Source organism: Pedobacter endophyticus, from assembly GCF_015679185.1.
Lineage (GTDB): Bacteria > Bacteroidota > Bacteroidia > Sphingobacteriales > Sphingobacteriaceae > Pedobacter > Pedobacter endophyticus.
Genome location: NZ_CP064939.1, coordinates 3460291 through 3690976, shown reverse-complemented (window position 1 = coordinate 3690976; position 230686 = coordinate 3460291). Strand labels below are relative to the sequence as shown.

Below are 230686 nucleotides of genomic sequence, written 5' to 3'. Positions count from 1 at the left end.
TTTTTATTTAAACTTTTTCTTTATCAGTTATAATTTTTTCTTCTGCGGATGTGCTGTTAACTAAGGGATCGGTATTTACTTTTTCGTCAATCGGTGCCTCATCAGCTGGATGATGACGCTCATTATTATTGTTCGAAACGGTTTGTTCCGCCTCGTCCTTATCTAAATCCATTGCGTTAATATTTCGGTGGATTTCACGTTTAACGCCGTCGGATGCATCCTTAAACTCCCTAATTCCCTTTCCTAATCCCCGGGCAAGTTCTGGCAATTTTTTACCTCCAAATAACAATAGAACCACCACTAAAATGAGTACGATCTCCGATCCACCCATATTTAAAAACTCTAATAACGTGCCTTGATACATCACTAATCTATTTTATACAAATATACAATTTAAAACTATGTTTTTTTCCCATTGGCTTATTGTCCTTCGACTCCGCTCAGGATGACAGCTGCTCATTGGTTCACTGCTCATTGTCCTTCGACACCGCTCAGGATGACAGTTGGTTATTGGTTAACTGGTTCATTGTCCTTTGACTCCGCTCAGGATGACAGCCGGTTATTGGTTCACTGGTCATTGTCCTTCGCCACCGCTCAGGATGACAGCTGGTTATTGGTTCACTGCTTATTGTCCTTCGACTCCGCTCAGGATGACAGCTGGTTATTGGTTTACTGGTCATTGTCCTTCGACTCCGCTCAGGATGACAGCTGGTCATTGGTAACTGCCCATTCACTATTTACTGATCCATCCTTCCGGATTTAAAGGCGACTGTCCTCGTCTAATCTGGAATTTCAATATCGCATCATCTCCGGTATTGGCCACAACCCCAATGGTTTGTTTTGTTTCAACATTGCTGCCCGTACTTACCGAAACGTTTCTTAGATTCTGGTAAACGGTAATGTACTCACCGTGGATAATAATTACTACCCCGCGGCCTTGTATATATTGAACGGTTAACACCTTGCCCGAAAATACAGCCCTAACCGCAGCGCCATCGCTTGTTGTAATATCAACGCCATCGTTGGTATACGGAGCCTGATCGACCATGTGGCGACCAAATGTTTCGGTTATGGTTCCATTTGCAACTGGCCAGGGCAACCTGCCCCTGTTATTTTCGAACCCGGCCGATAAACGGGCGGTTTCGGGCGTTGCCGTTAATGCCTCACTTGTGGTTTTGGCTTTTGCTGCCGCAGGTGCTGCCGGCGCTGGTCGGTTTTCGGCCTTGGCTTTTGCTGCTTCTGCCGCTGCTTTAGCTGCTGCAATACGGGCGGCTTCGGCTGCTTTACGCTTGGCTTCTTCAATGGCCCGTCTGATGGCGGCGCTAATGGCGGCATCAATTTGTTTCTGCTGCTTTCTGCGCTGCGCAATATCGCGTTTAAACTGGCGCTCTTGCTTGCTCAACTTACCCAGAGTAACCGATTGCCGGTTTTTATCCTTGCCCAATTTTTCCTGCTCACGCTCCTGTTCCTTCAAAAGATTACTTTTTTCTCTTAAAGTCTTATCCAAAACTTTGATCTTTCCATTCAGGTTTTGCTGTGTAGTTTCAATATATCCGGCTTGCTTTTTACGGTACTGGCTAAATTGTTGTAAATATTTTATTCTCTTATAAGCCTGATTAAAATCTTTCGAGGCAAAGATGAACATCATTTTATCGTATGCGTTCCTGTTTCGCTGTGCAAAGCGGATCATTGCAGCGTACTCCTTTTTTAAATCGCCTAACTGATCTTGTAAGTTATGTACGGTATTTGTGTTCTGTGAGATTTGATTATCGATGTTTTTTATTTCGGAGTTAATTGTTCCGATTTTTTGCTGGCGCAACCGAATCTGGGCATTTATGCCATTAATTTGCTGAAGTGTTAGTTTTTTGCCGCTTGCGGTTTTACTCAAATTCTTTTGGAGCTGTTCAATCTCACGCTGTATTGCCTCTTTTTTTCTCCTGAGTTGACTCTCCGTTTGCGCAGTAGCTGAAATTGCAAATGCGCTTAAAAACAGTATAAATAGGAATTTGTGTAGCTTCATTAAGCCAAAAGTATAAAAATTTTACAGTAAAAAATATTTAAAATGAGATACTAAGGCCATAAAGGTGCATCGTAAATATAACCGTCATATCGAATGCCGATTTTTATCGGGAGAGATATCCCTCCGCCACTGGTGCCAACTCAAAGCAAGCAGTTCTTAGCTTACAGATTTCTCCTGAAGCGGTGCCCAAAGGCATCTCTGGGGGGAAAAAGCTTCAGTTCGATGACGAAAACACGTAAAATCGGCCTAATTAACTAAAGTATAACTCTTTGGAACTTTAAACGGAAAATCGACCGGAACATTGCCATCGATTTTAACAAATTGCAAATCGATATTTATTTTCTTATTGCCGGATAGGGTGTTGATTTGCAAGGCGGTTGGAAAAAGATATTCGTTTAATTTTTGATAGTCGGTGTAAGTAACCTTTAACGCCTGCCCGTTTTTGGCATCGTTCAAATTGGTTTCGGCAACCTTAAAGAGTGTGTTGAAAAGCAAACGGTAATCCAGATCCTGCTTTCTTCCTGAAACCACCCAAACGCCATTCTCCTGCTTTACTGTAGATTCGGAAGTTAAAAACTCGCCCATTGCATTTCCTGTTAAAATGGATTGAAGCGTATTAAAGTTTACCTGCCTATTGGTAAAATTGTATATGTAGCTAAAGGGCTTTGCAATGAGCTGGCTTTTTTGCCTATTCATAATCTTGATGCTGTCTGGCGTAATCAAAGCCCGTGCAGGTTCAAAAGCACCACCTAACGCCGTAATGCTTACCCAAATTACTTCCTTGTCTTTCATGCGGAAGTTCATGGTTACATCGTTGGTATTGCCGGCAATATCTAATGTTGCCTTTGCCTTTAGCGAAAGTGTATTAATTTTTAACTGCTTGTTGTTTAATAAGGTTAGTGCTTCGGCTTTAGAATTATCTACCGCTGTTTCGGTTGTTGCAACCGGAGGAGCCACAACGATTTGCTTTTTCGGCGTGCACGATGATACAAAAACGATTGCCGCTAGTAATGCTGCGCTATTTAAAATATTTCTTCTCATTAATTTTCTTATTTAAAACTTCCGATTCATTGCCGGCAACCTTTGCCTTTTTCCATTGTTCAACTGCTGCCTCTTTTTCTCCTTTCATAAAGAGGATATCGCCGTAATGCTCCAAGTAAACACCGTTCTTTAGGCTATTGTTTTGAAGCGCTTTTTCTACCCAAGTTTTAGCCAAATCGTACTTTTGCTGCTTAAAAAGGATAAAAGCGTAGGTATCTGTAACTGATGGATTATTCGGCATTGCGCTTGCTGCAGCTTCAGCATATTTTGCTGCCTTGCTCAAATCATCATTCCTCAGGGCCAGATAATACGCGTAATTATTCATGATCAGATAATTATCGGGCTCAAGTTCTATGGCCTTTTCAAACGCAGTTTTAGCTTGTGTAAAATTGCCTTGATTTATAAAAATATCGCCTTGCAGCGCAAACACTTGTGCTTGCAGGCTCTTGTTATCAACATCGAGCTGCAAGGCCGATTTCAGGTTTGACAATGCAGGTTCTAGCTTTGCGGTTTTATAAAGTGCATAGCCCAAATGATAATACAAGCTCGCCTGGTTTGGGTAAATTGTTAGCGCCTCATCGGCAACTTTAATCGCTTCTTCATAATGGCCAATCAAGGTTTGAATATTAATAACCTGCTCCCAAACTACAAAAACCTGTTCATTCAGCTTTAGCGCCGCCTGGTATTGGGCCAATGCTTCTTTTAATTTGTTCTGTTGATAAAGTACGTCGCCGTAAAGTGCAAGAATTTTAGCGTCAGACGGATTTTTTTCGGCCATTGAACCCGCCATTTCGGTAACATGTTTAGCTACCAAAGCCTGATCTAACTTTGGAAATAGGCCTGCTATGATTTTAACCTTCTCGGAAACAGGCATTTCAGGACTTTCGATGGCACGCTTTAAAGCAGCAAATGCGGCCTCGTCGTTTTTTTGTTTGCGGTAAACATCGGCTAGCGAAAGATTGACCTCAAAATCTGCTGGTTCAAGCATTTGGGCTTTTAAAAGCACTTTCAATGCTTCCTGATCGTTGCCTTTTTGCATCAACAAACCCGCAGCGTATAAATAATTTTTAACGTCGGCCTGACTGCCTTCCAACAACTTAATAATATCACTTTCGGTGGCAGTGCCATCTGATTGCAGTCTGCGTAAAGCCGTTTGCAGTTCTTTCGATGGCCCGAACCTGGCTTCTATTTCGCCGTACACTTTCTTTGCCTCGTCGATTTTATTGGATAGAAAAAAGGCATTGGCCTTATCGAAATAATAGGCATCGTTTTCGGGATCGATTCTAATCAGCTGATCGAATGCAGAAACCAAAGCCTCCATGTTGTTATTTCGTTTGTAAACCTCTATCAGCAAGCGGTAATACCATTGATTGTTGCCATTCAGCGCAATTGCTTTTTTAATATTCTGTTCGGCAGCACTGAGCTTTTCCATCCGAAGATTGGCGTTTGCCAGTTCGAAATAGGCCGCGTGGTTACTCGGATCAATACTCACAATCTTATCGAAACTGGTTGATGCCTGATTGTAATTCTCCGACATTTTCTCTCGAAGGCCCGCAAAAAACAATTGCTTAACCATATTGCTGTCTCTGCTGCTGGCCGAAATCGCAGGCACTTGCGCAAACACCCCTCCGCCAAAAGCAAGCAATGCGAGAAAAATATAGTTTTTCATTGTTTTATTTTTGAATTTTGAATGAGTGAATGTTTAAACAGTATGGCTATCATCATTCTATCACTCGATCAATCAATTAATTCTTCATTCCATCATGCTATCATTCAGTCCTTTCCGATTCTATGATTCAATCACCGTTATTTCCCAGTGTGTCCATATCCGCCTTCTCCCCTGGCCGTTTCGCCAAGTTCTTCAACCGCTTGCCATTGCACTGTTTCGTGTCTGGCCACTACCATTTGGGCTATTCTATCGCCATTAACGATTGTAAAATCCTCCTGGGATAAATTTACCAATAAAACTTTTATTTCGCCACGATAATCTGCGTCGATTGTTCCCGGCGAATTTACAATACCAATTCCGTGCTTGTAAGCCAAACCACTTCGCGGTCTGATCTGCGCTTCGTAACCAACGGGTAGCTCAATAAACAAACCCGTTGCAATAAGTAAGCGTTGCAAAGGCTTTAGCGTAATGTTTTCTGTAATCGATGCCCGCAAATCCATACCAGCAGCGTGAGCGGTTTCGTACTGTGGTAAAGGGTGTTCGGATTTGTTGATGATTTTTATTTGCATGGCTTTTTAGATATGAGATTGGAGATATGTGACATGAGAGAATGAGGGAATCTGTTCCTATTTCTTTAATAATTTCAATAAGTTGTTCTTCTCAAAATAGGCAATACCTGCAACAAATGCAATCAGCATCAAATTGCCTACATAAATGTTCCTGTTGAAAACGAAAAACGACGAAAATACCAATATAATCGATATAGTTAAATAGGCCACAATTTTTTTAAGATTATATGGTATCGGGTAATACTTTTGGCCCAAAATGTACGATATAATCATCATGGTTGCGTAAGTAGCCATCGAAACCCACGCCGAGCCCATGTAACTAAACTTCGGAATCAGAATCATGTTAAAAACAATGGTTATAAAAGCGCCGACAAGTGAAATGTACAGGCCAAACCGAGTTTGATCAGACAGCCTATACCAAATGGAAAGGTTCATGTAAATGCCCAAACAAACATAGCCGACCAGCAAATACGGAACCGCGGGCAAACCGACCCAGTATTCGGCAAGATGTTTTGCATCGCGGCTAATAAAATATTTAAGTATTTCGATGTTGGCGGTTAGTGCGACAAAAAGTATGGAGAGTGCAATTACAAAGTACTCGAGAATTTTGGCATAGGTTACCTTTGCATTTTCATTTTTAGCGTAGCTGAAAAAGAAAGGCTCGGCACCCAACCTAAACGCCATATTGAAAATACTTAAAAATATGGCCAGCTTGCAAACTGCACCGTAAATACCTACCTGTGCCTCAGTTGTATAACGATCTAAAAGAATTTTATCAAGATTCTCGTTAATGATAAACGACAGGTTTGCAACCAACACGGGCCAGCTGTAAGAGAGCATCTTTTTGAACAGCACGCTATCGAATTTAAACTGCACTTTTAAAAATTCTGGCACAAGCAGAAGGAACGTCAACCCGCTAGCGAGCAGATTTGCGATAAAGACATAGCCCACCCATTTATCTCTAAACCAACTCTGAAAAAAAGTAGCGCCAGGTAAACTATGCTTTATAATTATCGGAATTCCGTAAATAAAGAATAAGCTTAAAAGTACATAGCTTAAAATGTTAACGAACTTGATAATGCTGTACCGAAAAGGTTTGCCATCGGCTCGTATCCGTGCAAAAGGAATTACGCAAATTGCATCTGAAAATAGTAGCCAAAGGAAATACTGCACATATCGTTTCTGATCTTGATAGTGCGACATATCGTTATTTAACAGCCATTTGGTGATGCTTTCTGTAAAAACGAGTCCGGTAATTAAGAAAAGTGTAGAAATAAAGGCAACAATTAAAAATGAGTTGTTGTAAACCTGCTGTTTTTTATCTTCGTACTTATTGAGATACCTGAAGAATGTGGTTTCCATACCAAAGGCCAAAATCGCATTAATCATCGATGCGTAAGCATACATTTTAGTGAAAACACCCAATGCGCTTGCACCATAACTTCGGGTGAAGATTGGCGTTAATATGAAGTTGAGTAATCTTGATGCAATGGTACTAATACCATAAACCATCGTTTGCCCAAGAAACTTTTTATAAACTGACAATTGATTTTAGATTTTTAGATTTCAGATTTTAGATTGGGCTAGTAAATTACCTTTCTAAAGTCGAAATCGATTTAATTTATGATTAAGATTTAACACCGTAATTTGTAGCTCAAAAACTGTAAATTCCATTACCAAAGCAGATTTTTCTTTATCACCTCAAAATTGCGATAATTTTTTAGTTCCCCATCGCTTACCTTAACATTTTCTACCACTGCTTTATCGGGGCCTTCTTTACACCAATCGATAAAGGCATCCAAAATTACAGGTTGTGCCTCTGCTTCGATATAAACTGAACCATCTTTTTCGTTTCTTACAAAGCCTTTGATGCCCATTTGGTCGGCTACGGCTTTCGTACTTGCTCTAAAGAATACGCCCTGTACTTTTCCAGTTACTTTTATGTTGAGGTGTTTCATGTAAATGAATAACTAATTAACGCGGTAAAGTTAAGGGTAATAATTTAATTGAAATCCAATTTCGAAAGTCGATTTTTCTCGTCGGTAAATTCCGTCCAAATCTCCTCAAAAATCTGTTTTGCGGGTTTTATTGCTTTCAGCATTGCAGCTACCTGGCCAATTTCGAGCTCTCCGTTTTCTATATCGCCTTCAAACATGCCGAGCTTTGCCCTTGCCCTGCCCAACAGCTCCGCCAACCGGGCCCTGTCTGCACCTTCGGCTTCTGCTTGCATAATGCTATCGGCAAATTCGTTTTTTAAGAGCCTTACCGGAACAAGCTTTTTCATGGCCAGTTTGGTATCGCCTTCTGCCGATGAAACAATTTTGTTTTTAAATGCAGGATGGGCCGAAGATTCTTCGGCAACTGCAAAAGCAGAACCGATTTGCACTGCATCGGCACCTAAGGCAAAGGCGGCCAACATGGATTTTCCGCTGGCTATTCCACCTGCAGCGATTACGGGAATGTTTACGCTCTGCTTAATCATTGGAATTAAGCACATTGTAGTGGTTTCCTCGCGACCGTTGTGGCCGCCGGCTTCAAAACCTTCGGCCACAATGGCGTCAACGCCAGCTTCCTGGGCTTTACGGGCAAATTTTGTGTTCGCTATTACATGAACAACGGTAATACCCCGATCTTTTAAAAACGGTGTCCACGTTGCAGGATTTCCGGCAGAGGAAAACACAATGCTTACGCCTTCTTCAACTACAACGTTTATAATTTCCTGAATATTTGGATATAAAAGGGGAATATTGACACCGAAAGGCCGATTGGTTGCAAGCTTGCATTTTTGGATGTGTTCTCTCAATACTTCGGGATACATGGAGCCTGCCCCGATGATGCCCAGGCCGCCGGCGTTTGAAACCGCCGAAGCGAGTTTCCAACCGCTACACCAAACCATCCCGGCCTGAATAATGGGGTATTTAATGTTGAAAAGTTTGCAAACGTTTTTCTTTATTTCCATAACGGTTCTTCTACCCAAGCAGGTTTTAAGCCTAACGCGTTTGGATCAACACTCGGGTATTTTTCCAGTAAGCTAACAAGTTGCTGCCTAAGATTATTTTCAGGCTGAATGATATTTAGCAAATATTTAATGCAACATAAGTGGATATAGAGCAGATGCATTTCTTTCTCCTGTGGCACTTCTCTAATCCAATTGAAAGGCGGGTTGGGTAGAAGTTTGGGTCTACCAGGAAGATTTTTATTCCAAAGCCTGCTATGATGAGCGCAATAATTCCTAATTTGAGCTAAAGATTGCAACCAACTAGGCAAAAATGTGTGATTAACCAACCCAAGCTCCTTAGCAATAATATCTTTAGAAGTGACATCATTCTTTAGATTCCCATAAATTTTAGAGAGTGCTCCAAAACTTGTTAATTCCAGTGTTTTCCAGGATGGCGGAAATCGCAAATCATCTTTATGTTTTGCTTTATGAGACTTAATGAAAATATCTTTTGAGCGAACTAATTCCTCTTCTAAAACTGCCAGCGTTTTTACTGCCTCCGGTACGTTTTGAAATATCTCTAGTTTTTGAAACCACCAAGGACCAAATTCATGAGATAGGTGATAAATTAGCTTTGTTCGTAAACTAATTTCTATCTTTTCAATAGCATCAAAAATAATGACACGAAGCACTCTATCGAAATTATATAATGATATTACATCTTCAAAGTTACTTTTAGGCTTAAAAATGTGGTCTTCTTTGGGCTCAGCTTGCATTGGCCACCAATAACCTGCCAAACGATAATAGCTAATATGAGACAAAAAGTGATGAGCTAAATCAATATCCAAAATTGATAAACCTCTGTTTATCAGCTGATCTATTTGTTGATTTATCCTAAGCGGCTGTTTACTGTACATAACAAACAAAAAGCCTATAAAGCAAAAGACACGCCCTGGGACGCTGTTCTTAAGGGTAGCGTGGCGTGTACTGTTAATGCAAATATAAATAAATTCATTTATAAATCTACATTTTTATTTTCAATATCAAAACCAATTCTCAGCTAAGCCTTTCCACCTTATCGCTTTCAATTGTAAAATCATCTGATAATTGAATCAAATTTAAACCGGGGCTTTTGCCGACTTCGATTGTTCCCAGCTGTTGATCCAAACCTAAAAACTGAGCGCCATTAATTGTAGCCCATTGCAGCAGATGTTCGAAGTTTACCTTTTTACGTTCTTGTAAAACTTTCATCTCTGATAAAATATTCAACTGATGATTGCTCGCCAAACTATCGGTACCCAAAGTAATTTTTAGGTTTTCATCAATGAGTAAATCCACGTCGGGCAAGGCATCCTCAATATAAAGATTGGCTTGTGGACAAAGACACCAATATAAATCGGGGTGGTTTTGCCGGGCAAATGCTACATCGTCTTTACTGGTAACGGTGTTATGCACTAAAAGCGTTTTCTGTTTTTTAACGTAAGGTAGCCAGCTTTGCAGCGAAGTTTTTGCCGTCGGCTGAAAAAATTCTATATCGAGGCCGAGAAATTTATATAGGTTTAAAAAGCCTCCGGTTTTAGTTAAAAAAAAATTGTTTTCGTCGGTCGTTTCCTGATTGTGAATGCTAATAAAATCGTTGCCTGTTTCTGCCCTTTCATTAATCAGCTGAAAGAGTTTTTCAGAAACGGAATAGGGCGCATGCGGAACGATGGAAGCGGGCAAGGGCAAAAAGTCATTTTTCAGCGCTATTGCATTATTCATGACCGCATCGGCCCGCTCCGGATTAAAACTCATGGCTTCAACAAAAGTGTGGTAATGTATCTCACTCTGCAGTTTTACTTCCTTCGAAATGCTTTGGTTCGAAATATCGCCTACGGCTACAATCCCATTGTTCAGCATTTGCTGATCGGCCATTTTCATTGCCTCAATCACCATGTCATTATCCGATTGCCTGCTTTTGATAACGCTTTGAACAAAATCGACCAAACCGGTTTTTTCGGGAATCTGCCCATGCATGTGCGATAATTCGAGATGGCAATGTGTATTAATAAAACCGGGAACAATTGCACCTTTGTGCTTTTCTATGTCAACAGTAAGCTTGCTGGCGGCATCGTAGCTAAACACAGCTTCAATTTCGCCGCTTTCACTTATCGAAATTACTCCATCTTTTATCGGCGGCGTGTTCACCGGGAAAATCCAGTCGGCTGAAAAGTATTTTGACATGTTGCAAATTAAGGGGATTATCGGGATGCAAAGAAATAAAATTAATCCTATCGTCGACATTTTTTACGCTGCGTTCAACGCACTGTCACATTGTCTCGCTTTGGAGTTCCGATTATCTTCGGAAGGGATGAAGCAACGGAAAAAAGTACTGCAATTGACAGGAAAGGACTTTGTTTAAATCATCTCCTTTAAAGGCTATGGCGTGGACACGTTCCCTTGAGTCGTCATTTCCGCGCAGGCGGAAATCCTAAAGCGAAGGCAGAAACACACGCCGTCCTTTTTTAGGCAGTGCGTTATCGGTGTTTTGTTGTTTCATCGCTTGCGGATCCTTCGTTGCACTCAGCATGACAGTGTAAACGTTAAAATTACCTGCTGCTTTTGCTTTCCGAATCAAAAAATCGATTTACAAGCTCAGTTAAACACTTTTAGCCGATCAAATTTGTAGCTATTGCCCCCAAATTGTGGAGAAATTCCACAGTTTGGCATTATTGGCACAACCTTAAACAACTGAAAAAGAGAAAATTACGGACTTACAGTAGCTTTGGCACCATTATGAAACATTAGCAAGTATTGTTACACAAATTAATTTTTAAAAATCATACTATGAAAAAGTTCATTTTATCAGCTACATTTTTAGCTTTCGCAGGATTCTCAGCAGTACAAGCAAGTGAAGTAAAAGAATTAAAAAACACTGCAATTATTGCAGTTCAAGATAGCGCAGTAAAAACTCCGGTTAAATTAGAAGAACTTCCTGAGCCAGTAACTACAGCACTAAAATCTGACGCCTATAAAGGTTGGACAGCAACCGAGGCATGGTCAGTTAAAGAAGGTACCAAAGAATATTACTTAATCAATGTTAAAAAAGAAGCGGAAACAGGTTCCGTGAAAATTGACAAAGACGGTAAACCGGTACAATAATTTGCCTTTCAGGCATAATCAACCCTAAGTGCAGTCTGCGGGAGGCTGCACTTCTTTAAAACAGAACCACGAAACTATTTCTTAGTTTCAACACATTTAAATTAGAAAACATGAAAAAGTTAATTTTATCAGCAGCATTCTTAGCATTTGCGGGATTCTCTGCAGTACAAGCGAGTGAAGTAAATACAATTAAAAATGCTGCAATTGTTGCAGTTCAAGATAGTGCAGTAAAAACTCCGGTTAAATTGGAAGAATTACCTGAGCCAGTTACAACGGCACTAAAATCTGATGCTTACAAAGGCTGGACGGCAACAGAAGCCTGGTCGGTTAAAGAAGGCACAAAAGAATATTACCTGATCAATGTTAAAAAGGAAGCAGAAACAGGTTCTGTGAAAATTGACAAAGACGGTAAACCGGTACAATAACCCCAAATATTACATCTACCTAGTATTAGATTAGCCAGTTTTTAGCTGGCTTTTCTTATTTTTGTTGTATGGCGAAAATCCTGATTTTAGATGACGATACAACATTTGCTCAATTACTTGAAGGCTTTTTGCAAAAGAACGGCCATGAGGTTACGCTCATAACTCACATCAAGCCTGCATTAAAATTGATCGAAAGTCAGGAGTTCGATCTATTTATTATCGATTATCGCTTGCCAGATGGAATTGGCTTCGAAGTGATTACACATTCCAGAAATTTAGGGCTTTCGGTTCCTATTATCATAATGACGAGTTTTAATGATGTTCGCACGGCTGTAAAATCGATGCAAATGGGTGCTTTCGATTACATTACGAAACCCGTTAATCCGGATGAATTGTTAATGGTGATCAAAAATTCGTTGGCGAAAAAGGACTCGAAAGCGGCGAAGATAGAGGCTACCGATCTGGATTTTATTAAGGGAAAAAGTGCAATTGCCGATAAGCTGTATGAGCACATTGCGTTGGTTGCGCCCACCGATATGTCGGTTATTATTCAGGGCGAAAGCGGAACGGGTAAAGAGTTTGCGGCGAGAACGCTTCATCAGCAAAGCAAGCGCTCCAATAAGCCTTTTATTGCGATCGATTGCGGAGCGCTCTCTAAAGATTTGGCGGCGAGCGAGCTGTTTGGCCATGTAAAAGGCGCCTTTACAGGTGCGCTAACGGACAAAAAAGGACAGTTTGAAGCTGCCAATGGTGGCACGCTCTTTTTGGATGAAGTTGGAAACTTAAGTTACGAAGTGCAAATTAAATTGCTTCGGGCGTTGCAAGAAAGGGTAATACAACCGCTGGGAAGCACGAAACAAATTGCTGTCGATGTTCGCATAATTGCGGCCACCAACGATGATTTGATTAACAGCATTTCTGGCGGTGAGTTTAGAGAAGATCTGTATCACCGACTCAACGAATTTAAGATTCAGTTGCCGGCTTTGAGAGATCGGGGCGGCGATTTGGAATTGTTCATCAACCATTTTATCGGCCTATCAAATCGCAACTTAAAACGCAATGTAAAGAGCATTTCTGCAGAAGCGAAATCATTACTGCTGAGTTATGACTGGCCCGGAAATTTACGCGAATTGAGCAACGTAATTAAACGGATGGTGCTGTTGACTCCGGGCGAAATTGCGCAAGTAGATGCCTTACCGGATGAAATGATGATTGCCGTTAATCAGCAAACATTGCCGGGAAGTTCGTTCGATTTAAAGGCGGTAAATGAGCAAAACGAGAAAGCGTTGATTTCTGAAACGCTGCTTAAAGCAAAGCACAATAAATCTAAAGCGGCTAAAATGCTAAATATCGACCGCAAAACGCTTTATGCGAAAATGGAACGGTATGGAATCGACTAAATAGAAGGTATCTATACCGCCAATGGCGACTCAATAGCCGCTACCAATGCCTTTAACTTTTTCAGTTGGTTTGCAGTTTCCGTTTTCACAGCGCTGTTCAAACCTTTTTCGGCAATTTCAGTTTCAAGGAGTCTGAAAGCCTGAGCCAGTGTTTTCGCCCCCATTTGTGCTGTTCGGCCTGCTAGCCGATGAACAATGAGTCGGCATTTATCGTAATTATTTTCGAGCATATACGTTTTCAAATCGGCCGCATCGCTAATGCAATCTTCTTTAAACCGATTCAGGATTTTGTTTAACATCTGCTGATCGCCGAAGGTCATCTTCTCGAGCGATGAAAGATCAAATTCTGTAGGTTCTTCTAAAAGCTGCACCTTATCGAAAATGGAAAGCAGGTCGGCTTCCCTAAATGGCTTCATAATCAAACCGTCGAAACCCTCGCTCAATACCATTTCTCTTTCTTCGGGCAACACCTGGGCAGTAATGGCGTAAAACTTCACATCGGCTGCAAGCTTTTTCTTCAGCAAATGGCAAAGTTCAAGCCCGGTCATTTCGGGTAAGCGCATATCCACCAACACATATTTTAAGTCTGCATCAGGCTCTTGTTTCAATATATCGGCAACGTTGCCAAAGCACTTAAACCGTATGTTGTTTTTTGCGAAAATGAGTCCGCAAAGATCGACGATCAACTTGTCATCATCAATAACCCAAACTGTTCCCGAATTTACAATGGCGTAATGTTCCGAGCTAAAAGTATCGGTTACAGGTTCGGTTGTTTGCTGAAAAGTTAAATAAATATTGAAAGTTGTGCCTTTGCCCAATTTGCTTTTCACGTGGATTCGTCCGCCCTGAGCTTCAATTAGCGACTTCACGATCGGGAGGCCCAACCCTGTTCCTGTTTGGTTCAACACGTATTTTTCCGGCGATTCGATTTGTTCAAATTCGTTGAAGATCCGCGAAATGTCGCTTTCATCGAAACCAATGCCGGTATCGGTTATGGTAAATTGAAAATGGAGATTATCGAGCTGCTTTTTGCACGAAATGCGCAGATTGATTTCTCCCTTTAAGGTAAATTTAACGGCATTGCCCAACAAGTTGAAAAGAATTTGCTTCAACCGGAAAGCATCGCCTTTAACAAATTCAACGTCGCCCAAATCCAAGCTTGTAATCAACGTTAACGATTTTTGCTCTGCCAACGGACGAACAACAGCGGTAACCTCGGCGATAATTTTCTTGATATCGAAAACCTGATTGTTGAAGGTAAATTCGCCCGAAATGATCCGGTTATAATCGAGCACCTCGTTTACAATCTGCAACAGATGGATTGATGATTGATAGATTGCGTCGATATCTTTCTTTTTCGGCTGATCTTGTTGGCTAATCAATTCGGCATACCCCAAAATAGATTGCAGCGGCGTTCTTATTTCGTGGCTCATGTTCGATAAAAAGCGCTGTTTCGCCTTGCCATGATATTCAGCCTCATCTTTTGCCAGCTCCAGTTGCTTACGGTACCTGTTGCTTCTGGTTATATCAGTTAAAATAAGATAAAGCAAGATTACGGTGAGGAAAAAAAATGCAATGATAATTGCCGTAATTTGCGTAATACCGTCATTTACCACTTCTTTCGCCTCTATTCCATTTAAATCAACCTGCGCTACAGCTTCGCCCTCAACCTCACGCAAAATTTGCAACATTTTGCTCGTTAATGCATTGCTGGCGGTTGATAGTTCGGCCTCTCGTTTTAAAAATTTCTTGCTTTTTTGTTGTTGTTCCAACTCAATGGAACGCAAAGAGCCCGTCATACTTTTTACAATGCTATCTTCGGCCTCGGCGTTTAAGGTATCGCGTTTTACTTTAAATTCTTCGTTAATGATTTTATAAACATCCGCCTTCTTTTTACCGAACAACTTACTTAAAAAACCTCTCGATTTTTCTTGTTCCTCAGGAGCGACGGTAGTGGTTGATGTTGTTGTTTCGGTGGTTAAAACGGCGCTGTCGGCTTGCCGCGTCCGAACAGCAATCAGATCGTTCAGCTTTTGCACCTCATCAGAAAACGACTTGGTATTTACGAGTGTTTCACGGACTTTTAAATAAGAAACAAACTGTTTATCGCGTTCGGCAAGTAAATTTTTGATCGATTTAATCCTCGCCAACTGAGCAGAATCGCCGGTATACAAATTACGTAGCGTATCTAACGTAGCCCTTAACTTTCGAGATTCTTTTAAGAAATTGGAGTTGCCCTGCTTATTAAATGCCTCATCCCTTTGAAGCTGATCGAGGCGGGCGATTTTGTGCGAAAGATCGTTTACAAGCCGCAAACGATCATTCGGGGCCGAGATTTCCTCAACCGTATTCAGCATCCGTGTAAAAGCAAATTTGCTGATTCCCCATGCCGAAAGCAGCGCAAAGCAGGCGAATAAGAAACCGATAATTACCTTTCCTTTTATTGCCCTGAAAAAACGTTTCTGAATTACGGCTGCCATTAATTTAATGTTGTGTCTGAATACTAAACGAATTTTTTCGCTTGATAGACATAATGAGGCGAACTAGTAACAAATAACATACCAACGCTGATGAATAACGAATATTGAGAAATGACCGGGCAATAATAAATATCCGGGGAAATCGCCTTTAAAAAAGTCAGGCTATGTAACAATAAATTAGCCACGAAAACCCGAAGGCATGCCCGCCCATATTATTTGGTTCTTAGTCGAAGGGCGATGTTTATAGATTTATCCTAAAAAAAAGTCTTCGACTCCGCTCAGACTCACACCTTTCATACTTAACTACACAACATTGCACGCCCGCCTGACCGAACGGGCAGTGATAAAAATTAAAGTTATTCCGTATTTTCCGTGCTTCCATGGCAACATAACGCTTATGTTTTCGCCGTTAGGGTATGCAGAAAACAGAAAGGCAAGCAAGGAAAAGTTAAAAGCGATTGCTCTTGATTAATATCCAATTAGTCCTTCAAAATTGCCATAAATTACCTAATTTTAACCAAAGCAATCCTTATGAACCGCATCGACCGCCTTTTTGGGATCTTAACTATTCTGCAATCCAAAAAATACAATTCTGCTGATAAAATTTCCGAACGGTTTAACATTAGTATCCGCACCGTTTACCGCGATATTAAGGCCTTGCAGGAACAGGGCATTCCTGTTGCCTTTGAACAGCACAAGGGTTATTTTCTGGTTCAAGGTTATTTTTTACCGCCCGTTTCCTTTAATTCTGACGAAGCAAATGCCTTGCTGCTGGTAGAAAGCCTGGTGAACGGCTTTGCCGATCACTCGATCCGATCGCATTATTCTACCGCACTTACCAAAGTTAAAGCCGTGTTAAAAACCAGCCAAAGGGAAAAGCTGGAACTGATGAACCAGCACATCAAGCTGCAGATTCCGGAGCGCATGACATTTAACTACGAATATCTTTCGCTTATTCAAAGTGCGATAGCTGAGAAAAACATGATTGCGCTCGAATACAAAAACGCCAAAGATGAAGTGAGCAAGCGTGAGGTGGAGCCAATCGGTTTAATTTTTTATGCCTTTAGCTGGCATTTGATTGCCTGGTGCCATATCAGGAATCAATACCGCGACTTTAATCTGACCAGAATTATTTGCCTGAAAAATACCGGGCGTTCTTTCGAAAAAAGCAATCACATGCAGTTAAGCGATTACATGAGCCTGTTGCCAGTAAATTTTTGATTGCCCGAAGTGAATATATGTTTGCATTAGGTGACAGATTGCTGAACAACACTTTTTCTGCTGAACGCTACCAAACACAAAAAATCAGAGGCTTTATTGGCCTGTAAAAAAATAAAAAATATTTTTTTTACACTGCCATAGGGTTGTCACTGTGGGGCTTTTTCTTTGTGGAAACAAAACCAAAAAATCATGAGCATGGCTGATTTATTACTGATGGAATTGAACACAATCGAAAAAACAAAACAGAAAAACATGGATATTATTAAAGCATTACTAAAAGAATTCGAGTCGGAATTTGAAACTACAAAAAAGTTCCTGGCTCTTGTGCCGGTTGATAAATTTGATTGGGCACCGCACGAGAAAAGCATGAAAATGAAATCGCTGGCAAGCCATATTGCCGACCTGCCAAGCTGGGTGAGCCTGGGCCTAAATACCGACGGACTGGACTTTGCCACCGCACCCTACGAGGAGAAAAAAGTGGAAAATAACGACGACCTCATTAAGCTTCTGACCGAAAATTACGAAAGCGGAAAGGCAGACCTCGAAAAAGCGGATGAAGCAAAATTTGACGATCAGTGGATATTGCGCAACGGTGATCAGATTTTAGGCGACATGACTAAATATGAAATCATTCGCATCGCTTTTAGCCAAACTACGCACCACAGGGCACAATTGGGCGTTTATTTGAGGCTGCTCAACATTCCGATTCCGGGAAGTTATGGTCCAAGTGCCGACGATCAGAATTTTTAAAGGCCTCAGCCTGTGAAAGCTGCAAATAGAGAAAGGGCTTGTTGCAGGGCTGGCTTATAAAGCCGAGTTTTCCTGAAAGGGATGCCTTGGGCATAGGTTTCCCTCGCAAATTGAATTCGACAGCTATCGGATTCGCATTGCTTATCATAACCTCTCCCTATCAACGTTTGGGTTAAAGTAATGCCTTTACTTTCCCTTCCGACTTCTTCGGAAGGGATGTACAGACACAACAAAACCCACCGCCATTAAAAGGGAGAGTTTTAAGGCGCCAAATGAAATCTGCTCAGGCTAAATTCGATCAATCTTAGTCTCTTTCTGGCTTATAAGCTGATTTATTTACGTAAAATTGCAATATGAATCAGCACGCTGCAACACGTTTGAATAAATTTATAAGCGAAAGTGGACTGTGTTCTCGTCGTGAGGCAGACCGGTATATTGAAAAAGGAAATGTTTTCATCAATGGCAAACGGGCCAAAATCGGCGATCAGGTTTTTCCCGGCGACCGGGTAATGGTAAACGGGCATAACATTGAGCCTAAAGAGGAATCGAATTTTGTGCTGCTTGCTTTTAACAAACCCGTTGGCATTACAAGTACCACCGAATCGAGCGTGCGAGACAACATTGTTGATTATGTAAACTACAGCGAACGCATTTTCCCGATCGGCAGGCTAGATAAAGATTCGTCGGGCCTGATCTTTCTGACCAATAACGGCGATATTGTTAACAAGATCCTCAGGGCCGGAAACAAGCACGAAAAAGAATATGTAGTTACAGTAAATAAACCCATTACCGAAGATTTTATTTTCGGAATGAGTAATGGCGTACCAATTCTGGGTGTCAATACCAAAAAGTGTAAGGTTCGTCAAATCAGCACATTTGTATTCAACATCATTTTAATTCAAGGCTTAAACAGGCAAATACGCCGGATGTGCGAGCATTTCGGTTACGAGGTTACCAAGTTAGAGCGTACCCGGATTATGAATATCAATTTGAAAGGCATTGCAACCGGCGAGTTCAGGGAGTTAACAGAGAATGAGATGGAAGTGGTGATGAAGAGCGTTGAAAAATCTTCATCTGATGTGGCCCAGAAACCTAAAAACACCAAAAAGAAAACAACATCGTGGGATGAAAGCTCAGAACTGCAGTCAGCACCCGCTAAAAAACCTGTAAAAAGCTTCAAGCCGGCTCAGAAATCGGGAGGAAAAAAACAATCCGCATCGGCAGCGGGGAAGGCTAATCATAAAGGCAATTCAACAAGTAGAAACGCACGACCGGCAAAAGGTAAACCGGCCGGCAAGGCAAATACCAGGCAAAGGGGAAGATAGCATGATACACAATCTGCTTTCTGTAAGCTCTTAAGCTTAGTTGGATTAAAATTGCTAAACTACCTTAAGGGTGATGGTTTAATTGAAACGCCAAATGAAGTTATCGATCCGAACCGACCAACCGTATAGTTAAAAACATAAAAAGAAGTTCGGTACATTAACGTGCTGAACTTTTTTGTTATGTAGCTTTTTGTAAAATTCGCTATCGGGAAGCTGGCTTTCAGTATAAATCTTTCAGCTTAGGCAGTTTTTAAGTAACTTTGCATTAATCAGTTGGCAAAAGAGAAATAGACTTATGGAAACGTTAATCATGCATCCCAAAACCAAAGAACAACTTGCTGCTTTAAAAGCAGTAGCAAAGGCTTTGAAAGTTCCTTTCAAAAAAGAAGGTAGTTCTGCGCTAACTGAACGTGAAAAAACCATCGATCATTACGGAATCGAGATGGTAGAAGCAATTGAAAAAGCTGAAGAATCAATAAAGAAAGGCAACGTTAAAACATTAGACCCCACTAAATCTTTATGGGAAAATATTCAATCGTTTTAGAAAAAGTTGCAGAGAAACAGATTAAGCTTCATTTTAAGTCAGGCAACAAAACTTCAATAAAAAGAATAGATCAAATAGTTGAAGAGCTTAAATCTACCCCTACTCTGGTATCGGAAACCCTGAGCCCTGGAAATATGGTTTAGCAAGCTATTGGGCAAGAAGAATAAATCAAAAAGACAGAATGATCTATAGAGTAGATGAAAACATTTAGGGTTTTTATCATTTCTGCTTTAGGTCATTACGGCGATAAATAACATGTTAGAAAAAACAGCAAAAAAAATTGATATCCGCTCGTTGGATTTGCCACAGTTGCAACAGCATTTAACCGCTATGCAACAGCCTGCCTTTAGAGCAAAGCAAATTTATCAGTGGTTGTGGGAGAAATCGTCGACGAGCTTCGACGATATGAGCAATCTGTCTAAAGATCTTCGTAAAGCACTGGATGAAAATTTCTCCATTAACGCTGTTCAGGTAAACAATTCGCAGTTCAGTAACGATCATACCATTAAAAACACATTTCGCTTAGCAGACGGAAATATAGTTGAAGGCGTACTCATTCCGTTAGAAGATAGGATGACGGCCTGTGTGAGCTCGCAGGTGGGTTGCAGTTTAACCTGCAAGTTTTGCGCTACCGGTTACATGGATCGCAAACGCAACCTAAATGCCGACGAAATTTACGACCAGGTTGTTTTGATTGATAAGCAAGCGAAACAAAATTATGATAACCCATTAACCAACATTGTTTACATGGGCATGGGCGAACCACTTTTAAATTATGCCAACGTGCTTAAATCGATCGAGCGGATTACAGCCCCCGATGGTTTAAATATGAGCTATAAGCGCATTACTGTGTCAACAGCCGGAATTGCAAAAATGATCAAAAAGCTTGGCGATGATGGCGCAAAATTTAATCTTGCACTCTCACTTCACGCAGCCGATGATAAGAAGCGAAACGAGATTATGCCCATTAATGAGGCCAACTCTTTGAAGGCATTAGCCGAGGCTTTGAAATATTATTTTGCCAAAACTAAGAATCCGGTAACCTATGAATACATCGTTTTCAATCATTTTAACGATGAAATATCCGATGCAATGGATCTGGCCAAATTCTGCAAGCATATTCCATGTAAAGTAAACCTGATTGAATACAACCCGATCTCATTTGCCGATTTCACAAATGCCGAGGGCGATAAGATTGATGCCTTTTCCAACTACCTAAAAAGTCAGGGTATAAACACCAATATCAGACGGAGCAGAGGTAAGGATATTGACGCGGCCTGCGGACAACTTGCTGTTAAAGAAGAAGCTAAAAACTAGTCGATTTAAGCGACTGTAGCCTTGCTGTAATCTCTTTAAAGCTGGGGCGAAGGTTAATCTCCTGAGACAGGCAACTGTCTCTTAAATTCTTCATTTCCTGCATTGAGTTGTGCCCGCAACGCAAAAGCAAATCATCAATAAGGTAACCGAAGGCTCTCACCTCAATCCGTTGCAGGTAGAAAGCCTGCTCAATATTTTTTGTATCATAAAATGATGCGGCACCGAAATCGCCGAACAGAACGTTTGCGTCTGCATCCATCAAGATATTATGGGCATACAGATCGCCGTGGATGATTCCCCTTTCATGCAAATGTTCGCATAACGAGGCAATTGTTGAAGCAACCTTTAAAACTTGCACGTCGCTCAACTCCAGCTCAGCAGCGAAAACGTCTCGGGTACAACTTTCGAAACTTGGAGGGTCACCTAAATTGTGAAAAGAAGATTGAATCAATTCCATTACCAGGCCCTTAACATTCTCCACACGAGCATCCACTTTGCCCAGAAGCCTTACTAAACCCGGATGACTACCCGCTTCTATGTAAGCGTTCATCTCATCCTCTGGAAAACCGTCGCTGGTAACTGTACCTTTAAAAATCTTAACAGCAACATCCGTATTGGTAACCTTATTGAATGCTTTGTAAATAGTACCTGATGCGCCCGCCCCTAGTTGGTCTTTAAATTCGAGCTCCTCTAAATCAATTTGAGGCACAAGCAGTCCAACACCACCCTTGCTAATTTTATTGCCCGAAAATGCGATCCAAGCCAGGCTCGGCATCGAGTAAAGCCATTTTGGTAGAAAAGGTAGTTCATTAGCTGCCACCCGGATTAAAGCGAGGTTTCTGCACAACTGAAGTTCCTGTGGGAGATAAATAATATTGTTTCCAGCAAGCATCAGCTTTTGTAATCTCAAACAGTTGCCAATCGCCGGAGGCAGCATTTGCAACTTGTTATTCGTAAGTATAAGCCATCTAATATGCGGGTTGAGTGCCTTTGGAGGAACAAACTCTATGCGATTGGATTTAAAACCGACGATATCCAGTCCGGCAATATCGGCCAAAACCTCGGGCAGCACAGTAAACAAATTATCAGAACAGAAAAGAATTTTCAGCTTCGTTAATCGACCGAAATCGTGCGGCAAGGCACTGAGTTGATTTCCTGAAAGATCAAGGCACTCAAGCGTGTCGGCCAATTCAAAAATTTCACGGGGGAAATCCTTTAAACCTTCAGAGATCCTCAAAGAAACTATGCCCTTGAGCTCGCCGTTATGCAGTTGTTCTAAAGTTTGCAATGCTGAACTAATTTACCGCGAAGTTATGTTTATTGCCTTGCTTTTTTATCAACATGCAGAAATAAATCTTTGAGTTTAAAATATTGTCAAATTGAAACGTATTATAACACAGTTGCCCACCAAAATACATGCCTGAGTTAACGTTTCCTGATTTTCTGATGGTTTCAGGGCACTACGGTGCTCAAATGCTCCCGAAGTGAGCTACCTTATTGCTTTAAAGTATTGGGAAAACAGCGTCACCAGTGCTGGCCGATTTTAGTCCCGCTGTCCGCTTTAATCTTTTCTGGATACGCCGATGAAATAAGAATAGCAAGCGCTACCGAAAAGGATATCCGCTCGCATCGGGTTTCTAAAAGACGGCTGCCATTCATAGCTGTCATCCTGAGCGCAGCGCCTGTCCCGATACCTCAGATAGTATGGACACATTTCCTTTCAACTCATCGTCATTCCCGCGCAGGCGGGAATCTTAATGCAAGGTACCCAATTATTGCGCATTAAGATCCCCAGTCAAGCTGAGTATGACGGCCTCGATTGCGATGAAAGCGTTCATAGTTTGGCCCGTGGGAAGGCCAACCAATAGGCAAATAGCGGTGGGAATGATAATGGCATTATTACGCTGCGCCCGCCTGGTACCGTAAACGGCAAAGATCTCCCGGTTGCATTCGAGATGACGGCCTTCATTGCGATGACAGCGTTTACATTTGGTCGGTAGGGACACCAACCAATAAGCAAATAGCGGCGGGAATGAAAATGGCATTATTACGCTGCGCCCGCCTGGTACCGTAAACGACAAAGATCTCTCGGTTGCATTCGAGATGACGGCCTCCATTGCAATGACAGCGTTTGTATTTGGTTGGTGGGGACACCAACCAGTACGGAAAAAAAAGCTTATAAACAAGAAAACCCTCCAGAATAAACTGAAGGGTTTTGCAATTGCCCCTTTGGGGCTTTAAGATTTGGCACCGACCTACTCTCCCACGTGTTACCGCAGTACCATCGGCTCTGGTGGGCTTAACTTCTCTGTTCGGAATGGGAAGAGGTGGACACCACCGATATAGGCACCTAAATATTTTTAAATAAGGTTGAGGGTTGAAAGGTGTAGGGTATAAGGTATTAACCTTACGCCTTAAGCCTTTTGCCTTAAGCCTTAAATGACATATTATTGAAAGAAGTTAAGTTTCGAAGAGCAAACAACGATGTTGTTGCTTTGAAAGCTTCGGGTGATTAGTACTACTCGACTGTGGTGTCGCCACCTTTACATCTGTAGCCTATCAACGTAGTAGTCTGCTACGGCCCTATATGGAATTCTCATCTCGTGGCTAGTTTCGCACTTAGATGCTTTCAGCGCTTATCTATTCCCAGCGTAGCTACTCTGCAATGCCCCTGGCGGAACAACAGATTCACTAGAGGCTGGTCCAACCCGGTCCTCTCGTACTAAGGTCAGCCCCACTCAAAATTCCTACGCCCACAACAGATAGGGACCGAACTGTCTCGCGACGTTCTGAACCCAGCTCGCGTGCCACTTTAATCGGCGAACAGCCGAACCCTTGGGACCTTCTCCAGCCCCAGGATGTGACGAGCCGACATCGAGGTGCCAAACCTCCCCGTCGATATGAGCTCTTGGGGGAGATCAGCCTGTTATCCCCAGCGTACCTTTTATCCTTTGAGCGATGGCCCTTCCATGCAGAACCACCGGATCACTATATCCGTCTTTCGACCCTGATCGACCTGTATGTCTCACAGTCAAGCAAGCTTATGCTATTGCACTCCACGTACGGTTACCAAGCGTACTGAGCTTACCTTTGAAAGCCTCCGTTACCTTTTTGGAGGCGACCACCCCAGTCAAACTACCCATCAAACAATGTCCTCCACTTTGTGGAGTTAGACACCGAATACAGAAAGGGTGGTATTTCAACGTTGGCTCCACGATGCCTGGCGACACCGCTTCATAGCCTCCCACCTATCCTACACATCCTGTACCCAATGTCAATGTTAAATTGTAGTGAAGGTGCATGGGGTCTTTCCGTCCCGTTGCGGGTACCCGGCGTCTTCACCGGGACCACAATTTCACCGAGCTCATGGCTGAGACAGCGCCCAGATCGTTACACCATTCGTGCAGGTCGGAACTTACCCGACAAGGAATTTCGCTACCTTAGGACCGTTATAGTTACGGCCGCCGTTTACTGGGGCTTCGATTCAATGCTTCTCCTTGCGGATGACATCCCCTCTTAACCTTCCAGCACCGGGCAGGTGTCAGGCCTTATACCTCATCTTTCGATTTTGCAAAGCCATGTGTTTTTGTTAAACAGTCGCCTGGGCCTTTTCACTGCGGCTGACATTGCTGCCAGCGCCCCTTCTCCCGAAGTTACAGGGCCATTTTGCCGAGTTCCTTAGCCATGATTCACTCGAGCACCTTAGAATCCTCTTCCCGGATACCTGTGTCGGTTTGCGGTACGGGTTTTTATAACCTGAAGCTTAGCGGTTTTTCTTGGAAGTCTGATTACCTGCACTATCCACTCACCCGAGGGCTCGCGGTACTATCGACTTTCAGCTAGATCGGCGGATTTGCCTACCGTTCTAATACCTACTGTCTTTAACGATCTATTCCGTCAGATCGCGGCAGTGTCACTACTCCGTCCCCACATCGCAGTTATAAAAAGTACTGGAATATTAACCAGTTGTCCATCGAATTTCCCCTTCGGGTTCTCCTTAGGTCCCGACTGACCCTGATCCGATTAGCGTTGATCAGGAAACCTTATCCTTTCGGTGGGCGGGTTTCTCGCCCGCCTTATCGTTACTTATGCCTACATTTGCTTTTCCATAAACTCCAGCACCCATTACCAGGTACCTTCGCTGTCGATGGAATGCTCCCCTACCGATATATTTCAATCCCATAGCTTCGGTGTACAATTTAATGCCCGTTTATTATCCATGCCCGATCGCTCGACTAGTGAGCTGTTACGCACTCTTTAAATGAATGGCTGCTTCCAAGCCAACATCCTAGCTGTCTGTGCAATCGGACCTCGTTAGTTCAACTTAACTGTAACTTGGGGACCTTAGCTGATGGTCTGGGTTCTTTCCCTCTCGGCGCGTGACCTTAGCACCCCGCGCCTCACTGCAGATCATATTTAATAGCATTCGGAGTTTGTCTGGATTTGGTAGGATTTGACTCCCCCGCACCCAATCAGTAGCTCTACCTCTATTAAACTAAATATCCACGCTGTTCCTAAAAACATTTCGGGGAGTACGAGCTATTTCCCAGTTTGATTAGCCTTTCACCCCTACCCACAGATCATCCGGAAACTTTTCAACGTTTATCGGTTCGGTCCTCCAGTACGTGTTACCGCACCTTCAACCTGTCCATGGGTAGATCACAAGGTTTCGCGTCTACCCCCACTGACTATGCGCCCTATTCAGACTCGCTTTCGCTTCGGATCCGTGGCTTAACCACTTAACCTTGCCAGTGAGGAGTAACTCGTAGGCTCATTATGCAAAAGGCACGCCGTCACGCAACTTGTACGCTCCGACCGCTTGTAAGTACACGGTTTCAGGTTCTATTTCACTCCCCTGTTCGGGGTTCTTTTCACCTTTCCCTCACGGTACTGGTTCACTATCGGTCTCTCAGGAGTATTTAGCCTTACCGGATGGTGCCGGCAGATTCCCACAAGGCGTCTCCGACCTCGCGGTACTCAGGATACTGCTAGACTGGTGTTCTATACGTGTACAGGGCTATCACCTTGTATCGCCGGGCTTCCCATCCCGTTCCACTTCTGTTCACCAATGCCACGTTGCAGTCCTACAACCCCCACTTTGCCGTAACAAAATAGGTTTGGGCTCTTTCCCTTTCGCTCGCCACTACTCAGGAAATCATTGTTATTTTCTCTTCCTCTGCTTACTTAGATGTTTCAGTTCGGCAGGTTTGCTCATTATATGTGACTGGTCTTCAACCAGCCGGGTTGCCCCATTCGGAAATCTTCGGATCTATTCCTATTTGCAAATACCCGAAGCTTATCGCAGCTTATCACGTCCTTCATCGCCTCTGAGAGCCAAGGCATCCCCCGTGTACTCTTTCTTACTTTCTTCTACTCATATGCCTTTTGCGCCATATGGTATGCTTTTTTTGCTCTTGTTATGATGTCTCATACTTAGCGGTTTCTTGCGATCCCTCTAAGTGAGCACAAACACAACAGTCGCCTATTGTTGTTTGCTCTTCTTTTTTAACTTCTTCCAATATGTCAAAGAACTTTACTAAGGTGTAAGGTTTAGGGTATAAGGGTGGAGGGTTTCATTGTCCTCTGCCCAAGCCTAAGCTTAACCTTATTAGTAAAAACTGCGGTCTCGAACCGTTTCATGTGCCCCTGTGGCGTTTTTCTTTTTCTTTCAATCTGTCAATGATGATCACCGATCCGGGTGATGTGTGTTTTTATGGTGTGGTGTGTTTAAGCAATAGGTATTACCCTAAACCTTCAACCTTTTAACCCTCAACCTTAATGGTGGAGAATAACGGAGTCGAACCGTTGACCTCCTGCGTGCAAGGCAGGCGCTCTAGCCAGCTGAGCTAATCCCCCAGAGTCCAGTCCTTAAGTCCCTAGTCAACAGTCCGTAGTCTTAACGACTCATGACTTAAGACTTATCGACTTATGACTTTCAGTGGTGTAGTCCCGTCCAGATTTGAACTGGAGACCCCTACATTATCAGTGTAGTGCTCTAACCAGGCTGAGCTACGGGACTTCTTGATCTTAGATTGTTGATTTTAGACTTACGATGTTCTTCCGTTGCCGCTTCAATCGTAATTCGTCAATCTTAAATCGTAATTCAATTTCAATCTCGTCTCTCCTTAGTTTTTTTTAATATTAAGATATAGTATGTATATGGAGTATGAAGACCTTAAGCCTTATACCTTATTACCCTAAACCTTAATGTAGAAATATCATGTTGCGCAGTGAGTAGTCAACTCTACTCCAGAAAGGAGGTATTCCAGCCGCACCTTCCGGTACGGCTACCTTGTTACGACTTAGCCCCAGTTATCGGTTTTACCCTAGGACGCTCCTTGCGGTTACATACTTTAGGTACCCCCAACTTCCATGGCTTGACGGGCGGTGTGTACAAGGCCCGGGAACGTATTCACCGCGTCATTGCTGATACGCGATTACTAGCGAATCCAACTTCATGGGGTCGAGTTGCAGACCCCAATCCGAACTGTGAACGGCTTTGTGAGATTCGCATACCATTGCTGGCTAGCTGCCCTCTGTACCGTCCATTGTAGCACGTGTGTAGCCCCGGACGTAAGGGCCATGATGACTTGACGTCGTCCCCTCCTTCCTCTCTGTTTGCACAGGCAGTCTGTTTAGAGTCCCCACCTTAACGTGCTGGCAACTAAACATAGGGGTTGCGCTCGTTGCGGGACTTAACCCAACACCTCACGGCACGAGCTGACGACAGCCATGCAGCACCTAGTTTCGTGTGATTGCTCACTGATCTATCTCTAGATCATTCACTAACTTTCAAGCCCGGGTAAGGTTCCTCGCGTATCATCGAATTAAACCACATGCTCCTCCGCTTGTGCGGGCCCCCGTCAATTCCTTTGAGTTTCACCCTTGCGGGCGTACTCCCCAGGTGGAACACTTAACGCTTTCGCTTAGCCGCTGACTGTGTATCGCCAACAGCGAGTGTTCATCGTTTAGGGCGTGGACTACCAGGGTATCTAATCCTGTTTGATCCCCACGCTTTCGTGCCTCAGCGTCAATATGACCATAGTAAGCTGCCTTCGCAATCGGTGTTCTGAGACATATCTATGCATTTCACCGCTACTTGTCTCATTCCGCCTACCTCTAGTCCATTCAAGCCCATCAGTATCAAGGGCACTGCGATAGTTGAGCTACCGTCTTTCACCCCTGACTTAACAGGCCGCCTACGCACCCTTTAAACCCAATAAATCCGGATAACGCTTGGATCCTCCGTATTACCGCGGCTGCTGGCACGGAGTTAGCCGATCCTTATTCCCTCGGTACATTCAGCTAAATACACGTATCTAGGTTTATTCCCGAGTAAAAGCAGTTTACAACCCATAGGGCAGTCTTCCTGCACGCGGCATGGCTGGTTCAGAGTTGCCTCCATTGACCAATATTCCTTACTGCTGCCTCCCGTAGGAGTCTGGTCCGTGTCTCAGTACCAGTGTGGGGGGCCATCCTCTCAGATCCCCTAGTCATCGTCGCCTTGGTGGGCCGTTACCCCGCCAACTAGCTAATGACACGCATGCCCATCTTCATCCCATAAATGTTTGATCATTGTACTATGCAGTACTGTGATTTTATGCGGTATTAATCCGGATTTCTCCGGGCTATCCCCCAGATAAAGGTAGGTTGCATACGCGTTACGCACCCGTGCGCCGGTCTCTAGCAGTGCAAGCACCGCTATACCCCTCGACTTGCATGTATTAGGCCTGCCGCTAGCGTTCATCCTGAGCCAGGATCAAACTCTCCATTGTAAAATGTTATTTGATTCTGACCAGTTTTAACTATTGTTAAAAATAGTCTTCTTTTGTTTTGTCTGTTAGACATTGACTTTAAAATGTAATAAGGAACTCTGTACTTGAATTCGTACTTCATTACCCCACTACGCATCATTGACATCTCTTTTAAGAACTTATCGGCATTGAAACCTCACGGTATGCCTTTTATATATCTTCCAGCTTCAGTTGGGCATAAGTCTTAATGGTCTTTTCCCTGTTTCGGCCAGTTTCAATCTTTTCATTTTTAGTCACTCGCGACATCCGCCGCTGGACTTTTTTTTCCTTTCCTTTCGGTTGGGAGTGCAAAGGTAGAAAACTTTTTCTGAACTGCAAATAAATTATTTTATTTTTTTCGTTCTCCTTTTTCCTTCTCTTCGCTTTTCAATCTGCCTGTCTTTTAACGGGCGTCCCTTTCTTCTGATCGGGGCTGCAAAGGTAGTGATCTTTTTGTTTTCGCCAAATTTATTTTGAAATAAATTCTGCGCCTTTTCCCTCTCTACTGTCCCTGATCCACCTTTTCAATACAACCGTTTCCTCCGAAGCGGGATGCAAAGGTAGCAAAAGTTGGGCTTACTCCAAATGGATATGGGGGTATTTTTTGGAGGTTTTGATAATGAACTGAAAATCAATGAAAAAAAATTGAAGGGCGGGGCAAACATTTCAGGGATTGGGGTGTTGGGGGGGGGGTTCAGTTGGGAGTTCTCAGTTTGCAATTGCGAGGAGTAAATGAACCAGTGAGCTAATGATACTAATCAACCCATTATCAATTCACAAAACACACCAATTAATGAACTTTCTATTAATTAAAATGATAAATTAGGGTTATGTTAATCATACAACGTTGGGCATCGGACTTGATTGGGCTTCTTTTTCCGGAGTTGTGCAATGCTTGCGGGGCCGAGCTGTTGTTAAATGAGGCAATCATTTGCACGAAATGTTTGTACGATTTGCCCTTTACCGATTATCATTTGCATGCTGAAAACAGGGTGGCCAAGCAGCTTTGGGGAAGGGTTGACATTAATGCGGCGATGGCAATGCTGTATTTTAGAAAGGGAACTAAGGTGCAGAACCTGATTCATAGCTTAAAATACAAGGGCAAAACGGAAGTTGGCCTGATGCTGGGCAAAATGCTGGGTGAAAGATTACAAGGATCGCAACTCTATGCTGAAATGGATGCAATTATTCCGGTGCCGCTTCACCCAAGTAAATTGAGATTGAGAGGCTTTAATCAAAGTGCTTTTATCGCCGAAGGTATTTCGCTAATAACTGGCATTGGCGTTAATGAAAAATTACTGAGGCGATTGGTGGGTACGGAAAGCCAGACCAAAAAAAACAGGTACAGTCGTTATGAAAATATGCAGCATGTTTTTGAGGTCGACAACTCGGCACTTATTAAAGGGCGCCATGTTTTGTTAGTGGATGATGTGGTTACCACTGGGGCAACCCTCGAAGCGTGCGCCAATGCGCTTTTGTTATGTGGCGCAAATAAGGTAAGTATTGCGGCGCTGGCCTTTGCCGAATAAATTTCTTTTTTTGCAAGAAACCGAACATTTCTATATGTTTGATAAGATGCGTTTAAATAATGGCTTGTTTTTATTGTTGTTGATACTTGTGGCTGCTTGCCGTAAAGATGAGCGCATTACGAGCGATCCGGAGGCGAAGCTAACTTTGGCCACAAACAGCGTTCTGTTCGACACGATATTTTCATCTACTGGTTCGGTTACGAAACGGATCAGGCTCAGCAATGAAAACCCGAACGCGTTATATATTAACGAAATTGTGCTATCTGGAGGTACGCCATCGTCATTTAGCCTTAATATCAACGGCGAATCAACGTCGAGCAGCACAAACCTGTTACTTAACGGTAAGGACTCGCTGAATATTTTTGTTAAGGTTAAAATAGATCCCACGGCTAGCAACCTGCCTTTTTTAGTGCAAGATTCTATAATTATCAATTGTAATGGCCATAGGCAGGTTATTAAACTTGTGGCTTTTGGGCAAAATGCGATTTTTATAAATGAGAAATCAATCACAGGCGATACATATTGGTCTAATAGGCTTCCTTATGTAATTACTGGCGGCGTTACCGTGCAGAGCGGATCAAGATTGAATGTTGCACCTGGAACGAAGATCTATTTTCACAAAGATGCCAGCTTAAACGTTGAGGGCATGCTAAATGTCGAAGGCTCGGCAAACGATCCTGTGGTGTTTTGCAGCGACAGGCTCGAAAGCATTTACGCGAGTGAACCGGGCCAGTGGAAGGGGATTTTTTTAAAGCGGTTGGGAAATGCGGTAATTAAATACGCGGTCATCAAGAACGCATCTGTAGGTATTACTTCCGATTCGTTATCTCACAATGGAAACAGCAAACTGATTTTAAGCAACAGTATTATAAAGAACATGCAGGTTGCCGCTTACATTGGCTACCATTCGGAAATGCTGGCCTTTAACAATTTAATGTACAATTGCGGCAACTACCTGGTTTATGCTACAGGCGGAGGCCGTTATATGCTGAAACAAAATACCTTTGCGGGATATAACTTCGACTTTCCGCGGAAGACTGCAGCATTGACTTTTTCTGACTATATATCGAGCAGTGCTTACAATCATCTTAACATAGAACTGACCAACAATATTATCTGCGGCTCTTTGATTAACGAGCTCGACATTCAACGCAAAAGCTCGGCAAAGGTTGAGTATAAGCTGCTGAATAACCTGATTAAGACAACAAAGACTGATTTGGGCAGCAGCAATCTGATTAATGTTGAGCCGGGTTTTATCGCAGTTGATTCGGAGAATTTTCAGTTGCAGGATAACAGCATTGTTATTGGAAAAGGTTCGAGCCTAACCAACGATCCTTATTACAATAGCTATTTGAATAAAGACTTACGCGGCATAAACAGAATAAACCCTTCGACATTAGGCTGTTATGAGAAAAATTAATTTTTTTTATTAAGTTAAAACAATTCGTATTTCGCTGCGTTATATATTTGAGAGCGTTAATTTAGATGGTAAGGGTCGATATTTCTTCTAAGAATATCGGCCCTTTACTTTTTGGGATCAGAATTTATAGAATTGAGGGATTTCAAGATCACGGCTAGTCCTTATACCGTTGACTGAAGTTAACGGCAATAGACCCACTGAAGTTAACGGCAATATAATTTTAACCAATAAAAAAGCAGTTACAAATTAATGCAACTGCTCTCAAAATATTTAATTAATCTTATTTGTAAAGCGGAAAGGCGCTAACCAGTTTAATTACCTCGGCCTTTACGCTATTGATGTTTGCTTCATCATCTGGATTGGTAAGCACCTGATCAATCAGATCAACAATTTTACCCATTTCAGTTTCTTTTAAACCGCGGGTGGTAATTGCTGCTGTACCCACGCGGATGCCAGAGGTTACAAACGGCGATTTATCATCAAAAGGAACCATATTTTTATTTACGGTAATTTCTGCTCTTTCTAAGGCGTTTTCGGCCACTTTACCAGTAATGTTCTTATTTCTAAGGTCAATTAACATTAAGTGGTTATCGGTACCGCCCGAAATAATTCCGTAACCTTTAGCTACAAACGCCTTGGCCATTGCTTGTGCATTTGCGGCAACTTGTTTAATATAAGCACCGTATTCGTCGGTTAAAGCTTCGCCAAAGGCAATTGCCTTAGCTGCAATAATATGCTCTAAAGGGCCACCTTGTGTACCTGGAAAAACTGCCATGTCTAACAAATTGCTCATCATGCGCACTTCGCCCTTTGGCGTTTTTAATCCCCAGGGGTTTTCAAAATCTTTACCCATCATAATCATACCACCACGAGGGCCGCGTAAGGTTTTGTGTGTAGTAGTGGTTACAATGTGGCAGTGCGGAAGCGGGTTAGTTAACAATCCTTTTGCTATCAGCCCTGCCGGGTGAGAAATATCAGCCAACACCAATGCACCAATTTTATCTGCTACCGAGCGGATAAAAGCATAATCCCACTCGCGAGAGTAGGCTGAGGCACCACAAATAATCAACTTTGGCTTTTCAGCAAGCGCAACCTCTTCCAGTTTTTTATAATCGATAAGGCCGGTTTCTTTTTCTACACCATAAAATAGCGGCTCATATAGTTTGCCCGAAAAATTTACCGGAGAACCGTGTGTTAAGTGCCCACCGTGCGAAAGGTCGAAACCCAAAATCTTATCACCAGGTTGCAAAACTGCCAACATTACTGCCGCGTTAGCTTGCGCACCCGAGTGAGGCTGAACGTTAACCCAGGCAGCGCTGAACAATTGCTTAGCTCTGTCGATGGCAATTTGCTCCACCACATCTACAACTTGGCAGCCGCCATAATAGCGTTTTCCTGGCAGGCCTTCGGCATATTTGTTGGTTAATACCGAACCAGCAGCTTCCATTACCTGCTTGCTCACAAAGTTTTCTGATGCAATAAGTTCCAAACCGTGCTCCTGGCGGTTTAGTTCCTGATCAATAAGTTCAAAGATTTGGGTGTCGCGTGTCATCCTTATATTAGGTTTGTATTTTTCTGCAAAAGTAAGAAATTAATCGTTAAGGCAGAGATGGATTTCAGCGAAATCGCTTTTACATAAAGAGATGCGTTTATTGAAAGCGATTACTGTTTCGAATTGTAGCTGCCTTTCGAGTACCTGTCCCGGTTTTTCGGAAAGCTCAGGGTAAATGTGTCTAATTTTAATGTTCTATGAGCACATTTACTTTAATCGGTCGTCCTTCCCGCGCAGGCGGGAATCGTAATGCTAGTGATACTTCTTTTTTGAATTCAGATCCCCCAAATTTTGGAAAGGATGACGCATCAATCAAAGTTCAGTAGGAGACAAACGTGACATCCTTTAAAAAGTGTACTTTTTTAAACAGGCACTTGAAGATCTCATCTAGGAAAAAGATTTCACCTTAAAATTATTGAATCCACTGCCAATAGTAATTTCTACAATTTGTTGTTGCAGCATTTCCAGTATCGCCAGGAAATTATACACGAAATGTACTTTGTTCTCCGAATTTTTTAGCACAAGCGCAAAGTCGATTTGTTGATTAATATCGAGCAAATTTGCAATAAAATGCTTTTGTTGTTCAATGGTGTAAGGGTACTGCACCACGGTGTGTTTTACTTCCTCGCTCCTCAACTCGTACTTTTGCATGGTTCGATGATAAACCGTAAGCAGTTTATACAGATCGAGCGATAAAAGTTCATCCTGGTGCGACGACGATTCGGCAACAAGCGTTAAATCATGCTCAATGTTTCCCCTTCGCTCCTGTTGCATCCGGCTTTCTTCAAAAACCCGCATTTCCTCCGCCGCCGACTTAAACTGCTTGTAGGCAATTAACCTGGCAATCAGGTCTTGCTCGGGGTTAACCTCGTTACCCGCCTCATCTATTTCAATGCGGGGCAAAAGCATTTTAGATTTAATGCGCATTAAGGTAGCGGCCACCAGTATAAACTCGCTTGCCACCTCAACATTAACTGCTAAAAGCTGATGGATATAATCTAAAAAGTCGTTGGTAATCTTTGCAATCTCAACATCCTGAATGTTCAATTCATCACGCTCGATAAAGAATAATAATAAATCGAACGGGCCTTCAAATACCGGAAGTTTGATTTCGAAATTCTCTGCTTGCATTTAATGCAAACATAAAGAAAATGATCTAATTCCCTCAGCAAGAAAAGACTTGATGCATGAAGATCTGGCAATAGCGCTTTTTACCGAAATGATCTATTATTATAGGTAACGATCTATGGCTACATCGCTTTGCTTAAAATATAAATAATCTGCCTCGAATCCAAATGAAACATATACTCTCTCAGGTCGTTAATAATATTTTTGTTTATTTTAACAACCTTTCCCTGCGATTGGTATTCGTCAGTAATTTCGTCGCCAACTTTTACTTTGTTTAGTTTATGGGCTGAAGTGTCGTGAGTTAAGCTAATCATACAAGTATTTATTTAGCGATAAAAATACGACTATACAGAGCTGTGTAAAACGTAGTCGATATGGTTACGGAACAAGTAGAAGTAAGTGCTCATTTAGCAGATTAGCACTATAGGGTTTAGCTAATATATGTGTATTACAAATAAGACTAAATACAGCTCGATTTGTTGTAATCAAATAATTTTTAATGGATAAAAATTTGGTGGGGCAGTTTCATTTCTTTGCCTATTTTTGGTTGTAAAGACCGCCTCAAATTTCCTTTCGCTTTTATAACAAAAATGCGTTCCTTTGTAACTTGTCCTTTACCACAATAATGAATGCAAGTTAAAGCTGGCCCACTATTATCAAAAATCAATTACCCTGCTGATTTGAAGCAGTTTAGCGAAGCCGATCTGGAGCAGATATGCCAAGAATTACGTCAATATATTATTGATATTGTAAGTGTTAATGGCGGTCACTTTGGTGCCAGCTTGGGTGTTGTTGAGCTTACCGTTGCCTTACATTATGCGCTGAACACGCCTTACGATAAGTTAGTTTGGGATGTTGGACACCAGGCGTATGGCCACAAGATTTTGACTGGCCGCAGAGATTTGTTCCACACAAATCGGGTTTACAAGGGCATTAGTGGTTTTCCGAAAATTTCAGAGAGCCAATACGATACCTTTGGCGTTGGGCATTCATCTACATCAATTTCTGCGGCACTCGGTATGGCCGTAGCAGCCCAGTTGAAGGGCGAACCTGACCGGCAGCATGTTGCCATTATAGGCGATGGTGCCATGACAGCGGGACTGGCATTTGAGGGTTTAAACCATGCCGGCATCGAAAACAGCAATGTACTGGTGATCTTAAACGATAACTGCATGTCTATCGATCCGAATGTTGGTGCGCTAAAAGAATATTTAACGAGCATTACCATTTCGAAATCGTACAATAGGTTTAGAGACGATATTTCTACGGTGCTTGCAGGACTATCTAAGTTAGGACCGAATGCGCACAAATACGTTAAGAAAATAGAAAAAAGCATTAAGGGAACTCTTTTAAAGCAGAGTAATTTATTTGAAGCATTAAATTTCAGGTATTTCGGGCCGGTTGATGGTCACGATGTGAAACGACTGGCGCAAACCATCAAAGATTTAGCTGCAATTCCGGGACCAAAACTCTTGCATTGTGTTACCGTTAAAGGCAAAGGTTTCGCCCTGGCCGAAAAAGACCAAACCAAATGGCATGCACCGGGTCTTTTTGATAAGATTACCGGCGAAATTAAAAAAAGTATTACTGATAAGCCTCAACCGCCAAAATATCAGGATGTTTTCGGACATACCATGGTAGAACTGGCCGAGGCAAACGATAAAATTGTAGGCATAACACCAGCAATGCCTTCGGGCTCTTCGTTAAATATTATGATGAAGGCCATGCCAAAACGAGCTTTCGATGTAGGCATTGCCGAACAACATGCCGTTACTTTTTCTGCAGGTCTTGCTACCCAGGGAATGGTTCCTTTTTGCAATATCTATTCGAGCTTTATGCAAAGGGCGTACGATCAGGTAATTCATGATGTGGCTATTCAAAAACTCAATGTGGTTTTATGTTTAGATAGAGCCGGTTTGGCCGGAGCCGATGGCGCAACACATCATGGTGCTTATGACATTTCGTATATGCGCTGCATTCCGAACCTTACCATTTCATCGCCAATGAACGAGGAAGAGTTACGAAACCTCATGTACACCGCTCAGCTGGAAAATGCTGGTCCTTTTGTGATTCGGTATCCTCGCGGAAATGGCGTAATGGCCGATTGGAAAAGACCGTTTAAAGCGTTGGAGATTGGCAAGGGAAGAAAAATCTGCGATGGCGAGGAAGTGGCACTGTTAACCCTCGGCCATGTAGGCAATTTTGCCGTTGAGGCCCGATCTGAACTTAACAGCGAGGGAATTTATCCGGCACATTACGATTTGCGCTTTGTTAAACCGCTCGATGAAGAAATGCTTCATGAGGTATTTTCTAAATATAAACACATTATCACCGTAGAAGATGGTGCCATTCAGGGCGGAGTTGGCTCGGCGGTGTTGGAGTTCATGGCAGATCATAAATACCAGGCAAATGTGATTCGCTTAGGCATCCCCGATCAGTTTATTGAGCACGGAGAGCAGCCAGAACTGTGGGCTGAATGCGGTTACGATAAATTTTCGATCATAAATACCGTTAAAAAATTCGCCGTTAAACGCACAACGAATAGTTTAGCTGGGTAGGAAGCCTCACCCTGTTAATGTTGGTAGTATTTGTTCTGAAATGCAAGTCCCTCTCCGGGAGAGAGGGAAACAAAGTATCTGCTTTAACCCAAACGTTCATAGGGAGAAGACAGATCCCAAATCATTAAAGTTGAGTATTTGTTTAGAGATGCAAACCCTTTCCGGGAAAGCGGGAAACAAAGTAACTTCGGTTCGATTATTATCTCAGCAAAACCTCGTCATTTTAGCCACATTGCCCAGCCGCTTCGTCATGCTGAACTTGATTTATAAGGTGTCTTAGTGTTTTTAAATGTCTTGTAGCTACTTCGTGGTCAGCATCTTTCCAGCTTAGTGTTCATGCTAAATAGATCCTGAAATAAACGGCGTTGCCCTCTTAAATGCCATTAAAAACTAAACTTGTTATGAAAAATTCAGGATGACGATCGTTCATTCGTTCTTTTTACTTCTTAATCTTCGGACTTTCGGACTCTCTATATCCAACCTTAGAAAGCTTCTGTCGTACTGAGCGAAGTCGAAGTGCTTAAACATATAACCAAGCCTTCGGACTCCGGACTTCCCAACTTTCGGACTCTCTATATCCAAGCTTAGAAAGCTTCTGTCACACTGAGCGAAGTCGAAGTGCTTAAACATCTAACCAAGCCTTCGGACTCCGGACTTCCCAACTTTCGGACTCTAGCATTAAAAAGCGTTCTCTTCGCCTTTTACTGCATTCGCAACTGTTTTATAGATAATTTTAATATCCTGCAAAAGCGACCAATTCTCCATATACCAAATGTCGTGCTTAACCCTGGCCAGCATCTGTCCCGGCTCTTTCGTTTCGCCTCTAAAACCATTCACCTGTGCCCAACCGGTTATTCCCGGTTTAATAAACTGGCGAATCATGTATTGATCGATCAATTTGCTATACTCTTCCGTGTGCTTTAGCATGTGCGGGCGAGGGCCAACAATACTCATGTCGCCAAAAAGAACATTAAAAAACTGAGGAAGTTCGTCAATACTGGTTTTGCGCATAAACGCCCCAAGTCGGGTAATCCTCGGATCATTTCTTTCGGCCTGCTTGGTATTGCTCAAGGTGTTCATCCTCATACTGCGAAACTTATAGCAAAAGAAAGCACGGTTATCACGGCCCGAACGAAGCTGCGCAAATATGGCATTTCCCTTCGATTCGAGCATAATCAAAACCATCATCAGCGGCAAAAACCACGATAGGATAAAGATGATTACCGCCAGGCTGAACAAAATATCGAAAGTACGCTTGATAATCCTGTTTCGTAATGCCGTTAGTGGTTCTTTCCGGGTTACTAAAATAGGAATACCATCATAATAACTACTCAAACGGTAATTTGCGCTTTTGAAATTTTCTTCTTCACGCTTATATTTGATAAAGGAAGTGACAAATTTAACCCGAACGCAATTTTGTTCAGCTAAGGAAATCACTTCATTTAGTTCGGCACACTGATCTGGAAATTGAGTGGTATAAACTTCATCAAGATCATTCTCAATAGCATAGCGAATGGTTTTTTTAAGTTGAGATAGTGGCTGCTCAGCCAACGCTGTATCTTCGGCCAGCTCGCCATAATATCCTGTAAAGTTTACAGATAAGCGATTGCTACGGAAATATTTCTCGAGTTTTGATCCCAGATCCTGATTGCCTATTATCGCGATGTTCTTTTTGTAAAGATCCATTTTTAAATAATAGCGCTCAAAAATATAGGTAACGAATCTAATTAAGGTAATGGCCGAAAAGCTAAGCAGAAGGGTGTAAAGTATCGATTGCGGAATAACGATAATATTTAGCGTAAAATACCCGATGCCGAACATTAAAACCACTTGCAATATAAAGGTAAAAGCACTTTTCTTAAATAAGAGCTCGGTGGTTTGTACGTTTTTGAAAGAATAGGTGGTGTTGATTATGGCTGATAGCATCCAGGTGATATTCAACAACATTAAGCAGTTGGCCATGCCACCGAAATCGCGGGATTTTATCACACCTGAAAAGAAAAGAATGCCGAATGCGGAGTTGATCGCAATAGCATCACAAACAATTAAGATACTTATAAGAATAAATACATGTCTACTTTTCATAACTAATAATTTATTTGAGCATTAAGTTAGATCAACATTCACCAGTAAAACCTGGGCGTAAAATTGGCGAATTGTTTGGCTATAAAGCAATAGCCCGAAATGGCTAAAGCTTTAAAACCTGTGTTTTGTTAGGCAATAAAATGGTGAGATTTCATGCTATAAGTATTGAATTTATTTAGGGCTTCAATCTTATTTTGTACATGTAAACGTTTGTATATATTTTTACAATGGTTTTTTACCGTGTTCGGGCTGATAGATAAACGGTCGGAAATTTCTTTATATAACAAACCTTTACTAAGCAGCGAGAGTACTTCGAGCTCGCGTTCGCTTAAGCCAAAGCTGTTTACGTTTCTTGGTTGCCCATGCAACAGGCTAATTACTTTCCGGGCAATATAAGGACTCATTGGGGCGCCGCCGTTGTACAGATCAAGAATAGCATCCTGAATTTCGGTTGCAGTTGAGCCTTTAAGGATGTAGCCAGAAGCACCGGCCTTTAATGCATTGAATACGTTATCGTCATTTTGATAACTGGTGCACATTAAAAACTGTGTAAAGGCCAATTGTGGCTTAACTTGTTTAATAAGTTCGATGCCGGATTGAGTTTTTAACTTGATATCAACGAGTGCAATATCTGGAGCATTATAATATAAGCGATCCAAAGCTTCCTCTGCAGATGAGTAAACTTCTTTAATTTTAAAGAGCTTATTCATTTCTATTGCCTTAACTAGCAGGTTGCGGTATTGATCGTGATCTTCTACAATCGAGATGGAAATCATAAAACAGGAATTAGGGATGTTAATTTAACTGTAATCGTTTATTCGTTAAGATTAAATCAAACCTATATTAAAAGCAGAAAAAGCTTTTAATTTTCTTGTTTTCACACTATTATTGTGAGCCAATAACACCGTGATTTCAATAAGTAGGGGGACGACATTCTTTGCACTTTTTTGTGCCTAAGAACTTTTGCTAAGGTATAATGATTTTATTGTTAATTAAAATTTAAATATGTCCTTTTAAATCATTTAATTAGTATATTAAATACTTCGACTAGTACTATTAAAAATACTACAAATAAAAACCACAAAAAGTTAATTAAATGTAGCTTTAATTATACATTATTTCAAGTTTTAGCGGTTATTCCTAATATAAACAGTACATTTACAAATGCCAAAAAATTTTTCTTTTTCGCTAGTTTTTACAAATTACTGGTTCTATTGTTCTGTAATACTTGTGCTTCTGTGCGTTATCCTATATATCTTATTAAAGAATAGGGCGTACAGAAACCAGTTCGACAGCAAATTTTCTGCTCAAAATGAATTTATCAAATTAGAGCGGCAAAGGATTAGCGGCGAAATACATGATGAGGTAGGTTCGGGACTTTCGGCCATTAAGTTGTATGCAGAATTATCTGCGAAAAATAAGCCGGACATTGAAGAAGTACGACAGCTAAGCGACATGATTAACGACATATCGGAGAAAATAAATGAGGTAATTTGGAGCACGAATTCAGACAATGATAGTTTGATCAACATCATTTATTATATAGAAGAACAAATTCGCAAGTTTTTTGAGCACTCGGGAATTAGATTTGAGGGAAGCCTGCCGAACGAAATTCCTGAAATCACAATAAAAAGTCAAAGCCGACGGGAGTTATATTTGCTGGCGAAAGAAATTGCACACAATGCGATAAAGCACTCTCAAGCTAGCGAGGTAAAGCTGAACATCGCCATTTCGAACGGAATTATTTTGCTCAACATTAAAGATAACGGGGTTGGGTTTGATCCTAGTGCGAAAAAAGTAAAGGGTATGGGCCTTGCAAACATTAAGCTTAGAACGCAGAAGTTAAAAGGAACGTTAAAAATCGAGAACTATAAAGGAACATCCATCCTTGTACGAATCCCAATCGACCGTAACGTATCGTAAGAGAGTGGCACAGTAGTATAACATTTAAATTGTTTTTATCTAAAAATAAATCGTAACATGAAAGTTACCGATTAAAAAACAAACTTTACTCCCTTTTTAATGTTTAATGGTATAATGTTTGCACCAAGGTGGTGCACCCTAATAAAAACATATGAAAACGTTAAAAAAATCTCTCTTTTATACCAAAGTCTTTTTAAATTTTATTGTTTTTACGTTTAACCAATCATTAAATAGTGATAAACTAGAGAAAAAATCGGGCTAGTGCCCCTTTTTTAATCGATTTGCAGTCGGTTAAAAATCGTGGTAAATGTTTCTAAATGAGCTCCTTATTCCTACTGTCAACAATCCTGTCTTGTTTATTCCGACCTGATTGCGCTCATCTCTATAGGTAGCAGCCACTTCCAATCTGAAATTGTACTTGGGGTTTAACAAATAACTTACCTGGCCTTTTAAATAATATAAGTCTGTACCTATGCCTTGTCCTATGTGACTACCATACTGTACAGATCGGGTATTGTAGCTTTTAAAAATGTCCCCGCCATAGTTCATTCCATCCGCATCGAGACCATATCGTGCATATAATGCTTCACCCTGGAGATCAAATCGTTTATAACTGTAGTTTAATATACCCAAAAATTCTCTGAAGTTTGCGCCAAGCGGATGGGCCAAAGATTGATTATAGTTTGCATAATTCGAAATCCGATCAAAATGGGCGTAAGTATAAGGTCGGGCAGTGTTAAACTCAGCCAAATAATTCAGCCCCTTGGCTTTAAAGAGGTCTGAACCTTTTACACCGAACTGAATGGCAAATTTGTTTGCCCAATAACCATTGCCGGCAAAAAATTCTTTAGCTGTAAATTCGTCAAACATAAATTGACCATACAACGTCGTTTTCTTCAATAGTTCATATTTTAGGTTGAAGCCGAGGCGCATTTTATCGGGTGAAGTTGTATTGGTGTTCTCAACTGGTCTAAGAAAGATAAAAGGATGCACATAGTTAAAATCGAATCCCCTTTTACCTTCTTGCTCGGCATCGGCCCAGGTTACAGCCTGAAAAAAGCCAACTGAAAAGCGGTTCGTCGCATTCCAATCTACATAATGGGCTGCCATCCACTTGCCCCTATCGCCCAATCTTCTTTCAGAAGCCAATTTAGGCGATCCCGGATCGAGCATGTAAGCAAAAATAGTTTGGTATTGTACACTCCCCAACGTGGCTCGAACTCTAAAGAATGAGTAATTAGACGATACATCAGAAAGCAGCATCGACCGGTAACCGTCGCCAATGAAATTTTTGTCGTAACCTAGGCCAAAGTTTAAATGCTTATTTGGAGAATACGATAATAAGGCGGTTACATAAGACCAGTCTTGCTGATCGGTTGCCAACTTACCATATCCCTGACCTGGAACGACCTGGTTTTTAACGATGTAATTGTTTACATAGTTGACAAATTTCCCCTGATTTTCGAAACCGTTTAAATAAAAAGAGAACTTCTCGCCAACGTTACCGCCCACCTGAAAGCCACGGGTGTTCATCCATGTTGTTCTGCCTTCGCCTGCAAAATCTCTTCCGACCTGCAGATCAGGAAGAAAATCGGCATATATGCGATAATCATCGTCGTTAAATTCGAGCAAGTGTTCTTGAAAAAGCTTGCGGTGTGCCCAACTTCTTGTGTTAAGGCTATCGGTTCCTGCCTTCATCAACGAATCGTAATGCATCTGCAATGCTCTATCATCGGCAAAAAAGCCTTTAATTGATGAATGGAATTTAGATTGCTGATCGTACACAGCTGGGTTCAGTTTCTGGTAAAATTGGTAATCGTAAGGAATATTAACGTTTGGCGTAGTAGTTTGCGCATTTACCTTAGAAACAAAAAAGGCCATTACGGCCATAAAAATGTATTTTCTCATATTAACTTGATCGTTGAAATTTGATCGCTATAGAATTTGATCCAATTCTTCAAACACCGAATTCTTACTTTTGAACTCGGGAACCAATTTTTTCATATTTATTACAACTTGCCTATCGTTGTTTAATTTTGCAGAATTAATAAGCGCATACAATTGCTGTTCAACATCGGCAAATACGTACTCCCTCACTTTCCCGATCATAATTTTTTCATGATGGGTTGGCATGGTGTTTTCGTTATCGTTTAGCAACTCCTCGTACAGCTTTTCACCAGGGCGCAATCCTGAATATTCTATCTTGACATCAACATTGGGCTCTAATCCTGCAAGTCTGATCATTTTTTTTGCCAGCTCCACAATTTTAACCGATTTGCCCATGTCGAATATAAAAATCTCTCCGCCCTTCCCCATACAACCGGCCTCTAAAACTAGCCTGCATGCTTCGGGGATGGTCATAAAGTAGCGTGTAATCTCTGGATGCGTAACGGTTACCGGCCCACCTTTTTCAATTTGTTGTGTAAAACGTGGGATCACAGATCCGTTTGATCCTAGAACGTTCCCAAATCGTGTGGTAATAAATTTTGTAATTGGCTTCACATTGAGCTCGTTGATGTATTGCAATCCGTTGCTGAAAATAAAACCGTCGGTACTTAATGAATTATTTAAAGATTGCACATAAATCTCTGCTATTCTTTTGGAAGCGCCCATCACATTGGTCGGGTTCACCGCTTTATCGGTTGAGATCATTACAAATTTTTGGACCCCATATTTAACAGACTTATCGGCTATGGTTTTTGTGCCCAAAACATTGGCTTTGATTGCCTCAGCAGGATTGTCTTCCATTAAAGGAACATGTTTATAGGCCGCAGCGTGGTACACATAATGTGGCTTATAAGTCTCGAAAAGTTTTTCCATGCGTTGCTCATCGCGAACATCGCCGATAAAAGCATGGAAATTTTTTGTTTTGTTGGTCTCCTCAAGTTCGAGGTAAAGCTCATGTAACGCAGTTTCAGATTGATCGCACAGGATGATCAACCCAACATCGAACTTAGAAAGCTGCCTAACAATTTCACTACCGATGGATCCTGCTGCACCGGTTATCAAAATTCGTTTCTTATTGAGCATTTGTCCGATGCCTTCTATGTCGATCTTGATGGGCTTTCTATTCAGAAGGTCTTCGATATTTAGCTTCTGAATTTGTGCTGACTGTAACTTGCCATTCGTCCACACATCTGCAGGCGGGATATTTAACACTTTGACGTCATTCTCGAGGCAAAGATCAACTACCTGGTCTTTTACATCGTCGGGAATGGTGTAAGATGCAAAAATGATTTCATCCAACTCGTGTTCACTAATGAGATAGGTTAACTGTTTGGCGTCGAGAATTTTAATCCCATCAATCGTCTTACCAATTTTTCTAGAATCGTCGTCTACAAAGGCAACAATACTTTTGTTGACGCTTCCATCATGATCAAAAGTTCTTTTTGTGGCTAAGCCTGCTTCGCCAGCACCGTAAATAATTACTTTCTTTTTATCGAGGCTGAGGTTTTTAACATATAAGAAAAAATACTTGATTAATACCCGATAGGTCATTAAGAGCAAAAAGCTGGTTAAACCATTGGTAATTAATATTGTAATAGAGATAAGTGGCGTATTGAAAAAGGTGAGCGAGATTAAATTTAAGATAAAGAAAGTTCCATTACCAATAATCACGGCTATCAATATCCTAAAGGAATCTTGCGCACTGGTATATCGAATAATACCGGTATAGGTTCTGATATGAAAAAAGACCGCAATATTTATTGCGCCAATTACAAGAAGGTTTCTGGCTAGTTCGGGAAGGTCGAAAGCATCTATATCTAAATTGTACTTAAGTAAATAAGCAAAAATGAGGGAACAAGTGCATATTGTCAAATCCAATATGAAAATGACCCAGCGTGGGACTATATTAATTTGAGTAAACAAAATGTAATAGGTAAGTTTTAGTAAAGGTACATATTAAAACAAGTTTAATACAAATCTAATTCCATAACAGCATCGTTTTCAAATACGGCTGGAATTTCGATCAGTCTTGCTACCGCAGAGCAGGCAGCGATGGTTGCGCCCATGCCAACCTTGGCTCCTCCACCGATATAAGCGTTCGGGTAAATGCTGGTAAAATCGTCGAGTACCACATCGTGATCGACCGTTACATTGGCGTTAACCACCGCATGTTTACCAATTATTGCTCCTGATTGAATTACTGAACCAGCTAAAACGACGCTTCCTTCGCCAATGACAACATCATCGGCAACTGTAGCCTTTGGATGGATAACGGTACCGAATTGATGTGCAATGTTCCTGGCAACATCCTTCCTTAATAGATTGTTCCCGATAGCAACAATCAATTTTGCGTGCGGAGCAATATTTTCACTGTAAGAAAAAACGGGAACATCGTTAATGGACGACAAAGACGTGTTATCGTCGAAATAAGCAATCACGTTGCCTCCAGTTAATTTAATTGCATCGGCAATTACTCTGGCGTGACCCCCACCTCCGTAAATTATCCAATCAGTCAATACTTTTATATTTAAGTAAGCGCTCTTTCCCCTCCATTTTAAAACGGACGATCAGAAATAGCATTGCTGAAGCGATAATCAAAAACAATGCCGATAGCAGATCAGTTCCTATAAAATAAATAATTGTGAGATTAATGATGAACTGTACACCAATATAAATCGCCACAACGAGTAGGTGGGGTAACTTTTTTTCGTTTGAAAGAAACTGATAAAAGTGACTTCTGTGTGCCTCAAAAATATTTTCTTTCCGAATGGCTCGAAAAGCAATTGTTGTTACAGTGTCTAACCCATAAAACAATAATAACAAAACGTAGCTAAAATTTTGAGTCTGTATGATCAGTTGGCCAAGGAGAAAAACAATAATAAATGCTATACTCACGCTACCAACGTCGCCAGCAAAACATTTTGCCTTTTTTCTGAAATTGAAAAAATTGAATACAAGTAACGAAAGGCCAACTACTATTAACAGCTCGGCTGAGGTAAAGGATACGATGTACTCGTTGATGTAATATAATGTAGCGATTGCTAATAAACTGTATCCTCCTGTAATACCATTTATACCATCCATGAAGTTATAGGCATTGATGGTTCCGATTACAAAAATCAAAGCAATGGGCAGCCAAAACCACGGAAGGCTAAAAAGTTCCCATTGATAAAACATGAGCAGCACGGAAAACAAATGGACAGCCAACCTTATTTTGTTATTTAATGTCAATATATCATCCAAAAAACTGATTAGACTGATTGCAAATAAGCCTAAAATAAAATAAGGATATTGAAAGCTAAAAGTGCAGAAGAATATTAATGCAGCCAACGTAAAAATAATTCCTCCACCACGAATGGTTACCGCAGTATGTGAGCTACGGTGATTGGGCTTATCTATGATGTTGAAGTGATCGGCTAGCTTGAAGTAGAGGATTTCGAGGGCGAAAAGCGAGACAAATACGATAATTATAAAAAGGATAGACATCTTGCTAAGTTAAATTGGGTTATGAGTTTTGTACGTCATTGCGAACGAAGTAAATGGCGCTTGTGGTGGCGTGAAGCAATCTGCATGATTTATTAATATAGATTTCTTCGGCTCGCTTAGTATCCAGCCTCGCTACAAGGTAGCCCCTTTGGGGCAATGACGATTTAGAATAATGTTAATATATGTTTATTCAAGACTTAAAACTCATAATTAATGTTGGCTATTGAATTCTGCTATGAGGATCTTGACAAATCTACTAATCAATTGCTATCTAAAAGAGTTAGCGGTAATTTTTAAGCCTTCCTTTGCTGATATTGGCAGATCGCTATTGATGGCCTTTTTAATTTTCGAGTTATCTACTATATAGTTCTCAGTAAGCTTATTTAGGCGTTCCGTATTCAACGGAAGCTTAATAGCATCTCCAAGTTTCGCAACAAAACGAATGAAATTCGCAGGCACCTTCCATATTTTCGCTTTTTTGCCTTCGGACTCTGAAAGAATTCTGACAACTTCATTTGTTGATAATGAATCGTCATCGGCTACGTTATAAACTCCCGATGGAACATCCTTTTCAAGTAATTCTTTAATCACATAGCACAGGTTCTCTACACTCAGAAACGACCGTTTATTTTCAAAGGCAGCTAGTGGATAAGGTATTCCTTTTTGAACGAATTTATATAGCAAGTTTAGGTTCCCTTTGTTGCCCGGTCCGTGAATCATGCACGGCCTTAAGATATAATACGACTTCCCTTCAGGTAAAGGTTGCGACTGTATATATTGTTCAGCCATTAACTTAGACTTACCATAATGTGTTTGTGGATTTGGAACGGTCTCTTCTGTTAATATCCCTTCGACGACATCAGCAGCTGCTTTTACAGAGCTGACAAAAATGAACTTCTTAGCATCTGATCGCAGAAAAGCATCATACAGTTTTTTCGTTAATTCGAAATTGACCTCGTAATACTCATCAGGGTTGGATGCTTTTTTGAGGTCGTGGGCTTTACCAGCGAGGTGGATCATGGCATCAGAATGATCAAAGTCAATGTTCTTAAATAAATCGATACGGCTTAAGGGCTTCGTATTTTCATCATACCGAGGTAGATAGGTCAGTAGGTTTTTACCCACAAAACCAGAGGCGCCTGTTACAAAAATCATATGTAGAATGAGATAGAAATATTTAATACATTTAAATGAGATAGCCAAATTTTTGTCAGCTACACCAACGTGAGAAATTACGAAAATTAGCAGCTTTAACGTTAATCATACATTCATACTTTATTATAACAAATACTGGCGCATAAATATCATTTTATTAAAGGGCTGCTCAAATCAGCGGCTTATTATCGATGTTAGTCCATACAATGATTGCATTCTCATTAATTTTAATTTTAGCCTAGAAGATGTTTTAGATATTAATCCTCTACCGTATCCTTCACAATCCATTGGATTAATTTTCCACTCCCCCAACATATTTTGCCTATTTTCGAATAAAAGCTATTGTTATTTTACACTTTCACTTGAATACAATTTTAAATAATTCTCAGCCAATTTACTTCTTGAAAACATTTCGACTCTGCGAACGGCATTTGCAGAATATTTTTCAAATAATTGAGGTTGACTAATTAGATTTTCGATTGCTAACCTAAGTTCATTTGAATCGGCTGGGTTTACCGTTTCACCTGTAATGCCAGCCAACGACACATACGGTACGCCCGATTTTAGATTTGTATTAATCACTGGTAGGGCGTTTGCCATTGCCTCTAGTTGTACAACCCCAAAAGCTTCGGCCTCGTTTATCGATGGCAAAACGAAGATATCCGAATCTAAATAACACTTACCTAAATCTTCGTTAGACAAATTACTTTTAAATTCCACTTTGCTTTCAATATTTAGTATTTCGACCTGTTTTGCTAAACTAGTCGCGTTTTCACCATCGCCAACTATTGTTAGATTAACATTGAGTTCTTTAACCGCATCTATTAAATACTTGATCCCCTTATATTCTCTTAACTTACCTACAAAAAGCAATTTTATATTCCTATTGAAAGGATACTTTTTAGGTAGTACATTCAAGCTTAGTGCTGGATCGAAGCTCAGTGGAATTACCGTTACTTTGTCTTTATACTGTAGGAGCAAGTCGGAGTTTTCCAATAATTGCGGAGAGGTAACAACTATGTGCTGTGCTATATCTAATAATCGTTTAATTATTGGGTCATAAAATTTTCCGATCCAGCTCCATCTCGATGATTTAATGTTAGCATGCCATGTAATAATCAACTTCCGCTGCCTAAGCAGCTCTATATTTCTGATCAATGCCAATTCCATATTTGGAAAAGGATAGTGATGGTGAATAATCTCATTGTCAGCGATTAGCTTTGTCAAGCTTCGGTATTTAATATTGAGTGGTTGGCTCTTAAAAATAAAAGGTGTACGTTCCTTTATCAACGTAATATTGTTGACGCTATCAATATTCCTGTTGAGTAGCCGAGTATGATTATTCGAATATACAGTAAATTTTACGTCCTTATGCTTGGTCGAGATCGAACTTACAATGTCCTTTACCACGGATTCCATTCCACCTTTTGATGGCTCATAGTATTTTACTGTTTGAAGAATCTTCATTAAATTGTCTCAAGAATTTTAATATGTGAATTAATCGCCTTCTGCCAGCTGAAATTCTTTAAATGCATGGGATAGCCACCGGTAAGATCTTTTAGTTGGCCATCAAAAAACAGCCTCAACTTTCTCAGCAGATCGTTAACATCAGTTGGATCGAAATAATGAACCAATTCTCCCCCTACTTCCGGTATTGATGCAGCATTGGACGCTATGATAGGTATATTTGCCTCCATAGCTTCTAAAATTGGTAGCCCAAAACCTTCATATAATGAAGGAAATAAAAAGAGGGTTGCATTTTTATAGTATTCCGCCAGTCGATCATCGTCGACAATACCAGTAAATTTAATTTTCGCTCCCAATTCTTTAATGAGATCACCGAATGAAGTATCATTCGTTATGAATCCATCTCTTTTGCCTACAATTACGAAAGATAGTTCCTCCTGGCTCAATCTTTGAAAAGCCTCTAATGCGAGCCTCAAATTCTTGTGAGGTTTTACATTTCCTACATAAAGAATATAGTTTGTAGCTAACCCAGATCTCACCGTTGATATCTGTACTTCTTTTGGTGCAAGTGGTATAACCTCGATTTTAGCAGTCGGCACATTTGTGAGTCTACAGATTTCCCTTTTTGAAAATTCAGACACAGTTACAAGTTTAGGATAGATTGCCAGTCTTTTCATAAATATTTTTACCATCATAATCAGTACAGGTGAAAATTTCTCTGCATTCGCTAAGTGGTAAACATCATGAATAGTTGCGAGTCTGGACACGGCTTTTATAGGCAACAAAGGAACATTCCAATTAGGAGACCAAAATATGTCGCATTTTGGAATGGCAAAAGGCAACTCTAACTGTTCCGCAATTGACAAGATTTTTGCCTTCATTAGTTTAACAGTTACTTTATCAGCCCATTCGTAATTAGCCAACTCTGAATATCCTAAACAATGAACGGTGAATTTTTTAGACTTAATAATGCCGGGAATGATATGTTGTAAATAAGTGCCGATACCAGACATAGAAATCATTCTACAATCGATAACAATTATCTTCTGCTGCTGCTTCAACTGATTATTTTAATTTGAAGTTTTCGACATCATTAATCCATGCATCTAGCGTATCTAGCTCACGCTGTTCTACAATACCATTGTTCAGTAAACTCTGGTAGGCTAACCTCAAATTTTCATTTATTGATCTATCAGATGATATCGCACTTTTGACCAATTCAATCACCGTTTCCGTATATTCGAACATCGGCACCTCCGACATAAAATCCTTAAGATAGTCATGGGGATTTCGCTTTTGTATTACTGTAGCCTCAGTAAAGCCTAAATGATATCCATATAACCACATAATTGGTTGTGCCACTAACCCACGCAATATATCTGTAAACCTAAAAGTTACATATGTAGGTAGGTAAAGTAAAGAAAACAATTCTTGTCTATACATTGTGTTTTGCGAGTTGTAGGGGCAAAGGGTTCCCTTTGACAAAACAACAGGTTTTCGCTTGTTAAAATAGCAGGGCTCATCACTTGTAAGACGATAGATTGCATCTACATCTGGATCCTCATCTGCCAACCCTTGCCACACACCAACATTACTCTTTTTTTCATTAACAGCTTCTTCAAGTGAGTATTTTGTGGTAATAAGTTTCAAAGGAAGCCCACGAGGCCAAATCTTTTGTTCTGTGAAAAGTTGATATATATTGATGAAGCCCAGATTTTCGTTTAAGTGATCTTGCGACGCCTCTAGGTCTGGAAAATGCCAGCTATCGTAGGGGATGTTGTCGTCATCAGTATCGATAATACGATTTGCTTTGTTCTTAATGGCATGTAAATAACCAATCATCTTTCTACAATAGTGATTATAAGGCAGTATCTTAGCAAGTGAGAATCCGGAGTTCTCTTGATCTGCGATTGATAGATAATTTACATTAGGATAGTTCCAGCCCTCAGGTGTTTTTTTGTCTCCAACTACTGTAAGCTGGAAATCCTCTAGCGCTGAAAATTTTTCGATTGCCTCAGTTGGAGGAAATATACTAGTTATTACGATGTGTGTTTTCATTTTCTATTATGATTTTTTGTAGTTGGCAAACTCGTTCCGACGTATAGTGCTTTGACAGATATGTTTCATACTTATGTTTGGGAAATTCCAGCTCATTCAGATATACGTCCATGGTCTCTGAAAATACTTCATAGGTTAGTGCATTAACTGTCATATTTTCTAATTCATAAAATTCCGTATCATCATTTTTCTGATAACGAGAAACGACTCTACATCCTGCGCTTAGCAACTCAAGAAACCTAGGTGTTACCGGATTAGCACCCCCTGTTCTGACTTCTCCTCCATCGATGCCAGGTGTAGAATAAAATCCAATTTTACATTGGGTTAGCAGTTTGAAATAATCACTACGACTATTAAAATTCCCTAAAAATCCGTCCTTAGTCGAGTAGAAATTTATTTTACCATCTTCTATTTGTCTATACACAATATTCAATTCAGGATGTTGTTCTTTATATATATCTAAAAAAGATTGCAAAACTAAATTTTCTCTTCCAGCTAATATTAAATCGAAACGCTTATTCGACATAAAATTATCACTGTTATTGTAACGATCTGATATACTCAAAGGGAGGTGATAGATTTCTAGAGGACATTTCTTCTTTTTTAAATAATTATATGCTTCCAAGCTGGAAATACATACAAATTTGCAATTTTGATAATTTTCATAAAAAGCATCCAGATCCTCCGTAAGCCAGAAATCAATAATTATTGGTATAACATTGCAGGATGTAATATAAGAGAAAGTTGGTCTTGGAAATAAGTCGAAGGCTATCGCCTTTGTTTCTCTTTGCGTGATCAAATCTACGTTTCGAATTAAACGGTTAACATATTTCTTTTTTATGAAATATCTAGACAATTTGTTATCAAAAAATATCTTCTTAAAGGCATTAACCATTTTAAGATTCATAGCCTCTATAAAATCGTCTTCCCACTCATAAACTATTTGCCAACTCGGCATTTTCATAAATTTACGATTCGATAGTATTCGCTGTATGACCATTTATTTTCTTTTCATGATGAACAATGTTTAACATTAATGCAATATTTACCCAGATAAATAAATTATATTCGGGTGCAATCGATAATAGCATTCCCAGTGTAGCGAGCGTTCCTATGAAGCCGACCTTATAGGTACCCACAAAATACTTGTCTTTAAATCCCCGGCACTTAGTTGTGATTTTTTGGTAGAACTTAAATATTGCAAACAAAAAAAAGGTTAAAAAAGGGATATATCCAAAAAGGCCAAGTTCCGCCAGGATTTTACCATGAGCACTTTGAGGAAGCATGTCGTAAGTTATTACCCCCGTTTCATTTCCATTTTCAAACGCCCACATGTAAAAGTAAGAATTACCTCCTCCGACACCAAATATTGGATTAGCTTTAAAGACTTTTAATCCGATATAATTCGTATAGCTTCTTATAGCTCCAGAGTCATTAAAAGTTACATAATCTCTTTTTGAAAAAAAATTTTCTACTTTTTGTATAAAAATGTACTCTACTAAGTCCCCAATCTCGAAATAGGCTACTACTGATCCAAATGCAAAGGCCGCTAGTAAGATGAGTAAGGCAATGTTAAACCTACTCTTCCATCCGTTTAAGAAAAAGTAAAACACAAACATTGCAAGAGCGATCGCAATAAGCGACGTCGATTGTGTTAAAATAAGCAAAATCAACGTGCAAAAGAGCAAAATGTTCTGTAAATATTTAGTTTTAAACAGATCCGGTATGAAAATTAAATATAATAGTAGCCACATTACCATTAAGACATAGCTGCCGGGCTCAGCAGAAAATCCCGCAGGTCGGTGTACACTCAAGGGCGTGGAGTTCCTATAATCTAAAAATCCTGGCACAAGATCTGGCAAACCTTTTGGAACCAAAAAATATCCATAAAATGAATATGCAGAAATTAATGACCCAGATATAACGAAGTATTTCACAAGCTTTTTATGCTTTTGAAAAACTATTTTTGACCCAATTATGTAATTGATAACTATCCAATTCAATAAATAGTATAAATAAATTAGAACTGGCGCAATCCAAATGTTAAATCTAAACTTGGACGCTGCCTCTGGAAAATGGTTGCTGTAATTCAATTTAATGGGATTAAAAAAATTGAGCAGGTTTCCAGGTATGGGAGCTATTACAAAACATATAAACAGCAACAAAGAATACTTACTATAGATAGTTTTTGTATCTGTAAGCATAAATATACCCAATAAAATCAATCCTAAAAACTCATAAATTTTAAAGCTTCCTCCAATATTAATAACAAGAACCTGTTGATAGAATATAAATATAAATATTAATGCAATTACCTTGTAAATAATATCCGTAGTGTTAATTGAATCTAATCGGCCTATCATAACAACGGATTATTTAATACTAATGCTCTAACAATCGGCAGTATATGACTGAATTGGCCACGCAATATCCTATTTACCAACACAAGCAATATTGATGCATATACACTCAATAGATAGTTGGGCGCATATTTTTTTGTTATTTTAAGCCTATTGACCACAAAACACTTATCTGCTAGAAGAGAAATATTATTTGCTGTCTTAGAGATACTAGCTCCTTCTTTATGATAAATATATGCACTTGGAATCAAATCTATTTGCCACCCCTTATTTTTGCCTCTAAATGCCCAGTCTATTTCTTCGTAATAAAGAAAATATTCCTCATTCATAAAACCGACATCATTCACAAATGCCTTGCTAACTATCATAGATGCTCCGATTATATAATCAGCCTCCCGGATGAACTTCTCATAGCTATAGTTATAGTCTGCCTGCCTACCGCCAAGGTGCTTCGATGTTGCTGTCCAGAAATTGTACTGGCCCGCCACCCCTTGTAACATTCCCTTTTCATGCGCATAATAAAGTTTCGTACCATATATGCCAGTGTTAGCTCTTGATTGCGCGATACCTTCCTTTATAGTTCGTATAGTTGAAGGGGGTACCAATGTGTCATTATTTAACAACCAGATCCATTTAACTGACTGAACTCTAGATAGATATTTTATGCAAATATTATTAGCAGCAGCAAAGCCATGGTTTTTAACATCTTTTACAATTACAATGCGAGTTTCAATTTCATCATTAATTAATTCAAAGTCATATTTCGAGAATATTTTGTAAAGTGTTTCTCCAAAAACTGAGTTGTGATAGTTCGTCTTTCTGCTGTTTACCTCTTGTAACCAATGAACTATTCGATCAATAGATTCTCCTGATGGAGAATTATCAACAATAAAAATTTGATATAATTTATCTGTCGATTCCAGAATTGAATCGATACAAGCTATTGTATCATTATCTCCGTTGAAATTGACTATTACAATACGCAATATCAGCTTATCATCCACTCCAGTCTCTCCTATATTATTAACTTGTGTAGCTTGAATGTCTGGTTAACTTCAATAATAGAGTTTGCAATTTGCATATTATTGATGCTTTTTATTTTTCTGATACTTCCATCTAGTTCGTTAATTTTTAGATAGTCATAGCCCAAAGCGTTATAATCTCCAATCTCAGGGGAAATAACAATCGGAACCAGTCCAAACGTTAAATATTCAAGCATTTTAGTTGGATTGGCTACCCTGTTTACAATGATATCGTCTCTTAAAATAAATCCGTAATGGCTGATTGCATAGTAATCACTAAGTTCACTGGGTGATACAGATGCTAAGCATATGGATTCGGAAAGATTGTATTTGGCTATTAGGGACTGAAATTTTTCCATTTCCCCTGTCAGCACTATTATCTTTATTGATGAATTTATAATTTTAGAGAGTTTGGCGAGCATCATGTCTATGTTCTGCCACTTTTGTAGATTTCCGCTATAAATTAACACACACGATCTCTCATCTATTCCATATTTAGCTCTTAATTTATCACAAACCTCTGCATTAGTTTCTTTCAGGTTGGAGTTATGTATATAAAATATGTGATCATGCCAATCAATATCTCCTTTTTTGTATTTATTTGCAAAATGGGCAGCCATCTTATTTGAAACACTTATGCAGTGATTAACCCTTTTAAATATTTGTGCTTCTAAAAAGCTGAGATAGCTTCCCATAAGCTTCTTATTTTCGAAGTAGAATTCTTCTGGAACAACTCCATGCGCATCCAAAATTAAATTTTTGTTCGTCTTCGATATTAATAAAAGTGCATATGGTATCAATTTAAATGCATATAAGGAATGGGCGTAAATATTTTCTGCTCCTTTTATCAATCTCAAAATATCAAAGAAATGCAAAATTGGATTCAGATGTATTTCCGTAACCAGATCGCTATGTCGCGATTTAATTCGATGTTTATGTCTAATAGATATGTTAACGTATTTTCTGGGAAAACTCGCCAACAACTTATCAATAGCACTTACTCGTATTTGCATCCCATCTTTAATATTATTCTCTCTGGGGTAAGGCGCAATTATGATAAGTTTTTCAGCCATAGTTCTTTATTGCTTTTAGAATTTGGTTAGCAGCTGTACCATCTCCATAAGGGTTATTAGCTTCGCTCATTGCCTTAAAAATAGCAGAATCATCTAACAACAAAGTCACTTCTTTTACAATTTTCTCTTTGCTAGTGCCAACTAATTTTGCGGTGCCCGCCTCCACAGCTTCAGGACGCTCTGTATTTTCTCTCATCACCAGTACCGGTTTGCCAAGACTCGGTGCCTCCTCCTGAATACCACCGCTGTCCGTAAGTATTATATGACTTTTAGACATTAACCATACGAAGCTGGGATAACTTAAAGGCTCAATTAAATTAACATTATCACAGCCACTCAAGATATTATAAACTGGAGTTTGCACATTGGGATTTAAGTGCACAGGGTATATTAGCTGTACATCATCCCTCTTGGAAATTTCCTTGATTGCATTACATATTTCAATAAACCCTTGTCCGAAATTTTCTCTTCTATGACCGGTTACTAAAATAATTTTCTTATCACCCACAATATCTTTGAGCTCTCGAATTTGGCGGTTTTCATAGCTTTTAAGTTTTTCTACAGCCCAATTTAGACCATCAATAACGGTATTTCCAACAACGATGATCTTAGCTTCGGAAACCCCCTCTCGCATTAGATTTTGTTTTGATTTCAATGTTGGGGCAAAGTGTAAATCTGCCAGTCTACCTGTGATCTGCCTATTCATTTCTTCCGGAAAAGGGGACCATTTATCGAAAGTTCTTAAACCAGCTTCTACATGACATACACGTGATTGATTATAGAATGCACCCATCGCTGCGGCAGTTGACGTCGTAGTATCCCCATGCACAAAAACGTAGTCAGGTTGAAAATCCTCAAACACAGTCTTTAATCCTGTCAATACGTCTGCAGTAAGTTGATAAAGATTCTGAGAAGGCTTCATTAAATTCAAATCGTAATCAGGTATTATTTCGAAAAAATCAATAACCTGATCAAGCATCTCTCTATGCTGGGCGGTTACGCACACTTTGGTCACGAAATTATCGGCAGACTGCAAAAAAGCCTTTACCAAAGGTGCCATCTTTATGGCCTCAGGCCTAGTTCCGAATACGATTAAAATTTTTTGCATAGAAATATTATATATGATTTAACGACCGAAAGCAAATTTAACTTTCCGAACTGAGAAAAACTGGATTTTTTTAACCTGCTAATTGTCAAATCCGTTTTCTCTAAGGCATCCATTAAACTTGAGCCAACAGCGTCCATACTGTGATAAGTGGAAACATATGTATGACATCTCGTAGCGTGAATATCATGTCTTAAACTAACCTCATTCATCAATTGATCAAACAAATGCCGATCTGATTGTTCAGGGGTATATTCATCTGCCAATGAGAAATCAATAGTTTCATAGAGCCATCTAAATCGGTTTGAGTCTGGAATTTCAGAATACGACATATCAACCAGAACTGTTGGAATTGCGAGTGCTCCGCCTTCAAGCGCTGAAGTCCCCATAGCAAAAAGCACGTCTGTGTCGTTTGTTAGCACCTCATAAAGTTCTGTTGAAATCAAGCTACCATGTCTGACAATATTTAAGTTAGGATAGCTTTCCATCAACAGAAGATTTGCGGCTTCACCTTCTCCAATAATGTTTACATAAACACTTCTTGAGGACGTAGATGCGAAAGTATTTGCGTGGTTCAATACATTTAATAATGCGAAAATCTTATCCTCTGATAATCGCCCAAGCCAAGTTATCCTAATGTTTGCACTGGTTCTGTAAGCATTACTCTTCTCAGCAATACGAACTGGAATAGGCAAATAGCTCGGTTCGCCGGAAAATTGGAAGATGTTTCGCTGAATCGAATAGTTTGGCCCATCCATAAACTTAATTCCCCCCAAAGCAATGAACTCATTTAAATCCTCCGTAAAAATAATTTTATTTAGTTTACCATTTAGATAATGTTTCATTACATTGTTCAAAGCAAACGGATGGATAGACCAAAATAGGACCTTGAAATCACCTTCGCATTTATCGAACTTTAATAAATCAATTATTGAGGACAGCGGAGTTACAACTAGCGTATTTGCCGGAATATAATGCCTTTTAAATCTAAAAAAATCGATGAAAGAAATTTTATGATTGTTTCTCAGAGTTTTCCTTGCGAAACCGTCTTCAAAATCCACATAATAGATCCTTACATTAAACCTTTGGCAAATGTTTTCAGCCAATCTTATAAATAAAAATTCTGCTCCGCCAACAATTGTACTTGGATAGAAGAATGTAATTGACTCTATTTTACCCATTCTTCAAGAATAACAATTTTCTGAAAATAATTATCATCACCATTAAGTATACAGCATAGTTCGCAGCAAATGCATAAGTAACACCAATCAATCCATATCGACTGATAAAGATATAACTCAGAATTAAATATAGAGCACTGAAAATAACTTCTGAAATTACATAAGCCTTTGTCATGGCTTTTGCGAGCATTACGTAAGCTAAAAGCCAAGCTGTAATTTTCAAGAAATCGCCAACTAACTGCCAAAGAAATAAGACTTCCATTTGCATAAATTCCTTTGTGTATAACAATTCTATAATGAAAAATCGCAATATGTATACTGTAATACATCCAATAGCAACGACTGGCAAAATCATTTTAAATCCATTTAAAATTTCAGCATGTATATCTCGTTCTTTCTTTAAAGAAGATAATTTTGGAAGGTAGTAAGTTGCCAACGAGGTCGTAATTATCATTAAATACGCATCCGAAATCCTAACCACACTCTGCCAATAGCCAGCCTGATCTATATCAAACTTATTTATGAGCATATTCCGTAAGATGATTTGAGATGTGGGCACAGTAACTGCAGTCACAAATGCCATTAAGCTAAAATGGCTTAATTTAAGTGCAGCAATTCTGTTAAACTTGGCTCGAAATATAGCCCAACTGAACCACTCATTCCTTGAAACCAGAAGCAAAGTGATAAAAAACACCAGGGTCTGGGCCAAAACAAGAGAGTATAAGGCACCAACTATCTTGTATTTATGCACTAAAACGACTGTAAATACTAGCCCTATTACACTTCCTACCGCATTTACAATTGTAAAGTCTTTAATATGCCCCTTGCCATTTAGAATGGAAATTAATAGTGAGTTAAGTGAGTAAAAAATAATTGTAACTCCAAGTACGCGCACGACATTTACGAACATTGTGTTTGTGAAAATTAACTTGGATATGAGAGGTGCGCTAACGATCAGAAAAAAACCAACAAGTATCGAACATCCCATGGATATCTTGAGAGCAGTGCTTAATAGCGTTCTTAGTTTTCGATCGTTTTGGTCATACTCAGCGGTATATTTTACCACACCATTATTTATTGCTCCATTAGCAAAAGTTAGTACTACACTCAAAAAATTACTGAAAGCGCCAATTAAAGCAACGCCAGCCGGGCCAGTAATAACTGCAACAACCTTGACCGAAACGAAACCTGCAGCCAGCCTTAAAAATGTTATAATTGCAGATAAAAAAGACGTCTTTAGTAATTTCAAAACTTAGCTAGTTGTAGGAGTTAACAGCCTGAATAACGGAGCTTACCTCATCTAGCGTCATTACTTCAGAAATAGGTAAACTAAGCACTTCCGCGTGTATTTTCTCGGAAATTGGAAATGATAGCCCGCTCAATTCTACGTATGCATCTTGCCTGTGAGGAGGAATCGGATAATGAATTAAAGTTTGAACACCGCAATCAGCTAAATGTTTTTGCAATTTCTCCCTTTCATCTGTTCTGATAACAAAAAGGTGCCAGACATGTGCTTCGGTATTTTGAACATGGGGAAGTGCAATTTTTTGATTCCTTATTTCGTGCAAATATCTTTGAGCTATTATACGTCTTTTCTGGATTATTACATCTAAATGTTGCAATTTGACAGATAAGAAAGCTGCGTTCATTTCATCTAGCCGACTATTCATCCCTTTATAAATATTCTGATACTTTATATGGGAACCATAATTTCTAAGTGCAATTAGCGTTTTGTATAACTCTTCATTACTTGTCGTGATGGCTCCACCGTCGGCTAGCGCACCTAGGTTCTTTCCAGGATAAAAACTATGCCCTCCAGCATCTGCAAGATTACCAGCTTTTAAACCATTTTTGTAGATCCCACCGTGAGCCTGTGCGCAATCTTCAATGACTTTTAGACTATACTTGCTTGCGATTGAATTAATACGCTCCATATCACATAGCTGTCCATATAGATGCACCGGAAGTATAGCCACAGTTCTTTCGTTGACGTGCGCCTCTATTAGGTCTGGATCGATGTTATATGATTCTAGCTCTGGCTCGACTAAAATCGGTACTAAACCATTAGCTGATATGGCTAAAATGCTGGCTATATAGGTGTTAGAAGGAACAAGAATTTCATCCCCCTCTTTAAATACACCTAATTCCTTGTAGCCGCGAATAATTAAAATCAGCGCATCTAACCCATTGGCCACGCCAATAGTGTATTTAGAACCAACATATTGAGAATATTGTTTTTCAAATCGCTGTAGCTGTTCTCCCAGTAAGTACCATCCACTATCAATAACTTTTGACGCTACTTGCTTGAGTTCCTGAGTGTATTGAGCGTTGACCTTCTGTAAATCTAAAAATTTAATCATTTTTTCACTGGTTTAAATCCTTCTAAACAATATTCCTCACCTGTTTTTCTATCAATTAAATCTAAACTTAACAAACATGAGTCTTCAGTAATATAACCTTGATGTAATGCTGGATTACCATACCAAACGGTGTATGGCAATGTATTCTTTGTAAGAACACTACCGGCCCCAATTAATGTTTTAGTACCTATTTCAATACCACACAAAATTGTAGAATTTGCGCCTATTGAAACAGATTCATTAATTACAGTTTTTTCATTTTTGTACTCCTTATTTTTTGAAATAGGTATTCTGTCATTCGTGAAGGTAACGTTTGGACCAATCATTACCTTATTACCAATAGTAACACCATCCCAGACCTGAACTCCTGGTTTTATTGTAACATCATCCCCAATTAAAACATCATTTTCAATAAATACATTACAATTGATATTGCAATTATTCCCAATTTTTGCTCCTTTTAGTATGACGCAGTATTGCCATATAGATGTACCATTGCCGATTGTTTCAGATTGTACGTCTGCTAGAATATGTATTTTAGCTTTCATTCTTATAATCAATAAATTTCTGATAATCTCGAATATAGTCTGTTTCATCATATGGTAAAGATGCCAGCACAAGCAGAACGGCCCCTGATGAAAAATTCAACAAATCTCTCCATATGCCAGGAGTTACTAGCAAACCAAAATTCGGTCTATTCAACGTCATAATTTTTTTGTTTTTACCATCATCTAATAATACATCAAAACTTCCACTTGCAGCTACGATAAGTTGTTGCAGTTCATAATGCGCATGTCCTCCGCGAACCTCACCTCCAGGCACATCGTATAAATAATAAACTCGTTTAATTGCGAAAGGTATATCGGAAAGGCCGGAAACAGGAGTGATATTACCCGCTCTATTATGAATCTTTTTCAATTCGATAACATTACAATTATATATACTTACCATTATTTTTGAATTTATCTAAATCTCGCTCGTAATCAGCTTCATCAAATTCTGTCGAGGCAGCAATAAATGCTAAAGAATTGGTGGAGAAATTCTCCATGTGTCGCCATATGCCGTTAGGCACATATAAGCCAAAATATGATCGATTTAAGGAAACCCTTTTCACTTCGTAACCATCAGTGAGAATGACATCAAAACTTCCAGACAACGCAATAATTAATTCCTCGTTAATTCTGTAGCTATGCCCCCCACGCGATTCCCCTCCGGGAACATCATAAATCCAATAAGTTCGTTTAATCTCGAAAGGGACATGTTTGTATTCCTCAAGAAAAGACAGATTTCCTCTGTCATCCAAAATCTTGGGCAATTTTACTATCTTTATTTCGTCAATTTTTTTTATCATCACCCTAAGTTTATTAAAGCCTTCCTAATTGCTAAAATTAAGATGCACACAAATCCAAATAAAACGCAGCCGATAACTGCCCCCTTACTTTTTCCAAAAATTTCTTTTTTGACTGGATAAATTGGTTGGTCAATTACTTGAATAAGTGGCGTTTCTTTCAACAAACTCATCTTAGTCACTTCTAAATTCTGGATCAAAGAACTGAGAATAGATTTATTTGTTTCCGCAGAAAACTGTGCTCGCTGTGCAGGAACCACTCTCTGAGTTTGTCTGGTAGGGTTGAGGTTGGGAGTAGCATCTCCAATTGCTGCTACGTCGTAAATTGCACCGTTCATTACCTTTCTAACAGAGTCAGCCTTCGCCTCAAGAATTTCAATATTATCCAATGACTTTTTGATTTTCGTCTGTAAATAAAAGTCATTGACATTTTTTACTAACTCGTCATTAAAAACTTTGGCAAAGACTTCGTCCTTAGCTTTAACATCCACCTTGATGATGCTAAGCTTTTTGTCAGGTTTGGTCACTGTCAAATAATTCGCTATGATGTCTTCTACCGCCTTACCCAATATGCTGTCACGCAACCTTGATTTCGAGATAAATAATGAATCTTCAGCCTCAAACTTTAAATTCATTAACTCCGGTTGTTTTGACCAACCCTCTTTTAACTTGTTGACTTGAATATATCGGTTGAACAGTAACTCGTTGGAATTACTTTTTATTGGAGTCAATAATGTCTTTTGGATCATTTTACGTGATTTGTACAACTCCAGTATATTGTCTCCTTGAAAAATACCGCCGCTTCCTCCATTTAAATCTATTCCCACCATCGAGGCTAATCCAGCATATTGACCGAGCCCTCCCCCTGAACCCTCATTACTCTCCAATACAAAAGTCGTAGTGGCGATAAAAACTGGTTTTTGAAAATAAGCATACACGAATCCTAAAATACCTCCTATCAGTCCAAAGGTAAAAATCAATAGCCAGCGAGATAGCAAATACCGCCACCATTCTTGAATTTTAAGAAGGAGTTCCTTCAATGTAATTTCATCTTTTTGATTATATTGTTGACTTTCTGTTGTCATTTTTACTAGTATCGAGTATTTAGTATCTCCCAACGGGATGCCTTTGGCAAAGTATCGAGACACTTAACTTTAATTATTTTATTAGTCCTTCGACTACGCTCAGGATGACATTTTATAACCACCCTCCCAAAGGGATGCCTTTGGCACAACTCCTCCTTGTAAATAATGAGAGGAGTTGATTTATCTTAGTAAACTTACAATTATTGCACCTAATGAAGCAACTGCTGTTCCAATTCCTATCCAGCTTTGAGCGGTCATCCGCTCTCTTTCTGCCCGCTTAGGCACTAAAATTTCTGCGCCGGGTTTTACCACCGGGTAATTGTTAAAAAATAAAAATTTACTTACCGCTGCAGCCGATCCGTTTGCATACTTAATATAGGTTCCGTTTTTACGAGCATTGTCTGTATAACCTCCAGCACCACTAATATACTGCTTCAAGCTTTTTCCCGGAAGGTAAACGATACTGTTCGGATTTAACACTTCTCCAGTAACTTTCACCGTTTGTAAAGTTCTCGGAATACGGATTACATCACCATCTTCTACAATCAAATCAAATTTAGAGAGCGTATCCTTTAATATCGCCACTAGGTTTATACCCACGAGATCACTTTCAATCAGCTTTTGTTCTACCTCTGCCTTAACAGTGTCTTTTACGCCTACTTCCTGAGCTCGTTTTAAGTTTAAGTATTTCTTATCTTCCTCTTCTTTATTGTTGATGGCATTTTTGTCTTCAGGATTTACCTTCTCTGCCCCAGCCCTTTTTAAAGATGCTCCATCTGGATATGCCGAAGGGGTAAGTCCCCCCGCTCTTTTAATCAACTGAGAAATTCTTTCGTCTTTTTGGCTGATGGTATAGGTACCCGGATACAATACTTCTCCCTCTAGCTTAACCTGCTTCTGAACGGTATAACCCTCAGCATTTCGAACAGCCACGATATCGAAAGGCTGTAGAATGAAGGCATTATCACTTAAATTTAAATTGCGATCTACATTCACGACAAACACTTCGGCCGTGCGAGCAGATGCAGACCTTGCATCACTGTTTTTTACCCTGCGTGAAATTTCGATTCGGTTAGGTGTTGCACCTTCTTTGAAGCCTCCCGCCAATTGAATCATTGACTCTAAGGTCATATTATCGGCATAATCAAAGGTGCCTGGCGCTCTCACTTCTCCCTGAATAGTCACTTTATATTCATCTCTCAAATCGAATAAAGACGAAATGGTCACCTTATCTTCGCGTTGTAAAGGGATATCTGCTTGTGTGCCGGCAATTACCTTTGCCACATCAAATGAAATTAAAGACTGGGTGTTATCTGGATTTAACCTGTTGATATAACCACGGTTCAAAAATGCGTCTTCAGTTAAACCATCAGATTTATTAATCAAACCTCTAAGTGTTAAGCCTTTGTCTAGTTCATAAACACCTGGTCTAAACACCGCCCCAATAATTTCAACACGATTTGCAAAACGATCTAATATTGCTTCAACCACATATTTGTCGCCGTTTTTTGGAGAGTAGGTGGTAAATTCCGATGAAGATATATCGGCAATCTTACGGTCGATAGCGGTATTTTGAAAAGCCTTAATTTTTGCGGTATAAGCTTGCGTGGTAAACCCACCTGCAAAATTAATCACATCTTGTAAGCTTTCGTTCTTCGCTACCTCAAATAAGGCAGAACGCTTTACCTCGCCAGTAATCTCTACCCGCTTTTCATAAACAGGCACGTTGATTACATCCTGATCTTGTAGGCGAATATTACCCTGCTGAATCCCTTTTAATAAAAAGTCGTAAACGTCGATGTTTGCTACAACCTTATTGTTCCTGATTAATTGAATATTTCGGAAAGACCCATTTTGGGCGGGGCCTCCTGAGGCATATAACGCATTGTAAACTGTAGATAAAGATGATAAAGTATAGGTTCCGGGTTTAACAACCTGCCCGGTCATGATGATTTTTATACTCCTGATATTCCCTAAATTCACGGCAACAGTGGTTCGGCCCGATCTCAAAGAAGGATAAGTTGAAGACAAAGCCGACCTGATTTTTGAAGTGGCTTGCTCGATTGTTAAACCGGCTACAGAAATTCGACCGACATATTGAAGTAAAATAACGCCATCAGGGCTAACTTGCAAGTTATAACTGGCTTCGTTGTCACCGTTTAAATCAATTAGCAAACGATCGTCTGGACCGATTACATAACCTTTTGGTGTAGCTATTCGAAGGTTTGGCTCAAAGGTAATGCTGCCATTCCGAAAAAGTTCAGCACCAAAAATCTTTGGCCCTATTTCTTCATCTGCTTCTTTTTTCTCGTTGTCAATTTCACCCCCATCTGTACTTTCACTTATTTCTCTTCCCGTAGAAACCGGCTTCGAGTCGCTCTGAACCGCCGAAGTTGTTCCTTGCTTCCTTACCTTTTCAACCCTTAATTTCAATTTTTGAATTTCATCGGCTTTCATCCCTTGAGCAGCTGCCATTTGCTCCATTTGCGCTTCAGAATAGCCGATAGATTCGGCCTTTTTAATCATCTGCAAGATTTGTGCATCCGAAAGCTCATCTACCTTAACATTGGCATAGTTCTGGGCTTTCGCCGCAGTAATTGTAAAAAATACAAAAAATATAAGGGAGACTAATAGTTTAAATGTTTGCTTCATAAGATGCTCACTGCTCAGTTTATTCGAAATAGTTTAATGTTTTAAATCCACCTAATTTTAAATGCTCGTCTTTTTTCATTAACTGCAGATCAGAAAAAACCATATCCTTAACCAATGCAGGAAGATCATATTTTGGAGTCCAGCCAAGTTGTGTTTTTGATTTGGTCGGATCGCCTAATAGAAGATCAACCTCAGTAGGCCTGAAATATTTTGCATCAACCTTCACAACTGTTTGTCCGAGTTTTAAGGCAGTGGTTTTTATGCCCAAACTGTCAGCAATCTGTTCATCTACATTAATGATCACGCCTTTCTCGTGTTCGTCTTTGCCGCTAAACTCAATTTCTATGCCAAGTTCTGCAAAACTCATCCGCACAAAATCTCTAACGGTGGTTGTAATTCCTGTAGCAATAACGAAATCTTCAGGCTTTTCTTGTTGAAGAATCAACCACATCGCCTCAATATAATCTTTTGCATGCCCCCAATCGCGTTGAGCTGATAGATTGCCTAGGTAAAGGCAGTTTTGCAAACCTAAAGCAATTTTGGCGGTTGCCCTTGTAATTTTACGGGTTACGAATGTTTCACCTCTCAACGGACTTTCGTGATTGAAAAGTATACCGTTGCATGCAAACATATTGTAAGCTTCGCGATAGTTCACTGTAATCCAGTACGCATACATTTTAGCCACAGCATAAGGCGAACGCGGATAAAACGGGGTGGTTTCGCTTTGCGGAACGGCTTGTACTAAACCGTATAACTCGGATGTAGAGGCTTGATAAATTTTCGTTTTTTTCTCGAGACCCAAGATTCTCACCGCCTCTAAAAGCCTCAACGTTCCGATGCCATCTGCGTTAGCGGTATACTCGGGCATTTCGAAACTCACCTGAACGTGACTCATTGCAGCCAGATTGTAAATTTCATCGGGCTGGGTTTCTTGTATAATGCGAATTAAGTTGGTTGAGTCTGTAAGATCGCCATAATGAAGTTTGAAATTAACATCGCTTTCATGCTGATCTTGATATAAATGATCGATACGATCGGTGTTAAACAAAGATGAACGACGTTTAAGCCCGTGAACAAAGTATCCTTTTTTAAGTAAAAACTCTGCTAAATAGGCTCCATCCTGTCCTGTTATACCCGTTATTAAGGCAATCTTCATATTTATAAGTTCATAGATTTTGAGCATGCAAACATACATAATTATTCGATTGCAAAGAAAAAATTGTCTGAGTGGGTCTAGTAGATTACTTCATAATGTGCAAAATCTCGATGAACTGTCTGCATCCCGCGGTTACAACGTACAAACCTCAATTTACACTTATACTTAAAAGCTAACGCGATTGCACGATTTTCCGGATTAATTGAATTTATTTTCTACTTTTATCGCAATTTTATCCTTAGCATAACTTTATGAACAAGTTTTTTATTGGCATTTCCTTAATTTTATGTACAATTATTGCAAGAGCCCAAACCTCTGGTGATTATAACTATTCTATCGGCGTAAGGGCGTACACCCTCGTAGAATTGCCGAAAATTCTGAATCAAACAAGTAATCAAACCTATACAAGCACTTACGGCAACGGCATCCTATTTAAGTTTAACGACAACCAGATTAGCTATAGAATAGGTGGAAACTATTATAGAAATGATGTAAGCTTTGATAATACCTGTGCTAACTGCGAAATCGCTAATGGCAAGGTTACGGATTACAGTTTTAAAATTGGGTTCGAAAAAAACTTCAACTATTCAAAAATTCAACCTTATTTCGCTTTTGACTTAGGTTTCCGGTCTAATCGCTTTTCGGGAACACTGTCGCCGAAAGGAACAGGATTTAGCAGTAAAACGGCCGAAGCTACCAAAAACGGCCTTGTTCTTGCCCCGGTAATTGGCGTAAAAGTAAATATTTTACCCCAACTCCTTTTATTTGCCGAAAGTAACCTCGACTTTTACTTCTCATACGAAAGGCAAGACATTACTGAGCCGAGCGGTTCGGGAAGGACAGTAAACACCTACCGAAAACTGGAAACATTGCTTAATCCGGTTTCTGCAGGCTTACAGTTTAACCTTAACCGGAGAAATTAGGTTGTTGCGTTTAATTTTCTTGTCTTAGCCAGACAGGCTTTCCACTTTTTTTGATGAAAAGTAGTCTTGTAACCCAGCTACAAGGACTTCATCACATGCTTACCCGACGGGCCTTTAAAGGCTTCGACTACGCCACCATTCACGTTATTTGGTAATATATTGGATTGCAGCTACCAAGTATAATTTAGCCAAATGGATGAAACGCCAACTACGAACGATCGTCATTCCCAATTTAATTGGGAATCCTAAAGCGAAAGAAAGGCTTAGCCTGGCATTAATCCCGTACGTACGGGACCGCCTGCGCGGGAATGACGGACAGAATAAAACGTCATCCATATAGATTTTTCTTCCAAAACCTGCCCGTCCGGTTAGGCGGGAATTACAACTCAGCCTGACACTTGCCATTACACACTCTGGTTAAAAGTTACAACCTTGCATCCACCAACTCTCGATTGATAAACGACTTGGTATCGAAGATAACGGCTCCCGTTGATTTAAACTTTGCGAAATCTAAAGAGAGAAATTGATGGTGCGCAACGGCGAGGATAACCGCGTCATAGATACCGAACTCATTTTCGTGAACTAACCTGAAGCCGTGATCGTTCATTACTTCATTTGCATTTGCCCACGGGTCGTGTACATCTACATTTAAGCTAAAAGATTTTAACTCTTTGTAAATATCAATTACCCGGGTATTTCTGATGTCGGGACAATTCTCTTTAAAGGCGAAGCCTAAAATCAATACTCGTGCGCCGCTGATCACCTTGCCCTTTGCCAGCATCATCTTAATGACCTTATTGGCCACAAACATGCCCATGTTGTCATTTACCCTGCGCCCGGATAGAATAACTTCGGGCTTATAACCCAACGATTCTGACTTATGAGCCAAATAATAAGGGTCTACACCAATACAATGCCCGCCAACTAAGCCGGGTTTGTAGTTTAAAAAATTCCATTTGGTTGCCGCAGCAGCAAGCACGTCGCTGGTGTCGATTTCCATCCGATCGAAAATGAGGGCGAGTTCATTTACGAACGAAATGTTTACGTCGCGTTGGGCATTTTCGATTGCCTTTGAAGCTTCGGCCACTTTTATGCTGGGCGCAAGGTGGGTACCTGCAGTAATAATAGAGGCATATAGTCGATCGACCTCCAATGCAGTTTCAGCGGTTGAGCCAGACGTGACTTTTTTGATCTTGGTGAGGGTATTTACCTTGTCACCGGGATTAATCCGCTCGGGCGAATAACCACAAAAGAAATCTATATTATATTTAAGTCCCGAAATTTTCTCTAAAACCGGCACACAATCTTCTTCGGTACAGCCCGGGTAAACTGTAGATTCATAAATCACGATATCGCCCTTTTTTAAAACAATGCCCAGCATTTTACTAGCCTCTAAAAGTGGTTTTAAATCGGGAGTTTTTTGTTGATCTATTGGAGTTGGAACGGTGACGATATAGATAGAACAAGCAGCAATATCGGGCAGGTTGGCACTGAGCATTAAGCCTGATGATGTTGACTGGTTTTGGGTTACAAAGGCCAATTCATCGATATTCGCCTCTTGAGTATTGTCATGCAAAGCCTTTAATTCACCCACCCTGCTTTCATTTTTATCGAAGCCGACCACACGGTATTTTTTCGCAAATGCTATGGCAAGTGGTAAACCAACGTAACCCAATCCAATTACCGCAATTTGCTTTTCTTGATCCATTTTTTCGATTATTCCGCAAATATATAAAATTGATCAAGAGGAAATGCCGTAATAAAGCGCATGCCATGTAGCCGTGTTTTTGACCGCCACGCAGATACGTTGTTTTTAAACCCGATATGAGCCAATAGCCCACAGAGAGCGAGCGCCATAGCGCCCTTGGAGAAGCGAGGACTATGGTGGTTAGCGGGGCTGCCTGCCGCCATTGATGCGGAACCATTCATTTCCAAAAACTATTTAAACACAAGGGAAATAAGAATCTAAAGTTGGACTTAGCTATATGTCCATTGGACTATGCTCTTTGCCAATTGCCCATTCCTACTCCTCACACTCATCTTTCCTCCTCGTATCAATTAAGTAAACAATTCGCCAGCCTTTTGCTCCTTTTACCAATTGAAACGAGTTTACACCGCAATGGCTAAATGTATTGTTCAGGTAGAACTTATAATCTGTCCATACAACGGCAAGCGGGCCATCAATTAAAATTTTGGTGAACACGATGCGCTCATCCAGTTTATCTTTAGCAACCGAGCCTATAAATTTGATGAATTGGTTTAAATTCTCGGTACGAGCTGATGCTGTTCCGTTCTTGCTTACAATGGTTTGCATAATGCAATCGTTGGCAAAGGCCGATCTGGCAATGGTGCTATCTCCAGATTTCATCCCGATAAACAAGTTATTTACCGTCTGCTTAATGGCTGCTTCCTCATTTTGAGCAAACAAACCGGTGTTTAGGCAGGTTAAGAGAATGGCTAAAACGGTGTATTTTTTCATGACTTCTTCATTACGTTAGGCAAATAAAATTATGCTATTTTTGTGAAAGAAGAGGAAAGGAACCGCGATGTTGAAAAAACGATTGATTATCTACACATTTTAATCGCACTCAATTGGCTTTATTTTCAGTCGTTTACGATTTTTTTAACAATCGATGTTAATAATTATTTATAAAACGATTAATTAAAATCGTTAAAATTATAATGTATTTTCTGCCTAGGTAGCGGTTCTTTAATAGTAATAGATATGGAAGAAGAATTCTTTTTTGAATCCAACGAAGATGCACACCGCTCGGTTGAGCGATACGAAGAAATGCTGCGCAATCAAGACCAGTATTTTTTCGACGCTGGTGCCTTCGAATATATAGTCGATTTTTATATAGAGAAAAATGATCCGGTAAAGGCCCTGCAAGTAATCGATTTTGCAATCAGTCAACATCCCTATGCCACGGTTTTCTTAATTAAACAGGCGCATCTTTATATTTTAACCAACAACAACGAACAAGCATTTATTGCGCTGCAAAAAGCCGAATTGCTTGAACCATCGGAGCCAGATATTTATTTGCTTCGTGGAAACATTTTTCAAAACACCGAACGTTTTGCTGAGGCGCTTGAGAATTACGAAAAAGCACTCGGTTTGGCCGAAAATACCGATGAAATTTTGTTGCAAATGGCTTATGTGCACCAAAGCATGGGCGATTATGAAAGTGCAATTACCTATATTAAGCTTAGTTTGGAGCAGAACATGGAAAATCAGGACGGTTTGTACGAACTGGCCTTTTGTTACGATGTGCTCGACAAGCAGGAGGAAAGCATCAAGTTTTATCAGCAATACATCGATACGGATCCGTACTCGTATGCGGCCTGGTATAACCTGGGCAATAGTTTTCATAAACTCAATCTTTTCGAAAAAGCAATTGATGCCTACGATTACGCTATTTTAATTAAGGAAGATTTTAGTTCGGCATACTTTAATAAAGGAAACGCCCTGGTTCAGCTTGATAAATATGATGAGGCCATCGATGTGTATAAACAGACTTTCGAGTATGAACCGCCCAATGCGGACACGTATTGCGCCATTGGCGAATGCTACGAGAAGCTCGAAAAAATGGATGATGCCCGTTCTTATTACAAGAAATCGGTCAAAATGGATCCAAAAATGGCAGATGCATGGTTTGGCATCGGTGTAACCCTTAACCATGAGGAACGCTATTTCGAATCGCTGCATTTTTATAAAAAAGCAATCGACCTGGAGGCTGAAAACGCCGACTTTTGGTTCGCGATGGCGGATGCCTATTATAAGCTGGGTCAAATTGAGGAATCGATCACGGCTTATGAAAAGGTTATAGAATACAATCCGCTTGATATTGAGGCCTGGCTCGACTTTAGTACGGTGCTTTATGAGCAGGGAAAATTGCTGGAGGCGTCGGAAACAATGGCGCAGGCAATTAAAAATAATCCGGAGGCGGCCGAGCTTTATTACCGCATGGTGGCCTATTTATTTGCACTTGGCAATTATGCAGATGCGCTGGGTTACCTCGAAACTGCGTTGACAACCGATCCTGATAAGCATTACATTTTATTCGAGTATTTACCCCAATTGCAAGATAACAGCGCCATTATTAACGTTATAAACCGATTTATCAGGTAACAGCCTTGTGAAAAAAATTTAACTAATAAATCTCAAAATTTTTTTCACTTTTGTACGCATATGAATTACCCATTAAAAAACGTTCCTGAACGTCCATCTAAACCACGCCAAAACGGCTTAACAATGGTTATGGACAAGGGATTAAGCCTACGCCAAGTGGAAGATTTTATAGAAGTAGCTGGCGTACATACAGATATCGTAAAATTAGGTTGGGCAACATCGCATGTTACTCCAAACCTCAAAGAAAAATTAGCTTTATATAAAAGTGCAGGCATCCCCACCTATTTCGGGGGAACATTATTTGAGGCTTTTATCATCCGTGATCAATTTACAGATTATCAACGTGTTTTAGACCAGTATGGAATGGAATACGCGGAGGTTTCTGACGGCTCTATAGAGATTGAACACGATATTAAATGCCGTTATATTAGCGAACTGGCCCAACAGGTTACCGTAATTTCGGAAGTTGGAAGTAAGGACGCCGCGAAGATATTTGCACCTTACAAATGGATTAAACTAATGCAATCGGAAATTCAGGCTGGCTCATGGAAAGTTATTGCGGAAGCTCGCGAGGGCGGTAATGTTGGCATTTACCGCGGCAGTGGCGAAGTGAGGGAAGGCCTGGTAGACGAAATATTAACTCAGATTCCTAATGAAACAATTATTTGGGAAGCACCACAAAAAGAGCAGCAGGTTTGGTTTATTAAATTAATTGGAACGAACGTAAACCTGGGCAACATTGCACCGGCGGAGGTTATTCCGTTAGAAACAATCCGTTTAGGCTTAAGGGGCGATACTTTTGATTATTTCTTAAATGAGCTGAAATAAAAATTCGTCATTGCGAGGTACGAAGCAATCTACATTTATTTATCGCATTAAGATTGCTTCGTACCTCGCAATGACGTAAATATCACTTATGAAAACGTACGGTTTAATCGGCTATCCTTTATCGCACTCCTTCTCAAAAAAATATTTTACCGAAAAGTTTCTGAAAGAAGGGATTACAGATCATCAATATGAGCTTTTCCCGATTGAGGACATTACAGCACTGCCGGACCTGCTTGCCAACAATCCGTCGCTTTGCGGCCTAAACGTTACCATACCGCATAAAGTAAATGTGCTTTGTTACTTAAACGAAGTGGACGAGGCTGCAGATAAAATTGGTGCTGTGAACTGCATTTCGATAAAATCGTTCGACGGCGAAAACTATCTGAAGGGATACAATACAGACGCTTACGGTTTCGAGGCTTCTTTAAAGCCCTTACTATCGCCACAACATCAAAAAGCACTGATTTTTGGCGATGGCGGCGCAGCAAAAGCGGTAAAATATGTGCTCGATAAACTGGGCATTCCATATCAGATTGTGGTTCGCAAAGCGATGCCAAATACAATTTTGTACTCGGAAGTAACACCGCAAATTTTGGCCACCCATCAACTGCTGATCAATACGACCCCCTTGGGAATGTCGCCAAATATCAATACATTTCCCGAAATAGATTACGAGCAGATTACGCCTGAACACTTAGCTTACGATTTAGTATATAATCCTTTAGATACGGAGTTTTTAATAAAGGCTGCAGAACGCGGTGCAAGCACTAAAAACGGGTTAGAAATGCTACACAAACAGGCAGAGCAGGCCTGGGCGATATGGAATAAGTAGTTTGAATGACTGGTGTCAGTCTGAGCCGAGTCGAAGACTTTTTTAGGAGAAAAACAAAATCAGCTGTCCCTCGACTAAGCCTGTATTGAGCGTAATCGAAATGTTTAGGATGACAATGTTTCTTGTTTTTCCTTAACTAACTGACATTAGCAGGAGCCTGGGCGGACAAAAGCGTAAATGTTTCAAGCAACGACCACATCAATAAACAGTGTATAAAAGCTTTATGAAAATATTAAAGATAATTCTTCTTCCTTTTGCTCTGCTTCTATTTGCTACGGCTTGTAAAAACAATAATTACACCCCGAAGCCAAAGGCCTATTACAGAATCGAATTTCCGAAAAAATCTTATACACAGTTCTATGGGCCGGCCCCATTTAGCTTTGGGTTTCCTAGGTATGCATCAATGGAGCAAGACAAACGATCTGACGCGAAACAGGATTGGTATAACTTGCATTTTAAGCAATTTAACGGTTATTTACACTTGACTTATTACGATGTTTCGAGCCGGAGTGAATACAACGAAATGGTTGAAGATGCACGAAAATTGGCCTTTAAACATACGATTAAGGCAAGTGCCATCGATCAACGGCTGATTAACTATCCTGAAAAAAGAGTTTATGGCATTTATTATGCCATTGAGGGGAATACAGCTTCGTCGGTTCAGTTCTTTTTAACAGATAGCGTGAAGCACTATTTCAGGGGGGCACTTTATTTTAACGAAAGACCTCAGTACGATTCAATTGCTCCGGTAATTAAATTTATTAAAACCGACATAGACACGTTGATATCTACATTTAAGTGGCGCGATTAAGCAGGATTACGAGATGGTGTGATTTCAGGATTTAAGCTGCTAATCCTCGTTTTACGTCATCGCTTGGTTGCCATTAATTATCGCTCGCCAATAACCATTAGCAATTCAACGGCATTACATTTGAACTAATTATGATCACAGTAAAAACATTTACTTTTAACGCCTACAGTGAAAACACTTATCTGCTTTTTGACGAAACAAAATCGTGTATCATCGTCGATCCAGGCATGTACGATGCGGCTGAGCAGAATGAGCTGACTTTATTTATCAAATCAAATGATTTAAAACCAGTTTTATTGTTAAATACGCATTGTCACCTTGATCATGTATTTGGCAATAAGTTCATTTTCGACACTTACGGACTAAAAGCTCAATTTCATGAGGGTGAGTTACCTATCTTAACTGCTGTACCGGGTTATGCTCCATCAATGGGCTTTACGCGGTATGAAGTTTCGCCGTTGCCGGAGGTATTCTTACCCGAAAGTGGAACAGTTAGATTTGGCAATAGTAGCCTCGAATTAATCTTTTCTCCGGGGCATTCTCCTGCGCATTTGTGCTTTTATAGCAAGGCCGACGGCTTTTTAATAGGCGGCGACGTACTTTTCTATGGAAGCATAGGCCGCACTGACCTGCCCGGAGGCAATCACCAGCAACTTATCCAAAACATTTCGACTAAACTATTTGTATTACCAGATGAAACGAAGGTTTATCCGGGGCATGGGCCAGCAACAACTATAGGTTTCGAGAAACAACATAATCCTTTTTTTTAATATAAGGGCAAACCGCGTGGGCAAAATAGCTGTGCAAGGGTATACAACCTTTCGCCTTACCACTAAACCCTAAACCTTTTAATTATATTTACCAGCGTGAATACGTCGTTCTATATTGCCAAACGGTACTTGTTTGCAAAAAAATCAACAAATGCCATCAACCTGATATCTGGCATATCAATGGTTGGTGTTATGGTTGGCAGTGCTGCTTTAATCATCATCCTATCGGTGTTTAACGGCTTGGAAACCGTGGTATTGGGCATGTTTGATACAATTACGCCCCAAATTCAGATTACGCCGGCAAAGGGCAAAACTTTCGACCCAACTACGCCATTTTTTAACGGGTTAAGAAAAAACAAAGATGTGTATGCCTTTTCTGAGGTGCTGCAAGAAAATGCCCTGCTTAAGTATAACGATAAACAGGCAGTTGGAATGGTTAAGGGTGTAAGCGATGACTATTTAAAGAACCAAAAGCTCGACAGCACCATTAAGGAGGGCCGTTTTGTTTTGCACAATAAAAGTGGTGATAATGCTGTTATCGGATCTGGCTTACAAACATACCTGGCAGTAAATACGCTCGATCCTTTTACTGAACTGGAGCTGTATTCGCCCAAGAAAAGCATTTCGGTAAATTCCATAAATCCGGCAAACGATTTTAACACAAAAAGTATTCGCGTGAGCGGCGTTTTTGAGGTTCAGCAGGAGTTTGACAGTGGAATTATCGTACCGCTGGAGTTTGCAAGGCAATTACTTGATGAACCCAGAAATGTTTCATCGTTGGAAATAGATCTCAATCCGGGTGTTGATATCGATAAATTTAAGGCTCAACTAATTGAACACCTTGGCAACGGCTTTTCGGTGAAGAACCGGGCAGAGCAAAATAGCTCGTTGCACCATATTTTTAATTCAGAAAAAAGTATGGTTTACATCATTCTCACGTTTATATTAATTATAGCCATATTCAATGTTGTAGGCTCGTTAACGATGCTGGTGATCGACAAGGTTAAAGATATTGCGATTTTAAGCAGCCTTGGCGCTGGCAAGAAATTAATTAAGCAGATCTTTTTGCTCGAAGGCATGATGATTACCATGTCGGGGTGCGTGTTGGGATTGGTAATCGGGTTGGTGTTTTATTACTTGCAGCACAACTTCGGGTTGATCAAAATGGGCGAGGGAACTTTACTGAATTCTTACCCGATTGGGCTAAAATGGAAAGATTTCATTTTAGTTTTTATAACAGTGGGCATTTTCTCATTTTTGGCATCTGCTTTGTCAGCCAACTTGAGTGTAAAAAAAATAAATCAAATAAATCAAACCTTATAGAATGAAGTTTTTTAAGCAAGCGATCGTATTGGTTGTGCTCCTTGGCGCAACGGTAACGGCTTGTAATAGCGATAAGAAAGCCGAGGGAGAGAAAAGCAATCTGAAAACAGTTAAGGGCCTGTATACTTTTGGGCCGGAGATGAAATCTTTTACCTTGTGTGAAGATGGGCGTGAGTATTGGGTTAGGGATAGCGTTAAAAACCTCGAACTGCAATATAGCAAGTTAGGCTTCGAAAAGCCATATCAACCGGTTTACGTAGAACTGGAAGGTTATTTTGCAAAATCTGATACGGCAATGGTTGCTCAGGACTTCGATTCTACACTGGTTGTAACGCGAGTTATTCAGATTAGCAGGGAGATTCCTGATGGGCCTTGTGCGCAGTAGTCATAGGTGTGAAGCTAAAAGACGAAAGCTGAAAGATTAAAGCTGAAAGCTAAAAGACCAAAGCTGAAAGCTAAAAGACCAAAGCTCAAAGACTAAAGCTGAAAGCTCAAAGACTAAAGCTGAAAGCTAAAAGACTAAAGCTAAAAGATTAAAGGTGAAAGACCAAAGGCGACACTCTAAAAACAAAAGGGGAAAACTACAGCCTAAAAACCTCAATTCGATTAATATTCTCTTTAAAAAGGATTAAATAATCCCAAACAAGCCCACGCTGACCGAACGGGCGGCCACGTAGCAACTCATTTTTTATAAAGCTTTACAGGAACGGGGCGTCATCCTCAGAGATTAGTTTTAGAAAAACAAAGAAGTTAGGATGAAAGGTTTTTTCGGCGAATCGTCATTGCCCCAAAGGGGCTACTTTGTAGCGAGGCCGGGTTCGTGCGAGCCGAAGCAATCTGATTTACGAAATGAGATTGCTTCGTGCCTCGCAATGACGATCTTTTCTATTTCTGTCATTGGTAGCTTGACTGGGGATCTTAATGCTACCGACTTAATCCCGAAGCTTCGGGACCGCCTGCACGGGATCCGATAGCTATCGGATTTGACCGAAGTGCTCCATAGGAGCTCCATTGGAGGAGAAATCTTTGAACTTTGCATGAAAGATTTCTCGGCTACGCTCGAAAAGACGACTTCTCTTATCCATATTCTGAACATTTATTCTAAAAAATTTATTTGACAGCATTCCTCCGATGATGGAATGCTGCCTGAACTAAAAAAAAAAGCTTTCTGGTCTTTAACCAGAAAGCTTTTTAAGTTTAATTGAGTATTATCACTTACCAATAAACGCTGTATAGCGCCACTAATAAACCAACAACTATTAAAGCACCAACGGCAAAACCTGTTGTGGTTTTAAACATCTTGGCATCGATTTCAAGTCCTTTCGGATTAACGCCATTTTTGTTTTCGAACAGGCTAATGATCACCATACCCAAAATACAGAATATAAATACGAAGCCCATCCTGTCTAAGAAGGGGATCTCGTAGATACCTGCGGCATTTTTAACGGAGAAGCCCATTGGGGATAACCATGACAGATCTGTATAGTTGGGAAGTACTTTTAATAAGATCGACATTCCGAAACCACCAATGGTTGCAAACAGTGCAGCATTGGATGTGGCTCTTTTCCAGAAAAAACCTAGTATAAACATTGCAAAAATACCTGGAGATACAAAGCCTGTATATTCTTGAATGTATTGGAAACCGCCTTTTTTATCGATACCTAAATGTGGTGCAATTAAAACACCCAAAACCATGGCAACAATAATGGATAGTTTTCCAGTAAATACAAGGTTCTTTTCGGTTGCATCAATCTTTAATACCTTTTTATAAATATCAAGGGTAAAAATCGTAGCAATACTGTTTGCTTTTCCGGCGAGCGAAGCAACCACCGCAGCGGTTAACGCCGCAAACGAAAGTCCTTTTAAACCAGCAGGTAACAGGTTTAAGAGTACAGGGTAGGCACGATCGGGATTTACTGATCCATCCTGAAGCATTTCGGTTTGAAAAGCACCGTCTTTATATAAAACGTAGGCTGCAATACCTGGCAACACCACTATAATTGGCATCAACAACTTTAAAAACGCAGCGAAGAGAATACCACCACGGGCGGTCTTTAAATCGGCGCCCAGGGCCCTTTGAGTAATGTACTGGTTACAGCCCCAGTAGTTTAAATTCACGATCCACATACCACCAATTAGTACACTTAGCCCCGGTAAGTCGATGTAATTCTCATTATCGGGTTTTAATATCATGTGGAAATGTTCGGATGCTTTGTTGGTCATTAAGCTGTAGCCTTCAAAAATACCGCTGGTGCCGTAATGTGTAGATACGAGGTTTAGCGCTAAATAAGTGGTAGCTAAACCGCCGAGTATTAAAAAGAATACCTGAATCACATCGGTATAACCAATTACCTTCATACCACCGAGAGTAATCAAAATGGCAAAACCTGCAATGGCATACATACATAAATCGAGGCTGAAGCCGGAAATACTGCTTACGGCCAATGCGCCGAGATACAATATTGATGTTAGGTTTACAACAACGTACAAAAGCAACCAAAATACGGCCATAATCATGGCAACGGTACCATTGTATCGCTGGTGAAGGAACTGCGGCATGGTTGCAATTTTGTTCTTCAGATACACTGGAATGAAGAAAATGGCAACAATAACCAGGGTAAGTCCACCCATCCATTCGTAGGTTGCAATGGCGAGCCCCATTTTAAAGCCCGAACCACTCATGCCGATAAACTGCTCGGCAGAAATGTTGGAAGCGATTAGCGAAGCGCCAATTGCCCACCAGGTTAGTGAACCTTCTGCCAGGAAATAGTCTTTGGAGCCTGTGGATGCAGATTTCTTTTTGTTGTAGATGTACAATCCGTAAGCAGCTACAATAACGAAATAGATCGCAAATACAATGTAATCTTTCGTATCCAGTAAGTTTTGTTTCATTAATGATGAATGATAATTTGGTTTAGAAATCTAAATGTAATCAAATCATGAATTATTTCTGCATTTTTTTTGATTAAAAAATGTTAATCTGACGTTTATTACGACTTTATCAAATGATTTCGAATTGACAATTCGCCAGTTTCAAGATCATCCTTTTATGCAACTCTACGATTTAATTTTATGGCTTGATAGAAAAGAAGATAAATTTTTTAGTGGGAAAACCGTTTTATTTATAGTTTTGCTCGCAAAAAACGATCGATGGAAGAAATAAACTGGAGCGACTTTGAAAAGGTTGAGCTAAGGGTTGGAACAATTATAGCGGCTTTCGAGTTTCCGGAAGCGCGACGACCAGCCTATAAATTAAGGGTAGATTTTGGCGAGTTCGGCATTAAAATGAGCAGCGCCCAAATTACCAGGCATTACAAGCTGGATGAATTGGTTGGAAGGCAGATTGTCGGCGTAATCAATTTCCCAAAAAAGCAGATTGGCAAGTTTATGTCTGAATTTTTAGTTACGGGCTTTGCAGACGAAAACGGCGATATTGTATTAACGGCCGTTGAGCAGAAGGTGCCTAACGGAAGCAAATTAATTTAGTTGAAATTAATTAGGGTTGTTGATTAGACATAGAGAATAATCTCCTATAACACTTTAAGTGATCCGGTGAATACTGTACCACTCGCCGATATTCATCGGATGACTGGTTGCACAAAATAACCAGCAGGTGTAAAAATCCTAAATGCGGAAGCGATAATTCTAAATGCCAAAGCAATAATCCTAAATGCGGAAGCAATAATCCTGAATGCGGAGGCGATAATCCTAAGTGCGGAAGCGATAATTCTAAATGCCAAAGCAATAATCTTAAATGCGGAAGCAATAATTCTAAATGCGGAAGCAATAATCCTGAATGCGGAAGCGATAATCCTAAATGCGGAGGGGATAATTCTAAGTGCGGAAGCAATAATCCTAAATGCCAAAGCAATAATCCTAAATGCCAAAGCAATATTGCTGCTGCGAAACGCCAACAACCCACCGGCCCTCGTTTTTAAACCTGATTGGACGGAAATACTTTTTGTAGCAGTGGCGCTGAATAAAACATAAAAAGGCCGCAAAAAAATTGGAGGGAAAGCAGGACTAAGGCCGCCAAAGGCTCCAGCGTTAATTTTCAAATGGAAATGGTTATTAAACTTTTATTTCTCAGCCAGATTTAGCCGCCAATTCAATGGCTTCGATTTTACTGTATCTTTGCGCTATGAGTTTTTATAATTTTGAGAACAACAATCGGGAGGAAGAAGACATCCATTATATGAAACTGGCTTTAGAGGAGGCCAAAAAAGCTTTAAATGAGGATGAAATTCCGATCGGCGCCATAGTGGTGTGTAAAAATAGAATAATTGGAAGGGGCTATAACTTAACGGAGAAGTTTAACGATGTTACGGCACATGCGGAAATGCAGGCTTTTACATCGGCTGCGCAAACAATTGGCGGTAAGTACTTAAGAGATTGCACGTTGTACGTAACTATTGAACCTTGCGTAATGTGTGCGGGGGCCAGTTACTGGACTCAAATTAGCAGAATTGTGTATGGCGCAAGAGAGGAAAAGCGGGGCTTCATTTCTAAGGGGGCGAACCTGTTGCACCCTAAAACGATTTTAAAGGGTGGCGTTATGGCCCATGAATGCGCAGAACTAATGAAAAGCTTTTTCGCAAAAAAAAGGTAACTTGGCAAGGAAGGTAGCTGATTGTTGTTTACAACTTTGCTGAAAACGGATTTGATGATAATAACATGAACAAATCTTAACCTAGTAATGTTATATTTGCTACAGAAACATTTTTTTAAATTTTAAAAACATAAACTATGGCTTTTGAATTACCTGCGTTACATTACGCAACCGATGCACTAGAACCGCATATTGATAAAACTACCATGGAAATCCACCATGATAAACACCACCAAGCTTACGTTACCAACTTGAATAAAGCTGTTGAAGGTAAGCCTGAGGCTAGTTTAAGCATTGAGGAAATTGTAAAAAACATTTCAAAATATCCTGCTGCAGTACGAAACAATGGCGGAGGTCACTATAACCACTCATTATTTTGGAACGTTTTAGGTCCAAATAAAGGTGGCGAGCCAACTGGCGATTTAGCTCAGGCTATTAATGAAACTTTCGGTTCGTTTGCTGATTTAAAGACTAAAATGCAGGAAGCTGGTGCTACGCGTTTTGGTTCGGGTTGGGCCTGGCTGTCAGTTAGCGCTGATAAAAAGCTTCAGGTGTCATCAACTCCTAACCAGGATAACCCTTTAATGGATGTTGCTGAAGTAAAAGGTACGCCAATTTTAGGAATTGATGTTTGGGAGCATGCTTATTACTTAAAATACCAAAATAAACGCCCTGATTATTTAGCGGCAGTTTGGAATGTAGTGAATTGGGATGCAGTTGCAGAACTTTATAAAAAGGCATTGTAAACGGCAACCTCTATACTAAGAAGAAAGTCTCGATCTATAAATCGAGACTTTTTTTGTTTTGGGAGAAATAGTTACCTTTGAATATTTAAGACATTTAAAAATGAAGAGGATTATATTTTTATTAGTGGTATTGTTTGGTATTAATGGCGTAACAAAGGCGCAGCAAAACAAAATGCCAACGCCGGATGAGATTGCCAAAAAAAATGTGGAGGATCTGGACAAGAAATTAAAGCTTAACGACACTCAAAAAAGTGTAATTTATCGTTTCACATTTAACCAGGCAAGGGAGCAAGCAGAGCTAATTAAAAGGCAGCAAGCGGGTACTTCTCGCGAGGATGATATTGACAAGTTTTATAAACTGCAAAACGAAACGTCTCAAAACATCCGTAACGTTTTGAAAGATGATCAACAAACGAAATATGATCGGATTATCGAAGATCGTTTGAGCGGTAAATCGGCCAAAAAGAAGAAAAAGAAGGGCGAAGAGGAGGAAGTAGAAAGTGATATCAGAGGTTTGCTATCTGCGCCGCCAATGGAGCAACAAAAGCAATAAGGCAACCGTTTTAAAATATTGAAGCCCGACCTATGTATCACAGGCTTCAAACTCATTATTTCTTTGCTGTGTACAGATAAGTTACAGTATGAGTGGTTCCGTTCTGTTCAAAAACATACTTTTGAGTAATGCTGTTTCCACTCAAGGTTACTTTTGTATCGTGGCCAAGCCCGTCGCTAAGGGTAATTTCGTTACCCGATTTGGTCCATGTCGAATTCTGGTAGGAGATCATATCGCAAAGCGGTCCGTTTGATGTAAAAGCATAAGAGCCGTCTTTGGAAAAGGAAAGTGTATAATTGTTATTCAAACAACCAGAGGGACCAGCCATCGTTTTAAAGTTGGTTTCTGCTTTTCCATTTATCACCATTGCAGGGCTAACAGTTGCCGAAACGAGCGGCCAGCTATAACGGGTAATATCGCTGCCATCAACTTCGCTTTTTTTACATGCAAAAGCGGTACAAATCAATAAAATCAAAAATATTTTCTTCATCGCGTTTAAGTTTATTGCCTAAACGGCAACGGCAGTGTTAACGCTACAGTTTTAAAAATTTTGAGAAGCGAAGTTGTCATACATTTTAATTTTATAACCTGAGCTCGATTAATAAACCTCCTCTTTTTTGGTTGCACTTGCAATTTAGCACAATCGGTCGTCATCCTCAGAGTCTAGTTTTGATAAAAACAAAGGAGTTGGGACAGGTTTTGACATAATCAAAGCTAGCCATTTGGTCATTGCCCCAAAGGGGCTACTTTGTAGCGAAGCTGGGCTTGAGCGAGCTGAAGCAATCTTAAAACGGCCGCCACAGGGAGATTGCTTCGTACCTCGCAATGGCGACCGTTCATAGAAGCTGTCATTGGTAGCCTGACTGGGGGATCCTAATGCACAAAAACGGATCAATTGCATTAGGATTCCGCCTGCGCGGGAATGACGTGATGGCTTTGTTCGGGATTAATTAACCTTTTTACTAAAATCTAATCGAACTAATGTTATAAGGTGTTACGCGTAAATATCATTCAGCATTTTTGCCAACCTTACACCTCCCTTTAACAATTGCTGATTAAGGGTATCAACCCAATCGAAATTGTAGCGATAACTTAGTTTTGAATCGGGCTTAGTCTGGTCGTAAATTTTAGCACAAACGGTGTACGATTCATACACGCAATCTTTAAGGCTGGTGTTTTTCCAGTTGTACAGTTCTACAGCTGATGGATGATTGATCGCCCGCGCAAATTCGGTGTAGCTTAACTGTTGATATTCAATCAATTGCTCATCCCAAACACGGTGCAGGTTCGATCGCTCATTAAACCATGAAACCGAAACCCGGTTACCGCCCAAGTCCTCTTTGTGTGCCACATGCATAGGTTGGGATAAATCGCCTGCCATGTGAACGAGCATCCGCAGCGCTAGTTTCTTCTCGGCCATGGTGCTGCTTGTTTTCTTCAAAACAGCCGTTAAATCGATAATCTTATTGTAAAGGTTTGGCGCCTTTTCGGTTTCTAAAATATTGTAAACACCTTGCTTATCTAATCCGCCGGGTAAATTAACAAAGTGCCAGTTGTACATGTAATTGTAGGTTGAATCGGATTTGATAAAATCGCCCCAGTTTGCGGACATGGCGAGGCTCTCTGAACCTAAAATAGCCTGAATGGCCTTGCGGGCCTTAGCAGTTAAATAACTATCGGCAACTTCGCCAACAACGCGGTGGCCAATCATTCCCCAGGCATTGGCCTGCACGGGTACATAGGCCAGCAAACCTATGATCAAAGCAATATGGAGTCTTTTTTGTATCAATTTAAGTGTCATTTTATAGTGGTTTTTGTACACAGGTAATTTTTTCTTTAAGCGAAAGGGTCATTTGTCGCTGATCGCTCAAGCTTTCTAAAAGTAAAGTATCAGCTGATTTTTTCTTGATCAGGAAACTCTTTTCGTACCTGCCAATGCGGTAACAGCCAGATATTTTTTGTTTGTAGTTGGCCCAGGTAAAGGTTGCGCCAATAGAAAGGGTATCGCCACGCACGGCATATACACCTTTGGCATATTCTTTCCAAATTCCGTTATTGTAGCAAGAGTCTTCGTAAAGGTTCAGCTTGCTATGGGTTACGAAATCAATGTAGATGGAATCGCATGTAATTCTGAAATGGTGCTGAGTGTAATTACTCAATTTATTGCTAAAGGCTACAGCATCTTCGTTCCAAACGCCTTGCATAAACACTTCGCCCTTGCCCTGGATGTTGGGGCGTGGCGAACAAGAATTTAACAGTAATATAAAGCCAAAAATCGATAAAATATACAGATACCTTAATCTGGCGAGTAGACCGAGTTTCTTCAAATCACTAAATGTTTTGTCTGATATTGGCATTTTTTTTCGCTGTGCGATTAAATTTAAATTCTTTAAAGCCTACAAACCTGAGTTGGATAATTATTCAGTAAAAAAGTCTTTTAACCACATACCCTAGCCATTTCGTCATGCTGAATTTATTTCAGCATCCTTCATGCTTCGCATTGATGCGACAAAGATCCTGATCCCGAAGCTTCGGGACAGGATGACGACCGGTCATAGTAAATACCCAAAACAAACCAAAAAGGGTGCGCTTTTTAAGCGAACTCAAGGTTACAAAGTCTAATTGCGGCTTTCAGATTAGACTTTGTATGGCTAGCCCTGTTTTGTGTTAATTAAACCCACCCAGCAGATTGAAGCGGAAAGTTTACGTGCTTGCAGCCTTTTTAATACTTTCTGCGATGCTGAGGTACTGCTTGTTTCGCCTTCTCAGGAAAGCATCTGGACAGATGAAACACCTGTTTGCAGCAGACCGGGATTCTCAGTACCTATCATCGACGTTTTCCGAAAACGCTGTGAAAATCGTCATTTCGACCGATTGTTCCAGAGAAGTGCCTACGGAGGAGAAATCTTTGAACTTTGCATAGAGATTTCTCGGTTACGCTCGAAAAGACGACGCCTCTCAGGATGACAGTGGGGAAACCAAACTTTATAGGGCCTTCAAAATCCGACGCATGATGTGGACTGTGGAAAGAAGTTCCTCCCCTTTTGGGGAGGCTAGGTGGGCTTATTTTAAACTGCCTACCATATCTTCGGGGCGAACCCATTCGTCAAACTGCTCGCTGGTTAGCAAACCAAGTTCTACAGCAGCGGCTTTTAACGTTTTGTTTTCCTTATGCGCTTTTTTGGCAATTTTCGCGGCGTTCTCGTACCCAACATGAGGGTTTAAGGCCGTAACCAACATCAATGAGTTTTGCAAATGCTTCTCAATCTCTGGCAGGTTGGCGGTAATGCCCTCAGCACACTTATCGGTAAAGGACACGCATGCATCGCCGATTAAACGAGCCGATTGCAGTACATTGGCAGCAATTAACGGCTTAAAAACGTTTAATTCGAAGTGGCCCGACATTCCGCCAACTGAAACGGCAACATCGTTACCGATAACCTGGGCACAAACCATTGTTAAGGCTTCTGGCTGTGTCGGGTTAACTTTTCCCGGCATAATTGATGAGCCTGGCTCATTGTCGGGAATTACAATTTCGCCGATACCACAACGCGGGCCTGAGCTAAGCATGCGTACATCGTTGGCTACTTTCATTAAGGCCACAGCTGTACGCTTTAAAGCGCCAGAAAGCTCGACCATTGCATCGTGAGCTGCCAAAGCCTCAAATTTATTCGGTGCGGTAACGAATGGTAGACCGGTTAATTCGGCAATCTTTTTTGCTACCAAAACATCATAACCTTTTGGTGTGTTAAGGCCGGTGCCAACTGCAGTACCGCCCAAGGCCAATTCGGCCACCATTACCAAGGCATTTTTTATCGCCCTGATACTGTTGTCGATCTGCTGAACGTAGCCCGAAAATTCCTGTCCTAAGGTTAAAGGCGTAGCATCCATAAAATGGGTACGCCCCGTTTTGGTGATTCCAGAAAATTCTTCAACCTTTTTGGCTAATGCATTGCGCAGTTTCTCTAAACCAGGAATGGTGTTTTCTACGGTTAATTTATAGGCCGCAATATGCATTGCAGTTGGATAGGTATCGTTTGATGACTGCGATTTGTTTACGTCGTCGTTCGGGTGAAGCACTTTTTTATCGTCGGCCAAAGCGCCACCATTCATTACGTGGGCACGATTGGCAATTACTTCGTTTCCATTCATATTACTTTGCGTACCAGAACCAGTTTGCCATATTACCAACGGAAATTGATCATCTAAATCGCCGGCAATAATTTCGTCGCACGCTTTGGCAATTAAATCGGCTTTTTCTGCAGAGAGTACGCCCAGTTCGGTATTAGCCAAGGCAGCCGCTTTTTTAAGGTAGCCAAAAGCATGAATAATTTCTTTTGGCATTGAGCCCTCTGGGCCGATTTTGAAGTTATTGCGTGAGCGTTCGGTTTGTGCACCCCAGTACTTGTCGGCAGGCACCTGCACCTCGCCCATGGTATCGTGTTCTATTCTGAAACTCATTATATTTTAATTTTGTTGTGGCAAATTTAAGTTTTTCCCTATAAAGCAAGGTATTATCTTCAATATTTTCAAAATCAATGTCATGCTGACGAAGGAAGCATTCAGGGTCGAGAAAAGTTTTGGCTAAAGCCTTGGGGACTTATTTTTAATCCGTCGGTTGAAACCGACGGCAAGAGGCAAGCAAATAGCATAGTACTTGTCATTCTGAGCGCACCGAAGAATCTGTTTCTTATCATGGTGCTCATTTGCATCTTAACACACAGCATTTCAGGGCTGCGGCAGGTTCGGGGTTTTGGCTAAAGCCTTCGGGGCTTATTTTTTATCCGTCGGTTGAAACCGACGGCAAAGAGGCAAGCAAATAGCATAACACTTGTCATTCTGAGCGCAGCAAAGAATCTGTTTCTTATCATGGTGCTCATTTGCATCTTAACACACAGTATTTTCATGGTTGTGGCAAAGTCCAGAAGGTTTTGGCTAAAGCTTTGGGGCTTATTTTTTATCCGTCGGTTGAAACCGACGGCAAAGAGGCGAGCAAATAGCATAACACTTGTCATTCTGAGCGCACCGAAGAATCTGTTTCTTATCATGGTGCTCATTTGCATCTTAACACACAGCATTTCAGGGCTGCGGCAGGTTCAAAGGTTTTGGCTAAAGGCTGATGTGCCTGTCTTTTACCCGTTGGTTGAAACCAACGGTAACTAAATGATCTCGCACTCATGCACACGAACATCAGCTTCAGTCCTTCAGCTTTTACATTTCAGCTCATAAACCCTCTGCCTTTTTTTGTACTTTTGCGCCTATGTCAGTTATCAAACCCTCGTTAGCAAAAGGTACACGCGATTTTTCGCCTGTTGAAATGGTAAAGCGCAACTTTATTTACGATACCATTAAATCGGTTTTCAGAAAGTATGGTTACGCAGAAATTCAGACCCCAAGCTTCGAAAACCTTTCTACCTTAACGGGAAAATATGGTGACGAGGGCGATAAATTGATTTTTAAAATACTGAATAGTGGCGAATACCTAAAAGATGCCAAAAAAAAGTCTTTCGACTTCGCTCAGGACGACAATAGCAATAAACTTATTCCATTAATCTCCGAAAAAGCCCTGCGTTACGATTTAACAGTACCTTTTGCCCGTTATGTAGTCATGCATCAGCACGAAATTACCTTACCTTTCAAGCGCTTTCAGGTTCAACCGGTTTGGCGGGCCGATAGGCCGCAAAAGGGACGATACCGTGAATTTTATCAATGCGATGTCGACGTAGTCGGATCAGAAAGCCTCCTAAACGAAGCAGAGTTTATCTTAATTTACAATGAGGCACTGGCCAAACTGGGACTAAAAGATTTCAGCATAAAAATCAATAATAGAAAAATTCTATCAGGCATCGCCGAAATTATAGGTAAACCTGATTTGATTATCGATATGACGGTAGCCATTGATAAGCTCGATAAAATTGGTCTCGATGGGGTAAGCAAAGAACTGTTAGAACGTGGCTTTACAGATGCCGACCTTGAAAAGCTCCGCCCGGTTATTTTATTAGAGGGAACGAACGAAGAAAAGCTGGCAAGCTTAAAAAACGTTCTGGCCGCTTCAGAAATTGGATTAAAAGGTGTAGCCGAAATTGAACAGGTTTTCGATTATGTTGAAAGCCTGATTGCCTACAGCTTACCATTAACCGCAAAATTAGAGCTCGATATTACCCTTGCCCGAGGTTTAAACTATTATACAGGTTGTATTTTCGAGGTTAAAACCAACGAAGTGGCCATGGGCAGTATCGGTGGTGGCGGTCGTTACGATGACTTAACAGGCATGTTTGGCTTAAAGGACTTAACCGGAGTGGGTGTGTCTTTTGGTGCAGATCGCATTTACGATGTGCTCGAAGAACTCAACCTTTTTCCGGCAGCAGCAGAAATAGGAACAAAGGTGTTAATCAGCAATTTTGATTCGGAAGCAGAAAAATATGCCTTGCCAATCCTGCAGCAACTCCGCAATGCCGGCATTTCAGCAGAGCTCTACCCATCGTCGGCCAAGCTCAAAAAGCAAATGGCGTATGCCGATGCCAAAAATATTCCTTTTGTAATTTTAATCGGTGGCGACGAAATAGCAAGCGGCGAATTAACCCTAAAAAATATGCAGAGTGGCGAACAACAAAAGCTCACCGTTTTGGGCATTTTGGATTTGTTGAAGTAAACGTTCTTAAAAACGATCAAAAGTCATCCGATGAATATAAGCAATTGTCGTCATTTCGACCGTAGTGCTCCGTACGAGCTCCTTTGGAGGAGAAATCTGCATAACCAGTCCAAATATTTCTCCATTTTCGCTGCGCTTCAGTCGAAAAGACGATTTTCTAAATCACCTCCCAACCCGCAGCAATATCGGGAAACGAACATCTTTTTCGGCATCATCGCCCCAAGCCTCTTTCAGCTCCGTTAACATGTATTCCAACGGATTCCGCTCGTTGGCCTTTTTATAATGCTGCAACGCCGACCAGGTGTTTAAATAGCCGATAAGCTGATTAAAGTTCCAACTGGTTTTAATGGCGAAATGAGGCGCAACAATTTCATCAAAAGGAAATGGAATCGTTTTATAGCCCTCTTCAATGTACCGACGCTCGCTATCCCAATATTTCCCTAAAATATCTTCATACAATTTATGAATCGCCCGATCTACTTTCTTATCGATATGCATCAACCCATAACCAATTACGGCCAAAAGCCCATTTGGCTTAAGCGTCCTTTTAACTTCATTATAAAATCCATCGAAATTAAACCAATGGATTGCTTGCGCCACAGTAACCAGGTCGAAGCAGTTGTCGGCAACGCTTACCTTTTCCGCAGGCTCAACATTGTACACAATATTGGGCAGCTTTAAAGCCTGACTGATCTGCTTTTCGCTTATATCAGTGGCATAAACATTTTCAAAATGCTGCGCTAAAACCCTCGCTACTTGTCCATTTCCTGTAGCGCAATCCCATGCGGCGGTTCGGCCGTCTGTTAAACTCAAAAGATAGTCGAACATTTCCTGCGGATAGGTGGGGCGGTAAATGGCATATTCTGCCGCCTGTGTAGAAAAGTTATCTTTCATATTCCAATAATTGAGTTTTAAATAAGCGCCGCCAAATCCAGGTTCAACCATTTAGTTACGCTTTGCCGGTACAGCTACTAAAAGTAAACAAAACTTAGCGCTTACTGTTTAAATCTTACCTATACATGCAAAACTTGGGCTACAAAAGGCACTCAAAATCTATTAGGCTTTTCTTTGAAAGAAAACTCAAAATAACTGGCCTTGGCAGAAATAACGCTGGGGTTGTGTTTAGATCAAATAAACCAATGTAACCACAGCGCTAAAATTTGTAGCAAAATGCGCCCGACAAATCTCATTTTTACTATATTTACCATATGCAAAGCCAAGCCCCTTTAGCCGAAAGAATGCGCCCTCAAAACCTCGATGAATACGTAGGGCAAAAGCATTTGGTTGGTGCTGGTGCAGTTTTGCGTAAGGCCATTGAAAGCAGCCAGTTGCCATCGATGATTTTTTGGGGGCCGCCCGGCGTTGGTAAAACAACTTTAGCCTACATTATTTCGCAAGCATTAGACAGACCTTTCTTTAATCTCAGCGCCATCAACAGTGGCGTTAAAGATATTCGTGAGGTAATTGATAAAGCCGCACAGTTAAAAGATAGCTTTTTGGGTCTGCCGATTTTGTTTATTGATGAAATTCACCGTTTTAGCAAATCGCAGCAAGATAGTTTGCTCGGCGCCGTTGAGCGTGGTCTGGTTACATTAATTGGTGCAACAACAGAAAACCCTTCTTTTGAGGTTATTTCCGCTTTGCTTTCCCGCTGCCAGGTGTATATTCTTAAATCGCTAACCGAAGAAGAATTGGCCGGGTTGCTGCAAACAGCGATAAAGAAAGACGCCCTGCTGGCCCAAAAGAAGATTACCATTAAAGAGCATGAAGCCCTGATTCGTTTAAGCGGTGGCGACGCCCGTAAGCTTTTAAATGTTTTGGAAATTGCCATTAATGGCATCGGTGGAGACAAAATTACACTAACCAACGAAAATGTACTTGCACATGCCCAGCAGAACCTGGCTTTGTACGACAAGGCAGGAGAGCAACATTACGATATCATTTCTGCCTTTATCAAATCCATCCGTGGAAGCGATCCGAATGCTGCCGTTTATTGGCTCGCCAGAATGATTGAGGGCGGCGAAGATCCATTATTTATTGCCCGCCGATTGCTGATTCTATCCTCAGAAGATATTGGGAATGCAAACCCCAACGCCTTGCTGTTGGCAAACAATTGCTTCACCGCAGTTAATGTAATCGGCTATCCGGAGGCAAGGATCATTTTATCGCAATGCGTTACCTATTTGGCCAGTTCGCCGAAAAGCAATGCCGCTTACGAGGCCATTAACAAGGCACAGGCCCTGGTTAAGCAAACCGGAAACCTGCCCGTTCCATTACACATCCGAAACGCACCGACCAAGCTGATGAAAAATATTGGCTATGGAAAAGATTACAAATATTCGCACGGATACGAGGGTAATTTCGAGGCGCAAGAATACTTTCCGGAAGAATTGAGCGGAACCAAACTGTACGATCCGGGCAAAAACCCAGCAGAAGAAAAACTGCGTGAAAAACTGAAACAAAACTGGAAAAATAAATACAATTATTAGTGTTATTTTAATCGTAAAATGCCGTAATAAATGTCGCCCTGAGCATTTCGACTGGAGTTCAGCTTGAGCGTAGCCGAAAGGCTCAATACAGGCTGAGTTGAAGGGCAAATACACTAGGCTTCGACTAGGTTTATCTTGAGTGAAGCCGAAAGGCTCAGCCTGAAAAAGCACCTTTAACATAACACTAGCTGTAACAATTACTTAAAAATAGCTACTAATAAACAAACTAATACCTAAACTATTTATGCTGAGCACTTTTTTAAGCCATCAAAGGAAATCCTTTTGGCGTTCGCGGAACCGGGGCGGCAGTATTGCTGCACAAGTGGTTCTCGGCTTTTTTATGCTGTACTTTCTCACGGTTGCAGTAGGAATCGGCTTTACAATGGCCATGTTTTTGCCAGAGGTTTTTAAGGGACAGGATATTTTTAAAAGTTTTAACGGAATTATTCTTTACTATTTTGCCATCGACTTTTTAATGCGCCTGCAATTGCAAGAGCTGCCTACCTTAAGTATAATCCCTTATTTGCACTTAAAAATAAAGAAAACTAAAATCATCAGTTTCTTAAATGTTAAGGCCCTTTTTTCTGCATTTAATCTTTGGCCTCTTTTTCTTTTCTTCCCTTTTATTTTTACCGAAATAAGAGTTGAATATGGCGCCTTTGCAACTGTAATGTACGTTATTTCGGTAATTTCAATTACTATTTTTAATAACTATTTGATTTTATACCTGAAAAGAAAATCTATTACAAACGTAGTTTATACCTTATGTGGTTTAGTCATTATTGCAGCGTTTGCTGCGTTAGAATACTTTAAGGTTATTTCATTAATGGCAGCTTCCGATTATGTTTTCAGGGCGGTTGCACAGCACCCTTATCTGGGCTTCGGGTTTACCATTGCGGCATTTGCTATCTTTAAGATAAATTCTAATTTCCTCGCCAGCAACCTTTATGTAGAAGAGCTGGGCAGTAAACAAGAGAAAAAGGTAAGTACCGATTATGCTTTTCTAAATCGTTTTGGCAAGGTAGGCGTTTTGGCAGCATTAGAGCTGAAACTAATTTTGCGGCATAAGCGCCCGCGTTCATCAGTGCTTATGGCTTTCTTTTTTCTGTTTTACGGATTCATTTTCTACAAGCAGCCACTGATTGATTCAGATTCGTTTGGCAAAATGATTTTTGCAGCTATTTTTATGACGGGTATCTCGATTATTACCTACGGACAGTTTATGTTCGGCTGGCAAAGCGCCCATTTCGATGGTTTGTTGAGCAACAAAATCGACCTTAAAGATTACATCAAGGCTAAGTTTTTACTTTTCACCATCGCCTCTACCATAATAACCCTGCTGGCCAGTTTCTACGGTTTTTTAAGCCCTAAGCTGCTTTTGCTGCATCTGGCAGCCTATTTATGCAACATCGGCTTTGGTACAGTAATGATTTTGTATTTCGCCACAATGAACTATAAGCGACTTGATATTACCAAAAGTGCGAGTTTTAACTGGCAGGGTGTTGGCGCAACGCAATGGATACTGGGTTTCCCTTTTATTCTGGTCCCTATGCTAATCTACATGCCGTTTGGACTATTGGATATGCCATATTGGGGATTATTTGCCGTGTCGTTAGTAGGTATTATCATGCTTTTGATGCGGGGCTTTTGGGTAAATTTCATCGTAAAAAGATTAGAACAACAACGTTATAAAATAGCCGAGGGCTTTAGAGAATAATTATGATTTTAGAAGTAAAAAATTTGAAAAAGGTTTACGGCGATAAAACCGTTGTAAATATCGACCATTTGCAAATCGAACAGGGCGAAACCATCGGCCTGGTAGGGAACAATGGTGCAGGAAAAACCACCTTCTTCCGTATGTTGTTAGATTTGATCCGCCCGAGCGAAGGAGAAGTTTTATCAAAAGGCGAAAGCGTGATGCAAAGCGGTAACTGGAAAAATTACACAGCCTCTTTTTTGGATGAAGGCTTCCTTATTGACTATTTGACGCCGGAAGAATATTTTACATTTATTGGAAGTTTAAATAACCTGAGCGTTGCTGACGTGGCCGCCTATTTGACTCAGTACAACGAATTTTTTAATGGCGAAATATTAAATAGCGGGAAATACATCCGCGATTTTAGCAAGGGGAACCAAAACAAAGTGGGCATTGCTGCCGCCTTAATGCAAAAGCCCGAGCTACTCATTCTTGATGAACCTTTCGCCAACCTCGATCCAACTACGCAAATCAGGTTGAAAAAACTGCTAAAAGAGTATCCCGGAAATATGACCACCTTCATCTCTAGTCACGACCTAAATCATGTAACTGATGTGTGTAAACGCATCATACTTGTAGAAAAAGGCCAGGTGATTAAGGATTTTAGAACAGATGAAAATACCTTGAAAGAGCTGGAAAGCTATTTCTCTGCCTAGCTTTTGTACTAAGAATAATACATGTTAAGCGCCTCAGCAAACTGAGGCGCTTTTTATTTGCACTAAAAACGATGTTTTTTGGGTTAATTTTTAGTAAAATGAAATTATTTGAGTCTTAATTTTTTTTGGCATCGTGTTTGAATAGGCTGAGTAGAATTATAAATCGACATTATTATGAGCATTTCAAAAGTAAAAATAGCAACATTAAGTATAGGGTTAGCAGTAGGTTCAATGGCACTTCAAAGTTGTGATAGTTTAACTAAAACACAAAAAGGCGCTGGTATTGGTGCCGCTGCAGGTGGTGTGGTAGGTGCACTAATCGGAAAGAAAGCAGGTAACACTGCTGTGGGTGCATTAATTGGTGGTGCAATTGGTGGTACTGCTGGTGCGTTTATCGGTCGTAGGATGGACAGACAGGCAGCTGAAATCCAAAAAGCAATTCCTAATGCGGAAGTGATCCGTGAGGGTGAAGGTATTATTGTAAAATTTGATAGCGGTATTTTGTTCGATTTCGACAAAACAGCTTTAAAAGATGCTGCAAAAAGTAACGTACAAAGCTTAGCTGCATCGTTAAATCAATATCCAGATACAGATATTAAAATTATCGGTCACACAGATAGTAAAGGAACCGAAACTTATAACCAGGGCCTATCAGAAAGACGAGCAGCAGCCGTTAAAGCCTATGCCGTTTCTCAAGGTGTGCCTTCATCAAGATTGGTAACCATTGGTAAAGGTTTCTCTGAGCCAATTGCTGATAATGAAACTGAAGCAGGACGTGCAGCTAACCGTCGTGTAGAGATTGTAATTGTTGCGAGTGATGAATTAAAATCTTCAGCACAAAAACAAGGATAAACAATCAATTCCCTCTACCTATGAGGTCATTATATATCCCACCCCAATGCAAAAGCGTTGGGGTTTTTTGTTGGTTAAATTTTAGATCTGAGCGCAAACTCATCAATTGTGCCGCCATCAGGAATAAATATCTTCAAAATAGCGTACCACCAGCGATTTCATCAACATTTCCTGCTCCAGCATGGTGTACGGCGGAATAGCTTTAACAAGTTTCCAATGCGGCCAGCCATCCTGATCTACACCTTCCAGTTCGTAAAAGTCCATCTCGCTCAACAGCCTGCAGGTGGCAATATGCATCAGCTCTTCCTTTTGCCGCTTGCTGTATTTTTTTGGTCCTTTGCCCAGCTCCTGAACACCGATTAAAAAAAGCATTACCTTTAAATCGGGTAGGTCCGAATCAAATTCCGTTGCAATTCGCTGTTGCAGGGCTTTCCACCTAGTATTTATCTCCGAGGGTTTCATTTTGCAAAGATAACGTTAAAAAAGGCCACCCCGTAGTTCGTTTAACAAAAGCTTAACCCGTGTAAAGTAAAATTTAAATCTTTTAAGTTTTTAGCCATCAACCAAAAAATATTTTTGGCTACATTTATAACCTATGAATACAAACCCTAACAAGATATTTAAAGCTGGCCTGCTCGCATTCGGTATGTCGGGAAAGGTTTTTCATGCACCTTTTTTAAATGCGCACCCAGGCTTTAGCTTGAAAGCAGTGGTAGAGCGAAACGAAAAAAAGGCAGCGGCCGATTATCCGGATTTGATCAGTTACAACAGTATTGAGGAGCTACTAAACGATAACGAGATTGAATTGGTTGTGGTTAACACGCCAAATAATCTCCATTTTGAGCATGCCAAAGCGGCTTTAAATGCGGGTAAACATATTCTGGTTGAGAAGCCCTTTACAGCAACATCTGCACAGGCTAAACAGCTTTTCGAGCTTGCCGATGAGGTGGGCAAGCAAATTTTCTTTTATCAAAACCGTCGTTGGGACAGTGATTTCGCTTCGGTAAAAAAGGTACTGGCCAGTGGCAAGCTGGGCAAGCTAAATGAAATGCACCTGCGTTACGATCGATACCGGAATGTAATCGGTCCGAAGTTATTTAAAGAGAAAGCGATTGAGGCCAGTGGCTTGCTTTACGATTTAGGACCGCACCTGTTAGATCAGGTAATCAGTTTGTTCGGAAAACCGCTGAGTTTTCATAAAATTTTAGGAAAAAACAGAAAGGATACGCTTGTTGACGACTATTTTTCTATCCAGCTCAGTTACCCAGATAGCGTAAATGTTTTCGTAACCTCGAGCATGTTGGTTGTAAATCCGCAGGCTGCGTTTGTTTTACATGGCGTTACCGGAAGTTTCATTAAACAGCGTACCGATTCGCAGGAAGAGCAATTACTGGCAGGCAAAAAATTAACCGACGTCGGTTTCGGTATTGAGCCAGAAGGTTCGGAAGGTTTGCTGACTACAATAGATGCAGACGGGAATAAGACGGATGAGCTGATTCCATCGGAGGTGGGCAGTTACCTGCCTTTGTTTGATGCAGTTTACCAATCGTTGTTAACCAACGCCGCCTATCCGGTAACACGAGAAGATGTTCTTCATCAGTTGGAAATTTTGGAAAGCTAACAGGCTCATTATGCTAAACGGGTCGCATCGTTATCGGCGGTATAAACCTGAGGCGATATACAGCAAACAAAAACTAATCACAATTAACGACTATACGAATGAACTCGCTACCGTTTGGCTACCTTATTCCAATTTTCATCATCCTGTTATACTTTATTCTGCGGAAGAAAAAGCCGGCCATCGAACCGCTTACCGAAACCGACCTGCAGATACTAAACGACTATGTGGGTTTTTATCATCACCTTGATTCGACCGACAAGTTGCGCTTTGAAAAAAAAGTGGCTGCATTTTTCAGCACGGTAAAAATAGAGGCGGTTGGATTGGAAATGACCACATTAGATGAATTGCTGATCGCCTCGAGCGCCGTCATCCCAATCTTTGGGTTTCCGGATTGGCAGTACAGAAACCTAACCAGTGTATTGCTTTATCCGGATACGTTTAATCACGATTTTCAGTTTGACGGAGCCGAACGAAATATAACGGGCATGGTTGGCGGTGGTTACATGAACGGCCAAATGATCCTCTCGCGATCTGCATTAAGGCATGGCTTCTCTAAAAACGCCGGCAAGGAAAACACTGCGATACATGAGTTTGTGCACCTGCTCGATAAATCTGATGGCGCAACCGACGGCATTCCCGAAAATTTACTTGGCCACGAATACACAAGGCCGTGGATTAAAATGATGCACAAAGAGATGCAAAAGATCGAGGATAACAAGTCAGACATCAATCCTTATGCGATTACCAACGAAGCTGAGTTTTTTGCTGTAGTTTCAGAATACTTTTTTGAAAAACCGGAGATGCTTAAAAATAAACATCCGGATCTGTATCACCAATTGAGCCGCATCTTTGCGCAACAGCCTGCAAATTAAAAACTAATTATACTCCTAAATTAAACCGCTACAAACTGTATGAAAAAAGTATTCATCGTCAATCTTTCTATCCTATTCTTATCGTTCAGCGCCCTTGCGCAAAAAACGTACACCTTGAAACAAAATTTCCCGATAGGGAAAAAGTACGACTTTTCGGTGGTCTCCGATCAAATTATAAACCAGGAAGTGGCAGGTCAAAAAATCAACCTCAACCAGAATATTGGCACCGATTATACTTTTGCGATCCGTAATGGCGACAACATGGAGAAAAATATCGAGGTGGTGTACAACCGGATCTATATGAAATCGTCGGCCATGGGAAATGTAATGGCAATGGATTCCGACGATCAGGACAGCACTAAACCAAACCCTTTCAGGGGATTAAAGGGCGCCTCGTTTAATATGACCATTGCTGCTGATGGTTCAATAAAATCGATAACCGGGGTGGATAAGATGCTGAACGATATGGCCTCAAAAATGGGAACAGATTCGGCAATGACGCAAAGCATAAAAGCGGCACTAAGTAAGCAGTTCAACAGCGAGGGCATGAAACAAACCATGGAATCGACGTTGAGGGTTTACCCCGGAAAGCTAGTCAAAATTGGCGAAAGTTGGACGGTTGATACCAAAATGCAGATGACCATGCCGATAGAAACCATCACCAAATACACCCTTAAAGATGTGAAAGATGGCATTGCCTATCTGGACATTAGTGGAACATTAATTTCGAAAGGCAGCTTTGAAACCATGGGCAACAAATTGGAAACTGATTTAACGGGTACCAATGCAGGTGATGCGCAACTCGACATTAAAACCGGGCTGATTTTAAACAGTCATACAAGAATCGGGCTGATGGGCACCATGCAATCGATGGGGAACACCATAAAATTCGATTTGCAGGGAATTAACAAGGTAACGGCCAAAGAGATCAATTGATTGTGCAGCGCTATAGTTATTTCAGTTCGTGATGATGTTTAAAAAAAATAAAATCACTTGCCACCATTAAAGGGTAAATTCGTGATCTAAAAAATCGAAAATTGGCAAAATCAAAAACTGCATATTTCTGTCAGAGTTGCGGCTACGAATCGGCAAAATGGTTGGGTAAATGTCCTTCGTGCGGACAATGGAATACATTTGTAGAAGAAATAGTTGAAAAAGCGCCTGCATCAGTTCCGACCTGGAAAACCGATATAAGTACCAGAAAACTAAATAAACCGAGCAAGGTAGACGAGATTCAATCGTCAGTTGAAAGAAGAATATTAACCGGCGATAAGGAGCTTGACCGGGTTTTGGGCGGCGGCTTGGTGGAGGGCTCTCTCGTGCTGATTGGCGGCGAGCCGGGGATTGGAAAATCGACCCTGATGCTTCAATTGGCGTTGAACCTGCAAGGTAAAAAACTGCTTTATGTTTCGGGCGAAGAAAGCGAGCAGCAAATTAAAATGCGAGCGGAAAGAATCAAGGAAAGCGGCGTGTCTGACTGTTATATCTTAACCGAAACATCTACTCAGAACATTTTCAAGCAAATAGAAATTTTGGCGCCCGAGGTTGTGGTTGTCGACTCAATCCAAACCCTCCATTCGTCTCATATCGACTCTACACCGGGAAGCGTTTCACAGGTAAGGGAATGTACCGCCGAGCTGCTCAGGTTTGCAAAAGAAACGGGTGTGCCGGTTTTCCTTATTGGCCACATCACGAAAGACGGCGCTATTGCAGGGCCAAAAATATTGGAACACATGGTCGATACCGTTTTACAGTTTGAAGGTGATCGGCATCATGTTTACCGAATTTTGCGCTCCATTAAAAATCGTTTTGGCGCCGCAGCCGAACTTGGGATCTACGAAATGCAGGGAAGCGGCTTACGAGAAGTTTCCAATCCGTCTGAAATCTTACTTTCGCAACGCGATGAAGAACTGAGTGGCATTGCAATTTCGGCCATGCTGGAGGGTGCCAGGCCAATGTTGATTGAAACACAGGCACTGGTAAGCTCGGCAGCGTACGGCACTCCGCAAAGATCGGCCACAGGCTTTGATACCAAACGCATGAATATGCTTTTGGCCGTGCTCGAAAAGCGCTGCGGCTTTAGGCTGAGCACGCAAGATGTGTTCTTAAACATTGCCGGAGGGATCAGGGTTGAAGACCCGGCGATCGATTTGGCGGTGTTAATTGCGATCATTTCCTCACAGCAGGATATTCCGATTTCGTCTAAAAACTGTTTTGCTGCCGAGGTAGGGCTGTCGGGAGAGATTAGGGCCGTAAACAGAATTGAGCAACGCATAGCAGAGGCCGATAAACTCGGCTTTGAAACCATTTATATTTCGAAATACAATTTAAAAGGAGTCGACAGCTCCAAATACCAATTGGAGATTAAGGCCGTTGGTAAAATTGAAGAAGTATTTGAAATGATTTTTGGCTAAGTCTCCATCATAACTGGGGAATTATCTCAACGTTATTTTAAATATCGCTGATTAAATTCCCCAGTTCTACAGCTAAATTATTTTTGGCACGAATGTTAAAAACATTACAACACCCTGTTAATAAGCGAAATACGACCTATTTTTATCACTATCACATTTTTGGATTAACATTTGCCTAATGTAGTATGTTGTACATCATGGGATGTGATCTATAACAATAGGGATGATTTTCCTCGTTAGCGATAGTTAACGAGGATTTTTTTTGCAATAGGGTTTTGAAACTTCAGTTAGCCGTTATTTTCAGCGAGACCAATTTGGTTTACTTAACCAGGATTCAGCCGGTCGTAGGTAACTACAACCAAACTTGAAATGCTCAGGGTGATATTTATTAAGCCATCTTATGATTAACATACAATACCAACTTCAACCTTCCTTGCACTTTCTGCTCAATAATATAAAATATCGCTTACGGTATCTCCAATGGCGATGGCGACAAGAGCAAGGCGGTGCTAGACCAGCGACAAGCACATAGCACAATTTGGGGAAGCTAAGGAAGAAATTCCCCGTGTTGAGGATTATTTTCCCCGCTTTTTGTTGTTGAATTATTTTGGCATCAGCGCAGACAAAAAATAAACTACTGTTTTACAGCATGTTGCAGCATTAAACAAAGGAGTACCAAGTTTGGCGTAGGGTTTGCCTAGTATATAGTGTTGTACATCATGGGATGTGATCTATAACAATAGGGATGATTTTCCTCGTTAGCGATAGTTAACGAGGATTTTTTTTGCCTTATCATATCAAGCATCAGTATCACCAATGCTTTGGAGGTGAAATCTTTAAACTCGGCTTAAAATGATGCTTAAAAGATTTCTCTCCCGAAATTTCGGGACTACGCTACAGTCGAAAAGACGACCAAATTTTAGAATCTGTCATTGGTAGAGATTAGGTTTTGGAAAAGCAAAGAAATAGTTACAGGTTAAAGTGAAGTGTTTTCGTGATTGCGATGGACAACCTGTCCCGATTTCTCCTATAGTGTGGAGACATTTTTTTTGCGCCGTCATTCCCGCGCAGGCGGGAATCTTAATGCTCGGCGCCCAATTTATTGCGCATTAGGATCTCTCCCGAAGTTATCCGATGACAAGTAATCACAAGGGAATACCCAGCAAAACAGGAAGATCTTATAAAGGAATAATAGTGATTAAACCCCAAATCAAATTGGGGCGTGTAAGGAAAATTTTACCCACATTGGGGATGATTTTCCTCGGTTATGATTTGAGCACAATTTGGCATAGAACAAATGAAGAACATAACAAATTGATTATTAGCTAATTCTGAACCACGATCCCATTTAAGAAAGTTTGGCGTAGGGTTTGCCTAGTATATAGTGTTGTACATCATGGGATGTGATCTATAACAATAGGGATGATTTTCCTCGTTAGCGATAGTTAACGAGGATTTTTTTTGCACTTACTATTCAGACAAATTTTAAATATCTTTGATTGAGATAAATAACTGTAACACTAATAGTAAAAACACCATGAGAAAAATCATCTTAAGCTTTTCCTTTTGCTTATTCGCAACTATTGGATTTGCCCAAACTGCCTACACCGGACAGAAGTTTGGCGAGGAAGTTAAGCCGGGCAACGTAAAGCCAGCATCAAAAATGGAGGCGGCCATGGGCGATTCGCAAACTGTGGATATGAAAATTGAGGGCAAGGTGGTAGATGTTTGCAAGAAAAAAGGTTGCTGGATGACCCTGGCGATGCCAAATGGCGACCCAATGCGGGTTACATTTAAAGATTATGCCTTTTTTATGCCTAAAGACATTGTTGGCAAAACAGTGGTGCTGGATGGTATTGCTAAAAAGCAGACGATTTCTGTAGAAACCTTGCGCCATTATGCTGAAGATGCAAAGCGATCTCCCGAAGAAGTTGCAAAAATTACTGATCCCAAAAGGGAGCTGGCATTTGAGGCTAAAGGTGTAGTGATTTTAGAGAAATAAGCTGAAAGACCAAAGCTCAAAGCTGAAAGACCAAAGCGCAGAGAGTAAAGTTCAAAGACCAAAGCGTAAAGATTAAAGCATAAGAGGCTTTTAGCACAACGATTAGCCCGTCTTGGTGTTAATAATTGACATTAACGATTAGAAACAAAAACGCCCCGTGACAAAATGTAACGGGGCGTTTATATTTTAAGGTTTTTTAAGGACTTATAAAATCCAATTCCAGCCAAATTCATCAGCGGTTAAGCCATATCTGATGTCATTTAGCTTTTTAGCTATTCCGTTTGAAATGTTACGCGTAGATGGATCTGTTAACTGATAGGTTTCGCCCTCGTAACCAATTTCGCCAACATGGGTAACGGTTGCCGCTGTTCCGGCTGCAAAGGCCTCGGTTAAACTTCCGTTTTGTATTCCTTCGATTACTTCTTTGACGGAAACTCTGCGTTCTTCTACCTCGATTCCGTCTTCTTTAGCAAGTTTAATGATGGTATCACGCGTTACGCCATCTAGCACTGTGCTGCGTACCGAAGGCGTTACCAGCTTGCCATTAATTACGAAAATTAAGTTGGCCGTTCCTGCTTCTTCAATATATTCATGGCTGGCAGAATCAGTCCAGATTAATTGATCAAAGCCTTCTTTTTTAGCCTGCTCAAAAGGGTATAACGACCGGGCATAGTTACCTGCAGTTTTAGCAAAACCTACGCCGCCATCATCGGCACGGGTAAACTCGGTTTCAATTTTAACTTTTAATGCCGAGCTGTAATACGGGCCCGTTGGTGTTGTCAATAAAGCAAACTTGTAAGTATCTGATGCTTTTACGCCTAAATACGGGTCGGTTGCAAACATCACCGGACGGATATATAATGCATAATCCTCTTGATTAGGCACCCATTTCTCATCGGCCTTAATCAATGCCGCTAAACCTTGCATAAATAATTCTTCAGGGATAGTTGGCATAGACATCCTTGCTGCAGATTTGTTAAAACGCTCGAAGTTTTTATCAGCTCTAAACACACTGATTTTACCATCAGGTTGGCGATAAGCTTTCAACCCTTCAAAAATAGCCTGGCCATAATGAAGCGCCGAAATAGCCGGACTCATCGGAATGGGACCATAAGGAAGAATTTGCAGGTTTTTCCATTCGCCATCTTCGAAGTCGGCCGTAAACATGTGGTCGGTAAAAACTTTACCGAAAGGTAATTGAGAGAAATCTGTAACCGTCAAACGTGTTTGAGCAGCTTTGGTAATTTTTATATCTAATGTGTCAGTCATACTTTTATATTTTTGAAGCGAGAATTTGAATGAATGACTGATTTGCATCGTCTAGATTCAACCATTTTATCATTCTTTAATTCAATCATTGGTTATTTCGGACAAAGTTAACGAAAATGCGCACTTATTTAACAGGCTTTTGTTATATTATTCTTTGTTTTTGAGTGTTTTAAGCACACTAAGCACCCAACTTTTTCCCCATTCGTCAATTTGGTCATCTGTCCATAAGAAAGGGTAAAAAATTCTTTTTTGAAAACGCGGAGGCAGGTACTTTTGCCAGTTGGTGCCGCCTGTTGCGGCCACGTCGACGGGGTCTTTTTCTAAGTAACGAACGGCCGATTTGTAGTGCGAAAGCGGCCATTCTACATTGACGTACAAATCGAGCTTACGCAATTCTTCGGCAAGCGCAGAAACATCGGCTCCGTTGGCCGCCAGTTGATGATAAAGTGCAGCAAAATTGGTCGAGATATTATCTTTTGCCAACTGCAAAAATTGCGCTGCGTATTTTTTGATAAACTGCTTCAGAGTTAACGTTTGCTTACCCGATGCCAGTTCTGTAGCGCCAAATTTCCAGTAAATGTGCTCAAACTGTTCCTCTATGGTTGCGGTGCTTAAAGCGGTCCGCTTACTTTTATCAACAAGGCGAATAAAATCTGTGGCATAAATCTCAATCATCCGGTATTGCCCCGATTGAAACCCACTTGCTGGCAAAAGAGACATCCGAAACTTTAGAAACTGCTCTTTTTCCATGCCATCAACCATTACCTCGAATGAGGTTGTTAAGGCATTAAAATAAGCATTGATTCTTTTTACTCGAGCCGTAAAAAATGCCACGGTTAAGTTTTCATGGGCTGAAATTTGCTGGCACTCGTGTAAGGCAAGTTTGAAGTATAGCTCAGTAATTTGATGATACATAATAAAAATCTGCTCATCGGGGAATGGCGTTTTGGGGCTTTGCAAGCTGAGCAAAGTGTCTAAATGGATATAATCCCAATACGTCAAAAAATCGGCATAAAGCAGGCCGTCGAGATAGGAGGACATGTCTTGCCCCATAGCCGTATACTTCTCTTGCAGTTGATTCAGTTTGTCCTTTATTTCTGGTGTGAAGTCCATTAGTTTGATTTATTATTACAAAGGTGATAAAGATTTTGGTAGGAATGCCTAAAATCTATATTTTTGGAACAATGGCGATGGGGTACCGCCAAAACCGCCCAAACAGGCTGATGACTCCTACGATTTTTATTTAAAATTGAATTCAATGCCTGTTAAAAATTTAACAGAAGGATTTCTTCTGTCTATCAATCGCTTCATTAAGCAAGATTTCGGATTAGTGTTTTTAAATGCTGCAAAATGGCTCATTTTTTCGGCCCTGGTTGGTGTAACTGTTGGCTCGGCTTCAGCCCTGTTTTTAGTGATGCTAAATTGGGCAACCGATTACCGCGAAAGCCATCTTTGGATCATCTCACTTTTGCCATTGGCTGGATTAATTATCGGCCTTTCTTTTCATTACTGGGGCAAGGAAGTGGTAAAGGGAAATAATCTTTTGATTGAAGAATTACACACACCAAAAAAGATTATTCCGTTGATTATGGCGCCGCTGATTTTTGCCGGAACCATTATTACCCATTTATTTGGGGGCTCGGCGGGAAGAGAGGGTACAGCGGTACAAATCGGAGGTGCCTTTGCCGATCAATTTACAAAAATTTTCAAGTTAAGGCCGAGAGATCGAAAAGTAATCTTGATTTGTGGCATCAGCGCTGGCTTTGCCTCCGTATTTGGAACGCCGCTGGCCGGGGCCGTTTTCGGGCTTGAGGTTTTTGTGGTGGGTACATTGATGTACAGCTCCATTTTGCCGTCGTTCATTTCAGCGGTCATTGCCGATTATGCTTGTAAAGCCTGGGGCGTTGGTCATACGCATTACGTTATTGCCGAAGTGCCGGATCTCAATACCTTAAACCTGTTGTTAGCGCTCGCTTCGGGCATCGCGTTCGGCTTGGCGGCCAGAAGTTTCTCTGCATTGACCCATTTTTTAACCACGCTGTTCGGCAAGATAAAATACCCACCTTTACGGCCGGTTTTAGGAGGGCTTATCCTCATTGTGATTATTTATTTATTGGGTAACACCCGATTTATCGGCTTGGGAATTCCCGTTATTTCAGAATCATTTTCGCAGCAAGAGCCTTATTATACTTTTTTGGTGAAGTTGTTTTTAACCGCTTTAACTTTGGGTGCCGGCTTTAAAGGCGGCGAAGTAACGCCGCTATTTTTTATCGGCGCCACGTTAGGCAGTTTTTTAAGTATTTTTATGCCATTGCCAGTTGGCCTGCTCGCGGGAATGGGCTTTGTCGCCGTTTTCTCGGGGGCCGCAAACACGCCGCTGGCCTGTGTGTTTATGGGTATAGAGCTGTTTGGCGATACATCTGGCGTTTACATTGCACTCGCCTGTGTTACTGCATATCTATTTTCTGGTCATACCGGGATCTATCGCTCGCAAAAAATTGGAAGTCCTAAGCACTTGCTGTTAAAGCGACATCAGTTTTTGAAGTGAGTGGTTTTGCGCCGGCGAATCAAGGCCGCTAAGAATTCATCATATAGGTACATCATTCATGCCGAAAACCATTGAAGCCGTCCTTTCGACCGAAGTGCTCCACAGGAGCTCCTTTGGAGGAAAATCTTTGAATTTTAGTAGAGATTTCTCGGCTGCGCTCGAAATGACGACCTTTCTTAGGAGTCCGCTTCTAAAACGAACATCATTTTAGATTCATCTGAAAATATTTAAACTCAAAATGACAGCGCCGCGTTTTAGTACAGCACCCTAAATTTGATGGTATGCTCAATCTTTTTTAACGATTTGAACAGCTGTTTGTCGTATTCTGCATTGATGTCTGTAATTGCATAACCAATGTGTGCGTTCGTCATTAAAAACTGACCTACAATGTTGATGTTATGCTGTGCGAATACCGTATTTATTTGCGCCATTATGCCAGGAACGTTTCTGTGAATATGGATCAAACGGTGCGACTTTGTAATTTTTGGCAGTTGCAGATTCGGAAAGTTGCTACTCAAATAGGTGGCTCCGGTGTTCATAAAATCCGTTACTCGCCTTGGAATAAAGTCGATGTTGCGGGGATTATTTTTAGGATCATCGAAAACCACGATTCCCTGCTTAGTGCAAAGCTCAAGATCGATCTTATTTTTTGCATTGCCCAAATAGCCGATTGTCTTCAACTTGGCCGCGTTCTTTAACTTTTCCTTATCCAATTTTTCACCATCAGCAAAAAGGATTACTCCAACGTCCTTCACGTATTTCTCCTCGAACGTTGCTTTATGCCTGATAGATAGGCCGTCAGATTTGAGTACGGCAATGCTCATCGGATCTACGTCGCCAATAACAAGGCATAAGATTCTGTTTTTTGGATAAGAAATTGCACGCGGAAGATCGTTCACATACAAAAACTCATCAAAACTTGGGGTAACATGATCGGCTTTGGCAACAATGCTCTCGCGGGCGATATTCTCCGTAAAAGCAAAAAACTTGTTGATCAAACCACTTTCCCGCAGCTGGAAATCCGAATAGCCATCACCAATGCCAAACAATTCGCCCTCCAACTTTAAATGCTGCAGCAACTTTACCTTTCCACCCTCTTCGCTTAGTGGGTTGGCATGGTCGTAATCAATAATATTTCCATCGCCGGTAGTTACAAAGGTATTGGCGTAAATATTTTCTTTTTTTATATGGTATTGGCTTACAACAGGCGTAATAAACTCTTTAAATCCTCCAGAAACGATCAAAACATCGTCAGCATGCTTCTTAAAAAACTCAGCATTTCGAGAAAAGGAAGTAGAAACCTTTTTCTTTAAATGTTTTATCAGCTGCTTCAAATGGTCTTCGTTGGCTTGCAATAGCTTTACCCGCTGAGCCAGGCTTTCTGAAAAAGAAAGCTTTCCTTCCATTGCGAAATTGGTATAATCTTCAATTTTTTGAAAAATCGCTTCCTTTTCGGGATGATTTTTTAGTGATATCCTGGCAAGTTCATCAAGTGCCTCCACCTGGGTAAATGTGCTATCAAAATCGATAATGTAGTAAGCTTTCTGTTTCGGCATTATTTTAAAAATTGGGTAATTTCTTTTATACTTTGAGCAAGGGGCTTAAAGCTAATTCCAGTTTGCTCGATTACTTTATTGTTATTGTAATAACTTAATGTTACACTGCTCTTTGCGGTATCTTTTGTTATCGCCGGCTCTTTACCTGTAAAAACGGATGCGAGTTTTAAGGCACGCCAAGCTATGCCAAGCATCCACGGTTTAGCCTCTTTTTTAGGTGGCTCGGCATCAAATCCAACCGCTATCTCTTTAAATAAATCCTTATAATGAATGTTTTCGGAAGAAATAATATAGCGCTCGCCCGCTATTTCCGCGTCCATCAATAAAATCATTGCCCTGGCCACATCTTCAACAGCTACAAAGCCCGATGCACCATCAGTATAGTAAGCGAATCCGTCTTTTATCAATTTAAAAATGGCCCCACTACCTTCAAAACCTGCATTTTTACCAATAATGACCGATGGATTTACGATAACAGCGTTCAATCCCTCGTTTATTCCCCGCCAAACCTCCATTTCGCCTTCATATTTCGAAAGCCCATAGGCATGCGCTTTGGCGTCGTATTCCCAAAAATCCCTTTCCGTAATTTGATTGCCTTTTTTAGCGTTACCGAGGGCGGCAACCGAACTTACATGTAACAGCCTGCAATTATTTTCGATACAAAGATTGATGATGTTCGAAGTGCCATCGATGTTAACGTGAAAAAGCCTCTTTTTATCTTTTGAACTTAACGATACGAAGGCAGCACAATGGAACACCTTTGTAACTCCTTCAAAAGCATCTTCCAGGTCAGACGGCTCGTTTATATCGGCCACGAACCACTCAACTAAGTTGTTATTGGCAATCAGAGCCGGAATTTTGGATTGTTCACGTTTTAGCGCCCGCACAGCTAAGCCCTTATCGGTCAACTGTTTTATTAATTCAGACCCTAAAAATCCCGTTCCTCCGGTTACCAGTATCATTTTATTTTTTTGTAGCTATATGTGGAAATACGCATTCAAAAATAGATATTTGAGGCGAGAGTTTTAAATATATGTCGTTAACGGATTTCTTTTCGCCACTAAACCCCGATAGCTTTACCCCGAAGCAAGGATTTTTTACAAGTCAGCTTGGCCTAAAAGCAACTATCTACACCGAATCATTTCCCGATTTTGAGGAAAACACTTATGATCTGGCGATCATCGGCGTACTCGATGGACGGGGGGCGGTTAATAATGAGGGTTGTGCACTTGCGCCAGATTATTTTAGAGAGAAATTGTATAAGTTGAACGAAGGCGCCTTCGCCAGCCGAATTGTTGATTTGGGCAACATTAAACATGGCGCAACCATTGCCGATACTTACATTGCACTTAAAATGGTTGTTTCGGAACTTATTAAAAAAGATATCGTTCCGATTATTATCGGCGGAGGACAGGATTTAACTTATGGGCAATATTTGGGCTACGAGGATCTGGAACAGAAAGTTGATCTTGTAGTAATCGATAACCAGTTTGACATTGGCGATGACGAAAGCGAGGGAATTCAAACCCGATCAGACTGTTATTTAAATAAGATTTTTTTGCACCAACCCAATTATCTGTTCAACTATAGCAATATTGGTTATCAAACTTATTTTGTAAATCAGGAGAGTTTGAGTATGATGGATAAGCTTTATTTTGATGTTCATCGTTTGGGCGAATTTGCCCAGGATATTACCTTGACGGAGCCAATTATAAGAAACGCAAACATGATTAGCTTTGATTTGGGCGCTATCCGTTCGGCCGATGCGGCGGCAAATGCCAACACTACGCCCAATGGTTTCGATGGTGAAGAAGCTTGCAGAATTGCCCGTTATGCCGGAATGAATGATAAGCTCACTTCTATTGGCTTTTACGAGTTTAATCCGGCTTATGATAACAATGGCCAAACTGCTTTTTTATTGGCGCAAATGGTTTGGTACTTTATTGATGGTTATTATGCCCGCAAGAAAGACTTTCCGCTTACACCGAAATCGCAATTTATGATCTATCGAACGAGTTTGAAAGATGGCTCGGGCGAAATGATGTTTGTAAAAAGCAAAAAATCAGATCGTTGGTGGATGCAGGTTCCCTATCCATCGGGCCAGTCGAAAAACGAACGCTATCACCTGGTGCCGTGCCGGTATGATGATTACCAAACCGCAGTAAATGGCGAAATGCCTGATTTGTGGTGGCGAACCTATCAAAAACTGAGTTAAAAATAGCTCCAAAATTTCCGTACAATTTCAAAGTTGAGGCTGTACAATTTCAAAGTTAAGGCCGTACAATTTCAAAGTTAGCGCTGTAAACTACGTCGATAATTTTATACAAACAACTGCCTGTAAGAACAATTAACATAATTTAACTTCAATTAATTACGTTTAAAAAAAGATATTTCCTATCTTGGAAATTATTACTACTAACTCATCTCATGAAGAAAATATTATTATCTGCAATGGCACTTTTGCCATTGACAGCACTAGCGCAAAAACCGTTTACCTTAAACGGTGACATAAAAGGCTTAAAAACTGGCGACAAAGTTTATCTGATTTATCAAGGCGACGATAAAAATGTAACCGATTCTACAACAGTAGCCAACGGTACTTTTACTTTTAAAGGAAGCTTAAACGCTCCAACACAAGGCAGTTTATACTTGAACAAAAATCCTTTTGTTAATCGCCCGGCCCAGGGTGAAAAATTAGATGGGTTATCGTTTTATGTGGAACCAGGAAACATTAAGTTAACTGCCCCCGATTCTTTAAAAAATGCAACAATTACAGGCTCAACAGTTAATGATGATGCGAAAAAATTAAAGGCATTGACAAAATCGGTTAACGATCAGTTAATGGCGATAAATACCGAATATGCTGGCTACACAACGGAGCAAAAGCAGAACAAGGAAACCATGGATGCTTTGAGGGCTCGCTACGAGAAAGCCTCGGAGGGAATGCCTGCACTGTTATTGCAATTTGCAAACGCAAATCCTAAATCATACATCAGTTTAAGCGCCATTGGGCAGTTGGCCGGCGATCCGGATCAGGCTGTTGGTGCAGAAAAAGCTTTTGCTGCACTATCTCCTGAGCTTAAAACAACGCCCATTGGTAAAAGAATTGCCCAGGTGTTCGACGCAAGCAAAAAGACTGCGGTTGGCGTAATGGCCATGGATTTTACACAAGTTGATACGGCAGGAAAGCCTGTAAAACTCTCAGATTTTAAAGGCAAATATGTGCTTGTAGATTTTTGGGCATCGTGGTGTGGCCCGTGCCGTCAAGAGAATCCAAATGTTGTAGCTGCGTATAACAAATTTAAAGATAAAGGCTTTACCGTTTTAGGCGTTTCGTTAGATGGAGGTACCACCAAAACAACGAAAGCGGCCTGGCAAAAGGCCATTGCAGCAGATAGCTTAACCTGGACACATGTTTCTGATTTAAAGGGATGGAGCAATGAGGTTGCCAAAATGTATGGCATACAATCTATTCCAGCCAACTTTTTAATTGATCCGACCGGAAAAATTATTGCAAAAGGTTTGAGAGAACAAGCGTTACAAGATAAGCTTCAGGAGCTGTTGGGAAACAAATCGAAGTAAAATTATTGAAGAATTACTTAGTCATCCGATAAATAATTACGCAATCTGCAACTATTCACCGGATGACTTTCTGTAAAATTTAATGCATAAAAAAAGAAGTCAAGTTTTTTTGAAACTTGACTTCTTTAGTTTAAAGGCTTTTATTCGATGCTAAGCTAACTTACACCAAATCGAAGCCGATATCTTCTCTAAAATATTTACCGTCAAAGTAAATGCGTCCGGCATCGGCAGTGGCGGATTGCAAAGCTGTAAACAGATCGCTCTGCAAGCTTGTTATGGCGATTACCCTACCGCCATTTGTTTTAACCACATCGTTTTCTAATAATGTTCCGGCATGGAAAGCATTTGAATGACGCAGGTTTTCGATTCCTGTAATGGCTTTTCCTTTTAAATACTCGCCGGGATAACCGCCTGCAACAATCATTACGGTTGCGGCTGTTTGCTCAGAGATTACCAAATCAACCTGACTTAATTGCTTGTTGGCCGCAGCCATAAACAACTCCACTAAATCGTTCTCAATTCGTGGAATAACGCTTTCCGTTTCGGGGTCGCCCATACGAGCATTGTATTCGATTACGTAAGGATCGTCGCCTACTTTAATCAATCCGAAGAAAATAAAGCCTGTGTAATCAATGTTATCTTTCTTTAAGCCTTCAACAGTTGGCTTGATAATTCTTTCTTCAACTTTTTGTAAAAACTCTGGCGTTGCAAATGGAACAGGGGAAACAGAGCCCATGCCGCCGGTATTTAAACCCGTGTCGCCCTGGCCGATCTTTTTGTAATCTTTTGCCGATGGAAGTGTAACATAGTTTTCTCCATCGGTTAAAATGAAAACGGAAAGTTCAATGCCACTTAAAAACTCTTCGATAACAACAGTTGCACCTGCTGCGCCAAATTTACCGCCAAGCATGAGTTTTAACTCTTCTTGCGCCTCGATAGTTTCTGTACAAATTAAAACGCCTTTGCCTGCTGCCAAACCATCGGCTTTTAATACCACTGGTAAAGCATGGTTTTCTAAATAGGCCAAACCATCGGCCAAAGTTTCGGGTGTAAAAGATTTTGAAGCGGCCGTTGGAATGCCATGACGCTCCATAAACTGTTTAGAAAAATCTTTGCTTCCCTCTAAAATTGCGCCTTCTTTTTTCGGGCCAATAACAGGAATATGCGAAATGGCCCTGTCAGCCAGAAAAAAATCATGAATACCGTTAACCAAGGGCTCTTCGGGGCCAACAACTACCAATTCAATATTTTCGGTAAGTACTACTTTTTTAATCGAATCGAAGTCGTTTACGTTGATATTGATGTTGGTGCCATATGCTCCTGTACCACCGTTTCCGGGGGCAATAATTAGTTTATCGCAGTGCGAAGACTGGCTTATTTTCCAAGCGAATGCGCTTTCTCTACCGCCTGAACCTAAAAGTAAGATATTCATATCGGCAAAGATAATATTTTACCTTTGGTTTGATTACACGGATCGAATGAAATCGCAGAATGGATTAATTGGTTAACTGTTGAATTGCTATATTGTTGAATTGCTGGAAATAAATCACTAACTTGATTGGCATTTTCTTCGGACTTCGGACTTTCCCAAAGGGATGCCCTTGGCACGGACTCAAAACTCAAAACTCAAAACTCAAAACCTAACTCCCCTTTGCGCTACGCGTCATTTGCTCAAGCATGTCCCACATTTCACTCGGTATGGCTTCTAATCCGTTCATCTGTCCGGCGCCCTGTAGCCATTCGCCACCGTCGATGGTAATTACTTCTCCGTTAATGTAACCGGAAAAATCGCTTACCAAAAATGCGGCAAGGTTTGCGAGTTCCTGGTGTTCGCCAACTCTTTTGAGTGGTACCCGGTTTTTAAAATCGAATTTCTTGGCTAAATCTCCGGGCAATAATCTTTCCCAGGCACCTTTTGTTGGAAACGGTCCGGGTGCAATTGCGTTGGTTCGGATGTTGTATTTCCCCCATTCTACGGCCAGCGATCGTGTTAAGGCCAACACGCCGCCTTTTGCACAAGCTGATGGCACTACATAGGCCGAACCTGTAAAGGCATAGGTGGTTACAATATTTAATACGGTTGCTGCTTGCTTTTCTTTAATCCAATGCTTGCCGAATGCCAATGTGCAATTTACGGTACCTTTTAAAACGATATCGATAATAGAGGAAAAGGCATTTGCAGACAGACGCTCGGTGGGTGAAATAAAGTTGCCCGCAGCGTTATTTAATAAAACATCTACTGATCCAAATTTCTCGAGCGTTTTGGTCAATACATTTTCAACCTGATCGGCTTCGCGAACATCGCAAGCCACTGCCAAAACCTTTCCACCCGTCTTTTCCTCCATCTCACCGGCGGTTTTTTGCAATACGTCTAATTTACGACTTGTAATAACCAGGTTTGCACCCAACTTTAGAAAATAAACGCCCATTGCTTTCCCCAAGCCCGTTCCACCTCCTGTTATAACAATGGTTTTGCCTTTTAAGGCATCTTCTCTCAGCATCGGCGAATTATAATTGAACATACAGTATTGTTAAATTGTTGATATTGTTAAATTGTTCGTTTTGCAAGCTGAAAACTGCGAACTGTATGCTGAATTACTTCCGCTGCAAACTAGCCAAAATGGTTTTTAAAATGTGGCGAGTAGTTGGTGCCCACCATTGTGCTAACACTTTTTCGAGTGTCGCCGATTGGTCGGTCGTCATCGAAGCAATGAGCTCCTCGCGAATATTAAGTTTACTTTGCGACCATGTGTTGCTTTCGAGTTCCATAAACTTCTTTATCTTTCTCTCGGCCGCGGTAAGCAAGCTTTCTCCTTTTACCAGTTCATCTATTAAGCCTACTTTCAATGCCTCTTCGGGGTTGTAAAGCTTGCCGGTAAGTAAACTTCGTGAAGCCTCCGCCTTGCCTATCCAAAATGAATAAAGTTGAAAAATGCTATTAGGTACAATAATCCCGACCGGAACCTCGTTCAGCCCGATAATATATTGCCCTTCGGCCATTACGCGGGCATCGCAGGCCAATGCAATTACACAGCCACCAGCAGGACTGTGTCCGCTTATGGCCGCAACCATCGGTTTCTTGAAAGAAACAATGTTTGCCGTAAAATTAAAAAACAGCTCGAAGAAAGATTTCGCTTCCTCTTCGTTATAGTTATAAAGCGCTACCAAGTCTAGCCCGGCAGAGAAAAAAGGAGCCGTTCCGGTTAAAATTACGCCACCTATATTGTCGTCGGCAGCAATATTTTTAAGCATATCATCCAGTTCGGTAATCAACTCGCGGTCTAAAGCGTTTGACTTTCCTTTATCGAATGTGATCGTTGCCAACCTATCTTTTACGCTTACTTTTATTGTATTCATTTTTAAAATTGTATCAAGAACCTCTCCCCCCGCCCTCTCCTTGAAGAGAGGGAGCTAGGAACTGCTCATTTTGTTGTTGTGATTATAAACTTGGTAATCGCTAAAGTGTTTTGTGCTTTAGTTATTTTAATTAACCACATAAGGACTTTTATTTCTTTTAAGCAACCCTTTGAAACTTTCAACTTAACGCCCACCCAACCTACCCAGAGGGGAGGAGTTAGCGATGAGTTAACCTAACATTCGCACGAAGTATGCGCTTTGGTCTTTCAGCTTTAGGCTTTCACCTTTACACCCTCCACCTTTTTAAGCCCCACCCAACCTCCCCAGAGGGGAGGAGTTAGCGATGAGTTAACCTAACATTCGCACAAAGTATGCGCTTTGGTCTTTCAGCTTTAGGCTTTCACCTTACTTCACTTCGTAAGTGTAAACTTTTCTGGCCAAATGTCCAAAGGCATCAATTCCTTCAATAACCACCCGGTAAGTTCCTGGTTCATCGGCATTATAAAACTCAAACTTCGCCTTACCATCGTTGTTGGCTACCACCTGTGGGTTCCAATAAATTGTGGTTCGCAAATCGGCCCTGCTACTGGTACTGGCGGCATCATACTTGGGTGAATAAAATTCTCGACCTACAGAGAAGCCCCGAGGGTTAAAGGTAACGATTCCGGGCGCATAACGGTCGTAGCTACTGGTACCGCCACCACGCTTGGTGGTAATAATGATTACCCCGCCACTACCTTGCGAGCCATAAATGGCAGTATTACCAATATTTTTTAACAATTCAATCGATTCAACATCAGTGGGTACGATATTATCTAAGAAGTCGGCCTCCACAGGCATGCCATCTAAGATAATCTGAATTGGCGTATTCTGACTGCGCATTAAATAGGGAATATTGCCGCGAAAAATTACGCCGGGCAATCGGCCTTGCAAACATTGCGATAGCGTAACACAAGTGGATAAATCAGCAGCTGTCATTATAAAATCTGCTCTTCCGGCACCGTTGAGGTTCGATGAGTTTTTTGCCGGATTTTTCTTTTCCGTAATCGTCACTTCATCTAGCTTAATCGTTCGTTCCATAAGCCCAAGCCTTGTCATTTCATTAAAATAGTTATCGCTTTCTTTAATGTACTTCATTAAGGTATTGTTTACATTAACGTCTATATCGGCACTATTCTTATTTTTGGTAACAATTTGCCCCGGCACTACATCGAGGTTGATTTCTACAAATTTTCGGTCGGTTTTTGTTCTGGCCTGTACCACAAACTTGGTACTGTCGGTAAAGCTCAAATTATCGAAAACGAATTTTCCTTCGGCGTTTGTAACCGTATCTAAGATATAAAGCGTGCCTTTAGTGGCCATAAGCATTACTTTGCCATTAGGAACTGGCTTATTGCCCTTGGTTACTGTACCACTGATGGTAATCGACTCCTCGGGCTTGTAGGTGATGTTCGGGCCAACGTTATTGATAATATTTTTCCAGATGAATCTTCTCCAGCCTTGTGTAAGCATTAAATTATCAAGTTCTTTTCGTGTCTTCAGATCATCATCTAAGAAATAGTGATTTGGTTTTTCAACGTAGCCAGCCAAATCCGACGTGAGCAAGAGCGAAGTAAGGATGTTGGTTTCATTATCCTCATCAGGAGCCACCTTATTGGCATTGGTAACCGAAACAGAGAAGCTACCTAAAACGGGCTTCGACTGGTTTGTGGCATCAAATGTAAAAGCTGCTTTACCTTTCCTTTGGGCAGATACGCCGGAGGTACCAAGTGATACATTAATCAATTCTGATTGATGCTTGTTAAAGATTAAACGCTCGGCAACTGGCTGGTTATCGTTGCTAAATAAGGTAAACTGAACTATGCCTGAAGGCAGCTTCGATTTTGGTATTACAGCCTGCAAAACCTGTTTATCCATTTTCGCTTTGGATGCGTAATAGACATTGCCCCCGCTTTGCGCTATAATTTTAAGTTCATTATTGTTGATCAGGTCGGCGCTTGCCATAATTCGAAGTACAACGTTGCTGGTATCGGTAGTGTTAAGTGAAATGGCATAGCCACTTTTGGCGGCAAGGGGCAGCTTAAACGTTTTTTCTGACCCATCTTTAAACTTCACCTTTGCCGAATACGACTTGCCGGCCTGTGCATTGAAAACCACATTCCCCATGCCCAGGTAGGTTGTAGAAAAAGTGGTTATTGCAGTGCCATTTTCATCTACAATTGTTCCTTCTATATTTTCGCCATGGCCGTTTGATGCGGTAGCCTTAATGCCAATTCTTTGCGGAAGCAATTCTACTAAAGTGCCGCCCTCGGGGAAAAACTGAACGTCGACATCGTTAGAGGTTGAGGTTATCGGAATAGACTTGGTTACTTTCTCCTTGTTAGGCAGGGTAAGGGTTGCTATAATTTTGCCCGATTTGTTTTGAAACGACTGGTTGTTGGTAAAGTTAATGGCTGCGTTGCCTTGCAAATCGGTTTTTACTTTTCCCTTTGCTATCGAACGGTAATCTAACTGCACATCGTAGCTAACCTCGTTTTCGCTATAGGCGATACCATTTTTATCTTCGAAATGAATGGTTGCGGCTACTTTATCGGTAGCATTATCCTTGCTAAAATTGTAAGTGGTTTTGGTAAAAACCTTATTGGCCCAACTGTTGCCAATTTTTATCGTTTTATCGAAGAAAAATTCGGTTCCGAAATTGCGCATGTAATTGGTGTAAGCACGGATTCGATAATTGCCTTCGCTTAACGAATCTGTCAATTTGAAATCGCCCCAACTAATTCCCGCCATCAACGGGAGCTTAAGCAGCTTCTTTAACGAGTCTTTTTCGTTAATTAATTCGACATATAAAATTTTGCTGATGGTTGATGGGGCGGCGGTTTTGGTGTTTAGCACATAAGCCTTAAACCAAATGTCGTCCCCAATGGCATAATAAGGTTTATCTAAATGTAAATGGACTTTTTCTTGCGGGTATTTTACCGTGTATTCTTCAAATTTTTTCAGGAGTTCGGCAAATGGATCATCATCTATCGTAAATGCGGTAAAACCGACTAATCCCAAAAGAAAACAAAGGGCGAGAGTAATTTTAAGTTTCATGTGTTGAGGCTAAGTAATTCTGCGTCAAGGTACAAAAGATGGGCGATATTTCTATGTAAAATAGTGGTGAACTTAGAACTTAGTTATGCTTTCTATCAATGGTGTCTTGCAAATCATAAAATACTGTTATGAATGTGTGTTATTAATCTCCTCCGCAACCACCACAACTACTACTACAACTACTGCCGCATGAACTGGAGTAGTCACTTTTTTTTTTGATTTCAGATTTCATCAATTCAGTGAGTGAACTTGTTAAAACAGCCGAGCCTAACAAAAAGTAGCTCCATTGCCAATTGCCTTCTATTTGCTTGGTTGGTAAAATTTTTTTCTCATAAAGCTCTGGCAGCGCATAGGTGGAAATTTGTTTCGTTAAAGATTGTAAGTATTGGATCGTAAATATCGAAACAGCAAATGTTGCCAGTAAAATTATGGCAACTGGCTTATCTCGTAAGATGCCTGTTGCAATTCTCGTCGACCCCAACAATAGTAAAATCATTAAAACATAAAAGTTTTTGCGGTATAACGAATCGAATTTTTTTGACTTGTTAAAGTATTTTCTAAATGCTTCTAAACAATTGGCTGTATTGCTAAAAACTGGCTTCGCAATTAATATACTTAATAGGTAAAAATAAGATATTTCGCCTGTTTCATTTAACACGGAAACGATTTGCGACTGCTCCTTGCTCAACGTTACCTTACTTTCTACAAGTTCAATATTTTTATCTGCATTTATTTGAATGACTCCGCTCTCTATAAGTTCGTTTACAGCCCCTTGCAATACCTCCGATAATTTTTGCGTTTTTGCATAAACAAGCTCGAAAGGCTTCAACTTAAATATAAATGAAGATTTATCGAACTGTGAAACTATGTTATCAAAACATGTTTGGCTATAAACAGCCAATGCTAAAAGGGTGATGATTGTTAGTATGATATAGCCAACTATAAAATGGAGATTATCGATGTCTAAATAAATCGGCTTTAATAAAAAGTAGATTGGAACGGATAAACCAATAAATACCAATATACCACTAATTATAAAACTTGTAATTTTGGTGTCTGCCTTTTCGAGGTTTAGGCTTTCGAAGATGTTGTTATAGCCCCAAATATTTTTTGGCTGGGCACCAAAATCTGTTTCGTAAAGCGTTGAAGTTCTCTCTTTTGCCTGTTTAAATTTCTCAAAATCCTCTTTGTTATGGGTTGACGGAATGTGGTGAATTTTCTTTCCGATCGTATTGCAGAAATCTTGGTAAGACTGGGTGAAAACCAAATGCTGGTGCCAAACAATATCAACACTTTCAGACGGAGAAACCATAAGATTTGAGGTAGCCGCCAGATACATAAATTTTTTGTACTCTAAAATTGCTTGTTCAGTAAAGGCCTTAGTCCAAAAGTTTTCTTTGGCAAGTCTTGTAGAAAATCCATAATCCTCTGTTGGATTCTCAAACTCGAAAGCGAGTATGTTACGCCAAAGTTCTTGATTCATTTTGTTGGTATCGATGTAATTTAGATGATAGGCTATCTCTATCCTTCGACGCTTCACTTGAGAGCATTGATCGAAGATTGCCAAATACTAATATACAAAAAATGGGTGAATATCTGTAAGATCTCATGCAATAGCCGGATTTTCGCGAAAGCATCGCTAAACTACTTCTTACCGTACTCGCCGTCCGCTCTTCAGCAGTGGATTATTGACGTTCTGTGCTCCATCGCTTCGGGATTCTTCGTTGCATCAACTAGCTGTAAAATAAACCTTTACACGAACGGTCGTGGTGCTGTACCGAAGCCTCGGGATCAGCATCTTTCATGCTACAAAGGCCCTGATCCCGTACGTACGGGACAGGGTGACGAGGTGGTTAACCATAATGCTTAACATTCTTTCAACTCTCAACGTCACTCATATTGATTTAATGCGATAAATTTAAGCTCAGGATGCCAGCTATGAGTGGCGATTTGCTGAAAAAATTGATCTATGAAGATGATACAAGAGACTTTGAAAGCGCCCGAGAATGATTGAAATACCGATAACCATCAGTCGGCCGCTGGTCAGAATCTGAGTGATGTTTAAAAACCGTCAAGCTAGATATTATACCCACCTATTACTTTACATTATATCGATAGGTTGTTCTACCCAATAGGCCCTGCCCATTTATCCCTTCTACAACGACCAGATAACTTCCGGTTTGGTCGGAATTGAAGAAACTGATCTCTGCCTTTCCCTCTCTACCGGTAATAACCGACGGATTCCAATAAACAGTACTTCGCTGATCGGGAACGTTCGAAGGATTTTGTACGTTATACTTCGGGCTGTAAAATTCCTTCGCATTGTCGTATCCCTTGGGGAAGTAGGTAATTACCGATGGGTCGTATCCCCTGCGGAAATTGCCCGTGCGTGTAAAAACTGCCATCACCGGCCCAAAAGTTCCCGTACCTGTAAGCTTTGCACTAACGCCCTTACTTTCGTGCGAAAAGTAAACTTTATCAATGTCTGCAGGGTGATCTCCGGTAAAAAATGTTTGATAATCGCATGGCGCTATCGTCATCCCATCAATGATCACGGTGTATTGCTCCCGTTGAAACATCGGAATGTATAGCGGGCCGCAATCATCGTATTTATCAGTTCCTTGCTTATAAACAAAGTTTACGCGGCTTCCGTCCATTCGCATTAAACAATCCATTAGGGTTTTGCATGGCCTTCGGCTATCGGGGCGGTAAATTTCATCTGCCTGACTTTCTTTAATGGTGTTTCCATAGGCCATTTTACTTTTTGCCCGTATGCTTACCTCGCGAAGCTGCTGAACCCTGCTCAACATACCGTGTTTTTCCAGTTCTTCATCAAGCGCCCTGCTGGTTTCTAAAGATGTTTTAACCAACGATAAGATGTCGGGATTTAAGTCGCCAACGTTGGGGTTGGGGGTTACAGGTTGGCTTCCGGCCTTATCTACTAAAACCTCCACTAACTTTCCACCCTTCGGATTTCGGCCCCGCAAAGTAAATTCAGTTCCATCTAAAATGATGAGGTTATCGAAGCTGAACTTTCCCTGCTGATTGGAAACGGTATCCCGAAGAATGCCATATTTGTTGTTTAAAAGCGTCACCGTACCGTTTGCAAGCGGCTTATTGCTTAGCGTTTTAAGTTGCCCGGTAACAGCGTTGACAATCTTTTCGGCCTTGTAACCTGCATCGGGTGCTTTTCCGGCCAATACATCTTTCCACACGAATCGGCGATAACCTTGGGTAAGCATTAACAAATCGAGATTTTCTCTGGTTTTTTCGTTTGCATTGTAAAAGTAATAGTTCGGCTGTTCAACGTAGCCCTTAATATCGGCTTTGAGCAAAAGCTGCGAGTAAATGGTATTTACCTTTGTTTCATCAAATGGCACCGCATCTTCGCTAATTACTGCAACCGATAGATTCCCGCTGATGGGTTGGCCCGCCGGGTTTGTAGATGCGATTGCCAGCGATACCTGATCTCTTTTTTTGTATTCTCTTTTATTGGTTTCGACAACCTTTAATTGCATGTTATCGTCTTTCTGAACAAAAAATACACGTTCGTTTATTGGGGTTCCGGTTGGCGAAAAAAGTGTAAACTGCAATATTCCCGATGGAACCTGTTTAATTGGCATATAAAGCGAAGTGGTTGTTTTGGATACGTTTATTGGCAACGCCGCGTAAACCGTTCCGCCCGATTGTGCAATTAAACTGAGTTGCTGCGCACCTTTAGCTAATGTTTCTGCATTGGTGTTTATCCTCAGCAAAACGGTATCGGCCTGTGCGCCCTGGCCGTTTTCTCTTCCATAAACGGCCAGCGTGTAGCCATCTGTTTTGGTTTCGGGCAGTTGTACAGCTGTTTGAAAACCGTTCTCCATCTTAATTTTTGCTGTATAGCTTTTTCCCTTTTCGGGCATCAGATTAAAAAAGCCCATTCCCAAGTGCTGGGTTTCGAAAGTTGTTATTTCCTTTTGTTCGTTATCAACAATGCTTCCGCTAACTTTTGCGCCCAACCCGTCGGTGCCCGTTGCCTTAAACGCCACCCGGTTCCAGGTATCGGCAAGCAGGCAGCCACTTTCGGGAAAAAACTGAACATCGGGTTGAAGCTGACTGGTTTTTAATGGAAACGTTTTCGATACTTTAGTTGCCTCATCTAAGGTAAAGTGGGTAACGAGGTAAGTGGTATTTTGTGATGGATTTTTGGAAGCGGGCAATTCTACGCTTATTTCTCCGGCGGCATTTGTTGTGCCACGGCCCGATGAAAGGCTTTTATACCCCTCCTTAATACTATAGCTTACACCATGTTCGCCAAAAGGCTTCCCTTTTGCATCGGTATATTTTAAAACGGCCTTAACTTTTGGCTTATTTCTATCTTGCTCGAAAATATAATCGATTTTCCCGAAAACCTCATTGGCAACCGAATTGCCCACGCTAAAAGTTCGGTCGTAAAAAAAATCGGGGCCTGCATTTCGCATCCATTCGGTGTAGGCCCTAATGCGATAATTGCCATCGCGGGTGGTGCTGTCGTTCAAAACGAAATCGCCTTTGGCCAGGCCACCCATTACAGGTAACTTTATGGTTTTAGCTATAGAATCGCCCTCACTTAATAAATCGATATAAATGGCTCCGCTTATGGTCGATGGAACGTGGTCGCTACCCATTGTAACGTAAGCTTTGAGCCAAATGGTATCGCCAACTAAATAATAGGGCTTATCGGTGTGGAGGTAAATTTTTTCTTGTTGGTTTTGTCCTGCCCACTTCTCTAACGCACTTACCAATGGCGCATGCGCAGCGGATTCGGTTTGTGCAAAAGCATAGGTACAAAACATGAGCGTGGCGAGGGTTAGCCACAAGCGTTTAATTTTCATAGTAATTTGGTTAGGGTGATTTGCCGGTTTTTAATAAAACCGCTAAAATTTGTTCTTCCACATCATACTTTCTACAGGTCTGGTTGTTTTATTGTTATATTTTGCATTTCCTTTGGTGTTGTACATCGTTGCGATGTTGCCTTCTACCACGAAGTAAATTAGCTGCCCGATGGGCATACCGGCATAAACTTTTACAGGCTGTGCTACCGATATTTCGAGCGTCCAGGTGTTGCAAAAACCTACGTCGCCTTTGCCGGCTGTGGCATGAATGTCAATACCCAAACGGCCAGTACTGCTCTTGCCTTCCAAGAATGGTACGTGTGCGTGTGTTTCAGTATATTCTAAAGTTACCCCCAAATACAAAGTGCCCGGATGCAATACATACCCGTTTTTAGGAATCTCGAAATGCTCAATCTCGTTGTGTGCCTTTGCATCAAGAACACGGTTGGTGTAAGTAGCCAAATATTTCCCCAAATGAACATCGTAAGAGTTTGTTCCCAAACACTCGCGTTTAAACGGTTCAATTATAATCGTTCCTTTCTCAATTTCCTCTAATATCCTGCTATCAGATAATATCATTTTTATGCGTATTTTTGGCCTAAATTATCATTTATTTAAGATAATTTTGCATGTAACTTCCAATTTAATAAATGGCGATCGTTTACAACCAAAATATTGATGGGCATTCAGTTTTAGCAATTTGGAAAATTGAAGAAACGGAAGAAGAACTGTTGGCCGGGCTACAGCTTAAGCAGCACGAGCTGGATATTATTTCGTCGTTAAATAACGGAAAACGCTTGTTGCATTGGCTAAGTACAAGGCTTTTGCTGCGAACGATGCTTAACACTTCTGAATATATCGATTGCCAGTTTGATGCAGATGGCAAGCCCTATCTTGTTAATTCCGATTACCACATTTCGTTAAGCCACTCTTATGATTACGCCGCAGTAATGATTAGTAAGGAATATGCTGTTGGTGTAGATATCGAACTCATTAAGCATAAAGTTAAAACGATTAAGCATAAGTTTCTAAGTGATATTGAACTTGCCCAAAAGCAGCTTGGCGATAACATCGATGGTTTATATGTTGCCTGGTGTGCAAAAGAGGCTATTTATAAATGGCACGGAAAAAAGGGACTTGAGTTTAAACAACACATTCACATTAAGCCCTTTAAACTAAAAAAGAAAGGCAGCTTAAATGCAATTGTGGAGTTGCCAAACGGAACGAGAGAGTTGAGCATCAATTATTTTAAAACCAACGACGGATACATGCTGGGTTATGTGGCCAGTCCATCGTAAATACAGAGCTGATGAACGAAGCAGAGAAAAATGAGACTGGTTTGGTGTTAACGCAGTTTGTAGATTGGGGTTTAACCGATTACCAACAGGCTTGGGACAGACAGGAGGAACTACTAAATAAAACGGTTGCCATAAAATCCGAAAACCGCACGAACAATACAACAACGCCGACTCCGAACTACTTAATTTTTTGTGAGCACCCGCATGTGTACACACTCGGAAAAAGCGGGCACCCCGAAAATTTGTTGTTGGATGAAGAGGGGCTGAAAGAAAAGAATGCAACTTATTACAAAATTAACCGCGGTGGCGATATAACCTATCACGGCCCGGGACAAATTGTTGGTTACCCGATTTTAGATCTGGATAATTTTTTTACTGATATTCACCTCTATTTGCGTACGCTGGAAGAGGCGGTAATTTTAACTTTAAAAGATTATGGAATCGATGCGGGACGATACCCGGGTTATACAGGTGTTTGGCTAGACGCGGATAACGACAAGGCCCGCAAGATTTGTGCAATGGGCGTTCGGTGCAGCCGATGGGTTACCATGCACGGCTTCGCCTTTAATGTAAATGTTGATCTCGATTACTTTAAAAATATTGTGCCTTGTGGTATCGACGATAAGGCGGTAACTTCTTTAGCAGCCGAGCTTGGCCGTAAACTGGATATGGAAGAGGTTAAGGGCAGATTGAAAAATCACATTGCCGACCTTTTTAAAATGGAGTTGGTGTAGTTTGCCTATGTTCCGTCAGTTGAAACTGACGGCAATGAAATGACGGCAATGAATCGACTAGCGGTAATGCTATTTATTGCCGTTGACTTCAGTCAACGGAGCATGGCAAAGATTGAAACCTGAAATGGCAGGATATAGCAATCGTTTAAAATCTATCGCTCGATGTTCTTCGTAAATTAATTCATGAAACTATTCGTCTGCATTTTACTTTCTTTGCTATCTTCGGGATGTACGAAAACCAGCGAAAATCCGAGCATGCCAAAAACCGATCTGCCCACAAACAACTTTAATGCAAATGCCAGGTTTACCTATCTGGCATTGGGTGATTCTTATACCATTGGCGAATCGGTGCAGCAGGTAGAATCGTTTCCCTATCAGCTTCAAAATGCTTTAAAACAAAAGGGATTTGATGTTGGTGCACCTAAAATAATTGCCAAAACGGGTTGGACAACGGACGAGCTTGAAAGCGCAATTAAAAGCGAAAATCTGACGCAAACCTTCAGTTATGTCACGTTATTAGTTGGTGTAAACAATCAGTATCGTGGATACCCGTTGTCGACATACAAGAAAGAGTTTGCTGAGTTATTGCAAAAAGCAATTGCGTTTGCCAATGGCGATAAAGCTAAAGTTTTTGTAGTTTCGATACCCGATTGGGGTGCTACGCCATTTAGCAAAAACTCGGGCAAAAACCCGGAAACAATCGCCGCCGAAATTGATGCATTCAATGCCGCAAATAAAGAGATTACTATTGCAGCGGGCGTAAGTTATACTGATATAACCCCTGCCTCGAGAAATGCAAAAACCGATGCATCGCTAATTGCCGCCGATGGATTACACCCAAGCGCAAAAATGTACAATGAATGGGCCTCGGCCTTATTGCCGAAGATTTCGGCTGTTCTTCTGTAACCACAGTTATTGCTTCTTTTTAACCGCTCTGCGTTGCTCGGTTACATTCCACTTCCTGATTATCAAATTAAATAAATGGCAGATGTGTTTTCTTTTTAGAAGAAAAATTTTACATTAGTCTAACTATTTAAATCAACCCTTTAACAATTTAATCTATGGAAGATCCAACATCCCAATCAAATGCTCCATTTGGACAAACTCCTTTTGGCAATTCTCCAGGCATTCCACCCAAAAACTGGTTGGTAGAATCTATTCTGGTAACTTTATTTTGCTGCCTCCCATTCGGCATCGTTGGGATTATTAATGCAGCAAGCGTGAACAGCAAATATGCCATGGGCGATTATGCAGGCGCACAAGCAGCATCCGCAACCGCCGGAAAGTGGACCAAAATCGGCTTTTTCGTTGGAATCAGCGTTTATGTGTTGTACATCCTCTTTTTTGTGGTTTTGGGCATGGGTGGCGCAATGATGAGCAACTATAGATAATGAAACTTAAGTACATCTTAGGGATTATAATCCTGATAGCATTGGCAATAACATACTACAGCTATAACCCTGAGATGTACACTTTTTTCCCTGAGTGCCCTTTTCACAAATACCTGCATCTCGATTGTCCCGGGTGTGGCTCGCAACGAGCTGTACACGCACTGTTGCATGGAAATGTTGGGCAGGCTTTAGACTTCAACGTTTTAATGGTAGTGAGTTTGCCATTTTTATTTCTTCACTTTATTTTAAAAATCACTTCCTACGTTACCAACAAGAATTACGATTTAAAAATCTGGCAAAAGCCACTGGTGCCAAAGCTGATATTTATTCTGGTTCTTGCTTTTTGGATCGCCAGAAACATTCCGGCCAAGCCGTTTACTTATTTAGCCGCATAGCTTAAATCGCCACCGAGGTTAGCGCCTTATAATCTTTCAACACCGTTTCTAAAAACTGTAGTTCGTTCATATCAGCAGGTACGTTAACCGCAATATGTGCTGTTGTTTTGGCAGTCATGGTATAAATCAGCTCCGCATTGCCGGTTTGGTAATAGCCCATTAACACTTCATGAATTAATTCAACGTCGCGGTCGTTCAAATGCAATACTTCCTTAAACCTGGGCACGTAATCTTCGGGCAGGCTAAAGCTGAAGGCCACATTTTCTAACTGGGTTCGGGGAACAGTTTTTATAACAGTGGTTTTAGCCAGCATATCGCCTAAACGCTGGTGGTTCTTGCTTACTGCAACAGCAATAAGTGCTACAGTGCCCCAACCGAACGGGATGCCAAAATCGATTATCCGAAATAGCCACCTCAATAAATATTGGCTAAATGTGGGCTGGGTTCCATCAAGGCTAATCACCTTAATTTTAAGCACCCTTTTACCGATGCTTTGACCATTCATCATCATTTCGCAAACCAGATCGTAGAAAGCGAAAATTGCAAAGAAGATAATCGCGATGACGATAGCAGCCGTTCCCGACATGTTCATACTCGCAACCGTCATCAATATCATAAATATTATTCCTCCGACAACAAAAATGGCCAGATCGATGCATCTGGCTGCCATCCTTTCGCCGAGACCCGAAACTTCGTAATCAATATCGATATTTTGAGTAGTGCTAATTTTGATGCTATCCATGTTTCAAACATAATTTTTTTTAAGGATAATCAACGTATTCAAATGCTGATTTTTATAAAACAAGGTTTAAGCCATTCCGAAACTCACATCAGGCACCTCATCCACCAATGATAACACCTTACCATGAGATTGCTTCAATCGATTTCGCTACGAAGTAGCCCCTTTGGGGCAAAGACGGCGCATAAAAACAGGGTGAGCGAGGTAAATTCGCTTCGACCACATAGGCACATAGAAAACATAGATTTTATAGGGCGAAGTAACTTATCCATATATCCCGAGCCGGTCTCAGTGTATTAAGTTGAGGATAAAACAGAAAATAATGTCATCCTGAGAAGGATTTTTCAGCAAAAAATCAATACGAATGACGTTTGAAATTTACTCGTTCGCTATCTGCGCCCTGCGTCCCCCTTCGAAGGGGGCAGTGCCAAAGGCATCCCTTTGGGAGGGGATGATTTGGAAAAATCCTCTCCCTTTGTGTGGATTCCGGTATGTTTCGTTTGTGAAACCCTCTCCAAAGAGGGACTATGAGACTATGCGTTAAACCCAAAGTAATAAAACGGCGCAGCCTTTCATTTTATTCAGCTCCACATATTTTATATCCTTAAAAATTTAACTATTTTAACCGAAGATTTGGTAACGCCTTACATGAGAGAAGCACTATTTGTAAAACAAAATTCGGACAAGTGGAAACAATACGAGCATTCGCTTCAAGCCAATCCCGATGAAATTGCAAATCAGTTTATAGAAATTACCAACGATTTAGCTTACGCCCGCACGTTTTATCCAAATTCAAAAACTGCTGCATATCTTAATGGGTTAGCTTCCAAGCTCCACCAATCTGTTTATAAAAACAAAAAAGAAAGCACCAACCGATTTACCCACTTCTGGAAAACCGAGCTGCCGCTGTTGTTTTTTACCTATAAAAAACAAATTCATTACGCATTTATCTTCTTCATCATTTCATGTTTAATTGGCCTATTATCGGCCAAGTACGATGACACCTTTGTTCGGTTAATTATGGGCGATGCGTATGTAAACATGACGAATGAAAATATTGCAAAAGGCGATCCTTTTGGTGTTTACAAAAGCGAAAACCAGTTTCTAATGTTCCTTAAAATCGGATCGAACAATATCTATGTTGCGCTGTACACCTTCGTATTGGGCATTTTATTCTCGTTCGGTTCCATTATCTCGCTATTTAGAAACGGGATTATGCTCGGCTCATTTCAATATTTTTTCTTTAGTAAAGGGCTGGGCGTAAAATCTGTATTGGTGATATGGATTCACGGAACGCTCGAGATTTCGGCGATCGTGCTGGCGGGAGCCGCCGGGCTGGTGCTAGGTAACAGCTTCCTCTTTCCTAAAACCTACACCCGCAAAGTTTCCGTTTTGAGAGGCGCAAAAGATGGATTAAAAATCGTTGTCGGCTTAGTCCCAATTTTTATCGTCGCCGCATTTTTCGAGAGCTTTGTTACCCGTTATACCGAAATGCCACTCGTAATCAGCCTGCTCATTTTACTATCTTCCGCAGCTTTTATTATCTGGTACGTCATTATCTATCCAATACAATTATCAAAAAAAGTAATAAATTAACATGCTATCACCATTCGAATTTAAAAAGCGCCGCGATTTTGGCCAGATCATAAACGACACTTTCGCATTTATTCGGCAAAACTTCAAGCCCTTAATTACCACTTACGCAATTTTTTGTGGGCTCTTTGTATTGGCGAGCATGGCCGCCATGCTGTTGCAGCAATACAAAATGGTGAACGTTCTCAACGACATTAAGATTTCCCAGGGCTCAAACAGAAATCCGTTCGGGTCGACATTTGGTATAGAATATTTTCTATCGTTGTTATTCAGTCTCTTCTCGTATGCAAGTATGAGCGTGGCCATTCATTCCTATATCGCAATTTATATCCAGAAAGGCAACCAAACACCAACTATTGATGAGGTTTGGGGCTATTTTAAGCACTATTTTTTCAGGGTATTCGGCAGTTCCATAGCGCTATTGCTGTTACTTTGTATTGCATTCATATTCTGTATCGTACCATTTTTCTGGCTGTTTCCCTTTGTATCGATGATTTACCCCATTATGATTATTGAAAACGGATCGTTGGCTTTTTCATTTAACCGAAGCTTTCAGTTGATAAAAGATAACTTCTGGGTCACTTTTGGTACACTTATCATTGTTTGGATTATTATTTATGCGTGTATGACGATGGTGGTGCTGCCAACAACCCTGTTGAATATGGTCGGCTTGCTTTCCCATAAAAGCCCTCAAATGTCGCTAACCTTAACTATGATTACTACCGTTCTGCAATCGCTTTGCCAGGTCTTCTTTATCATACCCATTATAACCGTTACGCTCGTTTACTTTAGCCTGGTAGAGCAGAAAGAAAACTTAGGTTTAATGGAGCGCATAACACAATTTGGAGATACTGAAAAACCAACAGACACCAGACCTGAGGAATATTAATATGCTGCGATTTCTTGTTGGTTGCTTCCTTGCATCGTTGCTTTATGTTTGCCCCGTAAATGTGGTTGCGCAAGCAAAGAAGACTGCGTTGCCCATTGTTTTGCAAACGGATAGCAGTAAAATTACGCCGGCGAAATTTGATAAGGAAGCAATAAGTGATTATAAAGATCAGAAAGCGTTTCAATACGACCAGCAAGAGCGCAGACAGCTATCGCTTTGGGATCGGTTTTGGATGTGGTTTTGGTCGGCCATTAACGAGCTTTTTGTTGGTGCCGCATCGAACGCTGTCTCCCGATACTTCTTTATTGGGCTTGGCATTGCGTTGGTTATCTTCATCATTACGAAAATTATCGGCGCCGAGAATATCTTTAGCAAGAAACCGAAGGAAACCATTCTTCCCTACGATGTAATTACCGAAAATATTCATGAAATAGATTACGAGCAAGAGCTGCAACGTTTAATAGGCGAAGGCAAATATCGCCTTGCGGTACGCTTGCTATACCTGCAGGCGTTAAAAAAACTTAGCGATGCCGAGATTATACAATGGCAACCCGAAAAAACCAACTATAACTATTTAATGGAAATTAGCAAGCCCGAGCTCAAGGCAGACTTTAGCAAGCTAACCCTCCAGTTCGACTACATTTGGTATGGCGATTTCCCTATAGATAAAGGCAGGTTTGAACCGATTAACCAATCATTTAACCAGTTTAAAACACAAATTAAATGAAAGGATATAAAATCTACTTCGGCATTGGCCTCGTTCTCATCGTTGTTTACCTCGTGGCGCAGTACAACAAGCCTACGCCGACCAATTGGGCGCCAACTTATATTTCTACCGATAAAATTCCATACGGAACGTACATTTTACACCATAGGATAAAGGACATTTTGCCGGGTGCCAAAATTGAGCAATCGCGGCTGGCAATATATAATACGCTCAAAAACAAGCGTAGTAACGGCTCTGCTTATCTAATTGTTGCGCAAACGGCCAACATTAGTAAGGTAGATTTTGAGCAAATGAAAAAATTTATGCGGGCAGGAAATTCGATTTTCATTGCCAGCTACGATTTCGGAAAAATGGCAGAGGAGTTGAAGCTTAGAACAGCCCAAACAATGTCGATGGAGCGGCCGTCGCTTAATTTTACCAACGAAGCTTTAAAAACCGAGGCCAATTATGGTTTCGAACGTGGCATAGGCGGACAGTACTTTAGCCAAATCGATTCGACCCGGGCGATAGTATTGGGCGTAAACCAACAACAGAAGGCAAACTTTGTAAAATACCCCTTCGGCAAAGGCGCACTTTACCTTATTGCCGAGCCTGGCTTTTACACCAATTTCACCCTGCTGAATAAATATGGCGCCGAATATGCGGCCAAAACTCTAAGCTATATTCAAAAAAGCAACGAACTGATCTTAGATCAATATTTCGCCACAAAAAAGAACGAAACGACCGATATTTTAAGGGTGTTTTTTAAACATCCCGAACTCAGATGGGCCTATTACCTGAGTATTTTTGGCCTGATCATTTTTGTACTTTATGATATTAAGCGCAAGCAAAGAATTATCCCCGTGGCCGATCCGCTTAAAAACTCGTCGGTCGATTTTGTAAACGTGGTAGGTAGCGTTTATTACCACGAGCGCAACAACCTCGATATTGCACTTAAAAAGATCAATTATTTTCTGGCTTTTTTACGTGGCCGATATTATATCAAAACGAACGATATCGATGCGAGTTTTGCTCAATTATTGATCGAAAAAACAGGCATAAATGAACCATCTGCCAAAACATTAACCAATTATTTTATGCAAATTCCGCAGATGAGCGATTTAAGCGATCATCAACTTATTGGTTTAAACGAAAGCATAGAACAATTTTATAAAAATACACAACGCCATGGAGCAGGAACAATTTAACCAACGTACCGATTTAACGGCTTTAAACGAAGCGGTTGAGCAGATTAGAAACGTACTTGGCCAAATCATTATCGGACAAAAGCAGGTTATCGACTTTTTAATAGTCGGCTTACTTGCCGATGGCCACATTTTAATTGAGGGTGTACCCGGCGTAGCGAAAACATTAAGTGCAAAACTCCTCGCAAAATCAATCGATGCGCAGTTTTCGAGGGTACAGTTTACGCCGGATTTAATGCCCTCGGATGTGTTGGGAACACCGATATTTAACACCAAATCCGGAGACTTCGAATTTCGAAAAGGGCCGATTTTTGGCAACATCATTTTAGTTGATGAAATTAACCGCGCTCCCGCTAAAACCCAATCGGCGCTGTTTGAGGTAATGGAAGAACGTCAGGTAACTATCGATGGGCATACCTATATTATGGATGAGCCCTTTATGGTTTTGGCCACTCAGAACCCCATTGAGCAAGAAGGAACCTACCGCCTGCCCGAAGCACAGCTTGATCGGTTTCTCTTCAAAATAGAAGTAAAATATCCGTCGTTTGAAGAAGAAACCGCCATTTTAATGTCGCAACATAACCTTGTAAATAAAACACTGGCCAGCGATGTAAAGGCAGTTTTGTCTGTTCAGCAAATTCAATCGGCACGAAGCGTGATTCGCAGTTTGTTTGTTGAACCGAAGCTGCTCGAATTTATCGCGAAGATCGTGAGCGAGACCCGCAACAATCCGTCGCTTTATTTGGGTGCTTCGCCGAGAGCTTCTTTGGCTATTGTGCACAGCGCAAAAGCCCTGGCAGCCATTCAAGGACGCGATTTTGTAACGCCAGACGATATTATCATGGTGGCCATTCCGGTTTTGGCACACCGAATTTTACTATCGCCCGAAAAGGAAATGGAAGGCTTAACAACAAGCGATATTGTTCATCAGATTATAAAAAGAATTGAAGTGCCGAGGTAAGTGAGCCTGCTCAGAAGGTTTTGTCATTCTGAGCGCAGCGAAGAATCTGCAGGTTTCTAACCGCAAACAGAACATGACTTGCCAGACTCAGGTTCGGAGTTTAATCGGTTAGAGATCCTTCGTACCTCAGGATGACAGCAAAGGTTTTGTCATTCTGAGCATCGCGAAGAATCTGTAGGTTTTTAACCACATACGGAACATACCTTACCAGACTCAGGTTCGGAGTTTAATCGGTTAGAGATCCTTCGTACCTCAGGATGACAGCAAAACGAGAATTTTAAACAAACTAAAAAACTAACCCTTGAAAAAATTCTTTCAGCAATATTATACCAACCTGTTCCTCAACGATCGCTTATTTGCGGCCCTGGGCGTTTGCGTCGTGCTTTTTTTGCTGAAGTTTTTCTTCGCGTGGCTTGGCGAAGTTCCGGTGATTGCAACGGGTGTATTGCTCGCCTTTTTTTTAATTGATTTGTTCATTTTGTACCGAATAAGACAAGGTGTGAATGCTCGAAGGTTTACACCAAAAAGATTAAGCAATGGCGATGAAAACCCCATTCAAATCGAGATTAAAAATAGCTATGGATTTGGCGTAAATGCCCGTGTAATTGATGAAGTACCCTTTCAGTTTCAAATTCGTGATAAGGATTTCCGGTTTGCGCTGAAACCCGCCGAAATTAAGTCTATCCATTACAACTTACGCCCAACAAAACGCGGCGAATACAATTTTGGCTTAATCAGGGCCTACATTAGTTCGCCCATTGGCCTCATTAGCCGCCGGTATAACCTGGCTACAGCCAACACGTTGCCCGTTTATCCATCTTTCATCAACCTTGGTCAATACGAATTGATGGCCATTTCTCATCAGCTCACTGAGCTTGGAATTAAAAAAATCAGAAAGATTGGACAAAGTACCGAGTTCGATCAAATTAAAAACTATGTTGGCGGCGACGACATCCGGACGATAAACTGGAAAGCCACAGCCAGAAAAGGCGGCCTCATGGTTAATACGTATACTGACGAGCGTTCGCAGAATATTTATTGCATTATCGATAAATCGCGGGTAATGCGCATGCCGTTCGAGGGGTTAAGCCTGCTCGATTATGCCATTAACGCCAGTGTTGCACTCGCAAAGGTGGCCATGCTAAAAGAGGACAAAGCTGGCCTGATTACGGTTTCAGAAACGATTGGCTCGGTTGTGCCTGCCGATAGAAAGGCTGCGCAACTTGGAAACATCATGAATGTGCTGTACAAGGAAAAAACCAGGTATTTAGAAAGCAATTTAGAGGCCCTGTATTCTACTGTTCGAAGCGTGGTGAAACAGCGGGGCTTGCTCATCTTCTTCACTAATTTCGAAAGTATGTCGGCCTTGCAAAGGCAACTGCCTTATTTACGGCGACTTGCAAAGTATCACTTGTTATTGGTGGTATTTTTCGAAAACACAGAGCTCAGCGCATTGAGTATGGAGCCAGCTAAAGATATTGAAGGTATTTATCATAAAACCATCGCAGAGAAATTCGTTTATGAAAAGCGATTGATGGTTAAGGAATTAAACAAAAATGGCATCTTATCTATCTTAACCCCGCCACAAAAGCTAACTGTAAACGTGGTGAATCAGTATCTGGCACTGAAAGCGCAGCAGCGGATTTAGTTCTCAGTTTTCAGTTCTCAGTTTTCAGTTGGAAGTCCGCAGTCATCCGATGAATACCAGCTAATTGTAAATATGTGGCTTCAAAGATCTCTCCTCCAAAGGAGCTCCTTTGAAGCGCTGCGGTCGAGATGACGATTTAATCTTTAGTCATCCGATGAATACCAGTAGTTGTAAATATGGGGCTTTAAAGATCTCTCCGCTACGGTCGAGATGACGAGTTGATGTTTAGTGATCCGATGAATACCAGCTAGTTGTAAATAGGTGGCTTTAAAGATCTCTCCGCTACGGTCGAGATGACGATTTAATGTTTAGTCATCAGTCGAAGGGCAAATGCACCAATACTCAAAACTTCCAACTCAATACTCCCCACTCAATACTCCAAACTTACTCCTCTTCTCTAAAATAAACTTTGTAAAAGTTCATCGATTTTCCCTCATCGTAGCCCTTTTCTATCATGTCTTTATTGCCGTGAATATAAATATGAAAGTTCTTATCCAACTTTAAAACGCTTTTATAGGCCCTGGCCTGCTTTTTTACGGCCGATTCGGCTATCTCAAAATTATCGGCAATGGGGCTTTCGTATTCCTCTTCGTAATTTTTCTTATAGTTTTTAAACGATTCGATTCCCTCTGCATTTCCAATTACTTCATTCCCGAACTCCTCCATATCAAAGGTTTCTTTCTCCTTAAAATACTTCATCGAACGGTTTAGCAAATCGATCTTATCCGCCTTACTGATTTCGTAATCATCATCGAGCTTTTGCGTTACAAAGTTTTTATAAACGCCCAAAACGTTATTGGTTTGATTGTAGCTGTCGTTTCTGATCTTCAACTTCAAAAACTCATCTTTCCAGTACACGGCCGATTCGTTATTACTTTTTGCCTGATCTAACACTACAACTTTATAACCCTCTTGCTTATCAACATTGAAAATCAAACAGCCCTTATCCAGCTTATTAATGCTAATTGCCTCTTGCTCATAGCTCATGTTAAAACCATCTTGCTCGGGGTACACCTTTAAATACGTGTCTTTAGTTTCCGATTTGAAAATGCCTACTACATCAAGCTGCTCGCCCTCAATTTGAACTTTCTCGAAATAGGCCACATACAATTCGCCCGATTTTATTTTCGGATGATTGGCCACATCGTACAGGTGCTTGGCCAATTGTTGCGAATCTTCGTGAAACAGCTGATTATTTTCGAAAATTTCATGTACGAAATGATACACCTCATTTAAGTTCAGGTTATCATTTGGATGGTAAAAACGATAAACTTCGTTCACTTTTTCAAAGGGTTTCAAAAAATACTGCATCAACAAATTACCCAAAACCTCATCGTCGATTTTTAACGGGGCATCAGATAGTTTGTAGTATTCCTCAACCAATTTGTTGCCGGTATGATGGATAGAAAGTTGCTTTAGCGAAGCTTCGAAAAATGAGACCATGGCGGCAAAAGTAAGCAAAGCGATGAAATAATATTAGCCTTATCGAACAAAAAGCACGACCTTTTATTGCTGCTTGTATCTAAAACTCATTAAGAAACTTAACCGATATTAGAATTTAACGGCCTACAACTAGTTAATTTGTGGGTTAGCCAAATGAATGAAAATCCCACATACCGTTTTTTGCGCCGTCATTCCTGCGCAGGCGGTCCCGTACGTACGGGATTAATGCTCCGCACCGAATTTATTGCGCATTAGGATCCCCAGTCGAGCTACCAATGACAGATTTAAAATTTGCTCGTCTTTTCGACTGTAGCGCACTTGTACCGATTTTTCATCGGTAGCGGAACGGAGAAATCTTTGAAGCCTTTTTTCGATGCGGAGTTCAAAGATTTCTCTGCTTCGGTCGAAATGACGATTCGGTGAAAACCTGTCATCCCAACTCTCTTTTTTTCAAAAAACTGACTTCTTAGGATGACGATCGTTCATAGAAAACACCCTAAAATATGTTGTCATTTCGATGATTTCAGCTCGCAAAACGATGTTCAAAGATGTGTCCACACGATAGAAGAAATCGGGACAGGCTGCCTTAGCATGACACCCCCTCAACCCTCATTAAAGCCGTTAAGATATGGCTGTAACACTTTCTTTAAACACGAGCATATTTCTTTACCATGTCATCAATAATTTTTGCCGTCTCGTCAGGAAAATCGAATTGATGCTTTTGCGGGTTCTGCACCCACGATTTTATGATTGGGAGCCAATTTTTTGTACTGCCCCAAATTACGGGTAGGCCGAATTGCTTTAAGGCGTAGGCATTGCATTGCTGCTCAAACTGGAAACGCATCGGCGCAACCAACAGCTTCTTTTTTAAATACAAGGCTTCTGCGGGGCCTTCAAAACCACCGCCGGTAAACAACCCCTCGCAAGTGGCCAAGCTTTTATTAAAGGCTTCGTTGTTAACAGGCGCTACAGATACATTATCGGCTTGATAGCTTACTTTGCTGTGTTTCGAAAAAACCTGCCACTTTACATTCGGAACCTGGCCAAGCAATTTCACCAGGCGCTTGTCGTCAATAGCGGGGAGGTAAACCGTATAATGGCCGAGGTTTTTGGGCTCCAGCGCCCGTATTTCTGATCGGATTACCGGGGTGTGGATAAATGTATCGTACCTATCAAAATGGAAACCAATATGGTGCTTTGTTGGGGCATACCGACTTAAAATGAGCTTGCCCCAATCGAGGGTACGCGGCCGGGGAACCTTTTTGGATTTAAAGGCAGCCTGATGACTTAGCGAAACGCATTCGATGCCTTGCAACCTACAAGCCCAGGCACTAACAGGTTCAAAATCGTTTACGATGAGGTTATAATCTTTAAGTGGCAATTGCTTCATATCTTTTCTAAACCGAAAAAGATTCATGTTGAGCCAGGTTTTAAAATGATCTACACCACCTTTTTTTCCGAAAATGAAGCTGAAGCCGTGAAGCTGATATTTAACCGGCTGACTCAGTTTTACGTCGGCCTGTGTGCCGCTGACCAAGATATCGAGTTCGCCGTATTGCTGCAGTAATGGAATAATTTCCCGGGCACGGCTGATGTGTCCGTTTCCGGTTCCTTGTATTGCGTAAAGTATTTTCATTTATTGCCCCGAATATCTTAAATTATTGGGCAATTTCATATTTAATACTCTGCAAAAGAATATTAATGTCGAGTTTGCTTTTCAAATCATCAGCGTCTGAGAGGATTCCGTCTTCAATTTCATCCTTCACAAAATCCTGATGATCGTACTTAAAAACCGTCCATTGCTTATCATGGTATTCGAGGGCCGTTAAACTTTCTACCCAGTCGCCGCTGTTTAAATAGGTAACGGAACCGCCATCAGTGATAATTTCTCTTTTTTCTGCCTGATGAATGTGTCCACAAACTACATAATCGTAGCCTTTCTCTATCGCTAATTCTGCCGCCGTTTGCTCAAAGCTGTTAATAAACTTTACGGCATCTTTAAATTTACCCTTAATCCTTTTCGAAAAGCTCATTTTCTCGTGGCCAAGGGTGGTAAGCATCCAATTTACGCAGCTGTTAATGAGGATGAGGGTATCGTAACCAACGGCGCCCAGTTTCGCAAGCCACTTAGAATGCTGCATGGTTACATCGAACACATCGCCATGAAAAAACCATCCTTTTTTACCATCAAGATCGAGAATTAATTTATTTTGAAGCTGAAAAGTGCCCATCTCCATCCCATCAAACTTGCGAAGCATTTCATCGTGATTGCCGGTTAAATAATGAACCTGCACGCCCTCGGATACAAACTTCATGAGCTTACGAATTACTTTCATGTGCGATTCTGGCCAATAGCGCTTGCTAAACTGCCAGATATCGATAATATCGCCATTAAGGATTATTCGCTTTGGCTTAATGCTCTTCAAGTATTTCAGCAGTTCTTTGGCGTGACAACCATAAGTGCCCAAATGCACATCGGAAATTACGACTACATCAACATTTCTTTTACTCATATCGGGAGATTTTTAGGGGCAAAGAATTTGATACCGCTCGAAACAAGCAGTTTTAAAAGGCAGGAAGCGGTTTTACCACTCTTCTTCCTCATCGAGTTTTACCTCAAAAGGACTGAAAAAGTAGAGTACAACAATCAATAAACAAACAGCGAAAAAGGATTCCAGCATAACGTCTGATTTTACAATACAAAAGTAAGACGTTGGGTATCAAACAAATGTTACGGAATTGTTAAATTTAATCGTTTGATTAAAAAACATATTCAAATGACCAAACCACTTACGCGATACTTAGGATAATCGTTGCTTTAGGTTCAAACAATAACGACCACCCTACCGTCATTGCCCCAAAGGGGCTACTTTGTAGCGAGTACAGCCTGTCCCGACTTCTCCTGTCGTGTGGACATATCTCGAACATGTTGCTGTATGGCAGGGGAATAATCGAAAATGGCAGCCAAACTTGTATGGCGTCATCTAAGAACGGTCGTCATTCCCAATTTTAATTGGGAATCCTAAAGCGAAGGGAAAGGCCTTTGCTCGGCATTAATATTCCCGCCTGCGCGGGAAAGACGGCAAGAATATAAACGTCACTCATATTGATTTTTCTGTCTTGGCCAGACAGGCTTTTTCTTTTTTCTTGATAAAAAAATTCTTTTGTTCAGCGGTTTTTAAAGTATGTGCAAACGGTTTAAACATTTTTTCCTAAAATCATCTCCTAGGTCGGATGCGTTCTTTGGAAAAGTTCCAGGGGAATTGCAGGTTTGCTCCTCATAAGCGCATAAGAATAAATATTGATTACTAATAACTTAAAAGAACATCGTTATAAGAAACAGCATTTCTCTCCTATCGGATGGCCCCGACCTAGAACATTGGTTGGCTGCTGAGTAACATTTAACAAAAAGCCCGCAAGAAGCTAATCTTGCGGGCTTTGGTAAAGTCGTTTTCTTAAACAGTTAAACTTTAGCAGTCTGTTTTTTCTTTTTGTTTTCTGAATAAATGCCAAATGCTAATCCGGCAAGCAATAAAAGTGAACCTGCGAGCGAAATTTTTTCACCTGCGTAATAGGATGTCGGGTGGAATATAAATTCAAGTTTATGGTTACCACCTTCAAGCTGTGCGGCACGCAGAACATAATCGGCTCTGAAATAAGGCTTTTCAACACCGTCGATGTACATTTTCCATCCTTTGTTGTAATAAATTTCGGAGAAGACTGCAACTACATCTTTGGCCGACGAATATTCGTAAGTTAGATGATCAGGATTGTAACTGGTTAATTTAATAAAACCTTCGGTTCCTGTTCCTAAACGCTTATCATCGATCATGTTTTTATAGCTTTTATCAACAATAGCCTCTTTCTTTGCATCGAAACTGCTAATGGCCTTCATTTCTTCATCAGAGTTGGCCACATATTGCACGCTTTGTACAAACCACGCATTTCCGCAGGCGGTTGCGTTACGCTGCATTTTAAACGAGCCATTTTGAGGGTCTTGAGTAATGATGTACTTCGTATTTAACATATCCAAAACATCCTGATTGATGCTTTTAGAGAATTGATGCTGAATCAGTTCATCAAAACGTTTCAGTTTTGCCGCATGATAGCCACCAACGGTTTTATGAAACGCCGAGGTGCTTGCATCGTTAAAGGTGTTTATGGAAGCATCGAAAACCCTGAAATTTGGATCTTTATCAGCAGAAATAAAATTATCTACGTCTCTAGGCTGAAAATAATTGTCGACTGATGCCTTGGCCTCAAAGTTTTTGTTATTTAAATAACGGCGATCTACCTGCCACATATCGATTAATACTGCAAAAACAAGGAGCCCGAAAGCCAACTGGGTGTTCAGTTTTTTCTTTATAAAGGCCCAAATGATTGCGAAGCCAATGAGTATGAAAAAGAACGACCGGAAAGCATCGGCACGACCTATCGCAATACGATCTTCAACTAACCCGTTTGCTATTTTCTGTGCAATGCCGGCATTATTTTGCAACGTTTGCGTTAACGCCTGTACAATTTGTTGGTGATTTGATGCCTTAAAGCTAAAAAACAGCGTTGGCGCAATGGCTACAAGCAAGGCAAAACCCCCGGTAATACCGGCAGACCACGTTAGTTTTTTAATTAATACTTTTTGATCGGTGTTTCCCTCTTGCACCTCTTTTACCGCCAACAGCGCCAGTATTGGCACCATTAAGCCGACAACGGCCAAAATAGACTCAACCGCCCTAAACTTGTTGTAAAGCGGGAAATAATCGAAAAATAAATTGCTCACAAAAGGGAAATGGCGACCGAACGACAGAAGGATAAATAAGATTGTGGTTGCCAAAATCCACCATTTTAATGGATTGCGAACGATGAATAAGCCGAATACAAACAAGAAGCAGATGATTGCCCCGAAGTAGTAACCGCCCTGGGTAAAAGGTTTCTCGCCCCAATATTGTTGCATGTTTAACTGCTGCCCAAGTTGTTGTATAGCTTGAGTAGTTGCAGCCTGATCGCCACCAGTTATATCGGCAACGGCCTTAAACATGTTGCTTTCTGGTTTTACCAATTCCTCCACACTCGAAGCGCCTCCATACAAATCGGGAATTAGGAATGTGAAGCTTTCGCCCACACCCTGGCTCCATTGGTAAGCATATTCTTTAGACATGCCTGCATCTTTTTCGGTAGTGGCTACGGTTAAATTTGACTTGCCACGATTGGTTTCTTTTGCATATTCTGCGGTAGACCACAATAGGCTGGCGTTAATCATAACAGCGAGCAAAACCGACAGGGCAAGAAAGCCGAATGCCTTGGTAAGATGGGGAACGGTTTTATTTTTAACGGCTTGAGAAACTTCGACGATAACGAAAATGAGTATGGCCAACATTAAGTAATACGTCATTTGAACGTGGTTCGTTCTAATCTCTAAGGCTAAGAACAAGGCCGTTAAGCTGGCGCCGTACCAGTACTTGCCCCTCAGCGTAAGCAATATACCCGCTATAATTGGCGCAAAAAATCCAATCGCCAATGCCTTACTGCTGTGTCCACTGGCGATTAACACAAAATTGTAAGTCGTAAAGGTAAATGCAATGGCTCCTGCCGCCGCAAGCCAGGGATTAACTTTTAGTACAATAAATAAGAAATAGCCACCAAAAAGCAATAGCAGAACGGTTCCTGTCGGGTTTGGCAAGGCTTTAGTAATCAACGCAATGCCATAGGTGGCGCCGCTGTACGCATAAGGTACCCAAATTTGATAGGCTGGCATTCCGCCGAACATCTGGTTGGTCCAAAGTGGGGCCTTACCTGTGGCCTCCTTTACATCCATAATTTCCTTTTGCATGGCCTGCGCCTGAACAACATCGCTCTGTGCGGGGGCCTTACCCTGCAAAACAGGACTGAAATAGGCAAAAGTAATGATTACGAAAAATGCTATGATGGCGAGGTGTATGCCATTTCTGTTGAACCAGTTATTCATCAAGGTTTGTTTAAGTTTAAACGAATGTCAAAAATAAAAAATTGGGCGGTATAAAAAAGGAATAAATTAAATGTGAGCAGAATAAAATCTAAATTTGTGTATACCAAATTAAAATGAACCGCTTAACGATGAGAAAGTTCCTGGCCATGTGCCTCTGTGCGATGCTTAGCAATGTGGCACTATGCCAAATTGTGAGCCTAAATGCCACTGAAATCAAAACGCTAAAACTACAGCTCAAAACGGAAACCAGCTATAAAGAGATTTACAATGAGTTTGAGAGAACAACTGCCAGCTACCTAAACGATGTTCCAAATCCTATAGATACCATCCTCTCTGAAGGCTTGTTACAGGGCCATCCCAAAAAGGTGAAAACAATCCGTGCCCTTAAAGATATGGATAAAATGTTTTCGCTCGCCCTGCAATACCGATTATCGGGCGAAAAGCGCTACTTAAACAAATCGTTGGAATTTTTGCTTGCCTGGGCCAATAAAAATCGCGGAAACGGCAATCCGATTAACGATACCAAAATTGACAAAGCGGTTGAGGCTTACGATTTAATTAAAAAGGACATTCCTACCGAAAGCAAAAAATCGATAGAGAATTGGCTAAGTGAGACGGCCTGGGCGGAGATAAATAGTAAAAGAATGAACTCTGGCCGCGGAAGCGCTATAAACAACTGGAACGCCCACCGGTTAAAGGTGGTTGGCGAAATAGGCTATGCCCTGGGCAACCAAAAGCTGATTGATTGGACGATAGCGCATTTAAAAACACACATTGCGATTAACTTAAACGCTGATGGAACAAGCTTGGACTTTAAGCAAAGGGATGCGATGCATTACCACATTTACGATTTGGAGCCTATGTTGAAACTGGCAATTATGATTGATAGGGCAAAGGGGCCTGATTTTTACAGCTATGAATCGCCCAAGGGTGCATCGATAAAAAAATCTGTTGAGTGGTTATTGCCGTACATTAAAGGAGAAAAGCAACACGAGGAATACGTGCATACCACCGTAGCATTTGACAGAGCAAGGGCTAAAAACAACGAGGCAGGTTTTGCCCCGGGCACAATGTTTAAGCCCATGCTTGCGCTGCCGGTTCTGCAGTTGTCGGTTTATTTCGATCAATCGCAAAAAGATTTACTAGCTGGTTTACAGCAATACGAAAATGTAGAGCGCATCATCAACCGAATTAAAGCCAAGCAGGAGTAATTTTCAAAATAAATAAACTTTCAATAATTTTTGAAAGTTTAAAAATATAATTACATTTGTTTTATGGAATTAGCAGCGGCAAAACTCAAATTTATAGAGGCCTGGGGCAAATTAGGCTCCGAATGGGGCATTAACCGTACAATGGCGCAGGTTCATGCACTGTTGCTCATTTCGCCCGAAGCGCTTACAACCGAAGAAATTATGGAAAGCCTGAGTATTTCGAGAGGAAATGCGAACATGACGTTACGGGATTTAATTGGCTGGGGCCTGATTGAAAAGCAGCATAAGGCCGGTGAAAGAAAAGAATATTTTTTTGCGGATAAAGACGTTTGGAACATCGCCCGTCAGGTGGCTAAAGAAAGGAAAAAACGGGAGCTAGAGCCTGTCTTGAAGGTGCTCAACGAATTATCGAGTGTACAGGGCGATGAAAAGGATCTTGAATTTAAAACGTTCAAAAAATCGATTACAGACATCAACAAATTGGCAGTAAATGTAGATAAAACGCTTGAAACCATGCTTAAGGCAGAGGAGAACTGGTTTTGGGGTTCTATTTTAAAGGTGTTTAAGTAAAATTTGAAACTATTAACAAGCACCCATTGAATTGTCACCCTGAGCGGAGCCGAAGGGCAAGTATAACGGGCTTCGACTCCGCTCAGCCTGACATAGTTGAGAAAAATCCTTAACTACAGCCATAACTGGCTTTATTTTTTAATCTAAACTTTCAATTTTTACTGAAAGTTCTAAAATCTAAAATGAAATGAAAACGCTGAACAACCATGTTATCCTCTTCGATGATGAATGCCCGATGTGTTATGTTTACACCAAAGCATTTGTAAAAGCGGGCCTACTGGCCAATAACGGACGAGAATCTTACCAAAATATGCCCAAAAATATCTGTCCTTTAATTGATAAACAAAAAGCCGTAAACGAAATTGCTTTGGTAAATACCGAAACTGGCGAGGTAACCTATGGCATAAAAAGCCTCTTCAAAATTATTGGTAATTCGATGCCCATATTTGTTCCGTTATTTAATTTTAAGCCGTTTGCTTTAAGTATGTCTAAGCTTTATGCCTTTATCTCTTACAATCGCAAAGTAATTATTCCTGCCGAAACAAAAGCACATCAGCTTCAACCCAGTTTCAAACTGCACTATCGAGTCGCTTTTCTCTTATTTACGTGGCTGGTAACGGCGTACATCTTAACTGCCTATGCGCATTTGTTAACCGACTTTGTTCCATTAGGAGGAAAATACAGGGAATACCTGATCTGCGGTTGTCAAATGTTATTTCAGGGACTTATCATTGGCCTTTATCAAAAACAAAAACTTTGGGCCTACCTGGGCAATATGATGACCATTTCATTTGCCGGATCGATACTTTTATTACCCGGTTTGGCGATGGCCAGGTATTTCGATGTAAATCCATTCTTCTTTCTGCTTTACTTTTTGTTGGTTGCTGGCCTGATGTTCCTTGAGCATATTCGCAGATGTAAGCTTTTGGAACTGGGCTGGCTAATGAGCAGCACATGGGCCACTTACCGTTTAATTGTTTTAGGGTTGATCCTTTTATTATAAAGATTATGATTTACAGAAAAATTATCCTCGCGGGAGGAAACGGCTATCTGGGCGGGCTATTGGCTCAACACTTTAGTGCGCTGGCAGAAGAAGTAATTATTTTATCAAGAAGTTTGCAAGCGGCAAAAGGAAATATCAAGACTGTTTTATGGAATGGAAAAACGGAAGGAAAATGGTGCAAGCAACTTGAAAATGCAGATTTGCTGGTTAATCTTTGTGGCAAGAACGTTAATTGCCGATATACTCCGAAAAATCAGGAAAAGATCATAAACTCGAGAGTGATACCTACTCGTTTGCTCGGAAAAACGATTATTGGCCTCACCAATCCGCCGAAGTTATGGATTAATATCACATCAGCTACGATTTACCGTCATGCAGAAGATCGACCTCAGGATGAATATACAGGCGAAATTGGCGACGGTTTTTCTGTTGATGTATGTAAAGCATGGGAAAGCAGTTTCTTTGAAAGTGAAACGCCTCAAACCAGAAAAATTGCGCTACGCATGGGAATTGTGCTGGGCAGAACAGATAGTGCATTTCCGCGATTGTTAAATTTGGTAAGGTTTGGCCTTGGCGGTAAACAAGGTAATGGCAGGCAATACGTAAATTGGGTACATGAACAAGACGCGGTTAGAACAATTGAATGGTTATTAAATAACGACAGCATTAGCGGGGTCGTAAACTGCACTTCTCCGCACGCGGTGACAAACAAAGCTTTAATGCAAGCGATTAGGAAAGCTTATGGTTTTGGTTTCGGATTGCCTGCCCCGGAATGGCTTTTGGCTATTGGCGCCAGAATTATCGGCACAGAAACGGAGCTGATCTTAAAAAGCAGGTGGGTTGAGCCAGCGGTTTTATTAGCTAATGGCTTCGAATTTAAACATGCAACTATCGATGAAGCCGTTCATGATATTTTGGGTTAGACCGAAAGTGAGAAGTCCGAGGTCCGGAGATAAAGCGGAAAACTGCGTATATGAGCTGAGCTGTCGGCACCGCTCGCACTACATTTTGTTTAATGCGTCATCCTCGGAGTTCAGTTTTTGAAAAAAGAAGTTGGGATACAAGTTTTTGACACTGTTATCCTGAGTTTCATTTTATTGTATAAAAATCAATATGGCATGACGTAAACACTGAGTGACTAAATTTTCGTGTCATTCTGAACGCAGTGAAGAATCCGCAAGCGATGGAATGCAAAACGCCAACAAACCACTGGCCAAAAAGGGAAGTGAGTTAATTAAGGCCAATGCGGAGTCGGTAAGGGATGCTTCGTACCTCAGCATGACAAAACACTGAATGAGAAGATCTTGCATAAAAACGTCAATAATAGTTTAAAGAAAGATCTCCCAAGCGATGAAACGCAGGACCCCAAAACCTGCTGCCGAAAAAAGGGATGGTTACTGGGCGAAGATGGTAAGATTTACGTTACGATGTTCTGGCTCTATCATTGACGTTTTATTCCGCCTTTGCGAAATCGATTTTTCATCAATCGAAGCGATCTCATTCGAGATATTATTGAATCAAACAGATGGCTTTTCTGAAAAATCGGGACAGGCTGTGTCTCACAATGACGATCGCATTAAAAACTTCATACCATATTGATTCTTTTCGCTAAAAATTGCCCCCCTGCATGACAGCATATTTAGGAAAAACCCCAACAAAAAAGCCCATCTCAATTAAGAAATGGGCTATATGCTTGTAAAGTCCTCCCCTCGGGGGAGGATTTAGGTGGGGACTTAAGCAAACTGTTTTCCTTTAACCTTACGTTCTTGCTCGGTTAAGAAAATCTTACGTAAACGCATGCTTGCCGGTGTAACCTCAATATATTCGTCAGCCTGGATATACTCCATTGCTTCCTCTAACGAGAATTTAATAGCTGGCGCAATACGCGTGTTATCATCAGTACCCGATGCACGCATGTTGGTTAATGCTTTTCCTTTAACAACGTTTACAACCAGGTCATTATCGCGGATGTGCTCACCCATAATCTGTCCTTCGTAAACATCAACTCCCGGATCGATAAAGAAACGACCTCTATCTTGTAACTTATCGATTGAATAAGCAGTAGTCTGGCCTTTTTCCATCGAAATTAATACACCATTTAAACGACCTGGGATTGTACCTTTCCAAGGCTCGTAAGCCTTAAAGCGGTGTGCCATAATTGCCTCCCCAGCAGTAGCAGTTAATACGTTGTTACGCAAACCGATAATACCACGCGAAGGAATTTCGAATTCTAAGTGCTGTAAATCGCCTTTCGGCTCCATAATCAACAACTCACCTTTGCGCTGAGTTACCAATTCGATCACCTTACCCGATACCTCTGCAGGTACATCAACAATTAAAGTTTCAATCGGCTCGTGTTTCTTACCGTCTATTTCTTTAACAATTACCTGTGGCTGACCTACTTGCAATTCGTAACCTTCGCGACGCATGGTTTCGATCAATACCGATAAATGGAGAATACCACGACCATAAACCAACCAGCTATCAGGCGATGCCGTTTCAACAACCTTTAATGCAAGGTTTTTCTCCATCTCTTTAATCAAACGATCTTTGATACGTTGAGAGGTCACCAATTTACCTTCTTTACCAAAAAACGGAGAGTTGTTAATGGTGAACAACATGTTCATTGTTGGCTCGTCGATGCTGATTACCGGCAATTGTTCTGGTGCATCAAAATCGGCAATGGTATCGCCAATATCGAAACCATCGATACCAACAACAGCACAGATATCGCCAGAGCTCACTTCGGTAGCTTTAACTTTACCTAAACCTTCGAAAGTATACAATTCTTTTACTCTCGATTTTACCATTTTGCCGTCGCGTTTAATTAAAGTAACGGGTTGGTTTTCTTTAATTGTACCACGGTGAACACGGCCAATAGCAATACGACCTACGAAAGATGAATAATCTAAAGAGGTAATTTGCATTTGTAAAGTACCCTCGTTTATCGGTGCAGGTGGAATATTTGCCACAACAGCATCTAATAAAGGGAAAATATCGGTAGTTGGAACTTTCCAATCGGTAGTCATCCATCCTTGTTTAGATGAACCGTAAATTACCGGGAAATCCAACTGCTCTTCTGTGGCCTCAAGATTAAAGAACAATTCGAAAATTTGCTCGTAAACCTCTTCCGGGCGACAGTTTTCTTTATCAACTTTGTTTACAACAACAATTGGCTTTAAGCCTAAAGCCAAAGCTTTTTGTGTTACGAAACGGGTTTGAGGCATGGCACCTTCAAAAGCATCGCAAAGTAAAAGTACACCGTCGGCCATTTTCAGCACACGCTCAACTTCGCCGCCGAAATCCGCGTGACCAGGTGTATCGATAATATTGATTTTTACATCTTTATATCTTACAGAAACGTTTTTAGATACGATGGTAATACCACGTTCACGCTCTAAATCGTTATTATCCAATATCAACTCTCCTGTTTGTTCGTTGTCACGAAAAATAGAACAAGAGTGTAAAATCTTATCAACCAACGTAGTTTTGCCGTGGTCAACGTGTGCTATAATAGCTATATTTCTAATCTTTTGCATAAAATGCGCCTCAAATTTGGCGCAAAGATAGTGTTTTCGAATTGATTTTTCACTATCAAGCGCACTTATTTAACGCAATGGTAATTTTGTAATGATCTCATTTTTAATTAGAAAGTAACGTGCGGTTGCCAGCCAGCCGAAATTGAAGTTTGATGTTAATTTTCTTAATTGTTGAAGCGCAACGCCTGCGCATACAAGTCAGTTTGTTCCCGTGTTACGCTTTTACGCTTCGCATTGTGATTCCTCCGAGCTGCAGGGTAACCACTCCATCTGGGGCTAGGCGGCTAAACACCGTTATGCCAATCTATGAGTTGACTAATAAATGAGCACCAACTATGAACGATCGTCATCCTCAGAGATCAGTTTTTTGAAAAACAAAGGAGTTGGGATGATAGGTTTTTCACCGAGTCGTAATTGCGAGGCCGGGCCTGTTCGAGCCGAAGCAATCTGATTTATGGAATGAGATTGCTTCGTGCCTCGCAATGACGATTTTTCATATGTCTGTGATTGGTAGCTTGTACCGATAGCTATCGGTAGGGGATGTTAATGCTAAAGCTTTAATCCCGAAGCTTCGGGACCGCCTGCCTGCCCATCCGTTCAGGCGGGCGCTGGAATGACGATGGTCTCAAAACAATTAACATTTGATTTTCTTTGCTGAAAAATTATAACTCAGCATCACACCGCTGTATAAGTTTCAATTATCCAGTGCATACTGTACATCGGCTATATTCATCGGATGACTAACTTTTGTTTGAAAACAGAAAACAAACATTTACCTTCATGTTATGGAAACCGATTTAATTCTTTCTGCCATCAACGAGATACACAAAAAAGCAAACCGCGATTTAGAGAACCGCGATGCAATCGCCTATGTTACCATTTTTGACGACGCATTACGATATACCAAAGCCGATGGAAAAACACTAAATAAAAGAGACTTTATCTACGATTTGGAGAAGGCACTAAAATCGGCGAAGAGTATCGAAACGAGTCATTACCGCATCAAGTCATCAGTAGAAAATGATGTTTTTACAGAGAAAATCGCCCGTAAATCCGTTATTATTAAACCTAACTTATTGATTTTTTCGAAAAAACAGACGATTCAAACCGAAGAAGTTTACCATTGGCAAAATATCAATGGCGAGTGGAAAGTGATTTCGGTTGAGGTGGTTTTGGAAGAAAAGTATTGAATTGAACTATGCTGAATGCAAAAAAACATCAGCGGGGATATTAAAATAATTCTTGAGCTTTTGGGCCATTTTCAAAGTGATATCTCTTTTGCCAGATAATACAGCCGAAACATGTCCTTTGCTACCAATTATCGGCTCTAAGTCCTTGGCTTTCATACCTGCTTCTTCCATCTTATATTTAATAACCTCTAAAACATTTAACTCTGGCAACTGATAGTTTTTATCGTCATAATCCTTTACCAATACTATTAATAAGTCCAATTCATCAGCTTCCTCGCTATTTGGTTCTGCATGGAAAATTTCCATTAATCGAATGCAAGCTTTTGCATAATCTGATTCTGTTTTTAAAACTTTCCAATTCATTTTTGCCTCCAATTGTTCGTTAAAATCTTCGTATCGAAAGTAATTGTTTCAACGTTTATCTTGTCATATTCTTCATGGGTACCAAACCAAATTACATAGCATGTTTTTTGTATAAAATTAAGGGAAACAACTAATCGAAAGTCATTTCCTTTGATGTTAAAAACTACTCTTGAATTTTTAACCACGCTCGCATTTCGGTAAACCTCCTTTAATTCGTTGAAATTATTAAAGTCCTCTTTAGAAAACTCATCAAACCATATTGATAATGCGATAGCCGAAGCCTTATACATATTTGCATAAAACATTATGGTTTTTTTGACCAAGATTTTCATTGTTAAAGATAATGAAAAGTTTGCAAAAAGCAAACTTTATGGTGAATTTTCCCATCCAACCAAAAACCATTCTTGATAGCGTCAACTTTAAAACAAAATCGGTATTTTTGCCGCTAAATTTAGATTACAATATATGTTAAGAACAGTAACTTGCGGTGCACTAACCCTTAATAACTTGGGCGAAAGTGTAACCTTGTGTGGTTGGGTACAAAAATCGAGAGATTTGGGCGGCATGACTTTTATCGACATACGCGACCGTTATGGTATTACACAACTGGTTTTTAACATGGATGATAACCGTGAGCTTTGCGAAGCAGCACGTTTGTTAGGTCGCGAGTTTGTGATCAAAGCCACTGGTACGGTAGTAGAACGCAGCAATAAAAACCCTAAAATGCCAACAGGCGATGTAGAGATTAAAGTTTCTGCACTTGAGGTTTTAAATGCGGCGAAGCTGCCTCCCTTTATGATTGATGACGAAACTGACGGCGGAGACGAGCTGCGCATGAAATACCGTTACCTCGATTTACGTCGCAATCCGGTTCGTAACAACCTGGTTTTACGCCATAAAATGGCGCAATCCGTTCGCCGCTACTTAGATGCCTTAGATTTTATCGAGGTAGAAACTCCGGTGTTAATCAAATCTACACCCGAAGGCGCCCGAGATTTCGTTGTGCCTAGCCGCATGAACGAGGGTGAGTTTTACGCCTTACCGCAGTCGCCACAAACTTTTAAGCAATTGCTTATGGTTTCGGGTTTTGATCGGTATTTTCAAATTGTAAAATGCTTTAGGGATGAGGATTTAAGAGCCGATCGCCAGCCGGAGTTTACCCAAATCGATTGCGAAATGTCGTTTATCGAACAAGAAGACATTTTAAACACCTTTGAAGGCTTAATCCGCACACTTTTTAAAGAGGTTCGCAATTACGATTTGCCAGAAGTTCCGCGGATGCAGTACGCCGATGCAATGCGGTTATATGGTTCCGATAAGCCCGACACGCGTTTTGCCATGCAGTTTGTAGAGGCGAACGATTTGGTAAAGGGCAAAGGCTTCCCTGTGTTCGATAACGCCGAGTTGGTTGTTGGTATTAATGCAAAAGGTGCAGCCAGTTATACGCGGAAACAGTTAGATGAACTGACCGACTTTATTAAGCGCCCGCAAATTGGTGCTACAGGCTTAATCTATGCCCGACATAATGATGATGACACGATAAAATCGTCGGTTGATAAATTCTTTAACGAAGCAGATTTGAAGCAATGGAGCGAAGCTTTTGCAACTGAAAAAGGCGATTTGCTTTTAATTTTAGCTGGATCGACTGATAAAGTTCGTAAACAATTGAACGAGTTGCGTCTTGAAATGGGTAACCGTTTGGGCTTACGCGATAAAAATACTTTCTCAGCACTTTGGGTATTGGATTTTCCGCTTTTAGAATGGGATGAAGAAACCGAGCGTTACCATGCCATGCACCACCCCTTTACCTCGCCCAAGCCAGAAGATATCGCCCTGCTAGATACGGACCCGAAAAATGTTCGTGCGAATGCTTATGACATGGTGATTAATGGAACTGAAATTGGCGGAGGTTCAATTCGTATTCACGATCGGGAACTGCAAGCATTAATGTTTAAGCATTTAGGTTTTAGCGCTGAAGAAGCTCAGAAACAATTTGGTTTCTTAATGGATGCATTTGAGTTTGGCGCACCTCCACACGGTGGAATTGCCTTCGGATTTGACCGCTTAACTTCAATTTTTGCAGGCTTAGATTCGATTCGCGATGTAATTGCTTTCCCTAAAAATAATTCGGGAAGAGATGTTATGATCGATAGTCCGAGCACAATCGACGATAAACAATTGAAGGAACTGAAGATTAAAACGGATCTTTAAAAAATAACAATTTGTTCATTGGTCATTAGTTCATCAGAGCAAGCGAATAAAAAAAGGCCACTTAACGCAAAACGCTAAGTGGCCTTTTTAATTAATAGCCAATGTGCTTGGCATATATTCAATGACTATTGAGGTGAGCCAATAAGTATTCACCAAGTACTAATTTTGTTAATGATGCTTTGTCAGGCTGAGCGAAGTCGAAGCCTAGTACACTTGCCCTTCGATTAAGCCTGTATTGAGCCTTTCGTCTACGCTCAAGATAAACTCCAGTCGAAATGCTCAGGGTGATATTTATTACAGCATTTATGTTAACATAAACTAATAAGTTTCACTATCTGGCGGAATACCATAATCGACAAATTTCTTCGCCTTTTTTTCTTTATTCTTACTGAACCATCCCTTAACTGAGTTAAAGATGCCCGAAAGATGCTCAGCATCCAGCGATTTCCCAACTTTACCCGATACCAGTCCAACGGCTGCCTTAGTTAAAAACCCAGCTCCTTTAAATATGGTTTTGTTCATAAACATCGGCAACAGCACAGACATCGCTGTACCGCTGATGTTAAGTTTATCATCAACCTTAAAGAAATTATTTGGGGTAACATATTTTTTAAACAATGCTGCAGGTGTAAACTGGTGCAAATAGGTTTTGCCATCAGCAACAAGTAAGGTTTGCTTTAGTTTATACTCTACTTTCAGCTCCAGTTTTTTAGCTTGCAAGTCTTGTAGGGTCCTGATGTTTTTATAGTTTCTCATCTTCTTCCTCCTCATCTGCAAGTTTATCAAAATACTTTCTAATGGCGCCATTAATGATGGCCTTTTCGATGTATTTGTCTTTAGTAAAATAAACAATAACGGCTAACGCAATATATATCAGTGAAACGCAACCAAAACCCGCAGTGTAACCGCCAAGCACGTCGGATAGAAAGAGAGCGAGCGTAACCGATCCGAATAAGAATGCCAAAATAAAACAGACAATTACGACAGTATTGGTAACTAAATCTGCAAAAAGTTTAGCTGCTTTTTCTACCAAATATAATCTGGTATATTCTATCCTGGCTTCCAAAAAGCCCTTTGCATCGTCTACAATGTCTTCAATGCTTTTTTCTTTATTTTCCTGCATAGTTTAGATGAGTAATTTAACCGGCCGAAGCCGGTTAAGATATTTATTTAATTTATGCGTGCTCTACGTCGTCGCTATATTCTTCCTCAACGCTTCTCAGCTTGGTTTTAATAGAGCTTACAACTTTTTCTTTTAAGCCTGCCAAATTGTTGATTTCGTCGGCAGCTTTGTCTTTAATAGAATCTCCCAAGTCTTTTAACGATTGACTAAGCTTGTCGCGTGTTTCCTCGCCTTTATCTGGTGCAAATAAAATACCTAGGGCCGCACCCGCAGCTAATCCTGCTAAAAGCGCTACCACAACTTTCGAATTATCATTCATAATTTATGTATTAAATGGTTTAACAATCAAGTAAAATAGAAAAAAAATACCATATTATTTACTCTTGAGGGATATACATTATAACTCTCCAAGTTCGTTATTTGTTTTAATTCTTTCCAATCTTTCTGAAGCGAGCGTACTCGTTTCGTAAATTTTAACTAGCAATATAAAATAAGAAAGCAGAAGCGGGCCAAAAACAAGCCCTAATATTCCGAATAAAGGAATACCAATAATTACGCCAATTACTGTAATAATGGGATGTATGTTACCAACTTTTTTTGCAATAATGAATCTGAGCACATTATCAATATTGATAATGACCACAAAGCCAAATATTAACATGGCCCAGCCTGCAAAGTTATTACCGTTGGCAATTTGCAGTATTGCCGCCGGCACAAAAACGACCGGGGGGCCTAAAATCGGAACAAAGGATATAAACGTGGTGATAACGCCCCAAAATACAGGGTCTTTATAGCCGAGCACGTAAAATGATAGGCTTACAAGTGAGCCCTGCACCAAACAAATTAAGCCCTGGCCAAGTACATTTGCGTAGGTCGTGTTTCGCATTTCATCGCCAAAGCGCAAAGCGTTCTGTTCTCTTAATGGTGCATACTTGATTAATGAATACTCAAACTTTTTACGTTCAATGAGCATAAAGTATAATAAAAAATACATCACTAGCAAACTAAGTATAATATTTACTGCGCTTGAGATCAGCGAAGGAAAAAGCTGGGTAGCCCAGTTGCCCAAGCGGTTCATTCCCTCCTGAATGAGCTCCTGATTGATCTTGACCGGGCTTAAATGCTGAAGCTTAACCAACAGATTTTTAAAAAAGATTTCATTGTTTCTAAGTTCCGAAATCTTACTCAACACCATACTGCTCAATGCATAAAACGGCAATACGATGATTAAAACGCTAAAGGCGATCAGCGAGATGGCAACCAAACGTTTGTTCCAACCTTTAATTTCGGCGAGGTGAATGTATGCCGGACGCATAATGGTGTAAAGCACCAACGTACTTAAAATTGCGCTAAATATTCCTTGTAGTGAGTAGGCGATTAACAAGCCGAGCGCTATAATGATAACGAGATTGATATTGTTGCGCTGTTTGTAAGAAAATACTGACATAGAGATGTGATGGTATTCCTTTAAATACTAAAAGCGCTCGTTTTGTTTTACAAAACATGATATTATTGCTCGTCTAAAAACTTAATGGCCTTTATTTTATTATACAGTGTCTTCCTATCGATATTTAAGATTTTGGCGGCCTTGGTCTTGTTAAAATTTACGTCCTTTAAAACGCTCAAAACGGCGTTGTACTCGGCCTCGTGGGCTGCATCTTTAAGGTCTTTTCGTTTAGCCTGCTTGGGTTTAACTTTCTCCGAAATATGCTCCTTATCAAAATCTCTGATATGGTTTGCCAGTTCGAGGGGCAATACACCCACTTGTATTTCGTTTCCTTCGGTTAGGAGTGATACCCGCCTGATTACGTTTTTCAATTCGCGTACATTTCCGGGCCAGCTATAGCTTAAGAAACAGTTTTTAACCCCTTCTGAAAATCCCTTGATATTTTTCCCGAGCTCGCGGTTGGCGTCGGCTAAAAAACGTTCGGCAAAAACCATAATATCGTTCCCCCGTTTCTTCAGCGAAGGAATGTGGATTGAAAATTCGTTAAAACGATGAAATAAATCTTCCCTGAATGTTCCTTTGTTTATATTCTCCACCAAATTTTCGTTGGTGGCCACAATAATCCGTACATCGAGGTCAATTTCTTTGGTACTTCCAATGCGCTTCACTTTTCTTTCCTGAACTGTTCTGAGCAGCGTTGCCTGAATTTCGTAAGATAAGTTGCCGATTTCGTCTAAAAATAACGTCCCCCCATTGGCTTGTTCAAAGTGGCCAATTTTTTTATATAAGGCACCGGTAAAGGCTCCCTTCTCGTGGCCGAAAAACTCACTTGCGGCTAATTCTTTGGTTAGCGAGCCACAATCCATCGCTATAAAGGGCTTATCTTTCCTTAAACTGTTGAGGTGAATGGTTTTGGCAACATATTCTTTTCCGGTACCGCTTTTTCCGGTAAGGATAACGCTATAAGAAGTTGGCGCAATTAATTGAATCTGCTTTAACAAGCCGATTGATACCTCGCTCTTGCCATCAATATATTGTGTTTGGCTGTTGTATTCCGGCTCAGTTACGTTGCTGATAGCCTCACCCGGAGCCATTGAACGCTCGTTCAACGCCCTTTGTGTTTCAAGTGCCTTATTTATGGTGTTTAATATTTCATCAGGATACAAAGGCTTTGTAATATAATCGTATGCGCCAAGCTTAATCAGCTCAACGGCACGTTTGATGTCTGTGTAGCCGGTAATGATAATTACCCCGGTGGTGGGGTAGTTTTCTTTGATTTTTATTAAAATTTCGCGACCATCGGTATCGTCCAGGCCATAATCGCAAAGCACAAGATCGAAGACTTCATTTGATAAAGTTTCAAAAGCCGAATTTCCGGTTATCGCAGTGGCCACTTCAAAGCCGTTCCTTGTTAGAAACCGCGAAAGCAATAAGCCAATATTGACCTCGTCGTCAATTATAAGTATCTTCTTTTTCATCAGTAAATAGTTTTCAACTCAACGTTAACCCGGAACATGCAGTTGACATGGGATTACAGTTTGATTTTGGTTTCGGTATAATTTACGAAAATAAAATCGGTTTGGGAAATATTTTCCCCAATTTTCCCTATTGCATATGAAAATTACGCCAACAAATTGCCTATTTGCCGAGAAATACACTTGGTCTTTTATTTACGAATGCTGCAACGCCCTCTTTAAAATCCTCAGTCTCGAAACACTCCCCAAACAAGGTTGTTTCTACCTGATAGCCTTCATTATTTAATGAAGCAACTACGGCTTTTAATGCTGCGCTAACGGCAAGCGGGGCTCGTTTTTTTACGAAGTTTAAAATCTCTGTTGCCTTAGCTATAACATCACTTTGTGGTACTACGTAGTTAACCAGGCCAATTTTTTCTGCCTCGTGTGCAGTTATCGGGTTAGCGGTGATAATCATCTCAATGGCTTTTCCCTTGCCAACCAATTGCGTTAACCGTTGTGTGCCGCCGTAACCCGGAATTAAGCCGAGCGAAACTTCGGGGAGCCCTAGTTTTGCGCTTTCGGCAGCCACACGGATATGACAGGCCATGGCCAACTCGAGCCCGCCGCCCAATGCGAAACCATTAATGGCGGCAATAAATGGCTTTTTAGCGTTTTCAATGGCGTTAAACACCAGTTCGTGCCCTTTTCGGGCAAGTTCTTCGCCCTGCGCTCCCGTATAATCTGAAAATTCTTTAATGTCGGCACCCGCAACAAAAGCCTTCTCGCCGCTGCCCGTAATAATTACGCCCCTCACCTCATCTGTGGTATTGGCAAACGTTATGGCCTCTGCCAACTCGGCCAATGTAGCCTTATTTAACGCGTTCAATGCTTTTTCGCGATTAATGGTGATGTAAAGAATGTTTTCTCTTACCGCTGTTATTAAATTTTGATCCGTCATCGCTTTAAAAATTTCTATTTTCTGTAACCCAATGTTTAATATAATCAACTATGCTCGCCATGGTTGTTCCAGGGGGAAATAATTCCCCAACGCCCAACTCAGCAAGTTTTGTGCGGTCGCCTTCGGGGATAATCCCACCGCCGGTAAGCAGCACATCATCGAGCTGTTTTTCTTTCATCAAATGAATAATTTTTGGAAACACCGTCATGTGTGCGCCCGAAAGGATAGAAATGCCGATGGCGTCAACATCTTCCTGCAGAGCGGTATTTACTACCATTTCTGGTGTTTGCCGAAGCCCGGTATAAATTACCTCCATGCCTGCATCTCGCAAAGATGTAGCGATTACCTTAGCGCCCCTGTCGTGACCATCGAGCCCCACCTTGGCCACTAAAACACGGATCGGCCGATTTAATATTTTGCCCATATCGAATATTAAGTTGATGTAAATGTATCGATTTTTAAGCATTAGGAAAATTGGTTTAATGCTTTTGGCAGGCATTTGGTTTTTAGCCCCGGGGCGAAGCGGCATCCCAATGTCATTTAGTTACGCACGAAGGGTGCTGTCAGTCTGAGCTTGTCGAAGCCCTTTCTAGCAGCCCTTCGACAGGCTTAGGGTGACAATGTTTTCAATAATACCCCTAACTAAATGACATTGCACGCCCGCCTGACAGAACGGGCAGCAATGCTATTAAATTAAGCTTTTTGGCTGTCATTATAAGAAAGAATTTAGGCATAGAATCAAGTATGATTTGATAGCTATCGGATGATCTTTATTTTTGCCGTCTTTCTCGCGCAGGAGGGAATCCTAATGCAGATGTATGAGCCTTTGCATTAAAATCCCCAGCCAAGCTGAGGATGACGACCGTTCATAGTTGGCGCTTAGGATGACCATATTATTATTCCTTAACTTAATAGCATTGGAACGGGCAGGGTGACAATGTTAATTTGACCACTGCTTTTGCGCTTCAAAAAAGAAGGCACTAAACATTTTATATAAAGCAAAGCCTGTACGTATCGGTTACCAAAGCCCTTCTTTCCGCTTAATCTATTTTGAGCAGGTTTGTACCCTGGTTAGCATTAAAGCATCAAAATAGGATATCGCCGCAATAAGGTTTATTTTAGGTGCTTGGTGCGCCCACGGTAAAGGCTCCAGGATAGCAAACCAAAATAACATACTGACAATCAATCGGTAAAACGAAAAAATGTAATAAGGTTATAAAGCTGTCGGCGTTGATAAATCCGCTCATTTTCCTTACCTTTGCATTCCTAATTTACAGCTTTTTATGAGTGAAGAGAAGTCATTGAACTTTATTGAAGAAATTGTTGAGAACGACTTAAATAGTGGCAAGTACGATACTTTGGTTACGCGTTTTCCGCCCGAACCGAATGGTTATTTACACATTGGCCACGCCAAAGCGATATGCCTAAATTTCGGACTGACACAAAAATACGGCGGCTATACGAACTTGCGTTTCGACGATACGAATCCGGTAACCGAAAAAACGGAGTACGTAAACAGCCAGCAGGAGGATATAAAATGGTTAGGCTTTAACTGGAAGAATGAGCTGTATGCATCTGATTATTTTGATGAGTTGTACGCTTTTGCGGTTAAATTGATAGAAAAAGGCCTGGCTTATGTTGATGAAAGCTCGGCTGATGAGATTGCGGCCTTAAAGGGAACGCCAACGGAGCCGGGACAGGATAGTCCGTTCAGAAACCGTAGCGTGGAAGAAAATCTGGATCTTTTTACCCGCATGAAAAATGGTGAGTTTGCTGATGGCGCTTATATTTTAAGGGCCAAAATTGACATGGCAAGCCCCAATATGCTGATGCGTGACCCGATTATTTATCGCATTAAACATGCTGAACATCACCGTACAGGCAACAAATGGTGTATTTACCCAATGTACGATTTTGCCCACGGTCAGAGCGATAGCATTGAGCACATTACGCACTCGATTTGTACGCTTGAATATGTTTCACACCGTGAACTGTATGATTGGTTTATCGAAAAACTGGAGATCTTTCCGTCGAAACAATATGAGTTTGCCCGTTTAAATTTAACGAGCACGGTAATGAGCAAGCGAAAATTGCTTCAACTGGTAAACGAGAATCTGGTAAGCGGTTGGGACGACCCACGGATGCCAACAATTTCGGGTTTACGCAGAAGAGGATTTACGCCGAAAAGCGTTCGCGAGTTTTGTGAACGTATCGGTATTGCTAAACGCGAAAACCTGATTGAGCTGAGTTTATTGGAGTTTTGTATTCGTGAGGATTTAAACAAGACAGCGAACCGTGTAATGGCGGTTTTAGATCCGATTAAATTGGTTATTACGAATTATGATAAGGGAACGGAAGAACTGATTGGCGAAAACAATCCGGAAGCCGAAGATGGGGGCGGCACGCGTGTGATTCCTTTTAGCAATGAGCTTTGGATTGAGCGGGAAGATTTTATGGAAGTGCCCGCAAAGAAATGGTTCCGTTTGGCCCCAGGTGCAATGGTTCGTTTGAAATTCGCTTACATTGTTAAATGTGAAGATTTCGTAAAGGACGAAAACGGAAACGTAACCGAAATACATTGTACTTATATACCTGAGTCGAAAAGCGGAAGTGATACGAGCGGCATAAACGTAAAAGGTACCATCCATTGGGTGAGTGCACAACATGCAAAAACCGCTGAAATACGGTTGTACGATCGTTTGTTTACCTCTGAAACGCCAGATGCGGAGGAAGGTGATTTTAAGGAATACTTAAATCCTGAAAGCTTAAAGGTTTTATCGAATGCTTACATTGAGCCGGCATTGGCAGAAGCTGATTTGGATGGACGCTACCAGTTTATTCGCAAAGGCTATTTCTGCCTGGATAAAGATTCGACGTCTGACAAATTGGTTTTCAACCGGACGGTAACGTTAAAGGATACTTTTAAGAAACCTAATTAACCCATAAAAAAAGCGACAAAATGGTCGCTTTTTTTATGGGTTTTAGACGCTAAGCGTGTAGTCTGTTTTTGTTCTATTATAGTAACATAGTTATACGTGTGATGTATGACTTAAATACGGGGTGGTTAGGAAAACCCACATTCGAAATTTACCTTTAACGGGTACTAATTCTGATTACTTTTTATGAGGTCTATTTTTTTCTTTAAAGTTTTTTCCATTGGTTTCGCTTGCTTTGGTCAAACACACCTACAGGGGAAAGTAGTGAATAGCGAAACCACGTTGGGCGTTCCATTTGCTACGGTAACGTATAAAAACGTGACTGGGCAGCGGCGAGTAATTTACACTGATAGCGTAGGTAAATTCAGCATAAAAACTGCATTATCGGACCTTATAATCAGCTGTGTTGGCTACGAAACGATAAATTACGATATTGAGCAGGGCAACGACGATGTTACGATTCAGTCATCACCGGTAAGCGTTCAATTTCAGTCCGTTAATGTTAGTGCTAAACCTAAAAAAAGAATACGATTAGGGTACTTTAAAGATCAGGAGTTAACGGGTCCTGTAGGTTTTGGAAACTACGTTGGGCCCAGTGGCGAACGGGCTAATTATGTAGCGCAGTTTGTTCCAAACAAAACCCGCGACTCAACATTGTTAATTACGAAATTGTTGTATAACCTAGTGAACGATGTTAGAGTTGTAAACCGCTCCAAATTGACGCTGGCAACCAATTGTACAACGAATCGCCTGCGTCCATTTATTTAGGCGTGATAAAAGAAAGGGATGCCCAGATGCTGAACTCCTCACTCGAAATATCGTTTTTAAGAACGACTGTAGCATCAACAATTTGATTATCGATATCAGCGATGGAAACATCTATTTGCCAAAGGACGGTGTTTTTGTCGGCCTCGAATATGTAGATGATCTGAAACTTCGAACAGGTCGTTTCCTTATTATATTGTATTCAATTCGCCGAATAACAGGTGTTATTTCAGCTACCACCAGCAAAACTGGGGGCAATACCAGCACTCATATAAACAGAAAATAGGCGCCCGGTTTGGGATAAAGGTGATTAGGTAGCGTGGTAATGACCGAATTATAGTAGATTCAGTACCCTAGCAATGATGACTAAGCATTAATCAATTCTGAGATATCAAGCCCTAAGATATTAACAAGCAGTAAAACCCTATAGAAAGGAACATTTTTAATATTTCTTTCATTTTGCGAATAAACATTTTGAGATATGCTCAATTGGTAAGCCATGTATTCTTGGCTGTAACCCATCTCAATTCTTTTTAATCTAATTTTCGTGCAAATTAATTTTATTTTTTCCTCATCCATAGCGTTAAGTTTAGCTTCCTAGGGATGATAGGAAAGAGTTAGACATGCAAGTGTAGATATTTAGATTGAACAATCAAAATATTATAGCCAAAAGCAAATAATAAATTATACATCTGGTGTATAATTTTAAACATACTCCGTTTAGGAATATTATAAATCATACTATAGCTTTAGTTAATCTTATAATATTCAGATTATGTCCATATTTCTAGATTTAAAGAAAAACGAAACAACGTCTTTTGTTTTTAAGAGAGCCCAATCGCAATCAGAATATTTAGCTATTTATAATTCAAGGTTGAACATATGTCAAAAAGACTTTCCATATATTCTTGATTTAACCAAAGAGTTTCCTGCTAAGGATAAATTCGATGATTATTCTATACTATTTTATGTTACAGTTGATAATCGAGTTGTAGCAAGTTGCAGAATTACGCCATATCATGATGAGGCATGGGAAATCTCATCGAATCTGCCAGACGATATTAACTTAAGTCTTGACAAAGATAAGGCCGTGCAACTTAATAGAGTTTATATTGAAGATCGATATAGGAATCAAAATCTTCATGCTTTTATGTTCTATCATTTTTCAGATTGGGTTCTTCAGAACACTCCTTATACAGTCTATTTCGCCGTCTGTAAGTTAGGCTTAGTAAGGCTCTATAAGAATATAGGTGCAAGTTCAGTGATAGATGAGGGCTTTTTATTGAAGGGTAGAGCAGATCATAAATATTATTTGGTTACCGGTGAGATATCAAGCTTTAATAAATTAATAAAAAAGAAAGTATTAAAAACAAGTACTTTAAAATAAATAAATTATGGAAAAATCATTAACAGAATTAAGGTCGAAAGAATTTACTGCTTTGTCTGAACTGCGGGATAGAGAATGGAATAAAATTATCAAGAACTCTAAGTGGTGTAATTTTATTCTGAATGGAGAATATGATCGGCGATTTTATGCTATATACTTAATTGAAACATATCATTATGTTCAGCATAATCCAAAGCATCAAGCATTGGTAGCTACAAGATTCGAATCAATGCCCTCCAATTATATGAAATTTTGCTATGAGCACGCAGAAGAGGAAGCAGGTCATGAAATGATGGCGTTCCATGACCTTTCAAACCTAGGTGTAACCCAAGATCAAGATGAAACAAATATGCCACTTCCACTATCCTCTACAGAAACATTCATTGGTTATTTATATAGAATCTCCAAAGTTGGAAACCCCCTTAGAAGATTGGGATATAGCTTTTGGGCAGAAGACTCCTATCAATATATTCAAACATTGATGCAATCTGTTATTGAAAAGCTGGAACTAAATAATAAGCACACGACCTTTCTGGTATCTCATGCTGCAATTGATGAAGATCATGCGGCAGAGATTGAAAATATGATTCAGAAGTATTGCAAAACTGAAGATGATTGGTCATCAGTACAGGACGTATTGATAACCAGTTTGAAACTTCAATCTGAGATGCTGGATGACATTGTGGAAGAATATTTAAAACTTCAGTCTGACAGTTCAACAAGATATAGTCACTTAATCAACCAATAGCCATTTATGTCTCCAAAGTACTTTAAGAACTTAAACTACAGTTTGGGTGACGAAGATTCTAGAGTTGAATATAATATACTAGAGGAAGACGTAAACCATGTTATGGGTATAGCAGGCAGCGGAGGAAGAATGCTTCCTCTACTTGCACGCAGCCCCAAAAAATTAACTTGTGTAGATATTCTTGACGAACAATTGTTTCTGACAGAACTTCGGTATGAGGCGATAAAATATTTGGACTTTGAGCAGTATCTAGCCTTTTTGGGATACCCACCTGTATTTCTGCTTCCAGACGAACGACGGAAAATCTTTGATCAGCTTCCCCTTTCTGAGCCGGCCCGGATTTATCTTGAAAAGGTGTTTGTAAATGCTAAATGGTCAGAGATTATTTACACGGGTCAGTTTGAACAGACTCTGATTAAATTATCTAAGGTGAATCGTTTGATTACGGGTAGAAAGGGGCAAATGCTGTTTGAAACTAATAGCCTACCAGAACAGATAGCGTATTTAACTGATCGATTTCCAAGGCATAGATGGGATTTGGTTTTGCGCTTACTTGGAAATACTTCTGTATTAAATAGCCTGCTTTATAAAGGGGATTTTCCAAAGAAAAATATCCCGGGATCTCACTTTAAAAATTTTAAAAGAATTTTTCAATCAGATATTCCACCAGATGGATGTAAATAAAAGCTTTTTTGCACAACTTTGTTTCTTTGGAAAATTAATCAATACCCGTGCAAATCCGATTGAAGCAGATGCAGAAGTGTTCAATAAGGTTAAAATAGGGTTGGAGAACTGTGAGATCAAATATATTAAGGGTGATATATTAAAAGTAATCCAGGAAACAGCGCCGAAGAGTATAGATTTTATTTCTCTCTCCGATGTCCCATCTTTTATGGGCGGTAAATTAGAGACAAGCTATCTGCAATTATTGAAACCGTACTTGACCAACGCAGGCAAAGTTGTTGTCAGAGGTAATCTTAGAATAACGCGGCCACAAATTGATGGCTTTGAAGAAATTGGCAATTTATATCGGCCTCTGTTTTTACAAGAGTCTACTCAGTTATGGAACATTGACATCTATAAACTAAAATAAGCACGATGATAAATCATACATTTTATGGTCATTAATTTGTGCTCTTCTGTAACTGAATATGAATCATTATCCCATGTTTATCGTTCAGAAGATGGGCCTGATGGCTATTTAATAAATCTGCTTGAAAAAGGGCCTCAATATTATATTGATGGATTTAATTCTGAATTCAAGTTGTTAGTAGTCAATGATAAAATTATTCCAATCGTTATAAACCAGGGAAAGGATAAATCCTCTTATTTATCAGCTCTGAGTGTTCATTATATTAAACATGGGATAGATTCTGTTAAGGAAAAGGTTAAAAGCCGTTTGCTATATGGCTCTTTACAATGTCTGGGGATAATACTGAATGCGCTGCTTAATCTGGTAAGGATAAATAAAGCAGTATATGTTAACTGCTGGATAATACCTACCGGGGCATCCGTTTATCTGAACAATGAAGAGTTATTGAATATCCGCGAATTCTTTCAAGGTGCCTATAAATCATATGCGATAATTTTCAAAGGGGTAAACAATTATCTTCATTTTGAGGGCATGTCTTTGCCTAATTCGAATTGCTTAACGAACCGTATAGTGTATGCTGTAGATATGGATGAAGAATTTTTAAAAAAGTCCGATATTAAAAAAGCTATTAAGGCTAATGCAAAGACTACTTATCTGCTAACACAGGGAGATCAATTAAAAAGTATTGATATGGTTACCATAAGGCATTTATATAATCAACTTTATTTCGGCAAACACTCTAAATATAGCTTGCCTTATAATCAACAGTGGTTTGAAATGATTAGAGCACTACCGTTTTTTAAGTTACAGGCATTTAAAAATTCAGATCAGGAAGTTGTGGCCTTCACTGTAACATTTTTAGATAATGGGAGCATCATCAGTTCGCTGGGAGCGTGCAAACAGAATACTGCTGATTACTTTCATTTGTATACCTTAAATTTTGCCATCAGGGTTCTTGATGCAAAGACACAACATAAAAATTTAAACTATAGCTCTGGAGGTGATGAGTTTAAAAAAAATAGAGGAGGCATTGCAAGAGCAGAATATGACTTGATCTATTTTGATCATCTCAGCCTCATTAAAAAATCAATTTGGAGATTTTTTATTTCCATCTGTAATAAAACGATAATGTATTTGAATAAATAGGTAAGCATCAATTAATAACGGCCTACCAACATCAAGTAAAATATGAGAGACCCTATTATATCAAAGCTAAATTTCATCAAAGTTTTTTTGTTGGGCACAATCTCAAGTAGCTTGACTTTGGGCTTTATCAGTTTGGTTAACCTGTTGATCAACAAACAAGTTAATGATAAAGCTTTAGTCTTTGAATTAAAGTACTGTCTTTTTTTGATTGTACTTATCGGTTTATATGCCCTAACGCGAATCTATTTCTCATTTTCAACCATTAAGCTTTCACAACATTTGTTTTGGAAGCTTAGAGTAGAGGTCGTTAGAATAATGTCTGATGCCAACTTCAACGACTTTAAAAGGCATTCCCATAAAATTACAGCATGCTTAATTAGTGACGTTTCGATTTTGACACAATCTGCCGAACATTGCATCTATTTTCTTACTTCCCTTTTGACCATGATTCTTTGCATGGCCTATCTTGCCTACCTCAGTATATTGTTGTTCATTCTTACCTTAATAGTCATCGTATCAGGAGCTTTTATTTATCGTATTTCATTCAAGAGAAATCAGTTTTTTCTAAAAGCCGCAAGAAATGAAGAAGAGCAGTTTGTAAGTCTATTGGATTCATTAATAAATGGGTTCAAGGAAATATCTTTGGATCGGCATAAAAAGACTATCCTGGGGCAAGTTAAATTAGAACAAATTGCGGAAAGGTCTATTGGCTTGAACATTAAAGCTTTTACCGGAATTTCTCTTAATCAGCTGACGGGACAGATTCTTTTCTTTACGCTCATACTATCAGTTTTGATGTTTTTCAATAATAGGTTCGGTCTGCCAATGGCCACATCAATTAATTTTGTTTTTATACTCCTGTTTCTGCGTAGTGCAATTGAAACGACTATGGCACTCTTACCAGGGCTATACCAGGCAAATATTGCATACAAGCGTGTTGTAGATTTACGCGATACATTTAGCACCATATTCAATGATCATCCAATTACCAAAAAGGAGGTTTTTGATAATTTTTCCAGGATCAAAGTTCAGGATCTAAAGTACACTTATCCAACCAGCGTTTGCCAGGAAAATGGTTTTGGCATTGGACCGATTGACCTTGAGATCGGGCGGGGGAATGTGTATTTTATTTATGGAGGCAATGGAAGCGGAAAAACCACTTTTATGTTGCTTTTATTAGGCCTACTGAAGCCAGGTACTGGTCAGGTATATGTCGATGATGTGTTGATTGGATTCGATAATATTGGGGTTTTTAAAATGTTGTTCGGAGCCGTTTTTAGTGATTATTATCTCTTTGATCAAGTATTTAATCCTGAGGTTGACCCAATCCAGGTACAGGAGTATCTGACTATCTTTGAATTAAATGATAAGGTGGGATGGCAAGATAATGTATTTACCACCAGAGGTTTATCAATGGGACAAAGGAAACGGTTAGCTTTAGTTTGTGTGTTATTAGAGAATAAACCTATTGTAGTTTTGGATGAATGGGCAGCCGATCAGGACCCTTATTTCAGGAAAAAATTTTATGAAGAGATCATTCCTTTGCTTAAACGAAAAGGGTTCACCATAATCGCAATCACCCACGATGATAAATATTATTACTTTACTGACTACATATATAAAATGCAGGAAGGAAAGCTAATACGTGTTACTCATGAAAATCCCAATTTTATAGCTTTATGACAGAGTTGAATATTGTGAATAACAGCTTGTCTGCTTTTTGTGCGGATAAGCCTAAGACAGAGAGTTGGAATCTCCATGTGGCAACGAATAATTTTACATTAACACTCGACTATCTTCACTTGTATAATAAGCAGGATATTAATACATTTTTCTATACTGGATCTGTAAAAGGGGAGATTATCTTTATTTGTTTAATATCAATTTTGAAGATCAGAATTGCCGGGTTTCCAATCGCCATAGCTATGTTTGGAGCTCCTAAAACAAATGGAAAAGCGTTCTGGCACAGTGAAAATCATATTTCTTATAGCACCTTTGTAAAGCAAATTCTGCAGACCTTGAAGAAGCAGTATAAATTTTACGTAGTTATTTTACGTGAATTTTATGGTACAGCAGATCAACCATTGATGGCCAAAAACCAAGACATGGGGTTTTTAAATCATCATGCATTAGTGAAGAGCTATCTGAATATAGCTTCTTTTGCCTCATTTGAAGATTATTTCAATGCATTACCCTCAAAAAAACGTAATTATTTTAGAAGTGTAATGAAATGTAAGCAAGATTCTGCGGTGAGTGTTGGGCTCTATGAACTAACTCCAGAATTAGTCGATCTGATTTATCCTCTATATCAGAAAACTAATGCGAAAGCTAAAGAAAACAGAACAGCAGCGGTTAACCGATCTGTATTTTCTGCACTGTGTGACAGTAAAATCAAAACTAAGGTTATTACTTATAACCTACAAAATAAGATTGCTGCATTCGGTCTGATGTTCTTCAATAGTCGGGAAGTGAAATGTTTGTTCACAGGATTCGATTACAGGTTTACTAAAACGCACAATCTTTGGTATCAGATTATGCTTGAATCGATTCGTTTTGCCATTGACCAAAGATGTCTCCATATTGATATGGGATCTTCCTCTGCATCGATGAAGGATAAGTTTCAGGCCGGGCATGAAGATGTATATATATCAGTGCTTCTTAAAAATCCAGTACTAACCGCAATCTTTAAAAAGCCTGTTGCACATCTTTTAAATAAGTTTCTTAGACCCACAAAATAAATACAATGCAAACGCTTTAATTTTAGTTTTATGTTGCTCCCAATTCTATCAAAACCTTTTCTGATCATTTCATTTATCCTACTTTGCTGGTTTGGCAATATACGGGGTCAATATAGCATAACTGGTGAAGTGTTGGATAATAAAAATCTGCCGGTAGCCTATACAAAAATCTCCGTTGTCAGGCTCTCAGATTCCTCCACAGTCGCCTCTTCAATGACTACGCTGGATGGTAAATATAAATTACAGGTTAATAATATGGGGGAGTATTTTGTTTCTTTAATTTCATGGTCTTACAAGAATAGCAGGGTTCCTGTTTCAATTAGAGAATTAAACACAATCATTCCAGCTATTCACCTGGAACCTAGTGAAGTCAACTTGAAAGAGGTAAGTATAAAAGCAAACAGGCCGCTTTATGAACGACAAATTGATCGCGTAGCCGTCAATATTGGTAATCAAAATACATTAGTTTCCGGAAGTGTCCTTGAGGTTTTAGAAAAGCTACCTGGGGTAAAGGTTGATCGTCAAACTTCTTCCCTTTCGTTGAATGGAAAAGAAGAGGTTGGAATTATGCTGGAAGGAAAAATTGTCAATATCCCTTTAAGCTCACTGATACAGATGCTGAATACAATGGAGGCTGGAAACATTAAGCAGATTGAGTTGATTACCAATCCACCTGCAAAATATGAAGCTGGAAATGCAGGTGGGCTGATCAATATTCTGCTGAACAAAAGGACTACCGATGGTACTAATGGTGCATATACTACGGCATTAGGCTTTGGTGATTTTGACAAGCAGCGGTTGGCAGTAAACTGGAATACAAGAAAAAAAGCACTCAATTTTTTTGGCGACTTATCTTATAATCGGGACCGTTCCTATAGGCGTTTTGAGAATTATAAAACAATCACCACGAATGCAAGTAATTATTCAAGCGCAATCGTTTCAAGCAGATTTCCTACAAGTGCTAACTATTCTGGAAGACTTGGTCTGGATTTCAGTTTAAATGATAAAACAACTTTAGGAAGTAGCATTTATGGGCTTCTGAATACATGGGATCAGCATGTAAAGAGTAGAGGGAATATCTATTATCGACCTGATTCCATCGTGAATTTAGGCATTTTTAATTCAGAAAACAGCAAGAAAACTTTGTTTACTGGTAATGTAAATTTAGCGTATAAAATCGATAAAAAATCAAATCTGGATGTCGATCTGGACTATTTGTATTTTTATAATAAAAACCCCAATTTCTATGAGAACACCTATGCTGATGCTGCAAATAAGGAGATTCTAAAGGACGTTTTTACTTCTGAGAAGAGAACGCCTGTAAATATTTGGGCAGCAAGGACCGACTATGGTGTTCAGGTCAATAAAAATATGAAACTGGAAGCGGGATATAAAGTTACCCTTACCTCATTGGATAATCTCGTTAGTGTGGCACGATTACTCGGTCAGGAATACGTGCCTGACCCAGCGATGAGTGGACGCTCTCATTTGAATGAAATTATTCATGCCTTTTATGGTTCAGCGAAATGGAATATTAATAAAAACACAACTATGAACGTTGGATTGCGTTATGAAAATTCGGATACTCATTTAACTATTATTGAACAAAAACAAGTTGTGAACCGAAATTTGGGAAGGGTATTTCCGACCTTGTTTTTGTCAAGGACATTGAATGCTAACAGCACTTTGTTGTTATCGTATGGCAAAAGAATCAGCAGGCCGACTTATAACGATCTTGCTCCGTTCATTTTGTTTTTAGATCCTACAACCCTTTATAATGGAAATATATCCCTGAAGCCTTCATTAAGTGATGTATATACGTTGACGTACAATTTTAAAAGATACTCGATCACTACTGAATTCATAAATACAATTGATCCGATATTTAGATTTCAACCTGTTCTCTCTGAGGATAACAGGCAGGTTTTTATGCCAATCAACCTTAAAAATAATAAAATATATTCAGCATTGTTGTATATACCTGTGAGGCTGTCTGATTGGTGGCAGATCGATAATTCCTTACAGGGTGTATTACAATCTACTCAGCTTTTAAGCAGAGGACGCTTATCAGATTCATACTATAGAATTAAAAGCACTCAGAATTTCATGCTGTCAAAACAATACTATATTCAGGTATTTGGTTCCTACCAGTCTGCCAGACTCACAGGTGCTTCAAGGACAAGTCCTTCCAATAAAATTGATGTGTCAATTGATAAAAAATGGTTGGCTTCAAATGATCGTTTGCAACTTAGTATCAGCAATATTCTTTCAGACCGTTATCATGTAACATCAATAAATGAAGGGAATCCGAATTTTTCTGCTTTAACCGATTATAGGTATGAGTCAAGAATAGTCAGGCTAACTTACACCCATACTTTCGGAAATATCAAACTGGAAGTGCAACGAAAAATTAACAAGGCTATTGACGAGATAGAAGAACGTGTAATTAAATAACATGAAAAGCAGATTAACCGAAGCCATAACCGCAACAATAGATCTGGCCGAGAATAATGCTGATATAAAGGCAATTGTATCTTTTGGATCGACTAATAGAAAAAAAGTTGATGAGAACTCCGATTTGGATATTTTCATTTTCACTACTGATAGAGCTCGTTATCTTGATAAAAACCAAAACCAATGGCTTTTAGAAAGTTTCGGAAATATACTTTCCAGGGTAATTGTGGAAGAGCTGATGGATCAAATTCTGTTTAACAGAATTGTACTCGAAAATGAGTTTAGTCTAGATATTATCACGGTAGATATTAGTGAATTTCGGACGGCAAAGTATTTCTTATGGCTGAAGAAAGTCGGTTTATCAACTGTTATTCCAAAAAAGTTATTGGAAAGCGTGGATAAAAAACTATATACTTTCCATTATTATCTAAAAAGAGGATATCAAATACTCTACGATCAAGTGAATATCAAAAGTCTAATTGAAAGAATTTTTGATGCATATAAACATGAGCTTTATCAAGAACGCAATAATCTGATTAATGAAAATACTTTTGAGCGGAATTATAACCAGTTCTGGCAATCCTGTTGCAAGATGAATCTTGAGTTAGAAAGAGGACACTATTTTCAGGCATTAAATGTCCATGATCATGAAATCAAAAAATCGCTGATTCAAATGGTATACTGGCATACATTGCTGGATCCAAATAATAAAGATCTGGACGTGTTTTATAAAGGAGCGAAGATATATGATTGGTGTGATGAATCGATTATTCAACAGTTATATAGTATATTTCCTCATCAGGATTTCCCCCGTATGACTAATGCTATTGATCAGTCAATTTTGGTTTACCAACAATTATCCCATCCAATCGCTTTGTCGAAAGGCTTTAAAATCAATAGTGATTTGGAAACCCTGATAAGTAAAAGTATTAAAAAACCGCAATGTTCTGAATGTAAAATCAATTGCTCTAAACAGCATAACTTACCTGCTCTGCTCAATGCTAACTTAGAATTTTATAAAAGTGAAGCGTATAATGACATGTTCTATAACAACTATAATCAGTTTTGGCAGTACTGTTATAAAATGATGGTAAAATTGATTAGAAATGACTTTTATTATGCCATTTTTATATTGGATAACAATATCAAAAAAAGGCTAAGCGAAATGATCGATTGGCTAAATGACCTCAAGACTTATGCTGGCGAACCAATTACAAGTCAAATTGATATCGCCGCGATGATTGCAAGTGGTATTTATCCGCACAGCAGCATTAATGAAATGAAAGCCTCAATTCAGAAAACGATTTGGGCTTATAAAAGAATTTCTCACCAAGTAGCATTGAAGGCCGGTTTATCTGTCAATCCAAATTTTGAACAAGTAGTTGAGGCATTTATAAATGATAATTTAATTATACAAACATAGCATATAACTTATTATTATGAATTTAAGATTAAATAAAACTTTTTCGGTCGAGATGCTCACTCGCGTTTACAATGGTATTAAGAACATTGAAAGTGCTCCAGCGGGATATCCAGGCGAGGGAAATTTTAATTGGAATACGATTCCAATATACTCATTAGGTAATGAAGAACGTGAAAGCTTACCCCAAACGGATGAGTTATTGGACGAATTAAAAGCAATGAAGCTCAGGCTAAGACTTGTTCGTTTTATGATGCTTGAACCAGATGGTATCATCAAAGAACATAGCGATTCGTTTCTATCAGACCGGATAGTTCGGTTGCATATTCCGGTTTTTACTAACCAGAATGTTGAGTTTTTTCTTGATGATTTACGTTGTAACTGGCAACCTGGTGAATTATGGTTTGGTGATTTTTCTAAACCTCATCATGGTGTAAACAAGAGCCAGCAAACCAGGGTGCATCTGGTGATTGATGTTACAGTAACCAAGGATCTACTGAAATTGTTTCCTCTAGATTCTATTCCTTTGGCGCTGATTGCCGCTGCTAAATTAGATGACCATGTGGAAATAGATACAAAGACACTATCTCGTTTCAACTGTAATTTTTTGCTTCCCAAAGGCTTTTCTTTACCAGGGATGGGCTTTTTGGACTTGAACGAAAGTTTAAAGGGAAGTGTCAGGTTAATAGATGCAGAATTATGTGTGCTGGTGAATGACCAGCCTTTATTAAAAGCACTGGCGCTTACTGAAGACAAGATTTCACTGGTAGGGCTCCCTATGGAAGCGTATGTAGATTACGTTTTTTCTCGTGAAAATACTGTTAAATCTTTGGCGCTAAATATTGCTGGTACTTGTATTGATGTTGAACTTATCTAAATTATTAAACTAATGTATACCTCTAAATTAAACCAGGTATCCGATAAAGAGGAACTCGTATCTTTTATGAAAAGATTTAGTTTTGCTACAATTGTTTCAACGATTGATCAGATTCCACAGGCTACACATTTGCCATTTACAATTACTTACGAAAATGAGGTCGTTACATTGCATGCACATTTTGCAAAGGCTAATCAACAAGCGAAAAATATTGAGGGACAAACTGTACTAGTTATTTTCAGTGAGCCACATGCTTATATTTCCCCGAAACATTATGATAAGACGGAAAGTGTTCCGACATGGAATTACTATGCTGTGCATGCTTATGGAAACTGTATTGTGGTGCAAGATCATTCGGATGCAATTCGGTCGCTGGAAGACATGATTTTAACTTACGAGCCCGGTTATAGACCGCAATGGGATTCGTTATCTGATAGCTTTAAAGACAAGATGTTAAATGGGATTGTACCGTTTACTATAACGGTAACAGAGCTGCAGGCCAGTCAAAAAATGAGTCAGAACAAGACGATTGATGAACAGAAACGGATCATCAACACGCTGAGCAAAAGTGAAAACAGTCAGGATAGAATCACTGCGGAATACATGACTTCAAATTTGAAGAAGAAAAGTTAGTTCCTTAAGTACATCTGTAAATTTAAATAATTATGAAACCAGAAAACTCTTATAAAATTATCCCAGCAAACCTGATGCAATTAGCTACTAAAAGAAATGCAAAAGCCAATTTAGACCCGTTGCTATATGGATATCAAATATTGCTGGAGAAGTTTAATATTTCCAGATCTGGGGTTATACATTTGGGAGGACATATAGGAGAGGAATTACCGATGTACGCTGCTCTTGGATTTCGGAACGTAGTTATGGTTGAACCCTTGCCGGAAGAATTCAAAATAATGCAAACGAGAATTGACGATTACAATAGTACTTTTATTAGTTTATCGAGCTTTCTTGGAGAAGAAATTCGAATGAAAGCCCATGGAGTAAATTGCGCCATCTCTGATGAATCGGGCTTAGCCAAAATATACCGTACCGAAATAAGTTCACTTTCTTCTCTGACAAAACCAGTTAAAGGTCAATTTTCTGACATTTTGGATTCTTTAGCTTATGGCGAGCTGTCTGTACCCTGTAAAACTTTGGATCAACTTATTGACGAGTTACCTAATAGCTGGACGAATAAAGATTTTAGCTACCTGAGAATGAATATTCAAGGATCAGAATTAAAGGCTCTAAAAGGCGGAGAGAGGTTTCTAAAGTCAATTTTACTAATTGATCTTGAAGCAAATACGGAAATGCGATATGAGGATATTCCAACAAGATATGATTTTGACAGCTATCTCAACGAACATGGTTTCACCCCAATCCTTAGCTATTCGGCCGGGCCAGCGATAGCAAATGTTCTTTATTTAAAATCAAAGTTGATTCCTGAACATATTTTGTCGGAAACTAATGATTAAAGATATTTGCGTTCTTTAAAGAATAGTTGCCTACCAACTAGACCTTAAGCTGTCTAACGAATAAAAGTACACAAAAGGGATGGTTGCTTTAAACTAAAATAAAGAGTCTAAAGAAAATTACTCTACATGCACTTGGAAAGCAAATAGGTTTTTAGAAAGAAATTGAAACAGTCAGCCTTTAGCTAAGCAAGTTTAAAGTCAAAGCAAAAAGGTGCGTTAATGCTCTTTCAATTTTGCTTTTTGCAAATTGGCTTAAAACTGATTTGAGGCATGCTTAACCAATATTTCAATAAAGTTAGTTCATCACATTCACAATATGCCCAATTTTGTAAAAATTGCTCTAAGTTGATTAAACAGAGTTACTTTTAAACTCTCAGGTTTTTGTCATTGAATGAATATATTGCTGCAATGGAAAGGAATATAGAGCTTAATTTTTCAAGCACTTTAAAACCTTAAAAATGATATGGCTAATATAGGTGGTGCCCCGTAAAATTTAAACCGCAAAAAAGAGGATAGCCTCTATACTATCGAGAATGGAAAAATTCAACCTGATGGAAAGCCCTCAGAACTTACGGAAAGTGATATTTTTTTTGTCAATTAGTCGCTGATGCCATGTTTACTAACTCTCATTTTCTAGTATTCTTAACCGTACCAATTCCTGATACGAACAAAACGGACCTTAAGCATCAAGGAATATAAATTTATTTAAACATACAAGATGAAACTATCCTTTTATAAAATCATAGGAATACTTTGCCTCCTGTGTTACCTGGGAACAAAAGCAATGTCAATGACGGGAGCCTGTTATAATTATTTATTAGCGGTTGCCATGACATCAATTTTTCTCGATGCAGTAAAAGGCAAGTCAAGAGAACAACCAAAGTTTTGATTATTCACTAACTCTCATCTTTCGTGTTTTTAACCAGGCCTATGCCCGACACAAAGAATATCAATCCGATTATTCCATATACCAACAGGCCTCTTGTATTTTGGGCGTGGTTCACAAATCCGTAGCCAGCGTAAATTAATCCGATTACACCTAATATGGTTAAAATAGTTCCAAAGATTCGTTTTACATTCATGATCTAATTTTTAGTATCATATAGACAAAAGAAAAGTTTTTTTGTTTTGCGAATGACATTTTTTAGCTTCAGCTTTTGCATTAATTTTTTCATAACTTCATCGAAAAAACAATTATGCAAATCACTCTCTACATCCTCGCTTTTTTCGGACTCGTTATCCTTTTAAGTTCTTTTGTTACCGTAAAACAAGGAACAATAGCCGTAGTAACCGTTTTTGGTAAGTATCAACGCTTACTACGCCCGGGCTTAAGTTTAAAAATACCTTTAATTGAGCAAATCTATTCTCGAATTTCCATTCAGAACCGCTCGGTAGAATTATCGTTTCAGGCGGTAACCCAAGATCAGGCGAACGTCTATTTTAAGGCGATGTTGCTTTATTCGGTTATCAATCAGGATGAGGAAACCATTAAGAACGTTGCTTTTAAATTTGTTGATTCAACCAATTTGATGCAGGCTTTAATCAGAACCATCGAGGGTTCTATTCGTGCGTACGTGGCTACACAAAAGCAAGCCAACGTTTTGGCACAGCGCAAGGAAATCGTGCTTCATGTTAAGGAACAAATCGATCAGGTTCTGGATGGATGGGGTTATCACTTGCAAGATCTTCAACTCAACGACATTACTTTCGATGAAGAGATTATGCGCTCAATGAGTCGCGTGGTGGCTTCGAACAACTTAAAGGCGGCAGCTGAAAATGAGGGGCAAGCGCTATTGATTACGAAAACAAAAGGTGCCGAGGCTGACGGCAATGCAATTAAAATTGCAGCAACGGCCGAACGTGAGGCAGCACAGTTGCGTGGACAGGGAATTGCGCTTTTCAGGGAAGAAGTGGCAAAAGGGATGACGAATGCCGCACACGAAATGCAACAGGCCAACCTGGATACGTCGGTAATTCTTTTCACGATGTGGACCGAAGCGATTAAACAGTTCGCAGAATACAGCGAGGGCAATGTAATCTTTTTGGATGGCAGCACCGAAGGCATGAACAAAACCATGAAGGAAATGATGGCCATGCAATTGAGTCAGAAGAATGCTGCAAAAGCTTAGGAAGAATTCCGTCGGAGACGTTTTTGCAGGTAAATCGATTAACATCTGCCCTTCGACTGAGCCTGTATTGAGCGTAGTCGAAATGCTCAGGGTGACAATGTTTTTTAGTTTTATCCTTAACTAAATGACATTGCCACGGAGGCGGGGAAGCCACGGAACAGGAACATAAAATGATTTTCCTGCCCATCCGACAGGCGGGCGTGTATTGCTGTGTTTCCGTGGCTGATCCTTTTAAATACGCCCCCAGCACCGTGCTAAACAATTGCCACGGAAGATGGGAAGCCACGGAACATAAAATAATTCCGTGTATTTCTGTGTTTCCGTGGCCAATCCTTTTCAATACGCCCCAGCATCGTGCTAACAATTGCCACGGAGGCTGGAAAGCCACGGGACAGAAAATAAATTGATTTCTGTGTTTCCTAAAATGATTTCCGTGTATTTCCGTGTTTCCGCGGGTATTTCTTAAACTAGATTAAGTTTTTTGAAGGCTCTGTTGCCGACCTTTACATCGTAATCAAAAAACAAAAAAATGGAAAGCAGAATTAACATCCAGAAAGCAGAACCAGCGGCGTATCAAGCCATGTACGGTTTAGAAAAATATTTGTCAACCAGTAAAGTTGATGCAATCCTTTTAGAGCTGATTAAAATGCGGGCGTCGCAAATTAACGGTTGCGCCTTTTGCCTAAACATGCATGCTACCGATGCCCTTAAGATGGGCGAAACGGAGCAACGTTTATACCTGTTAAATGCTTGGCGAGAAACGACCTTGTTCACGGAAAAAGAAAAAGCAATTTTGGCCTTAACCGAAGAGGTAACCTTAATTTCGAATCATGTAGCCGACGCCACTTACAATCAAGCTGCAAGCTTTTTTAACGAGCAAGAACTATCGCAAATTATTATGGCAATTGTAACTATTAATGCTTGGAACCGACTTGCAATTACAGCAAAAGTAATGGTGGGATAGTAGTTTGACGACAAAAGGCACTAAGAACACCGAATTGTAAGTAAAACTTAGTGCCTTTAACTAATCACCCTCATTAATCTTTTTCAATCCCTCGTAAACCAGTCTGGCAATTTCCTTGGCGCCTTCGGGTTGAAAGTGGGTGTTGTCTTTTTGTCCTTTCGGATAAGCTACAAATTTGCCAGAATCTAAATTCATAAAGTAATTTTTTGCGGAGAACTCCCTACCTTTCGAGGTAAAGAAATTGGCCGAAAGTTCGTTCAAATCAATCATCTTCACTTTGAGCTCAGCCGCAACATCTTTTACCGCTTGTGGATAATCGGTATGTGCATTTAGAAGCTTGCCCTCTTTCCACGGGCTATTCCTTGCCACGGGCGTAAGCAAAATCGGGATCGCACCCTTGGCTTTTGTCTCTTTAACATACATCCTCAAAAAATCCTTATATCCGGGAATATCTACATACCGTTCAGGTTTGTTTTTGGCGGCATCGTTATGCCCAAACTGAATTAAAACCAGATCATTTTTCTTTAGTGAATCTAAAACCTCTTTCCAGCGGCCCTCTTCAAAGAACGTTCTTGTACTTCTGCCACCTTTTGCCTTATCAATTACCAAAGCGCTGTCGCTCCGAATGAGTTTGTTAAGGTTTTTGAGGCTATCTTTTTGTAGAAATTGTTGAAAAACCTGCCCCCAACCCGTAATTGGATATTTCTTCTGCATATAATCCGGTTCTAACGAATAATCTGCAACGGTTGAATCACCAATTAAATACACCTTAACGGGTTTCGGCTTAATGATAAACGACATCGTTAGCGTCAAAATGATGAATGAGGCGAACAAAAATCTATAGTTTTTCATGATGTTATGTTTTAATAGCTTTATTATTTTAGCGGTTCAACCCTAAACCAATCGAATGCGGCAATTCCAGAATCGTTGGTTTGCGAATCCCTTACCGCAAACACACCCATTTTGGCGCCAATCCATTGGCCTGCCGTAGCTTGAAACTCTCCGTCAACATTAATAAACGTACTTCCATCTTCACTATAGCTAAACTGGCATTTCGCCCCGTTCGAAACTTTAACCCTCAACTGCAGAGTAGCAGATTTAAGTTGCGTAACTTCTTTTTCGTTTTCAGTTCTTCCCTTATCGGCACCTTCGCAAACGCCGTAAACCAAAAACAGGCCATCTTTTTTACTTTTGATGCTCATTTTTGCGTAGCTGCGCCCCATTACCACCAGTCCAGCTTGCTCATTTTCGAGCTTAGGATTTGGCTTGAAGGTCACTTTTGTAGTAGCCATAAATTCATCGGCCGGAAATTTCTGCATCAACAAGTTAGGAACATCCCAAAGGTTTTTAGCCTCATCGGGAATTTTGCCCGTATAAAGCTTTAACGTTCCTGAGTTTTCATCTGTAAATAACCAATTCGCCTGTGGGTTTGCCTGCCATTGCCATTGTAACCCTAAATTAGTGGAGCTGAATTCATCACTTTCTACAGGTGTTTCTATGGGATAAACTTTACCTACGTTGGGTTTCTTATAGGCAATAACAGGTTCTCCAACGCCATCCCCATCTTTATCCGATCCGATAACGGGCCAGTTATTTATCCATTTCATAGGCTGTAAATGCACTACTCTGCCGTAAGCATCTTTATCTTGAAAGTGCAAAAACCAATCTTCGCCAGTTTGTGTATTTACCCAGGCGCCCTGATGCGGTCCATTAACGGTCGATTTCCCTTGGTCCATCACCACTTTTCTTTCGTAGGGGCCATAAATGTTCTTACTCCTCAACACCGTTTGCCAACCTGTGGCAACGCCACCCGCCGGGGCGAACAGATAGTAATAACCATTTTGCTTATAAAATTTAGGCCCTTCAATGGTGGGATCGAGTTCGTGTCCGTCGTACACAATTCTGCCCGTTCCAATGGCTTTTGAACCATCGGCCGACAAAGGCATCACCGCTAAAACACTTTTTATTCCGGCACGACTACCGGCAAAGGCATAGGCCAGATACGCCTTTCCGTCTTCATCCCACAGGGGGCAAGGATCAATCAATCCTTTACCTGCAACAACCAATTTTGGGGCCGACCACTCTGCCGTTACCGTCTTGGCCTTAGTGAGGTAAATTCCGAAATCGGGATCTGGGTAATAGATGTAAAACTCGCCGTTCCGATAGCGGATTGATGGCGCCCAAACGCCGTTGCCGTGCTGAGTTTTTGCAAAATGATCGAATGGTGGCTGGCGTTTCAGCGCATAACTGATGAGCCTCCAGTTTACCAGGTCTTTCGAATGGAGAATGGGTAAGCCCGGAATGGCATCAAAACTGGATGCAACCATATAAAAATCGTCGCCCACACGGATGGCATCGGGATCTGAATAATCGGCATTGATTACCGGGTTTTTATAGGTTCCATTACCCTGATCGGCCACCCAAACCTTTGATATGTAGTTTGGATGTTGAGCAAGGGCGCTTAGGCACAGTATCGAAATAAATATGGTAGTGAATGTATATTTCATTATGGTATTTGGTTAGTTTTCCAGCAATCGTCATTGCGGCTTTGTCATTCTGAGCGCAGCGAAGAATCTGTCCCCTACCAGCACTTAGCTAGCGTTTATCCACACACAACCACTCTTTAGGCTTGTGCTTTTTTCGCGTTGGCATTCCATCGCTTGCAGATTGCTTCGTTCCTACCATTGACGTTTCCCGAGAACTTCCTAAAATCGTCATTTCGACCGAAGTGCTCCATAGGAGCTCCTTCGGAGGAGAAATCTTTGAACCTTGGAAAAAGATTTCTCGGCTGCGCTCGAAATGACGACCTTTCTAGGAGTTCTCATCAAAAAGCATCACACTCATATTGATTCCATCGAATAATTTACCCCTCAGAATGACAAACCCAAGTTTAACCCTTTTTTTATTTTCTGGCAAGCCAATATTGTGCAATCGTTCCCGACATCGTTTGCGATCTTTATTGTGTTATTTTCTTCGTTCGGGCCGTTTTTAATGTTTAAACTTGTTCATCATATATTTTAACTCTCGGCTACGCTGCAAGATTTGATGCTTCTGCGTGGCCGGTTTTAATTTAAGTCTAACCAAATTTTATGAAGTCCATTATCTTATTTCTCTTAGTTGCGTTTTCATTTACTACAAAGGCAACAGAAAATAAACCCGATTTTATCGTGGCTGCAGACGGAAGCGGAAACTTTAAAACCGTACAGGAGGCCATAAATGCAGTGCCCGACTTTAGGAACAAAACGACTATTATTTTCATTAAAAAAGGAATTTACAAGGAAAAACTCGTTTTGGCTGCCTCGAAGAAGAACGTCAAACTGATCGGCGAAAGCTTAAAGGAAACTGTTTTAACTTATGATGATTATGCGCAAAAGAAGAACATTTTTGGCGAAGAAAAGGGAACCTCAGGATCATCGAGCTTCTATATTTACGGCGAGGGTTTCAGCGCAGAAAACATCACTTTCCAAAATTCGTCGGGCCCAGTTGGGCAAGCGGTTGCTCTTTGGGCAGGCGGCGACAAATCGACTTTTATCAACTGTCGGTTTTTAGGTTTTCAGGATACACTTTATACCTACGGCGGAAACAATCGTCAGTATTATAAGAACTGCTATATCGAGGGCACGGTCGATTTTATCTTCGGTTCAGCTACAGCATGGTTTGAAACTTGCACAATCTTCTGCAAAAAACAAGGCTACATTACAGCAGCATCAACAGCCGATACCACCAAATTTGGCTACGTTTTTAACAACTGCAAAATAATAGGCGATGCCCCAGCAAATAGCTTTTATCTCGGTCGCCCGTGGCGGCCATACGCCAAAGTCGTTTTTTTAAATTGCGATTTGCCCGAGCTCATTCGTCCCGAAGGCTGGAATAATTGGGGAAAGGAAAGTAATGAGCAAACGGCCTATTATGCCGAATACAAAAGCAAGGGAAAAGGCGCCAATGTTAAAAATAGGGTAAAATGGGCGCATCAACTTAGCGATGAAGAATATAAAAGTTATATTTTGGAAAACGTTTTCCGTGGTTGGAATCCAGAGGCCACGAAATAGCCTTATGATATTGATTACCAGAAGATAAACATGTGTTAAACATAGCTTTTGCCGCAGCTTCTCCGGCAACGTTTGCATAGATTTCTCTTCGCTTTTAGCGCTAAACAACGTACACTTGTTATTACGTTAACCAAGTATAATTAAACAGCACAATTAATGAAACATATTTCTGCTTGTTCTTGCCACTCTAAAATTGCCCTTGCATGTATTTTCTTATTCTCTGCAGCTTCGGCTATGGCGCAACAAAAAGTTAATTTGCCGATAATTCAGCAGGTTAACTTCAAAAAAGACACTACAAGTATTGCCAGCTTTGGTGCAAAAGGCGATGGCGTGACGCTAAACACCCAAAGCATCAACAAAACCATTGCTAGCGTAAGCCAAAAGGGCGGCGGTGTGGTTTTAATCCCATCGGGTTTATGGTTAACAGGTCCTATCGAGCTAAAAAGCAATGTAAATCTCCACCTAAAACGCGATGCCATTGTTCAATTTACGGATGATTTTAATCAATATAAGTTGGTAGAGGGAAACTGGGAAGGACAACCCGCATGGCGTAACCAAAGCCCAATATCAGGTGTTAACCTCGAAAACATTGCCATTACAGGTAGCGGAATAATCGATGGAAACGGCGGCGCCTGGCGCATGGTGAAAAAAGATAAACTCACCGAAACGCAGTGGAAAAAGTTAATATCTTCTGGCGGCGTGGTTAGTGAGGATGGTAAAATGTGGTATCCATCAGAAAAAACGGTAAAAGGATCTAAAACCAAAAATGCAGGCGTAATTGTGGCAGGAAAAACTGCGGCAGATTATGAAGATATCAAAGATTTCCTCCGCCCAAATTTATTGGTGCTCACTAATTGCAAAAAAATTCTTTTAGAGGGTGTTACCTTTCAAAATTCGCCCGCGTGGAATTTACATCCTTTGCTTTGTGAGGATTTAACGCTGAGGAACCTACAGGTAAAAAACCCTTGGTTTGCGCAAAACGGCGATGGTGTTGATGTTGAATCGTGCAAAAACGTACTAATTGAAGGCAGCACTTTCGATGTTGGCGACGATGGCATCTGCATTAAATCGGGTAGAGATGAAGCTGGTCGCAAGCGTGGCGTTCCAACGGAAAATGTCATTATCAGAAACAACGTAGTTTACCACGCACATGGTGGTTTTGTTATCGGTAGTGAAATGAGTGGCGGCGCAAAAAACATTTGGGTGTACGATTGCTCTTTTATTGGTACCGACATTGGTTTGCGTTTCAAAACTACTCGGGGCCGTGGTGGAGTGGTCGAGAATATCTTTGTAGACAATATCAACATGATCGATATTCCGGGTGAAGCCATCCTCTTCGATATGTATTACGCAGCCGTTGATCCGGTTCCATTGGCGGGCGAAAAACGTGAGGCCATAAAAACGGTTACCGTTCCGGTTACAGCAGCTACGCCGCAGTTTAAAAATTTCTACATCAAAAATGTGGTGGCCAATGGTGCCGAAAAAGCGATTTTCTTTCGGGGTTTACCCGAAATGAACATCAAGGATATTCACCTCGAAAATGTAACCATCCAATCAAAAAAGGGAATCGAAATTATCGAGGCCTCGGGTATTTTTCTTAAAAATGTGAATGTCATTACCAACGATACCAACCCGGTTGTGCACGTGCAGAATGGTACGAATATTAACATTAACGGACTTCAATATAAAAACGGAGCTGAGCTTTTATTTGATATCACGGGCGAAAAAACCAAGGGGGTAAACGTAACGGGCACGGATGTTTCTAAAGCGAAAAAAGCATCGGCCATTAGCCAGGAAGTAAATAAAACAGCATTGCAGATTTCAAAATAATAAGCATGAAGAAAATCATTCTATATACAACAACGGCATTACTGGGGCTTTTAGCATCGGTGCAAATCGGCTTTGCCCAAAAGAAACTTTCGGAGCAGTTGACCTTAACGGCAATGGAAAAATTATTTCAGGACACTACGATTTTGAAAGGCGCCAAGGGGCCAAAATGGAGCTACGATATGGGCGTGGTGCTGGAAGGTGCGGCTGCGGTTTGGCGCAACACTGGCGACGGAAAATATTTCAAGTACATTCAATCGTCGATGGATGCTTATCTGGATAAAGAGGGAAACATTGCGACCTACAAACCCGATGATTTTAACATCGACAACATCAAAAACGGTCGGTCACTTTTGCTTCTATACAAGGTAACAGGCCAACAGAAGTACTTACTGGCGGCAAATAAACTGTATGATCAGTTGCAAAAACAGCCTCGCACAAAAGAAGGTGGCTTTTGGCACAAAAAGATTTATCCAAACCAGATGTGGCTGGATGGATTGTACATGGGCGAGCCTTTTTACGCCGAATATGCCAATTTGATGAAAAAAGATGCGGCCTTTGATGATATCGCAAAGCAATTTATCTTAATGGAAAAAAGCGCTCGAGATGCCAAAACGGGTTTGCTTTACCACGGCTACGACGAAAGTAAAATGGAGAAATGGGCGGATAAAACCACTGGTCGCTCGCCAAATTTTTGGGCAAGGGCAATGGGCTGGTACATCATGGCCTTAGTTGATGTGTTGGATAATTTTGCGGAAAATCATCCGCAGCGAAAGGAGTTATTAGCCATTTTAAATCGCACTGCAACAGCAACGGTTAAATATCAGGATAAGAAATCGGGCGTTTGGTTCGATATTATGGACATGCCGACGCGAAAAGGTAATTATTTGGAAAGCTCGGCATCGAGCATGTTTGTTTACGGCCTGGCAAAAGGCGTTCGTAAAGGGTGGTTGCCACAATCGTTTATGGCAGCGGCCAACAAAGGTTATGCTGGCTTGAAAAAAGAATTTGTTGAGCAAGCCGGCGATGAACGCATCAACTTGACCAAAACGGTGTCGGTTTCGGGCCTCGGCGGCAAACCGCGTTACCGTGATGGAAGCTTCGAATACTACATTAGTGAAAAAGTGATTACCAACGACCCGAAAGGCATGGGCGCATTTATTTGTGCGGCTGCCGAAATGGAAGTTGCCGCCTTGCCAAAACCGGGAAAAGGTTTAACGGTTACGGTCGATAATTTTTTCAATAATGAATTCATGACGGGGCCGACGGGCGATAAGATTCCTTTTCATTATCTGTGGCAGGAAGATGACAACAACGGCTTTTCGTTATTTGGCAAAATATTTAACGATGCTGGCGTAAAAACGACCACGCTCAAAACAGCGCCAACCACTTCAAACTTAAAAGGCACCAACATTTATATTATCGTTGATCCGGATACGGAAAAAGAAACGGCCAATCCTAACTTCATGAATGCTGAACACGCTAAACAGGTAAGCGAATGGGTAAAAAGCGGTGGCGTTTTAGTGTTGTTGCTTAACGATGTTGGCAATTGCGAAATCTCGAAATTTAATGCATTGCCCGAAACTTTTGGTATTCATTTTAATGAAGATAGCCGCAACAAAGTGCAAGGCGCAAACTTTGAGCAAGGTGCTGTAAATATTCCTGCCGGAAACTCAATCTTTAAAACAGCGAAAAAAGTTTATATTAAGGAGATTTCGACAATTGTAGCTAAAAGCCCCGCGGTTTCGGCCTTAACAGACAAGGGCGATGTGATTATTGCAACGGCAAAATATGGAAAAGGCACAGTGTTCGCGGTTGGCGATCCATGGTTTTACAACGAATATATCGACGGTAGAAAGCTGCCGGCAGATTTAGAGAACTTTAAGGCCACAAATGATTTAGTAAACTGGCTGATTAAGCAGGTGCCGAGATAAAAAACCGTTGGTTGAAACCAACGGCAATGAGAAATAAAAAGGAGGGCCTGTCCCGATACTTCGGGAAAGAATCTGCAAGCGATGGAAAACCAAACCCTAAAAAACCGATGAATTAGGGTTCGCCAGATTGTGTTCTGCACTGCTGCTAGGTTATTTCCGTCATTGCGAGGCCGGGCTTGTGTGAGCCGAAGCAATCTGCTCTACCAAAAAAGATTGCTTCGTGCCTCGCAATGACGACCGCCTTAAAAACGTCACTGATATTGACTTTCAATAGAAAATTAAAACTCAGCATGACAACAAGGAGGGATTGATCGATTTCAAACCCATTGCCGTTGACTTCAGTCAACGGTTAAAGGAAACTAAAAAATGATGAAAATTAAAATAGTGTTAACCATTTTCTGCAGCATCTTGCTCAGCTCTTGCTATGCGCAAATGCCAACGGATGCTGTTGCCGAAAAAATGTTGGTTTATCAGCTTGCTAATGGCGGCTGGCCAAAGCAGCTCGAAGATAAAAGCGTGGTAAACTATGGCGCTGCATTAACGCCTGAACTGTTGGCCAAAATAAAGGAAACTACAGTTAAACATGCCACCTTCGACAATAAAGCTACGAGCAGAGAGGTAGTTTATTTGGTTAAAGCGTATAAGAAAACACAGAACAAAGCTTATTTAAAAGCGGCAGAAAAGGGCTTAGATTATATTTTAGAGGCGCAATATGCAAATGGCGGTTGGCCACAATATTATCCTGACAAGGCGCTTTATCGCTCGGAGATTACCTATAACGACGATGCGATGATTAACGTGTTGAACATTTTAAACGACATTGCCCTGCAAAAAAACGATTTTGAAGTAGTAAATTCCGATTACATTCCAAAAGCACAAAAAGCAGTCGCCAAAGGCATCGATTGCATTTTGAAAACGCAGGTAAAACAAAATGGCGAGTTAACCATTTGGGCGGCGCAATACGATAAAGATTCGTTGTTACCCGCAAAGGCGAGGGCATTCGAACCTGCATCGTTAGCTACAAGCGAATCGGCTAGCCTTGTTCGTTTTTTAATGGGCATTAAAAACCCTTCTGATGCGGTTCGAAATTCGATTGCTGGGGCTATGAAATGGTTCAATACACATAAAATAGCGGGGTATCGCTTCGATCGCGAAAAAGGTAAAACGGCGGCATTAATTGCCGATGATACCAGTATGGCTTGGGCTCGTTTCTACGATTTAGAGAAGAACACACCCATTTTTGGCGACCGGGATAATACCATTAAATCGAAATTGGAAGATTTAAGCCCCGAAAGACGGAATGGCTATGCCTGGTACGGTAACTGGGGGCAAAAATTAATTGAAAAGGAATACCCAAAGTGGCTTGCCGCTAACGGAAAATAAAAAATTTAGCAATGATTTTAAACAAGGAAAACTTAAAAAACATTAACGGCGAAAAGGTGATAAAACCAACCGCCGAAATGCTGGAATTACCAGAAAAGGTAATCCAATTTGGAACGGGCGTTTTACTACGTGGCTTACCCGATTACTTTATCGATAAGGCGAATCATCAAGGTATTTTCAACGGACGAATAGTAGTAGTAAAATCGACTTCAAAATCGGGTGTTGATGATTTTGCCAATCAAGATAACTTGTATACCTTATGCGTAAAAGGCATTGAAGATGGTGAAGAGGTTGAAGAAAACATGATCAATTCTTCAATTAGTCGTGTGCTTTCTGCGTCGCAAGAGTGGCCAGAGATTTTGAAGGTTGCACACCAGCCAGAAATGAAAGTGGTTATTTCGAACACTACCGAAGTTGGGATTGTAAAAAGTGAGGATAAAATTACTGATAACCCGCCGCAATCCTATCCGGGTAAGTTGCTGGCCTTTTTACACGAAAGATATAAAGCATTTAATGGCGCTGAAGATAGCGGAATGGTTATCGTTCCAACGGAATTAATTAGCGATAACGCCGATAAATTAAAAGAGATTTTATTAGATCTGGCGATTCAAAATAAATTAGGCTGGGATTTCGAGAATTGGTTAAAAACAGCCAATTATTTCTGCAAAACCTTGGTTGATCGGATTGTGCCGGGGAAACTTCCAGAAGCCGATCAAAAAGCAATTGAAAGTGAACTGGGCTATCAAGATGAATTGATGATTATGGCCGAGCCTTTCAGGCTTTGGGCCATTGAGTCATCGAGCGAAAAAGTGAAGGAAATCTTATCTTTTGCACAGGCCGACAAAGGTGTTTTTATTGTTCCATCGATCGATAAATTTAAGGAGCTTAAACTTCGCTTACTAAACGGCACGCACACCATTAGTTGCGGGCTGGCCATTTTAGCGGGCTTTAGAACGGTTAAAGAGGCTATGGCAAATGAACTTTTTGCCAACCACGTTTTAAAGTTGATGGAAAACGAAATTGCGCCAGTGGTAGTTAATGAGAACATTACTTACGATGAGGCCCTAGCCTTTGCAAAAAGTGTAATTGATCGTTTTAGCAATCGCTCTTTAGATCATCAATGGCAGGCCATCACCTTAAACTTCACCTCAAAATTGCAGATGCGCAATATGCCGTTAATTAGACGGTATTACGCGTTAAAGAACGAAGTGCCGCAACTTACCGCCCTGGGCGTGGCCGCGTACATCGTATTTATGAATGTAAGCAAAGAAGGCGAAAACTATATTGCCCATGCAAACGGCAAGGCTTTCCCCACACAGGATGAATTTGCCGAAACGTTATACAATTACTGGAAAGACCCCGAAACGGTGGTAGATAATACCTTGGGCGATAGGCGCCTTTGGGATAAAAACCTAAACAACTACCCCGGTTTTAACGCCGCCGTAAAATCTTACGTAGATTTACTACAAAATAAAGGTGCAAACGAAACTTTACTTAACTTGCACTCAGAAAGAACAATTTAAAATGGTAACTAGAATATTAAAAATCCATCCGAATGACAACGTGCTTGTTGCCTTACAAGATTTGGCAAAGGGCGAAACGATTATTCACGATGGGCACGAGTATGTTTTACAGGATAACATTCAAGCCAAGCATAAGTTTTTTATGCAGGATATGAATGCTGGCGATCATATTATCATGTATGGCGTATTGGTGGGCAAGGCACAGCATTTTATCCCCAAAGGGGGCTTAATGGATACCGAAAATACCAAACATGCGTCAGATCCTTTCGAATTTAGACCGTACCATTACGAGTGGCATGCGCCCGATGTTTCAAAATTTGAAGGCCGAACCTTCAATGGTTATATCCGCAGCGATGGCCGTGTTGGTACCGCAAATTATTGGCTGTTTATCCCAACCGTTTTTTGCGAAAATCGCAATTTGGATGTGATTCGCGAGGCTTTACACAACGAATTGGGCTATGCCGTAACCGATAAGTATAAAACATATGCTCACCATCTGGTAGAGGCTTATAAAAACGGCGAAAACCTCGAGGGTGCTGATACAAGCGCTATCGGGCAGGCAAACCCGGCCGCAAACCGCATCTTCAAAAATGTAGATGGCATTAAGTTTTTAAACCATCAGGGTGGTTGCGGCGGCACCCGTGGCGATGCAGCTACATTAAGCAAACTTCTGGCGGCTTATGCCGATCACCCGAACGTTGCTGGTGTAACCGTATTAAGTTTAGGTTGCCAAAATTTGCAGGTTCAGGATTTCATGGACGATCTAAAGAAACGCAGCCCTAATTTTGATAAGCCGCTATTCGTTTTCGAGCAACAACAATCGCAAAGCGAAGAACAATTGGTTAAAGAAGCCATTCGGAAAACCTTTATTGGTTTAACCGAGATCAACAAAATTGAGCGTCAGCCGGCGCCATTGAGCAAACTGGTTGTAGGCGTAAAATGTGGCGGTAGCGATGGCTTTAGCGGCATTAGCGCAAACCCTGCGGTGGGTTACACTTCCGATTTGTTGGTAGCGCTTGGCGGAACGGTTCTTTTGGCCGAGTTCCCCGAGCTTTGCGGCGCCGAACAGCAATTAATCGATCGGACCAAAGATGAAACTGCCGCCCGAAAGTTTATCGAGCTGATGACCACATATAATGCGCAGGCCGAAAGTGTAGGTTCTGGCTTTTTCATGAATCCATCGCCCGGAAACATTAAGGATGGCTTAATTACCGACGCCATAAAAAGTACCGGTGCGGCCAAAAAAGGAGGAACATCGCCCGTTGAAGATGTTTTAGATTATACCGAACCCGCAATAAAACCGGGGTTAAACTTAGTTTGTACGCCCGGAAACGATGTGGAGGCTACAACAGGTAAAGCAGCGTCGGGCGCAACCTTGATTTTGTTCACCACGGGCTTGGGTACACCAACAGGAAACCCGGTTTGCCCGACCATTAAAGTTTCTACCAACAACGCCTTAACCAAACGCATGGGCGATATCATCGATATCAACTGTGGACCGGTTATCGAGGGAGAAAAAACCATCGAACAAATGGGTGAGGACATTTTGGAATATTGCATTAAAGCGGCAAGCGGCGAGGTGATTCCGAAGGCAGTACTTTTAAATCAAGATGATTTTATTCCTTGGAAACGAGGAGTGAGTTTGTAGGAAAAGTCCGAAAGTCGGGAGTCTGGGGACCGAGGTTTAAATGCCAAAATCATCGTTCCATTAAACCGTCATTGCGAAGCCGGGCTTGTGCGAGCTGAAGCAATCTCAGCTTGCGAAATGACATTGTCTCGTACCAGTATGACTGTAAGGGATTGTCATCCGATAGCTATCGAATTTGACGGAGTGAGTACCGCGAAGCAGCTACTAGTACAACGTCATTTCGATCTTGAGCTTTTCCGGCTCAAGGAGAAATCTGTTACCTATACACTGCTGGTCTTAAGTTTTGTGTTAATAGGCAAGAGATATCTCAACCGATGGAGAATCGGTTTTCGACATGACGGATAATTGAAAGATAATGCGTTTGTCAGTATTGCCTTCAAATAAAAAGAAGAATGAACGCTGTGGACTGTGGTTCACGGCATAAAAAATCAACATTAAAAGATAAGCCATTGATATTCTCATATCTAATGTCTCAAATCTCATATCTCAAAAGAAATGAAATCATTTTTAGACGAAAACTTCCTTTTGCAAAGTAAAACGGCCGAAAAACTATACCATGATTTTGCAAAAACGTTACCCATTATCGATTACCATAATCACTTAATTCCTGAGCAAATTGCAAACAATACGCAGTTTGAAAACATGAGTCAGGTGTGGTTGGCGGGCGACCACTATAAATGGCGGGCGATGCGTGCCAATGGCGTCGACGAGAAATACATTACCGGGTCGGGTACTGATTTTGAAAAGTTTGAAAAGTGGGCAGAAACTGTTCCGTTTACCTTGCGGAATCCACTATACCACTGGACCCATTTAGAGCTGCAAAGATATTTCGGTGTAACCGACTTACTTACTGGCAGAACTGCCCAAAAAATTTACGATGACTGTTCGGCAAAGTTGCAAACGCCTGAATATTCGGTTCGTGGTTTATTAGCTAAAATGAACGTAGAGGCCGTTTGTACCACTGATGATCCGTTAGATAGCTTAAACTTCCACCAGCAATTGGCAAACGAAGGCATCGCCTTAAAAATGTTGCCCGCTTTCCGTCCCGATAAAGCAATGAACAGCGATGACGTGGCCGGATTGAACGAATACATTGATAAATTGGAAAGCGTTGTAAATAAATCGATAGGCAGTTTTCAAGATTATATCGACGCAATGAAAGGCCGCCACGATTACTTTGCCGAAAACGGATGTTCAGTTTCCGATCATGGTTTAGAACAAATTTACGCTGAAGATTATACCGAGCAGGAAATCAGCTCTATTTTTGATAAGATTCGCAGCAAGCAAAGTATTTCTTACGAGGAAAACCTCAAGTTTAAATCGGCAATGCTGATCTATTTTGCAGAATGGGATCACGAAAAAGGTTGGGTTCAACAATACCATTTAGGTGCCTTGCGCAACAACAACGCCCGCATGTTAAGGCAGCTCGGCCCTGATACGGGTTGGGATTCAATCGGCGATTTTAGTCAGGCACGAATGCTTTCTAAATTCTTAAACCGATTAGACAATCAAGATAAGCTGGCTAAAACGATTATTTACAACCTGAATCCGGCTGATAACGAATTAATTGCAACCATGATTGGCAACTTTAACGATGGCTCGGTTGCAGGTAAAGTCCAATTCGGTTCGGCCTGGTGGTTCTTGGATCAAAAAGACGGCATGATCAAACAATTGAACGCACTATCAAACATGGGGCTTTTAAGTCGTTTGGTGGGTATGTTAACTGATTCACGCAGTTTCTTGTCATTTCCTCGCCACGAGTATTTCCGCAGAATAGTTTGTAATCTGTTTGGAGAGGACATTGAGAATGGCGAACTGCCCGACGATTTGGAATGGGTGGGAAAAATAGTGCAGGACATTTCGTATTTTAACGCGAAAAATTATTTTACGTTTTAGTTTTTGGACAATGGAGCACGGATTTTTGCCATGGAAACACAGAGGTCACGGAAGTTTTTAACATGCGTAGCTGTTGTTGCAATCTAAGTTTTATTTTTTTTTCATTGAGCCAATCTTTAAGTGGTATTTATTCTTTGTCGTCTTTCCTGCGCAGGCAGGAATCCTAAAGCGAGAGCATTAGCATTAAGATTCCCAATTTAATTGGGAAGGACGACCGTTCATGGTCGGGGGCAAATAATTTGCAAACAAAGAGCAAAGGATAAAAGAATTTACAAAAGAGGATTAAAAACGATAGTGAAACTATAAAGTGCCGTGTTTATTACACAAAGCGAACCAATATAAAAAATGAGTAACCAAATAGCATCCTTGGCAAAAGAAGGAGAAAAAGTTTTAAGTTTTGGAGAAATCCTTTTGCGCATTTGCCCGGATATGGATGGGCAATGGCTAAAAGAAAATAAATTGCCCTTTTACGTTGGCGGTGCCGAACTGAATGTGGCCACAGCTTTGGCGCTTTGGGATGTACCATCGGCGTATTTATCGGCAATGCCCGATAATTCTGTCACCCAGGAAATTGTGGGTTATCTCAACGAGCGCAATATCGATACTAAACCCATGGTTTTTCATGGCGATCGGCTTGGCTTATATTATCTTCCGAAGGGGAAAGACCTTAAAAATGCCGGGGTAATTTACGATCGGGCAAACTCTGCCTATGCCGATTTAAAAGTGGGTCAAATTGACTGGGACAATGTTTTCGAAGGCGTAACCTGGTTTCATTTTAGCGCCATTTGCCCTGCAATTAGCCAATCTATTGCCGATGTTTGCCTCGAGGCCCTGAAAGCTGCACAGGCCAGAAACATCACTATTTCGTTAGATTTAAATTATCGATCGAAACTTTGGAAATACGGCAAGGAACCGATTGATATTTTACCTGAGCTAGCCAAATACTGCACCTTAATTATGGGCAACGTTTGGGCGGCGAATAAAATGATGGGCACTGCGCTTCACAAAGATTTGCTGGCCACAGCGGGTTATGCAAAAGAAACGTTACTGCAACAAGCAACCGATACTTCAAAAGAAATATTAAGTTTGTTTCCAGCGTGTAAGGCTGTGGCCAACACCTTTCGTTTCGATTATGGAAAAGGGATCAGGTATTATACCACAATGTATACCGAAGATAAACTAACCGTATCTTCAGAATATGTATCCGAAGAGATTTTAGATAAGGTAGGCAGTGGCGATTGTTTTATGGCGGGCTTGATTTACGGTTTTTATAACCATTTATCGGTTGCCGAAACCCTAAATTTTGCAACCGCAGCCGCTTACGATAAATTGTACATTCCGAGTGATGCGACCACCAGCACGGTTGAAGATATAAAAAAGCGAATGATTAAATGATGATAAGTAAGGCTTGTCACCCCAAGCGGAGTCGAGGGGTTGCTAGTTGGGTTTCGACTCCGCTCAGCCTGACATAAAAAGAAGAAGTGAATAAAACGATATGTGAATTAGTCATCCGATGAATAATAACATGGTCGCTATATTCATCGGATGACTAAATAACCAAAAACTGAACATTACAAATGATAAGTAACAAGCACAAAATTTTAGATGCCATTTTGGAGCAAGGCATGCTGCCACTTTTCTATCAAGATAGCGAAGAGGGCAGTGTAGAGATATTACGCACCTTGTACAAAGCGGGCATTCGTGTTTTCGAATACACAAACCGTGGTAAATCGGCGCTATCCAACTTTAAAAAGCTGAAAGAAGTTCGCGATGCAGAAATGCCCGATCTTTATTTGGGTATCGGAACGATCAAAACGCCCGCCGATGCCAATGCTTTTATCGAAGCTGGAACCGACTTCATTGTAGCACCAATCGTTAATCCGGCCGTAGCCGAAATTGCCAACAAAATTGGCATGCTTTGGGTTCCGGGTTGTATGACGCCTACCGAAATCAGCGTCGCACAGGAACATAAAGCCATGTTGATCAAAATCTTCCCTGCGAACATCCTTGGCCCTGAATTTCTCTCATCAATTAAGGATTTATTCGCCGGACAGTTATTTATGCCAACGGGCGGTGTCGAAATTGATGCCGACAACCTAAAAACGTGGTTTAAAGCTGGCGTTTGCGCCGTAGGGATGGGCAGCAAGCTCATTAGTAAAGAGGTAATGAGCAAAGGCCTTTACGATGACCTTTTCGAAAACACTAAAATAGCGCTCAATTTGATTCAACAAAACAAATAATACTAACACAACCTAACCAAATGAACCAACCAAAGATCGGCAATTACAGATGGACCATATGTTTACTCTTGTTTCTGGCCACAACCATAAATTATTTAGATAGACAGGTACTTTCGTTAACGTGGACAGATTTCATTAAGCCCGAATTTCACTGGGATAACAACGATTATGGAAATATAACCGCTTTGTTTTCCATTTTCTATGCCGTCTCAATGCTTTTTGCTGGCCGGTTAGTAGATAGATTAGACACTAAAAAAGGGTTTTTATGGGCCATTGGCATTTGGTCTGTAGGGGCATGTTTGCACGCCTTTTGTGGTATTGCAACCGCTGGAATCATTAATGGCAACTGGTTTGTAGGTTTCGAAGGCGCGAAAGAAATAATTGGCCGAATTAGCGATACCGGAATGGTAGTATCGGTAAGTGTTACCTTATTTATTTTTGCCCGTCTTGTGTTGGCAGTGGGCGAAGCAGGTAATTTCCCCGCTGCAATTAAAGCTACAGCAGAGTATTTTCCTAAAAAAGACAGGGCCTTCGCCACCAGTATCTTTAACGCCGGTGCTACCGTTGGTGCACTTGCTGCCCCCATTACAATCCCTTTCATTGCTCAAGCGTACGGCTGGGAAATGTCGTTTATTATTATCGGTGCTTTAGGCTTCGTTTGGATGGGCCTTTGGATCTTCGTTTACAATAAGCCCGAGCTACACAAAAGAGTGAGTGCAACAGAATTGGCTTACATTCAACAAGATCTTATCAACGATCGTAAACTGGCCGATTACGTTGAAGAAACCAAAGAGAAAGTATCGTTTATAGATTGTTTTAAGTATAAGCAAACCTGGGCCTTTGCCTTTGGTAAGTTTATGACAGATGGTGTTTGGTGGTTCTTTTTATTCTGGACACCTGCCTACTTAAGCTCGGTGTATGGAATGGACTCGACCGAAAGCGCTTTCCCATTATTTGTGCTGTACATGATCACCCTGCTATCTATAATTGGCGGCTGGTTACCAACCTATTTTGTTGATAAAAAGGGAATGAACCCCTATGAAGGCAGGATGAGAGCCATGTTGATTTTTGCATTCTTCCCGCTTTTAGCCTTAGCAGCACAACCGTTGGGGCATATTACTTATTGGATTCCCGTAATTATTATTGGTATCGCCGGAGCTGCACACCAGGCATGGTCGGCAAACATTTTTTCAACCGTTGGCGATATGTTCCCTAAAAAGGCCATTGCTACCATAACCGGTATTGGCGGTTTGGCCGGAGGTATTGGCGCTACAATAATTAATAAAGGTTCAGGACTCTTGTTTGATTATAGTAAGAATACCGAATTGGATTTTATGGGTTTCCACGGAATTGAAGCGGGTTATTTCATCATCTTTTCTATTTGTGCAGTTTGCTATTTAATCGGGTGGATTGTAATGAAAACCCTGGTACCAAAATACAAAGTGATCGAACTTAGGTAAAGAAGTACGTCATTGCGAGGCACGAAGCAATCTCAATCAATAAGTCAAGAGATTGCTTCGTTCCTCGCAATGACGAAACAAAGCTAAAATCTATACTTAAACGATAGATTAACAATATTATAAACCCTAACATCCAAACCAAATTGAGTACAACGCTAAACCTCGAAAGTATTTTCGTTGAAGAAAGCCAGATTCCAGATGAATTTAGGCTTAAGGAAGAGATCAATCAGAAGGAATTTCTTTCAAATGGAGAAATGAAAACATGGAGTGGACCTTTTAATGAGGTTTTTTCTCCGGTATGTGTTAAAACTCCCGAAGGCTATAAACGAAAACGCATTGGCAGTTTTCCGGTTTGTACCGAAAAGGAATCGACCGAAGCCCTTGATGCTGCCGTAGCCGCATACGATAACGGGCGTGGCCAGTGGCCGACCATGAGCGTAGCTGATCGCATTGCCTGCGTAGAAAATTTTACGCATAAAATGATTGAGCAAAAGGAAATTGTTGCCAAGTTGATTATGTGGGAAATCGGTAAATCGTATGCCGATTCGGTTAAAGAATTCGACCGTACGGTTGAATATATCTATGCAACTATTGATGCTTTAAAAGACATCGACAGGCAATCGTCGCGTTTTGAGATCGAGCAAGGAATTGTGGCGCAGGTTCGTCGTTCGCCGCTTGGTGTAGTGCTTTGTATGGGGCCTTTCAACTATCCCTTAAACGAAACTTTTACTACACTGATTCCGGCATTGATTATGGGCAATACGCTTTTATTCAAACCACCTAAGCACGGCACGTTATTACATTATCCTTTACTTGAGGCGTTTCGCTCGAGCTTTCCGAAGGGCGTGGTAAACACCATTTACGGTCGTGGGAATACGATTGTTCCGGGTTTGATGAAATCCGGAAAAATTAACGTGTTAACGTTGATCGGATCGAGTAAAGTAGCCAATGAACTTAAAAAACTGCACCCGAAAGTAAACCGCTTGAGAGCTATTTTGGGTTTAGACGCAAAAAATGCAGCTATTATTACCAAAGATGCTGATTTAGACCTCGCCGTTTCGGAAACGGTTTTGGGTTCGCTTTCTTTCAATGGGCAACGTTGTACGGCCATCAAAATCGTGTATGTGCACCGCAGTTTGGCGCAAGAGTTTTTAAAGCGATTATCGGCCGAGGTAGAAAAATTGAAGTTTGGTATGCCTTGGGAAAAAGGAGTTAACCTTACTCCATTGCCGGAGTTAAATAAACCCGAATATTTAAAAGAATGTATTGATGATGCCGTTTCTCACGGTGCAAAGGTGGTGAACAAAAACGGTGGACAAACCTTTGAAACTTTTGTTTATCCGGCCATTGTTTACCCGGTAAACAGCAACATGAAGCTGTACCGCGAAGAGCAATTTGGCCCAATTGTGCCGGTTGTGCCGTTCGATGATCTCGAAGAGCCTATTGAGTATTTAATCGGTTCGCCACACGGGCAGCAGGTGAGTATTTTTAGCAATAATGCGGCTGTTATTTCTTCATTGATCGATCCTTTGGTTAATCAGGTAAGTCGGGTAAACATCAACTGCCAATGTCAGCGTGGGCCAGATGCTTTCCCTTTCACGGGCCGTAAAGATAGCGCCGAAGGGACACTTTCGGTTGTTGATGCCTTGCGTTCGTTCTCGATCCGCTCTTTGGTTGCCACCAAGTTTACGGATGACAACAAAAAGCTACTGAACGAAATTGTTAAAGGCGATGACTCGAATTTTTTAAGTACGAAGTATATTTTTTAATGAGAATTTCAACCTTAGAGTTACTAACTTTTTAAAAGTTAGTAACTCTTTAATCTCTGGCTAACCTTTTCGCCAAGCCCAATTTTAATTCCTGAATCCCTTGCACAACCAAGCCTGCAACCTGCTTTGCCCCCGCCGGACTCAAATGGGTATCATCTTTTTTCCCCTGCGGATAATTTACATGCCCTGAGTCGACATGATTAAATAACTTTATCGACCCTGCATCGCCCAGACGGGTTAACAAGCTTTCGGTTTTAACCAACATGTCAATAAGCGGAACTTTTAGCGAATCGGCTACTTGTCGCGTAATTTTTGGATAATCGCCATGCGAATCGATGAGTACTCCATCTTTAAAGGTTCTTCTCGAAATCGGCGTAAGCAAAACCGGAATTGCTTTTTTACTTCTCGTTTCGTTGACATAATTAATAAGGTTGACTTTAAAATTAGCTAAGGAAACGCCAACTGCGGGTTTATCAACTTTTTCATCGTTATGGCCAAACTCAATAAAAACATAGTCGCCTTTTTTCAGGTTGTCGAAAATGGGTTGCCAACGTCCCTCCGCCCGAAATGATTTGGTACTTCTTCCATTGAGCGCCCTGTTATCTACTTTAACGTCGCTATTAAAAAACGCCTGTAACTCCATACCCCAACCTGTTTCGGGATATGCCTTTGCTTCTTTGTTCGCCGCTGTAGAATCGCCAATAATGTAAAGCGATGTTTGCTTTTTTTGGTTGGAGAATGAGAATAAAGCCACAAGAATTATGGCAGCAGTTGTTTTGTAGATTGTAGTTTTCATATCAGATTACTAAAGAAGTCAAGTTTTAAAAACTTGACTTCTTTTTAATTACTTTTACGGCGTCATTGCGAGGCACGAAGCAATCCCTAGTCTATTAGCACGGAAACTTGTGAGCCCGCCGACGCTCATGTTTTAGGCTTGTGCAGGTTTGAAGCCATGTCTTCATCGCCTGCGGATTCTTCACTGCCTGACCGTCCCAATGCTATTTAGTTAAGCTGTCTAAGGCGCTAACTATGAACGGTCGTCATCCTCAGCTTGACTGGGGATCTTAATGCTAAAGCTTTAAGATTCCCGCCTGCGCGGGAATGACGACCGCCTTAAACACGTCACTTGATATTGATATTTTGTTAAAAATTACCCCCTCAGGATGACAGCGTTTAGACTGTCATCTCAATTCCTTCATTCTTTTCAAAAATTGACCTATGAGGATGACGACCGTTCAGATCCGATAGCTTTCGGATGACAGCGTTATATTAAGGCTTCCAGCCATCACCAAATATATTTTCAATTGTATAACTCCCCGCTTCCTTGGCTGTTAACTGCTTCGCCCAAGGCAATCTTGTTTTTGGAGATGCACCTGCACCAACGTTTTTATATTCTGCATAAAAAACCGTTTTTTCCTTATCAGGAAACATCAAATCTCCTTTCCACGGATTCCATCCTGCAGGTGAAATATGTTTTCCCAAATCGCAATTGATGAACACCGTTTTTGCATACGGTCGCCATGGTCGACCCAGTGCAACTTTACTCACAGAAGAATCGGCTACAATTTTACAGCCTAAAAATACGAAGCCAAATTTTTGATTTTTGGATGTAGACGCCGCCGTAATGTAAGAATCTGACAAGCTTTTAATGGTACAACCCTGAAACACTGCAGTGGCAGTACCGAAGATAAAATCGGTTGTTCCTTCGATAAAACAATTTTGATAAAACTGTCGGCTGTTTTCCGTGGCAGCGTAAAGCGTATCTTGGTTGCCTAAAAGATTACAATTTAGCGCTACAAAACGATCGCCTTCAACATGCAGTGCTACCGCTTGTCCCACTCGGCCCGCCGTGTTCGAAATGGTTAAATTCTCTAGTTTAACATCATTTGCCTGCACCAGTAAGGTGTACGACGTAAAGGTTGAAAATTTATCTTTCCCGAAGGCATCCTTGTTGGCCGGGATTGGCTTTCCCGAATAATCATCGAATGTAATAATTGTATTTGTTTTGTCCTCACCTATCAAGCTAATCTTGGTTTTCCATGATGGAATGGCAATCTTTTCTTTATAAATGCCTGCCTTGATCAATATTTTCACTTCTTTTTCGCCTAAATCGCGAACGGAATTGATGGCTTCCTGAATGGTTTTATAGTTACCCCCTCCGTCTTGAGACACGGTAATCTCTGCCGGATATTTTGGGTCTTGCGCCCGGGCATTAGAAAAGATGAATGCAAAAATAAAGAAAGTAATTTTAAGATAGGTTGATGGTTTCATTGCATTATTAAGAGGTTTTTCATTTTTTTATTGGTTTGTCATCCGATAGCTATCGGATTCTCGGGAAAGAATCTGTTCGCCATTTTGCACTGCTCTACGCTCATGCAATCCCTTTTTCGACGAATCGTCATTGCGAGGCCGGGTTTGTGCGAGCTGAAGCAATCTGATTTACGAAATGAGATTGCTTCGTGCCTCGCAATGACGATCTTTCTTATTTCTTCATTGGTAGCTTGATTAAGTAAATCTCTAAGCGATGAAATATAGAACGCTAAAAACCCACTGTCTTCAAAACTTGCCATTCCAACCTCTTGTCTTTCCTAAAACTGACGTCTAAGCATTATGACCACTCCTGTAAAGACTCACAAAACACCCACTTCGACTACGCTCAGTGTGACATACCGTTTAGTAATATTGTTGGAATAAATTTCAACAAAAAAGGGCAGAAACCTGCCCTTTTTAATATTTAAGTTACAATCTCCACCTCGGATCGCCTGCGGTGGATTTCCCCGCAAAGCCATCATCTTTTATTTTAAAGTTTTTGGTAGCCGGAGCCGTGAACAAAGCTGTGCTTGCACCGGCATAGGCGGTAATACCGGGAATAGGATTGGCCGTAAACACCACATCGCTGGTTTGATAGTTGTTGGCTACCGTTGGCGCTGTTGCAGTTCTCATGCCTCTGGCTGTTGCCGCTGGTGATAGTGTTTTGGCTACGATATTATTTTTAAATGAAAACCCGCCCGATATGGTTTGTGCGTTGTAATCGATAAAATACCTCGCATCGCCCACCACGTTATAAAAAGTGTTATTTTCTATCGTCACGGTTTGAGATGGGGCCTGATTGTGCAAGATTAAACCATAGCCAATATTCGAAAACGTGTTGTTGGTTAATGTGATATTATTGATTTTACCCGTAGCCACGTTCGAATTGATGAATGCATAGTTTCCTCCGCCCGGGCCTGCATCGGCGATGCTGATGTTATCGATTATGCAATTATTTACAATGAATTTATTCAATGTAATTGCTGCAGACCCTTGCATGCGCATCGGCGTGTTAACGAAGTTGCGAATGTTGCAGTTTTCGAAAGAAACCTCATCAAAGGTAGACGCTGTACTTTGGTTAATTACATATTGGCGTCGGGTTGTAGTTTCATTGCCCAATGCATACGCATTAACGTCGACATTTTCGAAATGCAGCTTACCGCCAGTAACAGGCAAAATAATTTGTGTAAAGGAAACAATCGGTTTTACCGCAGCAACCTCACCAATAATGCTAATATCGATGCCCGCCGGTAAGGTGAAAGCCAGATCGGCATTGTATTTCGATCCTTCCAAAATTACAAACCTCGTGCTCTTTGTAGCTGCTTGTATCATTGCAGCCAAATCGTCGGTTGCTGCTACAATAACAACATCGGCGCCTGTAGGCAACTCTGCTGGTGTGGTAAAAGTTTTGGTTCCCCTCACCGTTCCGTTTAAGAGCAAGGTTGCCGTGTACGTGGTTTTTGGTGTTAAACCCGTTAGTGTTATCGCTCCGGCGGTAATTTCGGCTGGTGTAACGGCTCTGGTTATATTGCCCGGATTTAGCGTAATGGTTGTTGCATTTTCGCCAGCGGGGAAATTTAAGGTTACCGTTCTCGAGCCGAGTTTATCAGCGGTAATATCCTGAAAAATTTGCTCAGGCTCAGTTTTTATCGCCACACTAACATATTTTGAATCATCAACGCCCTCGCCCGATGCTTTAACTCTGATATAATACTGCGTATCGCCTGCCAGCCCCGTAACTGTGTATGGCACTTGCGTAAAAGCGATGTCTTTAACGGTTTTCACGGCTGTGCCCGAAAAATCTGTCGTTGTAAAAACCTCTACGGTGTATGTTTTGGCATTATTAACCGCTTTCCATGTCAACCTTACCCCAGTTTTGTTAACTACCGTTGCAGTAAGCCCTGTTGGAGAAAAAGCCCGGTCCACTTCAAGGTTGGTAATCTCCTCCAAATTATTGTCCTTACATCCCGAGAAACTAATCAGGGTTACCAGAAAGAAAATGTAACTGTACAATCTATTCTTGTTCATTACAATGCTATTATAAGTTCAAATTTTTATTATTTAACAATCCGTTAGAAGAATCTAAAAACACCTGCCATATTGGCCAAACTTGTTGTGCATTCGGATCTTTTACGGCAAGTGCATCCCAAAAGGTTGATGCATCACCCGTCGAAACCATTGTCCACGTTTTACTCGAGGTGTAACCCAGCGCCACACCCTGCGCATCGGTATCTCCGAAATTCAACCCGTAAATGTCGACGGTTTCCCCGTTTGCAGCCGTTTTATAATAAATTTTGGCTGGAAGATTTGCGTATTTACCTTGTCTGTTTTCGAGCTGCTGTAATTTAATTTTCGCCTCGGCTATTTTTGTACCCAAAAGGTTCCAACGAATCAAGTCGCCCTTTCTGAGCATCTCGCCAGTAAATTCTAAAGCCCTTTCGTTAACAATTGCATTAAAGAACGCTGCTTTCGAAGCGGTTGCCGTGGTCATAAAAGCGGTAACCTTGGCGGCATCGTTAGGAAAAGCACGATCGCGGATCATTTTCAAATACGGTGCCGCAGCTGCAGGCCCATCCAGTTCGTTAACGGCCTCCGCAGCCATTAAAACCACGTCGGCATAACGCATGTACATCCAGTTTAAACCATCATCATTGGTAGATGTTACTCTTCTTTTCATCCATTCGTAACGATACTTACCGAAATACAAACGGCCTAGGCTCGATGGCACTTGATATCCACCAGTTTCACCCGTTCCGCCATCCCATTCGTAAGGCACCACGGTAACGCTTCTCCTTACGTCTCCCGGCTCATATTCGTACAACATAATCGGGTTCGGTCCGTTCGTTCCGCCTTTATTTTGTCCGGTATATTTATCGGTTTTTAAGTGCTTTACGCCAAGGTCGAAAATTACCCTTCCCCTGCCTTCGCTAAATGGAATTTCCCACATCGATTCTAAGCCCGCCTGTCCGGCTTCCTCATTCAGCTTTCTAAACACTTCTTCAAACCCCAATAATCTCAATTTATTGCTGTTGATAATATCCAGACATTCTGTTTTTGCAATGGCGTACATTTTAGCAGGAGCCAAATCAGGATCGGTACTTAAGTGTACGGTTCCATCGAGGCGTTGTGCATAACCGCCCGCGGCAAGCGCCAAACGTGCCCTTAACCCTTTAGCAAAGGCCTTGTTTACACGCTCTACATTGCTGGTTGTGGCATTATCGTTCGGCCATGGCAAATAACCCGCTGCTTCATCTAAATCGGCCAGTAGCTGTTTGTAAATTACATCTCTATCGCTTCGGGGCAGATAAGTGGTTGCCGTAGTAATGGGCTCAAAACGGGCCGGTACATCGCCCCAACCTTTAATTAAATCGTTATACAGCACGGCCCTTAAAGTGAGTATTTCGCCAAGTATTTGCGCCATTTGGGCGTTGCTTTCTACCTTGCCATAAGTCCTTATACCGCGTATGGCCAAATTTGCCCGCTCAATGCCCTCGTAAAACTTTGCCCAGGCATTGTTATCGGTATTCATTTGCCCGTTGTTTACATTGGCGTTGTAATTAGATAACCGCGATTTGTCATCGCCGGTTGCCTTTAAGCTGTTACTTACCTCGGTATCGTTGTTAATTCCGTAATAAACCAAAAAACGACCGCGATAGGAGTTGGTCTCGCCAAACGATTGGATAATGCCTGCAATGGCGCCTTCGGCCAGCCCCGGGGTAGAGAAAATTACAGATTCATCAAGCGATGACTTTGTTGGGGCATCGAGCACCTTTTTACAGCTCGTTACCAAAGTAAGGCCGGTAAGGATGAATAATGTATATATTACTTTTTTCATTTCTTTGAAATTAAAATTGTAGCCTAAAAATTAACATTTAAACCAAATACAAACGATTTGCTTTTTGGATAAGCCGAATAATCTACACCGGGCGTTAGGTTTGTTCTGCGCCTGGTCGAAACCTCGGGATCAAAGCCTGTATAATCTGTTAGCAGCCATAAATTATATGCCGAGGCATAAAGGCGCAGCTTTTTCATTTTAAGTTTGCTCGAAATTCTTGCCGGCAACGTATAGCCCAGCGTTAAGGTAGATAAACGTAAAAACGATCCATCTTCTACCGCCCAATCGCTCAGCACAAAGGTTTTCATGTATGGCGACCATAAAGTGGTATTGGCATTCATGGCAGCAAGCTCGGTTGGGTCGTTGCTGAGCGTTCCATCAGCACGAAGGTTCGTCCAGCGGTTGCCCGATTCCATGATCGAGAGCATGTTTCGAGAGCTGTATTTACTGGTTGAGGTGTATTCGATTTTATTGGCATTGTACACATCGTTTCCGTAGCTCCAGTTAAAGTAGGCGCCAATATCGAAGCCGTAAATTCTCGAATTGACAGAAAATCCTCCGGTATTTAGCGGATTTGCATTGCCGATAACGGTACGGTCTGATAAATCAATTTTGCCATCACCAGAGAGATCTTCGATTTTCATTGTTCCCGGCCTGATGGTGCCTAAAAACTCAGAACCATTTACGATGCCCGGCTTTAACGTCCACGTGTTTGTTGTCGCATTATAGCCAGTAAAATCCGACACTTCGTATCTGCCGGCGTTGCGGTAACCGTAAATTCTGCCCACTGAAGCGCCTTCCTCTACTAAATAATCGACATTGATCTCCGTTGAAGCCCAGCCGGATGTGCCGTTGATGTTTTTAATTGCACCTAACGAAATTATTTTATTTCTGTTGAAGTTGATGTTTGCAGAAAATGATAAATCGAAATTCGTCTTTCTGATCGCGTTCCAGTTCAGCGAGAATTCGAGCCCCTTATTCTGCGTTTCGCCGATGTTGCGGTATTGAAAATCGTAACCTGTACCAGCAACTGGGAATTGAAGCAACAAATCTTTTGTTCGGTTTAGATAAGCATCAATAGTACCGGTAACTTTTGCATCGAACAAAGTAAAATCCAAACCTAAATTTTTGGTAACGGTGGTTTCCCATTTCAAATCGGGATTGGCCATCGTTTTAGAGGCTGCCCAATAGTTGTTAAAGCCATTTACCCAAGTGGTAACCGAATTTTGGAAGGTTTGGTTCATCTGTCCCGGCGGGATATTGTTATTTCCGGCAGTACCATAACTGGCCCTCAACTTTAAATCGCTAAGCCACGATTTTGTGCCCTGCATAAACTCTTCCTGAGAAATGCGCCAGGCGGCAGAAACTGATGGGAAATAACCCCATTGATTGCCCGGCGAGAATTTCGACGAACCATCGGCCCTAAAAGTTGCACTGATTAAGTACTTGCCCAGGTAATCGTAGTTTGCCCGTCCGAAAAATGAAAGCAATTTATCATCAGGCGAAAAATTGTTATCAATCGAATTGGCTTTTCCTTGCGTAGATAATTTTCTAGCATCCTGAAAACCGAATGACTCTGGAAACCCGTGAACCACGTTTGTTAAAATGTCCAGTTCAGTTTTTATAAATTCCTGCCCAAGCAAAGCAGTTAGGTTGTGGTCTTTACCTAAAATTTTACTAAAATTATAGTTTAACGTGTTGGTATTTCTGAAACTGTTTCTATTGGAATTGGTAAGAATAAGGGCCGGAAGGTTTTGATTTTCGGCCGAGGGCACATTTCGCACGTAATAGGTTGTTGTACCATAAAAACGATCCTGATCGTTCCGGTAGCCATCGTAACCGACCTCCGTGCGGAGCCTTAAATTATCAATAATATCCCAGCTAACCGCACCATTTAGGTTATAGGTTTTACGTTGGATATATTGGTCGTTATCAGAAATAGAAATTAAAGGACTGTATAAGTTAAACTCGTCGTCGGTTTCGGTCGTAGTGGTTAAGCCCGGTACGGGGAATGGCGGATAAATCATCGCATTTTTGAGGCGAGAATCGGCCGACGAAACCTCGTTTTGTTCGTTTGCACCGCCGCCTTTAATTTTTGTGTTGGCATATCTAAACCCGAAATCGAGGGTCAGCCTATCGTATAATTTATGGTTGAGCTTAAAATTTACATTCTGCCTTTCAAAATCAGAAAGTTGCATAATCGCTTTGTCCTTTACATAACTATGGCTAAGGCTATATTTGGTTTTTTCGCCGCCGCCACTAATGTTCAGGTTCTGGTTGAATGTAGTTCCCGTACGGCCAAAAACAATTTCCTGCCAATCGTTTGTCGGCACATTTCCATACAGATCGATATCTTGATAGTTGCCAAAGTACTGCGTGTAATCAATTGGCGAGTTATCTAACAACGAACGTTCGTACTGCCAGGTAACATAATCAAGGGGAGATAAAACATCTAACTTGTTCGCTAAATTTTTAACGCCCGTAAAAACATTGTAGGCAATTGTTGTTTTGCCATCTTTACTGTTCTTTGTTGTTACCAAAATTACCCCGTTTGCACCCCGCGAACCATAAATAGCCGTCGATGATGCATCCTTTAAAATGTCTATCGTTTCAATATCCTGCGGTGCAATATCAGCAATTGAAGCCACCGGAAATCCATCTACAATATACAGCGGAGAATTGTCGCCGGTAATAGAGCCACCGCCCCTTACCCTAACTACCATTTCTGCATCGGGAGAACCTTCGGTTGAAGCGATATTAACCCCAGCAACACGGCCTTGAATGGCTTCCAACGCTGATGAAACGGGCGCCGCTGCAATTACATCGGCCCCAACAGATGATACTGCACCCGTTAAATCTTTCTTCCGTACTACGCCGTAACCCACATTTACCGTAACCTCCTGCAAGGTATTTGCATCTTCTTCTAAGGTTAAATCCAATTTGGATTGGTCCGTTACGCCGATAGTTTTCGTTTTATATCCGATGTAGGTAAAGGTAAGAACAGCACCTTTTGAGGGAATGCTGATTTTAAAAACACCGTTTCCGTCGGTGCTGGCGCCGGTTTTCGAATCTTTAATGGTAATGCTAACGCCAACTAAAGGTTGCCCGTCGGCTTTATCTTTTATTGTTCCGGTAAGCTGTCTGTTTTGTGCTTTTACTACAGACGAACCAAAAAAAGAGAGAAATGCCAATAAGAGTAAAACTCTGCTCATAGTGATTGATTTATTTGTTGATTGAATGATTTATAGGGTGAACTCAGAAGATAATTCTATGTCGCGGTGATAAGGGTTGATTATATTTGGTTAGGTTGATTAAACAATTTTACAAACTAAAAATGGATTGGAATCGATTTTAACCAAAAAACTGTGCAAACGTTCCCAAAAACGTAGTTTTAACGTTTATTAATATTGTGATCAAAACCATCAAAAGAGATATTTTTCGTAACTTGTACGCATCCCCTGAAAGATGAGATTTGAAACTTCTACCATAAAAGATATTGCTAAAGCACTGGGCCTGTCTACCTCGACAGTTTCGAGGGCTTTAAGAGACCGTTACGAAATTAGTGAAGAAACAAAAAAGCTCGTTTTGGCGTATGCTGAGAAGGTAAATTACAGGGCCAACCCCATTGCCCGAAGTTTAAAGGAACGCCGAAGCTACTCGATCGGGATCATCGTTAGCGAAATTGCCAACAACTTTTTTTCGCAGGTAATTAACGGCATCGAGTCGATTGCCTACGACAAGGATTATCATGTAATTATTTCTCAAAGCCACGAATCGTACAAACAGGAAAAGCTGAACGTTGAGCATCTGGCATCGAGATCGATTGACGGCTTGTTGATTGCCTTATCATCAGAAACGCAAGACATCGATTACCTCCGCGATTTGTATGGCAAAGGTTTGCCCATCGTTTTTTTCGATCGTGTGCCCGAAGATTTTGAAACCCACAAAGTAATTGCCAATAATTTTAAAGGCGCTTTTGATGCCACAGAACATTTGATTTTATCGGGAAAGCGGAAAATTGCGCACTTAACCAATTCAGAGAATCTTTCTATTACAAAGGAGCGCTTAAAAGGATACCAGGCGGCTCTGGCCAAATATCATATCGAATTTAACCCCGATTTGGTGAAATATTGCCAACATGGGGGCATGCATAGCGCCGAACTCGAGCAAGCGGTTAAAGCACTGATACCGCTCAGCCCCGATGGTATTTTTATTGCCAGCGACAGACTTACCACGGGCTGTATTATGGCCCTAAAGAAAACAAACCCCGAGGTTGCCCATAAAATTGCAATTGCCGGTTTTACCAATTCGAGCGTTGTCGAACTGTTTTCGCCCTCGCTAACCTCAGTAAAGCAACCCGCTTTTGAAATGGGGCAGGTGGCTACAGAATTGCTGATTTCGATGATTGAAGCCAAACGACCAGTAACAGAATTTGAAACAAAGGTTTTGGATACTGAACTCGTGAGGAAACAAAAGAGTTTGGGCAACAGGTTTTTGTAGGAAATGGTTAACTGTTGGAATTGTTTAATTGTTTGAATTGTTTCTGTCATCCGATAGTTATCCTTACACGCTATCAATGGACAGCTTCTACGAACGGTCGTCATTGCGAGGAACGAAGCAATCTCTTTCCGTTAATCAGATTGCTTCAGCTGAGTTTATCTTGAGCGTAGTCGAAAGGCACAAGCCCGGCTTCGCAATGACGTTGGTTTGCAACTCACTGTTTTAAAAGCCTCTACATGAACGGTCGTCATCCTCAGCTTGACTGGGGATCCTAATGCTAATGCTGCTGCTCTCGCTTTAAGATTCCCGCCTGCGCGGGAAAGACGGCAAGAATAATGGTGATCGGATAACTATTTAGCTCATACTTGATTTTATGCCTAAACTCTTTCTTATAATGACAACTGAAGAGCTTAACTTAATAGCATTCCTGCCCGTCCGGTCAGGCGGGCGTGCCTCGCAATGAGGTTGGTTTGCAACTCACTGTTTTAAAAGCCTCTACATGAACGGTCGTCATCCTCAGCTTGGCTGGGGATCCTAATGCTAATGCTGCTGCTCTCGCTTTAAGATTCCCGCCTGCGGGAAAGACGGCAAGAATAATAAACGTCACTTTATATTGATTTTTTTCCAAAAATTAAAACTCAGAATTGCCGCCCATAAACCACAGACTTTAGACTCAAGACTTCAGACTAGAGACTAAATCACTACCTTTGCATCATGGTAGAAATCTCATTAAAAAAGGGTAAAGAGAAAGCAGCATTACAAAGGCATCCGTGGGTATTTTCTGGTGCTTTAGAAAAAGTAAAAGGGAAACCCGAAGATGGGGAAGTGGTAAAGGTTTTTGCCTTTGACAAGGAGTTTCTAGCCTATGGTTATTACAATAGCAATTCGCGGGTTGCGGTGCGTTTGCTAGAATGGGATGAAAACCAAACAATAGGTAAAGATTGGTACGAAAACCGATTGAAACAGGCCATTGCCGCCCGCCAACCGATTTTAAATAGTGAAACGAATACCTGCCGTTTAGTGTTCAGCGAAGCTGATTTTCTGCCCGGATTAATCGTGGATAAATATGCCGATTTTCTTTCCCTACAGATTTTGAGCACAGGAATTGAAAGGGAAAAATCGACCATTGTTGAGATTTTAAAAGCAGAATTACAGCCGAAAGGGATTTTTGATAAAAGCGATGCCACCGCTCGTACACACGAAGGACTGCCAATAGAAAACGGCTTGCTTTGGGGCGAAAACCCACCCGAGTTTTTGGAAGTTAAAGAAAACGGAATTGCCTATAATATCAACATTGCCGAGGGACAAAAATCAGGCTTCTATTGCGACCAACGCGATAACAGAAAGATTTTGGCCAGTTACGCAAAAGGTAAAAAAGTGTTGGATTGCTTTAGTTACAGCGGCGGCTTTAGCTTAAACTGTTTGGCCAACGATGCGGCGAATGTTACCAGCGTAGATAGCTCTAACCTTGCTGTAGAAACGTTAAAACAGAACGTGGAACTGAATAAGTTCGATGCAAATAAGGTTACTGCCATACAATCTGACGTAAATAAACAACTAAGGGCTTTTAAAGAATCCGGAGAATTATTCGACGTCATTGTGCTCGATCCGCCAAAATATGCACCATCGCGTTCGGCTTTGGATCGGGCGGCAAGAGCATATAAAGATTTGAACCGTTTGGGCATGCTCTTACTCGAAAAAGGCGGATTGCTGGCTACGTTTTCGTGTTCAGGTGCTGTTGATATTGAAACCTTTAAGCAGATTATCGCCTGGGCCGCCTTAGATGCTGGCAAAGAGGTACAGATAATTAAGCAGTTCTGCCAACCAGAAGATCACCCTGTTAGAATTTCGTTCTCAGAAGGCGAATATTTGAAAGGTCTATTGTTGAGGGTTTTGTAAGGAAGTCCGAGGTCGGAAAGGCCTAAGTCCGAAGTATCGTCATTTCGAACGAGGAACGAGGAGAAATCTGTAACCCAAGTAGGGGAGTTCCTCGCTTGTGCCTATCCAATTATTCATTCAGAATGCCTTCCGTGGCAACGCATGCATCAAAAGATCGTCATTTCGAGCTTAGCCGAGAAATCTGTAACCCAAGATGCACGAAAAGAAGTGCTACGACAAAGTGTTGGGCCTATCTTGGCATCAACTATGAACGGTCGTCATCCTCAGCTTGGCTGGGGATCTTAAAGCTAGGGGTTTGCGCCCGCTATTAACCGAGATCGTCGTAGCGGGACGCTACCAATGCTATTAAGTTAAGGATAAAACCCCCATCTGGCGCAAGCGTCTCGCTTTTGCCTATCCAATTATTCATTCAGAATGCCTCCGTGGCAACCCCAATTATCGCGTGCTCAAAATTACGGCCACGGAAACACAGATTGACACGGAAACATGTTTCACATTTTTCTCCGTGCTTTCCGTGCCTCCGTGGCAACGCATCCATCAAAATATCGTCATTTCGAGCTTAGCCGAGAAATCTGTAACCCAAGATGCACGAAAAGAAGTGCTGCGACAAAGTGTTGGGCCATGTAGGAAACAGATTTCTCCTAACGTCGAAATGACGGTGTTTATTTCCGTCTCTGCCATTGGCAGCGGTATATGAACATTCATCTTCTATCGCATAGGGATTCCTCGTGCCTCGGAATGACAGCAAGGGTTTTGACAACATCCTTATTAAAGTTCTCCCGAACTTTCAGGCAACCTATCATACTCACCTTTCCAGGCGTAGAAACCGAAAATCATCAGGCCAATGCTTATTGGTAAAAAGATAAAAAGAATAATCGCCCACTGCAAAATAGTATTCGTCCGCTCAATATCGGTGTGCGTTAACCCAACTTTTTCAATGGCCTGCAAAAACAAAAAAGTCATTGCTAGGGGCCCGAGGATCATCCAAATTAAACCTAAAAATTTCTTTAATGTATTCATGATCTTAATCGTTAATACGTTCGTCTTTTTTGTTTGATAAATAGATTGTGCCGATAATTAAGCTCAATGTTGCGATGCCAATGGGGTACCACAAGCCCGACAAAGGCGTTGAGCCCGCAAAGCTGGCAATTAAGGTTGCAATAAACGGCACTAAGCCGCCAAAAACGCCATTACCAATATGATACGGCAGCGACATGGATGTATACCTGATCTTCGTTGGAAACAATTCGACCAAGAAAGCCGCAATTGGCCCATAAACCATCGTTACCAGCAAAATTTGAAAGAAAATTAAACCTACAAACTTCCAAAATATTGGTTTCGGCAGCACTTTGTCCCTAATTATCTCTTTACCTGTTAAAAGGCCTCTGGTAGCTGAAAGGGTATCGGCTTGAACCTTATAAAACGAAGCGCCATTTTTTAATAAAACCTGCGTAGAAACAGTTCTCAAGCTGTCGTTGGCATTCGCTATTGGTACAGTGGTTACCGGGTCCGGTTTTGATGACAGGACATCACTTTGCTCAACCTTGCTAAAATCTGTATCATCTAAAAATATTTGGTAAATGGGGCGGTAAAATATCACGCCCAATAACATGCCGCTAAGCATAATCCATTTGCGTCCAACCTTATCGCTCCAAGCGCCAAAAATTACAAAAAAAGGAGTGGCGAAAGCAATTCCCCAAAGCAAAATGTAGCGTGAGTCGTTAAAATCGAGCTTGCAGGTATTCTCTAAAAAAGACTGCGCATAAAACTGGCCCGTGTACCAAATTACACCTTGCCCCATGGTTGCGCCAAATAAGGCCAACAATACCATCTTGAAATTTGCCTTATTGTTAAAGCTCTCTTTAAGTGGGTTTTTTGATACATTTCCCTCGGCCTTTAACTTAGAGAAGAGCGGCGATTCGTGCATCTTCATCCGAATGTAGATCGAAACCACGACTAATACAATCGATAGTAAAAAAGGAATACGCCAGCCCCAATCGCCAAAAGTTTCGGCACCCAACAGATTTTTTGTAATTACAATTACACCCAACGACAGGAATAACCCCAAAGTTGCGGTGGTTTGAATCCAACTCGTAAAAAAGCCGCGTTTATTTTCGGGTGCATGTTCGGCTACATAGGTTGCCGCGCCACCATATTCGCCGCCCAAGGCAAGCCCTTGTACCAACCTTAATATCAAAACCAAAATTGGAGCCGCATAACCGATGCTCTTATACGATGGAATTAAGCCGATTAAGAAAGTAGAGCCGCCCATTAAAACCAGTGTGAGCAGAAAAGTGTATTTGCGGCCAATGAGATCGCCCAAACGACCAAATACCAAAGCCCCAAATGGCCTTACGATAAATCCTGCAGCAAAAATAGCCAAGGTATTAATCAGTGCCGACGCACCGGCATCTTCGGGGAAAAGCTGATGGCCAATAATAACAGCCAGACTGCCAAAAATGTAAAAGTCGTACCATTCAATTAAGGTGCCGAGAGATGATGCACCGATTACTTTGAAAATATTATTCTTTGGTAGGGTTTCGCTCATAAGAGTTGAGAATATTTGGTTTTCTAAGATAATCATTTGTCGTACAAAACAATAAAACCCATAATTTTCGATTTAAATTGTTACAATAAAACATTTTGGCTTTCATTTTGTATTTTCATACTCAAAACAAACAATAATGCTTTTAATACAGAACATTCGGTTGAGCCGGATCTTAATTAATACCTGGCGGGTCGATCTTATTATGATCGCTTCGTGCACCATCGCTTATTTTACCCGAGAGTACCTCATTGCCCATCACTTTCAAGTTTCTGCCATTGTACCAACTGTTTTGGGCACAGCTATTGCCTTTTTTATCGGTTTCAATAACAACCAGGCTTACGACAGGTGGTGGGAAGCACGAAAAATATGGGGTGCGCTGGTTAACGATTCCCGATCGTTTGCCAGGGCGCTGATTAATTACGTTGACGGCGATAATACCACTTCGATTACGATGATACACCGCCACATTGCATTTTTATACTCACTAAAGGCCAGTTTGCGAGGAACAGTTGATGAAATTTATATCAAATACTTAACAGACGATGATTTAAAGGAAGTGGCCAAACATAAAAATATGCACAACGCCATTTTAAACATTCAAGCCAGAGATTTACAAAAGCTCTCGAAAGCAAACCAGGTTGATGGGTTTAGGTTTATTGAAATTAACGAAATGTTGGTCCGCTTTTCGGATTCGATGGGCATGAGCGAGCGGATTAAAAATACCATCTTCCCCACAACATATAGCTACTTAACCAAGGTTTTCATCTGGCTTTTTGTGGTTACATTTACATTGGCCATTAGCGACACGGCTGGTATAGCGGCTATTTTTTTAGGTTGGTTAATCGGGTTCGTTTTTGTATCGACTCAGATCAACGGCATGAGTTTGATCAACCCCTTCGAAACAAATTCGGCGGGCGTTCCCTTAAACTCCATTACCCGAACCATTGAAATTAACCTGCTGCAAATGCTCGAAGAAGAGAATATCCCCGAACCTGTTAAGCCAATTAACGAGGAATATATTCTTTAATACTTTGGCCGTTAGCATTAAAATTAGCGACCTAAACCTCTCCCTTTTAATGGCGGTGGTTTTTGCGCTGTCTGTACATCCCCCCCGAAAAGTCGGGACAGGTCCTCCTCGAGGAGAGGTAAAGCAAAGGCATTGCTTTTAACCCAAACGTTGATAGGGAGAGGTTATAAAAGCAAAATTTTATTTGGCACGAAAAGTTATGCCAAAGGCATCCCTTTGTGCCATAGGCATCCCTTTGGGAGGAAAAGTCGACTTTTGAAACAACCTCATTTGAAATGCTCAAGAAATTTTTCAATTTTATTCAGTCGTTTTCTGATATACTTCTTTCCTCAACAGCTCTTCAAAAATTGTGGATTTCGGTCTAAATGCCGGGTCGGAGAATGAGATATTTGCCATAGCATACAAGATCTTTCCGTTTTTGCCAACCAATACATTACATGGAAAACCATGATTGATGTTTAATTTTCTTATTTCATCACTCGTTAGGCTAACAACCTGATAGTTATAATCGTGACTTTTTTGAAAACGCCTTGCAGATTTAGGGCTGTCGTGCGTGATGCCAATAAACCGAATCTTTTGACTGGCAAATCTTTTTTGCAAAGCGCTGAGCTCCGGCATCTCGGCGATGCACGGCGGACAGTTCTCAAACCAGAAATTTATGACCACAATTTGTTCTTTCAGTTCAATGCTCGAAAAAGATTTGCCATTGGTAGTTAACCCGGTAAAATCTGGCAACGGTTTTCCGACTAAATCCTCGAAAAAGGTTTCCTGAGTAGCCCATTTTATCGGCGTTTGCTGTGCCTTAACCATGCCAAAGCAAAAAATCAATGCGAAGAAACAAGTTTTCATCAGCTACGAAGATAGACAAAGTACACAGCGGAAACGAATCTGCTTGCGGTGTTGCCAAAAAAAGCCTCGCCTAAATGGCGAGGCCGACGGTTTGTTTGGTTTAGTTATATTTTTATTTATTCATGGGATGAATACCTGGCATGTTGGCTATATTCATCCGATGAGTACATTGCTATCATATTCATCGGATGAATACATGTCGCGTTCAAAGGAATGCTAGTTTATTTAAAAGTTACTGCACCGTATTCTGTTTTTACGCTCACATTCCCCGTTCCACCGTTACCGATTTTGCCCGAGTATCTTTTATCTTGCTCGTCTTTGCTGACTAAGTTAGCGCTTACGTTTGAGCCGTATTTGAAGCCGGCGTACGAAGTAGAAACGTTGAAATTACCGTTATACCGATCGGCAAACCCCAAACTGACGCTTACATATTCGCCTGCGAAATTGAAATTTCTGCAAGCGGGCGTAATTTCATTTACGTTGAGTCTATTGTAATCCATGGTAATATTGGCATCGCCGTTGAGCGTACCTAAAGTAACGTTAGAATATTCTGCATTAACGGCAATCTTGCCAGCCGAAGCGATGTTGAAGTCGCCATAAGCTTGCCTGGCCACGGTATTTCCTCTAACCGTATTGATATTCACTTTGGCATATTCTGCGTTTAGCAGCAAATTACCGCCAATTGTACCCACGGTAAGGCCCTTTCCGTATTGCACCTTAATATCTGCCGATTTTCTGATGGTATTGATGTTTACGCCAACATATTCGGCATCTAGTTCGAGCGTGCCCACCGCACCAATTGTTACCGGGCCATTATATTCATGCTTTACCACCGCAGCATTTAAATCCTGAACATCGCACTTGCCATATTGAACATTGATGTAATTGTTGCTGTTGCTCAGGTTACCGGCAACCAAGTTGCCATATTGAACTTTTAGCGAGGTTGGGCCGGCGAAATTTCCGAGTTCAACATTCCCATACTGTTGTAAAATAGCAAGCGGATTACTGGCAGGCATGTATACCACATAATTGATTTTTACTTCTCGTCTCCAGGTGGTAACGCCATTTTTTACCGATCGGCCATACCGCCCGTTTCTATCCGCCATGTTGGTTTTTACAGCAACCAAATCACCAGTTTTGCTCGCATCAACGCTAACGGCATCAATTAACTTCTGGGCATCACTTTCAGAACTGCTATAGGCCCTGATGTCTACATCAACCCGAACCTCTCTCTTATCCCATGTTTTAATAAGGATAGATCCGTACTGGTTGTTTAAATTTATCTTGTCGCTGTTATCGACACTAAAACTTTTTGTGAATGATTTCGATCTTTCCGCATCAGCGCCCGATGGAACATCCTGATTTGTTACAGTACGGGTAACGGTGGTAGTTGATGTAGTTACATTATTATTTGAAGCGTAAGTGTTTGATGTGCTGACCTCAACGTATTCCTGGGCCTGGCTTTTTACGGCAATAAATGCCATTAAAGCAAAAAATATTTTAACTGTTTTCATGCTTGTTAGTTGTTAACATCTAATTAAAAAACCTGCCAACTGGTAGCTTCATTAAATGCACTGAGCGTATTTACTGGTGAATGCCAAACTGTTGAACTGCTAAATTGCTGGATTGTTAAACTGTTGAATTGCTTACTGATTATTTAAAAATCGCTACCTTGCTCTGCTTTCTCTCGAAAGACTCGCGACTCCCGACTAAATCTGATTCACTCTTTTATAATCGTCTACCTGATTAATAATCAACAATTGTTGTTTAAGTAATTGCAGCTGTATTTCGCGGTTTTTAACCATCGCCTTGACTACAAAAGTCTGATTTAACGACTTTGGCAGTTCTGATTTAAGTCTGTCGTACTCTTCGTCGAGCTTGGCCAAATCGGCGGTAAACTTTTTATACAGCTCGGGGTTTGCTTCGGCAAATATGGCCAAACTGTCTCTTTTTTCGGTAATCAGCCCTGCAAAATGTACCTCTTTCTTGGCGTAGGCTGCGTTTACATCAGCGATATCTAAGTGGTTTGCCTGTAATTTTCCGGCGTAAAGCCAGCCTAAAGCAAATACCACCACCACGGCTGCTGCAGCACTCATCCATAAATAAATCCTTACCGACTTTTTTTTATCATGTGCTACTAAGCTTTTTTTTGCGTCAAGTTCCAATTCAATTTTTGTCCAAAGCCCCGCAGGTGGTTCCATAATATCGAACGCCTTACGGTTTTCCTTTACAAAAGTTTCCAATCTATTATTCATCTCTCATCCCTTTCTGTTCTAAAATACTTTTCAGTTTTTTCTTCGCCCGCATATACTGTGTGCGACTTGTATTTTCACTTATCTTCAAAATATGTGCAATTTCCTCGTGGTCGTAGCCCTCTAAAAGATACAAGCTCAACACCACCCTATAACCATCGGGCAATGTTTTTATTGCTTTACGTATCTCTTCTGCCTGCAACTGCACCTCATAATCATCGGCCACCAACTCATCCGGCACTTCCGAAATCTCATCAGTACCCACAAAGTCGAATTTTCGCTTGCGCAGATAATTTATAGACTTGTTAATTACGATTTGTTTTAACCAGAGTCCGAAAGTAGTTTCCTGTCTAAAGTCGACAATTCGCGTAAAGGCATCTAAAAACGACTCTTGTAAAACATCTTCGGCCTCTTCTTCGTAATTTAAAATCCGTAGCGCCACATTATACATCGCCTTGGCGTACAGTTTGTACAATTCAAACTGCGCTGCCCTGCTACCATGCATGCACTCCCTTACTAAGTCAAGGTTCTTATCTACGTAAACGGCTTCCAAAATTTCGAATATTCTGCTAATAAGACATCAGGGATTTTAAAACGTTGCATCAAGGTAAAGAAAATTAAACTTATCGCGTAACCGAAGACTGAAGTTGGCAGTTTGCTTCTTTGAAATAATAGTGTTTTTGTGTAAATTTGACTATAACTCAATTAAAATGGGAACTGGCACAATACGAGAAAGGTTATACGATTATATTCGTTATGCTGACGAGAAGAAGGTAAGAGCAATATATGCCATGGTAGAGGACGAAATTAACGAACAGGCCAACCTTTGGGAGGATAAAGCTTTTTTAAAGGAGATTGATATGCGTCTTGAACAATATGAGAATCGCGAAATAACTGCTTCGACATTTGAGGAAGTTAAGCAGAAAGCTAAAACATCAAAAATTTGATCGACTACACTATCCTGTTTCATCCCGAAGCGGAAAAAGAATTTATCAGCGCCTATTTGTGGTATGAAAAACAATTAGAAGGTTTGGGCGAAAGATTCATCAATGCTGTCGAAAAACAAATTCAATATATTTCAAACAACCCCGAAAGCTATCAGCTGAAAAAGAGAGGCTGTCGGGAAAGCAAGACTGCAATTTTTCCATACCTGATTGTATTTAGGGTTTATAAACCTAAAAGAGAAATTCTTGTGGTTGCCATTTATCACACCGGCGTTAAGTCAAGCGTAAAAGTTCATGTCGATTGTCACCCTGAGCGGAGTCGAAGGGCAGTTAAAGTGGGCTTCGACTCCGCTCAGCCTGACAGAGCAGATAAAAAGGTATTGTGTTTTGGTTTTTTAAGCTATACGGACCTCATGCTTTAGATATTTTTTCAATAAACGCCAAGCGGCCCTATAAATACAAATGACCAAAAAATTTTTAACTCATACAGCTAAATTTATCCTTGTTGTTTTTGTATTGATAGCCTTTTATTTCTTGCTTGCATTCTGTTTATCGCACATTACGGTAAACAGCAATACCCCAAAGCAAAACGACGTAACCCTGTATGTCATGAGCAATGGGATCCATACCGATATTGTTGTTCCGACGAAAAACGGATTAAAAGATTGGAGTACTGAAATTAAGTTTTCGAATACAATCGGTGCAGATAGTTCCTATAATTTTTTGGCAATCGGCTGGGGCGATAAGCAATTTTATCTCGAAACCCCCGAATTTTCAGATTTAAAGTTAACCACAGCCTTAGGGGCAATTTCGGGCACCAATAGTTCAGCAATGCACACTACCTATTATCAAACTGTTACTGAAGATAAATACTGTAAAAAGTTGTTTGTAAGCGAGCAACAATATGCAAAACTGGTTGAATACATTTCAAAAAGCTTCGAAACAGATGCCTACGGCCACGTTATCAAAGTTAATTCGCCAGTCCATTATGATAAGGGCGACGCTTTTTACAACGCAGTTGGCAGCTACAGCATTTTCAAAACCTGCAACACCTGGACCAACAATGCGCTGAAAGCATGCGGCCAAAAAGCGTGCTTATGGACCATTTTCGACGGTCCGATTTTATCTAAATATGACTAGTGTTAACTCAAGCGTAAAACTTGATGCAGGTTGTCGTCCTGAGCATTTTGTTTGCGCTCAATACAAGCTTAGTCGAAAGGCCGCTAAAGTGGGCTTCGACTCCGCTCGGCCCGACAGGGCAGATGAAATGATATGGTTGGCCTTATATCAGCAGGCCTAAGCTTCGAAAGTCCAGTTTAAAAATGCTGGCATTGCACTTTCCCAGGTCGCCACATCATGCTTCCCACCAACCTTTTCGTAATAAAAAATGTTTTTGGGGCGTTTATAACCCTTCTTTAATAAGGCTTTCACCACATCTATTGTATCATCTATCGAATCGATGATCAGGTTGTTGTTCCGATCGGCCTGTTCATCTTCCGTTCCGGTCATCAGCCAAAATTTCATGTCGGGCTTGGTCGAGGTGGTTTCAATAAGCGTATGCAAAATGCGGTCGGCATCTGTATAACCATCCGTCAATGCTTTTTTACGCCACCAAAATGCGCCGGAGAAAACCCCAACTACATCAAAAACCGTCGGATTGTTCCAGGCGACATCAAAAGCAGACAATCCGCCTAAAGAAAACCCCGCAAAAGCAACCTTACCTGTAATCGGCAGTGCTAATTTTTTCTTTACAAAGGGTAAAAGCTCCTTAACTATGAAGTCGTTATACAGCTGCGCCTTCGCGCCTCTGCCCTTAAAATCGGGTGTGCCGGCCACCCCATATTCCATTAAACGCTCTTCTGACGCTTTAATGGCCACCACAATTAACCTGTGGTTCCTTTTGTTATGGTGCGTTTCTTCTAATATTTTCGAGAAATTCATCTTGGCCACATCCTGGCCATCGTTTAATAAAAGAAGCTCTATTTTTTCGTTTCCCAACAATCCTTCGGGTGCATAGATATCTATTTCAACCTCACGCTTTAAGTAAGCAGAGGGCACCTTTAAATTGTTAACGTTAATATTTACTGATAAAACTGTGTTGTACATAATCATAATCCCCTATCACTGGCAAAGCCTCAAATTCTCGGCAAAGGTACAAATCTTGGTAAACTATTAAATATTAGGGCACTTTTTTTACATTATGATCTTATTTTCAGATAAATCAATTCCATTTGTTGAATATAATTTCTATCTTAAAACATTAAATTTTAAATATGATTAAAGAAGAACATAAAAGATGGTACAGCCCTAATTTGAGTATGGATATCGATATGCTCATCTTCGGTCATGGCGGCATTCCTATTCTGCTGTTTCCAACAAGCATGGGAAGATATTATGAAACCAAAGATTTCAGGCTAATTGATTCAATAGAAGGCTTTATTAATGAGGGAAAGGTTAAGGTTTATTGTCCAGACGGCATTGACAAGTTGAGTTGGTACAATAAAAGCATTCATCCGTCCGATCGGGTCAAAAATCATATTTGGTACGATAGGTATCTTTTAGAAGAACTTGCACCATTGGCAAGGCACGAAACCGGTCACAGCAAAATTATAACCGCGGGGTGCAGCTTTGGTGGGTATCACGCCGCAAACTTTGCGTTTAGGCACCCCTGGTTGGTTAGTCATATGTTCAGCATGAGCGGCGCATTTGATATTACCGGCCAGCTCGACGGCTTTTATAATGATGATGTGTATTTTAATAACCCGATTGATAATTTAATGAACAACAGCAACCCCGAGTTGCATTACATGAAAATTGTTTTGGGAACTACAGATCGAGACATGTGCCGACCGGATAATGAACGACTTTCGGGAATTTTGAGCCAAAAAGGAATTGACCACTGGCTGGATATTCGACAAAATGCAGATCACGACTGGCCAATTTGGCGAGAAATGTTTCCGAATTACATAGCGCAGTTGTAAATTTCCAGTTTCCAGTTTCCAGTTTTCAGTTGGCAGTTTTCAGTTGACAATAGGCAATTTAAAAATTAAACAATTCAGTCAATTAAACAGTTAACCCAATAACAAAAAGCTAAACATCCAACAATAAAACATCCCGTAAAAACAGTTAACCCATTAAAAATTAAATTAAAACCAATGAAAAAAATAGGGATTTTATTTGGCCAGGAGCGTTCTTTTCCTGAGGCCGTAATCGAGCGGATTAATCAAAAAGCAGAGCAAGGCATTACCGCCGAAGCAGTTAAAATCGAGAAGATATTTCAAAACTCACCTTTGGGTTATTCGGTAATTATCGACCGTATTTCTCAAGATGTTCCGTTTTATCGTGCGTCGTTAAAAAATGCAGCCATTACCGGAACCGCCGTAATCAACAACCCGTTTTGGTGGAGCGCAGACGAAAAGTTCTTTAACAATGCCTTAGCAGAACAAATCGGAGTTCCGGTGCCGAAAACAGCATTAATTCCATCAAGGCAGCATCCAACCGGAACCACGAGCGAATCATTTTCTAACCTGGCCATGCCCTTAAACTGGGATGCCATATTCGATTATGTGGGCTTTCCGGCTTATATGAAGCCTTACGATGGAGGTGGATGGAGAGACGTTTACAAACTTCACGATAAAGAAGACTTTTTTCATAAACACAGCGGTACCGAGCAATTAGTGATGCTTTTACAAGAGGAAATCATTTTTGAGGATTATTTTAGATGCTACTGCATTGGCGGAAAACATGTTCGGATTATGCAATACGATCCGCGTAACCCGCACCATTTGCGCTACGCCGTTGAAGGAAAAACACCTGATGCCAAACTGCTGAAAACAGTTGAGGAATATACGCTTAAACTATGCCAGTTTTTAGGATACGACTTTAATACGGTAGAATTTGCGGTTCGCGATGGTGTGCCTATCGCAATCGATTTCTGTAATCCGGCTCCCGATGCCGACATCAAAAGTGTAGGTCAGGAAAACTTCGATTGGGTAGTAGAAACCACTGCAAATTATGCCATTGAACGGGCCAAAGCACAAAAAGATGGTCAAGATAACTTAACATGGGGCGAATACATAAAATCATCAGTCGCTGGCAAGCCCCTGGTTGCAAAAAAAGCTGCACCAAAAGCAGAAGCGAAGCCTGTAAAATTAAAAGAAGCTCCTAAACCAAAAACCGAAAAGAAGCCTGTTGCTAAAAAGAAACCGATAAAATAAAAGGGATTAATTTAATACAAAAAGGATGAACGAATTTACACTGGGCATAGAAGAGGAGTACATGGTAATTGATCCCGTTACCAGAGAGCTTACCTCTCATGATCAAAAAATTGTAGACGCCGCACAAAAAATACATAAAGACCAGGTGAAGGCCGAAATGCACCAGGCTGTTGTAGAAGTTGGAACAGGAATATGTAAAACCACTGGCGAGGCCCGTAAAGAGATTTCGCAACTGCGCTATACCGTTTCGCAACTAGCTGGAGAGCAGGGTCTTCGGATTGGAGCGGCGGGTACGCACCCATTTTCGCATTGGGAAAAACAGTTAATAACAGAGCATCCCCGTTATAACGAAATTGTGAACGAGTTGCAGGAAGCAGCCCGTTCAAACTTAATTTTTGGCCTCCACGTTCACGTTGGTTTTCAATCTCGCGAGTTAGCCATTCATATTGCAAACCAGGTAAGATATTTTCTGCCACACGTATTTGCACTATCAACCAATTCGCCATTTTGGGAATCGAGAAACACAGGCTATAAATCTTTCAGAACAAAAATCTTCGATAAATTTCCGCGTACCGGCATTCCTGATGTGTTCAACAGCATTGAAGATTACGACAATTATGTTAAGCTGCTGATTAAAACCAATTGCATGGATAATGCCAAAAAGATTTGGTGGGATATCCGCGTTCATCCGTTTTTCGATACCATTGAGTTCCGCATTTGCGATTGCCCAATGTTGATCGACGAAACAATGGCTTTTACGGCGTTATTTCAAGCTTTATGCGCTAAATTATATAAGCTTAGGTTGCAAAACATGAAATTTATCAGCTACTCAAGGGCATTGATCAATGAAAACAAGTGGCGGGCTGCACGCTACGGAATAGATGGAAACCTAATCGATTTTGGAAAGGAAATGGAGGTAAACTGCCGCAACTTGGTGTTGGAATTACTGGATTTTGTTGATGATGTGGTTGATGAATTGGGCTGCCGCGAGGACATTAATTACGTGCATAAAATTTTAGAACACGGCACCGGCGCCGATAGGCAGTTGGCAATTTATCAACAAACTGGTAACTTTGAATCGGTAGTAGATTACATTACTACTCAAACACTTATAGGTGCAAAGTAAAATAAAATGGATAAAAGAGATTTAAAGGTCGCCGTTATTGATATGAATAACGGTTCACCCAATCAAGGTATGCGGGGAATTCAGGAAATTTTATTCCGTTTCGAAAAAGAAAACAACATTAATCTATCATTCGATATTTTCGATTTAAGGCAAAATGGTGAAATACCCGGCCTGGAGTACGATGCTTACATTTCGAGCGGTGGCCCGGGCAGCCCAATTGAAAGTGAGGGCGAAAAATGGGAAAACGATTTTTACAACTTGCTCGACCAAATCGAAGCATTTAATGCCGCAAACGAAGAAGAAAAAAAGCATGCTTTCTTAATTTGTCACTCTTTTCAGTTGGCGTGTCGAAAATATAAACTTGGCAAGGTAACCGAAAGGCGCTCCAATGCGTTCGGTATTTTCCCTATCACTTTAACTGAGGACGGCGAAAAAGATGAAATCTTCGATGGAATTACCAATCCTTTCTTCTCTGTAGATAGTAGAGACTGGCAGGTAATTGAGCCTGATCTTGCTGCTTTCGAGGCTAAAGGGGCAAAGCTGTTAGCCATAGAAAAAGAGCGCAAACATGTCAACCTCGAAAGGTGCACCATGTCTATCCGCTTTTCTGAGGAGATTATCGGAACTCAATTTCACCCCGAAGCCGATCCTGTGGGGATGAAAATGTACCTTTTACAAGAAGAAAAAAAGAAAGCTATTGTTGATACGCATGGCGAAGAAAAATATTTCGACATGCTGAGCAGCTTAGATGATCCGGCACGAATTGTCCTCACGCAAAGCATTATCTTACCCAACTTTTTAAATAAAGCGATAGGCAATTTGCAGGAGGCTTAAATGCTTCATCAACCGTTGACTGAAGTCAACGGCAATGAAATGCATTATGCTAATCCATTTATTATCGTCATTGCCAGTACCAAACAGGGTTCGTTTTGAAAAAAATGGCGATAACGCTTTGGATATACTTTAAGCTTGTAAAACACGAACTATGAACGGTCGTCATCCTCAGATGTCAGTTTTGAAAAAACAAAGGAGTTTGGACGACAGGTTTTTCGGCGAATCGTCATTGCCCCAAAGGGGCTACTTTGTAGCGAGGCCGGGTTTGTGCGAGCTGAAGCAATCTGATTTACGAAATGAGATTGCTTCGTGCCTCGCAATGACGATCTTTCTTATTTCTGTCATTGGTAGCTGGCTGGGGATCTATTCAGCATGAAAGATGCTGAATCAGGTTCAGATGACGAAGCAGACTTGGGTGGCGGCCAGGCGAGAATGTTTAATTGATTATATTGCACTTTTAAATAGTCTAGTGATTATAAGCATGTCACAAGGACGTCGCTATAAGGCACGAAGCAATCTTTTCGAAAAGACTGTCGTAGGCATTAGGCAAGAGAAAGAAGTCAGGTTTTAAAAAACCTGACTTCTTCAAAATTATGCTCAGAACCACAGCGTTTACTAACCAAACTAACTATGATACCCGCCCAACGCCAAAAATATAACCAGCAATTTACAACCGAAAAGTATAAAGCCTTCATCAATGAACTGGAAAAAGATTATAAAGAAATTCCTTTTCGGGTTGCTGAAACACCGCTTTTTATTCCAAGGGCTTTAAAGGAGAAACTAATTGCAGCGGGTGAGGAAATTATCGATCTTATTAAGCAACCGAACTTTAAAGAAATTACACAGAAGGCGATCCCTGCTGAATGGAATGTGCCAAATGAGAACGAGCAACCGCATTTTTTAACTTTTGATTTCGGCATTTGTAAAAATCAAGCCGGTGAATTAACACCAATGTTGATCGAAATGCAAGGCTTCCCTTCGCTTTATGGCTTTCAAGTTCACCTCGCCAACACCTTCCGTAAGTGCTTTGATATAAACGATACGACAAGTCATTTTTTAAACGGCTTTGATGAACAAACCTACATTAACTTATTAAAAGAGGTGATTATTGGCAAACACCAACCACATGAAGTTGCCGTAATGGATATTGATGCACCAAATCAGAAAACTGCGATCGATTTTCTGGTTACGCAAAAACAGTTGGGCATTAAAATATTGGCTTTAGGGGACATTAAGAAAGTAGGAAAGCAACTTTTTTACGAAGAAAATGGGCAACAAATCCAACTGAAAAGGATTTACAACCGCTTAATATTTGATGAAGTTGCAGAAAACACAGATGTTTTTAAAAGTAGTTTCGATCCTCGTGAGGAAGTGGATATTGAATGGGTAACGCATCCAAACTGGTTTTATAGAATAAGTAAATATACAATGCCATTTTTGAAAAGTGAGTTTGTGCCCGAAACGCGTTTCTTAAATGAGGTTGAAGAAATCCCAGTAGACTTAGAGAATTATGTGTTGAAACCATTATTTTCATTTGCGGGAATGGGTGTGATTATCGATGTATCAGTAGAAGACATCAGCAACATTCCTGATCCCGAAAATTGGATTTTACAAAGAAAGGTGACCTATGAACCAGCTGTTCAGTCGCCAACCGGAGGCGTTAAGGCAGAAATCAGAATGATGTACCTTTGGCCCGATGGTGGCGAGCCACAACTTTGCATCAACCTTGGCCGCTTAAGCAGGGGCAAAATGATCGGTGTACGTTACAACGCCGACTTCGATTGGGTTGGAGGAACGGTGGGCTTTATGGAGAAGTAAATTAATGCTAAGAAACGAAAGCTGGCGCAAGCGTCCCGCTTGTGCCTGTCCAATTGCTTGCACTTGAGTGCGTAGGCGAATTAATTCTATGCCCATTGCTTTATTAATTTAATACATGTCGTAGCGAGACGCTACCAATGCTATTAAGTTAAGCTTGTCAATTGTCATCCGATAGCTATCAAATCTGAGCATTTCGACTACGCTCAATACAGGCTCAGTCGAAGACCCTTTCTATAGGATAAAACGAAAAATATCTGTCCTTCGACTGAGCCTGTTTGAGCCTTTCGTCTAGAGTTTATCTTGAGCGTAGACGAAAGGTTCAAGATAAATTCCAGTCGAAATGCTCAGGATGACAATATTTTCTCGTTTTATCCTTCTTAACTTAATAGCATTGGAGACGCTACGACAGGGTAAGTCAATTTGGCCTGATTAGTGTAATTTTTTATCCTTCAATAGCAAAGATTTAAAATCGTAAATCTAAAATCGTAAATTTGATTTATGGATACTCAAACCATTTTAGTCTTTTTGCTTTTTGCCATCGCACTCGCGTATGTTGGCCGTTTAGTCTATAAATCTTTACAGGTGAAAAAAGATGGCTGTGGAGGCAACTGTAAATGCGGCGTCGATTTTTCGGATATCAAACCCAAAAGTTAATAATCCGCTTTATGATCGATCAGTTTAAGAACTACCTTAAAGAAAAAATACAAATTACTGATGAGCAGTTCGATAGCATTTCTGCGGGCTTAAAGATCAAAAAATTCGATAAGGGAGAAATTATCCAGTTTACCGGCGATTTAAGCAAACACGGTTTTTTCGTGTGCAAGGGGTTGTTAAGGGCCTATTCTGTTGACCAAAAAGGCAAGGAGCACATTTTGCAATTTGCCCCAGAAAATTGGTTAATCTCCGATCGCAACAACATGAATAATGAAGCATCGATATTTTTTATTGATGCAATTGAGGCTACAGAAGTGGTATTAATGCCCAACGATTTTATGGAGCAGGCCGCAATTCAGGTGCCATGTTTGCAACCTATGCATACCAGATTACTCAACAATTCGATCCGCTTTATGCAAAAAAGGATCAATATGCTGTTGAGCGCTACCGCCGAAGAAAGATACCTCGATTTTATTAAGCTCTATCCTAACCTTACGCTGCGTGTACCCCAATGGATGATTGCGTCTTATCTGGGCATCACACCCGAATCGCTAAGCAGAGTGCGAAAAGAACTCGCCAATAAGCATTTCAAGCCCAATTAAAGGACTCTGTTTTGAATGAATGAATTAGTGAATGCTGGCATGTGAAAAGCAAAGCAATCCAAATTACATGGCGGCTTTAAGTGATGTTGGCTTGATAGTCGGACTTATCTTCTTATCACCCCCTCATCAAATTACTCAGTCAGTCATTTAACATTCTCCCATTCAAACACTCTCGCACTCAATCATTCTCTCATTCAATCATTCCCCATTCAATAATTCGATCCTTAATTAATTAACATACATCAATTCTCAGCCGAAACCCTTGCTGTACTTTTGTGTTGTAAATATTAAACCTTAAAAAAACAAAAGATATGGCAAAGCAAACATGGACATTAGATCCAACCCACAGCGAATTACAGTTTAAAGTAAAACATTTAATGATTACCACCGTAACTGGTAGTTTAAAAGCCTTCTCTGCCGATTTGACTTCTGAAGGTGATGAATTTGAAAATGCTGAAATTAATTTCTCGGGCGATATCGATTCAATCGACACTGGAAACAAGGACCGCGATAACCACTTGAAAAGCGCTGATTTCTTCGATGCAGAAAAATTTGCACACATTGAGTTCAAATCTACTTCGGTTGAGAAAGACGGTGGCGACTATATTGTAAAAGGCAACCTGACCATTAAAGGAGAAACCAATCCAGTAAAATTAACTGCCGAATTTGGCGGTATAGCAACCGATCCGTGGGGAAACACCAAAGCGGGCTTTACGCTAAGCGGAAAAATCAACCGTTCTGATTTTGGCCTTAACTGGAATGCAGCGTTAGAAACTGGCGGCGTTATGGTAAGCGAAGAAGTTCGTTTGCTTGGAGAGTTACAGTTTGTAAAAAGCGTAGAAGCATAGCGCAAAGGGAATTTAAGCATGGAGTAATTACTCCATGCCCTATGCACCATGCCTCATTTTAATTTGAAGGTGATGGATATTAAAACAAAAGAAGTATCGGGCATTTTAAAGGCACCAGCCCCACACATGGTTGGCGACGGCTTTAGGGTGCACAACTTTTTTCCTGGTGGATATAAAATAGATATGAATCCGTTCTTTTTGATGGATTATGGATCTAAAATCGAATTTTCGGCAAGAAAGGAGCCGCGTGGTGTTGGCATTCATCCTCATCGCGGCTTTGAAACGGTAACCATCGCTTATCACGGGGCGGTTGCGCATCACGATAGCTCAGGGAATAGCGGGGTGATTTATCCCGGCGATGTACAATGGATGACAGCGGCCGGTGGTATTTTGCACAAAGAATACCATGAGGAAAATTACAGCTTAACAGGTGGCCCCTTCCAAATGATTCAACTTTGGGTTAACCTTCCTGCTAAAAACAAAATGGGAACGCCCAAATATCAGGCGATTAAGCAAATGGATATGGCGCATTTCGATTTGCCCGAAAACGGAGGAAAAATTGAAATTATTGCCGGCAACTACAATGGTATAGCCGGAAATGCACACACCTTTACGCCCATTCATTTATACAATGCCAGATTGAACAAGGGCGGACGTGCAACATTCAACTTTCCGCCAGGCTTTAATACCGGTTTTATGATTGTTGAAGGCTCAGTAAACATTAACGGCACAGAAAAAGCGGAAGTAAACAGTTTCGTTCACTTTAAAAATGATGGTGAGGAAGTTAAAATTGAAGCTTTGGCCGATAGCGTCGTTTTGATATTGAGCGGCGAGCCGATCAATGAACCGATTGTACAATACGGTCCGTTTTTGATGAATACCGAATCGGAAATTAGACAGGCTATTGACGATTACAATCAGGGCAGGTTCGGTTATTTGGAAGAATAACAGCGATCAAACTAAGCGTCATGTCGACCCTAGCGCTCCATAGGAACTCCTGTGGAGGAGAAATCTATTAAGATGAATGCCAAAGCGCTCTCCATTCCGCTGCAAATGAAAAGTCGTTACGGGTGCACTTCATCGAGATGACGGCCGGACCAAGCGTCATTTCGACCGTAGCAGAGAAATCTGTTAGCTAAGTATTGCTTGCTTTAAGTCGGCGCCAATCGGGTAGAAATATCTCAACCGATGAAAAATCGGTTTTCAACATGAAGCATTTATTAGCCAACGGATGATGCGTTATGCAAAAAGCCTATCCCTTTTCGATCAAACAAACGGCATAAGCAACAACACCCTCTTCTCTACCAACAAACCCCATTGTTTCGTTAGTGGTTGCCTTAATAGAAATGTCATCAACCGAAATATTGATTGCCTCGGCTATGTTTTTCTGCATTTGAGGGATATGCGGATTAATTTTTGGCGCTTCGAGGCAAAGCATGGCATCGATATTTCCAACCTGCCAGCCTTTGTCGGTAAGCAGCTTAACAGTCTCTTTGAGTAAAATGACACTACTGATTCCTCGCCACCGTTCGTCGGTGTTCTTAAAATGAAAACCAATATCTCTCAGGTTTGCCGCCCCCAAAAGCGCATCGCAAATGGCATGAAGCAATACATCAGCATCCGAATGGCCAAAAGCGCCTTTATGATGAGCTAGCGTAACGCCACCCACTACAAACGGATGATTATCTTTCAACTGGTGTACATCGAAGCCAAAGCCAACTTTAATTTTCATGATTGTTTATAATTAACTGTGGAATACATTAGGGACTATTACCTAAAGCTTTTTTTCTCGCCAAAGTTAAACAAAAGGCCGAAACGCAAGGTATTGGCAAGCGGACTTGTTTGTGTATTTGCCAATAAGTAGGAAAAATCTATATTAAAAACATTGTATTTCAAGCCCAGGCCCATGGTAAAATAGCGGCTATCGCCCTTCATTGGGTTCTGATAGTTATACCCTGCCCGAATGGCGAATTGCTGGTTATACCAATATTCAAGTCCGGTAGAAATGCCAACTTCCTTAAGTTCTTCGCTAAAGCCGCCGGGTGCGTCGCTAAATGACCCAAAAATACCCGCCGGAACGGAGCGATTTGGATCTTTTCCGCTCACAATCTGGTTGTTCGAATCGTAAATAGGCTGTGTAGGAACCAAGAGCTTGTTAAAATCGAGCGCAATAGTTAATGTGCTGAGTTCATCTACCGAAATGGTAGAAGCGCCACCAACCTTAAGATTTGTGGGCAAAAAGAAATTTTGGCCGCCATCGGCATAATTCATTTTGGTCCCGATATTCGAAATATTTGCTCCCGCAGAAATAATCGCTTCTTTACCAAACAGGTTGGTATTGGCTTTGTAGAGGCCAGATACATCTACAGCCACGGCGTTGCCTCCACGGATTTCTCCGGATGAGCCAAATTGCCCGGTTGCCAGGTTGGAGTAGATATAGCGCAAGGATGATCCTAACGAAAAGTTCTCTCCGAAATTTCGGGCAAAAGATACGTCGAAGGCAAATTCGTTCGGATTGGCAATGCCTAAATCCTGTTGATTAGCATCTGTTAATTGAATTGAACCTAAAGAAAAATAGCGGAGGGATGCACCAATTACGTTTCGCTCATCAAGCTTGTAAAACCCACTTAAAAAGGCCAGGTTTATATCAGGCACGAGGCTTTTTAACCAGGGACTGTAAGAAATTGAGAAGCCGTAGGGTTTATCAAGAAAGGCCAACTTTGAGGCGTTAATACTCGCCGAATTTACATCTCCGGCTACTGCCACTCCGGCATCGCCCATTGCTCCCGAACGTGCATCGGGCGTAATTAATAAAAAGGGAACCGCCGTTACAATATTATTAGCCTCGCTTCCGTTTGTTTGAGTACTGCCTATGGTGGCCTGGGCGTTTGTTTTACCAACTGCCAAAGTCAAAGAAAGTGCAGAGAAAGCAAGTTTACTGATGTACTTGAGATTCATCCTATAAAGGTCGTAATTTAAGATCTTCGGAAACAGTTATTAGTGGCGAATATCCTGTTAACGTAAATCCAAAAAATATATTTCACCAAAGTACGAATAATGTAATTACTTGCTAATTAAACCTACGTTTTTTTACATATTGGTGTATCAGAAAGCGAACAAAACTGGTACTACACTAACAAAAGGCATATTTACATGGCGTGTTAAGACAAGTTGAAAGCCCATAAAATTCGATCTGAAGAGGTTTTAGGCTTACAATTGTTTCAATTTGCCTCGGCCTTTGAGCTCGTGGTTGGGTTTGCTGATATCAGTGAAGGGGGGGCTGATCAGTTATGCTCACGAATTAGGATTGGCTCCATTCGTCTCCAGCTTACGCGATCAATCAACAGCTCTAACACTGTCTAAACTTGAAGCAACTATTTTTGATTACAACTACATGTATCTATCATATGCGTTGATATACCAGACAGATATTTTGTTTACAGCGCTTATTACTAATTGCTTAACTTAAAAGCGACCCAAAATTTAGAAAGACACAATACGATGTAAAATAATACGTTATGGGTTAAAATATATTCCGTATTTTATTGTCACAATATTTATATATTCATTTAAAATTGTTTAATTTTATCGATTGAATCGCCATTGTGCGATAATCGTCCTAGTAATATGAAAAAACTTATACTATATTCTTTAACATGTCTGTCGTTGGCAGTGTTGATTACTGGTTGTAGCTCTTCTAAAGGCAGAAACAGTTCGAGCAAGACAGGCATTCCGTATGCAGACAGAAAGAGTAGAAGCAACCAATCTGGCGCTTTTGCTGTTGCCACTCAATATAAACGAGCTCCGGGCCCCGGCCTTATTCCAATTGAAGGTGGTGTTTTAGTTGTTGGCGGTAGTGCTATCGAAGTTCCGGGTGTTGAGCCGAACATTTACAACTACAGAAGACAGGTTACCGTTCCTTCATTCTATATGGATGAAACCGAGGTATCGAACACGGATTGGCTCGAATACCTGCATTGGATCAGATACAACTTCCCTGAAGATCAGGAATTTTATTACAATGAACTTCCTGATACGTTGGTTTGGCGTAGTGCACTATCTTACAACGAGCCTTACGTAAACAACTATTTGCGCCACCCGGCTTATCGCGATTATCCTGTTGTGGGTGTATCGTGGGAGCAGGCATCACGCTACTGCGAATGGAGAACCTCCAGAGCAAACGAGTTTATTTTACGCGAAAAAGGTATACTAACTGATTACAGAACGCTTGCTGGCAACAGCAACGGCAGAAACAATAATGCCACTGCGGCTGCAGCACCGAGACCTGATAATCCGTTTAATACTGATGCTTACCTAAATGGCCAGTATAATGATGTGGGTAAAAATGCGCCTATCGACTACAATACAAGAGGTGGTGCAGCTACTACTACCGCTGGTGCAGCCGTTGCCGGAAATGGCAGAAATAGTCAGATCAGGAGAACAGCTACCTTGGAGGATGGTGTGATTATGCAGCCTTATCGCCTGCCAACTGAAGCCGAGTGGGAATATGCTGCTCTGGGATTGATTGGCAATACTGAATATGAAAACATTAATCAAAATAAAATTTACCCCTGGAATGGGTTAGGCGTAAGTTCTGCCAAGAAGAAAACAAGGGGGCTAATTCAGGCCAACTTTAAACGGGCGCCCGGAGATTATATGGGTGTGGGCGGTTCATTAAACGATAAAGGAGATTTGACCGTTCCGGTAATCCAGTATGCACCAAACGATTTTGGCTTATACAATATGGCTGGGAACGTGAACGAATGGGTTAACGACGTTTACAGAACGGGTACTTTTACCGATGCGGATGCATTTAATCCTTATCGCGGCAACTATTTTACCAATAAAAAACTGGAAGATGCACAGAGTGGCAAGATTGCTTTAGATAAATACGGCAACCCCATTAAAGTTGCCGCACACTCGGGCCGCAAGCAAACCTGGGCTGAGAAACAGGCGCATGCGAAAATGATGGATTCGATCTCGAGATCTACCGATCCGCAAAACCCGGTTGCTTCTACTACTTATCAGGCTGACCAAAGGGGTTATCGCGATAGACAAAATACGATCTTGAACGAAGAAGGGGTGACGTTGGTAAACGATAAATCGAGAGTGTATAAAGGTGGTTCATGGAACGATATGGCCTA

Annotated in this window: 194 protein-coding genes, 2 tRNA genes, 3 rRNA genes and 1 riboswitch (1 of these 200 cut by a window edge); of the genes, 101 read left to right on the top strand and 98 right to left on the bottom strand. The window is 40.9% G+C overall.

Annotated features, from left to right (window positions below):
* Nucleotides 1–7: 7 nt before the first annotated feature.
* The 10 genes from IZT61_RS22525 to IZT61_RS14970 all read right to left on the bottom strand — a co-directional run bounded on the left by IZT61_RS22525 (nt 8) and on the right by IZT61_RS14970 (nt 10460).
* The gene (locus IZT61_RS22525; RefSeq protein ID WP_317193162.1) at nt 8–364 is read right to left on the bottom strand and encodes a Sec-independent protein translocase subunit TatA/TatB; all 357 of its coding nucleotides are present in this window, start codon (nt 362–364) and stop codon (nt 8–10) included.
* Nucleotides 365–733: 369 nt separating this feature from the next.
* The gene (locus tag IZT61_RS15010; protein ID WP_196097851.1) at nt 734–2020 is read right to left on the bottom strand and encodes a murein hydrolase activator EnvC family protein; all 1287 of its coding nucleotides are present in this window, start codon (nt 2018–2020) and stop codon (nt 734–736) included.
* Nucleotides 2021–2266: 246 nt separating this feature from the next.
* A complete protein-coding gene (locus tag IZT61_RS15005) occupies nt 2267–3061 on the bottom strand; it encodes a DUF4292 domain-containing protein (RefSeq protein ID WP_196097849.1) in 795 nt (264 codons plus the stop codon).
* Nucleotides 3039–4730 carry a tetratricopeptide repeat protein gene (locus IZT61_RS15000; protein WP_196097847.1) on the bottom strand — a complete coding sequence of 564 codons (1692 nt, stop codon included), beginning with the start codon at nt 4728–4730 and terminating at the stop codon, nt 3039–3041. The genes IZT61_RS15005 and IZT61_RS15000 overlap by 23 nt, the downstream gene beginning before the upstream one ends.
* 137 nt (nt 4731–4867) lie before the next feature.
* Nucleotides 4868–5299 carry a dUTP diphosphatase gene (dut, locus tag IZT61_RS14995; protein ID WP_196097845.1) on the bottom strand — a complete coding sequence of 144 codons (432 nt, stop codon included), beginning with the start codon at nt 5297–5299 and terminating at the stop codon, nt 4868–4870.
* A 57-nt stretch (nt 5300–5356) separates the two neighbouring features.
* Complete coding sequence (locus tag IZT61_RS14990; protein ID WP_230383719.1) at nt 5357–6844, bottom strand: oligosaccharide flippase family protein; 1488 nt, start codon at nt 6842–6844, stop codon at nt 5357–5359.
* 128 nt (nt 6845–6972) lie between these two features.
* Complete coding sequence (locus tag IZT61_RS14985; RefSeq protein ID WP_196097843.1) at nt 6973–7257, bottom strand: acylphosphatase; 285 nt, start codon at nt 7255–7257, stop codon at nt 6973–6975.
* Nucleotides 7258–7301: 44 nt separating this feature from the next.
* Nucleotides 7302–8258, bottom strand: coding sequence for an NAD(P)H-dependent flavin oxidoreductase (locus IZT61_RS14980; RefSeq protein ID WP_196097841.1), 957 nt, complete (start codon nt 8256–8258; stop codon nt 7302–7304).
* Nucleotides 8249–9154: an Abi family protein gene (locus IZT61_RS14975; protein WP_196097839.1), complete on the bottom strand. Its 906-nt coding sequence runs from the start codon at nt 9152–9154 to the stop codon at nt 8249–8251. The genes IZT61_RS14980 and IZT61_RS14975 overlap by 10 nt, the downstream gene beginning before the upstream one ends.
* 139 nt (nt 9155–9293) lie before the next feature.
* The gene (locus IZT61_RS14970) at nt 9294–10460 is read right to left on the bottom strand and encodes an amidohydrolase family protein (RefSeq protein WP_196097837.1); all 1167 of its coding nucleotides are present in this window, start codon (nt 10458–10460) and stop codon (nt 9294–9296) included.
* Between the two features lie 603 nt (nt 10461–11063).
* On the opposite strand from IZT61_RS14970, the gene IZT61_RS14965 reads away from it, so the two are divergent.
* The 3 genes from IZT61_RS14965 (at nt 11064) to IZT61_RS14955 (ending at nt 13203) form a co-directional block, all read left to right on the top strand.
* Nucleotides 11064–11378 (top strand): hypothetical protein, encoded by a 315-nt coding sequence (locus IZT61_RS14965; protein ID WP_196097835.1) that lies wholly within the window; start codon nt 11064–11066, stop codon nt 11376–11378.
* A 110-nt stretch (nt 11379–11488) separates the two neighbouring features.
* Nucleotides 11489–11803, top strand: coding sequence for a hypothetical protein (locus IZT61_RS14960; RefSeq protein WP_116169014.1), 315 nt, complete (start codon nt 11489–11491; stop codon nt 11801–11803).
* A 68-nt stretch (nt 11804–11871) separates the two neighbouring features.
* Entirely contained in the window at nt 11872–13203 is a 1332-nt protein-coding gene (locus IZT61_RS14955; RefSeq protein ID WP_196097833.1) for a sigma-54-dependent transcriptional regulator, read from the top strand.
* Between the two features lie 11 nt (nt 13204–13214).
* Here the strand turns inward: IZT61_RS14955 and IZT61_RS14950 are convergent, their stop codons facing one another.
* Nucleotides 13215–15683, bottom strand: coding sequence for an ATP-binding protein (locus IZT61_RS14950; protein WP_196097831.1), 2469 nt, complete (start codon nt 15681–15683; stop codon nt 13215–13217).
* A gap of 531 nt (nt 15684–16214) precedes the next feature.
* On the opposite strand from IZT61_RS14950, the gene IZT61_RS14945 reads away from it, so the two are divergent.
* The 7 genes from IZT61_RS14945 to rlmN all read left to right on the top strand — a co-directional run bounded on the left by IZT61_RS14945 (nt 16215) and on the right by rlmN (nt 20840).
* Nucleotides 16215–16904: a helix-turn-helix transcriptional regulator gene (locus tag IZT61_RS14945; protein WP_196097829.1), complete on the top strand. Its 690-nt coding sequence runs from the start codon at nt 16215–16217 to the stop codon at nt 16902–16904.
* A gap of 195 nt (nt 16905–17099) precedes the next feature.
* Complete coding sequence (locus tag IZT61_RS14940) at nt 17100–17654, top strand: DinB family protein (RefSeq protein ID WP_230383718.1); 555 nt, start codon at nt 17100–17102, stop codon at nt 17652–17654.
* A 353-nt stretch (nt 17655–18007) separates the two neighbouring features.
* Nucleotides 18008–18979, top strand: a complete 972-nt coding sequence (rluF, locus tag IZT61_RS14935; RefSeq protein ID WP_196097827.1) for a 23S rRNA pseudouridine(2604) synthase RluF — start codon at nt 18008–18010, stop codon at nt 18977–18979.
* 295 nt (nt 18980–19274) lie between these two features.
* Nucleotides 19275–19523: a DUF2683 family protein gene (locus IZT61_RS14930; protein WP_196097826.1), complete on the top strand. Its 249-nt coding sequence runs from the start codon at nt 19275–19277 to the stop codon at nt 19521–19523.
* Nucleotides 19499–19666, top strand: a complete 168-nt coding sequence (locus tag IZT61_RS22325) for a hypothetical protein (protein WP_230383717.1) — start codon at nt 19499–19501, stop codon at nt 19664–19666. Before IZT61_RS14930 ends, IZT61_RS22325 begins: the two co-directional genes overlap by 25 nt.
* On the top strand, nt 19615–19734 hold the full coding sequence (locus tag IZT61_RS22320; RefSeq protein WP_317193193.1) for a type II toxin-antitoxin system YoeB family toxin: 120 nt from the start codon (nt 19615–19617) through the stop codon (nt 19732–19734). Before IZT61_RS22325 ends, IZT61_RS22320 begins: the two co-directional genes overlap by 52 nt.
* 44 nt (nt 19735–19778) lie before the next feature.
* Entirely contained in the window at nt 19779–20840 is a 1062-nt protein-coding gene (gene rlmN, locus IZT61_RS14920) for a 23S rRNA (adenine(2503)-C(2))-methyltransferase RlmN (protein ID WP_196097824.1), read from the top strand.
* Here the strand turns inward: rlmN and IZT61_RS14915 are convergent.
* The 6 genes from IZT61_RS14915 to IZT61_RS14890 form a co-directional block, all read right to left on the bottom strand.
* A complete protein-coding gene (locus tag IZT61_RS14915; protein ID WP_196097822.1) occupies nt 20830–22128 on the bottom strand; it encodes a protein kinase in 1299 nt (432 codons plus the stop codon). The two genes, rlmN and IZT61_RS14915, sit on opposite strands and share 11 nt — an antisense overlap.
* Nucleotides 22129–23082: 954 nt before the next feature.
* Nucleotides 23083–23194: ribosomal RNA gene (gene rrf / locus IZT61_RS14910) — 5S ribosomal RNA — on the bottom strand.
* Between the two features lie 139 nt (nt 23195–23333).
* A 23S ribosomal RNA gene (locus tag IZT61_RS14905) occupies nt 23334–26210 on the bottom strand.
* 409 nt (nt 26211–26619) lie between these two features.
* Nucleotides 26620–26696, bottom strand: a tRNA-Ala gene (locus tag IZT61_RS14900).
* Nucleotides 26697–26784: 88 nt separating this feature from the next.
* A tRNA-Ile gene (locus tag IZT61_RS14895) sits at nt 26785–26859 on the bottom strand.
* Nucleotides 26860–27093: 234 nt separating this feature from the next.
* Nucleotides 27094–28615: ribosomal RNA gene (locus tag IZT61_RS14890) — 16S ribosomal RNA — on the bottom strand.
* Together the 16S, 23S and 5S rRNA genes with 2 tRNA genes alongside form the textbook arrangement of a ribosomal RNA operon.
* Before the next feature lie 848 nt (nt 28616–29463).
* Between IZT61_RS14890 and IZT61_RS14885 the strand changes: the two genes are divergently transcribed.
* The gene (locus IZT61_RS14885) at nt 29464–30162 is read left to right on the top strand and encodes a ComF family protein (protein WP_196097820.1); all 699 of its coding nucleotides are present in this window, start codon (nt 29464–29466) and stop codon (nt 30160–30162) included.
* A 10-nt stretch (nt 30163–30172) separates the two neighbouring features.
* Nucleotides 30173–31582: a hypothetical protein gene (locus IZT61_RS14880; RefSeq protein ID WP_196097818.1), complete on the top strand. Its 1410-nt coding sequence runs from the start codon at nt 30173–30175 to the stop codon at nt 31580–31582.
* A gap of 280 nt (nt 31583–31862) precedes the next feature.
* Here IZT61_RS14880 and glyA read toward each other — a convergent pair whose 3' ends face one another.
* The 3 genes from glyA to IZT61_RS14865 all read right to left on the bottom strand — a co-directional run bounded on the left by glyA (nt 31863) and on the right by IZT61_RS14865 (nt 34576).
* Complete coding sequence (gene glyA, locus IZT61_RS14875; protein ID WP_196097816.1) at nt 31863–33134, bottom strand: serine hydroxymethyltransferase; 1272 nt, start codon at nt 33132–33134, stop codon at nt 31863–31865.
* Between the two features lie 387 nt (nt 33135–33521).
* On the bottom strand, nt 33522–34265 hold the full coding sequence (locus tag IZT61_RS14870) for a segregation and condensation protein A (RefSeq protein WP_196097815.1): 744 nt from the start codon (nt 34263–34265) through the stop codon (nt 33522–33524).
* 119 nt (nt 34266–34384) lie between these two features.
* Nucleotides 34385–34576, bottom strand: coding sequence for a hypothetical protein (locus tag IZT61_RS14865; protein WP_196097813.1), 192 nt, complete (start codon nt 34574–34576; stop codon nt 34385–34387).
* A gap of 315 nt (nt 34577–34891) precedes the next feature.
* Between IZT61_RS14865 and dxs the strand changes: the two genes are divergently transcribed.
* A complete protein-coding gene (dxs, locus tag IZT61_RS14860; RefSeq protein WP_196097812.1) occupies nt 34892–36820 on the top strand; it encodes a 1-deoxy-D-xylulose-5-phosphate synthase in 1929 nt (642 codons plus the stop codon).
* A gap of 678 nt (nt 36821–37498) precedes the next feature.
* Here the strand turns inward: dxs and IZT61_RS14855 are convergent.
* Nucleotides 37499–38905 (bottom strand): exopolysaccharide biosynthesis polyprenyl glycosylphosphotransferase, encoded by a 1407-nt coding sequence (locus IZT61_RS14855; protein ID WP_196097810.1) that lies wholly within the window; start codon nt 38903–38905, stop codon nt 37499–37501.
* A 128-nt stretch (nt 38906–39033) separates the two neighbouring features.
* Nucleotides 39034–39681, bottom strand: coding sequence for a response regulator transcription factor (locus IZT61_RS14850; RefSeq protein ID WP_196097808.1), 648 nt, complete (start codon nt 39679–39681; stop codon nt 39034–39036).
* A gap of 388 nt (nt 39682–40069) precedes the next feature.
* Between IZT61_RS14850 and IZT61_RS14845 the strand changes: the two genes are divergently transcribed.
* Nucleotides 40070–40828 carry a sensor histidine kinase gene (locus IZT61_RS14845; protein ID WP_196097806.1) on the top strand — a complete coding sequence of 253 codons (759 nt, stop codon included), beginning with the start codon at nt 40070–40072 and terminating at the stop codon, nt 40826–40828.
* A gap of 291 nt (nt 40829–41119) precedes the next feature.
* On the opposite strand, the gene IZT61_RS14840 is transcribed toward IZT61_RS14845, so the two are convergent.
* The 22 genes from IZT61_RS14840 to gmd all read right to left on the bottom strand — a co-directional run bounded on the left by IZT61_RS14840 (nt 41120) and on the right by gmd (nt 66283).
* A complete protein-coding gene (locus IZT61_RS14840) occupies nt 41120–42736 on the bottom strand; it encodes a gliding motility protein RemB (protein ID WP_196097805.1) in 1617 nt (538 codons plus the stop codon).
* 27 nt (nt 42737–42763) lie between these two features.
* Nucleotides 42764–44698 (bottom strand): polysaccharide biosynthesis protein, encoded by a 1935-nt coding sequence (locus IZT61_RS14835; RefSeq protein ID WP_196097803.1) that lies wholly within the window; start codon nt 44696–44698, stop codon nt 42764–42766.
* Nucleotides 44699–44742: 44 nt separating this feature from the next.
* On the bottom strand, nt 44743–45291 hold the full coding sequence (locus IZT61_RS14830; protein WP_196097801.1) for a PglD-related sugar-binding protein: 549 nt from the start codon (nt 45289–45291) through the stop codon (nt 44743–44745).
* Complete coding sequence (locus IZT61_RS14825; protein WP_196097799.1) at nt 45284–46261, bottom strand: MraY family glycosyltransferase; 978 nt, start codon at nt 46259–46261, stop codon at nt 45284–45286. Before IZT61_RS14825 ends, IZT61_RS14830 begins: the two co-directional genes overlap by 8 nt.
* A gap of 267 nt (nt 46262–46528) precedes the next feature.
* The gene (locus tag IZT61_RS14820) at nt 46529–47464 is read right to left on the bottom strand and encodes an NAD-dependent epimerase/dehydratase family protein (protein WP_230383716.1); all 936 of its coding nucleotides are present in this window, start codon (nt 47462–47464) and stop codon (nt 46529–46531) included.
* Between the two features lie 297 nt (nt 47465–47761).
* Nucleotides 47762–48883, bottom strand: a complete 1122-nt coding sequence (locus tag IZT61_RS14815) for a glycosyltransferase (RefSeq protein WP_196097797.1) — start codon at nt 48881–48883, stop codon at nt 47762–47764.
* Entirely contained in the window at nt 48883–49944 is a 1062-nt protein-coding gene (locus IZT61_RS14810) for a glycosyltransferase family 4 protein (protein WP_196097795.1), read from the bottom strand. The genes IZT61_RS14815 and IZT61_RS14810 overlap by 1 nt, the downstream gene beginning before the upstream one ends.
* A 4-nt stretch (nt 49945–49948) precedes the next feature.
* Nucleotides 49949–50941 (bottom strand): STELLO glycosyltransferase family protein, encoded by a 993-nt coding sequence (locus tag IZT61_RS14805; RefSeq protein ID WP_196097793.1) that lies wholly within the window; start codon nt 50939–50941, stop codon nt 49949–49951.
* Nucleotides 50916–51899, bottom strand: a complete 984-nt coding sequence (locus tag IZT61_RS14800; RefSeq protein WP_196097791.1) for a glycosyltransferase family 1 protein — start codon at nt 51897–51899, stop codon at nt 50916–50918. The genes IZT61_RS14805 and IZT61_RS14800 overlap by 26 nt, the downstream gene beginning before the upstream one ends.
* 10 nt (nt 51900–51909) lie before the next feature.
* A complete protein-coding gene (locus tag IZT61_RS14795; RefSeq protein ID WP_196097789.1) occupies nt 51910–53304 on the bottom strand; it encodes an O-antigen ligase family protein in 1395 nt (464 codons plus the stop codon).
* The gene (locus tag IZT61_RS14790; protein ID WP_196097787.1) at nt 53301–54305 is read right to left on the bottom strand and encodes a glycosyltransferase family protein; all 1005 of its coding nucleotides are present in this window, start codon (nt 54303–54305) and stop codon (nt 53301–53303) included. The genes IZT61_RS14795 and IZT61_RS14790 overlap by 4 nt, the downstream gene beginning before the upstream one ends.
* 11 nt (nt 54306–54316) lie before the next feature.
* On the bottom strand, nt 54317–55396 hold the full coding sequence (locus IZT61_RS14785; RefSeq protein ID WP_196097785.1) for a glycosyltransferase family protein: 1080 nt from the start codon (nt 55394–55396) through the stop codon (nt 54317–54319).
* Entirely contained in the window at nt 55389–56504 is a 1116-nt protein-coding gene (wecB, locus tag IZT61_RS14780; protein WP_196097784.1) for a non-hydrolyzing UDP-N-acetylglucosamine 2-epimerase, read from the bottom strand. Before wecB ends, IZT61_RS14785 begins: the two co-directional genes overlap by 8 nt.
* Nucleotides 56489–57682 (bottom strand): glycosyltransferase family protein, encoded by a 1194-nt coding sequence (locus IZT61_RS14775; protein WP_196097782.1) that lies wholly within the window; start codon nt 57680–57682, stop codon nt 56489–56491. The genes wecB and IZT61_RS14775 overlap by 16 nt, the downstream gene beginning before the upstream one ends.
* The gene (locus IZT61_RS14770; protein WP_196097780.1) at nt 57675–58931 is read right to left on the bottom strand and encodes an O-antigen translocase; all 1257 of its coding nucleotides are present in this window, start codon (nt 58929–58931) and stop codon (nt 57675–57677) included. Before IZT61_RS14770 ends, IZT61_RS14775 begins: the two co-directional genes overlap by 8 nt.
* A 7-nt stretch (nt 58932–58938) precedes the next feature.
* Nucleotides 58939–60042, bottom strand: a complete 1104-nt coding sequence (locus IZT61_RS14765; protein WP_196097778.1) for a DegT/DnrJ/EryC1/StrS family aminotransferase — start codon at nt 60040–60042, stop codon at nt 58939–58941.
* Nucleotides 60039–60590: an acyltransferase gene (locus tag IZT61_RS14760; protein ID WP_196097776.1), complete on the bottom strand. Its 552-nt coding sequence runs from the start codon at nt 60588–60590 to the stop codon at nt 60039–60041. Before IZT61_RS14760 ends, IZT61_RS14765 begins: the two co-directional genes overlap by 4 nt.
* Nucleotides 60580–60993, bottom strand: a complete 414-nt coding sequence (locus tag IZT61_RS14755; RefSeq protein WP_196097775.1) for a sugar 3,4-ketoisomerase — start codon at nt 60991–60993, stop codon at nt 60580–60582. The genes IZT61_RS14760 and IZT61_RS14755 overlap by 11 nt, the downstream gene beginning before the upstream one ends.
* On the bottom strand, nt 60977–61393 hold the full coding sequence (locus tag IZT61_RS14750; RefSeq protein ID WP_196097774.1) for a sugar 3,4-ketoisomerase: 417 nt from the start codon (nt 61391–61393) through the stop codon (nt 60977–60979). Before IZT61_RS14750 ends, IZT61_RS14755 begins: the two co-directional genes overlap by 17 nt.
* Nucleotides 61393–62475, bottom strand: coding sequence for a GumC domain-containing protein (locus tag IZT61_RS14745; RefSeq protein WP_196097773.1), 1083 nt, complete (start codon nt 62473–62475; stop codon nt 61393–61395). Before IZT61_RS14745 ends, IZT61_RS14750 begins: the two co-directional genes overlap by 1 nt.
* Nucleotides 62476–62655: 180 nt before the next feature.
* A complete protein-coding gene (locus IZT61_RS14740) occupies nt 62656–65127 on the bottom strand; it encodes an SLBB domain-containing protein (RefSeq protein WP_196097772.1) in 2472 nt (823 codons plus the stop codon).
* A gap of 19 nt (nt 65128–65146) precedes the next feature.
* Nucleotides 65147–66283: a GDP-mannose 4,6-dehydratase gene (gmd, locus tag IZT61_RS14735; RefSeq protein ID WP_196097770.1), complete on the bottom strand. Its 1137-nt coding sequence runs from the start codon at nt 66281–66283 to the stop codon at nt 65147–65149.
* 251 nt (nt 66284–66534) lie between these two features.
* On the opposite strand from gmd, the gene IZT61_RS14730 reads away from it, so the two are divergent.
* The gene (locus IZT61_RS14730; RefSeq protein WP_196097768.1) at nt 66535–67206 is read left to right on the top strand and encodes a hypothetical protein; all 672 of its coding nucleotides are present in this window, start codon (nt 66535–66537) and stop codon (nt 67204–67206) included.
* Nucleotides 67207–67630: 424 nt separating this feature from the next.
* Here the strand turns inward: IZT61_RS14730 and IZT61_RS14725 are convergent, their stop codons facing one another.
* On the bottom strand, nt 67631–68914 hold the full coding sequence (locus IZT61_RS14725) for a nucleotide sugar dehydrogenase (RefSeq protein WP_196097767.1): 1284 nt from the start codon (nt 68912–68914) through the stop codon (nt 67631–67633).
* A gap of 315 nt (nt 68915–69229) precedes the next feature.
* Nucleotides 69230–69685, bottom strand: coding sequence for a nuclear transport factor 2 family protein (locus tag IZT61_RS14720; RefSeq protein ID WP_196097765.1), 456 nt, complete (start codon nt 69683–69685; stop codon nt 69230–69232).
* A gap of 246 nt (nt 69686–69931) precedes the next feature.
* Between IZT61_RS14720 and IZT61_RS14715 the strand changes: the two genes are divergently transcribed.
* From IZT61_RS14715 to IZT61_RS14685, 7 genes are all read left to right on the top strand, one after another.
* Complete coding sequence (locus tag IZT61_RS14715) at nt 69932–71335, top strand: tetratricopeptide repeat protein (protein WP_196097763.1); 1404 nt, start codon at nt 69932–69934, stop codon at nt 71333–71335.
* Nucleotides 71336–71395: 60 nt separating this feature from the next.
* Nucleotides 71396–72163, top strand: coding sequence for a phosphosulfolactate synthase (locus tag IZT61_RS14710; RefSeq protein WP_196097761.1), 768 nt, complete (start codon nt 71396–71398; stop codon nt 72161–72163).
* A gap of 88 nt (nt 72164–72251) precedes the next feature.
* A complete protein-coding gene (locus IZT61_RS14705) occupies nt 72252–72995 on the top strand; it encodes a shikimate dehydrogenase family protein (RefSeq protein WP_196097760.1) in 744 nt (247 codons plus the stop codon).
* A 223-nt stretch (nt 72996–73218) separates the two neighbouring features.
* Nucleotides 73219–73806: a gliding motility lipoprotein GldD gene (gene gldD, locus IZT61_RS14700; RefSeq protein WP_196097758.1), complete on the top strand. Its 588-nt coding sequence runs from the start codon at nt 73219–73221 to the stop codon at nt 73804–73806.
* Nucleotides 73807–73937: 131 nt separating this feature from the next.
* The gene (locus IZT61_RS14695; RefSeq protein WP_196097756.1) at nt 73938–74576 is read left to right on the top strand and encodes an MBL fold metallo-hydrolase; all 639 of its coding nucleotides are present in this window, start codon (nt 73938–73940) and stop codon (nt 74574–74576) included.
* Between the two features lie 96 nt (nt 74577–74672).
* Entirely contained in the window at nt 74673–75899 is a 1227-nt protein-coding gene (locus IZT61_RS14690; protein ID WP_230383715.1) for an ABC transporter permease, read from the top strand.
* A gap of 1 nt (nt 75900) precedes the next feature.
* Nucleotides 75901–76284, top strand: a complete 384-nt coding sequence (locus tag IZT61_RS14685) for a hypothetical protein (protein ID WP_196097754.1) — start codon at nt 75901–75903, stop codon at nt 76282–76284.
* Between the two features lie 830 nt (nt 76285–77114).
* Here the strand turns inward: IZT61_RS14685 and IZT61_RS14680 are convergent.
* Nucleotides 77115–78791 carry a sodium/sugar symporter gene (locus IZT61_RS14680; RefSeq protein WP_196097752.1) on the bottom strand — a complete coding sequence of 559 codons (1677 nt, stop codon included), beginning with the start codon at nt 78789–78791 and terminating at the stop codon, nt 77115–77117.
* A gap of 258 nt (nt 78792–79049) precedes the next feature.
* On the opposite strand from IZT61_RS14680, the gene IZT61_RS14675 reads away from it, so the two are divergent.
* A complete protein-coding gene (locus tag IZT61_RS14675) occupies nt 79050–79385 on the top strand; it encodes a tRNA-binding protein (protein WP_196097750.1) in 336 nt (111 codons plus the stop codon).
* A gap of 92 nt (nt 79386–79477) precedes the next feature.
* On the opposite strand, the gene IZT61_RS14670 is transcribed toward IZT61_RS14675, so the two are convergent.
* Nucleotides 79478–79957 carry a hypothetical protein gene (locus tag IZT61_RS14670; protein ID WP_196097748.1) on the bottom strand — a complete coding sequence of 160 codons (480 nt, stop codon included), beginning with the start codon at nt 79955–79957 and terminating at the stop codon, nt 79478–79480.
* Nucleotides 79958–80040: 83 nt separating this feature from the next.
* Between IZT61_RS14670 and IZT61_RS14665 the strand changes: the two genes are divergently transcribed.
* From IZT61_RS14665 to IZT61_RS14655, 3 genes are all read left to right on the top strand, one after another.
* Nucleotides 80041–80508, top strand: a complete 468-nt coding sequence (locus IZT61_RS14665; RefSeq protein ID WP_196097746.1) for a nucleoside deaminase — start codon at nt 80041–80043, stop codon at nt 80506–80508.
* Between the two features lie 137 nt (nt 80509–80645).
* Nucleotides 80646–81254, top strand: a complete 609-nt coding sequence (locus IZT61_RS14660; protein ID WP_196097744.1) for a superoxide dismutase — start codon at nt 80646–80648, stop codon at nt 81252–81254.
* A gap of 100 nt (nt 81255–81354) precedes the next feature.
* A complete protein-coding gene (locus tag IZT61_RS14655; RefSeq protein WP_196097742.1) occupies nt 81355–81807 on the top strand; it encodes a hypothetical protein in 453 nt (150 codons plus the stop codon).
* Nucleotides 81808–81862: 55 nt separating this feature from the next.
* Here IZT61_RS14655 and IZT61_RS14650 read toward each other — a convergent pair whose 3' ends face one another.
* From IZT61_RS14650 to fumC, 4 genes are all read right to left on the bottom strand, one after another.
* Complete coding sequence (locus IZT61_RS14650; RefSeq protein ID WP_196097740.1) at nt 81863–82297, bottom strand: hypothetical protein; 435 nt, start codon at nt 82295–82297, stop codon at nt 81863–81865.
* Between the two features lie 504 nt (nt 82298–82801).
* Nucleotides 82802–83608 carry a S1/P1 nuclease gene (locus IZT61_RS14645; RefSeq protein WP_196097738.1) on the bottom strand — a complete coding sequence of 269 codons (807 nt, stop codon included), beginning with the start codon at nt 83606–83608 and terminating at the stop codon, nt 82802–82804.
* Nucleotide 83609: 1 nt separating this feature from the next.
* The gene (locus IZT61_RS14640; protein WP_196097737.1) at nt 83610–84164 is read right to left on the bottom strand and encodes a fumarate hydratase; all 555 of its coding nucleotides are present in this window, start codon (nt 84162–84164) and stop codon (nt 83610–83612) included.
* Nucleotides 84165–84870: 706 nt separating this feature from the next.
* The gene (gene fumC, locus IZT61_RS14635) at nt 84871–86268 is read right to left on the bottom strand and encodes a class II fumarate hydratase (protein WP_196097735.1); all 1398 of its coding nucleotides are present in this window, start codon (nt 86266–86268) and stop codon (nt 84871–84873) included.
* A 799-nt stretch (nt 86269–87067) separates the two neighbouring features.
* Between fumC and hisS the strand changes: the two genes are divergently transcribed.
* Nucleotides 87068–88459, top strand: a complete 1392-nt coding sequence (gene hisS, locus IZT61_RS14630) for a histidine--tRNA ligase (protein WP_196097733.1) — start codon at nt 87068–87070, stop codon at nt 88457–88459.
* 162 nt (nt 88460–88621) lie between these two features.
* Here the strand turns inward: hisS and IZT61_RS14625 are convergent, their stop codons facing one another.
* Nucleotides 88622–89353 (bottom strand): class I SAM-dependent methyltransferase, encoded by a 732-nt coding sequence (locus IZT61_RS14625; protein WP_196097731.1) that lies wholly within the window; start codon nt 89351–89353, stop codon nt 88622–88624.
* 314 nt (nt 89354–89667) lie between these two features.
* Here IZT61_RS14625 and IZT61_RS14620 point away from each other — a divergent pair, with 314 nt between their 5' ends.
* The 4 genes from IZT61_RS14620 (at nt 89668) to IZT61_RS14605 (ending at nt 94212) form a co-directional block, all read left to right on the top strand.
* Nucleotides 89668–90948, top strand: a complete 1281-nt coding sequence (locus tag IZT61_RS14620) for a replication-associated recombination protein A (RefSeq protein ID WP_196097729.1) — start codon at nt 89668–89670, stop codon at nt 90946–90948.
* Between the two features lie 244 nt (nt 90949–91192).
* On the top strand, nt 91193–92665 hold the full coding sequence (locus tag IZT61_RS14615) for a DUF5687 family protein (RefSeq protein ID WP_196097727.1): 1473 nt from the start codon (nt 91193–91195) through the stop codon (nt 92663–92665).
* A 2-nt stretch (nt 92666–92667) separates the two neighbouring features.
* Nucleotides 92668–93360, top strand: a complete 693-nt coding sequence (locus IZT61_RS14610) for an ABC transporter ATP-binding protein (RefSeq protein WP_196097725.1) — start codon at nt 92668–92670, stop codon at nt 93358–93360.
* A gap of 174 nt (nt 93361–93534) precedes the next feature.
* Complete coding sequence (locus tag IZT61_RS14605; protein ID WP_196097723.1) at nt 93535–94212, top strand: OmpA family protein; 678 nt, start codon at nt 93535–93537, stop codon at nt 94210–94212.
* 117 nt (nt 94213–94329) lie between these two features.
* On the opposite strand, the gene IZT61_RS14600 is transcribed toward IZT61_RS14605, so the two are convergent.
* Nucleotides 94330–94674: a hypothetical protein gene (locus IZT61_RS14600; RefSeq protein ID WP_196097721.1), complete on the bottom strand. Its 345-nt coding sequence runs from the start codon at nt 94672–94674 to the stop codon at nt 94330–94332.
* A gap of 133 nt (nt 94675–94807) precedes the next feature.
* Between IZT61_RS14600 and IZT61_RS14595 the strand changes: the two genes are divergently transcribed.
* The 5 genes from IZT61_RS14595 to IZT61_RS14575 all read left to right on the top strand — a co-directional run bounded on the left by IZT61_RS14595 (nt 94808) and on the right by IZT61_RS14575 (nt 101121).
* A complete protein-coding gene (locus IZT61_RS14595; protein WP_196097720.1) occupies nt 94808–95833 on the top strand; it encodes a Gfo/Idh/MocA family oxidoreductase in 1026 nt (341 codons plus the stop codon).
* A gap of 98 nt (nt 95834–95931) precedes the next feature.
* Nucleotides 95932–96705 carry a M90 family metallopeptidase gene (locus IZT61_RS14590; RefSeq protein ID WP_196097718.1) on the top strand — a complete coding sequence of 258 codons (774 nt, stop codon included), beginning with the start codon at nt 95932–95934 and terminating at the stop codon, nt 96703–96705.
* A 39-nt stretch (nt 96706–96744) separates the two neighbouring features.
* On the top strand, nt 96745–97641 hold the full coding sequence (locus IZT61_RS14585; protein ID WP_196097716.1) for a DUF6263 family protein: 897 nt from the start codon (nt 96745–96747) through the stop codon (nt 97639–97641).
* Between the two features lie 101 nt (nt 97642–97742).
* Nucleotides 97743–99119 carry a DNA repair protein RadA gene (gene radA / locus IZT61_RS14580; RefSeq protein ID WP_196097714.1) on the top strand — a complete coding sequence of 459 codons (1377 nt, stop codon included), beginning with the start codon at nt 97743–97745 and terminating at the stop codon, nt 99117–99119.
* A 1537-nt stretch (nt 99120–100656) separates the two neighbouring features.
* Entirely contained in the window at nt 100657–101121 is a 465-nt protein-coding gene (locus IZT61_RS14575; RefSeq protein WP_196097712.1) for a DUF4920 domain-containing protein, read from the top strand.
* 204 nt (nt 101122–101325) lie between these two features.
* On the opposite strand, the gene IZT61_RS14570 is transcribed toward IZT61_RS14575, so the two are convergent.
* Both IZT61_RS14570 and IZT61_RS14565 read right to left on the bottom strand, forming a co-directional pair.
* Entirely contained in the window at nt 101326–102390 is a 1065-nt protein-coding gene (locus tag IZT61_RS14570) for a branched-chain amino acid aminotransferase (protein ID WP_196097711.1), read from the bottom strand.
* 147 nt (nt 102391–102537) lie between these two features.
* Nucleotides 102538–103503 (bottom strand): tryptophan 2,3-dioxygenase family protein, encoded by a 966-nt coding sequence (locus IZT61_RS14565; protein WP_196097709.1) that lies wholly within the window; start codon nt 103501–103503, stop codon nt 102538–102540.
* 64 nt (nt 103504–103567) lie between these two features.
* A riboswitch (Fluoride riboswitch) is annotated at nt 103568–103630 on the top strand.
* 18 nt (nt 103631–103648) lie between these two features.
* On the opposite strand from IZT61_RS14565, the gene IZT61_RS14560 reads away from it, so the two are divergent.
* On the top strand, nt 103649–104938 hold the full coding sequence (locus IZT61_RS14560) for a voltage-gated chloride channel family protein (protein ID WP_196097707.1): 1290 nt from the start codon (nt 103649–103651) through the stop codon (nt 104936–104938).
* A gap of 254 nt (nt 104939–105192) precedes the next feature.
* Here the strand turns inward: IZT61_RS14560 and IZT61_RS14555 are convergent, their stop codons facing one another.
* Both IZT61_RS14555 and IZT61_RS14550 read right to left on the bottom strand, forming a co-directional pair.
* Nucleotides 105193–106494, bottom strand: a complete 1302-nt coding sequence (locus IZT61_RS14555; RefSeq protein WP_196097705.1) for an HAD-IB family phosphatase — start codon at nt 106492–106494, stop codon at nt 105193–105195.
* Nucleotides 106494–107456 (bottom strand): NAD-dependent epimerase/dehydratase family protein, encoded by a 963-nt coding sequence (locus IZT61_RS14550; RefSeq protein WP_196097704.1) that lies wholly within the window; start codon nt 107454–107456, stop codon nt 106494–106496. The genes IZT61_RS14555 and IZT61_RS14550 overlap by 1 nt, the downstream gene beginning before the upstream one ends.
* A gap of 71 nt (nt 107457–107527) precedes the next feature.
* Here IZT61_RS14550 and IZT61_RS14545 point away from each other — a divergent pair, with 71 nt between their 5' ends.
* Nucleotides 107528–108709 (top strand): formimidoylglutamase, encoded by a 1182-nt coding sequence (locus tag IZT61_RS14545; RefSeq protein WP_196097702.1) that lies wholly within the window; start codon nt 107528–107530, stop codon nt 108707–108709.
* 212 nt (nt 108710–108921) lie between these two features.
* Entirely contained in the window at nt 108922–110076 is a 1155-nt protein-coding gene (locus IZT61_RS14540) for a TlpA disulfide reductase family protein (protein WP_196097700.1), read from the top strand.
* Nucleotides 110077–110236: 160 nt separating this feature from the next.
* On the opposite strand, the gene purD is transcribed toward IZT61_RS14540, so the two are convergent.
* The 7 genes from purD to dcd all read right to left on the bottom strand — a co-directional run bounded on the left by purD (nt 110237) and on the right by dcd (nt 121964).
* Entirely contained in the window at nt 110237–111508 is a 1272-nt protein-coding gene (gene purD / locus IZT61_RS14535; RefSeq protein ID WP_196097698.1) for a phosphoribosylamine--glycine ligase, read from the bottom strand.
* Between the two features lie 208 nt (nt 111509–111716).
* Complete coding sequence (locus tag IZT61_RS14530; protein WP_196097696.1) at nt 111717–112598, bottom strand: SDR family oxidoreductase; 882 nt, start codon at nt 112596–112598, stop codon at nt 111717–111719.
* A gap of 73 nt (nt 112599–112671) precedes the next feature.
* Complete coding sequence (locus IZT61_RS14525; RefSeq protein ID WP_196097695.1) at nt 112672–113433, bottom strand: enoyl-CoA hydratase/isomerase family protein; 762 nt, start codon at nt 113431–113433, stop codon at nt 112672–112674.
* Nucleotides 113434–113838: 405 nt separating this feature from the next.
* On the bottom strand, nt 113839–116529 hold the full coding sequence (locus tag IZT61_RS14520) for a carboxypeptidase-like regulatory domain-containing protein (RefSeq protein WP_230383714.1): 2691 nt from the start codon (nt 116527–116529) through the stop codon (nt 113839–113841).
* 142 nt (nt 116530–116671) lie between these two features.
* The gene (locus IZT61_RS14515; protein ID WP_196097693.1) at nt 116672–118012 is read right to left on the bottom strand and encodes a glycine-rich domain-containing protein; all 1341 of its coding nucleotides are present in this window, start codon (nt 118010–118012) and stop codon (nt 116672–116674) included.
* 613 nt (nt 118013–118625) lie between these two features.
* Nucleotides 118626–121385 carry a carboxypeptidase-like regulatory domain-containing protein gene (locus IZT61_RS14510; RefSeq protein WP_196097691.1) on the bottom strand — a complete coding sequence of 920 codons (2760 nt, stop codon included), beginning with the start codon at nt 121383–121385 and terminating at the stop codon, nt 118626–118628.
* A 42-nt stretch (nt 121386–121427) separates the two neighbouring features.
* The gene (gene dcd, locus IZT61_RS14505) at nt 121428–121964 is read right to left on the bottom strand and encodes a dCTP deaminase (RefSeq protein WP_196097689.1); all 537 of its coding nucleotides are present in this window, start codon (nt 121962–121964) and stop codon (nt 121428–121430) included.
* Nucleotides 121965–122035: 71 nt separating this feature from the next.
* Here dcd and IZT61_RS14500 point away from each other — a divergent pair, with 71 nt between their 5' ends.
* The 5 genes from IZT61_RS14500 to IZT61_RS14480 all read left to right on the top strand — a co-directional run bounded on the left by IZT61_RS14500 (nt 122036) and on the right by IZT61_RS14480 (nt 125203).
* Complete coding sequence (locus IZT61_RS14500) at nt 122036–122683, top strand: 4'-phosphopantetheinyl transferase family protein (protein ID WP_196097687.1); 648 nt, start codon at nt 122036–122038, stop codon at nt 122681–122683.
* A gap of 11 nt (nt 122684–122694) precedes the next feature.
* Complete coding sequence (gene lipB / locus IZT61_RS14495; protein ID WP_196097685.1) at nt 122695–123417, top strand: lipoyl(octanoyl) transferase LipB; 723 nt, start codon at nt 122695–122697, stop codon at nt 123415–123417.
* A gap of 183 nt (nt 123418–123600) precedes the next feature.
* Nucleotides 123601–124323, top strand: coding sequence for an SGNH/GDSL hydrolase family protein (locus IZT61_RS14490; RefSeq protein ID WP_196097683.1), 723 nt, complete (start codon nt 123601–123603; stop codon nt 124321–124323).
* Between the two features lie 155 nt (nt 124324–124478).
* Entirely contained in the window at nt 124479–124808 is a 330-nt protein-coding gene (locus IZT61_RS14485) for a CD225/dispanin family protein (RefSeq protein ID WP_196097681.1), read from the top strand.
* Nucleotides 124808–125203, top strand: coding sequence for a DUF2752 domain-containing protein (locus tag IZT61_RS14480; protein ID WP_196097679.1), 396 nt, complete (start codon nt 124808–124810; stop codon nt 125201–125203). Before IZT61_RS14485 ends, IZT61_RS14480 begins: the two co-directional genes overlap by 1 nt.
* 1 nt (nt 125204) lies before the next feature.
* On the opposite strand, the gene IZT61_RS14475 is transcribed toward IZT61_RS14480, so the two are convergent.
* Nucleotides 125205–125945 (bottom strand): RDD family protein, encoded by a 741-nt coding sequence (locus IZT61_RS14475; protein ID WP_196097677.1) that lies wholly within the window; start codon nt 125943–125945, stop codon nt 125205–125207.
* 645 nt (nt 125946–126590) lie between these two features.
* On the opposite strand from IZT61_RS14475, the gene IZT61_RS14470 reads away from it, so the two are divergent.
* From IZT61_RS14470 to IZT61_RS14445, 6 genes are all read left to right on the top strand, one after another.
* Nucleotides 126591–127538, top strand: coding sequence for a stage II sporulation protein M (locus tag IZT61_RS14470; protein ID WP_196097675.1), 948 nt, complete (start codon nt 126591–126593; stop codon nt 127536–127538).
* Between the two features lies 1 nt (nt 127539).
* Complete coding sequence (locus tag IZT61_RS14465) at nt 127540–128424, top strand: hypothetical protein (protein ID WP_196097673.1); 885 nt, start codon at nt 127540–127542, stop codon at nt 128422–128424.
* A 1-nt stretch (nt 128425) separates the two neighbouring features.
* The gene (locus IZT61_RS14460) at nt 128426–129151 is read left to right on the top strand and encodes a DUF4129 domain-containing protein (RefSeq protein WP_196097671.1); all 726 of its coding nucleotides are present in this window, start codon (nt 128426–128428) and stop codon (nt 129149–129151) included.
* Nucleotides 129148–130338, top strand: coding sequence for a DUF4350 domain-containing protein (locus IZT61_RS14455; protein WP_196097669.1), 1191 nt, complete (start codon nt 129148–129150; stop codon nt 130336–130338). Before IZT61_RS14460 ends, IZT61_RS14455 begins: the two co-directional genes overlap by 4 nt.
* Nucleotides 130319–131296: an AAA family ATPase gene (locus IZT61_RS14450; RefSeq protein ID WP_196097667.1), complete on the top strand. Its 978-nt coding sequence runs from the start codon at nt 130319–130321 to the stop codon at nt 131294–131296. The genes IZT61_RS14455 and IZT61_RS14450 overlap by 20 nt, the downstream gene beginning before the upstream one ends.
* A 301-nt stretch (nt 131297–131597) precedes the next feature.
* Complete coding sequence (locus IZT61_RS14445; protein WP_196097665.1) at nt 131598–132944, top strand: DUF58 domain-containing protein; 1347 nt, start codon at nt 131598–131600, stop codon at nt 132942–132944.
* Nucleotides 132945–133328: 384 nt separating this feature from the next.
* Here IZT61_RS14445 and IZT61_RS14440 read toward each other — a convergent pair whose 3' ends face one another.
* The 4 genes from IZT61_RS14440 to IZT61_RS14425 all read right to left on the bottom strand — a co-directional run bounded on the left by IZT61_RS14440 (nt 133329) and on the right by IZT61_RS14425 (nt 140349).
* Nucleotides 133329–134387, bottom strand: coding sequence for a nucleoid-associated protein (locus IZT61_RS14440; protein ID WP_196101324.1), 1059 nt, complete (start codon nt 134385–134387; stop codon nt 133329–133331).
* A gap of 646 nt (nt 134388–135033) precedes the next feature.
* On the bottom strand, nt 135034–136023 hold the full coding sequence (locus tag IZT61_RS14435) for a glycosyltransferase family protein (protein ID WP_196097663.1): 990 nt from the start codon (nt 136021–136023) through the stop codon (nt 135034–135036).
* 22 nt (nt 136024–136045) lie between these two features.
* A complete protein-coding gene (locus IZT61_RS14430) occupies nt 136046–136900 on the bottom strand; it encodes a UDP-2,3-diacylglucosamine diphosphatase (RefSeq protein ID WP_196097662.1) in 855 nt (284 codons plus the stop codon).
* Nucleotides 136901–137850: 950 nt separating this feature from the next.
* On the bottom strand, nt 137851–140349 hold the full coding sequence (locus IZT61_RS14425) for a glycosyltransferase family protein (RefSeq protein WP_196097660.1): 2499 nt from the start codon (nt 140347–140349) through the stop codon (nt 137851–137853).
* A gap of 113 nt (nt 140350–140462) precedes the next feature.
* Between IZT61_RS14425 and IZT61_RS14420 the strand changes: the two genes are divergently transcribed.
* From IZT61_RS14420 to IZT61_RS14400, 5 genes are all read left to right on the top strand, one after another.
* Nucleotides 140463–141560, top strand: coding sequence for an alginate lyase family protein (locus tag IZT61_RS14420; RefSeq protein WP_196097658.1), 1098 nt, complete (start codon nt 140463–140465; stop codon nt 141558–141560).
* 63 nt (nt 141561–141623) lie between these two features.
* Nucleotides 141624–142130, top strand: a complete 507-nt coding sequence (locus IZT61_RS14415; protein WP_196097656.1) for a GbsR/MarR family transcriptional regulator — start codon at nt 141624–141626, stop codon at nt 142128–142130.
* A 187-nt stretch (nt 142131–142317) separates the two neighbouring features.
* A complete protein-coding gene (locus tag IZT61_RS14410; protein WP_196097654.1) occupies nt 142318–143133 on the top strand; it encodes a DUF393 domain-containing protein in 816 nt (271 codons plus the stop codon).
* A 5-nt stretch (nt 143134–143138) separates the two neighbouring features.
* Nucleotides 143139–144056: a TIGR01777 family oxidoreductase gene (locus IZT61_RS14405; protein ID WP_196097653.1), complete on the top strand. Its 918-nt coding sequence runs from the start codon at nt 143139–143141 to the stop codon at nt 144054–144056.
* A 211-nt stretch (nt 144057–144267) separates the two neighbouring features.
* Entirely contained in the window at nt 144268–144426 is a 159-nt protein-coding gene (locus IZT61_RS14400) for a hypothetical protein (RefSeq protein ID WP_196097651.1), read from the top strand.
* Nucleotides 144427–144866: 440 nt separating this feature from the next.
* Here IZT61_RS14400 and typA read toward each other — a convergent pair whose 3' ends face one another.
* Nucleotides 144867–146672, bottom strand: coding sequence for a translational GTPase TypA (typA, locus tag IZT61_RS14395; RefSeq protein WP_196097649.1), 1806 nt, complete (start codon nt 146670–146672; stop codon nt 144867–144869).
* 785 nt (nt 146673–147457) lie between these two features.
* Between typA and IZT61_RS14390 the strand changes: the two genes are divergently transcribed.
* Nucleotides 147458–147862 (top strand): hypothetical protein, encoded by a 405-nt coding sequence (locus IZT61_RS14390; RefSeq protein ID WP_196097647.1) that lies wholly within the window; start codon nt 147458–147460, stop codon nt 147860–147862.
* Nucleotides 147863–147868: 6 nt separating this feature from the next.
* Here IZT61_RS14390 and IZT61_RS14385 read toward each other — a convergent pair whose 3' ends face one another.
* Both IZT61_RS14385 and IZT61_RS14380 read right to left on the bottom strand, forming a co-directional pair.
* The gene (locus tag IZT61_RS14385; protein WP_196097646.1) at nt 147869–148225 is read right to left on the bottom strand and encodes a helix-turn-helix domain-containing protein; all 357 of its coding nucleotides are present in this window, start codon (nt 148223–148225) and stop codon (nt 147869–147871) included.
* Nucleotides 148222–148557 carry a type II toxin-antitoxin system HigB family toxin gene (locus tag IZT61_RS14380; RefSeq protein WP_196097644.1) on the bottom strand — a complete coding sequence of 112 codons (336 nt, stop codon included), beginning with the start codon at nt 148555–148557 and terminating at the stop codon, nt 148222–148224. The genes IZT61_RS14385 and IZT61_RS14380 overlap by 4 nt, the downstream gene beginning before the upstream one ends.
* A 133-nt stretch (nt 148558–148690) precedes the next feature.
* Here IZT61_RS14380 and aspS point away from each other — a divergent pair, with 133 nt between their 5' ends.
* Nucleotides 148691–150436, top strand: coding sequence for an aspartate--tRNA ligase (gene aspS / locus IZT61_RS14375; RefSeq protein WP_196097642.1), 1746 nt, complete (start codon nt 148691–148693; stop codon nt 150434–150436).
* 318 nt (nt 150437–150754) lie between these two features.
* Here the strand turns inward: aspS and IZT61_RS14370 are convergent, their stop codons facing one another.
* From IZT61_RS14370 to IZT61_RS14340, 7 genes are all read right to left on the bottom strand, one after another.
* Nucleotides 150755–151192, bottom strand: a complete 438-nt coding sequence (locus IZT61_RS14370; protein WP_196097640.1) for a hypothetical protein — start codon at nt 151190–151192, stop codon at nt 150755–150757.
* A complete protein-coding gene (locus IZT61_RS14365) occupies nt 151179–151559 on the bottom strand; it encodes a phage holin family protein (protein ID WP_196097638.1) in 381 nt (126 codons plus the stop codon). The genes IZT61_RS14370 and IZT61_RS14365 overlap by 14 nt, the downstream gene beginning before the upstream one ends.
* Before the next feature lie 52 nt (nt 151560–151611).
* Nucleotides 151612–151878: a YtxH domain-containing protein gene (locus IZT61_RS14360; protein WP_196097636.1), complete on the bottom strand. Its 267-nt coding sequence runs from the start codon at nt 151876–151878 to the stop codon at nt 151612–151614.
* 78 nt (nt 151879–151956) lie between these two features.
* Nucleotides 151957–153006, bottom strand: a complete 1050-nt coding sequence (locus IZT61_RS14355) for an AI-2E family transporter (RefSeq protein WP_196097635.1) — start codon at nt 153004–153006, stop codon at nt 151957–151959.
* Between the two features lie 62 nt (nt 153007–153068).
* Entirely contained in the window at nt 153069–154484 is a 1416-nt protein-coding gene (locus IZT61_RS14350) for a sigma-54-dependent transcriptional regulator (protein WP_196097633.1), read from the bottom strand.
* Between the two features lie 160 nt (nt 154485–154644).
* On the bottom strand, nt 154645–155421 hold the full coding sequence (locus IZT61_RS14345) for an enoyl-CoA hydratase/isomerase family protein (protein WP_196097631.1): 777 nt from the start codon (nt 155419–155421) through the stop codon (nt 154645–154647).
* Between the two features lie 4 nt (nt 155422–155425).
* Nucleotides 155426–155887 carry a cobalamin B12-binding domain-containing protein gene (locus IZT61_RS14340; RefSeq protein ID WP_230383713.1) on the bottom strand — a complete coding sequence of 154 codons (462 nt, stop codon included), beginning with the start codon at nt 155885–155887 and terminating at the stop codon, nt 155426–155428.
* An 817-nt stretch (nt 155888–156704) separates the two neighbouring features.
* Here IZT61_RS14340 and IZT61_RS14335 point away from each other — a divergent pair.
* Together IZT61_RS14335 and IZT61_RS14330 are read left to right on the top strand one after the other, a co-directional pair.
* Nucleotides 156705–158360, top strand: a complete 1656-nt coding sequence (locus IZT61_RS14335; protein ID WP_196097629.1) for a glutamine--tRNA ligase/YqeY domain fusion protein — start codon at nt 156705–156707, stop codon at nt 158358–158360.
* A 183-nt stretch (nt 158361–158543) separates the two neighbouring features.
* Entirely contained in the window at nt 158544–159125 is a 582-nt protein-coding gene (locus tag IZT61_RS14330) for a carboxypeptidase-like regulatory domain-containing protein (RefSeq protein WP_196097627.1), read from the top strand.
* Between the two features lie 363 nt (nt 159126–159488).
* On the opposite strand, the gene IZT61_RS14325 is transcribed toward IZT61_RS14330, so the two are convergent.
* Nucleotides 159489–159701 (bottom strand): helix-turn-helix domain-containing protein, encoded by a 213-nt coding sequence (locus IZT61_RS14325; protein WP_196097625.1) that lies wholly within the window; start codon nt 159699–159701, stop codon nt 159489–159491.
* A 196-nt stretch (nt 159702–159897) separates the two neighbouring features.
* Between IZT61_RS14325 and IZT61_RS14320 the strand changes: the two genes are divergently transcribed.
* From IZT61_RS14320 to IZT61_RS14265, 12 genes are read left to right on the top strand one after another with little or no spacing between them, the layout of a single operon-like run.
* Nucleotides 159898–160509, top strand: a complete 612-nt coding sequence (locus IZT61_RS14320; protein ID WP_196097624.1) for a hypothetical protein — start codon at nt 159898–159900, stop codon at nt 160507–160509.
* A 7-nt stretch (nt 160510–160516) separates the two neighbouring features.
* Complete coding sequence (locus IZT61_RS14315; protein WP_196097622.1) at nt 160517–161257, top strand: iron-containing redox enzyme family protein; 741 nt, start codon at nt 160517–160519, stop codon at nt 161255–161257.
* A gap of 6 nt (nt 161258–161263) precedes the next feature.
* Nucleotides 161264–161941, top strand: a complete 678-nt coding sequence (locus tag IZT61_RS22455; protein ID WP_196097621.1) for a DUF3419 family protein — start codon at nt 161264–161266, stop codon at nt 161939–161941.
* Nucleotides 161928–162350 carry a hypothetical protein gene (locus IZT61_RS22450; RefSeq protein ID WP_196101322.1) on the top strand — a complete coding sequence of 141 codons (423 nt, stop codon included), beginning with the start codon at nt 161928–161930 and terminating at the stop codon, nt 162348–162350. The genes IZT61_RS22455 and IZT61_RS22450 overlap by 14 nt, the downstream gene beginning before the upstream one ends.
* A 24-nt stretch (nt 162351–162374) precedes the next feature.
* On the top strand, nt 162375–163496 hold the full coding sequence (locus tag IZT61_RS14300) for a hypothetical protein (RefSeq protein WP_196097619.1): 1122 nt from the start codon (nt 162375–162377) through the stop codon (nt 163494–163496).
* A 42-nt stretch (nt 163497–163538) separates the two neighbouring features.
* A complete protein-coding gene (locus tag IZT61_RS14295) occupies nt 163539–165179 on the top strand; it encodes a cyclic peptide export ABC transporter (protein WP_196097617.1) in 1641 nt (546 codons plus the stop codon).
* On the top strand, nt 165176–166234 hold the full coding sequence (locus IZT61_RS14290) for a peptidogalycan biosysnthesis protein (RefSeq protein ID WP_196097615.1): 1059 nt from the start codon (nt 165176–165178) through the stop codon (nt 166232–166234). The genes IZT61_RS14295 and IZT61_RS14290 overlap by 4 nt, the downstream gene beginning before the upstream one ends.
* Before the next feature lie 30 nt (nt 166235–166264).
* Nucleotides 166265–168688, top strand: a complete 2424-nt coding sequence (locus tag IZT61_RS14285) for an outer membrane beta-barrel family protein (RefSeq protein ID WP_196097613.1) — start codon at nt 166265–166267, stop codon at nt 168686–168688.
* A gap of 1 nt (nt 168689) precedes the next feature.
* A complete protein-coding gene (locus IZT61_RS14280; protein WP_196097611.1) occupies nt 168690–170111 on the top strand; it encodes an aminoglycoside 6-adenylyltransferase in 1422 nt (473 codons plus the stop codon).
* Nucleotides 170112–170127: 16 nt separating this feature from the next.
* Nucleotides 170128–170985, top strand: coding sequence for an aspartyl/asparaginyl beta-hydroxylase domain-containing protein (locus IZT61_RS14275; RefSeq protein ID WP_196097609.1), 858 nt, complete (start codon nt 170128–170130; stop codon nt 170983–170985).
* Nucleotides 170986–170997: 12 nt separating this feature from the next.
* A complete protein-coding gene (locus IZT61_RS14270; RefSeq protein ID WP_196097607.1) occupies nt 170998–171618 on the top strand; it encodes an FMN-binding negative transcriptional regulator in 621 nt (206 codons plus the stop codon).
* Between the two features lie 32 nt (nt 171619–171650).
* Complete coding sequence (locus IZT61_RS14265) at nt 171651–172457, top strand: FkbM family methyltransferase (protein WP_196097605.1); 807 nt, start codon at nt 171651–171653, stop codon at nt 172455–172457.
* 896 nt (nt 172458–173353) lie between these two features.
* Here IZT61_RS14265 and IZT61_RS14260 read toward each other — a convergent pair.
* Complete coding sequence (locus IZT61_RS14260) at nt 173354–173539, bottom strand: hypothetical protein (protein WP_196097603.1); 186 nt, start codon at nt 173537–173539, stop codon at nt 173354–173356.
* Nucleotides 173540–173653: 114 nt separating this feature from the next.
* Here IZT61_RS14260 and IZT61_RS14255 point away from each other — a divergent pair, with 114 nt between their 5' ends.
* Together IZT61_RS14255 and IZT61_RS14250 are read left to right on the top strand one after the other, a co-directional pair.
* On the top strand, nt 173654–174586 hold the full coding sequence (locus IZT61_RS14255) for an SPFH domain-containing protein (RefSeq protein ID WP_196097601.1): 933 nt from the start codon (nt 173654–173656) through the stop codon (nt 174584–174586).
* A 529-nt stretch (nt 174587–175115) separates the two neighbouring features.
* Nucleotides 175116–175550 carry a carboxymuconolactone decarboxylase family protein gene (locus IZT61_RS14250; protein WP_196097599.1) on the top strand — a complete coding sequence of 145 codons (435 nt, stop codon included), beginning with the start codon at nt 175116–175118 and terminating at the stop codon, nt 175548–175550.
* Between the two features lie 60 nt (nt 175551–175610).
* Here the strand turns inward: IZT61_RS14250 and IZT61_RS14245 are convergent, their stop codons facing one another.
* Together IZT61_RS14245 and IZT61_RS14240 are read right to left on the bottom strand one after the other, a co-directional pair.
* Nucleotides 175611–176402 carry a rhamnogalacturonan acetylesterase gene (locus tag IZT61_RS14245; protein ID WP_196097597.1) on the bottom strand — a complete coding sequence of 264 codons (792 nt, stop codon included), beginning with the start codon at nt 176400–176402 and terminating at the stop codon, nt 175611–175613.
* 23 nt (nt 176403–176425) lie between these two features.
* Nucleotides 176426–178057 carry a glycoside hydrolase family 43 protein gene (locus IZT61_RS14240; protein WP_196097596.1) on the bottom strand — a complete coding sequence of 544 codons (1632 nt, stop codon included), beginning with the start codon at nt 178055–178057 and terminating at the stop codon, nt 176426–176428.
* Nucleotides 178058–178639: 582 nt separating this feature from the next.
* Here IZT61_RS14240 and IZT61_RS14235 point away from each other — a divergent pair.
* The 11 genes from IZT61_RS14235 to IZT61_RS14185 all read left to right on the top strand — a co-directional run bounded on the left by IZT61_RS14235 (nt 178640) and on the right by IZT61_RS14185 (nt 195279).
* Entirely contained in the window at nt 178640–179599 is a 960-nt protein-coding gene (locus tag IZT61_RS14235; protein WP_196097594.1) for a pectinesterase family protein, read from the top strand.
* Nucleotides 179600–179755: 156 nt separating this feature from the next.
* A complete protein-coding gene (locus tag IZT61_RS14230; RefSeq protein ID WP_196097593.1) occupies nt 179756–181429 on the top strand; it encodes a glycoside hydrolase family 28 protein in 1674 nt (557 codons plus the stop codon).
* Nucleotides 181430–181434: 5 nt separating this feature from the next.
* A complete protein-coding gene (locus tag IZT61_RS14225; RefSeq protein WP_196097591.1) occupies nt 181435–183360 on the top strand; it encodes a glycoside hydrolase family 88/105 protein in 1926 nt (641 codons plus the stop codon).
* A gap of 366 nt (nt 183361–183726) precedes the next feature.
* Nucleotides 183727–184743, top strand: a complete 1017-nt coding sequence (pelA, locus tag IZT61_RS14220; protein WP_196097589.1) for a pectate lyase — start codon at nt 183727–183729, stop codon at nt 184741–184743.
* 11 nt (nt 184744–184754) lie between these two features.
* Nucleotides 184755–186266, top strand: coding sequence for a tagaturonate reductase (locus IZT61_RS14215; protein WP_196097587.1), 1512 nt, complete (start codon nt 184755–184757; stop codon nt 186264–186266).
* A gap of 1 nt (nt 186267) precedes the next feature.
* Nucleotides 186268–187914, top strand: coding sequence for a UxaA family hydrolase (locus IZT61_RS14210; protein WP_196097585.1), 1647 nt, complete (start codon nt 186268–186270; stop codon nt 187912–187914).
* 495 nt (nt 187915–188409) lie between these two features.
* The gene (gene uxaC / locus IZT61_RS14205) at nt 188410–189810 is read left to right on the top strand and encodes a glucuronate isomerase (protein WP_196097583.1); all 1401 of its coding nucleotides are present in this window, start codon (nt 188410–188412) and stop codon (nt 189808–189810) included.
* Between the two features lie 345 nt (nt 189811–190155).
* Nucleotides 190156–191205 (top strand): sugar kinase, encoded by a 1050-nt coding sequence (locus IZT61_RS14200; protein ID WP_196097581.1) that lies wholly within the window; start codon nt 190156–190158, stop codon nt 191203–191205.
* 182 nt (nt 191206–191387) lie between these two features.
* The gene (locus tag IZT61_RS14195) at nt 191388–192050 is read left to right on the top strand and encodes a bifunctional 4-hydroxy-2-oxoglutarate aldolase/2-dehydro-3-deoxy-phosphogluconate aldolase (RefSeq protein ID WP_196097579.1); all 663 of its coding nucleotides are present in this window, start codon (nt 191388–191390) and stop codon (nt 192048–192050) included.
* A 20-nt stretch (nt 192051–192070) separates the two neighbouring features.
* Nucleotides 192071–193510 (top strand): MFS transporter, encoded by a 1440-nt coding sequence (locus IZT61_RS14190; RefSeq protein WP_196097577.1) that lies wholly within the window; start codon nt 192071–192073, stop codon nt 193508–193510.
* Between the two features lie 143 nt (nt 193511–193653).
* Nucleotides 193654–195279 carry an NADP-dependent glyceraldehyde-3-phosphate dehydrogenase gene (locus IZT61_RS14185; protein WP_196097575.1) on the top strand — a complete coding sequence of 542 codons (1626 nt, stop codon included), beginning with the start codon at nt 193654–193656 and terminating at the stop codon, nt 195277–195279.
* Nucleotides 195280–195328: 49 nt separating this feature from the next.
* Here IZT61_RS14185 and IZT61_RS14180 read toward each other — a convergent pair whose 3' ends face one another.
* The 5 genes from IZT61_RS14180 to IZT61_RS14160 all read right to left on the bottom strand — a co-directional run bounded on the left by IZT61_RS14180 (nt 195329) and on the right by IZT61_RS14160 (nt 204636).
* Nucleotides 195329–196075 carry a rhamnogalacturonan acetylesterase gene (locus tag IZT61_RS14180; RefSeq protein WP_196097573.1) on the bottom strand — a complete coding sequence of 249 codons (747 nt, stop codon included), beginning with the start codon at nt 196073–196075 and terminating at the stop codon, nt 195329–195331.
* Nucleotides 196076–196548: 473 nt separating this feature from the next.
* The gene (locus IZT61_RS14175) at nt 196549–197550 is read right to left on the bottom strand and encodes a pectinesterase family protein (protein WP_196097571.1); all 1002 of its coding nucleotides are present in this window, start codon (nt 197548–197550) and stop codon (nt 196549–196551) included.
* A 468-nt stretch (nt 197551–198018) separates the two neighbouring features.
* A complete protein-coding gene (locus IZT61_RS14170) occupies nt 198019–199617 on the bottom strand; it encodes a DUF5123 domain-containing protein (protein ID WP_196097570.1) in 1599 nt (532 codons plus the stop codon).
* Between the two features lie 10 nt (nt 199618–199627).
* Nucleotides 199628–201424 carry a RagB/SusD family nutrient uptake outer membrane protein gene (locus IZT61_RS14165; RefSeq protein WP_196097568.1) on the bottom strand — a complete coding sequence of 599 codons (1797 nt, stop codon included), beginning with the start codon at nt 201422–201424 and terminating at the stop codon, nt 199628–199630.
* Between the two features lie 23 nt (nt 201425–201447).
* The gene (locus IZT61_RS14160) at nt 201448–204636 is read right to left on the bottom strand and encodes a SusC/RagA family TonB-linked outer membrane protein (protein ID WP_196097566.1); all 3189 of its coding nucleotides are present in this window, start codon (nt 204634–204636) and stop codon (nt 201448–201450) included.
* A 253-nt stretch (nt 204637–204889) separates the two neighbouring features.
* On the opposite strand from IZT61_RS14160, the gene IZT61_RS14155 reads away from it, so the two are divergent.
* Both IZT61_RS14155 and IZT61_RS14150 read left to right on the top strand, forming a co-directional pair.
* Complete coding sequence (locus IZT61_RS14155; protein ID WP_196097564.1) at nt 204890–205924, top strand: LacI family DNA-binding transcriptional regulator; 1035 nt, start codon at nt 204890–204892, stop codon at nt 205922–205924.
* 714 nt (nt 205925–206638) lie between these two features.
* Complete coding sequence (locus tag IZT61_RS14150) at nt 206639–207823, top strand: class I SAM-dependent rRNA methyltransferase (RefSeq protein ID WP_196097562.1); 1185 nt, start codon at nt 206639–206641, stop codon at nt 207821–207823.
* Nucleotides 207824–208591: 768 nt separating this feature from the next.
* Here the strand turns inward: IZT61_RS14150 and IZT61_RS14145 are convergent.
* Nucleotides 208592–208843 (bottom strand): DUF6814 family protein, encoded by a 252-nt coding sequence (locus IZT61_RS14145; protein WP_196097560.1) that lies wholly within the window; start codon nt 208841–208843, stop codon nt 208592–208594.
* Between the two features lie 4 nt (nt 208844–208847).
* Nucleotides 208848–210371: an MFS transporter gene (locus IZT61_RS14140; protein ID WP_196097558.1), complete on the bottom strand. Its 1524-nt coding sequence runs from the start codon at nt 210369–210371 to the stop codon at nt 208848–208850.
* 136 nt (nt 210372–210507) lie between these two features.
* On the opposite strand from IZT61_RS14140, the gene IZT61_RS14135 reads away from it, so the two are divergent.
* Nucleotides 210508–211398, top strand: coding sequence for a bestrophin family protein (locus IZT61_RS14135; RefSeq protein WP_196097557.1), 891 nt, complete (start codon nt 210508–210510; stop codon nt 211396–211398).
* A 297-nt stretch (nt 211399–211695) separates the two neighbouring features.
* Here IZT61_RS14135 and IZT61_RS14130 read toward each other — a convergent pair whose 3' ends face one another.
* Nucleotides 211696–212208 (bottom strand): peroxiredoxin family protein, encoded by a 513-nt coding sequence (locus IZT61_RS14130; RefSeq protein ID WP_230383712.1) that lies wholly within the window; start codon nt 212206–212208, stop codon nt 211696–211698.
* On the opposite strand from IZT61_RS14130, the gene IZT61_RS22310 reads away from it, so the two are divergent.
* Nucleotides 212207–212467, top strand: coding sequence for a hypothetical protein (locus tag IZT61_RS22310; protein ID WP_230383711.1), 261 nt, complete (start codon nt 212207–212209; stop codon nt 212465–212467). The two genes, IZT61_RS14130 and IZT61_RS22310, sit on opposite strands and share 2 nt — an antisense overlap.
* Before the next feature lies 1 nt (nt 212468).
* Here the strand turns inward: IZT61_RS22310 and IZT61_RS14125 are convergent, their stop codons facing one another.
* The 3 genes from IZT61_RS14125 to IZT61_RS14115 all read right to left on the bottom strand — a co-directional run bounded on the left by IZT61_RS14125 (nt 212469) and on the right by IZT61_RS14115 (nt 215052).
* Nucleotides 212469–213761 carry a hypothetical protein gene (locus tag IZT61_RS14125; protein ID WP_230383710.1) on the bottom strand — a complete coding sequence of 431 codons (1293 nt, stop codon included), beginning with the start codon at nt 213759–213761 and terminating at the stop codon, nt 212469–212471.
* A 195-nt stretch (nt 213762–213956) separates the two neighbouring features.
* A complete protein-coding gene (locus tag IZT61_RS14120; RefSeq protein WP_230383709.1) occupies nt 213957–214502 on the bottom strand; it encodes a hypothetical protein in 546 nt (181 codons plus the stop codon).
* Complete coding sequence (locus IZT61_RS14115) at nt 214495–215052, bottom strand: RNA polymerase sigma factor (protein WP_230383708.1); 558 nt, start codon at nt 215050–215052, stop codon at nt 214495–214497. Before IZT61_RS14115 ends, IZT61_RS14120 begins: the two co-directional genes overlap by 8 nt.
* Before the next feature lie 157 nt (nt 215053–215209).
* On the opposite strand from IZT61_RS14115, the gene IZT61_RS14110 reads away from it, so the two are divergent.
* Genes IZT61_RS14110 through IZT61_RS14100 form a run of 3 tightly spaced genes read left to right on the top strand, consistent with a single transcriptional unit; the run spans nt 215210 to nt 216583 of the window.
* Nucleotides 215210–215446, top strand: coding sequence for a hypothetical protein (locus IZT61_RS14110; protein WP_196097553.1), 237 nt, complete (start codon nt 215210–215212; stop codon nt 215444–215446).
* Complete coding sequence (locus IZT61_RS14105; protein WP_196097551.1) at nt 215443–215865, top strand: type II toxin-antitoxin system RelE/ParE family toxin; 423 nt, start codon at nt 215443–215445, stop codon at nt 215863–215865. The genes IZT61_RS14110 and IZT61_RS14105 overlap by 4 nt, the downstream gene beginning before the upstream one ends.
* Nucleotides 215866–215905: 40 nt before the next feature.
* On the top strand, nt 215906–216583 hold the full coding sequence (locus IZT61_RS14100; protein WP_196097550.1) for a TIGR02117 family protein: 678 nt from the start codon (nt 215906–215908) through the stop codon (nt 216581–216583).
* Nucleotides 216584–216739: 156 nt separating this feature from the next.
* Here the strand turns inward: IZT61_RS14100 and IZT61_RS14095 are convergent, their stop codons facing one another.
* Nucleotides 216740–217549: an alpha/beta hydrolase gene (locus IZT61_RS14095; protein WP_230383707.1), complete on the bottom strand. Its 810-nt coding sequence runs from the start codon at nt 217547–217549 to the stop codon at nt 216740–216742.
* Between the two features lie 167 nt (nt 217550–217716).
* Here IZT61_RS14095 and IZT61_RS14090 point away from each other — a divergent pair, with 167 nt between their 5' ends.
* From IZT61_RS14090 to IZT61_RS14050, 9 genes are all read left to right on the top strand, one after another.
* On the top strand, nt 217717–218424 hold the full coding sequence (locus tag IZT61_RS14090) for an esterase family protein (protein WP_196097548.1): 708 nt from the start codon (nt 217717–217719) through the stop codon (nt 218422–218424).
* Nucleotides 218425–218598: 174 nt separating this feature from the next.
* Nucleotides 218599–219660 (top strand): ATP-grasp domain-containing protein, encoded by a 1062-nt coding sequence (locus IZT61_RS14085; RefSeq protein WP_196097546.1) that lies wholly within the window; start codon nt 218599–218601, stop codon nt 219658–219660.
* Nucleotides 219661–219685: 25 nt separating this feature from the next.
* Nucleotides 219686–220786 (top strand): carboxylate-amine ligase, encoded by a 1101-nt coding sequence (locus IZT61_RS14080; protein ID WP_196097544.1) that lies wholly within the window; start codon nt 219686–219688, stop codon nt 220784–220786.
* 6 nt (nt 220787–220792) lie between these two features.
* On the top strand, nt 220793–221620 hold the full coding sequence (locus tag IZT61_RS14075; RefSeq protein ID WP_196097542.1) for a type 1 glutamine amidotransferase: 828 nt from the start codon (nt 220793–220795) through the stop codon (nt 221618–221620).
* 630 nt (nt 221621–222250) lie between these two features.
* A complete protein-coding gene (locus IZT61_RS14070; RefSeq protein WP_196097541.1) occupies nt 222251–223438 on the top strand; it encodes a hypothetical protein in 1188 nt (395 codons plus the stop codon).
* Nucleotides 223439–223936: 498 nt separating this feature from the next.
* A complete protein-coding gene (locus tag IZT61_RS14065) occupies nt 223937–224092 on the top strand; it encodes a FeoB-associated Cys-rich membrane protein (protein WP_196097539.1) in 156 nt (51 codons plus the stop codon).
* Between the two features lie 11 nt (nt 224093–224103).
* Entirely contained in the window at nt 224104–224694 is a 591-nt protein-coding gene (locus IZT61_RS14060; RefSeq protein WP_196097537.1) for a Crp/Fnr family transcriptional regulator, read from the top strand.
* Nucleotides 224695–225005: 311 nt separating this feature from the next.
* Nucleotides 225006–225542: a YceI family protein gene (locus IZT61_RS14055; RefSeq protein ID WP_196097535.1), complete on the top strand. Its 537-nt coding sequence runs from the start codon at nt 225006–225008 to the stop codon at nt 225540–225542.
* A gap of 72 nt (nt 225543–225614) precedes the next feature.
* Nucleotides 225615–226490: a pirin family protein gene (locus IZT61_RS14050; protein WP_196097533.1), complete on the top strand. Its 876-nt coding sequence runs from the start codon at nt 225615–225617 to the stop codon at nt 226488–226490.
* 304 nt (nt 226491–226794) lie between these two features.
* Here the strand turns inward: IZT61_RS14050 and ispF are convergent, their stop codons facing one another.
* On the bottom strand, nt 226795–227274 hold the full coding sequence (ispF, locus tag IZT61_RS14045) for a 2-C-methyl-D-erythritol 2,4-cyclodiphosphate synthase (protein WP_196097531.1): 480 nt from the start codon (nt 227272–227274) through the stop codon (nt 226795–226797).
* A gap of 38 nt (nt 227275–227312) precedes the next feature.
* Nucleotides 227313–228500, bottom strand: coding sequence for a type IX secretion system outer membrane channel protein PorV (gene porV / locus IZT61_RS14040; RefSeq protein WP_196097530.1), 1188 nt, complete (start codon nt 228498–228500; stop codon nt 227313–227315).
* A gap of 669 nt (nt 228501–229169) precedes the next feature.
* On the opposite strand from porV, the gene IZT61_RS14035 reads away from it, so the two are divergent.
* Nucleotides 229170–230686: the 5' portion of an SUMF1/EgtB/PvdO family nonheme iron enzyme gene (locus tag IZT61_RS14035; protein ID WP_196097528.1), read on the top strand. 169 nt of this gene lie beyond the right edge of the window; only the first 1517 of its 1686 coding nucleotides appear in the window; its start codon is at nt 229170–229172; the stop codon falls past the right edge of the window.

Coding starts and splice junctions, on each gene's coding strand:
- IZT61_RS22525 (WP_317193162.1), bottom strand. CDS start 364: ATGTATCAAGGCACGTTATTAGAGTTTTTAAATATGGGTGGATCGGAG.
- IZT61_RS15010 (WP_196097851.1), bottom strand. CDS start 2,020: ATGAAGCTACACAAATTCCTATTTATACTGTTTTTAAGCGCATTTGCA.
- IZT61_RS15005 (WP_196097849.1), bottom strand. CDS start 3,061: ATGAGAAGAAATATTTTAAATAGCGCAGCATTACTAGCGGCAATCGTT.
- IZT61_RS15000 (WP_196097847.1), bottom strand. CDS start 4,730: ATGAAAAACTATATTTTTCTCGCATTGCTTGCTTTTGGCGGAGGGGTG.
- dut (WP_196097845.1), bottom strand. CDS start 5,299: ATGCAAATAAAAATCATCAACAAATCCGAACACCCTTTACCACAGTAC.
- IZT61_RS14985 (WP_196097843.1), bottom strand. CDS start 7,257: ATGAAACACCTCAACATAAAAGTAACTGGAAAAGTACAGGGCGTATTC.
- IZT61_RS14980 (WP_196097841.1), bottom strand. CDS start 8,258: ATGGAAATAAAGAAAAACGTTTGCAAACTTTTCAACATTAAATACCCC.
- IZT61_RS14975 (WP_196097839.1), bottom strand. CDS start 9,154: ATGTACAGTAAACAGCCGCTTAGGATAAATCAACAAATAGATCAGCTG.
- IZT61_RS14970 (WP_196097837.1), bottom strand. CDS start 10,460: ATGTCAAAATACTTTTCAGCCGACTGGATTTTCCCGGTGAACACGCCG.
- IZT61_RS14965 (WP_196097835.1), top strand. CDS start 11,064: ATGAAAAAGTTCATTTTATCAGCTACATTTTTAGCTTTCGCAGGATTC.
- IZT61_RS14960 (WP_116169014.1), top strand. CDS start 11,489: ATGAAAAAGTTAATTTTATCAGCAGCATTCTTAGCATTTGCGGGATTC.
- IZT61_RS14955 (WP_196097833.1), top strand. CDS start 11,872: ATGGCGAAAATCCTGATTTTAGATGACGATACAACATTTGCTCAATTA.
- IZT61_RS14950 (WP_196097831.1), bottom strand. CDS start 15,683: ATGGCAGCCGTAATTCAGAAACGTTTTTTCAGGGCAATAAAAGGAAAG.
- IZT61_RS14945 (WP_196097829.1), top strand. CDS start 16,215: ATGAACCGCATCGACCGCCTTTTTGGGATCTTAACTATTCTGCAATCC.
- IZT61_RS14940 (WP_230383718.1), top strand. CDS start 17,100: ATGGCTGATTTATTACTGATGGAATTGAACACAATCGAAAAAACAAAA.
- rluF (WP_196097827.1), top strand. CDS start 18,008: ATGAATCAGCACGCTGCAACACGTTTGAATAAATTTATAAGCGAAAGT.
- IZT61_RS14930 (WP_196097826.1), top strand. CDS start 19,275: ATGGAAACGTTAATCATGCATCCCAAAACCAAAGAACAACTTGCTGCT.
- IZT61_RS22325 (WP_230383717.1), top strand. CDS start 19,499: ATGGGAAAATATTCAATCGTTTTAGAAAAAGTTGCAGAGAAACAGATT.
- rlmN (WP_196097824.1), top strand. CDS start 19,779: ATGTTAGAAAAAACAGCAAAAAAAATTGATATCCGCTCGTTGGATTTG.
- IZT61_RS14885 (WP_196097820.1), top strand. CDS start 29,464: ATGTTAATCATACAACGTTGGGCATCGGACTTGATTGGGCTTCTTTTT.
- glyA (WP_196097816.1), bottom strand. CDS start 33,134: ATGACACGCGACACCCAAATCTTTGAACTTATTGATCAGGAACTAAAC.
- IZT61_RS14870 (WP_196097815.1), bottom strand. CDS start 34,265: ATGCAAGCAGAGAATTTCGAAATCAAACTTCCGGTATTTGAAGGCCCG.
- IZT61_RS14865 (WP_196097813.1), bottom strand. CDS start 34,576: ATGATTAGCTTAACTCACGACACTTCAGCCCATAAACTAAACAAAGTA.
- dxs (WP_196097812.1), top strand. CDS start 34,892: ATGCAAGTTAAAGCTGGCCCACTATTATCAAAAATCAATTACCCTGCT.
- IZT61_RS14855 (WP_196097810.1), bottom strand. CDS start 38,905: ATGAAAAGTAGACATGTATTTATTCTTATAAGTATCTTAATTGTTTGT.
- IZT61_RS14850 (WP_196097808.1), bottom strand. CDS start 39,681: ATGATTTCCATCTCGATTGTAGAAGATCACGATCAATACCGCAACCTG.
- IZT61_RS14845 (WP_196097806.1), top strand. CDS start 40,070: ATGCCAAAAAATTTTTCTTTTTCGCTAGTTTTTACAAATTACTGGTTC.
- IZT61_RS14840 (WP_196097805.1), bottom strand. CDS start 42,736: ATGAGAAAATACATTTTTATGGCCGTAATGGCCTTTTTTGTTTCTAAG.
- IZT61_RS14825 (WP_196097799.1), bottom strand. CDS start 46,261: ATGTCTATCCTTTTTATAATTATCGTATTTGTCTCGCTTTTCGCCCTC.
- IZT61_RS14815 (WP_196097797.1), bottom strand. CDS start 48,883: ATGAAGATTCTTCAAACAGTAAAATACTATGAGCCATCAAAAGGTGGA.
- IZT61_RS14805 (WP_196097793.1), bottom strand. CDS start 50,941: ATGAAAACACACATCGTAATAACTAGTATATTTCCTCCAACTGAGGCA.
- IZT61_RS14800 (WP_196097791.1), bottom strand. CDS start 51,899: ATGCCGAGTTGGCAAATAGTTTATGAGTGGGAAGACGATTTTATAGAG.
- IZT61_RS14795 (WP_196097789.1), bottom strand. CDS start 53,304: ATGATAGGCCGATTAGATTCAATTAACACTACGGATATTATTTACAAG.
- IZT61_RS14785 (WP_196097785.1), bottom strand. CDS start 55,396: ATGGCTGAAAAACTTATCATAATTGCGCCTTACCCCAGAGAGAATAAT.
- wecB (WP_196097784.1), bottom strand. CDS start 56,504: ATGCAAAAAATTTTAATCGTATTCGGAACTAGGCCTGAGGCCATAAAG.
- IZT61_RS14775 (WP_196097782.1), bottom strand. CDS start 57,682: ATGGGTAAAATAGAGTCAATTACATTCTTCTATCCAAGTACAATTGTT.
- IZT61_RS14765 (WP_196097778.1), bottom strand. CDS start 60,042: ATGATTAAATTTTTAGATTTACAGAAGGTCAACGCTCAATACACTCAG.
- IZT61_RS14760 (WP_196097776.1), bottom strand. CDS start 60,590: ATGAAAGCTAAAATACATATTCTAGCAGACGTACAATCTGAAACAATC.
- IZT61_RS14755 (WP_196097775.1), bottom strand. CDS start 60,993: ATGGTAAGTATATATAATTGTAATGTTATCGAATTGAAAAAGATTCAT.
- IZT61_RS14750 (WP_196097774.1), bottom strand. CDS start 61,393: ATGATAAAAAAAATTGACGAAATAAAGATAGTAAAATTGCCCAAGATT.
- IZT61_RS14745 (WP_196097773.1), bottom strand. CDS start 62,475: ATGACAACAGAAAGTCAACAATATAATCAAAAAGATGAAATTACATTG.
- IZT61_RS14740 (WP_196097772.1), bottom strand. CDS start 65,127: ATGAAGCAAACATTTAAACTATTAGTCTCCCTTATATTTTTTGTATTT.
- gmd (WP_196097770.1), bottom strand. CDS start 66,283: ATGAAGATTGCCTTAATAACGGGTATAACAGGACAGGATGGAGCCTAT.
- IZT61_RS14730 (WP_196097768.1), top strand. CDS start 66,535: ATGAACAAGTTTTTTATTGGCATTTCCTTAATTTTATGTACAATTATT.
- IZT61_RS14725 (WP_196097767.1), bottom strand. CDS start 68,914: ATGGATCAAGAAAAGCAAATTGCGGTAATTGGATTGGGTTACGTTGGT.
- IZT61_RS14720 (WP_196097765.1), bottom strand. CDS start 69,685: ATGAAAAAATACACCGTTTTAGCCATTCTCTTAACCTGCCTAAACACC.
- IZT61_RS14715 (WP_196097763.1), top strand. CDS start 69,932: ATGGAAGAAGAATTCTTTTTTGAATCCAACGAAGATGCACACCGCTCG.
- IZT61_RS14710 (WP_196097761.1), top strand. CDS start 71,396: ATGAATTACCCATTAAAAAACGTTCCTGAACGTCCATCTAAACCACGC.
- IZT61_RS14705 (WP_196097760.1), top strand. CDS start 72,252: ATGAAAACGTACGGTTTAATCGGCTATCCTTTATCGCACTCCTTCTCA.
- gldD (WP_196097758.1), top strand. CDS start 73,219: ATGAAAATATTAAAGATAATTCTTCTTCCTTTTGCTCTGCTTCTATTT.
- IZT61_RS14695 (WP_196097756.1), top strand. CDS start 73,938: ATGATCACAGTAAAAACATTTACTTTTAACGCCTACAGTGAAAACACT.
- IZT61_RS14685 (WP_196097754.1), top strand. CDS start 75,901: ATGAAGTTTTTTAAGCAAGCGATCGTATTGGTTGTGCTCCTTGGCGCA.
- IZT61_RS14680 (WP_196097752.1), bottom strand. CDS start 78,791: ATGAAACAAAACTTACTGGATACGAAAGATTACATTGTATTTGCGATC.
- IZT61_RS14675 (WP_196097750.1), top strand. CDS start 79,050: ATGGAAGAAATAAACTGGAGCGACTTTGAAAAGGTTGAGCTAAGGGTT.
- IZT61_RS14665 (WP_196097746.1), top strand. CDS start 80,041: ATGAGTTTTTATAATTTTGAGAACAACAATCGGGAGGAAGAAGACATC.
- IZT61_RS14660 (WP_196097744.1), top strand. CDS start 80,646: ATGGCTTTTGAATTACCTGCGTTACATTACGCAACCGATGCACTAGAA.
- IZT61_RS14655 (WP_196097742.1), top strand. CDS start 81,355: ATGAAGAGGATTATATTTTTATTAGTGGTATTGTTTGGTATTAATGGC.
- IZT61_RS14650 (WP_196097740.1), bottom strand. CDS start 82,297: ATGAAGAAAATATTTTTGATTTTATTGATTTGTACCGCTTTTGCATGT.
- IZT61_RS14645 (WP_196097738.1), bottom strand. CDS start 83,608: ATGACACTTAAATTGATACAAAAAAGACTCCATATTGCTTTGATCATA.
- IZT61_RS14640 (WP_196097737.1), bottom strand. CDS start 84,164: ATGCCAATATCAGACAAAACATTTAGTGATTTGAAGAAACTCGGTCTA.
- fumC (WP_196097735.1), bottom strand. CDS start 86,268: ATGAGTTTCAGAATAGAACACGATACCATGGGCGAGGTGCAGGTGCCT.
- hisS (WP_196097733.1), top strand. CDS start 87,068: ATGTCAGTTATCAAACCCTCGTTAGCAAAAGGTACACGCGATTTTTCG.
- IZT61_RS14625 (WP_196097731.1), bottom strand. CDS start 89,353: ATGAAAGATAACTTTTCTACACAGGCGGCAGAATATGCCATTTACCGC.
- IZT61_RS14620 (WP_196097729.1), top strand. CDS start 89,668: ATGCAAAGCCAAGCCCCTTTAGCCGAAAGAATGCGCCCTCAAAACCTC.
- IZT61_RS14615 (WP_196097727.1), top strand. CDS start 91,193: ATGCTGAGCACTTTTTTAAGCCATCAAAGGAAATCCTTTTGGCGTTCG.
- IZT61_RS14610 (WP_196097725.1), top strand. CDS start 92,668: ATGATTTTAGAAGTAAAAAATTTGAAAAAGGTTTACGGCGATAAAACC.
- IZT61_RS14605 (WP_196097723.1), top strand. CDS start 93,535: ATGAGCATTTCAAAAGTAAAAATAGCAACATTAAGTATAGGGTTAGCA.
- IZT61_RS14600 (WP_196097721.1), bottom strand. CDS start 94,674: ATGAAACCCTCGGAGATAAATACTAGGTGGAAAGCCCTGCAACAGCGA.
- IZT61_RS14595 (WP_196097720.1), top strand. CDS start 94,808: ATGAATACAAACCCTAACAAGATATTTAAAGCTGGCCTGCTCGCATTC.
- IZT61_RS14590 (WP_196097718.1), top strand. CDS start 95,932: ATGAACTCGCTACCGTTTGGCTACCTTATTCCAATTTTCATCATCCTG.
- IZT61_RS14585 (WP_196097716.1), top strand. CDS start 96,745: ATGAAAAAAGTATTCATCGTCAATCTTTCTATCCTATTCTTATCGTTC.
- IZT61_RS14575 (WP_196097712.1), top strand. CDS start 100,657: ATGAGAAAAATCATCTTAAGCTTTTCCTTTTGCTTATTCGCAACTATT.
- IZT61_RS14570 (WP_196097711.1), bottom strand. CDS start 102,390: ATGACTGACACATTAGATATAAAAATTACCAAAGCTGCTCAAACACGT.
- IZT61_RS14565 (WP_196097709.1), bottom strand. CDS start 103,503: ATGGACTTCACACCAGAAATAAAGGACAAACTGAATCAACTGCAAGAG.
- IZT61_RS14560 (WP_196097707.1), top strand. CDS start 103,649: ATGCCTGTTAAAAATTTAACAGAAGGATTTCTTCTGTCTATCAATCGC.
- IZT61_RS14555 (WP_196097705.1), bottom strand. CDS start 106,494: ATGCCGAAACAGAAAGCTTACTACATTATCGATTTTGATAGCACATTT.
- IZT61_RS14550 (WP_196097704.1), bottom strand. CDS start 107,456: ATGATACTGGTAACCGGAGGAACGGGATTTTTAGGGTCTGAATTAATA.
- IZT61_RS14545 (WP_196097702.1), top strand. CDS start 107,528: ATGTCGTTAACGGATTTCTTTTCGCCACTAAACCCCGATAGCTTTACC.
- IZT61_RS14540 (WP_196097700.1), top strand. CDS start 108,922: ATGAAGAAAATATTATTATCTGCAATGGCACTTTTGCCATTGACAGCA.
- purD (WP_196097698.1), bottom strand. CDS start 111,508: ATGAATATCTTACTTTTAGGTTCAGGCGGTAGAGAAAGCGCATTCGCT.
- IZT61_RS14530 (WP_196097696.1), bottom strand. CDS start 112,598: ATGTTCAATTATAATTCGCCGATGCTGAGAGAAGATGCCTTAAAAGGC.
- IZT61_RS14525 (WP_196097695.1), bottom strand. CDS start 113,433: ATGAATACAATAAAAGTAAGCGTAAAAGATAGGTTGGCAACGATCACA.
- IZT61_RS14520 (WP_230383714.1), bottom strand. CDS start 116,529: ATGAAACTTAAAATTACTCTCGCCCTTTGTTTTCTTTTGGGATTAGTC.
- IZT61_RS14515 (WP_196097693.1), bottom strand. CDS start 118,012: ATGAATCAAGAACTTTGGCGTAACATACTCGCTTTCGAGTTTGAGAAT.
- IZT61_RS14510 (WP_196097691.1), bottom strand. CDS start 121,385: ATGAAAATTAAACGCTTGTGGCTAACCCTCGCCACGCTCATGTTTTGT.
- dcd (WP_196097689.1), bottom strand. CDS start 121,964: ATGATATTATCTGATAGCAGGATATTAGAGGAAATTGAGAAAGGAACG.
- IZT61_RS14500 (WP_196097687.1), top strand. CDS start 122,036: ATGGCGATCGTTTACAACCAAAATATTGATGGGCATTCAGTTTTAGCA.
- lipB (WP_196097685.1), top strand. CDS start 122,695: ATGAACGAAGCAGAGAAAAATGAGACTGGTTTGGTGTTAACGCAGTTT.
- IZT61_RS14490 (WP_196097683.1), top strand. CDS start 123,601: ATGAAACTATTCGTCTGCATTTTACTTTCTTTGCTATCTTCGGGATGT.
- IZT61_RS14485 (WP_196097681.1), top strand. CDS start 124,479: ATGGAAGATCCAACATCCCAATCAAATGCTCCATTTGGACAAACTCCT.
- IZT61_RS14480 (WP_196097679.1), top strand. CDS start 124,808: ATGAAACTTAAGTACATCTTAGGGATTATAATCCTGATAGCATTGGCA.
- IZT61_RS14475 (WP_196097677.1), bottom strand. CDS start 125,945: ATGGATAGCATCAAAATTAGCACTACTCAAAATATCGATATTGATTAC.
- IZT61_RS14470 (WP_196097675.1), top strand. CDS start 126,591: ATGAGAGAAGCACTATTTGTAAAACAAAATTCGGACAAGTGGAAACAA.
- IZT61_RS14465 (WP_196097673.1), top strand. CDS start 127,540: ATGCTATCACCATTCGAATTTAAAAAGCGCCGCGATTTTGGCCAGATC.
- IZT61_RS14460 (WP_196097671.1), top strand. CDS start 128,426: ATGCTGCGATTTCTTGTTGGTTGCTTCCTTGCATCGTTGCTTTATGTT.
- IZT61_RS14455 (WP_196097669.1), top strand. CDS start 129,148: ATGAAAGGATATAAAATCTACTTCGGCATTGGCCTCGTTCTCATCGTT.
- IZT61_RS14450 (WP_196097667.1), top strand. CDS start 130,319: ATGGAGCAGGAACAATTTAACCAACGTACCGATTTAACGGCTTTAAAC.
- IZT61_RS14440 (WP_196101324.1), bottom strand. CDS start 134,387: ATGGTCTCATTTTTCGAAGCTTCGCTAAAGCAACTTTCTATCCATCAT.
- IZT61_RS14435 (WP_196097663.1), bottom strand. CDS start 136,023: ATGAAAATACTTTACGCAATACAAGGAACCGGAAACGGACACATCAGC.
- IZT61_RS14430 (WP_196097662.1), bottom strand. CDS start 136,900: ATGAGTAAAAGAAATGTTGATGTAGTCGTAATTTCCGATGTGCATTTG.
- IZT61_RS14425 (WP_196097660.1), bottom strand. CDS start 140,349: ATGAATAACTGGTTCAACAGAAATGGCATACACCTCGCCATCATAGCA.
- IZT61_RS14420 (WP_196097658.1), top strand. CDS start 140,463: ATGAACCGCTTAACGATGAGAAAGTTCCTGGCCATGTGCCTCTGTGCG.
- IZT61_RS14415 (WP_196097656.1), top strand. CDS start 141,624: ATGGAATTAGCAGCGGCAAAACTCAAATTTATAGAGGCCTGGGGCAAA.
- IZT61_RS14410 (WP_196097654.1), top strand. CDS start 142,318: ATGAAAACGCTGAACAACCATGTTATCCTCTTCGATGATGAATGCCCG.
- IZT61_RS14405 (WP_196097653.1), top strand. CDS start 143,139: ATGATTTACAGAAAAATTATCCTCGCGGGAGGAAACGGCTATCTGGGC.
- typA (WP_196097649.1), bottom strand. CDS start 146,672: ATGCAAAAGATTAGAAATATAGCTATTATAGCACACGTTGACCACGGC.
- IZT61_RS14390 (WP_196097647.1), top strand. CDS start 147,458: ATGGAAACCGATTTAATTCTTTCTGCCATCAACGAGATACACAAAAAA.
- IZT61_RS14385 (WP_196097646.1), bottom strand. CDS start 148,225: ATGAATTGGAAAGTTTTAAAAACAGAATCAGATTATGCAAAAGCTTGC.
- IZT61_RS14380 (WP_196097644.1), bottom strand. CDS start 148,557: ATGAAAATCTTGGTCAAAAAAACCATAATGTTTTATGCAAATATGTAT.
- aspS (WP_196097642.1), top strand. CDS start 148,691: ATGTTAAGAACAGTAACTTGCGGTGCACTAACCCTTAATAACTTGGGC.
- IZT61_RS14370 (WP_196097640.1), bottom strand. CDS start 151,192: ATGAGAAACTATAAAAACATCAGGACCCTACAAGACTTGCAAGCTAAA.
- IZT61_RS14365 (WP_196097638.1), bottom strand. CDS start 151,559: ATGCAGGAAAATAAAGAAAAAAGCATTGAAGACATTGTAGACGATGCA.
- IZT61_RS14360 (WP_196097636.1), bottom strand. CDS start 151,878: ATGAATGATAATTCGAAAGTTGTGGTAGCGCTTTTAGCAGGATTAGCT.
- IZT61_RS14355 (WP_196097635.1), bottom strand. CDS start 153,006: ATGTCAGTATTTTCTTACAAACAGCGCAACAATATCAATCTCGTTATC.
- IZT61_RS14350 (WP_196097633.1), bottom strand. CDS start 154,484: ATGAAAAAGAAGATACTTATAATTGACGACGAGGTCAATATTGGCTTA.
- IZT61_RS14345 (WP_196097631.1), bottom strand. CDS start 155,421: ATGACGGATCAAAATTTAATAACAGCGGTAAGAGAAAACATTCTTTAC.
- IZT61_RS14340 (WP_230383713.1), bottom strand. CDS start 155,887: ATGCTTAAAAATCGATACATTTACATCAACTTAATATTCGATATGGGC.
- IZT61_RS14335 (WP_196097629.1), top strand. CDS start 156,705: ATGAGTGAAGAGAAGTCATTGAACTTTATTGAAGAAATTGTTGAGAAC.
- IZT61_RS14330 (WP_196097627.1), top strand. CDS start 158,544: ATGAGGTCTATTTTTTTCTTTAAAGTTTTTTCCATTGGTTTCGCTTGC.
- IZT61_RS14325 (WP_196097625.1), bottom strand. CDS start 159,701: ATGGATGAGGAAAAAATAAAATTAATTTGCACGAAAATTAGATTAAAA.
- IZT61_RS14320 (WP_196097624.1), top strand. CDS start 159,898: ATGTCCATATTTCTAGATTTAAAGAAAAACGAAACAACGTCTTTTGTT.
- IZT61_RS14315 (WP_196097622.1), top strand. CDS start 160,517: ATGGAAAAATCATTAACAGAATTAAGGTCGAAAGAATTTACTGCTTTG.
- IZT61_RS22455 (WP_196097621.1), top strand. CDS start 161,264: ATGTCTCCAAAGTACTTTAAGAACTTAAACTACAGTTTGGGTGACGAA.
- IZT61_RS22450 (WP_196101322.1), top strand. CDS start 161,928: ATGGATGTAAATAAAAGCTTTTTTGCACAACTTTGTTTCTTTGGAAAA.
- IZT61_RS14300 (WP_196097619.1), top strand. CDS start 162,375: ATGGTCATTAATTTGTGCTCTTCTGTAACTGAATATGAATCATTATCC.
- IZT61_RS14295 (WP_196097617.1), top strand. CDS start 163,539: ATGAGAGACCCTATTATATCAAAGCTAAATTTCATCAAAGTTTTTTTG.
- IZT61_RS14290 (WP_196097615.1), top strand. CDS start 165,176: ATGACAGAGTTGAATATTGTGAATAACAGCTTGTCTGCTTTTTGTGCG.
- IZT61_RS14285 (WP_196097613.1), top strand. CDS start 166,265: ATGTTGCTCCCAATTCTATCAAAACCTTTTCTGATCATTTCATTTATC.
- IZT61_RS14280 (WP_196097611.1), top strand. CDS start 168,690: ATGAAAAGCAGATTAACCGAAGCCATAACCGCAACAATAGATCTGGCC.
- IZT61_RS14275 (WP_196097609.1), top strand. CDS start 170,128: ATGAATTTAAGATTAAATAAAACTTTTTCGGTCGAGATGCTCACTCGC.
- IZT61_RS14270 (WP_196097607.1), top strand. CDS start 170,998: ATGTATACCTCTAAATTAAACCAGGTATCCGATAAAGAGGAACTCGTA.
- IZT61_RS14265 (WP_196097605.1), top strand. CDS start 171,651: ATGAAACCAGAAAACTCTTATAAAATTATCCCAGCAAACCTGATGCAA.
- IZT61_RS14260 (WP_196097603.1), bottom strand. CDS start 173,539: ATGAATGTAAAACGAATCTTTGGAACTATTTTAACCATATTAGGTGTA.
- IZT61_RS14255 (WP_196097601.1), top strand. CDS start 173,654: ATGCAAATCACTCTCTACATCCTCGCTTTTTTCGGACTCGTTATCCTT.
- IZT61_RS14250 (WP_196097599.1), top strand. CDS start 175,116: ATGGAAAGCAGAATTAACATCCAGAAAGCAGAACCAGCGGCGTATCAA.
- IZT61_RS14245 (WP_196097597.1), bottom strand. CDS start 176,402: ATGAAAAACTATAGATTTTTGTTCGCCTCATTCATCATTTTGACGCTA.
- IZT61_RS14240 (WP_196097596.1), bottom strand. CDS start 178,057: ATGAAATATACATTCACTACCATATTTATTTCGATACTGTGCCTAAGC.
- IZT61_RS14235 (WP_196097594.1), top strand. CDS start 178,640: ATGAAGTCCATTATCTTATTTCTCTTAGTTGCGTTTTCATTTACTACA.
- IZT61_RS14230 (WP_196097593.1), top strand. CDS start 179,756: ATGAAACATATTTCTGCTTGTTCTTGCCACTCTAAAATTGCCCTTGCA.
- IZT61_RS14225 (WP_196097591.1), top strand. CDS start 181,435: ATGAAGAAAATCATTCTATATACAACAACGGCATTACTGGGGCTTTTA.
- pelA (WP_196097589.1), top strand. CDS start 183,727: ATGATGAAAATTAAAATAGTGTTAACCATTTTCTGCAGCATCTTGCTC.
- IZT61_RS14215 (WP_196097587.1), top strand. CDS start 184,755: ATGATTTTAAACAAGGAAAACTTAAAAAACATTAACGGCGAAAAGGTG.
- IZT61_RS14210 (WP_196097585.1), top strand. CDS start 186,268: ATGGTAACTAGAATATTAAAAATCCATCCGAATGACAACGTGCTTGTT.
- uxaC (WP_196097583.1), top strand. CDS start 188,410: ATGAAATCATTTTTAGACGAAAACTTCCTTTTGCAAAGTAAAACGGCC.
- IZT61_RS14200 (WP_196097581.1), top strand. CDS start 190,156: ATGAGTAACCAAATAGCATCCTTGGCAAAAGAAGGAGAAAAAGTTTTA.
- IZT61_RS14195 (WP_196097579.1), top strand. CDS start 191,388: ATGATAAGTAACAAGCACAAAATTTTAGATGCCATTTTGGAGCAAGGC.
- IZT61_RS14190 (WP_196097577.1), top strand. CDS start 192,071: ATGAACCAACCAAAGATCGGCAATTACAGATGGACCATATGTTTACTC.
- IZT61_RS14180 (WP_196097573.1), bottom strand. CDS start 196,075: ATGAAAACTACAATCTACAAAACAACTGCTGCCATAATTCTTGTGGCT.
- IZT61_RS14175 (WP_196097571.1), bottom strand. CDS start 197,550: ATGAAACCATCAACCTATCTTAAAATTACTTTCTTTATTTTTGCATTC.
- IZT61_RS14170 (WP_196097570.1), bottom strand. CDS start 199,617: ATGAACAAGAATAGATTGTACAGTTACATTTTCTTTCTGGTAACCCTG.
- IZT61_RS14165 (WP_196097568.1), bottom strand. CDS start 201,424: ATGAAAAAAGTAATATATACATTATTCATCCTTACCGGCCTTACTTTG.
- IZT61_RS14160 (WP_196097566.1), bottom strand. CDS start 204,636: ATGAGCAGAGTTTTACTCTTATTGGCATTTCTCTCTTTTTTTGGTTCG.
- IZT61_RS14155 (WP_196097564.1), top strand. CDS start 204,890: ATGAGATTTGAAACTTCTACCATAAAAGATATTGCTAAAGCACTGGGC.
- IZT61_RS14150 (WP_196097562.1), top strand. CDS start 206,639: ATGGTAGAAATCTCATTAAAAAAGGGTAAAGAGAAAGCAGCATTACAA.
- IZT61_RS14145 (WP_196097560.1), bottom strand. CDS start 208,843: ATGAATACATTAAAGAAATTTTTAGGTTTAATTTGGATGATCCTCGGG.
- IZT61_RS14140 (WP_196097558.1), bottom strand. CDS start 210,371: ATGAGCGAAACCCTACCAAAGAATAATATTTTCAAAGTAATCGGTGCA.
- IZT61_RS14135 (WP_196097557.1), top strand. CDS start 210,508: ATGCTTTTAATACAGAACATTCGGTTGAGCCGGATCTTAATTAATACC.
- IZT61_RS22310 (WP_230383711.1), top strand. CDS start 212,207: ATGCCAAAGCAAAAAATCAATGCGAAGAAACAAGTTTTCATCAGCTAC.
- IZT61_RS14130 (WP_230383712.1), bottom strand. CDS start 212,208: ATGGTTAAGGCACAGCAAACGCCGATAAAATGGGCTACTCAGGAAACC.
- IZT61_RS14125 (WP_230383710.1), bottom strand. CDS start 213,761: ATGAAAACAGTTAAAATATTTTTTGCTTTAATGGCATTTATTGCCGTA.
- IZT61_RS14120 (WP_230383709.1), bottom strand. CDS start 214,502: ATGAATAATAGATTGGAAACTTTTGTAAAGGAAAACCGTAAGGCGTTC.
- IZT61_RS14110 (WP_196097553.1), top strand. CDS start 215,210: ATGGGAACTGGCACAATACGAGAAAGGTTATACGATTATATTCGTTAT.
- IZT61_RS14100 (WP_196097550.1), top strand. CDS start 215,906: ATGACCAAAAAATTTTTAACTCATACAGCTAAATTTATCCTTGTTGTT.
- IZT61_RS14095 (WP_230383707.1), bottom strand. CDS start 217,549: ATGTACAACACAGTTTTATCAGTAAATATTAACGTTAACAATTTAAAG.
- IZT61_RS14090 (WP_196097548.1), top strand. CDS start 217,717: ATGATTAAAGAAGAACATAAAAGATGGTACAGCCCTAATTTGAGTATG.
- IZT61_RS14085 (WP_196097546.1), top strand. CDS start 218,599: ATGAAAAAAATAGGGATTTTATTTGGCCAGGAGCGTTCTTTTCCTGAG.
- IZT61_RS14080 (WP_196097544.1), top strand. CDS start 219,686: ATGAACGAATTTACACTGGGCATAGAAGAGGAGTACATGGTAATTGAT.
- IZT61_RS14075 (WP_196097542.1), top strand. CDS start 220,793: ATGGATAAAAGAGATTTAAAGGTCGCCGTTATTGATATGAATAACGGT.
- IZT61_RS14070 (WP_196097541.1), top strand. CDS start 222,251: ATGATACCCGCCCAACGCCAAAAATATAACCAGCAATTTACAACCGAA.
- IZT61_RS14065 (WP_196097539.1), top strand. CDS start 223,937: ATGGATACTCAAACCATTTTAGTCTTTTTGCTTTTTGCCATCGCACTC.
- IZT61_RS14060 (WP_196097537.1), top strand. CDS start 224,104: ATGATCGATCAGTTTAAGAACTACCTTAAAGAAAAAATACAAATTACT.
- IZT61_RS14055 (WP_196097535.1), top strand. CDS start 225,006: ATGGCAAAGCAAACATGGACATTAGATCCAACCCACAGCGAATTACAG.
- IZT61_RS14050 (WP_196097533.1), top strand. CDS start 225,615: ATGGATATTAAAACAAAAGAAGTATCGGGCATTTTAAAGGCACCAGCC.
- ispF (WP_196097531.1), bottom strand. CDS start 227,274: ATGAAAATTAAAGTTGGCTTTGGCTTCGATGTACACCAGTTGAAAGAT.
- porV (WP_196097530.1), bottom strand. CDS start 228,500: ATGAATCTCAAGTACATCAGTAAACTTGCTTTCTCTGCACTTTCTTTG.